General features: G+C 45.8%; 157 protein-coding genes and 2 pseudogenes. 111 read left to right on the top strand and 48 right to left on the bottom strand.

What is annotated here, in order from left to right:
* Positions 1 to 104: 104 nt before the first annotated feature.
* Entirely contained in the window at positions 105 to 230 is a 126-nt protein-coding gene (locus KIU71_RS17955; RefSeq protein ID WP_261348340.1) for a hypothetical protein, read from the top strand.
* 541 nt (positions 231 to 771) lie between these two features.
* On the opposite strand, the gene KIU71_RS12140 is transcribed toward KIU71_RS17955, so the two are convergent.
* Complete coding sequence (locus KIU71_RS12140; protein ID WP_214131552.1) at positions 772 to 1,173, bottom strand: hypothetical protein; 402 nt, start codon at positions 1,171 to 1,173, stop codon at positions 772 to 774.
* A gap of 174 nt (positions 1,174 to 1,347) precedes the next feature.
* Between KIU71_RS12140 and KIU71_RS12135 the strand changes: the two genes are divergently transcribed.
* A complete protein-coding gene (locus KIU71_RS12135) occupies positions 1,348 to 2,223 on the top strand; it encodes a LysR family transcriptional regulator (protein ID WP_214131551.1) in 876 nt (291 codons plus the stop codon).
* 23 nt (positions 2,224 to 2,246) lie between these two features.
* On the opposite strand, the gene KIU71_RS12130 is transcribed toward KIU71_RS12135, so the two are convergent.
* Together KIU71_RS12130 and KIU71_RS12125 are read right to left on the bottom strand one after the other, a co-directional pair.
* Positions 2,247 to 3,014, bottom strand: a complete 768-nt coding sequence (locus KIU71_RS12130; RefSeq protein WP_214131550.1) for a hypothetical protein — start codon at positions 3,012 to 3,014, stop codon at positions 2,247 to 2,249.
* Positions 3,015 to 3,082: 68 nt separating this feature from the next.
* Positions 3,083 to 3,766 (bottom strand): sensor histidine kinase, encoded by a 684-nt coding sequence (locus tag KIU71_RS12125; protein WP_214131549.1) that lies wholly within the window; start codon positions 3,764 to 3,766, stop codon positions 3,083 to 3,085.
* Between the two features lie 153 nt (positions 3,767 to 3,919).
* Between KIU71_RS12125 and cysB the strand changes: the two genes are divergently transcribed.
* Positions 3,920 to 4,894: an HTH-type transcriptional regulator CysB gene (cysB, locus tag KIU71_RS12120; protein WP_214131548.1), complete on the top strand. Its 975-nt coding sequence runs from the start codon at positions 3,920 to 3,922 to the stop codon at positions 4,892 to 4,894.
* A 24-nt stretch (positions 4,895 to 4,918) separates the two neighbouring features.
* On the opposite strand, the gene KIU71_RS12115 is transcribed toward cysB, so the two are convergent.
* The 3 genes from KIU71_RS12115 to pabB form a co-directional block, all read right to left on the bottom strand.
* Positions 4,919 to 6,292 carry an L-serine ammonia-lyase gene (locus KIU71_RS12115; RefSeq protein WP_214131547.1) on the bottom strand — a complete coding sequence of 458 codons (1,374 nt, stop codon included), beginning with the start codon at positions 6,290 to 6,292 and terminating at the stop codon, positions 4,919 to 4,921.
* A gap of 167 nt (positions 6,293 to 6,459) precedes the next feature.
* Positions 6,460 to 7,035 carry a CoA pyrophosphatase gene (locus tag KIU71_RS12110; RefSeq protein WP_214131546.1) on the bottom strand — a complete coding sequence of 192 codons (576 nt, stop codon included), beginning with the start codon at positions 7,033 to 7,035 and terminating at the stop codon, positions 6,460 to 6,462.
* Positions 7,028 to 8,416 (bottom strand): aminodeoxychorismate synthase component I, encoded by a 1,389-nt coding sequence (gene pabB, locus KIU71_RS12105; protein WP_214131545.1) that lies wholly within the window; start codon positions 8,414 to 8,416, stop codon positions 7,028 to 7,030. Before pabB ends, KIU71_RS12110 begins: the two co-directional genes overlap by 8 nt.
* 122 nt (positions 8,417 to 8,538) lie before the next feature.
* On the opposite strand from pabB, the gene KIU71_RS12100 reads away from it, so the two are divergent.
* Positions 8,539 to 10,065 (top strand): fumarate hydratase, encoded by a 1,527-nt coding sequence (locus KIU71_RS12100; RefSeq protein WP_214131544.1) that lies wholly within the window; start codon positions 8,539 to 8,541, stop codon positions 10,063 to 10,065.
* Between the two features lie 9 nt (positions 10,066 to 10,074).
* A complete protein-coding gene (gene rmuC, locus KIU71_RS12095) occupies positions 10,075 to 11,502 on the top strand; it encodes a DNA recombination protein RmuC (RefSeq protein WP_250207472.1) in 1,428 nt (475 codons plus the stop codon).
* Here the strand turns inward: rmuC and KIU71_RS12090 are convergent.
* From KIU71_RS12090 to cysK (KIU71_RS12055), 8 genes and pseudogenes are all read right to left on the bottom strand, one after another.
* Positions 11,499 to 12,671, bottom strand: a complete 1,173-nt coding sequence (locus KIU71_RS12090; RefSeq protein WP_214131542.1) for a GGDEF domain-containing protein — start codon at positions 12,669 to 12,671, stop codon at positions 11,499 to 11,501. The genes rmuC and KIU71_RS12090 overlap by 4 nt on opposite strands.
* A 73-nt stretch (positions 12,672 to 12,744) precedes the next feature.
* Positions 12,745 to 13,968, bottom strand: coding sequence for an ABC transporter permease (locus KIU71_RS12085; protein ID WP_214131541.1), 1,224 nt, complete (start codon positions 13,966 to 13,968; stop codon positions 12,745 to 12,747).
* A gap of 9 nt (positions 13,969 to 13,977) precedes the next feature.
* Positions 13,978 to 15,288, bottom strand: a complete 1,311-nt coding sequence (locus KIU71_RS12080; RefSeq protein ID WP_214131540.1) for an ABC transporter permease — start codon at positions 15,286 to 15,288, stop codon at positions 13,978 to 13,980.
* Entirely contained in the window at positions 15,282 to 15,959 is a 678-nt protein-coding gene (locus tag KIU71_RS12075) for an ABC transporter ATP-binding protein (protein WP_214131539.1), read from the bottom strand. The genes KIU71_RS12080 and KIU71_RS12075 overlap by 7 nt, the downstream gene beginning before the upstream one ends.
* Before the next feature lie 40 nt (positions 15,960 to 15,999).
* The gene (locus KIU71_RS12070; protein ID WP_214131538.1) at positions 16,000 to 17,295 is read right to left on the bottom strand and encodes an efflux RND transporter periplasmic adaptor subunit; all 1,296 of its coding nucleotides are present in this window, start codon (positions 17,293 to 17,295) and stop codon (positions 16,000 to 16,002) included.
* Between the two features lie 128 nt (positions 17,296 to 17,423).
* Positions 17,424 to 18,601, bottom strand: a pseudogene (locus KIU71_RS12065) (hydroxymethylglutaryl-CoA reductase).
* A gap of 69 nt (positions 18,602 to 18,670) precedes the next feature.
* Complete coding sequence (locus KIU71_RS12060; RefSeq protein WP_214131537.1) at positions 18,671 to 19,129, bottom strand: IseA DL-endopeptidase inhibitor family protein; 459 nt, start codon at positions 19,127 to 19,129, stop codon at positions 18,671 to 18,673.
* Between the two features lie 111 nt (positions 19,130 to 19,240).
* Entirely contained in the window at positions 19,241 to 20,206 is a 966-nt protein-coding gene (cysK, locus tag KIU71_RS12055; RefSeq protein WP_214131536.1) for a cysteine synthase A, read from the bottom strand.
* 210 nt (positions 20,207 to 20,416) lie between these two features.
* Here cysK (KIU71_RS12055) and KIU71_RS12050 point away from each other — a divergent pair, with 210 nt between their 5' ends.
* From KIU71_RS12050 to KIU71_RS12035, 4 genes are all read left to right on the top strand, one after another.
* Positions 20,417 to 21,253, top strand: coding sequence for an AAA family ATPase (locus tag KIU71_RS12050; RefSeq protein WP_214131535.1), 837 nt, complete (start codon positions 20,417 to 20,419; stop codon positions 21,251 to 21,253).
* Positions 21,253 to 22,437 (top strand): vWA domain-containing protein, encoded by a 1,185-nt coding sequence (locus KIU71_RS12045; protein ID WP_214131534.1) that lies wholly within the window; start codon positions 21,253 to 21,255, stop codon positions 22,435 to 22,437. Before KIU71_RS12050 ends, KIU71_RS12045 begins: the two co-directional genes overlap by 1 nt.
* Positions 22,438 to 22,558: 121 nt before the next feature.
* Positions 22,559 to 23,233, top strand: a complete 675-nt coding sequence (locus KIU71_RS12040) for a rhomboid family intramembrane serine protease (protein WP_214131533.1) — start codon at positions 22,559 to 22,561, stop codon at positions 23,231 to 23,233.
* Positions 23,234 to 23,278: 45 nt separating this feature from the next.
* The gene (locus KIU71_RS12035) at positions 23,279 to 24,025 is read left to right on the top strand and encodes a pseudouridine synthase (RefSeq protein ID WP_390881865.1); all 747 of its coding nucleotides are present in this window, start codon (positions 23,279 to 23,281) and stop codon (positions 24,023 to 24,025) included.
* On the opposite strand, the gene KIU71_RS12030 is transcribed toward KIU71_RS12035, so the two are convergent.
* The 7 genes from KIU71_RS12030 to cmoA all read right to left on the bottom strand — a co-directional run bounded on the left by KIU71_RS12030 (position 23,994) and on the right by cmoA (position 31,951).
* The gene (locus tag KIU71_RS12030; protein WP_315853286.1) at positions 23,994 to 25,361 is read right to left on the bottom strand and encodes an MATE family efflux transporter; all 1,368 of its coding nucleotides are present in this window, start codon (positions 25,359 to 25,361) and stop codon (positions 23,994 to 23,996) included. The genes KIU71_RS12035 and KIU71_RS12030 overlap by 32 nt on opposite strands.
* A 64-nt stretch (positions 25,362 to 25,425) precedes the next feature.
* Entirely contained in the window at positions 25,426 to 27,201 is a 1,776-nt protein-coding gene (locus KIU71_RS12025; RefSeq protein ID WP_214131531.1) for a sugar phosphorylase, read from the bottom strand.
* A gap of 2 nt (positions 27,202 to 27,203) precedes the next feature.
* Positions 27,204 to 28,427 carry a glycosyl transferase gene (locus KIU71_RS12020; protein WP_214131530.1) on the bottom strand — a complete coding sequence of 408 codons (1,224 nt, stop codon included), beginning with the start codon at positions 28,425 to 28,427 and terminating at the stop codon, positions 27,204 to 27,206.
* A gap of 2 nt (positions 28,428 to 28,429) precedes the next feature.
* Positions 28,430 to 29,275 carry an HAD-IIB family hydrolase gene (locus KIU71_RS12015; protein WP_250207471.1) on the bottom strand — a complete coding sequence of 282 codons (846 nt, stop codon included), beginning with the start codon at positions 29,273 to 29,275 and terminating at the stop codon, positions 28,430 to 28,432.
* Positions 29,272 to 30,042 carry a kinase gene (locus tag KIU71_RS12010; protein ID WP_315853285.1) on the bottom strand — a complete coding sequence of 257 codons (771 nt, stop codon included), beginning with the start codon at positions 30,040 to 30,042 and terminating at the stop codon, positions 29,272 to 29,274. The genes KIU71_RS12015 and KIU71_RS12010 overlap by 4 nt, the downstream gene beginning before the upstream one ends.
* Before the next feature lie 194 nt (positions 30,043 to 30,236).
* Entirely contained in the window at positions 30,237 to 31,226 is a 990-nt protein-coding gene (gene cmoB, locus KIU71_RS12005; protein WP_250207470.1) for a tRNA 5-methoxyuridine(34)/uridine 5-oxyacetic acid(34) synthase CmoB, read from the bottom strand.
* Positions 31,223 to 31,951, bottom strand: a complete 729-nt coding sequence (gene cmoA / locus KIU71_RS12000) for a carboxy-S-adenosyl-L-methionine synthase CmoA (RefSeq protein ID WP_214131529.1) — start codon at positions 31,949 to 31,951, stop codon at positions 31,223 to 31,225. The genes cmoB and cmoA overlap by 4 nt, the downstream gene beginning before the upstream one ends.
* Before the next feature lie 151 nt (positions 31,952 to 32,102).
* Between cmoA and add the strand changes: the two genes are divergently transcribed.
* Positions 32,103 to 33,098 carry an adenosine deaminase gene (gene add / locus KIU71_RS11995; RefSeq protein WP_214131528.1) on the top strand — a complete coding sequence of 332 codons (996 nt, stop codon included), beginning with the start codon at positions 32,103 to 32,105 and terminating at the stop codon, positions 33,096 to 33,098.
* 265 nt (positions 33,099 to 33,363) lie between these two features.
* On the opposite strand, the gene KIU71_RS11990 is transcribed toward add, so the two are convergent.
* Positions 33,364 to 38,238 (bottom strand): S8 family serine peptidase, encoded by a 4,875-nt coding sequence (locus KIU71_RS11990; RefSeq protein WP_214131527.1) that lies wholly within the window; start codon positions 38,236 to 38,238, stop codon positions 33,364 to 33,366.
* Positions 38,239 to 38,671: 433 nt separating this feature from the next.
* Between KIU71_RS11990 and KIU71_RS11985 the strand changes: the two genes are divergently transcribed.
* The 29 genes from KIU71_RS11985 (at position 38,672) to rmf (ending at position 79,332) form a co-directional block, all read left to right on the top strand.
* Positions 38,672 to 39,859, top strand: coding sequence for a thiamine pyrophosphate-dependent dehydrogenase E1 component subunit alpha (locus tag KIU71_RS11985; RefSeq protein ID WP_214131526.1), 1,188 nt, complete (start codon positions 38,672 to 38,674; stop codon positions 39,857 to 39,859).
* Entirely contained in the window at positions 39,859 to 40,836 is a 978-nt protein-coding gene (locus KIU71_RS11980) for an alpha-ketoacid dehydrogenase subunit beta (protein ID WP_214131525.1), read from the top strand. The genes KIU71_RS11985 and KIU71_RS11980 overlap by 1 nt, the downstream gene beginning before the upstream one ends.
* A 9-nt stretch (positions 40,837 to 40,845) precedes the next feature.
* Positions 40,846 to 42,438, top strand: coding sequence for a dihydrolipoyllysine-residue acetyltransferase (locus tag KIU71_RS11975; protein ID WP_214131524.1), 1,593 nt, complete (start codon positions 40,846 to 40,848; stop codon positions 42,436 to 42,438).
* 163 nt (positions 42,439 to 42,601) lie between these two features.
* Positions 42,602 to 43,438 carry a 23S rRNA (adenine(2030)-N(6))-methyltransferase RlmJ gene (locus KIU71_RS11970; RefSeq protein ID WP_214131523.1) on the top strand — a complete coding sequence of 279 codons (837 nt, stop codon included), beginning with the start codon at positions 42,602 to 42,604 and terminating at the stop codon, positions 43,436 to 43,438.
* Between the two features lie 5 nt (positions 43,439 to 43,443).
* Entirely contained in the window at positions 43,444 to 45,255 is a 1,812-nt protein-coding gene (locus tag KIU71_RS11965; RefSeq protein ID WP_214131522.1) for a protein kinase domain-containing protein, read from the top strand.
* Positions 45,256 to 45,264: 9 nt separating this feature from the next.
* Entirely contained in the window at positions 45,265 to 46,128 is an 864-nt protein-coding gene (locus KIU71_RS11960) for an acyl-CoA thioesterase (protein ID WP_214131521.1), read from the top strand.
* Positions 46,129 to 46,665, top strand: coding sequence for a gamma carbonic anhydrase family protein (locus tag KIU71_RS11955; RefSeq protein WP_214131520.1), 537 nt, complete (start codon positions 46,129 to 46,131; stop codon positions 46,663 to 46,665).
* 432 nt (positions 46,666 to 47,097) lie between these two features.
* A complete protein-coding gene (locus KIU71_RS11950; protein WP_214131703.1) occupies positions 47,098 to 48,177 on the top strand; it encodes a pyridoxal-phosphate-dependent aminotransferase family protein in 1,080 nt (359 codons plus the stop codon).
* A gap of 167 nt (positions 48,178 to 48,344) precedes the next feature.
* Positions 48,345 to 49,574, top strand: coding sequence for a nucleoside recognition domain-containing protein (locus KIU71_RS11945; protein WP_214131519.1), 1,230 nt, complete (start codon positions 48,345 to 48,347; stop codon positions 49,572 to 49,574).
* Positions 49,575 to 49,712: 138 nt separating this feature from the next.
* Positions 49,713 to 50,396: an SIMPL domain-containing protein gene (locus KIU71_RS11940; RefSeq protein WP_214131518.1), complete on the top strand. Its 684-nt coding sequence runs from the start codon at positions 49,713 to 49,715 to the stop codon at positions 50,394 to 50,396.
* A 37-nt stretch (positions 50,397 to 50,433) separates the two neighbouring features.
* Positions 50,434 to 50,886, top strand: coding sequence for a GAF domain-containing protein (locus tag KIU71_RS11935; RefSeq protein WP_214131517.1), 453 nt, complete (start codon positions 50,434 to 50,436; stop codon positions 50,884 to 50,886).
* A complete protein-coding gene (locus KIU71_RS11930; RefSeq protein ID WP_214131516.1) occupies positions 50,883 to 51,170 on the top strand; it encodes a hypothetical protein in 288 nt (95 codons plus the stop codon). Before KIU71_RS11935 ends, KIU71_RS11930 begins: the two co-directional genes overlap by 4 nt.
* 21 nt (positions 51,171 to 51,191) lie before the next feature.
* Complete coding sequence (gene proQ / locus KIU71_RS11925; RefSeq protein ID WP_214131515.1) at positions 51,192 to 51,848, top strand: RNA chaperone ProQ; 657 nt, start codon at positions 51,192 to 51,194, stop codon at positions 51,846 to 51,848.
* Position 51,849: 1 nt separating this feature from the next.
* Entirely contained in the window at positions 51,850 to 53,889 is a 2,040-nt protein-coding gene (gene prc, locus KIU71_RS11920; protein ID WP_214131514.1) for a carboxy terminal-processing peptidase, read from the top strand.
* A gap of 92 nt (positions 53,890 to 53,981) precedes the next feature.
* Positions 53,982 to 55,328 carry a sodium-dependent transporter gene (locus KIU71_RS11915; protein ID WP_214131513.1) on the top strand — a complete coding sequence of 449 codons (1,347 nt, stop codon included), beginning with the start codon at positions 53,982 to 53,984 and terminating at the stop codon, positions 55,326 to 55,328.
* Positions 55,328 to 56,806, top strand: coding sequence for a Na+/H+ antiporter NhaC (nhaC, locus tag KIU71_RS11910; RefSeq protein ID WP_214131512.1), 1,479 nt, complete (start codon positions 55,328 to 55,330; stop codon positions 56,804 to 56,806). Before KIU71_RS11915 ends, nhaC begins: the two co-directional genes overlap by 1 nt.
* 24 nt (positions 56,807 to 56,830) lie before the next feature.
* Complete coding sequence (pepN, locus tag KIU71_RS11905) at positions 56,831 to 59,404, top strand: aminopeptidase N (RefSeq protein ID WP_214131511.1); 2,574 nt, start codon at positions 56,831 to 56,833, stop codon at positions 59,402 to 59,404.
* Positions 59,405 to 59,412: 8 nt separating this feature from the next.
* Positions 59,413 to 59,640: a DUF2835 family protein gene (locus KIU71_RS11900; RefSeq protein WP_214131510.1), complete on the top strand. Its 228-nt coding sequence runs from the start codon at positions 59,413 to 59,415 to the stop codon at positions 59,638 to 59,640.
* 177 nt (positions 59,641 to 59,817) lie between these two features.
* On the top strand, positions 59,818 to 61,896 hold the full coding sequence (locus tag KIU71_RS11895; RefSeq protein WP_214131509.1) for a DUF1302 domain-containing protein: 2,079 nt from the start codon (positions 59,818 to 59,820) through the stop codon (positions 61,894 to 61,896).
* Between the two features lie 11 nt (positions 61,897 to 61,907).
* Positions 61,908 to 63,275: a DUF1329 domain-containing protein gene (locus tag KIU71_RS11890; RefSeq protein WP_214131702.1), complete on the top strand. Its 1,368-nt coding sequence runs from the start codon at positions 61,908 to 61,910 to the stop codon at positions 63,273 to 63,275.
* A gap of 70 nt (positions 63,276 to 63,345) precedes the next feature.
* On the top strand, positions 63,346 to 64,368 hold the full coding sequence (locus KIU71_RS11885; protein ID WP_214131508.1) for a WD40/YVTN/BNR-like repeat-containing protein: 1,023 nt from the start codon (positions 63,346 to 63,348) through the stop codon (positions 64,366 to 64,368).
* Between the two features lie 8 nt (positions 64,369 to 64,376).
* A complete protein-coding gene (locus KIU71_RS11880; RefSeq protein WP_214131507.1) occupies positions 64,377 to 66,698 on the top strand; it encodes an efflux RND transporter permease subunit in 2,322 nt (773 codons plus the stop codon).
* 229 nt (positions 66,699 to 66,927) lie between these two features.
* Positions 66,928 to 71,772 (top strand): NAD-glutamate dehydrogenase, encoded by a 4,845-nt coding sequence (locus KIU71_RS11875; protein WP_214131506.1) that lies wholly within the window; start codon positions 66,928 to 66,930, stop codon positions 71,770 to 71,772.
* 66 nt (positions 71,773 to 71,838) lie between these two features.
* Positions 71,839 to 72,846 (top strand): quinone-dependent dihydroorotate dehydrogenase, encoded by a 1,008-nt coding sequence (gene pyrD, locus KIU71_RS11870; protein ID WP_214131701.1) that lies wholly within the window; start codon positions 71,839 to 71,841, stop codon positions 72,844 to 72,846.
* A 45-nt stretch (positions 72,847 to 72,891) separates the two neighbouring features.
* A complete protein-coding gene (gene rlmKL / locus KIU71_RS11865; protein WP_214131505.1) occupies positions 72,892 to 75,009 on the top strand; it encodes a bifunctional 23S rRNA (guanine(2069)-N(7))-methyltransferase RlmK/23S rRNA (guanine(2445)-N(2))-methyltransferase RlmL in 2,118 nt (705 codons plus the stop codon).
* Complete coding sequence (locus tag KIU71_RS11860) at positions 75,006 to 75,233, top strand: glutaredoxin family protein (RefSeq protein ID WP_214131504.1); 228 nt, start codon at positions 75,006 to 75,008, stop codon at positions 75,231 to 75,233. The genes rlmKL and KIU71_RS11860 overlap by 4 nt, the downstream gene beginning before the upstream one ends.
* Positions 75,230 to 77,170, top strand: a complete 1,941-nt coding sequence (uup, locus tag KIU71_RS11855) for an ATP-binding cassette ATPase Uup (protein WP_214131503.1) — start codon at positions 75,230 to 75,232, stop codon at positions 77,168 to 77,170. The genes KIU71_RS11860 and uup overlap by 4 nt, the downstream gene beginning before the upstream one ends.
* A 20-nt stretch (positions 77,171 to 77,190) precedes the next feature.
* On the top strand, positions 77,191 to 78,891 hold the full coding sequence (locus tag KIU71_RS11850) for a DUF3466 family protein (protein WP_214131502.1): 1,701 nt from the start codon (positions 77,191 to 77,193) through the stop codon (positions 78,889 to 78,891).
* A gap of 267 nt (positions 78,892 to 79,158) precedes the next feature.
* A complete protein-coding gene (gene rmf / locus KIU71_RS11845; protein ID WP_214131501.1) occupies positions 79,159 to 79,332 on the top strand; it encodes a ribosome modulation factor in 174 nt (57 codons plus the stop codon).
* 83 nt (positions 79,333 to 79,415) lie between these two features.
* On the opposite strand, the gene fabA is transcribed toward rmf, so the two are convergent.
* On the bottom strand, positions 79,416 to 79,934 hold the full coding sequence (gene fabA / locus KIU71_RS11840) for a 3-hydroxyacyl-[acyl-carrier-protein] dehydratase FabA (protein ID WP_214131500.1): 519 nt from the start codon (positions 79,932 to 79,934) through the stop codon (positions 79,416 to 79,418).
* 270 nt (positions 79,935 to 80,204) lie between these two features.
* Between fabA and KIU71_RS11835 the strand changes: the two genes are divergently transcribed.
* Positions 80,205 to 80,432, top strand: a complete 228-nt coding sequence (locus KIU71_RS11835) for a hypothetical protein (protein WP_250207481.1) — start codon at positions 80,205 to 80,207, stop codon at positions 80,430 to 80,432.
* Here the strand turns inward: KIU71_RS11835 and KIU71_RS11830 are convergent, their stop codons facing one another.
* Entirely contained in the window at positions 80,433 to 81,938 is a 1,506-nt protein-coding gene (locus KIU71_RS11830) for a cryptochrome/deoxyribodipyrimidine photo-lyase family protein (RefSeq protein ID WP_214131498.1), read from the bottom strand.
* Entirely contained in the window at positions 81,935 to 83,245 is a 1,311-nt protein-coding gene (locus KIU71_RS11825) for a DASH family cryptochrome (protein WP_214131497.1), read from the bottom strand. Before KIU71_RS11825 ends, KIU71_RS11830 begins: the two co-directional genes overlap by 4 nt.
* Before the next feature lie 113 nt (positions 83,246 to 83,358).
* On the opposite strand from KIU71_RS11825, the gene KIU71_RS11820 reads away from it, so the two are divergent.
* Genes KIU71_RS11820 through KIU71_RS11810 form a run of 3 tightly spaced genes read left to right on the top strand, consistent with a single transcriptional unit; the run spans position 83,359 to position 86,463 of the window.
* Positions 83,359 to 84,786 (top strand): cryptochrome/photolyase family protein, encoded by a 1,428-nt coding sequence (locus tag KIU71_RS11820; protein ID WP_214131496.1) that lies wholly within the window; start codon positions 83,359 to 83,361, stop codon positions 84,784 to 84,786.
* A gap of 5 nt (positions 84,787 to 84,791) precedes the next feature.
* Entirely contained in the window at positions 84,792 to 86,330 is a 1,539-nt protein-coding gene (locus KIU71_RS11815; protein ID WP_214131495.1) for a cryptochrome/photolyase family protein, read from the top strand.
* Positions 86,317 to 86,463 (top strand): DUF2256 domain-containing protein, encoded by a 147-nt coding sequence (locus tag KIU71_RS11810; RefSeq protein ID WP_214131494.1) that lies wholly within the window; start codon positions 86,317 to 86,319, stop codon positions 86,461 to 86,463. The genes KIU71_RS11815 and KIU71_RS11810 overlap by 14 nt, the downstream gene beginning before the upstream one ends.
* On the opposite strand, the gene KIU71_RS11805 is transcribed toward KIU71_RS11810, so the two are convergent.
* A complete protein-coding gene (locus KIU71_RS11805) occupies positions 86,453 to 87,457 on the bottom strand; it encodes an endonuclease/exonuclease/phosphatase family protein (RefSeq protein ID WP_250207468.1) in 1,005 nt (334 codons plus the stop codon). The two genes, KIU71_RS11810 and KIU71_RS11805, sit on opposite strands and share 11 nt — an antisense overlap.
* Positions 87,458 to 87,739: 282 nt before the next feature.
* On the opposite strand from KIU71_RS11805, the gene KIU71_RS11800 reads away from it, so the two are divergent.
* The 6 genes from KIU71_RS11800 (at position 87,740) to prpF (ending at position 94,760) form a co-directional block, all read left to right on the top strand.
* Entirely contained in the window at positions 87,740 to 88,084 is a 345-nt protein-coding gene (locus KIU71_RS11800) for a zinc ribbon domain-containing protein YjdM (RefSeq protein WP_214131493.1), read from the top strand.
* Between the two features lie 153 nt (positions 88,085 to 88,237).
* Positions 88,238 to 88,888 (top strand): GntR family transcriptional regulator, encoded by a 651-nt coding sequence (locus KIU71_RS11795; protein WP_214131492.1) that lies wholly within the window; start codon positions 88,238 to 88,240, stop codon positions 88,886 to 88,888.
* Between the two features lie 13 nt (positions 88,889 to 88,901).
* Entirely contained in the window at positions 88,902 to 89,795 is an 894-nt protein-coding gene (prpB, locus tag KIU71_RS11790) for a methylisocitrate lyase (RefSeq protein ID WP_214131491.1), read from the top strand.
* Positions 89,796 to 89,814: 19 nt separating this feature from the next.
* On the top strand, positions 89,815 to 90,939 hold the full coding sequence (gene prpC, locus KIU71_RS11785; RefSeq protein WP_214131490.1) for a bifunctional 2-methylcitrate synthase/citrate synthase: 1,125 nt from the start codon (positions 89,815 to 89,817) through the stop codon (positions 90,937 to 90,939).
* A 25-nt stretch (positions 90,940 to 90,964) separates the two neighbouring features.
* Positions 90,965 to 93,559 (top strand): Fe/S-dependent 2-methylisocitrate dehydratase AcnD, encoded by a 2,595-nt coding sequence (gene acnD / locus KIU71_RS11780; protein WP_214131699.1) that lies wholly within the window; start codon positions 90,965 to 90,967, stop codon positions 93,557 to 93,559.
* Position 93,560: 1 nt separating this feature from the next.
* Positions 93,561 to 94,760, top strand: a complete 1,200-nt coding sequence (gene prpF, locus KIU71_RS11775; protein WP_214131489.1) for a 2-methylaconitate cis-trans isomerase PrpF — start codon at positions 93,561 to 93,563, stop codon at positions 94,758 to 94,760.
* Here the strand turns inward: prpF and cysK (KIU71_RS11770) are convergent, their stop codons facing one another.
* Positions 94,761 to 95,786: a cysteine synthase A gene (gene cysK / locus KIU71_RS11770; protein WP_214131488.1), complete on the bottom strand. Its 1,026-nt coding sequence runs from the start codon at positions 95,784 to 95,786 to the stop codon at positions 94,761 to 94,763.
* Positions 95,787 to 95,922: 136 nt separating this feature from the next.
* On the opposite strand from cysK (KIU71_RS11770), the gene KIU71_RS11765 reads away from it, so the two are divergent.
* From KIU71_RS11765 to KIU71_RS11745, 5 genes are all read left to right on the top strand, one after another.
* Positions 95,923 to 96,402, top strand: a complete 480-nt coding sequence (locus KIU71_RS11765) for an Lrp/AsnC family transcriptional regulator (RefSeq protein ID WP_214131487.1) — start codon at positions 95,923 to 95,925, stop codon at positions 96,400 to 96,402.
* A gap of 187 nt (positions 96,403 to 96,589) precedes the next feature.
* Positions 96,590 to 97,909, top strand: a complete 1,320-nt coding sequence (locus tag KIU71_RS11760) for a TrkH family potassium uptake protein (protein ID WP_214131486.1) — start codon at positions 96,590 to 96,592, stop codon at positions 97,907 to 97,909.
* A gap of 287 nt (positions 97,910 to 98,196) precedes the next feature.
* The gene (locus KIU71_RS11755) at positions 98,197 to 98,871 is read left to right on the top strand and encodes an OmpW/AlkL family protein (protein WP_214131485.1); all 675 of its coding nucleotides are present in this window, start codon (positions 98,197 to 98,199) and stop codon (positions 98,869 to 98,871) included.
* A gap of 80 nt (positions 98,872 to 98,951) precedes the next feature.
* Complete coding sequence (locus KIU71_RS11750; RefSeq protein WP_214131484.1) at positions 98,952 to 99,824, top strand: delta-class carbonic anhydrase; 873 nt, start codon at positions 98,952 to 98,954, stop codon at positions 99,822 to 99,824.
* A 585-nt stretch (positions 99,825 to 100,409) separates the two neighbouring features.
* Positions 100,410 to 104,180 (top strand): hypothetical protein, encoded by a 3,771-nt coding sequence (locus KIU71_RS11745; protein WP_214131483.1) that lies wholly within the window; start codon positions 100,410 to 100,412, stop codon positions 104,178 to 104,180.
* A 425-nt stretch (positions 104,181 to 104,605) separates the two neighbouring features.
* Here KIU71_RS11745 and KIU71_RS11740 read toward each other — a convergent pair whose 3' ends face one another.
* Genes KIU71_RS11740 through KIU71_RS11730 form a run of 3 tightly spaced genes read right to left on the bottom strand, consistent with a single transcriptional unit; the run spans position 104,606 to position 108,003 of the window.
* A complete protein-coding gene (locus tag KIU71_RS11740) occupies positions 104,606 to 105,280 on the bottom strand; it encodes a response regulator transcription factor (protein WP_214131482.1) in 675 nt (224 codons plus the stop codon).
* Positions 105,277 to 106,836 (bottom strand): sensor histidine kinase, encoded by a 1,560-nt coding sequence (locus tag KIU71_RS11735; protein WP_214131481.1) that lies wholly within the window; start codon positions 106,834 to 106,836, stop codon positions 105,277 to 105,279. The genes KIU71_RS11740 and KIU71_RS11735 overlap by 4 nt, the downstream gene beginning before the upstream one ends.
* Positions 106,837 to 106,845: 9 nt before the next feature.
* Complete coding sequence (locus tag KIU71_RS11730) at positions 106,846 to 108,003, bottom strand: AI-2E family transporter (RefSeq protein WP_250207467.1); 1,158 nt, start codon at positions 108,001 to 108,003, stop codon at positions 106,846 to 106,848.
* Positions 108,004 to 108,204: 201 nt separating this feature from the next.
* On the opposite strand from KIU71_RS11730, the gene KIU71_RS11725 reads away from it, so the two are divergent.
* The 17 genes from KIU71_RS11725 to KIU71_RS11645 all read left to right on the top strand — a co-directional run bounded on the left by KIU71_RS11725 (position 108,205) and on the right by KIU71_RS11645 (position 123,618).
* Positions 108,205 to 108,570 (top strand): hypothetical protein, encoded by a 366-nt coding sequence (locus KIU71_RS11725; protein ID WP_214131480.1) that lies wholly within the window; start codon positions 108,205 to 108,207, stop codon positions 108,568 to 108,570.
* A gap of 611 nt (positions 108,571 to 109,181) precedes the next feature.
* Positions 109,182 to 109,367 carry a hypothetical protein gene (locus KIU71_RS11720; protein ID WP_214131479.1) on the top strand — a complete coding sequence of 62 codons (186 nt, stop codon included), beginning with the start codon at positions 109,182 to 109,184 and terminating at the stop codon, positions 109,365 to 109,367.
* Between the two features lie 30 nt (positions 109,368 to 109,397).
* Entirely contained in the window at positions 109,398 to 109,982 is a 585-nt protein-coding gene (locus KIU71_RS11715; RefSeq protein ID WP_214131478.1) for a glycosyltransferase family 2 protein, read from the top strand.
* Positions 109,979 to 110,998: a glycosyltransferase gene (locus KIU71_RS11710; protein WP_214131477.1), complete on the top strand. Its 1,020-nt coding sequence runs from the start codon at positions 109,979 to 109,981 to the stop codon at positions 110,996 to 110,998. Before KIU71_RS11715 ends, KIU71_RS11710 begins: the two co-directional genes overlap by 4 nt.
* Entirely contained in the window at positions 110,995 to 112,032 is a 1,038-nt protein-coding gene (locus tag KIU71_RS11705; RefSeq protein WP_214131476.1) for a glycosyltransferase, read from the top strand. The genes KIU71_RS11710 and KIU71_RS11705 overlap by 4 nt, the downstream gene beginning before the upstream one ends.
* Positions 112,013 to 113,080 (top strand): glycosyltransferase, encoded by a 1,068-nt coding sequence (locus KIU71_RS11700; RefSeq protein WP_214131475.1) that lies wholly within the window; start codon positions 112,013 to 112,015, stop codon positions 113,078 to 113,080. Before KIU71_RS11705 ends, KIU71_RS11700 begins: the two co-directional genes overlap by 20 nt.
* Entirely contained in the window at positions 113,073 to 113,915 is an 843-nt protein-coding gene (locus KIU71_RS11695; RefSeq protein ID WP_214131474.1) for a glycosyltransferase family 2 protein, read from the top strand. The genes KIU71_RS11700 and KIU71_RS11695 overlap by 8 nt, the downstream gene beginning before the upstream one ends.
* 155 nt (positions 113,916 to 114,070) lie before the next feature.
* Positions 114,071 to 114,931 carry a hypothetical protein gene (locus KIU71_RS11690; protein ID WP_214131473.1) on the top strand — a complete coding sequence of 287 codons (861 nt, stop codon included), beginning with the start codon at positions 114,071 to 114,073 and terminating at the stop codon, positions 114,929 to 114,931.
* A 75-nt stretch (positions 114,932 to 115,006) separates the two neighbouring features.
* Positions 115,007 to 115,594 (top strand): DUF1989 domain-containing protein, encoded by a 588-nt coding sequence (locus KIU71_RS11685; RefSeq protein ID WP_214131472.1) that lies wholly within the window; start codon positions 115,007 to 115,009, stop codon positions 115,592 to 115,594.
* A 441-nt stretch (positions 115,595 to 116,035) separates the two neighbouring features.
* Positions 116,036 to 116,698, top strand: coding sequence for a guanitoxin biosynthesis heme-dependent pre-guanitoxin N-hydroxylase GntA (gntA, locus tag KIU71_RS11680; protein ID WP_214131471.1), 663 nt, complete (start codon positions 116,036 to 116,038; stop codon positions 116,696 to 116,698).
* Between the two features lie 253 nt (positions 116,699 to 116,951).
* Positions 116,952 to 117,746 (top strand): helix-turn-helix domain-containing protein, encoded by a 795-nt coding sequence (locus KIU71_RS11675; protein ID WP_214131470.1) that lies wholly within the window; start codon positions 116,952 to 116,954, stop codon positions 117,744 to 117,746.
* A gap of 66 nt (positions 117,747 to 117,812) precedes the next feature.
* On the top strand, positions 117,813 to 118,541 hold the full coding sequence (locus KIU71_RS11670; protein ID WP_214131469.1) for a dienelactone hydrolase family protein: 729 nt from the start codon (positions 117,813 to 117,815) through the stop codon (positions 118,539 to 118,541).
* A gap of 133 nt (positions 118,542 to 118,674) precedes the next feature.
* Complete coding sequence (locus KIU71_RS11665; RefSeq protein WP_214131468.1) at positions 118,675 to 119,592, top strand: dihydrodipicolinate synthase family protein; 918 nt, start codon at positions 118,675 to 118,677, stop codon at positions 119,590 to 119,592.
* Between the two features lie 113 nt (positions 119,593 to 119,705).
* Positions 119,706 to 120,281, top strand: a complete 576-nt coding sequence (locus KIU71_RS11660; RefSeq protein WP_214131467.1) for a TipAS antibiotic-recognition domain-containing protein — start codon at positions 119,706 to 119,708, stop codon at positions 120,279 to 120,281.
* 91 nt (positions 120,282 to 120,372) lie between these two features.
* Positions 120,373 to 120,618, top strand: a complete 246-nt coding sequence (locus KIU71_RS11655; protein WP_214131466.1) for a hypothetical protein — start codon at positions 120,373 to 120,375, stop codon at positions 120,616 to 120,618.
* A gap of 404 nt (positions 120,619 to 121,022) precedes the next feature.
* Positions 121,023 to 122,603 carry a hypothetical protein gene (locus KIU71_RS11650; RefSeq protein WP_214131465.1) on the top strand — a complete coding sequence of 527 codons (1,581 nt, stop codon included), beginning with the start codon at positions 121,023 to 121,025 and terminating at the stop codon, positions 122,601 to 122,603.
* Positions 122,604 to 122,694: 91 nt separating this feature from the next.
* Positions 122,695 to 123,618 carry a dihydrodipicolinate synthase family protein gene (locus tag KIU71_RS11645; RefSeq protein WP_214131464.1) on the top strand — a complete coding sequence of 308 codons (924 nt, stop codon included), beginning with the start codon at positions 122,695 to 122,697 and terminating at the stop codon, positions 123,616 to 123,618.
* A gap of 6 nt (positions 123,619 to 123,624) precedes the next feature.
* On the opposite strand, the gene KIU71_RS11640 is transcribed toward KIU71_RS11645, so the two are convergent.
* From KIU71_RS11640 to KIU71_RS11630, 3 genes are all read right to left on the bottom strand, one after another.
* Positions 123,625 to 123,933, bottom strand: a complete 309-nt coding sequence (locus KIU71_RS11640) for a DUF1272 domain-containing protein (protein WP_214131463.1) — start codon at positions 123,931 to 123,933, stop codon at positions 123,625 to 123,627.
* A 213-nt stretch (positions 123,934 to 124,146) separates the two neighbouring features.
* Positions 124,147 to 124,734 carry an HD domain-containing protein gene (locus KIU71_RS11635; RefSeq protein WP_214131462.1) on the bottom strand — a complete coding sequence of 196 codons (588 nt, stop codon included), beginning with the start codon at positions 124,732 to 124,734 and terminating at the stop codon, positions 124,147 to 124,149.
* Positions 124,735 to 124,779: 45 nt separating this feature from the next.
* Complete coding sequence (locus KIU71_RS11630; RefSeq protein ID WP_214131461.1) at positions 124,780 to 125,514, bottom strand: SDR family NAD(P)-dependent oxidoreductase; 735 nt, start codon at positions 125,512 to 125,514, stop codon at positions 124,780 to 124,782.
* Positions 125,515 to 125,710: 196 nt separating this feature from the next.
* Here KIU71_RS11630 and KIU71_RS11625 point away from each other — a divergent pair, with 196 nt between their 5' ends.
* The 3 genes from KIU71_RS11625 (at position 125,711) to KIU71_RS11615 (ending at position 129,013) form a co-directional block, all read left to right on the top strand.
* Positions 125,711 to 126,523 (top strand): phosphate/phosphite/phosphonate ABC transporter substrate-binding protein, encoded by an 813-nt coding sequence (locus KIU71_RS11625; protein WP_214131460.1) that lies wholly within the window; start codon positions 125,711 to 125,713, stop codon positions 126,521 to 126,523.
* A gap of 246 nt (positions 126,524 to 126,769) precedes the next feature.
* A complete protein-coding gene (locus KIU71_RS11620; protein ID WP_250207466.1) occupies positions 126,770 to 127,879 on the top strand; it encodes a hypothetical protein in 1,110 nt (369 codons plus the stop codon).
* 570 nt (positions 127,880 to 128,449) lie between these two features.
* Positions 128,450 to 129,013, top strand: coding sequence for an ECF-type sigma factor (locus KIU71_RS11615; protein ID WP_214131459.1), 564 nt, complete (start codon positions 128,450 to 128,452; stop codon positions 129,011 to 129,013).
* Between the two features lie 610 nt (positions 129,014 to 129,623).
* On the opposite strand, the gene KIU71_RS11610 is transcribed toward KIU71_RS11615, so the two are convergent.
* Positions 129,624 to 131,528, bottom strand: coding sequence for a diguanylate cyclase (locus KIU71_RS11610; RefSeq protein WP_214131458.1), 1,905 nt, complete (start codon positions 131,526 to 131,528; stop codon positions 129,624 to 129,626).
* A 206-nt stretch (positions 131,529 to 131,734) separates the two neighbouring features.
* On the opposite strand from KIU71_RS11610, the gene KIU71_RS11605 reads away from it, so the two are divergent.
* Together KIU71_RS11605 and KIU71_RS11600 are read left to right on the top strand one after the other, a co-directional pair.
* A complete protein-coding gene (locus KIU71_RS11605; RefSeq protein WP_214131457.1) occupies positions 131,735 to 132,658 on the top strand; it encodes a homocysteine S-methyltransferase family protein in 924 nt (307 codons plus the stop codon).
* A 194-nt stretch (positions 132,659 to 132,852) separates the two neighbouring features.
* Positions 132,853 to 133,218 (top strand): hypothetical protein, encoded by a 366-nt coding sequence (locus tag KIU71_RS11600; RefSeq protein ID WP_214131456.1) that lies wholly within the window; start codon positions 132,853 to 132,855, stop codon positions 133,216 to 133,218.
* Between the two features lie 29 nt (positions 133,219 to 133,247).
* Here KIU71_RS11600 and KIU71_RS11595 read toward each other — a convergent pair whose 3' ends face one another.
* Positions 133,248 to 135,395, bottom strand: a complete 2,148-nt coding sequence (locus tag KIU71_RS11595) for a serine/threonine-protein kinase (protein WP_214131455.1) — start codon at positions 135,393 to 135,395, stop codon at positions 133,248 to 133,250.
* A gap of 214 nt (positions 135,396 to 135,609) precedes the next feature.
* Here KIU71_RS11595 and KIU71_RS11590 point away from each other — a divergent pair, with 214 nt between their 5' ends.
* The 4 genes from KIU71_RS11590 to KIU71_RS11575 all read left to right on the top strand — a co-directional run bounded on the left by KIU71_RS11590 (position 135,610) and on the right by KIU71_RS11575 (position 142,362).
* On the top strand, positions 135,610 to 137,931 hold the full coding sequence (locus tag KIU71_RS11590; protein ID WP_214131454.1) for a methyl-accepting chemotaxis protein: 2,322 nt from the start codon (positions 135,610 to 135,612) through the stop codon (positions 137,929 to 137,931).
* Between the two features lie 227 nt (positions 137,932 to 138,158).
* On the top strand, positions 138,159 to 139,400 hold the full coding sequence (locus KIU71_RS11585) for an alpha/beta hydrolase family protein (protein ID WP_214131453.1): 1,242 nt from the start codon (positions 138,159 to 138,161) through the stop codon (positions 139,398 to 139,400).
* A 284-nt stretch (positions 139,401 to 139,684) separates the two neighbouring features.
* Entirely contained in the window at positions 139,685 to 141,610 is a 1,926-nt protein-coding gene (locus KIU71_RS11580) for a M14 family zinc carboxypeptidase (protein WP_214131452.1), read from the top strand.
* Positions 141,611 to 141,735: 125 nt separating this feature from the next.
* Positions 141,736 to 142,362 carry a GNAT family N-acetyltransferase gene (locus KIU71_RS11575; protein WP_214131451.1) on the top strand — a complete coding sequence of 209 codons (627 nt, stop codon included), beginning with the start codon at positions 141,736 to 141,738 and terminating at the stop codon, positions 142,360 to 142,362.
* 17 nt (positions 142,363 to 142,379) lie between these two features.
* On the opposite strand, the gene KIU71_RS11570 is transcribed toward KIU71_RS11575, so the two are convergent.
* Complete coding sequence (locus tag KIU71_RS11570; protein ID WP_250207465.1) at positions 142,380 to 142,868, bottom strand: hypothetical protein; 489 nt, start codon at positions 142,866 to 142,868, stop codon at positions 142,380 to 142,382.
* Between the two features lie 3 nt (positions 142,869 to 142,871).
* Positions 142,872 to 142,970: pseudogene (locus tag KIU71_RS18115) on the bottom strand (prepilin-type N-terminal cleavage/methylation domain-containing protein); the annotation flags it as partial.
* A gap of 209 nt (positions 142,971 to 143,179) precedes the next feature.
* Here KIU71_RS18115 and KIU71_RS11565 point away from each other — a divergent pair.
* The 12 genes from KIU71_RS11565 to arsB all read left to right on the top strand — a co-directional run bounded on the left by KIU71_RS11565 (position 143,180) and on the right by arsB (position 158,123).
* Complete coding sequence (locus KIU71_RS11565; protein ID WP_214131449.1) at positions 143,180 to 143,851, top strand: hypothetical protein; 672 nt, start codon at positions 143,180 to 143,182, stop codon at positions 143,849 to 143,851.
* Positions 143,852 to 143,856: 5 nt separating this feature from the next.
* Positions 143,857 to 146,193, top strand: coding sequence for an EAL domain-containing protein (locus KIU71_RS11560; RefSeq protein ID WP_214131448.1), 2,337 nt, complete (start codon positions 143,857 to 143,859; stop codon positions 146,191 to 146,193).
* 6 nt (positions 146,194 to 146,199) lie between these two features.
* Positions 146,200 to 147,432: a hypothetical protein gene (locus tag KIU71_RS11555; protein ID WP_214131447.1), complete on the top strand. Its 1,233-nt coding sequence runs from the start codon at positions 146,200 to 146,202 to the stop codon at positions 147,430 to 147,432.
* Between the two features lie 302 nt (positions 147,433 to 147,734).
* The gene (locus tag KIU71_RS11550; RefSeq protein WP_214131446.1) at positions 147,735 to 148,232 is read left to right on the top strand and encodes an ASCH domain-containing protein; all 498 of its coding nucleotides are present in this window, start codon (positions 147,735 to 147,737) and stop codon (positions 148,230 to 148,232) included.
* Positions 148,229 to 149,521 carry a hypothetical protein gene (locus KIU71_RS11545; protein ID WP_214131445.1) on the top strand — a complete coding sequence of 431 codons (1,293 nt, stop codon included), beginning with the start codon at positions 148,229 to 148,231 and terminating at the stop codon, positions 149,519 to 149,521. The genes KIU71_RS11550 and KIU71_RS11545 overlap by 4 nt, the downstream gene beginning before the upstream one ends.
* 335 nt (positions 149,522 to 149,856) lie before the next feature.
* Complete coding sequence (locus KIU71_RS11540) at positions 149,857 to 150,996, top strand: PEP-CTERM sorting domain-containing protein (RefSeq protein WP_214131444.1); 1,140 nt, start codon at positions 149,857 to 149,859, stop codon at positions 150,994 to 150,996.
* 71 nt (positions 150,997 to 151,067) lie between these two features.
* Positions 151,068 to 152,906, top strand: a complete 1,839-nt coding sequence (locus KIU71_RS11535) for a tetratricopeptide repeat-containing sulfotransferase family protein (RefSeq protein ID WP_214131443.1) — start codon at positions 151,068 to 151,070, stop codon at positions 152,904 to 152,906.
* The gene (locus KIU71_RS11530) at positions 152,899 to 155,361 is read left to right on the top strand and encodes a tetratricopeptide repeat protein (RefSeq protein ID WP_214131442.1); all 2,463 of its coding nucleotides are present in this window, start codon (positions 152,899 to 152,901) and stop codon (positions 155,359 to 155,361) included. The genes KIU71_RS11535 and KIU71_RS11530 overlap by 8 nt, the downstream gene beginning before the upstream one ends.
* A gap of 194 nt (positions 155,362 to 155,555) precedes the next feature.
* Positions 155,556 to 155,888 (top strand): metalloregulator ArsR/SmtB family transcription factor, encoded by a 333-nt coding sequence (locus KIU71_RS11525; protein ID WP_214131441.1) that lies wholly within the window; start codon positions 155,556 to 155,558, stop codon positions 155,886 to 155,888.
* A gap of 15 nt (positions 155,889 to 155,903) precedes the next feature.
* The gene (locus tag KIU71_RS11520; protein ID WP_214131440.1) at positions 155,904 to 156,374 is read left to right on the top strand and encodes an arsenate reductase ArsC; all 471 of its coding nucleotides are present in this window, start codon (positions 155,904 to 155,906) and stop codon (positions 156,372 to 156,374) included.
* A gap of 3 nt (positions 156,375 to 156,377) precedes the next feature.
* The gene (gene arsH / locus KIU71_RS11515; protein ID WP_214131439.1) at positions 156,378 to 157,094 is read left to right on the top strand and encodes an arsenical resistance protein ArsH; all 717 of its coding nucleotides are present in this window, start codon (positions 156,378 to 156,380) and stop codon (positions 157,092 to 157,094) included.
* A 9-nt stretch (positions 157,095 to 157,103) separates the two neighbouring features.
* The gene (arsB, locus tag KIU71_RS11510; protein WP_214131438.1) at positions 157,104 to 158,123 is read left to right on the top strand and encodes an ACR3 family arsenite efflux transporter; all 1,020 of its coding nucleotides are present in this window, start codon (positions 157,104 to 157,106) and stop codon (positions 158,121 to 158,123) included.
* 131 nt (positions 158,124 to 158,254) lie between these two features.
* On the opposite strand, the gene KIU71_RS11505 is transcribed toward arsB, so the two are convergent.
* From KIU71_RS11505 to KIU71_RS11495, 3 genes are all read right to left on the bottom strand, one after another.
* On the bottom strand, positions 158,255 to 159,061 hold the full coding sequence (locus KIU71_RS11505) for a TIGR03915 family putative DNA repair protein (RefSeq protein ID WP_214131437.1): 807 nt from the start codon (positions 159,059 to 159,061) through the stop codon (positions 158,255 to 158,257).
* A gap of 16 nt (positions 159,062 to 159,077) precedes the next feature.
* Entirely contained in the window at positions 159,078 to 160,319 is a 1,242-nt protein-coding gene (locus KIU71_RS11500) for a putative DNA modification/repair radical SAM protein (RefSeq protein ID WP_214131436.1), read from the bottom strand.
* Positions 160,320 to 160,830: 511 nt separating this feature from the next.
* A complete protein-coding gene (locus tag KIU71_RS11495) occupies positions 160,831 to 163,890 on the bottom strand; it encodes a Tn3 family transposase (protein WP_214131435.1) in 3,060 nt (1,019 codons plus the stop codon).
* Between the two features lie 199 nt (positions 163,891 to 164,089).
* Here KIU71_RS11495 and KIU71_RS11490 point away from each other — a divergent pair, with 199 nt between their 5' ends.
* Positions 164,090 to 164,905 (top strand): SprT-like domain-containing protein, encoded by an 816-nt coding sequence (locus tag KIU71_RS11490; protein ID WP_214131434.1) that lies wholly within the window; start codon positions 164,090 to 164,092, stop codon positions 164,903 to 164,905.
* 24 nt (positions 164,906 to 164,929) lie between these two features.
* Here the strand turns inward: KIU71_RS11490 and KIU71_RS11485 are convergent, their stop codons facing one another.
* The 3 genes from KIU71_RS11485 to KIU71_RS11475 all read right to left on the bottom strand — a co-directional run bounded on the left by KIU71_RS11485 (position 164,930) and on the right by KIU71_RS11475 (position 167,767).
* Positions 164,930 to 165,202 (bottom strand): hypothetical protein, encoded by a 273-nt coding sequence (locus KIU71_RS11485; RefSeq protein WP_214131433.1) that lies wholly within the window; start codon positions 165,200 to 165,202, stop codon positions 164,930 to 164,932.
* Positions 165,203 to 165,845: 643 nt separating this feature from the next.
* Complete coding sequence (locus KIU71_RS11480; RefSeq protein ID WP_214131432.1) at positions 165,846 to 167,261, bottom strand: DEAD/DEAH box helicase; 1,416 nt, start codon at positions 167,259 to 167,261, stop codon at positions 165,846 to 165,848.
* A complete protein-coding gene (locus KIU71_RS11475; RefSeq protein WP_214131431.1) occupies positions 167,261 to 167,767 on the bottom strand; it encodes a hypothetical protein in 507 nt (168 codons plus the stop codon). The genes KIU71_RS11480 and KIU71_RS11475 overlap by 1 nt, the downstream gene beginning before the upstream one ends.
* Before the next feature lie 104 nt (positions 167,768 to 167,871).
* On the opposite strand from KIU71_RS11475, the gene KIU71_RS11470 reads away from it, so the two are divergent.
* Positions 167,872 to 168,099: a helix-turn-helix domain-containing protein gene (locus KIU71_RS11470; RefSeq protein WP_214131430.1), complete on the top strand. Its 228-nt coding sequence runs from the start codon at positions 167,872 to 167,874 to the stop codon at positions 168,097 to 168,099.
* Positions 168,100 to 168,106: 7 nt separating this feature from the next.
* On the opposite strand, the gene KIU71_RS11465 is transcribed toward KIU71_RS11470, so the two are convergent.
* On the bottom strand, positions 168,107 to 169,042 hold the full coding sequence (locus tag KIU71_RS11465; protein ID WP_214131429.1) for a site-specific integrase: 936 nt from the start codon (positions 169,040 to 169,042) through the stop codon (positions 168,107 to 168,109).
* Between the two features lie 188 nt (positions 169,043 to 169,230).
* Between KIU71_RS11465 and KIU71_RS11460 the strand changes: the two genes are divergently transcribed.
* The 5 genes from KIU71_RS11460 (at position 169,231) to KIU71_RS17845 (ending at position 172,189) form a co-directional block, all read left to right on the top strand.
* Complete coding sequence (locus KIU71_RS11460; RefSeq protein WP_214131428.1) at positions 169,231 to 170,220, top strand: DNA-binding protein; 990 nt, start codon at positions 169,231 to 169,233, stop codon at positions 170,218 to 170,220.
* Between the two features lie 579 nt (positions 170,221 to 170,799).
* On the top strand, positions 170,800 to 171,183 hold the full coding sequence (locus KIU71_RS11455; protein WP_214131427.1) for a MerR family transcriptional regulator: 384 nt from the start codon (positions 170,800 to 170,802) through the stop codon (positions 171,181 to 171,183).
* A 76-nt stretch (positions 171,184 to 171,259) separates the two neighbouring features.
* Positions 171,260 to 171,604 (top strand): mercuric transporter MerT family protein, encoded by a 345-nt coding sequence (locus tag KIU71_RS11450; RefSeq protein WP_214131426.1) that lies wholly within the window; start codon positions 171,260 to 171,262, stop codon positions 171,602 to 171,604.
* 32 nt (positions 171,605 to 171,636) lie between these two features.
* Positions 171,637 to 171,912: a mercury resistance system periplasmic binding protein MerP gene (merP, locus tag KIU71_RS11445; RefSeq protein WP_214131425.1), complete on the top strand. Its 276-nt coding sequence runs from the start codon at positions 171,637 to 171,639 to the stop codon at positions 171,910 to 171,912.
* 49 nt (positions 171,913 to 171,961) lie between these two features.
* Positions 171,962 to 172,189 carry a GDCCVxC domain-containing (seleno)protein gene (locus tag KIU71_RS17845; RefSeq protein WP_250207464.1) on the top strand — a complete coding sequence of 76 codons (228 nt, stop codon included), beginning with the start codon at positions 171,962 to 171,964 and terminating at the stop codon, positions 172,187 to 172,189.
* Between the two features lie 254 nt (positions 172,190 to 172,443).
* Here KIU71_RS17845 and KIU71_RS11440 read toward each other — a convergent pair whose 3' ends face one another.
* Positions 172,444 to 172,692: a hypothetical protein gene (locus tag KIU71_RS11440; protein WP_214131424.1), complete on the bottom strand. Its 249-nt coding sequence runs from the start codon at positions 172,690 to 172,692 to the stop codon at positions 172,444 to 172,446.
* A gap of 351 nt (positions 172,693 to 173,043) precedes the next feature.
* Between KIU71_RS11440 and KIU71_RS11435 the strand changes: the two genes are divergently transcribed.
* Positions 173,044 to 175,632, top strand: a complete 2,589-nt coding sequence (locus KIU71_RS11435; protein ID WP_214131423.1) for a TonB-dependent receptor plug domain-containing protein — start codon at positions 173,044 to 173,046, stop codon at positions 175,630 to 175,632.
* A 43-nt stretch (positions 175,633 to 175,675) separates the two neighbouring features.
* On the opposite strand, the gene KIU71_RS11430 is transcribed toward KIU71_RS11435, so the two are convergent.
* A complete protein-coding gene (locus KIU71_RS11430) occupies positions 175,676 to 177,082 on the bottom strand; it encodes a heavy metal sensor histidine kinase (RefSeq protein ID WP_214131422.1) in 1,407 nt (468 codons plus the stop codon).
* Positions 177,072 to 177,749 carry a heavy metal response regulator transcription factor gene (locus tag KIU71_RS11425; protein WP_214131421.1) on the bottom strand — a complete coding sequence of 226 codons (678 nt, stop codon included), beginning with the start codon at positions 177,747 to 177,749 and terminating at the stop codon, positions 177,072 to 177,074. Before KIU71_RS11425 ends, KIU71_RS11430 begins: the two co-directional genes overlap by 11 nt.
* Before the next feature lie 768 nt (positions 177,750 to 178,517).
* Between KIU71_RS11425 and KIU71_RS11420 the strand changes: the two genes are divergently transcribed.
* Genes KIU71_RS11420 through KIU71_RS11370 form a run of 11 tightly spaced genes read left to right on the top strand, consistent with a single transcriptional unit; the run spans position 178,518 to position 191,118 of the window.
* Positions 178,518 to 179,033, top strand: a complete 516-nt coding sequence (locus KIU71_RS11420; RefSeq protein WP_006991872.1) for a DUF411 domain-containing protein — start codon at positions 178,518 to 178,520, stop codon at positions 179,031 to 179,033.
* Entirely contained in the window at positions 179,033 to 180,394 is a 1,362-nt protein-coding gene (locus tag KIU71_RS11415) for a TolC family protein (protein WP_006991871.1), read from the top strand. The genes KIU71_RS11420 and KIU71_RS11415 overlap by 1 nt, the downstream gene beginning before the upstream one ends.
* The gene (locus tag KIU71_RS11410; protein WP_214131420.1) at positions 180,394 to 182,391 is read left to right on the top strand and encodes an efflux RND transporter periplasmic adaptor subunit; all 1,998 of its coding nucleotides are present in this window, start codon (positions 180,394 to 180,396) and stop codon (positions 182,389 to 182,391) included. The genes KIU71_RS11415 and KIU71_RS11410 overlap by 1 nt, the downstream gene beginning before the upstream one ends.
* Positions 182,388 to 185,522: an efflux RND transporter permease subunit gene (locus KIU71_RS11405; RefSeq protein WP_214131419.1), complete on the top strand. Its 3,135-nt coding sequence runs from the start codon at positions 182,388 to 182,390 to the stop codon at positions 185,520 to 185,522. Before KIU71_RS11410 ends, KIU71_RS11405 begins: the two co-directional genes overlap by 4 nt.
* 2 nt (positions 185,523 to 185,524) lie before the next feature.
* On the top strand, positions 185,525 to 186,223 hold the full coding sequence (locus tag KIU71_RS11400) for a hypothetical protein (RefSeq protein ID WP_006991868.1): 699 nt from the start codon (positions 185,525 to 185,527) through the stop codon (positions 186,221 to 186,223).
* Between the two features lies 1 nt (position 186,224).
* Positions 186,225 to 188,057 carry a 2Fe-2S iron-sulfur cluster-binding protein gene (locus KIU71_RS11395; RefSeq protein ID WP_214131418.1) on the top strand — a complete coding sequence of 611 codons (1,833 nt, stop codon included), beginning with the start codon at positions 186,225 to 186,227 and terminating at the stop codon, positions 188,055 to 188,057.
* Between the two features lie 18 nt (positions 188,058 to 188,075).
* Positions 188,076 to 188,477, top strand: coding sequence for a copper resistance CopC family protein (locus KIU71_RS11390; RefSeq protein WP_214131417.1), 402 nt, complete (start codon positions 188,076 to 188,078; stop codon positions 188,475 to 188,477).
* 15 nt (positions 188,478 to 188,492) lie between these two features.
* On the top strand, positions 188,493 to 189,407 hold the full coding sequence (locus KIU71_RS11385; protein ID WP_214131416.1) for a copper resistance D family protein: 915 nt from the start codon (positions 188,493 to 188,495) through the stop codon (positions 189,405 to 189,407).
* Between the two features lie 12 nt (positions 189,408 to 189,419).
* On the top strand, positions 189,420 to 189,899 hold the full coding sequence (locus tag KIU71_RS11380; protein ID WP_214131415.1) for a YybH family protein: 480 nt from the start codon (positions 189,420 to 189,422) through the stop codon (positions 189,897 to 189,899).
* 26 nt (positions 189,900 to 189,925) lie between these two features.
* Positions 189,926 to 190,411: a nuclear transport factor 2 family protein gene (locus KIU71_RS11375; RefSeq protein ID WP_214131414.1), complete on the top strand. Its 486-nt coding sequence runs from the start codon at positions 189,926 to 189,928 to the stop codon at positions 190,409 to 190,411.
* An 11-nt stretch (positions 190,412 to 190,422) separates the two neighbouring features.
* Positions 190,423 to 191,118 (top strand): DUF1624 domain-containing protein, encoded by a 696-nt coding sequence (locus KIU71_RS11370; protein WP_214131413.1) that lies wholly within the window; start codon positions 190,423 to 190,425, stop codon positions 191,116 to 191,118.
* Positions 191,119 to 191,345: 227 nt separating this feature from the next.
* On the opposite strand, the gene KIU71_RS11365 is transcribed toward KIU71_RS11370, so the two are convergent.
* Positions 191,346 to 191,777 (bottom strand): hypothetical protein, encoded by a 432-nt coding sequence (locus KIU71_RS11365; RefSeq protein WP_250207463.1) that lies wholly within the window; start codon positions 191,775 to 191,777, stop codon positions 191,346 to 191,348.
* Positions 191,778 to 192,008 lie beyond the last annotated feature (231 nt).

The raw sequence follows: 192,008 nt of genomic DNA, 5'->3' as shown, positions 1-192,008 counted from the left end.
GAAATGAATAGTGTTAGCGGCGGGGTTATGCCAGCAGTGTGGATTGCTTACACAATAATGGTGCCTGTTTTTGCAGCCGGCTTCGCTGCAGGAGCATCAGAGTAATGGCTGAGCTCTCTACTCATGAGTTAGACGAGGTGAGTGCCGGTGTCGCGCCTATTATATTGGCTGCCCACATTATCAGTGTGGGAGGTGGTATAGCGGGTATCGCAGCTTGGATACTTGAGTAAGCCTTTTATTACGGGATAGCAAAGAAGTTTTTTATGCGGTTCGCCTCCTTTGCCGTCTCGTTTATTTTAAGTTCTCTAACAGGAAAGTCGAGTATGAATAGAACGTCAATCACCATTTTTCTCAGTGTATTGTCAATGATATGTGTTGCCATTGTTGGATTTGAACTACTTGTAAATCGTTCTAATTTTGGACTGAAAATTCTTGGTTTGTCGCTCACGGCAATTTATCTTTCAACGCTCAGCTACAAATTTTTCAAGAAAAAAGGTTAGCGCGTGTTGATCTCTGCGATACGAATTTTGTTCAGTTCTATGGCTTGCGGCTAAGCAAAGAGAGTTGAAGCTTTCGCTCGCTTATGTCGTTTTTACTCTGTTTATTGTGGGCTATTTCTTCCCTTAGACCTTTGAATACCGTTTATGTATGAGCTGCTAATTTTAGTGTTCGGCGTCAGTATGCATAACGTTTATGAAACCAAGCGACTCAATCGGCGCATTGATTTACGACTTAAGATTGCAAATGAAAATGCCTGAATGTCAGTCGCACTCAACGCGTGCGCGGAAAGACAGACAAGTTGCCGTATATCAGCATCGAAAACACACAGGCGACAGCAATTACCAGTATGTCGGCGGGATCATAACGACCGATAGTTAAATGGGCTTGAAGGAGTTCAAATATAAGAAGACAGAGCGTGGTAGCGACAATACTAAGATAGTGGCGTTTAGGGTTACTCAAACACCACATGAAAGAGATTGCCCCGATTGCACCAAAGAAACTGGCGCCTGAGTAGACAACGAAAACGCCCAGTCTCGTCGTGGGAAGCGTTTGAGTGTCGACACAACCCATAATCATCGACCACATCGCAAAAGACAGAACGCCTATCAGGCACGCAATTAAGTGACCGTTTTCATTGATTGGTTGGGGGGCTTTCGTTAACAAGAGTTTCAACCATGGCTCCTACAGCGCGATGTTGTCGTAATGATTAATGATACTGGCCTCATAGTAGAAACCACACTGTACTGAAGTCTAAGAAGATACAGACCTAAAGTACGTGGGGGTGCAGATTGCGTTTATTACGGGCGTTTTGTACTCTTGTGCAAATCCTTAGTTGTTTGTGGGCTCATGTTTTCACCCAAATCAGTCAATGCCTTCGTACGGTTAGCCGAATCAAAGACGTTTGCAGAGGCTGCCGATAAGTTACACATTACTCAGCCTGCATTGTCGACCAGTATTCGCAAACTCGAAGCGCAACTTGGCGGCAAGTTGTTTTCACGCAATACGCGCAACGTGCAACTGACCATGGAAGGGAAGACGTTTTTACCCGCCGCAAAACGCTTGTTGCTGGATTGGTCAAACTCTCTTACCGACATGCAAAGCCTTTTTGCTGTGCAGCAGGGAACGTTAACCATTGCGGCTATGCCTTCATTTGCTGAGGGTATGTTGCCAGGCATTATCGCTAATTTTTTAAATGCGTACCCAAACGTCAAGATACGTGTGCTGGACGTAGTGATGGAGGAGGTGATTGATTGTGTGCTATCAGGGCGCGCGGAAATCGGTTTCACTTTCGCACCAGAACAACTCGATGGTTTGACGTTTTCAGCGTTGTTTGATGATCGATTTATGGCGATTGTCAGTCGCGAACATTTAATGGCAAAGGCTGATTCGCTGGATTGGTTGGCTACCTTGCAACAACCTTTTGTCGCCATGAATCGGCAATCCAGCGTTCGGCGTTGGGTGGAAGGTGTCGCCGATGAACATAAGGTAAATTTGAATGTGGTTGCAGAGGCTAATCAATTAAGCACTGTGGGCCAACTGGTTGCACACAACATCGGCGTTTCCATTGTTCCTGCGCTGTGTGAAGCGCAAATGGTGTCAAAAGGTATCCGGTGTATTGCTCTGGAGCAGTTATTTATCAATAAACCCGTTGGCTTACTAACTGCAACACGAGGCTCCCTCTCGGTCGCGGCAGAAGCGTTTCGTTCTCACTCACTGCGCTGATTGACGACCATTATTTATCTAGGCTACCACTTCCGCTTCGGCGCAAATAACTCATCGAGTTCATCACGCTCGGCCGCTTTTTTCTTCTCTCTATCCTGAGCGTTCACATTCTTCAGGTTATTCTGAATTTCGCGTAATGTTTCGCCGAGTTCGGCTCTACGTGTTTGCACATATTCATCTGGCTGGGTTTGCGCTTCAAGGGCGCCAATCGCTTTCTCAAAGTACTGACGTGCTGAGCCGAGCATATTCGATGACATTGCATTGCGACCTCGCCGAGCAAGCGTTTCAACATTCACTTTAAGTTGCATACGTTCAAGGATTTTATCCTCGTACATGTATGTTTGCGTATCAACTTTGCCTTTGCTGTGCTCAGCACGAAGCAACACACGCAACTTTTTAATTGATTGGATCATTTGAATGATCATCTTGTCGTTTTCAGGCAAGTTGACAGCGCTTTGCTCGCCACCAGAGGATGCATTAACATCAATACTTTGAACACGTTCTTCAGCATCTCTTACGCGTTGTTTGATTTCAGGGAGCGTGGGGTTGAGTTCGTAAATAATCTTAAGCGCATTCTGAATACGCTGGTGTAATATCCACACGAGTTTTGGCGAAATAGAAAACTGCGAGGCTGACATCAATACACTTTCGGTCTCGTCGATCACGGACTTCTGTTTAGCAATTTCAGTGCGCTTTTCTGCCTCTTGTTTTGCTTTGTGCTGTTGAACGGCGTTGATGACAATGGCCACAACCACCAGCGATACAATTAACCCTACAATGATAGCAAACATGATGTCAGTGAATTCTCTATAACAATGCGCAAAACGTTTTACGCGTATTTTATTGTTGTCGGCACAGTTTAGGGTAATTTTACTTTAAAAACACTACCGCCGTACTTTCCACCATTAGAAAGCTCAATTTTGCCATGTTGGTCATGATTGCTGTGTGCTTTGGCAATCAGGCGAGCAAAGAATAATCCAAGCCCAGTGCGGCCTTGGCTCACGTTAAAATCAGCGAGACCGGTGGTCGACTGCTCAAGCATTCGTTGTGGGTAGCCTTGTCCATCATCCTCGATTGTGATGACGAGTTGGTTATCCACCATACTCGCGCTTAAGTCGATGGTTTGATTACCGTAGCGCATTGCGTTGATCAATACGTCATTGAGTAATAAAAAAATGAGATCTTTATCAAAAAAACCGCTGATATCGTTTTCATAATGTAAATTCAACGTCACGTTACGTTGGCGAATGTAAATCGCGTTCGCGCCAGCCAACTCAGTGAAAACATCTTCAATGAAGTGCTCATCAATATTCAGTGGCAACTCAGAGAGTTCGGAACGATACAAAGACAACATTTGTACCAGGCCGGTGTTTAATCTGGCTGCCTCGTAATGAACGTCAGAGAGTTGTTGGCGCGCCGTTGAATTATGTTCGTCAATGTTGGTTTCCAGCGTTTCGAGAGACTGCATCAGCAGGCTTAATGAGTTTTTCATATCGTGCACGGCAGCAGCAAGTACGAGTGAAAAATCAATCGGGGTCGGCATAGAAATTTCCTCTTTGCGACAGATATTTTGTATATCGAAACGGTTTTTAACTACAATGACGTTATACCGATATGATCTAAGAGTCCAATAATGATAGATTCTTAGTGTCGCGATATCGACATCAAATTCAATGCGCCAACCTACGGACTCCTCATGAAACTACAGCAGTTACGGTATATTGTAGAAGTACAGAATAATAATTTAAACGTGTCGGCAACCGCTGAAAGTCTATACACCTCACAGCCTGGTATCAGTAAGCAAGTAAGAATGCTTGAGGATGAGCTGGGCGTTCAAATTTTCGGGCGAAGTGGAAAGCACCTTACCCATGTCACGGATGCTGGCACGGATGTGATTGGCATCGCCAGAGAAATTCTGGCGAAGGTCGAAAGTATCAAATCAGTCGCACGTGAGCACACCCTGCCAGATCAAGGTAAGCTGAATATAGCGACCACGCATACACAAGCGCGCTATGCACTACCTGAAGTGATTCAAGGCTTCATGACGAAGTTTCCGAAGGTGTCGTTGCACATGCACCAGGGAACGCCTTCGCAAATCAGTGATTTAGCCGCGAAAGGTGAGGCCGATTTTGCTATTGCAACTGAAGCACTGCACCTATACAACGATTTGGTGATGCTGCCATGCTATCACTGGAATAGAAGCGTCATTGTCAACAAATCTCATCCACTGGCAAAGAAAGGTTCTATTGATATCGACGATATTGCCAAGTATCCATTGGTGACATACGTCTTTGGTTTCACTGGGCGTTCTGAATTGGATCAGGCGTTTGAGCGAGCGGGATTAACGCCGAAAATTGTGTTCACGGCGACCGACGCAGACGTGATCAAAACCTACGTTCGTCTTGGCGTCGGTATTGGTGTCATTGCATCTATGGCGGTCAATGAGGTACAAGACGATGATTTGGTGAAAATTGATGCCAGTCATTTGTTCAAATACAGCACAACAAAAATAGGCTTTCGTAAGGGGTCTTTTTTACGTAGTTACATGTTTGACTTTATCGAACGATTTGCGCCCCACCTGAGCAAAACCATGGTCGAACGGGCGATGATGCAAAAGAATAATGACGATGTTGAGAAGTTATTTAAAGATGTGACTCTGCCGGTTAAATAGCCGACAGAGTAAAAGCCTACCGCATCAACACTCTATGATGTTAACCGCTAAACCGCCGCGCGCGGTTTCCTTGTATTTCGTTTTCATATCATTGCCAGTATCGCGCATCGTTTTGATCACTTTATCTAGCGACACTTTATGCTGGCCAGAGCCTCTCAGGGCAAGTCGAGACGCGTTGATTGCTTTGATTGCACCCATGGCATTGCGCTCAATACAAGGTACTTGAACCAAGCCGCCAACCGGATCGCACGTCAGCCCTAGATTGTGCTCCATGCCGATCTCAGCCGCATTTTCTACGGAATCAACCGAACCACCGAGAATTTCGGTTAACGCACCCGCAGCCATTGAACAGGCTACGCCAACCTCACCCTGACAACCCACTTCCGCACCAGAAATAGACGCATTTTTTTTGTATAAAATACCAATCGCTGCCGCTGTAAGCAGGAAGCGTGTAGCGGTTTCGTCGTCGACAGGTTGCACAAATTTGTCGTAGTAACAGAGAACAGCGGGGATGATACCGGCAGCACCGTTTGTGGGCGCGGTAACCACACGCGAACCGGCAGCATTTTCTTCGTTGACTGCCAGCGCAAACAAGTTAACCCAATCCATCGCTTGCATGGGGTCTGAGGTTTTTTCATTTTTTAAGCGACGATAAAGCCCCGGCGCACGTCTCAATACTTTTAGGCCACCCGGTAAAATTCCTTCGGTCTGTTTACCCCGTTCTATGCAAGCTTGCATTACACGCCAGATATTGGCCAGCTTCTCTTGGATCGCTTCTTTGGGCTGTAACACCATCTCATTACGCCACATCAGGGAACTGATTGAAATTCCATTGGTTTTGCACTGTTCGACTAACTCTGCCGCACTTCGAAAGGGGTAGGGAACGGGTTTTTCGTGATGTTCAATCGCTTCGTTCTTGCTGGCCGGAAATTCTGCTTCCGTCACAATAAAGCCACCACCAATACTGTAATAGGTTTCCTCGGTAAGTAACGTCTCACCACTGTACGCTTTTAGCGTCATCGCGTTGGCGTGCAGCGGCAGTGATTTGCGTCGATGAAACATGATTGCCCCTTCGCGGGGAAACTTGATGTCGTGCGTTCCGTTAACGGGTAGTCGCTGGGTCTGTTCCACATTTTGAAGCAACCTGTCGATAGCTTCTACATCAACGGATTCTGGTGTTTCGCCATGCAAACCTAGGATCACGGCTTTGCCGGTGCCGTGGCCTTTACCGGTTAGCCCTAACGAGCCATACAACTCGGTTTTGATGCGCGTCACTGAGGATAGAATTTCAGAAGCTTCCAGCGCTTTGACAAATTGATACGCCGCGCGCATCGGGCCAACAGTGTGAGAACTGGACGGGCCAATACCGATACTGAACATATCAAAAACACTAATCATTATGCTGCTCCCCAAAGACTTATGTAGTTGCGTATTATGGTGGCTTTCCGTGCAGGCACAAATTAAAAAAGCTAATTTGAGTGATTACGCGTGTTAATGCACTGTAAAGAAAACTTTATAAGCGCAACGATCAACACGCTCAAGTATCGTTGGCCAATACACTCGCGTTAGTGATCAAACACGTGGTTAGACAAATTTCTCAAAATGGCAGCGGTTGCACCCCAGATATAGGTGTTGTTGGCAGGAATAAAGTAAATAGGATAGCGAGACTGCTGACGATCAACCCAGTGTATAAAGTGATTGTCGCGATCGAGTACGTGCGCCAGTTTAACCTCAAAAGCCTCAGCGACTTCATTCGGATCAAGCGTTAGCGGCAAATTGGCTTTCACCAGCCCAACCACAGGAACAATTTCATAGCCGCTAATCGTGCGATAATTCGGCATCTTTCCCAACACCGTGATTTGGTCACGTGAAATACCAATTTCTTCGTGTGTTTCGCGTAGTGCCGCTTCAACGGCATCTGCATCACCTTCTTCCTGTCGCCCACCCGGAAAGCTGACCTGATTGGGGTGATGCTTTAGATGCGCGGCGCGGCGAGTCAACAAGACCCGCAACCCGTCATCATGCTGTACGAGCGGTATCAACACAGCGGCAGGTTTACCGGCTTGTCGCAGCGGGTAGTCCTGTTCTCTGGGTACAGTTCTGAGGTGGTGAAAACGACTTAAAAATTCAGCTTCAGTCATGCAGTATTGGAATGATTTTGTTGACTTTATCCAGACTTTCTTGAAATTCATCTTCTGCGGTAGAGTCTAGCACGATACCGCCACCTGCCCAGCAATAAACCCGATGGTTTTCGCACAATAACGTACGGATACAAATACTGGTGTCCATGTCGTTTTTTAACCCAACATAGCCTATGCTGCCACAATATATGTTGCGGCCGTTCGCTTCCAACTCATCAATAATTTGCATGGCGCGAATTTTCGGAGCACCCGTGATGGAGCCGCCCGGAAACGCATCGCGCAGTAATTGAAAAGGTGACGCATCCTGCGCTAATTCACCTTCTACCGTGGTCACCATATGATGCACTGCCGCGTAGCTTTCCAACGCAAACGGTGCAGGCACTCTGACGCTGTGCGGTTGACAATGCTTGCTAATATCGTTTCGCAATAAATCTACAATCATGAGGTTTTCAGCGCGATCTTTTATCGACGTTAGAAGGGCGTTTGCCTGCCTGCTATCTTCTTCAGGATCGTCACTGCGCGGCCGTGTTCCTTTAATGGGTTTAGTTTGCACCTTGCCGTCGCTAACCGCTAGGAATCGTTCTGGTGAAATACTCAAAAGGGTTGCCTGTGGCAGCCTCGCATAGGCAGAGAAGGGCGCTTTGTTTGCGTGTCTCAAATTCAAATACGCCTGCCATTCACTGCCTGTATAACCGGCACTGAAGCGCTGAGCAAAATTCACTTGATAACAATCCCCGGCATTCAGGTAAGCGTGGATCGCGTCAATACCCCGTGTGTATTCCTGTTTATTTAGGTTTGCCTGCCAAGGCTCCGTTAGTTGAAAGGGGGCCTGCACATTCTTCGGCGAAAACGCCCGACACCATTGGCTAAACGGAAGCGCTGTTTCAGGTCTGCAGTCGTAAAGGGTATTGCAGTGCTTATCGAGTATCAGCGAGCGCGTATACAAACCAACGGCCATATCAGGGCACTGATACTCATTTGAGAAACGACTGGGGAGATACTCAAAACGCCGCCCCAGATCGTAGCCAAATGCACCTGCGACACCAGCAATAAAGGGTAACCGGCGTGCCAGTTCGGTACTGGGCAATTCATATTGCTGAGCGAAATCAGCGTGTATGCGTTCTGCCAGAATGAGAGGATCATCGGAACTTATCGTGGTGTGTCCATCTGATGCTGTCCAGATGCGCGTTTCAAGCCCTTCGGTAACCAGTGTGGTTTGTGGGTCTACCAGCATAATGTCAAATCGATTGTCGCCTGTAATATCACCAGCACTGTCTAACAGTAGTGCCCACGGTGTTTCAGCAAACGCCTCAAACAGTGAGGTGAGGTCCGCTTCTGAGAAGGGAGAAATCGGGTCGATGGTGTATCGCTGTTTTTGCATTGGCCTTCTTAAGTCTTATGTTGAGGAGTAGCACTGTCGCTTGGCACGAGGTAGTATACTGCGCGTTACGTCGTTAAGACCAACCGAATTTGTTTATTCAAAAAGCACGTAAAGAGGACCCCATGACCGTTATTCGTCAACAAGACTTTATCGAAAGTATTCAAGATGCTTTACAGTTCATTTCATACTATCACCCACTGGACTATGTCAAAGCGGTCGAAAAAGCGTATTTGAAGGAACAGAGTCAAGCGGCAAAAGATGCAATGGCGCAAATCTTAATTAATTCGCGCATGTCTGCTGAGGGTAAGCGTCCGCTGTGTCAGGATACTGGCATAGTGACTTGTTTTGTGAAAGTTGGCATGCAGGTCAGTTGGGATAAAACCGATATGACGGTGCAACAAATGGTTGACGAAGGAACGCGCCGTGCCTACTTGGATCCTAACAATCCTTTGCGCGCTTCGATTGTTGCTGACCCTGCCGGTAAGCGTCAAAACACCAAAGACAATACACCAGCGGTCGTGCATGTCGATCTGGTTGCCGGTGATAAAGTCGAAGTGATGATTGCCGCTAAAGGTGGCGGTTCAGAGAATAAGTCGAAAATGGTCATGCTCAACCCCAGCGATGATATTGCTGAATGGGTGGTGAAGACACTTCCGACCATGGGGGCGGGTTGGTGTCCGCCAGGTATGCTCGGTATTGGTATCGGTGGCACCGCTGAGAAGGCCGCTGTATTAGCGAAAGAGAGCTTAATGGATCCTGTCGATATTCATGAGTTGATTGAGCGTGGCCCTGAAAGTACCGAAGAGAAACTGCGCGTCGATATTTTCGAGAAAGTGAACAAGCTCGGTATTGGTGCTCAGGGATTGGGCGGGTTGACTACAGTCGTTGATGTGAAAATTATGTCGTTACCAACGCACGCCGCATCAAAGCCAGTGGCAATGATCCCAAATTGTGCGGCAACACGTCATGCACACTTTTACTTGGACGGCAGCGGCCCTGCCGAATTAGAAGCGCCCAAACTGGAAGATTGGCCCCAAGTTACCTGGGAAGTTGGTGAAAATACCCGTCGCGTGAATATGGACAACCTGACAAAAGACGATATTAAAGAATGGAAGGTTGGTGAGACAGTGTTATTGTCCGGCAAAATGCTGACCGGTAGAGATGCCGCACACAAACGGATCCAGTCGATGCTTGATAGTGGCGAAGGCTTGCCCGATGGTGTGGATTTGACCAATAAGTTTATTTACTACGTAGGCCCGGTAGACGCCGTGGGTGACGAAGTTGTCGGCCCCGCAGGCCCAACGACGGCGACGCGCATGGATAAGTTTACTGACATGATGCTGGAGCAAACCGGCCTGCTTGGCATGATTGGTAAAGCAGAGCGTGGGCCAGCAACAGTTGATAGCATTGCTAAGCATCAATCGGTGTATTTGATGGCGGTCGGCGGTGCGGCATATCTTGTGTCTAAGGCGATTAAAAAAGCCCGTGTCATTGCGTTCGAAGATTTAGGAATGGAAGCTATCTACGAATTTGAAGTTGAAGATATGCCGGTGACTGTGGCGGTGGATAGTACAGGTGCCAATGCGCACCAAACCGGCCCAGCCATTTGGAAAGCAAAAATTGCCGATTTGGATAAGGCCTTAAGCTAAGGATTGCTGTTGGAAACTCTCACGCTAGGGCCATGGGCCCTCATTCATGCTGTCCCGCCAACGGTGATCGCGCTGATTGCCTTGATTGTTATCTGGCGATTATCAGCGGCTCGGCAGCAATTATCGTTTCGAAATACGCAGCTTGAAGAACAGCTTGCGTCGGCGCGATTAAAAGAAGACGACTTACATCGACTTGAAGCTGAAAATAAACGCGCTGAACATGAATTAATCGGGTTGCGTCATGAAGTCGCTAATCTGCAAGCGACAAAGCAGGAATGTGTTGATTTACGACGGACTATCGATGACCTTCGACAGGAGTATGCGCAATCACGCACACAGTATGAGTCGATAATCGCTCGACACGAGTCCGACCATAAAGCGAGTGCAGAAAAGTTAGATTTGATGCAACAAGCCGAATTACGTATGCAAACGCAGTTTGAAAATCTTGCCAATAAGATATTCGAACAAAAAAGTGAATCCTTCGTAAAAGCGAATAAAACCGGTCTTGATGCCCTCTTGCTACCCCTGAAAGATCAGATTGAGGGGTTCAAGCGACAGGTATCGGATGCGTACGTTAAAGAGGGGCAGGAGCGTGCTTCACTCAAGACTGAGATATTAAGCTTAAAGGAGCTGAATCAGCGCATCACGGCTGAGGCCACTGCGCTGACGAACGCGCTGAAAGGTGACAATAAACAGCAGGGGAATTGGGGTGAGGTTGTGCTTGAGCGTATTCTGGAGGAGTCAGGATTGCGCGAGGGCTATGAGTTTGAAACCCAAACCGCATTTCGTTCTGATGAAGGGAAACAGTTGCAACCTGACGTGATTGTTCATTTGCCGAATGAAAAAGATGTGATCATCGACGCCAAAGTGTCGTTAATTGCTTATGAAGCTTATCACAGCAGTGACGACTCACTAGTAAGAGAGCAACAGCTCAAAGCGCACGTGAACTCGATTAAAACGCATATGAAGGGCCTGAGTAAGAAGGACTATCAAAAACTTAAAGGCGTTCGCACACTCGATTATGTGTTGATGTTTATTCCTATCGAACCTGCATTTTTACTTGCCATTGATGAAGAGCCTTCGTTAGTCACCACCGCTTTAAATCACAATATCATGCTGGTTAGCCCAACAAATTTGCTAGTGGCGTTGCGCACGATTAACAATATTTGGCAGTACGAGTATCAAAATCAAAATGCGCAGTTAATCGCTGAAAAAGCAGCCAAGTTGTATGACAAATTGCATGGCTTTGTCACGGATATGGAAAAGTTGGGCAAATCCATTGAAAGTTCAGCAAAAACCTATGACGCAGCTTTGAATAAATTGAGTAGCGGCAAAGGCAACATATTGCGTCAGGTAGAAAACTTTAAAAGCATGGGCGTTCAGCCGACCAAATCATTGCCCAAGCATTTAGTCGAAGACGATACGGATAGTGATTAACCCGAAGCCAGCAATGTGCGGTTGCGACCGGCACTTTTAGCGGCATAAAGTGCTTTGTCCGCCTGACTTAACAACGCTTTGGTGCTATTGACCTGAGTGATTGAACTAACGCCGATACTGACCGTAAGCGCGATATTGTGGTTGTTCCATACGAATGGATGATCAGCAATGCTTAAACGTAATTTTTCGGCCACCTTACTGGCGTGTGTTTCGGTACAGTTAAACAGGACCGCCAGAAATTCCTCGCCACCGTAGCGGGCCAGTCTGTCCGTTTCTCTTAATTCAGCACTCATGATGGCGGCTACATGACGGATCGCCTTATCGCCCGCATCGTGACCATGTTGATCATTAATTGATTTAAAAAAATCCACGTCAATTAATAACGCCGAATAAGGAATTTTGTCGCGGTCATAGGCTTTTTCGGCGCGACTGATTTCACGGCCTATGGCATGACGATTGAGAAGCCCGGTGAGCTGATCGTGATCGGCCAAATTGCGTATTTTGGCAATAACCCGCATCAGCGCAGCGCCAATGGCTGCAACGTTAATAAAGATAATCGCGCCGAGGTAAATCCACAAAATAGGAATACTGTCGATCCGCGCTTTGAGAAACAAAGCGTCGGCAAGAGCAGGAAAAAATAAACCGGACAATGCTTTCACCAATAAAACACAGGTGAGCACAAACACCGGAGTGACCATTAAGACAGCACCGTAGCGCGGAATATCCTTGAGAAGCGCGTGATATTTTGCGTACACCGTCATCGCCAATACCGCAGAACTGACTGAGGTGATAGTTACCGCTGTCGTGCGATAATTAATGAGTGTTGTGGCGGCCAATATGACAGCCGCTAGAACCGTGAAGAGTACAACTTGGTCAAATACGGCATGATTCGGCAGTCGAAATAAGCGATAAATGCCTTTCTTATAGAGAAATACGCCTAAGACCAACAACACGTCCGCCAGCAGCCAAATCATGGTGCCGTCTTCAGGCGCGCGAAATAGGGTGACCAGAATAGCAAAAAACAGGAACAGATTGCCCGCAGCGAAGCGCTTACTGGCAACAGTATAGATGGTTAACGGATAGGCTAAGCACATCCAGGCTAAACCGGATATGGCTGAGATAAACGCGATGACAAGCGCGAGCAGGGCGGCAGGTTCAGTTTCAAACATAACAGCATCAACCAGAGACGACATGCTAGTTATAACAGAACCTGCGGCACTATTCTATTTGGCTGGGGGCTATTTAGATTGCCCGAGTCGCCATGGCGGGTGAAATCGATGCGGCATTTTTGGCTGGAGCCAATACAGCAACTTGACCGGCAATGATAAGCACCAGCGCACCTGCTGGAATGTAATACCACGCTAGAGGCGTCACGTGAAACCATTGCACCAGAGCGATATTTAGCCCGACAGTGCACAACGTTCCCAATATGATGCCAACGCCGCTAATCAACATGTTCTCAAGCAGAAAGAAGCGTAAGATATCGATTTGAGTCGCGCCGAGTGCGCGTTTAGTACCGATATGCTGTTGACGCTTTTGCACACTAAAGCTGGCCAGACCAACGATACCGGCTATCGTGATCAGCAGCAGTGCACTGATGACGGTAAGTAGTAAAGTGATCATGGCTTCGTGTTGCTGATAACTCCGATCGCGTGTCTCTGTTAACGTGGTGGTGTCACGAATGATGCGACCAGACTGGCTGGACGATAGCATTTCCTCTACCTCAAGCATCATTCGGTCGCGCTGGCCAGCTTGCGTTCGGACCAGGTATCGGGTCGACGTGAATGCCATGTTTTCTGGCGATAGCATACTGTGTTCCAAGTTGCTCCAACCAACCCATGGCGCTTGTAATTGGTCGACAACGCCGATGATCGTCATCGGTTCTTCATCACCAATGTACACCGTTTGGCCTAGCGCATTGTTGGCTGAGTCAAACATGCTTTTCGCCAGTGCTTCAGTGATAATCGTCAGGCTCGGCCAATTAGGCTGAGAAGGCTGACGCCAGCGGATTTCCTGCGGAGTAAATTCGCGGCCCGCGACCAAACTGAGATCGAGCGTTTCCAACGCATTTTCATCGACCATATACACCGCGGTGTTGGTTGTTTCTACATCATCCCCCGGCGTTTTAGCCAGCGACATTGACCACCCGCCACCACTGATAGGGATCGCATTAATTTGTATCGCGTTAACAATGCCCGGCATCTCGCGCAGCCGAGAGAGATCATCGGTAACGCTGACTTGCGCGTTAAAGTCGTTGGCGTAGCCCGTGCTAGTGATGTAGAAAGTGTTGTCTTCATCCAGCCCGCTGTCACGTTGCATCATGGCGTCTCGTTGAATAACAATGGCCAGACTATTGATAACAATCGCCATCGTAACGGCTACCTGTATGGCAATTAAACTGGCACCCACTTTATTGCGTAGGAGCGCGCGCCAGAGCGGGCCAATTTCTAAACGGCTGAGGTTCATAGTTTGTCCTTACAATTTAAGTTGAGAAGCAGGCTGAACAGCGCAGGCACGCCATGTGGGATATAAACCGGCGAGTAAGCTACTCAGCAGCGACAGAATGATGGCAAATGCGATCATGGTTAAGTCCAGCTTCACCAGATTTTGCATATAGTCGCCATACAATTGCTTAATCGCCTCTAGCCCGCCAAGCGTCATCAGTAATCCGAGTAAACCACCCAATATGCCAATACAGGCAGATTCAATCATGTGTTGAATAAAAATATCTTTTCGCGACGCGCCCACCGCGCGACGTAAGGCAATTTCAGGCGTCTTTCCAGCAAATTTCGCCAACAGCAGACCGACGGTATTGACTAAACATACGAAAAGAAACATGAACGCCATATACAGCATGATCTGTGCGTCGTCAGCGACAACTTCTTCGTTTTCTAGCCATTGCATGACATTGGAAAGCCGATTGTTTAATGGTCGTTCGAATCGACCCAATTGCTTTTGTTGCTCCACATAGCTGTTTAAGAAGTTTATGTAAGCCGCTTTGTCGCCCTCCGTCGGAAGCTCTACCCAAAACTGATAATTAACGCACTCGGAATTCAGAAACGCCTCGAACCCTTCTCCGTCAGGGGATTTCCAACAATTGGTGTTACCACCATTGCTAAGTTCTAACTGTTGCTTCATGTAGAAAGGAATAAAAACGTCTTCGGCGGTATTGAATGCGCCGACAGTGACATCGTAAAATTTTGGTACTGGTTGCCATGTGTCGAGTACACCCACAACGCGGAAGGGTTTTCCAGCCAGTGTGATGGTTTCGCCTACTGAGTTCTCACCACCAAATAGGCGGTCATTCATCGCTCGCGTGATAACCGCAACATAGGCACGCTGCTCGTCATCTTCACGTTGCCAACCGGACCCATACAAAAAGGGTGTATCGAATAAGGCAAAGAAGTCACTGAAGTTGAGTCTCAGCGATACCATAAATGGATTTTGATCCGGATCTGAGGGTTCTAGCACTGCGCCAGAACTCGCCATGGCAGATTGTCTCAATCCTGCACTTGCCTCCATCAGGTTCAAAGCGTCAGTCCATGTGATCTGATCCGGTGGTTCATTCGGTTCGCGAGCGGGTTCAAAAGGGCTCCAACTGTCCAGTTGAACATAGTACAACTGCTCGCTCTTGTGTGGGATTGGGTTGGATGACATCAGATGATTCACCGTTGCAACGCTGACGCTCGCGCTAATACCCAGTGCAATCGCCAATATCATCAACGAAGATAACAATGGGCTGCGACGCAGGCTACGCAGCCCTAATTGACTGTAATAACTTAGCATAAGCTTGCCTCCTCATGCACACGACCATCCTGTACAAAAATGTTTCGGCCTGCCTGCGCCGCCAATGCTGGGTCGTGTGTCACCATGACAATGGTGGTTCCTTGCTGATTGATGGCTTGCAGCAATTGCATGACTGATTGCGCCATTTCACTGTCGAGATTGCCGGTGGGTTCATCCGCTAATATAAATCGGGGATCGCCCGCTAGCGCTCTTGCGATAGCTACCCGCTGTTGCTGACCGCCAGAAAGCTGCGAAGGAAGGTGTTTCATACGCCCGCTCAGGCCAACCTGTGCTAAGCCTTCCTCAATGCGCCGTTTACGTTCTGCGCCATTGAATCCTCTGTAGCGCAGGGGCACATCAACGTTGTCATACAGATTGAGATCAGGAATTAGGTTGAAGTTTTGGAAAATGAAACCGATTTTTTCATTTCTAACTTTGCTTCGCTGAGAGTCTGTTAAATGGCTCACATCGTGACCATCCAGAATGTATTGCCCTGAATTGAAGGACTCCAGTAGCCCGGCAATGTTTAGAAAGGTCGTTTTACCTGAACCTGACGGGCCAGTGACAGCCACGAACTCTCCCTCATTCACGTGCAGCGTAAAGTCACGAAGCGCGTGCGTTTGCACGCTGTCAGTGGTGAACGTTTTGGATAAATCTTGCATGCTTAACATGGTAAAGTCCTTAACAATACTAATACGGTGAATAGGGCGGTTATGGCGTGATCAAAACGCGATCAGCGCCATTGAATGAGTCTGTTGATGAAATGATAATGCGGTCGCCTTCTGATAAGCCGGTGAGTATCTCCACCGCCGCAAGGCTGCGTGCGCCGGTCTGAATAGATACCCGTTCGGCACTATCTTGCGTCAATCGGTAGGCAATTTTGCCGGCGCCGGATTCTAAGAACTGACCGCGTTGCACCAGTAACACATCGCGCTGATTTTGCATCAGGATCCGCGTCGTCAGTCTTTGGTTCTGGCGTAGGCCTTGCGGAGCCTCAACCGTGTTTTCGTTATCGTCAGTTCGATTGAAGCTCACGCGCGCGTTAACCTGGTTGTTTTCAATTTCAGGCGAAATGGTAATCAGTTGTGCGGAATGTGCTTGGCCATTAACCATGACTTCAGCGGGCATCCCGATGGCGAGGTCATCGGCATAGCTTTCGGGGATCGTGACATCCAATACAAACTCTGATAAGTCGACGACGCTTAGAATGGGCTGATTACGAATAACCTGATCTTTTTGCTGGGCACTTAAATTGCCGACAATTCCGTTGACCGGAGATGAAATCTGAAGATCGCTGACCTGCCGCTGCAGGTTATTTACCAGCAATTGTTGGCGGTCAAATTGCAGTTGGCGCGTTTGAATATCAAAAGCCAGACTTTCGGCGTTCAATGCCGCATCGCTCACAGCATGTTCATAAACTAAACGCGCATTCTGTAGATTGTCCTGAGCAGCCTCAAAGTCAATTTCACTGATCGACTGTGATTCCATAGCCCGGTCACTGCGGCGTTTTTCACGCTCGGCCGCGGTTAGCGCTACTTGGGCAATATCGACCGCCTTTTGATACTCAAGTTGACTCTTCTTACTACTGATCTTGGCGCGCTCTAATTCGGTCTTGCTTTCTTGTAACTGTGCCAGCTGTTGGCTGAGCTGATTGGTTAGCTCCGGGCTATCAATGTCGGCAATTATTTGGCCCACGGTGACTGTATCGCCCGCGTCAACATGCAAGGTCACAACACCGTGATATGGGCTATAAACGGTTGGACTCACCGCTGCAACAACGCGCCCCTGAACTGATAAATCCCGTTGCAGATCCCCACGCGTCACGGTCGCAATCCTAAGACGGTCAGCCGATACACTTGAGCCCGCCTGTCGCCATGAGTTCAGCGTCGGACTGACTAAATACGTAATCAACGCAATAGCAATGATGCTGATAACAATCACAATGGGGAGGGGCTTGAATCGCTTAGGAGCAAGTTTCACATCTTGCGCGCTGGTGTCCTTGATCATTCTACTTCGCTTTCAGTTATTATGTATTTCTGATGCTAAGTCGAGACAAGTTGTGAAAAGGTTTAAATCGAGCAATAAAAAAAGCCAGCGCGAAGCTGGCTTGATATTTTTGGTATGGTGGTTAGCGTTTAACTTGAGCGGTTGCGCCCATATTTGTCGTGGCTTGACACCCAATGCCCTGCAATGACCGCGCAGGCTAGTGATATATCACCCGCGAGTACCGTTGCTGCAACAATTTCAGCCAGTTTATTGGCTTTACCCTTGCCGTAGCAGCCGAGCAACTCTAAACACTCTCGCTGCGTAGGCAAGCCTGTGCCGCCGCCGTATGTTGCACAAATGAGCGAAGGCAATGTAACGGCCATGTAAAAATCACCATTATCGAGCAGTTCGTGCGACAACAAACCCGCATGTGATTCAACCACATTGGCTTCATCCTGACCTGTGGCAATAAACAACGATGCGATGCCATTGGCCGAGTGCGGCCCGTTGTACGCTGCACCAGCCATCATCGCACCGGTATTCGCTAGCACAGATGCTTTCGCCAGCGTTTTTGTGTCCACCTTCATGACCCGTTCAAGCACATCCTTTTTCAACACGATTTCAGCGATTACGCGCTTGCCACGTGAATGCAACATATTCAAGTGTGAATGCTTTTTATCGGTATCCATGTTGCCCGAAAGCAAATACAAACACTTCTTCGGATAGGTTGCTTTGATCCATTCACAGGCGGCTAGGGTGGCTTTACCCACCATATTCTGGCCAGCGGCGTCACCAGTGGTGTAGTTAAAGCGCAAATACCGCACGCGTGCGACAGACCATTGATGAATATGCATCAGTTTTCCAACACTCGTGGTGCTTTCTGCCGCCGCTGCGATACCTTCCATATTCTCATCGACCCAAGCACCAAAATCACGTGCTTCCCGAGCATCGGCGAAAATAAACGCAGGTGCACGTTGCATAAACTGTTCAACGACCGTGGTTTTTACGCCACCGCATTCATTGATGACGCGCATGCCGCGACTGTAACTTGCGACAAGTGTCCCTTCTGTCGTGGCAAGCGGGACGTAGAACTGACCATTAGCATGTTCACCATTGATTTGCACTGGACCTGCAACCCCGACCGGCATTTGCACGATACCGATAAAGTTTTCAATATTTCCAGGTAATGTATCGGTGCTAATTGAATACTGCCCGTATGGGTGAGGTCTGCGCCGGTTTTTTGTTTTAGAAATTGGCGCCGTTTGCTGGCCCACTCATCGCTGTAATCATTATCAGCGCTACGCGGGATCCTGGTATCATCACTCATTCAATGCTCCTTGGTGTGCGATGTTAAGCAATTGTAAATATGACCGGTTTTGCGTTCTGTTACAACTGTTTATAAAAACATGTCCGCTTCAATTTTATCCACTTTCCAACTGCCTTTTTCTTTGATCAGTTGTAACGTGCGCAGCTCATCGATTTTATCGTCCTGATAATAGCCCGATAAAAAAAGCGTGACTTTGGCACTGTCTGAAAATTCACTTCGACCTACGCTATCGCCGCTATCTGGATTAATTTCGACAGTGTCGTAGAGCAAATTAAACAGGTGCCTTTGAATATTGCGGTTAGTGCGGTAATTATTCAGCAGTCGCGCCATTCGTTCAGAACTCAGCGCCAGTGCGTTGTCAATGTTTTCGTCTCGATAGATACTGGCGACAAACATAACTGCTGCATACTCCGGCGTATTGTCGGCCATCATGCCGTACTTCCCAACGCCTTCGCCGCGCTTAACGTCGCTGCAGGCTGAAACAAGCAGGAGTACGACCAATGGTAATGATTGAATCAAGGCTTTCATCAGTGCAAGTCCCTGTGGATGCGCAAATAGACCATTTTATTGTAGGCACAAAAAAAGGAAGGTGTCAGCCTTCCTTTTTCATCAATCTAGCGAAAGTCAGCCCGTTACGCTTTACTGCACCTCTTCGGTGTCACTGAACTGGCCGGCAAACAGTGGGCTACTCAAATAGCGCTCGGTACCACTGGCAATCAAAACGACCACAACTTTATCTTTATTTTCAGGTCGCTCTGCGTATCGCTTCGCAGCCACAACCGCAGCGCCGGAAGAAATGCCTGCTAAAATGCCTTCCTCTTTCATCAAACGATGAACCATCTCCATACATTCTTCATTGGTGATTTGTTCCACTTCATCCACCAAGTCAAGGTCTAGGTTCCCAGGAATAAAGCCCGCACCGATACCCTGTATCTTATGCGGCCCTGGCGTGAGTTCTTGGCCGGCTTTAGCCTGTGTAATCACCGGCGAGTCAGTCGGCTCAACAGCCACCGACGTGATGGCTTTGCCCTGCGTTTTTTTAATGTAACGGCTCACACCTGTGATTGTACCTCCGGTGCCCACACCAGCGACGAAAGCATCAATTTTGCCTTCTGTGTCTTCCCAAATCTCGGGGCCAGTCGTTTTTTCGTGGATTTCAGGGTTAGCTGGATTATCAAACTGCTGAAGCAACACGTATTTATCAGGATCTGAGGCGACAATTTCTTGTGCTGCGGCAACGGCTCCTTTCATACCTTTAGGTGCTTCGGTTAAAACCAGATTCGCTCCCAATGCCTTCAACAGTTTTCGGCGTTCCAGCGACATACTGCTCGGCATAGTCAGGGTTAATTTATAACCACGAGATGCAGCCACAAAGGCCAGAGCAATGCCGGTGTTTCCGCTGGTTGGTTCAACAAGCTCTTTATCTTTTGTCAACACGCCGCGTTTTTCGGCATCCCAGATCATGTTTGCGCCAATACGGTCTTTGACGCTGAAACTGGGGTTGCGCGACTCAATTTTGGCGTACACATTACCGCCCGTGACGCGATTGAGTTTTACCAAAGGAGAACGACCAATGGCGAGTGAACTGTCATCAAATACTTTCATAAAGGCACCTGTTGTTATTTTGTCTAAGTAAGTCAAGCCGGTACAATCTGTGTTTCAGCACTTTGAGTAACGCAACACGTTATGCAATAGTGAACATAAAGTTAGACACAGTAGTATTACTACATGATTGTCATGTTTGCGAAAAAACCCAAGTGCTTTTTTGCTATAAGTTATTAAAACACGAAAAAAACCGATAGGTGAGATTAAACGATGGGATTCACGGGAACGCAGGAATACATTGCGGGTAAAGAGCTACAATTAGCGGTTAACGCTGCAATGACGCTGGAAAAGCCGTTATTAATTAAAGGTGAGCCAGGTACGGGCAAAACCATGTTGGCAGAGCAACTGGCGAGCAGTCTGGGAACGGATTTGATCCAGTGGCATATAAAATCTACCACTAAGGCGCAACAGGGCTTGTATGAGTACGACGCGGTGTCTCGCCTGCGCGACTCGCAGTTAGGTGATGATCGGGTTCACGATATCAGTAATTACATTGTGAAAGGAAAACTGTGGCAGGCGTTTACCGCCGAGAAGCGTCCGGTACTGTTGATTGATGAAATCGACAAAGCCGACATCGAGTTTCCCAACGACCTATTGCTGGAGTTGGATAAAATGGAGTTTTACGTGTATGAAACTCAGCAACAGATCAAAGCCAGCCAGCGTCCCATCGTTATCATTACCTCAAACAATGAAAAAGAATTGCCTGACGCGTTTTTGCGCCGCTGCTTCTTTCATTACATTCAGTTTCCTGATAAAGAAGAAATGGCGAAAATTATTGATGTCCATTACCCCGATATCAAAAAGCGGTTGGTCGACGAAGCACTCAATGCCTTCTTTGACTTACGCGATGTACCTGGCTTAAAGAAAAAGCCCAGTACGTCAGAATTGTTAGATTGGCTTAAGCTCTTGGTCGCCGAAGATATTCCGCCAGAGACATTACAGGGCAAAGACGGTAAACAATCGATCCCGCCACTGTATGGCGCACTGTTAAAAAATGAGCAAGACATCCACTTGTTCGAAAAACTGGTCTTTATGGCGCGCCGATAGTGCTGATTGATTTTTTCTTTACCCTTAAGCGCTACCGACTCAATGTGAGCTTGCGCGAATTACTCGATTTAATCAGCGCCTTGGAGCAACACGTCGTGTATGCCGACATGGAAGCATTTTACTTTCTGGCGCGCATGGTGATGATTAAAGATGAAAGCCAGTATGACAAGTTTGACCGCGCTTTTGCAGACTATTTCAAAGGGGTGCAAAGTGTTGATTTGTTTTCGAACAACATACCGCAAGACTGGCTGAATAACGCACTAAGCAAACATTTATCAGACGAAGAGAAAGCAAAAATTAAAGCGCTCGGCGGTCTGGATAAACTGATGGAAACTTTGCAGGAGCGTTTGAAAGAGCAGGAAAAGCGTCATCAGGGGGGCAATAAGTGGATCGGCACCGGTGGAACTTCGCCGTTTGGTGCGAATGGTTATAACCCAGAGGGTATCCGTGTTGGGCAGAAAGGCAATCGTAATTTTTCGGCTGTGAAAGTCTGGGAGAAGCGCGAATTTCGAAACTTCTCGAGTGATACTGAGCTGGGTACGCGTAGCCTTAAAATGGCCTTAAGAAAACTGCGAAAGTTTGCCCGCACCGGAGCCAGCGAAGAACTCGACGTGAATCAAACCATTGGTGCAACCGCTAAGAATGGCGGCATGCTAGATATTCACATGGCACCGGAACGACACAACGCGGTAAAGGTTTTAATGTTTTTTGACGTGGGTGGGTCGATGGATGCCTACATAGAGCAATGTCAGGAATTGTTTTCTGCCGTGCACAGTGAGTTTAAACACCTTGAGTATTTTTATTTTCACAACTGTGTTTATGAAAATGTGTGGAAAGATAATGCGCGGCGAGACAGAGAAAGAATGTCGGTGTGGGAAATTCTGCATAAATACGGCCGCGATTATAAAGTGATTTTTGTTGGCGATGCTACGATGGGCCCCTACGAGGTGACCTATCCTGGCGGCAGCATTGAGCACTGGAATGAAGAGCCCGGTTCAGCGTGGATTGAGCGGATCACCAGCCACTTTAATCATGTCATTTGGCTTAACCCCCAATCTGAGGCTCACTGGCAGTATTACGCCTCAATTCAGGTGATTTCGCAGTTGATGCAGCAGCGCATGTACCCGTTGACGCTTGATGGGCTAAGCCGAGGGATCAAAGCGCTTACGTCAAAGAAAGTATAAACGCGTTACAACCCATTGACATAAGTCATGCCTAAAAATGCCATCGTACTAACGCGATGGTCTGTTGTATTTGATGAAAGCGGCTACATCTTCACTACCTGTAAACGGTTTAAGGCTTATTATGCGCTCATCACTTTCAGTTGCTGTTCTATTCACCGCGCTGCTTTGGGTTATTCACTCCGCTGCCGTGTTGTTTAATCTAGATCAGCATGCGCTGGGTATCATCCCACAATCAATTAACCGCTTACACGGTTTGATTACAGGGGCACTCGTCCACGGTGGCTATGAGCATTTATTTAATAATTCGTTACCCATGATCGTGTTGATGACCATGCTGTGGTACGGCTATCCAAACTCGCGGTTCAAGGTGTTCAGCGTGGTATGGCTGCTCAGTGGAGTGGGCGTCTGGTTATTTGCCCGCGACGCAACGCATCTCGGCGCTAGTGGCTTAACGCATGGTTTGTTTTTCTTTTTATTTACGGTAGGTATTTTTCGTCGCGATAAACGCTCGGTTGCGCTGATGATGATTGCCTTTTTTATGTATGGCGGCATGGTAATGACCATTTTCCCGCGCGAACCGGGTATCTCTTATGAGTATCATTTTTTCGGTGCGCTCGCGGGCGTGATTGCAGCAGTAGTGTGGCACAGGAGCGACCCTCGGCCCGTTATTCAACGTTATGAGTGGGAAAGTGATGCATCCGATGAAGAGTTGGCGCTTGAAGCGGACGACGATATTGGCGATGCGTTGCGCGGTGACAGGCGTGTAGTCGATGAAAGTCAGCGAAAAAGCGAGTAGACTACGCCACTACATAAAACCGCGATACGACGGATGGAAGCGCGCTTGGAAACGAAACGACTCAATAAATTTATCAGCGATTCCGGTTACTGCTCACGCCGCGAGGCTGATGCACTCATTGACGCGGGGCGGGTGCGGCTTAACGGTAAGATCCCAGAACTTGGCACTCGTGTTGCTGATGGTGATGAGGTCAGCGTCGATGGCAAACCCGTGGAGCGTGTCAAAGCTGACAAGAGTGACCGCGTATACATCGCGTATCACAAACCCGTTGGCATCACATGTACAACCGAGCGCAACGTTAAGGGCAATATTATTGACGCGGTTGGTTTTCAACAACGTATTTTCCCCATCGGTCGCTTAGACAAGCCATCAGAAGGCCTGATCCTACTGACCAGTGATGGTGATATTGTGAATAAAATACTGCGAGCAGAGAACGCGCATAAAAAAGTGTATCGGGTCAATGTCGACAAACCTATCACCGCACGTTTTATCCAGAAAATGGCAAGCGGTGTGCCCATTCTCAATACGGTGACCAAACGTTGCGAAGTGCGCCAGTGCGGGCAGCGAAGTTTTGATATCGTGTTAACTCAGGGGCTCAACCGACAAATACGTAGAATGTGTGAGCACCTCGGCTATGAAGTCACGCGACTGGTGCGAAAGCAAATTATGCATCTGTCATTGAAAGGCTTAGCAAGCGGTGAATGGCGGCACCTTTCTGGCACTGAACTTGAAAAACTACACAGTGCCGTCGCGGACTCCACTAAGACAGCAATGCAAAGCGGCGCTGAATAATACGCACCCGAATACCCAACATAAAGGCGGCGGCGCTGAGCCCGATGATAAAACCGATCCAAAATCCTTGCGCTCTTAGTGGCTCACCCAACCAGTCAGTGAGGGCAAGCACGCTCCCCATCGGCAACCCGATCAACCAATAAGCGACAAAGGTGATTAAAAACATGGCAGTGGTGTCTTTATAGCCTCTCAGGGCATTGGCACAAATCGCCTGTATCGCATCTGAGAACTGAAACATGGCGGCCAGAAGAAGAAGCGGCGCAGCGTAACTCAGTACGGCTACGTCGCGTGTGTACCATGACGGAATAAGATGACGACCAAAGATAGTCAATGATGCGGTAAACAACGCAATTGAAAGACCTAATACAAGGGCGCTTTTCAGTGCTAATTTGGCTTGGGCGATGCGCTGTTGACCAATCAGAAAGGCAATTCGAATGGATACCGCCATGCCGATGCTGAGTGGGAACATAAACATTAACGAAGATACGTTTAATGCGATTTGATGCGCCGCGACTGTCACAGCACCGAAGGGCGCTAGCAATAATGCGACTGCCGAAAAAAGAGTGACTTCAAACAGAATGGTTAACGCAATTGGCAGACCTAATTTAAGCGTACCTAGCATTTGCCTTATGTCGGGGCGATAAAAAGTGGCAAATAGCGCTAACGGTTTTAGCGAGCGGCTAAAAGCCGTGTAGGCCAGCGTTGCCATCATCATCATCACAAAGACTATACCTGTAGCGATACCGCAGCCTGCGCCACCCAATTCAGGAAAGCCCCATACGCCATAAATGAACGCATAGTTGGCCGGAATGTTGATAAGCAGACCAAACAGCGTGATCAGCATGGTGGGGCGCGTTTTTGAATTCGCTTCGCAGTAGTTCCGAGCCGCCTGATAGAGTGCAAACGCAGGCACAGCAATTAACACGTAGCTGACGTATTCGGTGGTTATCGTCCGCAGCTCTTGCGCCATGGGGACCATTAACAGCAGCGGTTCGATAAATGCTAACAACACGTAAACCAATAAGCTAAACGTGATGAGTGTATAAAAGGCCTGCTGGGCAGCATTCGCCACCAAATGCAGGGCGTTTTGCCCGACGAGTCGACTGACTATCGGCGGGATCGCCAGGGCAATGCCCTGCAGAAACATGAGGATTGGGGTTGTGATGCTAAAGCCAATTGCCACTGCTGCCATGTCGTCGGCAGAATAACGGCCAGCCATGATAGTGTCGGCTACGCCCATGAGCATTTGGGTCAGTTGGGCGATTAAGAGCGGCCACGCTAAACTGTATAATCTGCGTAACTCAACAGAAAATGACGAAACCTGATTGTGCAGCACTACCTAACTCATCTAAACATCCATCCCGTTAGTGTAACCAAATGCGATTGTCGTGTCGCGCAGTTCAGGCTGAGGGTGTGTCGCGATTGCTTATCCACACGGTTTGATAAGGTTTTAACTCAATCGATACGTCTGCGGCCTGAATAGGTTGCCCACTAATCAAATCAAGCCAATTGTCGGTGCCAATCAGATTGATGTCTGACAGCAGGATCTGCTCAACGTTTGCACTGACGTTTGAGATGCAGAAAATACTCTGATGACGATCGGCACTTTGACGCCAATAACCAAAAAGTGTGTCGCCTAATTGCAGCGTAAACTGCGTTGCACTGGGATGAAAAGCTGGTTGTGCAGTGCGGATCCTGATTAACTGTGATAAACGAGTCAATACTTTGTGGTGTTGTGATGTCGGTGTATCCAGGGCCTCTTCCAATGCTGAAAAGTTCCACCGATGTCTGTTGATCGACCGATTCTGACCTGTGTGTGTCACCTTGTCGTAATCGTTCGATGTACCCAACAGGCTGTGTATATAAATCCCAGGGATACCCTCAAGGCCCAACATAATAGCGTGTGCGCAAATAAATCGGTTGATTTGATGTTGGTCCGTACCGTGAACAGTACCTTGTAGCGCGTCAAATAGGGTAATGTTGATTTCATAGGGCTTCTGCTGTCCCATCTCGCCTGTGCGCCAGCTCACTCTGCCGCCAAAGTTCTGCATGGTGTGAACGAGCGCAGAAATCTCCAGATCAGTCAGTAGCCCTTCAGCAGGCCTTAATCCAATACCATCGTGAGATGCGATGAAATTGAAGTAAGTTGTGCCATTTTGCGCTGGAGGCATGCTCATCAACCATGCCTTGAGGTATTTGCAACTGCCTGTTACCAAGGTGTTAACTAACAGCGGTGGTAGTGAAAAGTTATAAATCGCATGAGCTTCATTCGCATTGCCAAAATACGTTAAATTCTCGCGATTTGGGATATTCGTTTCTGTGATAATGATTGCTTCAGGCGCAACGTGTTCAATGAGCGTACGCAACAGGCGGATCACTTCATGCGTCTGCGGCAAATTGATGGAAGGCGAACCCACTATCTTCCATAAGAATGCCACGGCGTCGAGCCGAAACAGGGTTGCCCCTTGATCCAGGTAATCACGGATGATCTTAACAAAGGCACACAGTACGTCAGGATTGCGGAAGTCGAAATCGACCTGATCGTGTGAAAAGGTGCACCAAACATGCTTTGTCCCGTTGGCTGTTTCGGTCTCACGCAGTAACGGCGATACGCGCGGTCGTACGACAGTGGATAAGTCATCCTCCAGTTTGGCGGTAAAGAAAAAGTCGCTGCCTGGCCCGTCGCCAGCGATGAAGTTTTCAAACCATTGGCTGCGTGCCGAACAATGATTAATCACCAAATCAAACATTAAGCCATAGTCGCGAGCGAGCAGATTGATATCGGTCCAATCACCGAGTGACTGATTCACGGTTGAGTAATCAATCACCGAAAAACCATCGTCTGAACTGTACGGATAAAAGGGTAGCAGGTGGACCTTGTTAATGGTGTTGACGCAGTACTTTTGTAAAAAACGATGTAGTGAGGCGAGGGGTTTTTCACCTTCTTCAACAATGCTGTCGCCATACGTGATCATCATGACATCGCGCTGATCCCACAGGTTTTCATAAGGCTGAGGAATTTGCACATCATGTTCTGCCTGAATGCCGATGCAGTGAATTAAGCGTTGCGCTAGCGTGGCATAATCGTTAACCGTTTCTACGTCGGCATAAATGCTCTCAAGGTGATGAGTGACCTTGTTGATTAACAGATTAAGCGGAGTCGGTACGGTCTCCATAGTTAACTCCCATACTCTTTGGCGTCCAGTTCGACGGCTTCAAGTAGCCGTGGGAACACATTCGGCATAGCGCTATTAACGCGGTTCCAGCTCGGGATAAATGGCGTTTCCATGGGATTATCTAAAAAGCTCTGGCCGGCTTTCATGATGTTTTGCGCAAACATCTCCACGGCTTTTTCTTCATTATGAATATCCAGTTTCAGGCCATTCATCACTGCGTCGTTATGATAGGTTTCGATGAAGTCCAATGCGATCCGGAAGTAAGTGGCTTTAATGGACCGGAACATTTCGGTGCTGAAACTATGGCCTTGCGTTGCCAGTTTACGAAACAATGCTTTGGTGATGTCGATCGACATTTTTGACAACCCACCGGCGTCGTTATGTAGGCTGAGGTCCTGATGCTTATGATCGTACGTACGAGCAATATCGGCTTGACACAAACGGTTGTGATTATAATTTCGGTGCATTTCGGATAGCACACCGATTTCAAGGCCCCAGTCACTGGGTATGCGAATATCGTTCAACACATCCCGCCGGAATGAAAATTCGCCAGCTAAGGGATAACGAAAGCTGTCCATAAATTCGAGGTACTCATTGTGCCCACAGGTGCGCTGGAGCGCACGAAGCAAAGGGGTCACAAGCAGGCGCGATACGCGCCCATTGATTTTGCCATGCGCAACGCGTGCATAATAGCCTTTGCAAAACTCGTAATTGAATTGCGGGTTAGCGACCGGATAAATGAGTTTGGCGAGCAATGTTCTGTCATAGGTTAAAATATCGCAATCATGCAGAGCAATGCTTTCAGCCTTATTGGAAGCCAGACTATAGCCCATGCAGTACCAAACGTTTCTGCCCTTACCCATCTCCTTTGGTGCCAGACCGAGGGCGGTGAGTTCTTCATCCAACGCTTTCAGACGAGGCCCGTCGTTCCACAGAATACGATGGTGTTGATCGAGTTTGTCAAAAAAAGTGATGGCTTGTTTGAATTGCTGTGCATCTGCGCGATCCAATCCAATAACAATTTCAGACAAGTAGGGGACTTTCGCCAGATGACCGACAATTGAGGGGAGTGCTTCGCCCTCAAGTTCCGAATACAGCGAAGGTAAGATCAACCCCATCGGTCGCTTCTTTGAAAACGCGAGGAGCTCTTTCTCCAATGCGTCGATTGGTCTTTCTGATAGATTGTGTAACGTCGTCACAATGCCATTTTGGTAAAAATCAGCCATAATTATGACTCCAGTTGTTCAAAGGGAATGAGTTGTGTAAGTGCATCGTGCCAACCTTCTGGCCCGCAGCGTTGGGTTGTGATCAGGTGTTGAGCTCGCTGTAGCGTGGGGGGCGCATGGACGGGTGACTTTATCCGCACGGCGTAATCAGCCACTTCTAACATGGCAATGTCATTTTTACCGTCACCTAAGGCAATGGACTTAAGCAACTTCCCCGCGAAGCGTGTACGCTGGTAACGCTCGGTAAGCCAGGCTAGCGCACTACCTTTATTGCAGTTACCGCAGACATGTAAAAACCGTCCTCCCTCGACAGGCTCAGCACCGCGATTTTGCAATGCATCGATAAACAGACTTTTTCGTTGTGGTGTTCCCAACCACACAACCGGCTCACCAAATTCACGCTGTGCAGCAGCGGCAGCTTGCGATTCACTTAACCCGGTGTGTTCAACAATGCCGGCAATGCCAAGTTCAGCAAAGCTTTTGAATTCGCCAGTAAACTCCTGTTTCAATGCCGAGAGTATTGAAAGCCAATAGGCGTGCGGTCGAGTGAAAGCAATCCGTTGATACGCTTGGTCAGTATTTTCAACCGGGACATCCAATAATGCACACTGCGAGGTCGGTACATAGATTGCTGCACCGTTTTCAATAATAACCGGGCCATTCAGCGCCAGTGATTGGCACAACGTCGACACTTCTGCAAATGTTTTGCTGGTGTTGGGGATGACGGGAATGCCAAAGCGGCCCAGTTTATCCAACATGGGTATCGCAGCATCACTACGGTAAGTGTTGTGATCAAGCAGTGTGCCGTCTAGATCCGTAAAAATGATGTATGCTGTCGTTGTCATCATGAATTCTCCTTCAGCATGAAATCGGCGCGCGCGCCAATTATATGCCGTTCATGATCAAGGGTGTAAACACAATTTGCCCAATCAGGCAGTGTGGCCAGTGAGTGCTCTGTTAAACGCTGAAAGTACATGATGAACTGCTCGATTTGCGCATCGGTCATCACTTGACTGGAGGCCCGATTTCCCGCAGCTAATTTTGTTCTCAACTTGTGTTCCTGCTCCATGCGCCAGCGCGCTATGCAGTCAAAACTGGGCGCTTGCAGCATCACCCAATAATCCATCATGGCATAAAGTGGTTGATAATCCCTAACCATCGCAGCGTGAGAATAACGTCGCCATGTGCCATCACTATCGTGTTTTGCTTCTAAGGCGTTGCAAGGTTGTTGCAAAGAAGCAACCGATTGTGGCGGTGTGCCCCAACACCATCCTTCAACGATAATGATATCGGCTGGCGCTTTGACCATAGGCCATTCTTCGGTAGGGGCAGGGTTGTCCAGCGCTTTGTCAAACTGCGGGATGGCAACGTGTGTTTCTTCCGTTAGAGAACGCAAAGTGTATTCCAGCAAACTGACATCATGTGTGCCGGGCACACCACGAGTTTTAAAAAGTGGATGCACCTTTTTGGCCAAGGCATCGCGTTGTGCGGCCGAAAGGTAGAAATCATCCAAAGACATCACAACACAGTGAAGGGAAAGCTGCTGCTCAGAATAAAATTTTAAGAACGCACAAAGCGTTGATTTACCGCTACCTTGTGAACCATTAACGCCCACGAAGAAAGGTCGATCAGCACCATTTTGGTGCGATGCAATATGTTCTGCCAGTGGTTTGAACCAACGCAGTGCATTATCAATATACGCTGGCGGTAAAGCCTGCGCGTTTAAAAAAGCAGTGTAATCAACTGTACTGATAATTTACCCCATTTCAGCGTGAAACGCGCATGATATAAACGATAGGGTACTATCAACTACTGTGCCAGTTTAGTTCTAGCAAGCAATACTGCGCGCTTGGGTGCGGGATAACCTTCGATGGTTTTCTGTTTATCGGATGGATCAAGGAAATCTGCCAATGACAGGTTGTCCATCCACGCTGTTTTGCGCTGTTCCTCTAACGATGTCACGGATTCATCGACGACTTGAATATCAACAAAGCCACAACGCGCTAACCACAGGGATAACGCTTTTGTGCTCGGAAGAAACCACACATTGCGCATTTGTGCGTACCGGTCTTGCGGCATGAAAACAGTGTTTTCATCGCCGTCGATCACAAGGGTCTCGAGGATCAGTTGGCCGCCCGGCAACAACTGATTTTTAAGCTCAGTCAGAAATTGGATGGGATCGCGACGGTGATACAGCACGCCCATTGAAAAAACGCTATGGAATGACTTTAATGCAGGCATTTCCTCGATGCCCAGCGGCAACATATGCACATTTGAACGTCGAATAAAGTGTTTAATCGCATGAAACTGTGCAAAAAACAATGCCGTTGGATCAATGCCGATGACTAACTCCGCGTCTTCTCCTGCCATGCGCCATAAATGGTATCCGCTACCGCACCCAACATCGAGTACACGTTTGCCTGCAAGTGGCGCAATGTGCGGCAAGACACGCTCCCATTTCCAATCCGAGCGCCATTCAGTATCAATGTGCACATCACCTACTGTAAAGGGACCTTTTCGCCACGGCATAAAATGTTGAAGCAGTGCGGTGATCCTCGCAGTGTCTTTTTCAGACATCGGCTCACGAGGAGTGACACTCACCGCGTCTTTCAAATCGAGCTGTGCGTCAGGGTAGTGGGGTAATTGGTCAATCAGGTGGCACAGCTTTACAACCTCTTTACTCACGACATGCGCTTGCCAATGATGCAGTTGGTTAGGCAGGCTATCAAGCCAGTGATCCAACGATGCATCGATCAATGACTTGTAGCACTCATTAAACCAGTGATTTATAACGCTCATGACTTGATCGCCACCATTGAACAGAAATTAAAACGTTGATAGTAGACCACGGTTGAGTCGAAACCTACCTGTGCTAAACGCTCACGATGCATTTCCTGCGTGTCGAGTTTCATCACATTTTCAAGCGCCGCTCTTTTTTGACTGATTTCTAATTCACTGTAACCGTTGGCTCGTTTAAATTCCTGATGAAGTTCAATAAGGACTTCATTGCCGAGTGGGTCGGGGTGATTAAACTTTTCAGACAGCACCAAAATACCGCCAAGCTTGAGCCCTTGATAGATGTTACAGAGCAAATCGCGTCTCTTTTCGGGGTCCACAAACTGTAATGTGAAATTCATGATCACCATACTGGCGTTTTCAATGGTGATGTCGGTGATGTCGTTGTGAAACAACTGAATATGCTCAGCGTGCGAAAATTGACTCACATAACGAGCGCATCGAGACAGCATGGCTTGAGAGTTATCAATCGCAACAATGTCATTGTTGTGTCGGCAACCATGCGCTGCGGCCAAGCTAGCGGCCCCTAAAGAACAGCCTAAATCGTAGATCCGTGTATTAGCCTGGACATAACGTGCGGCAAGTTGCTCTATGGTTTTCAGTATCTCGTGGTAACCAGGGACTGAGCGGGAAATCATATCTGGAAACACGTCGGCGACTTGTTCATCAAATGAAAAGTCTGTGACCTTTTTAAGTGGCGTAGCAAACAATTGGTCGGTATCAGTCATTACATCAAAGTAGCGTTGAATTGTGCCGCTATTCTACCCGATTTTGTGCCTGTGCCAATTGCGAGTATTTGACTAACGCGTCGGAATAAGTCACTTTTGCCGACAGACTCAATGCCCGCCAAGTTTGCGGCACCAGCCAACGAGAGGGAACATGATTAACCGCCAATTACCGGTCATAGATTTGCATCGACACTTAGATGGTAATATCCGTCCACAAACCATATTGGATTTAGCCCAGCAGTACGGCGTTTCTCTGCCAGCGATGGATCTCGATCATTTATTACCGCTTGTGCAGATCCAAGATAAAACCAGTGACTTGCTCGCTTTCCTTCAGCGTCTCGATTACGGCGTATCCGTGCTGAAGAATACTGATGCCTGCTATCGCGTGGCGTATGAAAACATGCAGGATGCCAAGCAAGAGGGGTTAGATTATATTGAGCTTCGTTTTTCGCCGTTTTACATGGCGGAGCATCACGGATTAAACATCGCGGATGTTACAGAAGCAGTGATCCAAGGCGTGGAAGATGGTCAGAAGGAATACGGTGTCAGAGCGAACTTAATTGGTATTCTCAGTCGTACCTATGGCGCAGAGCAGTGCCTGAAAGAGTTAGACGGATTGCTAGCGCACAAGTCACATATCACAGGTTTAGATCTAGCCGGTGACGAGCTTGGCTTTCCTGCTGAATGGTTTGTCGACCACTTTGCCAAGGCGCGCAACGCTGACTGGCACATCACCGTACATGCCGGTGAAGCGGATGGGCCTGACAGTGTAAGCCGTGCAATTAACTTACTGGGTGCGCAACGAATAGGCCACGGCGTTGCTGCCATTAAAGATGATAACTTGCTGCGACAATTGGCCAACGCTCGCATTCCTATAGAATCGTGCCCCACATCAAATTATCAAACCGCGACCGTGCAGGATTTGGCCGCGCACCCAATGAAAGTTTTTCTGGAGAAAGGATTGTGCGTGACATTAAACACCGATGATCCCGGTGTGTCTGCTATTGATTTAGCGCACGAGTATCAGGTAGCCCACGATGTTATTGGTATATCGCAGTCTGACTTAGAAGGTATTCAGCGCAACGCGGTAGAGGCAGCATTTTTAAGCGATAGTGAGAAACGAACGCTGTTTGCACATAAACTGTGAGTGTAAACCGCCTGAAGTTGGGTTGAGCAAGTCCGTCCAGCAGCCCCCTAACATCGACTTTATATGTTTCTTTGCCTCGAAATGACCGGTTACTTCTAAACGTGAGCGGCATGATTTCGAGCGATAGGCTACTACTCAATAGCGCTAGTTCAGTGACGGGGTATTTCTCAAGTAAGGTTTGAGAGTGTCGTGCTGGCTTACAACGGGGTAGATAAATGAAAAAGGGTCGCAATTGCGACCCTTTTTAGTTTCTAATGATTATTCATTAGTGTGCTTTTCTACGACGCAACCAAATTGCAGGGATGAGCAGCAATGCTATCCAACCCATGCTACCACCGCTCTTGTTCGTTACACGAACGGTCACGGTTTCAGTGGTCGTGTTCAATCCATCAGTGGCAACAACTTGGAAGCTAATCGACGTATCCGTGTTAGTTCCAGGTGCTGTTGTCGTGAAGGTTGAGCCTGGTACGCCATCAATTGTGATGGCAACATCGTCACCTTCAGGATCGTTCGCTGCCACACTGATGCGGATGGTAGAACCTTCCTCAACAGAGCTTGGCGCAGTGATCGCTAATTCAGGTGCTAGGTTGTTTTTCACAGTGACATTCGCAATCGCTGTAGATTCGTTGCCATTTTCATCAACAACGGAAATCTCGAGCACGATTAAAGCGTCCTCTTCCACTTCTGGTGCCATTAACACCGCATCTGCAATGCCGTTGCCAGCAATTACCGCAGCCGGGCCAGATATTTGTGTCCAAGTAATGTCGACATCATCGCCATTGGGATCAACAACTTCACCCATAAGGTCAAGTTCTTGCAGCTCAACCACTTCAAGGTTAGCGACAGTCTCGCCAGCGATTGTTACGCGAGGCGCGCCTTCAACCTGAACGGCTGCAAATACATCTGAAGCAGAAGTCACGGTGCCCGGAATGTTAGTGACGCTAGACATCGCTACCATTTGAATTGGCCCGCCAGTATTGCCTTCATCCACCTGCACTGTGAACGACAACAGTGTAGGCTCGCTAGGGACTTCTTCTAAGAAGAAGCAGATCTGCGTACCTGACACTGCATCATTAGCGACACTACCAATGGGGTCATTGCTTGACCCTGCGGGCGGAATATAATGTGTGGTTCTTCCCTCTGTACCACTTGCATTCTCATACCCAATGGAAGTGGGAATGTCATCGCCTTCTACATGGGTTACGTTGTCATACGCGAACACGATGCTGGGCTGCCCTGGCGCTGGTTGATTAGCAAAGACAATTTGGAAATCAGCAACGTCTCCAGAGGGTGCTTCACCTGCTGCAACAACGGGTGTCATGTTATCCCATTCGATAAATACAACGCTACCATCACGTGTGGCAGCAACGGTAGCACCTTGACCATTCTCAACATCAAACGTCATGTCACGCCAGAACGGTGCAACTACGGCATTCGGTGAGTTGGAATCTGGCATTAGCTGATTCACTCGTGGAATATTACTCGTGTTACCGTCAAGCACAATAAACCCGTCGTCGGTTAGGGTAAATCCATTGTACTCTTGACCATAGAATTGGACGGAGTTAGGGAAACTTCCCGTTACTTCGTCGCCATCGATGTCACTATTCAGTCCAAGTCCGAAATCAGCCAGATTTACATAGCTACCATCCCCAAACGGAATCGCACATTGTTCATCGGTCGCGTTTGTTGATACTCGATAGGTTGGCTGAATTTCGAGCAGAGATGGCTGTGAGACCATCCAAGACAATGTATCGCCATCAACTTCTGCTTCTGTGCTGTCTTCAACCAGTGAAACACCGTCTGGTAACGTTAACGAGACTTCATAGTTGCGATCTTCGGGCGTAAAGTTGGCATCGACTGCAACAGAGAATGTGCGAGTATCGCCAGGTTCAAGTCGAGTGGATGAATCGCCCACTACGGACACGTCGTCCTCACCACGCACAAGATCGACCATAACAAGCCCGAGGTTACCTGCATTGTCAGGAGAGGTACCGAAATCGACAGCTCCAAAATACATGTCGCCCGTTTCAGCAGCCTCGAGATCCCATATGAAGCGAAGATCAAACGGTGTCAGTTGCGGCACTGCACTTGGCGCTTCTACCGTAAGATTGTCACCGATTTCACCATCAACGACCGCATAATTGAGGTCAAAGGTATCAGTGGCATCTTCCGCAGAGGCTGACCAGTTCTGTACGATAAGCCAGTACATGCCGGCAGATGGAAGCTTAATGTCAACAAACTCTTCCGCCGATGCCGTTGCACTTGAACCGACAATTTCATCTTCTGTTGGAATTCCATCTTCATTGGCATCAATTACCACATATAAATCTAAATCAGGTGACGTAGAGTTACGGGTATTGGCAACAAGACGCTTGGCGTCCTCAGGCACGTCGACCGTTGTGATGAACAAACCATCTTCGAGGTCATCCAAAAAGTCTGAATTATTCGTGTCTTGAGACGCTGAGCCCTCTACGCTTGTGGGTTTCGTTAGCCCGTATGAATTGATGGTAAAATTACTGATTTCAACAGCAACTCGATCTCTCACTAGCCATGAATCCTGATCACGTTTAGCAACAAATTCCAGCTCTTCAGGAATGGTACTTGTTGACGCCTCGACAGAGACCGGAATGTGCAAGTCTGGTGAACTTGGCGACGTTAGATTGACGATACCGAATGAGTACACATCGCGCGGCGCGTTAAACACATCAACCTCGATGGTCAACTCCTGACTTTCACCTTCAGCGAGATCAAACGATGTTGGGGTGACGGTGATGCTCAAATCGCCAGAAATCGACGCTCCTGAAGCGCTCCATGAGCCGGCTTTGGTGGCTGTCACCGTGCGAGTCCACGTACAAACGCCAAGACAATCCGTATCCGTCACACTGGGTAGATTCAGTGAGCGTGGATCGCCCCCCGCGGAGGGATTAGCTGCATTATAGTTTGACGCGGTTTCATCCATCACCAAACCGGTTTGAACCGCCTTATCGACCTGAATACGACCCGCCCCCATATCGAACCAATCAGCGACGGTGCCATCATCATCCATTACCGCCGTTGTTGAGGTCATCATCAACGCAGAGCGGATCACGTCAGGTGTCCAGTTGGGATGTACCGACTTAATTAACGCTGCGGCACCAGCCACATGCGGGCTTGCCATTGACGTACCACTTAGGAAATTAAAGTCAGTGGGCGTAGGACCAGTATTATCATTACCAAAGTCCTGATCAGCAAAAGCGGCGTAGATATCAACACCCGGTGCTGCCACAAATGGACTCAAAGTTGATGCCGTGATATTGGGCCCACGTGAAGAGAATCCAATAACACGGTCAGCGGCGTCGTCATCATAAGTAATCGATGAGTCTGCTGGCGTAATGGTTGCCGTGTGGCCTGTGCCACTGGCTAACCACTCGCGGAGTAAAACCGCGTTTTGGTCATCAATATGAATACCAGGGATAACGTAGTAATCAGAATTGACGCTGCCTGGAGTTACGTTGGCTAAAACATAGCCGCCAGCACCGCCTTCGGCAACATTAATTGCTTTTTGAACGCGAGCAATGGCACCACGGTCACACACTACGATTTCACCGCTAAACGTGTTCTCTGGGAAAGGTTCCAGGCATTGTGCAGGATCGCCGTCTGGATCATTCGGGTTTTCATAGTCACCGGCATACACAATAGATGCGGTAATACCGCCAGAGTTTGAAGAGCCTGGGATGGGATCTAAATCAGTATCGCCACCGGAAAAATCGGTCAATTCCTTCGGTGTAGCAAGGACTCGACCATGTGTAGTAGCCGCGACAGCTGTGTACCAAGGAGCCTGCTTAGTCGTAGTGCCTTGCAGAGGACCGGAGTTACCGGCAGAAACGGCCACGAAAATACCCGCATTACGCATGGAGAGGAAACCGACTTCGGAAGCATTATTCCATGCTAAATTGCTCGCTGGACCGGGTATACCAATGGAGTAGTTTGCAACGTCAATACCATCAATGATGGCATCTTCTTGAGCGCCTAAAATAGCCGTACCAGCACAGCCGCTGTAAGTATCCCCATTATTTCCGGGCAAACACACTTGATAGGCAATAATATTGGCGCGAGGCGCTACACCTGACATTTCCGGGAAAGTCAGCGGTGTAGGAATACCATCACTTTCTTCTTCGCCAGTGTCAGGCACGTAAAGCGGAACATCGCGCAAAATATTACCCGCAGCGGTACTGGCGACGTGGGTTCCGTGCCCATCATAATCTTCACCGTTGGCAGGAAGGCCCGGTGGGAAAACAGTTTCATCTGAGTACACATTGGTAACTGACGGGTAACTACGCACACCAATCAGTTTATCGTTACACTGAATCGTTGGGGAGGCACCGGCGCAATCACCAATATAATTACCGCTGCCCAAGGGGTTAGTGTGGTTATAGCCATCATCAGCGATGTCTGCGAAGGAACGATGATCTGAGTTGATACCGGAATCGATAATACCGACGACCACGCCTTCGCCTAGTGTGCCAATACCCGAATCAGTGGCGCTTCCATCCCAAACGCTGGGCGCGCCTATTAATGTAGGGCCTTGGTCAGTATGCATTTCATAGATCCGTTCACGCTCTACAAATGCAACGCCTTCAAGGCGAGCCAGCTTTGCGGCTTCAGCCTGGGTCATTCGGACGGTAAAGCCATTAATCGCGTATTTAAAGGTGTCCAACACACGAAGATTACCCATAGTGCTATTAGCTTTTGAAATAAACGATTGTTGGCGTTGTTCTAACAAGTTAGCGTAACGCTTTACATTGGTGTCTTTTACATTGAGCTTACCAGCTTCTAGAGGGGACGAAGCTACCAACTCCGATGATTTAGGATTTGTCGCTGGAAATCCTTTGATTCCTCCATCATACAGTGCTACCGGCGAATCTTTTAACTGAACAATATATACATAAGGTTTGTTGTCGAGTTCCGGTTCTGGGATAAATTTACGCGTCTGATTCACATTGGTAACGACGCGCTTGTTAACCGATACCGGCTGTGAAGCTTGCAAAACGTTATTTTCAACATCAAAACTGCTGCTTAGCGCAGCGCTCAGCTGGGTGGCTGAGTGCACTGACATTGACATTAACGCTGCGGATACAGCTAATGTCACTTTATGGTTCACAGGTAAACCTCCGTCTTCCTGTTGTTGGGATAAGTACCCTGGGATTGAAATGATTATTATTATGGAATACAGCTGATAGTTAATGATTTACGCTGCATTGCATCGACTGTTTTTTCGTCGACTTTTTATTTCTAGCACACTTTTTCTTGGTTTGTAATGCAAATGAAATATTAAAGACACTTTTTTTAGTTCGGTCGAATTGCGACACTTTAAGGCTCATGGAAGACATTCTTACCGCTATGTGTAAATCGAATAAGACAAAATTTCAGCAAAGCGTGAAATGTAGGATGAATGTTTCAATTCTGTTCACAAATTTGAAACAAATCCCCATGTTAAGCGCGACTTAATTCACGAAAAAGCAACGTGTCATTACTGCGGTTGGCGTACTATGCTTGAGTTAAAAACCCTACACAAAACAATTCACGGAGTTTCGATGAACGACCGTAACCATTTGTCAAATGTGCATGTTACTCACTCAGTCAATGTGATTGAAAACGGCATAGTCGACATCCCCATGCTACAAATTCTTGATAATGAGGGTGCGCTAATTGCCGACGCAAACGCGCCGGAAATCGACAAAGAAAAGACGCAAAAGATCCTGTATACCATGGAGTATATCCGCCTATTGGATGAACGCATGGTTGCTGCGCAGCGTCAGGGTAGAATTAGCTTCTATCTTGCGTGTACGGGCGAAGAGGCCGCCACCACCGCTAGCGCGGCAGCGTTAAGTGATGATGACATGATCATGTCGCAATACCGCGAACAGGCGGCTTTAGCGTATCGAGGTTATTCTACTGAGCAGTTTATGAATCAAATGTTCAGCAATCGCTTAGACCCTAACAAAGGGCGTCAAATGCCGATTCATTATGGTGATAAAAAGCTCAACTTTATGACCATTTCGTCGCCGTTAGGCACTCAAATTCCGCAGGCGTCTGGATACGCGTATGGTCAGAAACTACAGGGTACTGACGCTGTTACCATCTGTTATTTCGGTGAAGGTGCCGCGTCAGAAGGTGACTTTCATGCTGGCCTCAATATGGCGGCCGTACTGAAATGCCCTGTGATCTTTTTCTGCCGCAACAATGGTTATGCGATTTCTACCCCAGCTGACGAGCAGTTTGCCGGTGATGGGATCGCGTCGCGCGGTATCGGTTATGGTGTGAAAACCATTCGTGTTGATGGTAATGACGCGCTTGCTGTTTATACGGCGACGCAAAAAGCGCGGGAGATCGCGTTAGCTGAGAACTGCCCCGTGCTGATTGAAGCGATGACCTATCGCTTAGCGGCGCACTCGACCTCAGATGATCCGACCGGTTATCGCTCGAAAGAAGAAGAAGCCAAATGGCGTGAACGCGATCCGATTAATCGCTTCAAGCGCTGGGTGATGGATAAGGGCTGGTTTGATGAGCAGGCTCACGAGGCGATGCTTAGTGAGAGCCGCCAAGCGATACTGGCAGCAGTGAAAACCGCTGAAAAGGTGGATGTCTGTGATATCGACGATCTGGTGAATGATGTTTACGATACTGTGCCATGGCACCTGCAGGAACAAATCACTGAACTTAAAGCGCATATTAAAAAGTACCCGGACGCCTATCCGAAAACTGCCAAGGGGGTTAAATAATGAAGAAGATGAACTTACTGCAAGCCATCAACGATGCCCTTATTCTGGAAATGCGCAGAAATGAAAAGGTTGTGGTGTTCGGCGAAGACGTTGGTCATTTCGGCGGCGTATTTCGAGCCACCAGTCACTTGCAGGAACATTTTGGTCGGGAACGCTGCTTTAACACGCCGCTCACTGAACAAGGGATTATTGGTTTTGCCAACGGTTTGGCGTCTCAGGGGTCATACCCCGTTGCTGAAATTCAATTCGCTGATTATATCTTTCCGGCCTTTGACCAGATCGTGAATGAGACGGCGAAGTTTCGATATCGTTCTGGCGGGCAGTTTACCTGCGGCTCATTAACGATTCGAACGCCCTACGGTGGCGGTATTGCTGGAGGGTTGTACCATTCGCAATCCCCAGAAGCTTACTTTGCCCATACGCCAGGGATGAAAATTGTTATACCGCGCAATCCCTATCAAGCAAAAGGTTTACTGTTGGCATCGATTCGTGACGATAACCCTGTACTGTTTATGGAGCCAAAACGTTTATATCGGGCTTCAGTGTGTGAGGTACCAGAAGAGGATTACACGCTGCCTTTAGGTAAGGCAGACATTGTGACCGAAGGCAGTGATATCACGTTACTTGCTTGGGGCGCTCAAATGGAAGTTATCGAGAAAGCTGCGCAGATGGCCAATGACGACGGTGTGAGTTGTGACGTTATTGACTTGCGGAGTATCTTGCCATGGGATGCGGAGTGTGTGGCGCAATCAGTCAGAAAGACCGGTCGTTTATTGATCAATCATGAAGCCCCTATGACGGGCGGATTTGCCAGTGAGATAGCAGCCACTATTCAAGATAAGTGTTTCCTGCACCTGGAAGCTCCCATTGCAAGGGTTTGTGGGCTTGATACACCTTATCCACTGGCGCATGAGAAAGAGTATATGCCGGATCATCTGAAAACCTATGAAGCCATCAAGCGCACATTAGATTACTAGAGGTAACGCATGAGTACTGATTTTATATTGCCTGATATCGGCGAAGGTATCGTTGAGTGTGAATTGCTTGAGTGGTTAGTGTCTGAAGGGGATGTTATTGAGGAAGATCAGCCCGTCGCCGAAGTCATGACTGACAAAGCCACGGTGCAAATTCCTGCAATGCATTCCGGTAAAGTACTGAAATTGTATTATCAGGTTGGTGAAATAGCCAAAGTCCATGAGCCGTTGTTTGCCATGCAGGTCGAAGGGAAATCCAGCAATGAACAGCCTGCACAGGATAACGAAGATGCATCCACATCAATAAATTCATCGGCAGTCGAGCAGAGCACATCTGCACACAGCGAAGATTTTATTCTACCGGATATCGGCGAAGGAATTGTGGAGTGCGAAATCGTCAAATGGCTAGTGGCCGAGGGTGAAACCGTTGAGGAAGATCAAGCGGTTGTTGAGGTGATGACCGACAAAGCGGTGGTCGAAATTCCGGCCAAGCATGCCGGTGTCATGGTCAAGCACTATCATAAGGCGGGGGAAATCGCGCAAGTTCATCAACCTCTGTTTGCGTTGTCTTCAAGCGAACACGAAGCGCCTGCCACAACCACCGCGCCGCAACCGGCTTCCAAAGCCAGTGCAACTCAGGGCAGCCCAAAACGCCTGTCCAATACATCGGGGCAACGTGAGCAAGGAGGCCAGTTTGAGCCTGTTGCCATATCGGGTAAGGTCTTGGCGAGCCCCGCAGTGCGCCGAGTTGCGCGCGAGAAGAATGTCGATTTGAACGGCATTGAAGGTAGCGGTAAAAAAGGGCGAATATTAAAGCAAGACGTGCTCGCTGCCGGAAGCGCTGATGAGCAAGTCTCTTCAAAAGCCAGTGATGCATTGAGTAGCGCGGTGAGTCAGCGCCAGAATAACACGGTAAAAGTGAAAGGCATTCAGGCGGCAATGGCGCGTCAGATGTCTGATTCGGTGAGTACGATACCGCATTTCACGGTAAGCGATGAGCTTGAAATGTCGGCGCTAATTGCCCTCAGAGAAGACTTTAAGCCAATGCTGGCAGACAAGGGTATCAAATTGTCTTTCATGCCCTTTTTCATCAAGGCGTTGTCGTTAGCATTGAATGAGTTTCCTGTTATTAACAGTCGTTTGTCGGCTGATGGTAGTGAACTGACTTATTTGGCTGACCACAATATTGGTTTGGCAGTAGACAGTAAGATTGGATTGCTGGTGCCCAATATCAAACGGGTTCAGGAAAAGTCTCTTGAAGACATTGCCTTAGAGCTTAACGGTATTATCGAACGAGCGCGCGATGGAAAACTCAGTAATTCGGATTTGACCGGTGGCACGATCAGTATCTCGAATATTGGTGCGCTGGGGGGAACGGTCGCGACGCCTGTGATTAATAAACCTGAGGTCGCTATTGTCGCGCTAGGGAAAACGCAGCGTTTACCACGGTTTGACAGTAACGATAATGTTATTGCAGCGAACATAATGACGGTAAACTGGTCCGGCGATCATCGCGTCATTGATGGTGCTACCATGGTTAAATTTAATAACCTGTGGCTTTCTTACCTGCAGCAACCGAGTAAAATGATGCTTGCTATGCGTTAATACTCAATAGGTCGCAATCAGCCTCAGCCTGTTTCCGCAGTCTGAGGCTTTTTTGTTGATTTACACGCGTGCATCAAGGTGTTTAAATTCATTTTTATCGTTGATAGGGTCTAGGCTTTTGCTCAGTTACAAACATGCGTTTCATGCGGGAAATCACGCAGATATGCTCAAGCACCTGTGTTTGCTCGCCGCGATACAACGATTTTCGATAAAATCTAAACCATTTTGTGTTTTCGACACACACGCCGGCGCAGGAAGCTATGTGGTCAATGATGAGCAAGTGCAGTTAAACGGTGAATTCAAAACCGGATTAACGCGTTTGGTCAGTCAAAAAGAGACTTCTATCGCTGACGACGATCCATTACTCAATGACTATATCAGCACGCTTTCACGGTTTCAGGAGCAAGGAGTCATTCCTGGCTCTCCCGTGTTAGCAGCATCTTGGTTGCGTGCGCAAGATGCACTGGTTGCGATGGAGTTACACCCCACTGAATTTGAAAAGCTGCAAAACAACCTGTCCACGCGCGCGTTACAAGAGAACGTTTGTGCGCAAATTGCACTGCACCACCGCGATGGCTTTGAAGGGCTAGTGGGTGTGGTTCCTCCTGCACAAAAACGTGGGATTGTACTGATCGACCCGCCGTACGAAAATGCGTCGGAGTATCAAGCTGTTTATCAAACCATCGAAAAGGTCTTAAAGCGTTGGCCAACGGCGTGTATCTTGATTTGGTATCCGTTACTGAGTCAACGTGCCGGTGCGAAAAGTGGCCGATCTGAACAGTTGCGAGATAGCCTGGCTGAGATTGCGTTATCAGGGTTGTTTTATGCCGAGCTAAACGTAAGCGAAAAAAGCGCCGACAATGGAATGTTTGGCTCAGGAGTTGCGGTGATTAATCCTCCCTGGCAGTTCGCAGAAACAATTGCTGGCGCACTGCAAAAATTAGCAAAACCGTTAAGCGCCACGTCAATCAAGACTCATTGGCTTGTAGAACTGACTTAACAACCATGTCAACGCCGACTGATCTACAGCATTTTTACATTCCCGAAGATCAAAGCATCTACTTGCTGTCGCATGCTGATGCGAAAAAGCTAAAAGACTGGTTTGCTTTGTGCACTGAGCAATTAACTCAGTTGGGCTATAAAAACATAGACATGATTGGTAAGGGGGCTTTCGGTTTTGCATTTGCCGGTGAAAGTTTGTTGGGTGACGAACACGTTTTCAAGTTTTCGCGCATCAATTTGCCGCAGCACGTACAAGATAGGCTGGAAGAAGAAGCCTTCATGCTGTCGCAGGTTCATCATCGGTTTGTACCCAGTTTAATCCAGTTTCAACAAATCGGCCGTCAGGCCATTCTCGTCATGCAGCGTGCGCGAGGTGAGGACCTTGAAAAAGTTTCCCTGCGATGTGGTCCATTGCCAATCAGTCTGGTGCTCAAAATAGCCGCACAGTTAGCGGATATTCTGCTGACGTTGCGCGGTAACGCGACTAAGCAAGGTATTAAACCCATCGTCCATGGCGATATCAAACCGTCGAATATCGTGTGGGATGACACGACGCAAACTATTGGCCTGATTGATTGGGGCTCGTGTGTTTACGCGCAGCTCGATGAAACAGGGCAACATGTCCAGCACAATGTGATGGATCTAATGTCAGGTGATTTGCAGCAAACCAATGCGCGCTTAGGCGACGTCTATTTTATTGGCGATGAACAGTTAAATGGTGCGTTAAGCTCCCCACGGTTTGACGAACAAGGGCTTGCAAGTACGCTTTATGCGCTAGCGTCGGGGCAATCGAGTCGATTCGGCCGTTACGTGATCACGCCGGCTTCACTGGGGTTTCCTAAGTTCTTTGCTGATATTCTCAGCCACTTGATGAGCGACGATCCAAAACAGCGACGACAGGGCGGCGATGCCTTCTTTAAACATGTGTACCTGTTAAAAAACATCGTCATTGATGATGAGCGCACCGAAATACCTTCAGCACTCATTCCTTCCTGGGCCTCACTCAGAGATAAAGAAATCGAAACCGTGGTCTACAGCTCGCGCAAGTCGTATCTGCGCCAGCAGAGCGATGTTGACGAAAAAGCGTTTCGTTACATCGATGATGCGCAGTTTGACCGATATTACAAAAACTACATGCAAGGCATGGGGGAGACTGAAAAGGCCTTTATTTCTGCGGTTAGCCGTTTGGGGAAATACCCCGTTGTGGGAGGGCTTGCTGTGCGTTGGCAGCCGGAGGGCGTATTTATTGATTCGAGCTTAAACTTGTTTGAACCTGCGTTAAAAGTCAGCTTCGACATGTCTGTGAATAATGTGGTGACATTGGCCAGAGCGTTACATCGTGAGGGGGTATTTAAGTGCTGTATGTTTAACGCGCGAGACACTTTGCACATCGAAAGAGAGCGTCAGGACCAACCGTTCGAACCCTTACCGCATCAGCATATACCGTTTGAGAAGAGTCGCTTGTCTGTGTTTGAAGATGCCAGTAGAATGCATTCCTATTTCGAAGATGGGGAAGACCCCGACGAATTGCTCCGTCTTCCTCAGCCTCTATTAGATGTGCTAGCTGAGCTAAACCAAATCCATCACACTGGTTGCATCATTTTCGAGTCTCTACCAACGCATTTGAAGATCCACAATTATTACAAATTGCTCGATCATCGGTTTGAGGACGAATTTAGAGCATTACTGCAAAAAGTGCTTGAGTTTGTACCGCTCATTAATGGCAGTGGTATTTCAGGCTTTATGAAATTACCCTATAAAGACACGCGCTTTTTTGAACATCAGGCGCAAGTGAATTCACGCTACTATTGTTAAGGATGTTAAATGGCACTTCCGCAACTTGCCGATCTAATGAATTTAGAAAGGCTGGATGAAACGCTGTATCGCGGCATAAGTTGGGATCTAGGGTTTAGAGCCTTATTTGGTGGTCAGGTGTTGGGGCAGTCACTGGTGGCTGCAACGGCAACGGTGCCAGACGACCGTTACTGCCACAGTTACCACAGCTACTTTTTGCTGCCGGGAAACGCGGCTTCACCGGTCATTTATGAAGTGGAGAATGTGCGTGATGGCGGAAGCTTTTCCACGCGCCGCGTCAAAGCGATCCAAAACGGTAAAAATATCTTTTACATGACCGCCTCATTTCAAACCCGCGAAACTAATTTAACCCATCAATACGCAACAATGCCCATAGCGCCTAGCGCCGATTCACTCCAGAATGATGCAGATTTCTATTTGCAGAATCCGCAACTGGTCGGTAAAGGCGTACGCAGCGCAGTTGACTACCATCGCGCGATTGACCTGCGCACGGTCGATGCACTGCAGCCTTACAGCAGTGAGCAGCATGTCCCCTTAAAACAGGTGTGGCTAAAATCCAATGAAACACTACCAACACACAGTACGCTTCATCAGGCTGTGTTGGCGTACGCTTCAGATTTTCATTTCTTAGGTACCGCTTTGCAACCTCATGGTGTGGCGGTTAACGATCCGAAGCTGCGCATTGCAACAATCGACCACGCCATATGGTTTCATCAACCCATTGATATGAATGAATGGCATTTGTATTCAATGGAAAGCCCCGTGAGTGGCAACGCACGTGCCTTGGTAAACGGCAAAATATTTAACCAGCGGGGTGAACTGGTCGCCAGCACAACCCAGGAAGGACTAATGCGCTATTTAGGAGAGCAATAAATGTTGTATACCTTTAAAGACTTTGCGCCTGAGGTACATGAAAGTGTGTATATAGCGCCCGGTGCGCATGTCATTGGTCAGGTTAAAATTGACGCGAAGGCAAGCGTTTGGTTCAACACCGTGATCCGTGGCGACTGCGGATTAATTCATATCGGCAAGCAAACTAACGTGCAAGATGGCAGTGTTTTGCACACGGATGAGGGGATTTCCCTGCGTGTAGGCGAAGGAGTGACCATTGGCCATAAGGTCATGCTACATGGCTGTGATATTGGGGACTATAGCCTCATCGGGATCAACGCAGTCGTACTCAACAATGCGAAAATTGGAAAATACTGCATTGTTGGCGCTAACTCATTAGTGACAGAGGGAATGGAAATTCCCGACAATTCTCTTGTCATGGGATCTCCTGCAAAAGTGGTAAAAACACTACCTGATGCAGTGATTCATCAACTTGAGTTGTCGGCAGCGCATTATGAAAACAACGCGAAAGCATTTGCGAAGCACCTCAACCCCCATGACAACCAACAGGACAGTTAGCAGCCAACCCTATAAAAAATGCCCAGAATTATTGCTAATTCCGGGCCTAGGGGAATGGCTCATTGCTGAGCCGTGCGCTAACTTTTACTTGGGAGAAATGCTAAATAAAAGCATCGATTACTAATAATAGATCACTATCGCTCAAAATATAAACATTTTTTCAAAGTATTTTATTGGGTCACTTTCCATGCATCAGAAAGTGATCGTAGGTCATTGAAATGGCAGAGGTAACTTAAAGAATCAGGCGTGCTGAATTGGATGGTTGTTGATAAAAGAAGTGAATTGCCGTCGTTATTCCGCGACACCCATATTCACTGGGTGAATGCTTGTTATTCCGAATTGTTTTTTGATGAATGTATGAAACAATGGGGTCTTTGATGCGCTAAAGCGAGGTCACGCATGTCTACCTTTATACCACAACAACGAACTTTAATGGGGCCAGGGCCCTCTGATGTATCGGCGCGCGTGCTCAATGCACTTGCAAGACCAACGTTAGGACACTTGGATCCACAGTTTATCGAACTGATGGATCAAACGGGGGACTTATTGCGCTACGCGTTTAACACTCAAAACAGTTTAACAATGTCCATTTCAGCGCCAGGTTCAGCGGGTATGGAAGCCTGCATTGTTAATTTGATTGAGCCAGGTGATACCGTAGTCGTGTGTATCAACGGTGTATTTGGTATGCGCATGAAAGAGAATGTGACTCGGTGTGGCGGCACTGCCATCGTGATTGAAAGCGAGTGGGGTGAACAAACCAGCCCAGAAGAACTGGAAAATGTATTGCAAGCCAACGACAACGTCAAAGCGGTTGCGTTTGTGCATGCAGAAACATCCACCGGTGTGCGCAACGATGCTCAGCGATTATGCGCAATCGCCAAACAACATGGCTGTTTAACGATTGTTGACGCGGTAACGTCGCTCGGCGGTATCGAGCTCAACATTGACGAGTGGCAGATTGATGCATGCTATTCAGGTTCGCAAAAGTGTTTGAGCTGTGTGCCCGGTCTGTCACCAGTTACTTTTAGCGAAACCGCACTTGAGGTCATCAGGAATCGACAACACCCGGTACAGAGTTGGTTTCTCGATTTGAATCTTATTTTGGGATACTGGGGAGCGGGTACAAAGCGTGCCTACCACCATACTGCGCCGGTCAACAGTATTTACGCATTGCATGAATCGCTGTTGATGCTTCAGGAGGAAGGCTTGGAAAATGCGTTCACGCGCCATAAAAAGGTGCACGAACTACTCAGAGAGGGGCTTGAATCCATTGGGCTGACTTTCGCGGTCGATGAGGCGTATCGGTTGCCCCAACTCAACGTGATCTTGATTCCAGAGGGAGCAGACGATGCAACCGTCAGAGGCCGTTTGTTGAATGAATTTGGTCTGGAAATCGGTGCCGGACTAGGTAAGTTTGCCGGTAAAGCATGGCGTATTGGCTTGATGGGCAGTGCGTGTACACCAAGAAATGTTCATCATTGCGTGGAAAGTTTGAGGCATGTTCTAGCCTAAATTAAGCCCCCGTATGCCTCAAGGTTGCGGGGAGCTCTCTGCCTCAACACATCGTCGACAATATAAAGGCGCAGACGGTAGCCACTTTATTCTGTTTCTCATCTCATCTTTGAATAAATTATTCATATCGCCTATGCTAGCCGCACTCTAGAATCATTGGATTAACGATGCTGCATCGAATTTGGTTGTTTTTCATTGTGTCTGCTTTTTTAGCAACACTTTGGCAAGTGTTTGTCAGTGGTGATTTGTCCGCATTTCAGGATACGATGACTGCCGTGACCAGTATGGCGACGCTCAGCGTTGAAATTGCCATTGGTCTGATCGGATTGCTAGCGTTTTGGTTAGGCATTTTTCAAGTTGCTGAAAATTCGGGTCTAGTCGCTAAAATATCGCGGCTGCTTGAGCCTCTGTTATGCCGACTCATGCCTGACATTCCACGCGGCCACCCGGCGATTGGCAGTATCACTATGAACATGTCAGCCAACTTACTGGGACTCGACAATGCAGCCACCCCCTTTGGTATTAAAGCCATGCAGGATATGCAAACGCTTGCGCCCAAAAAAGATACTTTGACTGACAGTCAGATTCTTTTCTTAGTGCTCAATACGTCGTCAGTGACATTATTCCCGATTGCCGTATTTCTCTACCGAGCTGAACAGGGAGCTGCGCAACCGACCGATGTGTTCATTCCCATATTACTCGCCACCAGTGCGTCAACCCTTGCTGGACTGTTTGTGACCTGCGCGGTACAAAAAATTAACCTGTTCAACCGTGTGGTAATGGTTTATTTGGTCGGCCTGTTCAGTTTGCTCTTTGCGATCATTTTGTATTTCTCGCAGCTTGCGGCGGATCAGCTGGCAGAACAATCATCAGTAGTCGCTAATTTTGCATTACTGACGTTCATTGTCGTTGTGCTTATCGCCGGTTGGCGAAAAGGGCAAGATACCTATGAGTTGTTTGTAGAAGGCGCCAAAAAGGGCTTTGAAGTAGCGATATCCATCATTCCATTTTTACTGGCAATGCTGTTTGCGATAGGAATGCTGCGGGCTAGTGGAGTCATGGACATGGTGGTGCAAAGCATCGCTACTGGTGTCACCGCATTGGGTATGGATGCTCGCTTCGTTGACGGACTGCCCACTGCTTTGATGAAACCGTTGAGCGGCTCAGGCGCTCGAGCATTAATGATTGAGACCATGCAATTTCACGGTGCTGATTCTTTTGCGGGTCGATTAGCGTCCGTATTGCAAGGCTCCACTGAAACCACCTTTTATGTGCTTGCAGTCTATTTAGGGGCCGTCGGCATTAAGCACAGCCGCTACGCAGTAGGATGTTGTTTAGCCGCTGACTTTGCCGGAATTTTTGCTGCAATTTGCGTAAGCTATTGGTTTTTTGGCTAGTTAGGTCATCAATGACTCGAACTCGCTATAAGCCTGAGGTTAGGCTAACTCAAGCATGTTGATTAACGTAGGATTCATGTGATATTCAGCAATTTGCGATATCCTATTACACAGTCACTTAAACAAGGAATATCACTGATGCGAAATTTATTATTGTTGTTTACTGTTTTATTCATTAGCACATCAGCTGTCGCGCAGGCCAACCCCGATAACGCGACGAATACTATTTCCGTTCAGGGAAAAGCTACTGTTGCCGTTGTTCCTGATGCGTTCAGCGTGACATTTATGATTGAAGAACGCGGCGACACCGTGTCTAAGTTAAATCAGAAAGTGACTCAGTCAACACGTTCGATTATCGGCTTTTTGCGTAGCATGGATGTGGCGGAGCGGCACATTCAAACCATGCAAATTCAACTCAATCCTTGGTATGAAACCGTGCAACGTGAACGTCAGCAAAAAGGTTTTGTTTTAACGCGCACAATTTCAGTATCGCATACCGAACTCGATCAGTATGATGCACTGATTGATGGCGTACTGCGCAGCGGCGCGAACCGGATTGAGCAATTTGAATTTGTTGTGCAGAACGAAGAAGCGTTATATCTGCAAGCGCTGTCTGAGGCGATGCTGGATGCCAGAACAAAAGCTGAAAAACTATTGACGCCAGTCAATGCCAAAGTGGGCAGCCTGGTCAGTGTGAGTGAGCAACAAAATTACGCTCAACCCAGAGCACGAATGATGATGGCCGATGCGGAAATGAGTAGCGCACTACCGGGCACACAGGGTATCAGTGCTAGCGTTTTAGTCGAATTTACTATTTTATAAGGGCACTATGTTTATTAGCACCACGCTAAACGAGTCTATGCGAACAGACTACACGACGCTTCTAGCACAGGCCAAAGCGCTTATCGCCGATGAAACTGATGCGATTGCCAACATGGCTAACCTAAGCGCGCTGTTGTATCACAACATGCACGATGTGAACTGGGCCGGATTTTACCGCTTTACTGGTGAAGAATTATTGCTTGGCCCTTTTCACGGTCAACCTGCTTGTATCCGGATCGCGATGGGCAAAGGGGTTTGCGGCACGGCAGCAACACAACGCGAAACGCAATTAGTGAAAGATGTGCATGCATTTGCCGGCCACATTGCGTGTGATGCAGCATCGAATGCTGAAATCGTGGTTCCCATTGTCAAGCGTGGCAAGCTTTTTGGCGTATTGGATATCGACAGTCCGTCGGTAGGCCGGTTCACGCTTGAGGATAAAGTTGCCCTCGAACAATTAGTCAGTTTATTGGTAGACCGTTTACCGTGAAAACATTTATCGATATCCATACCGTGTTGTCAACGCCAGAAGACATGTCAGATCAGCATGACGACCTCGAGGCGGCCAGCGATGCACTCAATGTAGTGCTGCATAGCCTGTACGATCAGGTAGACGACGATATTCCGGTGTCACAATTGGAAAAGATGATTCAGCATTGCTGGGAATTTTGGCATACAGAACAACAACTCACCGAGATAGATGATGATGATTTACGCGATTGGGTTGACCAACTGCTGGCAACTTGGGATGATTCAGACACACAACACGATTGAACTTAAGCGCGCACCAAATTAATGGAAACCAGTCAAAAGTTTGCTAACAGCAAAGAAGTCATTGCATTTTTAGCCGAATCCTATCCTCAGTGCTTTACGCTGAGTGGCCCTGCTAAACCGCTCAAAATCGGTATTTTTCAAGAGTTAGCAGCAGCTCTCGAGGAAGAACCGAGAGTCAGTAAAACCTTGCTACGCGCATCGCTGCGTCACTACACCAACAGTTGGCGTTATCTGGAATCCATTACGGCTGGCGCCCATCGCGTTGGGCTTGATGGGTCAAATGATGCTGTGATAGAGCAAGAACATGCCGAACACGCACAACAGCAGTTGGAAGAAAGCAAGGCGAAAGCTGCAGAGAAGCGCAAGGCATTAAAAAAAGACCAGCATAAGAAAAAATCAGAGCGACACGGGGGGGCAGCTAAGCCTCGTGGCGCGAACGCTGCGAGAAATGCGGGAACTAAATCCGCGCCTAGTCACTCCAAAAAACCGGTCGCGCAGAAATTAACTGCTGACGACATTCGCGTTGGTACTCATGTCACTGTCAAGTTGGGCAAAGTACCTATGCCTGCAGTTATTACCGATGTCGCTAAAGACGGTATCCACGTTCAAGTTGACAGTGGTATGGTGGTAAAGGTAGACGAAAGCGCTTTACGTTTGGCGAATTCCAAGAGGTCGTAATATGAAGAAATTGCTTCGTACATCCATCGCAACTGCTGTGTTTGCTTTCACAGCTCCTATCGTCGCATCGCCGACAGGCGACAGCATTGAAGATTTACCCCTGTTAAAACAGGAATCCCAGCATGCTGCGGCCGCGAAACGTGTATCGAAGCTATTTTCTCGCGCTCACTATTCTGAGATTGCGCTGGACGACGCGCTCTCTGAGAAGGTTTTTGAGCGTTTTTTAAAGTCTCTTGATCACAACCGTAATTTATTCCTACAGCAAGATATTGATGAATTCTCAGCCTATCGAACGCAGTTCGATGAAGCGATTAAACTGGGTGACTTAAATATTGCTTATGTGATGTTCACCCGCAGCCTTGAGCGCAGAATTGAGCGCTTGGAATATTCGCTGACCCTGTTGGACAAGCCCTTCGATTTTACAAAAGAAGGGGATGAGTTTCACTATAGCCGTGAAGATGCTACCTGGCCCGAGAACGTGGCTGAATTAGATGAACTGTGGCGTCAACGTGTTAAATATGACGCACTGAATCTTAAATTGGCAGATAAAACGCAAGAAGAAATTAAAGACTTATTACACAAACGCTATTCACGAGCGATTAAACGCGTCAATCAAACCAGTAGTGAAGATGTGTTTCAGACGGTGATGAATTCATTTGCGCGCAGTATCGAAGCGCATACAAGTTATTTGTCGCCACGCAACGCTGACCGATTCCAAATGGAAATGAACTTGTCGTTTGAGGGTATTGGCGCGGTGTTGCAGAGCGAAGACGACTACACCGTTATTCGCAGTATCGTGCCTGGCGGTCCTGCTGATGCATCAAATGAGTTAAAGCCTGATGATAAAATTGTCGGTGTTGGTCAAGCTGATGAAGCCTTTGTTGATGTAATAGGCTGGCGACTTGATGAAGTGGTTGAACTGATCAAAGGGCCCAAGGGTAGTGCAGTGCGTTTGCAGGTGATGAAAGGTACAGGCGATAGTAAGAGCTTCGATGTGGTCGAATTGACACGGGATAAAATCAAGCTTGAAGATCGCGCGGCAAAATCTGAAGTTTTTGAACCAGAATCCGGCCCTCATCAAGGTGAAAAGCTCGGTATTATCGAGATCCCTTCTTTTTACAACAATTTGCACGCAGATGTTAAGAAGGAAATTGATGCGCTTAAAGAACAAGACGTCAAAGGCGTTATCATCGATTTGCGTGGGAATGGCGGTGGCTCCTTACCGGAGGCGACTTTGCTGACCGGACTGTTTATCGATAAGGGACCGGTTGTGCAAATCCGTTATGGCGAAGGGCGGGTAAGTGTGAATCGCGACACGGACGGTGTGGTGCATTACGACGGCCCGCTAACCGTTTTAGTGGATCGCTACAGTGCATCAGCGTCTGAGATTTTCGCCGCGGCAATGCAAGATTATAATCGCGCATTGATCATTGGAGAACAAACGTTTGGCAAAGGAACCGTGCAGCAACATCGCGGTCTGGGCCGAATTTACGATCTGTACGAAAACCCGCTCGGTAGCGTGCAGTTCACCATTGCTAAATTCTATCGGATCAACGGTGGTAGCACGCAGCATAAAGGGGTTGTTCCTGATATTTCTTATCCCAGTGCAATTGATCCTGCAGAGTGGGGCGAAAGCCAACAGGAAAACGCTCTGCCGTGGGACAGTATTAATCGCGCTAATTACATGACATTCAGTGATGGTGCTCAAACCTTGGATATTTTGGCGGCTAAGCACAAGAAACGCGTGATGCAAGATCCTGAATTTCAATATCTTTATGAAGACATCGCTGAATACCAAAAGAATAAAGATAAAGACTTTATTTCGTTGGTTGAAGCCGAGCGCTTGAAAACAAAACAGGAAGCTGAGGCCAAGGGCTTGGCCCGTGTCAACGAACGCTTGGCGCGTCTAGGTATGGAGCCGGTGACGTCGTTGGATGACCTGCCTGAATCGCTCGAAGATATTGATCCGTTTCTGACTGAGGCGGCCAACATCACATTTGATATGTTAGAAACTGGCAAATATGCTATTGCAACCAAATAACAGTAGACAATAATACCAATAACGGGCTCAATTAGGGCCCGTTTTTTCGTCTTTAGGCGACTGCATAATAATTATAAAATAGAGGAATATGCATGAGTGCTCGCGGTGAATTTTCATCCCGTTTTGGGTTTATACTGGCGGCTGCCGGTTCGGCAGTGGGGTTAGGCAACATTTGGGGCTTTCCCAATCAAGTCGCTGAAAACGGTGGGGCCGCTTTTGTGCTCGTCTACCTTATCCTTGCCTTTGTGTTAGCGTATCCAGTGTTAATGGCTGAACTCGTGATTGGCCGCGCTAATCGTTCCAACATGGTCGATGCACTCAGCAAAATTTCCGGTGGTATTTCAGGAAAGGCGGTTGGCTTATGGGGCTGCGTCACGGTGTCGTTAATACTGGCGTTTTATGCCATCGTGGGTGGCTGGATGATTGCCTACTTAGCCGAACCAGTTACTGGCTTTCTGGGACTGGAAGCTGCATCGGCCTGGCTAGTTGGTTTTTCTGTTCCGCGTAACGTCATACTGTGCGCTGTCTTTTTTAGTTTGACGGCTTTAATTGTGACCGGTGGCGTGCGTGGTGGTATTGAACGCTGGTCCGTGCGTTTGATGCCGACCCTGATATTTATTATCTGTGCGTTGATCGTTTATGTGAGTTTCCAAGATGGCGCGATGGACGGCTGGCGTGTGTATTTGGTCCCTGACTTTAGCAAAGTGTTCAGTCCTGACTTGCTGGTAAGCGCCATGGGTCAGGCATTTTTTAGTATGTCGTTAGGGGTTGGAACGATGCTGGTGTATGGGTCCTACATCAGCAAAAAAGAAAGCCTCCCTGCATTAGGCGCATCGGTGGCCTTGGTTGACATCGGTGTGGCCATTATCGCTGGTATGTTGATTATTCCTGCTATGTACGTTGCTTTAAATAATGGTGTCGAGATATTTACATCAACCGGCGCTTTGATTGGCGGAGATCAACTTATCTTCACTGTGTTGCCTGCGTTGTTTGACTCGATTGGTGGCGTCGGCCCGCTGGTCGCGCTGGCTTTTTTTGCATTGATGGTGATTGCGTCACTGACATCGTCTATTTCGATGCTTGAAGTACCGGTCGCCTATTTGGTTGAAAACAAGAATGTGTCGCGCACCAAAGCCGTATGGCTATTAACCGCAATGATATTTGGGTTGAGTTGCGTGATTATTTTTAACTTTTCGTCACTGTTCGGATTAGTGATTGACGCCACGACGAAATACTCTCAACCCTTACTGGGTTTTGCTTTGTGTCTATTTGCGGGTTGGGTATGGCGACGCGATGCTATCCTGACAGAACTTAAAGAAGGGAACCCGACCATCGAACAAACGCTGTTTTGGAAAATTTGGCCCTTTTATGTGAAATTTATTTGTCCGGTCGTCATATTACTGATGTTTGTTCGTTCAGTGATTTCAGGTGGTGAATAATGAGTACGCATATTAAGACACCTAGCCTGCTGGATTCTCTGCTCCCGGTTATCCTGCTGATCGTTATGATGGGCAGTGCCGTGTATTTATTTGGCGATAATTCTTCTTATGGCCCTAATCAGATCGCGCTGTTGATTGCCACTGGCATTGCGGCCATCGTGGGCATGAAAAATGGTCATCGCTGGGATGATATTGAGAAAGGTATCGTGAATGGGATTTCAATGGCACTCGGTGCCTGTTTGATTTTACTCGCGGTAGGGGCGCTGATTGGTACCTGGATGCTGTCGGGTACAGTACCGACGTTGATCTATTACGGCCTTGAGTTGTTGAATCCATCAATGTTCTATGCAGCGGCTTGCATTATTTGTGCGGTTGTCGCGATGAGTATTGGTAGTTCATGGACCACCGCAGCCACGGTAGGGGTGGCACTAATGGGTGTCGCTGCGGGTATGGATATGTCGCCGGCGATCACCGCTGGTGCGATTATTTCGGGGGCCTATTTCGGCGATAAAATCTCTCCCTTAAGCGAAACCACCAATCTGGCTCCGGCTGTCGCTGGCACTAATTTGTTTGAGCATATTCGTTATATGCTATGGACGACTATTCCAAGCTTTATTCTTGCGCTTATCTTGTTTTTGGTGCTGGGCTTTAATGCAGACTCTCAAACGTCGTCCGCGCGCATTGTCCAAATGCAGGCATTGTTAGCGGAGTCGTTCGATCTGAGCTGGTACTTACTGGTGCCACTGATTGTGTTGCTCACGCTGGCCGTTAAAAAAGTGCCCGCATTTCCGGCAGTATCTATTGGGGCTTTGTTGGGTGGTGTTTGGGCGCTATTGTTTCAACAGGACGTTGTTACGCAAATGATCAGTAGCGAGTTCAGTGGTTTTATCGGCCAGATAACTGTGGTTTGGACGGCATTGTTCGACGGCGTTGTGTTTAATACTGCGGATGAAAACTTAAACAGTTTATTGTCGCGAGGGGGCATGTCCTCGATGCTGAATACGATTTGGTTGATCATCTGTGCGATGTCTTTCGGCGCAGTTCTGGAACGCGTCGGACTGCTTAAGCGCGTGGTGAGCACCATATTACACGGTGCTAAATCGGCAGGCGATATGGTCTCGCGAACTATCTTGACCTGCATTGGCACCAATTTGGTCACGGCTGATCAGTATATGGCCATTGTGATGCCCGGGCGCATGTACAAGGAAGAGTTCGAGGCGAGAGGGTTAGATCAGCTTAATCTGTCGCGAAGCTTAGAGGACGGCGGTACATTGACGTCGCCGCTGATCCCATGGAATACCTGTGGCGCATATATGCACGGTGTTTTAGGTGTACACCCATTCAGCTATTTCTTTTACGCGTTTTTCAACCTGATCAGTCCAGTATTGGCCGTGGTTTACGCTTACTTAGGCATCAAAATTCTTCGTGTTACACCGCCTAATCTGGATCCGCATTTAACCGCCCAACAGAAAACCTGAGCACGGGAGCATTGAACAGTATTTATGGCAATTAAAGCAGCGAAACGTAGGCTTGACTATCAACCTCCATCACATTTGATTCCTACCATTCGATTGGCGTTTGAGCTTGAACCTGAAGCGACAACGGTGACCTCCGTGATGAGGGTTAAACAGAATCCTCAGGCAACACCGCAAAGCACTTTGCGCCTGGATGGCGAACAACTACAACTTCACCGTGTTGAAATTGATGGCAGGCAGGTTGAGGATTTTGTTCAGGATGACAACAGCCTGACGCTGCACGATGTGCCATCGGAGTGTGAAATTTGCATCGTTACCACAATTAATCCTGCAAGGAATACGTCGCTTGAAGGCTTGTACGTATCAGGTGGCGCGTTTTGCACTCAGTGTGAAGCTGAAGGGTTTCGTCGCATCACTTATTGCCTGGATCGCCCTGATGTATTGTCTGTTTTTACTGTGTCAATAAGTGCAAACGAGACAGCGTATCCCGCACTATTGTCTAACGGTAATATGCAGCACAAGGAATCACTTGAAAATGGTTTGCACAAAGCAGTGTGGGCAGATCCATTTCCAAAGCCCTGCTATTTATTCGCCCTCGTAGCGGGAGACTTCGATGTTTTGAACGATACTTATACTACGCGCAGTGGCCGCTTAGTTCAGCTTGAATTGTATGTCGATAAAGGCAAAAAAGATCGAGGTCATCATGCATTAGCATCATTAAAACGTGCCATGCATTGGGATGAAGAAACGTTCAACCTTGAATATGATTTAGATGTCTACATGATTGTCGCGGTTGATTTCTTCAACATGGGCGCGATGGAAAACAAAGGGCTGAACGTGTTTAATAGCAAATACGTGTTAGCTGACAACGCCACCGCAACGGATGAGGACTTTTTCAATATTGAGTCGGTAATCGCGCACGAATATTTTCATAACTGGACCGGCAATAGAGTGACATGCCGTGATTGGTTTCAGTTGTCACTAAAGGAAGGTTTGACCGTTTTCCGCGATCAACTCTTCAGTGAAACCTATCACTCGCCACTGGCAACGCGAATTAAGCAAGTACGGGTGATGCGTGAGCACCAGTTTGCTGAAGATGCCGGGCCGATGAGTCACCCGATCCGCCCAGACGAAGTGATAGAGATGAATAATTTCTATACGGTAACGGTCTACGACAAGGGTGCTGAAGTTATCAGAATGTTGTGGACCTTGTTAGGCAGTGACGGATTCAAGCGTGGGATGGCCCTGTATTTTGAGCGCTTTGACGGGCAAGCCGTTACATGCGACGATTTTGTGGATGCGATGCAGGATGCCAATCAACACGATTTATCCCTATTTAAACGCTGGTACAGCCAATCGGGCACGCCGCAACTGTCGATGAGCTGGTCAGATAATAATGAGCTGCTTGTTGAACAGGATACACCGGAGACAGCGGATCAGTCGGTCAAATATCCACTGACATTCCCTCTGGTTTATACCGTCATTGATGAAAGTTCAAATGGTGTCACGTCAACGACTCAGCAGAAAGTGATGGATCAGCGAAGCGCTGCGATTGCCTGTGATAGTCAACAAATCAAGCCTACCATCATTTTAAACAGTGGTTTTGCTGCCCCTGTTAAGGTCAAATCAGAACATTCGCCACACGCATTGGGTTTGATACTAAACCATGCCGACAATCCGTTAGACCGATGGGACGCAGCGCAGACGCTGTTCCTTAAAGCTGTCGAGCGCATTGAAGCCAATCCATCTTCGTCTTTGAACGATGTGTATGACGTATTTCTGCAGTTTCTAGCGCGATCTGACGATGATGTTGAGCTTATTGCTGAAGTCATGACATTACCCAGCCTTGAATCTGTGGTAGCAAGCCGTGACACCTTTAACATCGACACACTCGTTGCCGCGCACAAACATGTGCAAGCAGGCATTGCGCATCATTGTCAACATGCGTTGTCACGCATGTTAGAGACATTGATGCCACAGCGGAACTACTGCTACGAGCAACAGGAGATTATGCGGCGGCGATGTTTACACGCTGTACTGCAAATGCTCGCGCACACTCGCGATGAGAGCGTTATTGACACGATCAGCGCATTGTTCAACAACGCCGACAACATGACAGAAAAACTATCTGCATTGCGCGCTGCTCAAATTGCTGATTTATCGGCCTTTGATCGACTGATGACTGAGTTTGAACAGCAATGGCAACACGACCCCTTAGTGCTGGACAAATGGTTTGCACTACACGCAACGTCTGAGCGAGACGATATTTTATCGCGGGTACACCTGCTGATGGAGCATCAACAGTTTAGCGTGCGTAATCCAAATCGCCTGCGCGCCATCATAGGCTCGTTTGCATTTTACAACACAGCCAGGCTGCATGCCGCTGACGGTTCCGGTTATCGCTTTTTGAGTGAGCAGTTAAGCCAAATCGACTCGGTCAATCCTCAAGTTGCTGCTCGCCTAGTCACACCACTATTAGCGTGGAAGAAATTTGATCCGCAGAGGCAGGAAATGATGAAGTTGCACTTAGTGCGTCTGCTAGACAATGCCAACATCAGCAGCGATTTGTTTGAAAAAGTGAGTAAAAGTTTAAGCGCGTGACAGGTAGCATGAGCCATCAAACATTTATCCTCAATATAAGTGTCAATTATGCTCGCTGCGAGCAGTTGTACAGGCAAGGTTACGCGACGGTGGTCGTGCCCACCGTTGATGGAAAGCGTGTACAACTGCCTAGCAAGAACCTGCGCCCGTTCGTCGGACCTAAAGGGATCCATGGGCGATTTCTGTTAGTGACCGACGAAAAAAACAAATTAGTCAGTTTGCAAAAAATCGATTGATTGCATGTTGCGCTGTACATTAATTGAACCAACAGTCGCATGCAGCGATAAATAGGCTTCAACTGGTACGATTTGTCCTTGCGGTTGAGCAAAAATGATGTAATCATTTTGTTAACTAGTCTACATATGGTCTTAATGCCATTAACGTATCGGCAATGGCTCAGGAGAATAAAAACGATGACAAACAGGCCTAGTGCATTCAAAAAAACACCACTAGCGATAGGTATCGCGACCCTCATTGCAGGTTCGTCGATAGCTCATGGCGCCAGTTGGGACTTTGGTGATGTGTCTATTAATTTAGATTCAAACTTTACGCTTGCGACCAGTATCCGTACCGAAAAGCGCGACCTTGGCTTAATCGGTAACAGTAACCTACCTGTATTTGATTGGACCGGCTATAACGCTGCGACGAATGTGATTTACCCGTCTCAAGACGTGTGGGCATTGGCGAATGGGGTAGGTTCTTACAGTACAAATGGTGATCTGGGCAATCTTTCGTTTGACCAGGGCGATTCATTTTCCACGCAGATTTCTGGCTTGCATGAGCTTGATATCACCTATGGCGATTACGGTTTCTTCGCGCGTGGCCTGTACTTCTATGACTTTGAAATGCTCAATGGCAGTCGTCCTTGGTCAAATCCGATTACGGGCAAAGAAGTTGACCTATGTGATGACCCTGAAGCTCGCAACGAATTGTGTTCTGACATTCGACTGCTTGACGCGTTCGCTTATGCGGATATATGGGTAGGCGACATGCCGTTAACGGTACGAATTGGTGACCAGGTGGTGAGTTGGGGGGAAAGCACCTTCATTCAGCATGGTATCAACAGCACCAATCCCGTTGATGTTACACGCGCTCGGGCACCGGGTGCCGAACTGAAAGAAGTATTTATACCGGTAGGGATGGTTTTTGCGTCGCTGGGTGTGTCTGAAAACTTAAACCTGTCGGCGTACTATCAATACGAGTGGGAAAAAAGTCTGCTTCCTGTCGCCGGTAGCTATTTTGCAACCAATGATTTCGCAGGCGAGGGCGGCCAGACCAATAACATTCAACTTGGTTTCACAGGCAATCCAGATATTGACTTAGACTATTTGCTAGGTGCCATGAATGATTTAGGTGATGCGCTACGCGGTGGTGCCAATCAGGCCGCCATTGGTAATGCACTACTTGCGCACAGCACAAAAGTCGGTGTACGTGGTTTTAGTGATGCCGCTCACGATGATGCTGATGACCAAGGTCAATACGGTATTAAAATTGGTTATTTTGCCGAGGAATTGAATTCGACTGAGTTTGGTTTCTATCATCTGAATTACCATAGCCAACGGCCATTGATCAATGGTATCGCTTCAGACTTTACTCAAGCAGGTATCGGTGCAGATTTAGCGTTTTTGGCGTCTAATGAAATTACGCGACACAACATTACTGACCTGAACACTTTCGCGGAAGCAAGGTTTGTTTACCCTGAAGACATCAAACTGTACGGTATCAGCTTCAACACTAACGTCGGTACTACCGCATTAGCCGGTGAAGTGGCTTATCGTCAAGATGAACCCTTACAGATGGATGATGTTGAATTGCTGTATGCAGCGATGCCAGAGCAATTAGCTATTGCCGGTTTACGCCCCGATCTGGCAGGGATTTCTCAGTACGCTAACACCGGACGGGTTGCGACACCGGGCGGCGTTATCGATGGTGTTTTGTATTCAGACACAGTTCAAGCACAAATGACAGCGTCACATGTGTTTGGTCCAATGTTTGGTAGTGATAACTTTGTGTTATTAGGTGAAGTCGCCTATGTCAATATCAATGACTTCCCTGATCCCAATGTCATTCGCTTAGAAACACCGGGAACGGCTAGAACACCGTCTTTAGAGCCTATTGTTAATCCTGATGGTTCGGTGAACAACCGAGAAGGTTTGCACATCGGATTGTCTAATGGGCCAGAAACTAACGAATTTGCGACATCAAGTGCGTGGGGTTATCGATTATTAGCGGTGGCTGACCACAATAATATTTTTTCAGGTATTAATCTACGTACACGCGTCACGTTTTCACATGATGTGAATGGCACAACCCCTAATCCGTTGTTCCTGTTCACTGAAGATGTTAAATCAGCCAACATAAGCTTCACATTTGATTATTTGAGCCGTTGGTCTGTTTCAGCCTCGTATAACGCATTCTGGGACGGCGCTGGCACAGCGAACCCGTTATCAGACCGTGACTTCGTGTCGTTTAATATTAAGTATGCGATCTAGAGGGAAGTATGATGATTAAAAAATTAGGTATTATTGCGGCCACCATTAGCTTGGCACTCTCAAGCCAAGCCGCTTTTGCAAAAGTCAGTGCAGAAGAAGCCGCAAAACTGGGCGCATCATTGACCCCACTTGGCGCTGAGAAAGCAGCCAACGCAGACGGTTCTATTCCAGCGTGGAATGGTGGTATTACGACACCACCGGCTGGTTTTGAGCCCGGTGGTTTCCATATTGATCCGTTTCCTGATGACAAAGTGCTGTTCGAGATCACTGGCAGTAATTATAAAGAGTATGCAGACTTTCTCAGTGAAGGTCAGAAAAAGCTGTTTGAGACTTATCCTGATACTTACCGTATGCCGGTGTATCAAACCCGTCGCAGTGCATCAAACCCACAAATCATTTATGATGAAACAAAGGCAAACGCGACTCGTGCTGAGCTCCTAGACGGCGGTAATGGGTTAAAAGGTGCAGCGATAGGGATCCCGTTCCCCATTCCTCAAAATGGATTGGAAGCAATTTGGAACCACATACTGCGTTATCGCGGTGAAGCAGTTGCTCGTTTTGGCGGTCAGGCTGCGGTGACTGCGAGCGGTGATTACAATGTAATCGGCTTTGATGAAGAGTTGTTGATCAAGTACGCCACGCCGGGTGTTACCCCAGAAAAGCTGCTTGAAGACAACATTTTGTTTATGTTCAAACAGCAGGTTACCAAGCCAGCTCGTTTAGCGGGTACGGCTTTATTAGTTCATGAAACGGTGGATCAGATTAAAGAACCGCGCAAAGCGTGGACGTATAACACCGGTCAACGTCGGGTGCGTTTAGCGCCAAACATTGCGTATGATACACCGGGAACGGCGGCTGATGGCCTGCGAACTACCGATGACTTCGATATGTTTAATGGTTCTCCAAACCGTTATAACTGGGAGTTAAAGGGTAAACAGGAAATGTACATCGCGTACAATAACTACAAGCTACACAGTGATAAAGTAAGTTATGCCGATATCCTACAGCCTAACCACGTTAATCCTGATTTAACACGTTTTGAAAAACACCGTGTATGGGTTGTTGAAGCGACATTGAAAGATGAATTCCGCCATGTTTATCAGAAGCGAGTGTTCTTTATCGATGAAGATAGCTGGCAGATCCATGTTGCTGATATGTATGATAATCGTGGTGAGCTTTACCGTGTTGCACTGGCCTATGGGGTAAATTACTATGATGTTCCTACACATTGGTCTACGCTTGACGTATATCACGACTTGAATTCACGTCGTTATCTAGCGATTGGATTGGACAATGAAGAGCAAATGTATGACTTTACGATCCGTCCGAACGATAATGAATTTACCGCTTCTGCCTTGCGTCGCGCTGGCAAGCGATAAGACACCTGAACTATGAAACGGTTGGTGTTGTGAGAGCAGCACCAACCGTTTTTTTATATAGCGAGCACGCATGACAAGACAATTTCGCCTACTCGGTTCCCTGTTGCTGCTGACGGCCTTTGCCAGTGGAGCCAATACTTTTCAAGCCCCTCTTGTTGAAAAATCCCTGCTGTTAGATGCCGCCACCGATAAAGCCACCGTTGTGGTAGGAGAGCGCGGTCACGTCATCGTTTCTACGGACGGCGGAAGTTCTTATCAGCAACGACAGCTACCGATTGTTACTACATTAACGGCCGTCGATTTACGTGATGACAATATCTGGGTAGCGGGTCATGATGCGACTATCATGCACTCAGCCGATTTGGGTATGAATTGGGAAGTGCAACTGCATGAGCCTGATTTACAGCGGCCATTCTTAGATATTTTGTTTTTTGACGATAAACACGGCGTCGCCTCTGGTGCTTATGGCCTGTTTTATCGTACCGAGGACGGTGGCAAAACATGGCAGAGTGAAAAGCACGCGTCATTGCTGAATCCGCTCGACCTTGAATATCTTAACGAAATTAGATTGGAAGACGAAGATTTTTACGAACAGGAACTTTCTTCCATACTGCCGCATTTAAATCGTCTCACGCGTTTTGATGATCGTTTATATATCGCAGGTGAACAGGGCTTGCTGGCAGTGAGTGATAATAAAGGGCGTTCGTGGGAGCGTTTTGATGTGGACTACGCCGGTTCGTTTTTTGATATTACGCCAGTGACCAACGATACTATTATGGCTGCCGGCCTGCGTGGCACGGTTTATTTAAAGTCAGTTGAAGGGACATGGCAACGTGTTAACTCTTGCACGACCTCAACACTGAATACGATTGTTAAATCAGACAACGATACCCTGGTTATTGTCGGAAACAACGGTGCTGTATTGACGGTTGATATACCTAAGCTATTGGCCAATCCCGATGCCGCGTGCACAACAAATGGTGTCGTTAGAGCGCAACTGGAAACAAAAAGTGCCATTGCAACGCTGATTAATCATGCATCATCAATGACCGCTGTGACCTCTGACGGTTTGCAGCCCTTAGTCGTTAAGTAGGAAGGGCCATGTCCGCTATCAGTAACTTTCTAGAACGTATTATTTTTAATTACCGTGCCATTGTCATTGGCATTTTTTCAGCGATCACGTTGGGGCTGCTGTACAGCGCGTCGCAGTTGAAATTAGACGCTGGGTTTGAAAAGAACATTCCACTTAATCATGAGTACATGCAAACCTACATGAAGCACCGTACTGATTTTGGTGGCGCGAACAATGTTTTGGTATCGGTGTGCGATAGCAGTGGGAATATTTTTAATAAGACATTTTTCGACACACTCAAAGATGTTCACGATCAGCTATTTTTTATTAACGGTGTCGATCGCTCATTAGTGATTTCACTGTTTGCGCCTTCGACGCGTTTCACCGAGATTGTAGAAGGTGGTTTTGCTGGAGGGCCAGTGATCCCCGCCGATTTCAATTCATCAAACCCTGATGCGTTGGAGTTGGTTGCTGCCAATATTGAAAAGGCCAAGATTGTGGGCCGTCAGGTGTCTGATGATTACTCCTGCGCCATGGTAACAGCGCAATTGCTCGAACTTGACCCTGCTACCGGTAAACCGCTGGATACACTGGCAATCGCCTCAGAACTGGAAGAAAAGCTGCGCGGACAGTTTGAGAACGACAAAATCTCTATTCACGTCATCGGCTTCGCTAAAATGATTGGCGATGTTGCTGATGGCGCGAAAGATGTGCTGGTGTTTTTCGCCATCGCTATCGTGATTACGGCGTTGATGGTGTATTTCTTCTGTAAATCACTGATGCTGACCTTTTTACCGCTGCTATGCTCAATCATTGCGGTCGTGTGGCAGCTTGGGCTGCTCACCTTATTAGGCTTCGGTCTTGATCCCATGTCAATCTTGGTGCCGTTTTTGGTCTTTGCGATAGGCGTCAGCCATGGCGTGCAAATGATTAACGCAGTTGGCAAAGATGTGGTCAAGGGAATGAGTGTGTTCGAGGCAGCCAAAGATGCCTTCCGGGTTTTATTGATCCCCGGTGGTATTGCGTTGCTGTCCGATACGGTTGGCTTTATGACGCTGCTGGTTATCGACATCGGCATCATTCGAGAACTGGCGATTACGGCGAGTATGGGGGTAGCGGTTATTATTTTCACCAACCTCGTACTGCTACCCGTGTTGATGTCTTACACCAAACTGGACGAAGGCTACATCGCTAAGTTCGACGGTAAAGAAAAGCGCTCAGATGCATTTTGGAACGCAATTGCCAAATGTTCGAATAAGGGCACGGCGATTAGTATCGTGTTAATCACATCGTTATTATTCGCATTAGGGCTTTACCAATCACAGCAGATGAAGATAGGTGATTTGCACGCAGGTGCGCCCGCGCTACACGAATATAGCCGATACAATCAGGATACGTTTTTAATTACAGACCGTTATGAGATCACGGTTGACTACTTGTCGGTGCTGGTTGAGACCACACCCGAAGCGTGTACGTCTTATGAAGTCATGAACGCCATTGATGAGTTTCAATGGCGGATGGAAAATGTCAAAGGTGTACAGTCAACTGTATCATTAGCATCGGTATCCAAGGTGGTGAACGCGGGTTATAACGAGGGGAATATTAAGTGGCAGATTATTCCGCGTAACCAGCAAACGCTTGTACAGGCAATATCGCGCGTGCCGACATCGTCGGGGCTTTTGAATGGCGATTGTTCAGTGATGCCGGTGATTTTGTTTATGCAAGACCACAAGGCTGAAACCATTTCGCGAGTGGTTGATGCTGTCAAAGCCTATCGTACCGAATTTGAGACTGACGATATGCAATTCAAGCTGGCTTCAGGCCCCGTTGGCGTAATGGCGGCGACGAATGAAGCGGTGTCAGAAGCACAAGATCCGATGATGCTCTATGTGTTCGGTGCGGTCATTTTGTTGTGTTTGCTCAGTTTCCGCTCATTACGATCGACATTGTCAGTGGTGATCCCGTTGTATGTGGTATCTGTGTTGGCACAGGCACTCATGACGCTGCTTGAAATCGGATTAACGGTATCAACATTACCCGTCATCGCACTGGGCGTCGGCATCGGTGTTGATTACGGTATTTATATTTTGTCGACAATGAGCGCGAAGCTTAAACAGGGCGCTTCTGTTGAGTCGGCCTATCTCGACGCACTGAAAGAACGGGGCAGTGCCGTGCTCTTTACCGGAATTACATTGGCCGTGGGTGTTAGCACGTGGGTGTTCTCGGCACTCAAATTCCAAATGGACATGGGCATTTTGTTAACCTTTATGTTCTTGGTTAACATGCTCGGTGCCATCGTTGTGTTGCCTGCATTAGCGAGATTGATGTGGTACAACCGTAGCGAGGATTAAAAATTGCGCAACTGGTAATGGATAGACCAGTTGCTGATTGCATATTTCCGATAGAAAAGGGCATAAGGTGCCCTTTTTTATTGCGTATTCTGAATAAGTATCTAAAGTGTAAAGAAGTCGTAAAAATAGCGCTTTTATTCGTAGTGAGTTTTAGTGAGAATATACAGATAGAGCATTGTATTTTCACGTAATCTCACCATAACGCGATGACTAATAAAAAGGTTAACGAATGACATTCGCCACAAAGCCTCACTCTGTACTCCTAGAAAACGTCTACAAAATGATTGACAAAAACGTCGATAAAGCGTTTGCAGCGCATGTAAAACAGTTTGCCCAACGACTGTACGCAAACATGGCTTCTGACGATTTAGATAACCGCAATGACAGTGACCTGTATGGCGCAGCATTGAGTTTATGGCATCAATTTGAAGTGTTCGACGAATCGACGCCGGCGATTCGGGTATTCAATCCTGAAATTGCCAAACATGGCTGGCATAGTAGCCATACGATTGTTGAGATCATTGTTAAAGATATGCCGTTTTTGGTTGATTCTGTGCGTATGACGCTGAATCGACTGGGTATTACCTCACACCTTCTGTTGCACAGTCCGGTTTCGCTTAAGCGAGATGCGCGGCAAAAGGTGATCGAGTTTATCGACAACCCCAAGTCCACCGATAAAAACGCTGTCAAACAAACGGTATTTTTAATTGAAGTTGATCGTCAGAACTCCCCGTCAGCATTGAAAAACCTCACCAAAGAGTTGCACTCCGTGGTTGATGAAGTGTCGCTGGCTGTGACTGACTGGCAACCAATGCGAAGTCGCCTTGATGCGGTTATCAAACAGATAGAAAGTGATTCTGATGCGCCGGACGCCAAAATGGGACGCCAACAAACGTTAACATTCTTGCGCTGGTTGGCAGATCATAATTTCACCCTGATGGGTTATCGACACTACGAAGTCAAAGCCATAAAAGGCGATCATCGCTGGGTGCCGGATAACGACTCAAGTCTCGGGTTGATGAAAAACTCAATAACCGATCGCGATCGATTAATGTCGCGCATGGCTGCCAGTGCTCAGAAAGCCGCACTGGGTCCCGATCCTTTTATTTTAACCAAAACCAACACGCGCTCACGTGTGCATCGGCCTGCCCACATGGACTATGTCGGCGTAAAAGAGTTTAACGAAAAAGGCGATGTGATCGGTGAACATCGTTTTATCGGCCTGTACTCGGCCTCGTTTTACAACAGCAGCGCCACGCAGATACCGGTATTGCGCGAAAAAATTGAACGCGTCTGTGAATTATCCCGATTAGAGCCCGGCACGCATGCTTACAAAGCATTTGTTAATATCATCGAGACCTACCCACGCGATGAGATATTACAAAGTACCGATGCAGAATTAATGCAGATTGTATTGGGTATTTTTCAGATGCAGGAACGCGGGATCACGCGTTTGTTCATGCGCAAGGAAATTTTTGGTCGATTTATTTCGTGCATGGTATTTGTGCCGCGTGAAAAATATAACACGCAATTGCGCAAAGAAACTCAAGCATTACTTAAGCAAGCCTTTGGTAGTGTAGAAGAGGTCGAATTTACGACTTATTTTTCGGAGTCGGTGTATGCCAGAACGCACTACATTGCACGCGTTAAAGACAATAATGTGGAATACGATGTGAAGGAAATAGAAAACAACATTATCGAGCTTACAAAGACTTGGTCTGACCGATTAGCATCAGCGATTGTTTCAGCGCATGGTGAAGCTGCGGGCAAGGATTTACAGCAGCGCTACGGCAATGCATTCTCGCGCAGCTATACAGAATCTAATCTGCCCAGCGCAGCACTGGTAGACATTGAACGGCTGGAACTTTTATCTGACGAGAATCGGCTCGACATGTTGTTCTATCGTCCGCAGGAAGAGCCGACGGGCAGTGAGATCGTAAAGCTTAAGCTGTTTCACAAAGCTGAACCTATTCATCTGTCTGATGTGTTGCCCATGCTTGAAAACTTCGGTTTGCGGGTAATTGATGAAAGCCCTTATCGGGTAACCTGCGATGAAGGTAACGTGAATTGGATCATGGATTTCAAAATGCTGCATAAGCGTGTCGGCGATTTCGACATGGAAAAGGCGCAGCAGTTATTCCAAGATGCATTTTCAAAAGTGTGGAACAACCATCTGGAAGATGATGGTTTTAACCGACTGATCCTCGGCGCGAATTTAACCGGGCGCAGTGTCACCATCTTGCGTGCTTATGCTAAGTACATGAAGCAGATCGGCGGCTCGTTTAGTCATGACTATATTGCCAACACCTTGGCCAATTATCCTAAAATTGCCGAGGCGTTGGTCGCTTTCTTTGACCAACGGTTTAATCCGAATGCGAAACGTACAGCGAAGAAAACCGAAAATTTAGTTGCCAGTATTGAAAGTCAATTGGATAGCGTTTCGAATCTTGACGATGATCGGATTATCCGCCGTTATTTGGATTTGATGAGAGCGACCTTACGAACCAACTTCTATCAAAAAGATGATGCGGGCAAATTTAAGTCATACATCTCATTTAAAATGTTGCCGGAAAAAATTCCGGAGATGCCACTACCGCTGCCTAAGTTTGAAATATTTGTATACTCCCCGCGCATTGAAGGGGTTCATCTGCGCGGTGGTAAGGTTGCCCGGGGTGGTTTGCGTTGGTCTGATCGTCAAGAGGACTTCCGTACTGAAGTACTCGGGTTGGTGAAAGCGCAGCAAGTTAAGAATACCGTTATCGTTCCGGTTGGCGCTAAAGGTGGCTTTGTGTGTAAAAAGTTACCCATCGATCAGGGGCGTCAGGCGATGCTTGAGGAAGGGCAAGCCTGCTACCGCATCTTCATTCGTAGCTTACTCGACATCACCGATAACATCGTGGAAGGTAAAATCGTTCCACCAAGAGATGTGCTTCGATTGGATGAAGACGACCCCTATTTAGTTGTCGCTGCCGATAAAGGCACGGCCACATTTTCAGACATTGCCAACAGCATATCCAGCGAGTTTAATTTCTGGTTGGGCGACGCTTTCGCGTCTGGAGGTAGCATTGGCTATGATCATAAGAAGATGGGTATCACCGCGCGGGGTGGATGGGAATCGGTTAAACGTCATTTCCGTGAAATCGGCATCGACTGCCAAACAACCGACTTTACGTGCGTGGGTATTGGTGACATGGCAGGAGATGTGTTTGGCAACGGCATGTTGCTGTCGAAACACACCCGCGTTGTTGCAGCATTTAATCATCTGCATATATTTTTCGACCCCAACCCTGATGCGGCATCGTCTTATCAAGAAAGAAAACGCTTGTTTGAAAACCCAAGCCTGTCATGGGACGACTACAACAGAGAATTAATTTCTGAGGGTGGCGGCGTCTTCACGCGTTCGTCAAAGTCCATCAAACTGACACCGGAAATGAAGAAGTGGCTAGGCACACGCCAACTGGCAATGACGCCCACGGAATTGATCCACAATATTTTAAAAATGCCGGTTGACCTGCTGTGGAATGGTGGTATCGGTACTTATGTGAAGGGCAGTAAAGAAAGCCATTCTGATGTGGGTGATCGTGCCAACGACGTGCTCCGTGTGAACGGTAAGGATTTGCAGGCCAAAATCGTCGGTGAGGGCGGTAACCTTGGCCTCACTCAGCTCGGCCGAATCGAATTTGCATCACACGGTGGTCGGGTCAATACCGACTTTATTGATAATGTGGGCGGTGTCGATTGCTCTGATAATGAGGTAAACATCAAAATCTTACTCAATGCGCTAGTGAGTGAAGGTGAGTTGACCATGAAGCAGCGTAATGCGTTGCTCTATGAGATGACGGATGATGTTTCTGAAATCGTTATTCAGGATTGTTACCGACAAACACTGTCAATCTCCATTACCGAACGCGCGGGAGCGAGTTTAATCAAAGAGCAGCTTCGCTTCATCCATGGTTTAGAGCGCGAAGGGTCATTAAATCGAGAGTTAGAGTTTATTCCTAACGACGATGAAGTCTCTGATCGACTTGCATCCGATCGCGGCTTTACCCGCCCAGAACTGGCGGTATTGATTGCGTATGGAAAGATGGTGTTGAAGCATAAGTTCAATATCACTGATATCACGCAAAACCCTTACTACAATCAATTGCTGATCAATGCGTTTCCCGCGTTGTTACGTGATAGGTTTTCTAGCCAGATGCAGAATCACCCGCTGCGAGGCGAAATTATAGCCACTAAGTTGACCAATGAAATTGTCAACGACATGGGCTTAAATTATGTTTTCCGCATGCAGGAAGAGACCGGCGCAACCGTCGCAGATGTCGCCACGGCCTATTCGGTGGTCAAAGCGATATTTGGTATTGGTGACTTATGGTCGAGCATTGAGGATCTGGATAATGCTATCCCAGCAGATACTCAGCTGGAAATGTTCGAGCAGGCGCGCCGCACTATTCGCCGCGCTTCTCGCTGGTATATTCGTCATGGTAATAAATCGATGGGTATTGAAGAAGCCATCGCTCAATACAAAGGTGTGTTTGCGGATTTGAGCGATAACCTGAGTGAATACTTGGTGAAAGAGGAATATCAAACTGTCCAGAAAACCATTGACCGTTATGTGAAAGACGGCGTGCCAGAAGGCATTGCCAAACGGGTTGCTAGCTTCAGTAACATGTTCTGCTCACTTGATTTAGCGCAAATTCTGTTGACCGACAAACGCTCAATCGACGTTGCTGCTAAGCTGTATTATCAGTTGGGTTCCAAGCTTGAACTACACTGGTTCTTGGAGCAGATCAACAACCAGAGTGTGAGCAACCATTGGCAGGCGCTTGCGCGTGCTTCTTATCGAGAGGAACTTGACTGGCAGCAGCGCAGTATTGCTCAGGCATTGTTAGCGCAAGCCCCTGATGAGACTGATGCAGAGGTGATCCTGAAGCAATGGATTGACGCGAATCGAGAGCTGCTACAACGCTGGTATCATATGATGTCAGAGTTTAAGACCAGTACCACACATGAATTTGCTAAGTTTTCTGTCGCTTTACGCGAATTGATGCTGTTAAGCGTGAAGGCAAACCATTAAAATAGCGCCATTGCGTATTTATGAGCCCTGCAATGCAGGGCTTTTTATTAGGAAATGTGTTTGCCTATGTATGGTCTTGCCCAAAATGCTTTACTCCATTGTGATCCTGAAAAGGCTCACGATCTCACCATTAATTGGCTCAAATACTCCCAATCCAATCTGTTGCGCTGCACTTATGCACAACAGGTTCCCACCAAACCCGTGACCGTATTTGGCCTCAACTTCAACAATCCAGTAGGGCTAGCCGCAGGGTTAGACAAAAATGGTGAATGTGTCGATGCTTTCGGACACATGGGCTTTGGATTCGTAGAGGTGGGTACAGTGACCCCAAAACCTCAGCCGGGCAATGAAAAACCTCGTTTGTTCAGGCTGCCTGAGAAACAGGCCATTATTAACCGAATGGGTTTTAACAATAAGGGGGTTGATTATCTGGTTGAACGAGTCAGACAGAGACGCTATCCCGGTATCCTTGGTATTAATATTGGCAAGAACAAAGCGACCGAAGAACGCGACGCGTTGAACGATTATTTGCTGTGCTTAGACAAAGTTTACGCGCATGCCGATTATGTGACAGTCAACATTTCTTCACCCAATACGCCGGGCCTTAGAAACCTGCAGTATGGTGATGCATTGAACAAATTGCTGGAAGGTTTAAAGCAGCGCCAGTTGTACTTGGCCGATCAGCAAGGACAATACAAGCCATTGTTGGTTAAAATCGCGCCCGATTTATCGGATGATGAGATCCGCTCGATTGCGCAGTCGTTCATCAGCGCAGGTATTGACGGCGTGATTGCCACCAATACCACCTTAGATCGTAGTCGAGTCTCAGGCATTGAGCATGCTAATGAAATGGGTGGGCTATCGGGGGCAGTGCTGACAGAAAAAAGTTTGCATGTGACACGTGTACTGGCCGATGCGCTTGAGCAGAAACTTCCCATTGTCAGTGTCGGTGGTATAGACAGTGCAGCGGCGGCCAAGGCTCGCCTTGATGCTGGGGCATCCTTAGTACAAATTTACTCGGCGATGATTTACCACGGCCCTAAATTAGTAAAAACCATTGTTTCGGGTTTGTAATATACCTGATTTTTCGCGCCACCGACTATGTTGAGAAATAACATCATGACAGAAACATCTGAGACACACCCCATTGTGCTCACTACGAGTCGTGGACTCGATGAATTACTGCAAAGTGAAGTCATCTCACTATTGCCGGATGCACAGCCGCGGTTGAAACCTGGCCAGATTTTACTCGATGCCACTCTGCGTGATGCGTATACCTTGTGCTTGTGGTCACGGCTTGCCAATCGAGTTATCTGGGTTCTATCAGAGGGTGACAGTGACACAGAGCAACAATTATACGAAACAGCACGCAGTATTGACTGGACGCAGCACCTCAAGCCAGGTCAACCCTTTGTGGTTAGTTTTAGTGGCACGAATCGTGAAATCAACAATAGTCAATATGGCGCCCAGCGGGTTAAAGATGCGGTTGTCGATTGTTTCGAAGATGCTGATCTGGCGCGTCCCAATGTCGACAAAATAAACCCGCAAGTGCTTATTCAGGCGAGGCTATGGCGAGATAAGATCCTTATCGGAATTGATCTCTCTGGCAAAAGCCTGCATCAGCGTGGGTATCGAACAGAAGCCGGTGAAGCACCGTTAAAAGAGCACGTAGCCAGTGCTGTACTCATTCGTAGCGGCTGGACAAAAGATACGGCCGCCGCGCTCATCGACCCCATGTGTGGGTCAGGCACATTGGCGATTGAGGCTGCGCAAATAGCTACCCACAGAGCACCGGGGCTGCTACGCAGCTTTTGGGGTTTTACGGGCTGGCGTGGGCATAATCCTGAGCAGTGGTCAGCGGTTCTGTCGGCAGCTCAACAGGCGGTGACCAAGCCCTCAGGTCCTATCTACGCCAGTGATAATCAAGTCGCTTTAATTGCCATCGCTAAACGTAATGCTGACAAAGCCGGCGTTTTTGATGTCATTGAGTTTAGTCATCAAGATGCGCTGAAACTATCAGCGCCCAAAACCCAGGCAGGTTACATCGTGTCTAATCCGCCTTACGGTGAGCGATTGAGCGACATGGCGTCGCTAGTGCCGTTTTTTGCCGATTTTGGCGCGCATCTAAAGGAGAACTTCGCTGATTGGCGCGTGAGTCTATTAACGTCACAACGGGATTTACTGCGTCAAATGAAGCTTCGTGCAAGCAACGAATATGCGCTGATGAACGGTAAGTTAGACTGCAAACTTGTCAATTTTGTACTGGATGAACAAAATCTGGAAACGCGAGCCGCCTCTGTGGGGCAGGAGTTTGCTAATCGCGTTAAGAAGAACATGAAACAGCTTCAACGATTTTTAAAACAAAACGATACCAACGCGTATCGCATCTATGACGCAGACTTACCCGATTACAACGTGGCCATCGATGTATATGCAAACTGGTTGGTTGTTCAGGAATATGCGCCCCCCAAGAATATTCCTGCCGAAAAGGCGCAGCGTCGCCTCAACGACATCATCATACAATTACCCAGCATTACAGGTGTTGCACCGGAAAATATTGCGCTTAAAGTACGCAGTCAGCAAAAGGGTAAGCGCCAGTATGAGAAAGTTGCGAGTGAGCACAATCTCATTACGGTATATGAGAACGGCGCTGAGTTTTACATCAACCCAACAGATTACCTCGATTGCGGACTTTTTCTTGACCATCGCAAGACGCGTCAAATCGTTGCTCAAAAGGCGCGGCGAAAGGATGTGCTTAATCTTTTTGCTTACACCGGATCCGTGTCGGTAATGTGTGCAAAAGCTGGGGCTCGCTCAGTGACCACCGTTGACTTATCCAAAACCTATCTGGACTGGGCCAAGCGCAATTTCACACTCAACAATCTGAGTTTACGCGGCGCATTCCGATTCGAACAAGCAGATTGTCTGAATTGGTTTAGCGAGCACACCGCCACATTCGATTTGATGTTTATTGATCCGCCTTCGTTTTCAAACAGCAAACGCATGGAGAGTACTTGGGATGTGCAGCGTGACCACGTTGCTCTGCTTACTCAGGCATTTGATAGACTCAATCAGGGTGGCGAAATCGTGTTTTCAACTAACTTGAGACAGTTCAAGATGGACACAGAATCACTTGAAGCTGTGGGTTTCACCCTAGAAAATATTAGCACTAAAACCTTACCAGAGGATTTTAAACGAAACCCTAAAATCCACCAGTGTTGGGTGTTGGCAAAGTGAAAATCATTCTGTTCAGTGGCCCACAGTGTCATCTATGCGACAATGCGCTTGAGGAACTGGGCAAGGTCACTCAGCCACTCGACATTGAAGTCAGAAACATTCGCGACAACGCGCAAGACTACCACCAATACGCTTTACGTATTCCCGTATTACTAAGGCAAGACACCCAGCAAGAGCTAGGGTGGCCGTTTAATGTTGATCAAATTGAGCAGTTTATTCAATGAGTTTAGTACAGTTAAAAAATGTCAGTGTATTGTATGGCACGCCACCGCTGCTGGATGGCGTTGATTTTGTACTACACGCCAAAGAACGCGTATGCATCGTGGGTCGCAATGGTTCGGGCAAAAGCACGCTGATGCGCTTGCTTGCCAATGAAATTCAGTGCGATGAAGGTGTACGTGTTGTGCCCGGGCAAACCCGGATTGCAAGACTCCCGCAAGACCCGCCAGAGAGCGTCAATGTCAGTATGTTTGACTATGTCGCCGAAGGGTTAGCGAAAGCGGGCGAGCTTTTAAAACAATACTTTCGGCAAATCAAAGTGGTCGAAACAGACTACAGCGAAACACAGCTCAATAAATTACAGCGTCTTCAAGAGCAACTCGAAGTCCATGATGCATGGAAGCTTGAGCAGCAAATCGGCAACGTGTTGACCATGTTAAACCTGGATCCTGAGCAATCGCTGGCATCATTATCAGGAGGCTGGCGACGAAAAGCCGCACTGGCACGTGCTTTAGTAGGCAATCCTGATGTGTTGTTGCTGGATGAACCAACAAACCACTTGGATATAGAGATGATCCGCTGGCTTGAAGGAAATTTAAAAGCCTATCAGGGGGCGATTGTTTTCATTAGCCACGACCGCGCATTTATTCGTAACCTGGCAACACGTATTGTCGACCTTGATCGCGGCCAACTTACCAGCTATCCCGGCGATTACGCGACCTACCTCGTTAAAAAAGCAGAAGATCTTGAAATTGAAGCTAATCATCAGGCTGAGTTTGATAAAAAGTTAGCCAAGGAAGAGGTGTGGATCCGTCAAGGTATTAAAGCGCGACGCACTCGAAATGAAGGGCGGGTAAGGGCGCTTAAGCGCTTACGCGAAGAACGCTCCGCAAGGCGCACCGTGGTAGGCAATGCGAAGATCGCACAAAACCAATCGGCGCGATCCGGCAAACGCGTATTCGAAACGGACTGTATAAGTTACGCGATCGATGAAAAGCCGATTGTGAGTCGTTTAAGTGTCAGTATTTTGCGTGGCGACAAAGTCGCCATTGTTGGCCCCAACGGGTGCGGGAAAAGTACGTTGATCAAACTGTTGCTTGGCGATCTAACCCCACAAAGCGGTGAAATAAAGCGTGGCGTCAATCTCGACATTGCCTATTTTGACCAGCACCGTAGCGCACTGGATTTAGATAAAACGCTGATTGACACCGTCGGTGATGGTAAGCGTGACCTGACTGTAAACGGCCAACCCCGTCACGTAATGAGTTATTTGCAGGATTATCTATTTTCGCCGGAGCGAGCAAATGTACCCGTGCGTGCGCTCAGTGGTGGGGAGAAGAATCGACTCATGCTGGCAAAACTGATGTTAAAGCCGAGTAATTTGCTCATACTGGATGAGCCCACGAATGATCTCGATGTTGAGACCTTGGAATTGCTTGAATCATTGCTGGTTGAGTACGACGGTACTGTTCTGCTCGTGAGCCACGACCGAGAGTTTGTCGACAATGTGGTTTCCTCCAGTTTGTATTTTGAGGGAAATGGCGTCGTTCAGGAGTTCGTGGGTGGCTACAGTGATATTCAGCAATGGTATCAGAACAAGCCAAACAGTGGATTCCTGAACACATCGACTGAAAAAGCGGCAAATAATGAAACTTCAAAGCCTCCACAGAGTCCTAGCGAGAGTAAACAGCAAACTGATGCTTCAACGCAACGTCCGAAAAAGCTATCATACAAGGATCAGCGAGAGCTAGACGCACTTCCTGGACTGATTGAAGATTTGGAACTACGTCAGGCAGCAGTGCAGGAGGCGATCAATGCCCCGGGCTTTTTTGAACTACCGGCCGATCAGACGGCGGTAAAGCTGGAAGCTTTAGCAGAATTACAAACTAAGTTAGAAAATGCTTACGCCCGATGGGATGCATTAGAAGACGCACAAGAATAACTGATTCAACAGGATATTTAATGAAGTTAAGCTCCATTGCGATGGCTGCGGCCGTCACGCTCACCACGGTTTCCACCTATGCGGCTCAATACCGGATTGTGACGCTGCCATTAGACAATCTAGCCAGCAACCACTTTGGCCAGACACTCACCAACGACGGGGTTGCCTACAGTACGCTGCAACGCGAATTTAATCCGCTGATCGACCTTTCGCTACTCGATTTTGAAAGCACGGAGTTGACCAGCAATCTCACCGATATTGAGGCGGCCAGAGCTGGCAATTTCAATGCCGCAGATTTGTCCTTCGTGTTTAATTTGCTGCAAGATGATGCCAATTTGGATAGGCAGGAAATAGCCCTGTTTAGAACGTTTAAAACCGATGGTATTGATATTGAACTGGTTCCCGGGCTAGACGTGGTGACCGACACGTTTAATGATTTTACGCGTTCGGTTGATAGCATAGCGCGCGATGCGCTGAGCGGTGAAATAGCCGTTGGCGTTTCAGATGGTCTGTATTACAAACTGCCCTATACACGTGAAAACGGTGACGACATCACCTTTGTGATCAGTGATATTCTTTCGCGTGGCTTTGCGCAGGTCAATGGCAGCACTATAGACCTACCTCCCGTAGAAACGGCGCTTGGCGGTATCAGTGAAGCGTTTGATATCAATAATAATATGCAGGTGGCGGGTTACGGTACCACGGCAGTCACGGATACGGTTCGTGACGCCATTGCGTCTTGTGCGGATGACGATGCCCGTGCCGATGTCCCTGAAGAAGTGTGCCTCGCTAATCTGCGCGGCGATGAAAGCGGTCAGGGTAATGTATTGCGTACGCGCGCGCAAACACGCGCGCACGTGTGGCAGTTGGCTAATGACGGAAGCGTGATCAGTGTAGAAACCTACGGGTTGGTCTTTGAACCCGAGCCAGACAACACAATCAGTTTTGTGAGTCGGGCTTTTGGTATTAATGACGCTGGGCTTGCAGTGGGTGAGTCAATGACCGGTGATGGCGTTAACATTACCCTACCGGGGCAAAGTTTTGCGTCTGCGCAAGCTGAATTCGTGGCTGTCAGCTTCCAAAACGGCGAAGTCACTGAGTTACTGCCTCGTGAAGAGAATCAACTCAGTACCGCATTGTTTGCCAACGATGAGTACATTGTCGGGACGGTTGCGCGTGATTTTAACGGTGTGTCTCGCCGTAAAATGTTTGTGTATACCATTGCTACCGGTGAAACGCGTTACCCAATCGGTTTCTTTAACAGTTCGGGTATGGTGCCGCGAGCCATCAATGCTAACAATATTATCGTTGGCGCGGCTGACGTTGAGGCAACCGACGGTCAGGTTCGTGAAAGAAATGCGTTCATGTACGATATCGACGCTGATGAGTTTACCAACCTTAACCGACTCATCGAATGTGACTCTGAGTACACGCTGATAGAAGGCACCAGTATTAATGATCAAAATGATATGTTGGTTAACGCACGCGTTCGCACAAATGGCCGTAATATCAAAGGTGAGGCTGTCAATGACAGTGCCGGTGAACCGGTGATAGTTGATGCAGCCTATGCGGTGAAACTGGAGGGTATTGCCGGTGGTCAGATTGATGACTGTCAGAACGACAGCGAAGAGTTTGAACGCTCTGGTGCAGCAAGCAGCTGGTTATTGCTCGGCTTGTTGGGTGTAATGGGCTGGCGCCGCATGGCTAAGCACTCTGGATAGAGTCGCTAACGTCCATTAACGAGCCCGCTGCCTGCGGGCTTTTTTTTGCCTATTTCACATAAGTAAACTGATATTCTTTTTGGCGTCAAAGTCGCGATTTTTATAACAATTTGGTGTAACAAAAAATTCATAAAACTATCATTACGTTAACACCGAAATCGATAAAAAGATGGGTGACAGGGTTGAACCAATCGGTTCAATCCACTATCTCTATTAGGTGGGTAAATTAACTTGCCCATGTGTCAATAATTCTACCGAGGTAACTCAATGAAAAGACAAAAAAGAGATAAAATGACCAGAGCTCATTCTAAAGGGTATAAAGCCGGCATCACGGGGCGTTCGAAAGAACTGTGTCCGTTTCAGACATCCGATGCTCGCTCAGAGTGGTTAGGTGGTTGGAGAGAGGCGTTAGAAGACCGAAATTTAGGATTTAGTCGCTAGTACTAGATCCGTGTGCGGATGGCCTATTGCGATCCGCAACAGAGTCATTGGAACCCCGCAGACGCGGGGTTATTTTTTTACCGTTAAAAATTGCTGGTGTCTTGAAACAAACCTACTTTGAGATCTTTAGCGCTATAAATGGCGCGACCATCCACTTTAACAACGCCGTCTGCCAAGCCCATAAACAACTTACGCTTCACCACACGCTTCATATCAATGTGATAGGTGACTTTTTTCGCGGTCGGCAAGATTTGACCGGTAAATTTCACCTCACCAACACCCAGCGCACGGCCTTTTCCGGGACCTTCACACCAACCAAGGAAAAAGCCTACCAGTTGCCACATCGCATCTAAGCCCAGGCAACCCGGCATCACAGGATCGCCGGGAAAATGGCAGTCGAAAAACCACAGGTCAGGCTTAATATCCAGTTCGGCGCGAATAAACCCCTTACCGTATTCGCCACCGGTTTCACTGATTTGTGCGATCCTGTCCATCATCAGCATATTTGGCGCGGGGAGCTGGCTGTTACCTGGCCCGAAAAGTTCACCTCGGCTACAAGCCAAAAGATCATCGCGGGAAAAACTGGATTTTTGTAAAGTCATAAATAATTAAACTGATACTGCAAGGTGGCGCTACTTTAGCGAACACTTGTACGCTAAACAACTCTGAACAGTCAGGAAAACACGTTAATTGAAAAAACCATCGTAGGATGGCTGGCTTATCGATGTTGCGCCGACACAGTTATGTTAAGCTAATTTTGTGACAGTACTGAGACAACCGTAGTGACGAAAACAACTCCAAATCAGACAAAGAAAAAATCTGCATCGGCAAATGCGGCCAAGCAAAAACGCTTTAGGGATCGGCAAAAAGCCATGGGCAAGAAGATGGTGAGGGGCTACATTTCACCTCAAGCCATGCGTTGTTATAAAGAAATCAGCCAAATTACGCAATGGAACGACAGTGATGTTCTTTCTAATTCACTACGATTAACTTATGCTGCTTACAAGTGCGGCCAAATCGGATTACTCACGAAATGGTTAAAAGACCATGAACCTGCCGCCGTCGAGGGCCAACACGAGGACGCAGATAAAAAGACGTAGTCATCCCTTTCGAGCACGATCGTTCACGGTGTGGCGCGCGAGGATCCGCTTCGCTTCCTGAGTCACATCGTCACGTTTTTGGAATCCCCACAGTCGTTCTCGTGCTTCCCGCCCAGCTTCAACGATATCAATTATTGGAACCGGGTAGTCTTCACCCACAATAACGCCATAAAAGCGCTGTTCCATGCGTGTTAATGTCCAGGGGTGATGAATCGATTCGTCGGGCACCTGACTGAGCTCAGGACACCACTGGCGGATAAAATTACCGCTTGGGTCACGCTCCAGCGATTGCTTTAACGGGTTATAAATACGAATGGTATTTGTGCCAGTAACACCGGCTTGCATTTGAAATTGCGGGTAGTGAATACCGGGCTCAAAGTCGAGAAATTGAGCACCTAAAAATTCAACACCCTGACGCCAATCGACATTCAGGTGGTGAGTGAGAAAACTCACCACCATCGCTCGCATACGAAAGTTCAAATAGCCCGTAGCGTGTAAAGCGCGCATGCAAGCATCAATCAGTGGGATACCCGTTTCACCCCGCTTCCATGTATCAACAATAGGGGCTACCTGTTCGTCTTTACGATAGGGAAATTGTGCATAGGCTGTATTGACTGCGCGATGCTGCATGGCGTGTTCGCTTTCAAATTTTTGTATAAAGTGGCAGCGCCACTGTAATCGGGAAGTGACACCGGCAATGGCTCTGGCCCACCCAGCGCGATGGGGTAACCGCTGCATATACTGCAGAATTTGTCGCGTTGTGATGTTTCCCCACGCCAGATAAGGAGATAAGCGAGAGCATGATTGCCGAGCCTTGCTAGGGTGGCTGATGTCTGATGCGTATGTTTTTCCGCGTTCGGCAAAGAAGTCGTGCAACGTGTGAAAGGCACGGCGTTCGCCGCCAGGCTGAAAACGTGCTTGGTTATCGTTCGATAACTGGTGAGGATTGTGGGTGGTGTTACCGAGCCGCGTTAACAGTTGTTGCACATTTTGGTCATGTTCTGCGACTTGATACCAGTAAGCGCTGGAAAAATCGGGGTCATCGGTTGGCATCTGCATAACGCGTTGCCAATGGGAGTCCCAACGCTCGCGGTGATTTAATCCACGCTGTACCGCAGCATTCGGTGATTCATGCCAGATGACGTTATGTTGGTTGCACCATCGGGCAACACCTTTATCCCTGTCGAAAGTATCTTGCACGCCTGTTTCAGCATAACTCAGTAGGGTGTCGAATTGGACCTGTCGGTGTATCTGTGAGAAAACCTCTGTGGCGACACCTGCGTATAGGCCTATTTGGCCGCTGAAAGGGGCAAGTTGTTGCTGCATATCTTTAAGCGATTGAGTGATAAAACGCCAATGACGCGGCAACATGTGCGGATCGTCAATATTAATCGGCTCAATGATATATACACAGAAGAGGGGTTTACCTGATGCGCACGCTTGTTTAAATGGCAGATGATCGCGTAAGCGTAGGTCGCGCTTCAGCCATACCACCAGTGGTTTCATGACGCATCATCTAACCATCGTTGGATAAACTGGCGATCCGGATCGTAAGTCTGCGTTTGTTTTTCTAGGTTAAATTGCCGGTGTCCACGCGGATCACTGCCTACGCCCGCAAGGTACTGCCAGTTTCCCCAGTTACTGGCAACGTCGTAATCGACCAATTGCTTTTCAAAATAAGCAGCACCATAGCGCCAGTCGAGATTGAGCTCATGAACAAAGCAACTGGCGACCAGTTGCCGTCCACGGTTTGACATGAACCCGGTGGTGTTCAACTGGCGCATGCACGCATCAACAATGGGATAGCCTGTGTCGCCATCACACCACCGTGTGAATCGCTCATGATCATGGCGTGTTGTGGGGGGAGATTGTTGGATCCCACCGAACTGAAAAAAAGCAGCGCCGTGTTTGGTTAGTTGCCAATGAAAGAATTCGCGCCACAGTAATTCAAAATAGAGCCAGTAAGTAGAATCGTTTTTCACACGCTCTTTTTCGTAGGCGCCGATCGTCTGATATACCTGCCTTGGGCTGATACAACCATGCGCCAGCCATGCTGAAAGTTTTGAGGAAAAGTCCCACCCATCCAGACCGTTACGTGTTTCTTTGTAGCTGGCCAGCGCGTCACACTTAAATGTGTAGTAATCAAGTTGCGCCAAAGCCGCCGTTTCCCCCCCGATTAAACGTGGAAAATGTTGTTTTCCATGCGCCGTACTCAGACCAATGGATTCGTAGGAACAATAATCAAAGTCGGGCACTTTTGGCTTTAATGATGCTGGCGCGTCGACAACCTGATTCGGTGTGAGTGACTTTTCGATTTTACGTCTGAATGGGGAAAACACATTGGGCATGTCGTCAAGTGCGAACGGTAAGTCATCGTCGTTAAAAAGTGTACTTGGTGGCCCCTCAATACATTCACTCGCATGATTGCGTGCAAGCCGTTTTAGCGCGGTAAGTTGTGTGGTTTCATTCACGCCAGCGTGCCGCGACATGCCCACGACAGTAGGTTGAACATAACCCATCAACTCATCCATTGTATCGACGGGATCAGCCGTTACGCATAGGTGCAACGCCTGCCCATGTGATGTCAGTTGTCGGTCCAAATCTTGTAATGACTGATAAAGAAACAGTTGACGTTGCGCACTCAGCGCGCCGTTTTGCCTGTGCTGCGGTTGCCACTGGGTATCCCTGAGAGTCAGTTGGTGTACCAGATAAACACATAAAAGCTGATCACAGCGCTGCACAACAGCGAGCAACGCTGGGTTGTCTGAGAGACGAAGATCATGTTGAAAAAAGAATATTCCGTTAGAACGCATTTGAAAGGACCCGTCAGTGATTACTATGAGTTTTAGTCAATTTGGCGCTGAATGGATCGAAAAAACGGATTAATCAGTAGTGATAAATACACTTCATCAGAATAAGAAAGATTATGACGGTAGCAACGACGCTGGTTTGGTTTCGGCAAGACCTTCGTGTTAAAGACAATCCCGCATTACATTGGGCTGTAGAGCAGGGCAAAGTAATTCCACTGTACATTGACGATACTGAGACTGATGAACATGAGCAATTGGGCGGTGCGTCTAAGTGGTGGCTGCATCACAGTTTGACCTCGTTGCAACAGCGTCTTAACGGCCATTTAATCATTAAGCAGGGAGACCCGGCTGACATCATCCGCCATATGCTCGATTCAGAGGATATCGACAACGTTGTATGGAATCGGTGTTATCAGCCTCATCAAAGAGAACGCGACAAATCGATTAAAACCGCCATCAAAGACGAGACTGATGTTACCGTTAAGAGTTTTAATGGCAGCCTGCTGTGGGAGCCTATGCAGATCAGCAAAGCGGATGGTGGGCCCTACAAGGTGTTTACGCCGTATTATCGCAAAGGCTGTTTGAAAGCGGATGCGCCTCGGCACCCTGTCGGTGCTCCGGAACGAATAACCTATGCGGATCACGCCTTTCAACGTGGGTCAGTCGATGATCTTGATCTACTACCCAGTTTAGATTGGGATGCAGGCTTCTCAGCCCATTGGAAACCGGGGGAAGATGGTGCATCTGATAAGTTAAGTACGTTTATTAGCGATGCCGCACTTGAATATAAAGACCAACGGAATATCCCGTCCGCATCAGGCACCTCACGACTTTCACCTCATCTGCATTTTGGCGAAGTGTCGCCCAATCAGGTCTGGTACGCCATCCTTGATGCTTTTGACGGGAGCGATAACGACAACATCGACACCTACCTGAGCGAGCTGGGCTGGCGCGAATTTAGTTACTATTTACTGTATCACTGGCCTGATTTTATCAATAAAAACTTTAACGAAAAGTTTGATGATTTTCCGTGGCGCTCCAGCAAAAAGGACCTAGTAGCCTGGCAACGGGGCAAAACAGGCATCCCGATCGTGGATGCAGGGATGCGTGAATTGTGGCAAACCGGCTACATGCATAATCGTGTGCGCATGGTAGTCGGCTCCTTTCTGGTGAAAAATCTATTGCTTGATTGGCGCGAGGGCGAGCGTTGGTTTTGGGATTGTCTGGTGGATGCCGACCTCGCCAGTAACACAGCAGGCTGGCAGTGGGTGGGCGGTAGTGGTGCTGATGCCGCGCCGTACTTCCGTATTTTTAATCCAGTGCTTCAAGGCGAAAAATTTGACAAAGCGGGCGAGTACGTACGCGAATACTGCCCAGAACTGTCAGACGTGCCCAATAAATACCTGCATAAACCCTGGGACGCGCCAGAGGATGTGCTTGAGAAAGCCGGCGTGACACTGGGTAAGGAATACCCGGAACCCTTGGTCGACTTAAAGGCTTCTCGCCAACGCGCGTTAGACGCCTATCAAGAAATTAAAGGGTAGTCTACATGGCAACGTTACGGTTAGTGTTAGGCGACCAATTGCGCGACGATATTTCAGCACTGCAGGGGATCAATAAAGAGACTGACTTTGTGCTCATGGCTGAAGTCAACGCAGAAGCCAGCTACGTCAAACATCATAAAAAGAAAATTGCGTTTTTGTTTTCGGCCATGCGTCATTTTGCGCGATCGCTGCGTGATGATGGGTACAACGTAACTTACATTGATTATGACCATAAACACAATAAAGGCGCATTGTTTAAACAGGTGCAATGGTTTTGTGAAAAGCACGCTGTGGATGATGTGGTTGTCACTCACCCTGGCGAACATCGTCTGCTTCAGGACATGCAAGCATGGCAGGATACACTTGATAAACCCGTGGAAATTAGAGCTGATAATCGTTTCTTGGTTTCTCAGGACTTTTTCGCCGATTGGGCAGAAGGCAAAAAGCAATACCGCATGGAGTTCTTTTACCGTGAAGTGAGAAAGAAAACGGGCTATTTGATGGAGGCGGGAGAACCTGCCGGGGGAAAATGGAATTATGATTCACAGAATCGCGAACCGATGCCTAAGAATCATTCAGTACCTGACCCGACAACATTCAAGCCAGACGATGAAACGCAAGCTGTCATCGATTTGGTGGCTAAGCATTTCGATGATCATTTTGGGTCCCTCGAAAACTTTCACTTTGCCGTTACGCGTAACGATGCATTGGTCGTGCTGAATGAGTTCATAGAGCAGAGATTACCTGACTTTGGCCAGTATCAAGATGCGATGGTTACCGGTGAACCATGGATGTTTCATTCCCACATCAGTTTCTATCTAAACTGCGGTTTACTCCGTGTCGAAGAGGTCGTTGAGCAGGCCATTATTGCCTACGACAGTGGGCAAGCGCCACTCAATAGCGTTGAAGGTTTCGTGCGCCAAGTGATTGGATGGCGGGAATACATTCGAGGATTTTACTGGTATTTCATGCCGGATTTGGCGTCGCAAAATGCGCTTCAGGCAACACGAAAACTGCCAGAACTCTTCTGGACCGCTGACACCGATATGTTTTGCTTACAACAATGTGTGCAGGAAACAAAAGACAATGCCTATGCTCACCACATTCAACGCCTGATGGTTCTGGGAAACTTTTTGTTGCTCAGCGGCGTCGATCCTAAATGGGTGAATGAGTGGTACCTGATTGTGTATGCCGATGCCTATGAATGGGTCGAAATGCCAAACGTTAGCAGCATGATATTGTATGCCGATGATGGCATGCTGGCGAGTAAACCGTATGCAGCGAGTGGCAGTTATATTAATAAGATGTCTGACTATTGCAAAAATTGCCATTACAGCGTCAAGGAGAAAACCGGTACTCAAGCGTGCCCATTTAACTATTTGTACTGGCATTTTATAGACCGTCACAAAGAGAAACTGCAGGACAACCCACGTATGGCGATGATCTATCGAACGTTATCTAAAATGGATCCTAAACAGGTACAGCATATGCTGGAGGATGCCGACGCGTTTTTAAGCAAACTTGATGCTAATGAAAAAGTCTGACCTGCCGGAAAAAATATGTCCTGTTTGCCAGCGACCTTTCACGTGGCGAAAAAAATGGCAGCGCGACTGGGAGAACGTTAAGTATTGTTCTAAGCGCTGCGCAAGCCAGAAGTCGAAGAGCGTTACGGATTAAGTTTTAGCGTTGTTAACAGCGGAAAATGGTCAGAGCCGAACTCATCCAATCGCTGCAACGACACCAACGCAAATTCCCGGCTTACAAAGATATGGTCTAAGGGCCAACGCGCCCAACCATGTTGTGCATGGAAGGTGTTAAAAAAGCCTCGCCCGACACGTGGATCGAACAGGCCACTTCGGCGCTGAAACTCCCTCGTGGTGGGAGACCAAGCGACGTCATTTAGGTCGCCCGTTACGATGACGGGCTGGGTTATGTCGATAGCCTCATCGGCTACGCGCATAAGCTCGCAATCGCGCGGTGCGGCGGTCGGGGCTTCGGTCGGACTCGGGGGCTCCGGATGCACGAAGAAGCATTTAACGTGAGCACCGCTTGGTAAGCTGACACCGCATTTCACCGAGGGGATCCCTTCCTTTACCCGTTCGCTCACCACAACATCATGCAGAGCCAGTCGACTATAAACGTGCATTCCATAAAGATTATCCAGAGGAATAGAAACACGGTGAGGGTAGTCTGTGAGCACTGGATCGAGTTGATCCTGCCACCATTGATTACTCTCAAGGGTGACAAGAATATCGGGGCGATTCACCTTTACATGGCGAATAAGTCCTTGCGCATTGCGATTCGTCATCAGCACATTAGCGGTAAGAATGGTCAGCGTTTCATCACCCGCTACGGCATGATGGCGAGCTACTTCGCTCTTGTACAATTGAGTGTATGGCAATATCCAGTAGCTTTGAAAACATGCCACTGCGAACACTGCAATAAGCTGTGCTATCCACTCACTTTGCGTAAATTCGGACGCAAACACCACTAGCAAGACAAAGCCGAATATCGCTAACACAATAATTTGGACGCGGGGAAATTCCCACACGCGAAATACCCAGTGATTATTAGGTACCAGAGGCAGTAAGGTAATTGCGCAAACCGTGAGCGTCAGCGCATAAGATAACCCATAAGCGATATCGCCCAAGTAGAAAAGCATGTCGTTCATGATGTTCCTTATTGTCGTTTTGCTACCACAAACGGCAGACTTTATGCTGTTATCACAGGCAATGCGATCGGATTGTGCTATCACCGACTCAAATCAGCAACGGTTTTATAAGCAAATATGAGGCCGACACGGTTGAGTCTCCCCATCAGGCGCTGCGCTTATACAGGTTGACTGACTGCCAGTAAAAATTGCCTATAATCCGGTAAATCTTCCTCTTAGCACATACACCGTGCATTGCTGATACACTACAGCTTTTATTGAAACGACGTTGAGGAATTGATGATGTCGACACACCCACCATGCCCGCAGTGCGACTCTTTATACGTTTATCATGATCAAAATCAGTTGCTTTGCCCTGAGTGTGGCTACGAATGGAATCCGGAAGAACTGCTAGCGCAAGAATCGATTATCGTGTCGGACGCAAATGGCACAGCATTAGCCGAGGGTGATAAGGTGACCGTGGTCAAAGATCTCAAAGTGAAAGGCAGTTCGATGGTGATCAAAGTGGGCACAAAAGCATGGATCCGTCGCATTCTTGATAAAAAAGACCACGAGCTTGATTGTAAGGTGGATGGCGTGGGTGAAATGATGGTGACGGCTCGGTTTGTCAAAAAAGCCTGCGGCTGATCCCAAGGGAGACACGCCCTGGTCGGTCTTAAATCACAGCCACTAGGTCGCGTGTCATGGATAAATTGTCGACAATAAAGCGCTCGAAGCTTGCATTACCATTAAATTTAGCTACCATTGTCGACAATTTGATCGACCTTCGTGCATCAACCTATGCTAATCGAACACGCCGTTACCGCGGCCGACAAGCTCTTTTATCAATTGCGCAAAGACATTGTTGAAGGCGTTGTTGCGGCTGGATCCAAACTCAGCGAAGCAGAATTGGCTTCGCAGTATCAGGTCAGCAGGGCGGTCGTGCGCGAAGCCATCAATCGTTTATCAACGTCTCATCTGATTGAAAGAAAGGCCAACGTAGGGGCGCGGGTTGTATCACTGACTTCTGCTGGCTTAGATGAACTGTATCAGGTGCGGGAATCGTTAGAAGGCATGGCAGCTCGACTTGCCGCACGTCACATGCCAGTGGCTGAAATTCAGGCATTAGAAGCGTTACTGGATTCACATCTCAGTAAGGTAAAAGGTGAGCATTCCTATTATCAGGAAGCCGGCGATGTTGATTTTCACTACCGGATCGTCGTCGGAAGCCAGAATAAACAGTTAATCAATTTACTCATTGACGGCATTTACCATCTGGTGCGTATGTATCGTGTTCAGTTGGGTATGGCGGGCCCGCGAGTGACCACCGCATTTGATGAGCACCGTAACATTGTTCGAGCCATTGCCGACCGAGATGAAGAGTTGGCTGAGCTGTTGATGCGCCGTCACATCACCTATTCAAAACATCATATTCAACTTAAATTAGCTTAAAAGTGAGGTTTTCATGACAACGAGACTCAGTGCAGGCAGACGTTTTCGCAACGCATTGGTCGACAACAAGCCACTGCAAATCGTCGGAACAATCAACGCGTACGCAGCCATGATGGCGGAGCAAATAGGCCATCAAGCGATTTATTTGTCGGGCGGTGGTGTAGCTAACGCGTCCTACGGTTTACCCGATTTAGGTATGACGTCGTTAAACGATGTGCTGGTAGACGTGAATCGGATCACTTCAGCGTGTGATCTGCCACTGTTGGTCGACATTGATACCGGTTGGGGCGGCGCATTCAATATCGCTAAGACCATCCGTGATATGGAGAAGGCCGGCGCTGCTGCGGTACACATGGAAGATCAGGTCGCTCAGAAACGCTGTGGACATCGACCCAATAAAGCGATTGTATCGACTGCGGAGATGGTCGACAGGATCACCGCTGCGGTTGATGCCCGTACCGATCCTGATTTCTTTATTATGGCAAGAACCGACGCGTTTGCTCAGGAAGGGTTAGACGCCGCGATCGAGCGCGCAAAAGCCTACGTCGCTGCGGGCGCTGATGGCATTTTTGCAGAAGCCGTACAAACCGAATCGCATTATAGAGCCTTTGCAGAGGCACTCGATGTGCCCATTCTGGCGAATATTACTGAATTTGGTAAGACTGAGTTATGGAACGCCTCGCAGCTTGGTGAGTGGGGAGCGGCCATGGTGCTTTACCCGTTGAGTGCGTTTAGAGCGATGAATCAAGCGGCAGAAACGGTATACACCGCTATTCTTAAAGATGGTGATCAAAAAGCCGTCGTCGATTCCATGCAAACCCGAATGAAGCTTTATGATTACCTCGGTTACCACGATTACGAACAAAAACTGGACGCGCTGTTTTCAGACGGCAAAAATTTAAATTAACGATTGCGGAGAAAGATAGATGGCTAAAGTATTAAGTGGTGCCGGTTTACGCGGCCAAGTAGCAGGTAAAACAGCACTCTCAACGGTAGGTAAATCTGGCTCGGGCCTGACTTATCGTGGTTATGATGTCAAAGATTTAGCAGAGCATTGCCAGTTTGAAGAAGTGGCGCATTTGATTTTAAAGGGTCACTTACCGACACAAGATGAACTATCAACCTACAAGGCTGCATTAAAAGCGCAGCGCGGTCTGCCGCAGGCATTGAAAGACGTACTTGAGCGAATTCCTGCTGCAGCCCACCCGATGGATGTTTTGCGCACAGGTTGCTCGATGCTGGGCAATTTGGAAATGGAAACGGATTTTGCAGTGCAGGATGCCGTAACTGACCGCATGTTGGCTTGTTTCCCCAGTATTATTTGTTACTGGTATCGTTTCTCGCACGACGGTGTTCGCATCGATGTTGAAACGGATGATGATTCAATCGGCGCGCATTTCCTGCATTTATTGCATGGTAAAAAACCGAGTGCTCTGCATGAAAAAGTCATGCATGTGTCACTTATCCTGTACGCAGAACATGAGTTCAATGCGTCGACCTTTACAGCGCGCGTTTGCGCATCAACGCTGTCCGATATGCACTCGTGCATTACCGGCGCGATCGGTTCGTTGCGTGGGCCGTTGCACGGCGGCGCAAATGAAGCGGCGATGGAGTTGATTGAAAGTTTCACATCGCCTGATCATGCGGAAGAAGAGATGATGGGCAAACTAGCCCGAAAAGAGAAAATAATGGGCTTCGGGCACGCTATTTATGCGGACAGCGACCCACGCAACGCGATTATTAAACAATGGGCAGAAAAGTTAGCTGACGATGTGGGCGACGAGGTGTTGTATCCCGTTTCTGTGCGTTGTGAAGAGGTCATGTGGCGAGAGAAGAAGTTGTTTTGCAACGCTGACTTTTTCCATGCTTCAGCCTACAACTTTATGAATATACCCACCAAGTTATTCACGCCGATCTTTGTGATGTCGCGGCTCACGGGGTGGGCCGCACACGTTATGGAGCAGCGTGCAGACAACCGAATTATCCGTCCGTCGGCTGAATACACTGGCGAAGACCTACGTGCCGTTGTGCCCATCAGCGAGCGCAGCTAACCTGCAAATTAGTGAGGTTACAATGATGAATACTGAATATCGCAAGCCACTGCCAAACAGTAAGGTCGATTACTTTGACACGCGCGAGGCTGTGAATACCATTAAGCCTGGCGCCTATGAACGTCTGCCTTATACGTCAAAGGTACTGGCGGAAAATTTGGTGCGACGCTGTCCATCAGATACATTAACCGATTGCCTGACGCAAATCATAGAGCGTAAACGCGATTTAGACTTTCCCTGGTATCCGGCGCGCGTAGTGTGTCACGATATACTGGGTCAAACGGCGTTGGTCGATCTGGCCGGGTTGCGCGATGCGATTGCCGCGCAAGGGGGCGATCCAGCTAAAGTAAACCCGGTGGTGCCAACACAGCTTGTGGTGGACCATTCCCTCGCGGTTGAGCACGCCGGCTATGAAAAAGATGCGTTTGAGAAAAACAGAGCGATTGAGGACAGACGCAACGAAGACCGCTTCCATTTTATCAATTGGACGAAAACCGCGTTTAAGAATATTGATGTGATCCCGCAGGGGAACGGTATCCTGCACCAGATTAATCTGGAGCGCATGTCGCCTGTGATCCAAAACCGCGATGGTGTGGCTTTTCCCGATACGCTTGTGGGCACCGATAGCCACACGCCAATGGTTGATGCATTGGGTGTCATTGCGTTGGGCGTCGGCGGGCTTGAGGCTGAAAGTGTCATGTTAGGTCGGGCCTCTTACATGCGCTTGCCCGACATCGTAGGCGTTGAACTACTAGGAAAACCTGCGGCAGGCATCACGGCCACCGATATTGTACTGGCTATTACCGAGTTTTTGCGCAAAGCGAAAGTTGTGAGTGCTTATCTGGAGTTCTTCGGCGAGGGCACAAAGCACCTGACGTTAGGCGACCGCGCAACAATTTCCAATATGACGCCCGAATACGGTGCGTCAGCAGCCATGTTCTACATTGACGATCACACGCTGGATTACCTGCGCCTGACCGGTCGTGAAGACGATCAGGTAACCTTGGTTGAGAACTACGCGAAACATACGGGGTTATGGGCAGATGATCTGGCCAATGCTGAATACGAGCGCGTGTTGCAGTTTGATCTTTCGTCTGTCGAGAGAAACATCGCTGGGCCCTCAAACCCGCACACAAAAGTCTCTACAAAAGATCTTAAAGTGAAAGGGATCAGTGCTGCGCAAGCGCCGCAAAATGGCGATGAAATGCCAGACGGGGCGGCCATCATTGCCGCGATAACCAGTTGTACCAATACCAGTAACCCACGCAATATGATTGCAGCGGGCTTGATTGCGCGCAATGCAAACGCCAAGGGATTAACACGTAAACCTTGGGTTAAAACCTCATTAGCACCGGGCTCAAAAGCCGTTCAGCTTTATCTGGAAGAGGCAAAGCTGTTACCAGAGCTTGAGCAGTTAGGCTTTGGTGTGGTCGGGTTTGCTTGTACATCGTGCAACGGCATGAGCGGGGCGCTTCGTCCCGAGATCGTCGATGAAATAAAGCGCCGCGACTTATTTACGACGGCGGTTCTGTCAGGCAACCGAAATTTTGATGGTCGTATACACCCCTATGCGCAACAAGCCTTTTTGGCCTCACCACCGCTAGTGGTTGCCTATGCCATAGCGGGTACGATCCGCTTTGATATAGAGAAAGACATTCTGGGCCAGGATCATGACGGCAATGACGTTAGATTAGCCGACATTTGGCCCTGCGATGAAGAAATTGATGCCGTGATTAAAACGAGCGTCAAGCCGGAACAGTTCCGCAAAGTTTACGAGCCAATGTTTAATCTCAGTGTCGATTACGGTGAAGATAACGATCCGTTGTATGAATGGCGCCCACAGAGCACTTACATTCGACGCCCGCCTTATTGGGAAGGTGCGCTTGCAGATAAACCATCGCTGACAGGATTACGGCCGTTGGCCATACTCGGTGACAACATAACAACCGATCACCTGTCGCCGTCGAACGCCATTATGCTGGACAGTGCTGCCGGAGAGTATCTGGCGAAAATGGGATTACCCGAAGAAGATTTTAACTCTTATGCCACCCATCGAGGAGATCATCTCACCGCGCAGCGGGCTACCTTTGCCAATCCGCGCTTAAAAAACGAGATGGCCATTGTTGATGGAAAGGTCAAAGAAGGCTCGCTCACGCGTTTGGAGCCAGAAGGTAATGTGATCCGCATGTGGGAGGCCATTGAGACCTACATGCAGCGCAAGCAGCCGTTAATCATCATTGCTGGCGATGATTACGGGCAGGGGTCCTCACGAGACTGGGCGGCAAAAGGCGTACGCCTAGCCGGCGTTGAAGTGATCGTCGCACAAGGCTTTGAGCGTATCCACCGTACCAATTTGATTGGTATGGGTGTGTTACCGTTAGAATTTATGCCAGGCACGGATCGGCATACATTGAAACTGGATGGCACTGAAGCATATGATGTTCAGGGGCAGTTAGCACCGGGAGCGACGCTGACCCTGATTGTCAATCGCCGTTCAGGTGAATCGGTCACAGCGGCTGTCAAATGCCGCCTCGATACCGGTGAAGAATTGTCTATTTATGAAGCTGGCGGTGTTTTACAACGTTTTGCAAAAGACTTTTTAGCTGCGGAGCAAAGCTAATATGCGTTCTCAATACCCGCCACAACGGAAAGTACCCGCTACCTATATGCGGGGCGGCACGTCCAAAGGTGTTTTTTTTAACCTGAATGATTTGCCGCTGGAAGCGCAACAACCTGGCCCAGCCCGTGACCAGTTTCTGCTGCGCGTTATCGGTAGCCCTGATCCCTATGGTAAGCACACGGACGGAATGGGGGGGGCAACATCAAGCACCAGTAAAGCCGTTATTCTGTCCAAAAGTGATATGGCTGATCATGATGTTAACTACCTTTTTGGCCAAGTATCGATCGTTAGCCCTTTTGTTGATTGGAGTGGCAACTGCGGCAACCTCACGGCCGCAGTGGGTGCTTTTGCGATTGAGAATGGGTTAGTGTCCGATCCGTTACTCAGCAATCAAGAAAGTGGCATTGTTACTGTGCGAATTTGGCAGGAAAACATACAGAAATCGATTGTCGCTCATATTCAGGTGACTCAAGGTGCTGTGCAGGAAACCGGCGATTTTGTGTTGGATGGTGTGACCTTCCCGGCGGCCGAAGTCGTGGTTGAGTTTATCGACCCGGCAGATGGGGGAGGCGCGCTTTTCCCGACCGGTAACCGTGTTGATCGCTTAATCACGACAGATTTTGGCGAGATTGATGCAACGTTTATTAACGCGGGTATTCCGACCATCTTTGTTAATGCAAGTGACATCGGTTATCAGGGCACTGAATTGCAAAGTGCGGTGAATGATAACCCGCAGGCTTTGGCAAAGTTCGAGCGTTTACGCGCAGAAGGCGCAGTGGCGATGGGATTGATTGATAGCGTTGAACAAGCGCAACAGCGACAGCACACACCCAAGATTGCATTTGTTTCCCCTGCAAAGACGTATCGGTCGTCCAGCGGCGCTGACGTTCTTGAGCAGGATATCGATGTGCTTGTGAGAGCGTTGTCGATGGGCAAGTTACATCATGCCATGATGGGCACCGCCGCAGTGGCTATAGGAACAGCGGCTGCCATACCGGGCACATTGGTGAATCTGGCCTCAGGGGGTGGCGAACGTCAGTCTGTGACCTTTGGCCACCCGTCGGGAACCTTGAAAGTGGGGGCCGAAGCTCAGCAGGTTGAAGGGCAGTGGCGTGTAACCAAAGCCATTATGAGTCGCAGTGCGCGCGTGTTAATGGAAGGTCACGTGCGCGTTCCGATGGAAGGAGAGGCGACAGAGTAACTATGCGTGTGTTTCTTGTTCGAACAGTGCCGTGCTGTAATAACGCTCGGCCGTATCGGCGAGTATCATCACAATCCGCTTGTCCGCATATTCTGCCTGCTGTGCAATGCGCACAGCAGCGCAGGCTGTAGCTCCAGAAGAAATCCCCACGGCTAAGCCTTCTGCTGTTCGCGCTAGCGCGCGCGCGTAAGTGATAGCATCCTCATCTTCGACGGTTTCGATGCGATCAATCAGCTCGCGCTTTAAAATGTCAGGGACATGCCCGGAACTGAGCCCCTGAATACCGTGGACGCCCGAACGACCAGAGCTCAACACTGGGCAGCGAGCAGGTTCGACAGCAACGATCTGCGTGTGTGGCGACACTTGTTTCAATACACTTGCAATCCCGGTTAATGAACCACCAGTACCTACACCCGCAATGAATACATCAATATTTTCACCGCAGTCGCGGATGATTTCTTGCGCCGTTGTGCGTGCGTGGATCTCTGGATTTGCCAAATTACCGAATTGATCTAGTGAGACCGCGTACGGTGTGGCTTTGACCAATTCTTTAGCGTGGTCGATAGCGCCCTTGGTTCCCAAGTGCTTAGGAGTTAGAACGACATTCGCACCAAAGTGCTGAATCATTTTGCGACGCTCGATCGACATGTGTTCCGGGATCACGATAGTAAGCTTAATACCGTGCAATGCACAAAGCCACGCGCAGGAGACACCATTATTACCTGACGTGGCTTCGATAATGTGGGTTTGAGCACAAAAGTGCGAGGACGACATAAGTTGTTTGAGCATTGCCAGAGCAGGGCGATCTTTCGTCGAACTCATTGGGTTCATAAACTCCAATTTCGCGACTAACTGCCCAACACAGGCATGCTTTTTCGCCAGCCTATTGAGCGACAGTAATGGTGTATTACCTACCAGATCCGATACGCAAGAATATATATTAGCACCTCCTAATGCCTTGGAAGTGGTTGTTTCATTTAGATTTTCACCCTCTATTTCGTCGTGTTCGCGCCTTTGTGTTAGCATGATCTGATGCCTCTTTGTCGTATGCTGTATCACCGTCTATCGCATAAATATTCCCATGGAATAGGCGTAAATATTTGCTCAATGCTCATGGAATAATTTATTATTAAGCGAATAATTTCTACTCATGTATAGATTAATGAAAAATATTACTATTCAGTTGGATTCTATTGATAAAGCTTTGCTTCACTTAGTGCAGCAAGATGCAAGTCTTGGTGTGGCGCAGATGGCAGAGCGCGTAGGTCTTACCACCACCCCCTGTTGGCGACGTATTCAGCGCTTACAATCTGCCGGCGTTATTCGAAAGAGTGTGACATTACTTGCGCCAGAGAAACTGAACCTTCAGTTAACCGTATTCGTTCATATCAAGGCACTACGCCATGACAGTGAATGGCTTAAACAATTTGCAAACCACACCAGTGCATTCGATGAAGTTGTTGAGTTTTATCGCTTGAGCGGAGAATACGATTACCTATTAAAAGTGTTAGTCGCTGACATGGCCGGGTTTGATCATTTTTACAAACGGTTTATCGCTGGAACCCAACTACAAGATGTGACGTCAAGTTTTGCAATGGAAAACATAAAAAACAGTACTGAATTGCCGCTGAACCATCTTTAAGTGACTTTTTACAGCAGTGTCGGTAAATTCTGCACGCTAGCGACGTTAGGCTATTCGCAAACGTCTGCGCTGATACGAAGTTGGTTGTGGGTATTAACGGTTCTCTACCGTGTTGGCGCAAACTCTGCTTAGTACCGTTCCACGTTGTATTTTAAACAGGGCACATCAGCCCTTTAAGTAGGTTACATTGAAAGCAATCAGACAATATCTTGCCGGCATCTCACCTTCGGCAATGTTAGTACAAGGTTATCTGTTCTATTTATTTTTAGGCTGGCTGGCGTTATCGCTGCCCTGGGCTCAGTCTGTGAATGTCTCGACATTAGATAATCTGTTTATGGCGGCGTCTGCCGTGTCGACAACGGGTTTAGTCACGGTTGATCCAGGTTCCAGTTATACTTTTTTGGGTGAAGTTGTATTGTTACTGTTGATCCAACTGGGTGGAATTGGCTACATGACATTTGGTTCATTTGTGCTGTTGGCAATGCGACATAAAGCCTCGAATGAATGCTTAGAAATCAACAAGCGAGCTTTTGCATTACCTCACGATTTCGATATCGCGCCATTTATTCGTAAGGTGGTTATATTTACGCTGAGTGTTGAAGCGGTTGGCGCGTTGTTGCTGTACCTGTTGTTTTTTAACGAGGGTGTCGACAATGCGCTGTGGAGTGCAATTTTCCACAGCGTTTCAGCTTTCTGTACCGCGGGCTTTAGCTTGTTCAGTAACAGCTTTGAAGGCTTCGCCAGCCATGTCGGCGTTAATGTTGTTATCTCAACGCTGTCGCTGCTAGGCGCCATTGGGTTTATCGTGATGGTCGATGTGTGGACTGTGATACGCGGCTCAAATCGCTACTTACATTTCACGTCTAAAGTCATATTGAAAGTCACCTTGTCCTTTTTAGGGATCGGCACGCTATTGTTCATGTGGCTTGAGCCCAGTATTGCCGAGCTGCCAGCGCACGAAAAACTGATCGCCGCTTTTTTTCAGGTGATGACGGCCACCACCACGGTTGGATTTAACACGTTGCCAATAGGCAGTCTGGCACCTGCGCTGATCGTTGTGCTGTACTTTTTAATGATGTTTGGCGCGGCTCCGTCGGGCACAGGAGGCGGGCTAAAGTCAACTAACTTTGCCGCCTTGGCTGGACTCATCAAAAGTACGCTGAAAACGCGCGACAAGATTCGTTTGAACAAGCGCACGTTGTCACCTGACAAGGTGCAATGGGCAACGGCTAGCTTTGCGTACTATTTTGCCGTTCTATTTGTTGCAACGGTTATGTTGTTGACGTTAGAAGATGCCGGTATCGATGTTGTACTTTTTGAGGTTTTTTCCGCGTTGGGAACCGTTGGTCTTAGTATGGGACTGACAGGGCAGTTGACTGAGATGGGGAAATTTATTGTCGTCGTTCTGATGTTCATGGGGCGCATTGGTATTTTGACGTTCGGTATTATGCTGGCGATGCACGACGAAACCAGAGAAGAGGAGAAGGATGATGACCTCGTTTTGTAGTGATGGTTGCTCACATCGCCCCATCTTATTGGTAGCCCTGCAGGCCATCAATGAATAGAAATAATTAGTGAACGTTAACGGTAAACGACTGCGAGCTAATGACAGAGTTCTAGGTTATTGATTTAATAAATTTTTGAGAGTGCTGCCAGTATGGCTCACCAAGTTACGCGTAACAAGAAGGTGCATTCTAGGTTGGCGTTAATCTAATTTTAATGTTGCTGTAAAGTCTTTTACAGGCGCTAATACTACACTTGCCATCAGTTGATTTAATCTAATGAGGATAACTGATGAAAAAGACCATCGTCGCGAGTGTCGTCGCGTTAGCATCTTTGGGTAGTACCACTGCAATAGCCTTTGAAAAGGGAGACATTATTGTTCGTGGTGGGCTGGCGACTGTCGCGCCTGACGAATCTACCTCAAATGTGTTCGTTGGTGGAGCCGATCTGGGCGTTGATTTACAGATCGAAAACAATACTCAATTAGGGCTTAACGTTGCGTATTTTATCACGGACAACATTAACATCGAAGTACTGGCCGCCACGCCGTTCAAGCATGATGTCGATTTTGGTGTCTCAGATCCACTTGGCACCGGAGACCAACTGGGTGAGGTCACTCATCTCCCTCCGACGGTGTCTGCTAATTATTACTTTTTAGGCAATAGCAATACTTTCAAGCCTTATGTTGGCTTGGGGATTAACTATACATTTATTTATGATGAATCTTTCACCGCTGCGAATCAGGCAATTGGTTTAAATGATTTGTCGCTGGATAACTCTTTCGGGCTCGCTGCGCAGATTGGCGCTGATGTGATGGTGGATGAAAATTGGTTTGTGAATGCATCGATTCGCTATATCGATATCGATACAGAAGCGCATTTTGATTTAAATGGTGTTTCGGGCAGCGTCGGTTCGATTGCGATTGATCCGCTTGTCTACACCTTCGCTATTGGCTATCGGTTCTAATTTTTCGGCATAAACAGAACTTATTTGCTTGAATAAGCGTAAGTTTAATCGACCCACATTAAAGAGATTGGAGCAAAACAATGAAAACAAAAAAATTTTATAAAAACACGCTTATCGCGACTGCGGTTGCTTCTGTTATGTTAAGTGCGTCAGCGTCGGCGTTTGCTAAGATGGTTTCCGATGATGTCGTGGCTAAACAGCGCTCCGCATTGGAAAAAAATACTGCCGGTAAGGGGTTTGGTCCTCAGTCACCGCGTGATTTGGACACGCTAGAGGGTGAAAATATGCGTTCTTTTGGCATGGCGCCAACCACCGAGCGCATGAATTTGTGTAACATCCACTTTCATAAGAATGCGGAGCATAAGGGTGGTGAGTACACCACCTACGCGGGCAATGGTGATGGAAAGGGTTTTAATACCGGCTTTAAGTACAACGGTTCACTGACTGCAGAACAGCTGAAGCCGGTTAGCGGTAAAGTGTGTGGCGCGAAAGGGCATCCACTGCAATCCGGTGATACGTTAGAAGTTCACTTTGTTTATTCATCAGCCCAGGTTGAGCCAGGTAAAACGCTAGGTGCGTGTTTGTCGGATAGCGTCATGAACCCTGGGTTGCGCGTTGAAGGCCAGGTTATCGTGCTAGCCAATGACAGTGACGCTGCTGATTTTGCTGAGATGACCGAAATCGACCAGGAAAATGGTTATTATCAAGCGGTTAACATCCCCAATAACACGGGCGCACCTATCACGTATCTAGGGTCTACTACCGGCCCTTCGTACAATGAAACAGCTTCTCCGTTACATGTAACCTGGAGTATGCGCCCTAAAGTCGCTGTTGTTGATATCAATAGTGTGGGTGAGTGGTGTGAAGATAATGTGTTTGCGGAAGATCACGCGCATGGTGTGCGTAATTTGGTGACCAATCCAAAACTGATTTCACCCATTAACGTCATGTAATCTATGCCAACCTAACCCAAGAAGCGCACTTTTCAGTGCGCTTTTTTGTTACTGTGATGGACATCGCGCGTATTGCAAAAACACTGTTCAATTCCCTACGGTGGTGAGTTGAAGACTCGAAGGTAAAAATCCTTGGCACGCCCGGTAAGGGTGTTCATCGTTACCAACAGTTTCAGTGCTTATTCAAACTGTCTTGGTATGCAACCGTATGCTCGGGATGTGAGAGGACAAACCGCATGGGGCTTTCTCCCAACTTGATTGTCATCTATTTAAAACTATGCGCGCCCTGGACGAAACACCTGTACAGAATGCTATTTGCGTACTAAGAAAACTCTTTTGCTAAAATGCAACTCCCACGCTTAATCCAGAAAGTGAAAAATTTTGAGATTAACTGCTTATCGATAAATTTGTTTCAATCGCGAGCTAGTACACGAGGCGATTTGCGTTAATGCGAGCTATGATCTGAATGCTCTTGAAGGTATTCTCAATCATACTCACGTACATTTATCTGCGTAAATTCGTGGCACCTACCGCAAGCACTTCGCGTTCATTCAGAAGAACCCGCAATATTAATAGGACGCAGGTATGATTATAAAAAGTAAGGTGTTGATCGCTAAAGTCGTTTTCTTTTTTTACATCCCACTGTTTTTATCTTTCGATTTAATGGCTTCGCAATACACCAACAAGCAAAGTCTTGTAAATGATCCGAGCTTTGAGCTACGAAATGATTTTGAGTTGTACAATAGTTCGCAAGACATAGACCATCTTCGATACACCCATCACTCAGAAGATATCATTTTTGGCGATACAAGTTTACTGGGCGTTCTGCCGCCTTATCACGATTTGAATGTCAAATTTAATCCCGATTGGAACAGTGGCACCTATTTAGACAGTGCCTCTGTCGAGCTTTTTGCAAAAATTGTTAATAACAAACAATCGAACATTGAGGTTTGTACGTTTGTCTATTATCAAACGGGAATCAAAGACAAAATTTGTCAGAAAACGCTAACCGGTGAAGCCGTAGAAAAATTTTCGGTTAATGTGGACGCAGACAATACTCGCGAAGTCGACCGAGTTTGGATAAGAATTGAAAACAGAAGCTCTCAAACTGTTGAACTGGCGGTGGATTCGGTCAATGTTGAACTCTTTCACAAAGTAGAGCAACGTTTTGAACCGTTTTTGCCACCGCCCCTTCCTGATGCCATGCAGCAAATTACCTTCAATTCGTTTGATTTAACCTTGGAAGGTTTTTCCCATGATTCAACAAATCACGACCTTGTATTAGATCCTACAGGCTTTGATGGGAATGGTGGGCTTAGCTTTGAGGTGAATTCTTATGATAGTGTGCGTTACGTGTATCAAAATCAATGGAACACGGGGAATGCTATTGAGTCTGCACTGACCTACTTCCAAATTTTACAAACCAGTGAGGGTGTAAGCCAGGAAACTGAAGCTTGTCTTTTTGTCTATTTTCAAAATGGAAATTCAAGCAAAACGTGCGATACAATACTCAATAGTAATACAATGCTGCCTGCGCTGCTTGAGCTGACCTCACAAACAGCTCAAGAAAATCGAGATGCGCTGGTGGATAGAGTTATCGTTAGATTTAAAAATCACAGCAACTCACCGGTAAACATATCTATAGATAACTTCTTTTTAGGCGCAATTGCCTATCAAGATGAAGAACAACCACCTGAAGATGATGTCTCAACGCCACCGATTGATGATACTCTAAGCACGCTTTTACTTACAACGTTTGATAATGACCAATTACACCTAACGCACTCTTCTGCATCAGACGTGTTTGAGGTCCAGAGACCGGGGCTTGATGGAAATGGAAGTTTAAGAGTAAATTTAAGTCCATATAAATCAGTGCGTTTTATCCATCAATACGAATGGAACACTGGAACCTTTGGTGATTTTGCATCGTTTTTTGGTGCCGTCCAACAGTTAAACGAAAACTATTCAGGCTATATTGAATCCTGCTTATTCGTTTATTACCAATCCAGTCCTACGGTGAAAGTCTGTAATAATATTGGCGAATATCTCAACGGGAATATCGAAGATTTCCTCATTGATACAGGAGACTTACTGCATCAGGACGATGAAATTAACCGTGTTATTATAAGGTTAAAAAACATTGGAAACAGCCTTGCTGAGCTCTTCCTTGATGACATCTATGTGGGACTCAGATTAACCGATGAGTCAGACGAAACGCCTCCTGACGATCCTATTGAACCCATCGACCCAGTTGATCCACCTGTCGTTAGAGACATTAGCATTTCGACCCCGCTTGAAGGTGAAACCATTTCTGGAACGGTTTCTCTACAAACCACACTATCAGGCCTAGCCACAGACCAATTCCGAATAACTTTAAATAGCATTGAAGTAGCGTCTGGGAGCGTCTCTGATGGCAGTCAAACGTTTGATATTGATACGCAATCATTCAATGAAGGCATAGCAACTTTTGATATAACAATCCGTAGTGATGGTGACGTTGTCAAACAGTTGCAAAGAAGTGTTTTCATTAATAATGTGTCAGACGAATTGCCACTTCCTGCACCCAATTGGCAAAATTACAGAGTCTCAGCAAATGATGTGTCTCCGGCGTTGCAAGGAGAAATGGTCAATGACTACACCAAAAGTGTTCGCGTCGTGCTTCACCCTTCTCATGATGTTGATGGTGATGAAACTGTAGTGTTCGGTTTTCCTTTACCCCCTGGCGTGTTGGGTAACGTCGACCACGTGTCTGTGCTAAATAGTGATGGAGAAGAAGTTCCCGCAATGGTCACATCGCTAGGGAATTGGAAATATATGCCTCACGAAGACACGCTGTGCAGCGGTCTTACCGGACTGGGGTCACCAGGTATCCGTTCAATCGCTATCCAGCTAGACACAACATTTGCACAAAACGCGTCTCAGGAAATATTTGTAGTTCTCAATCAGACCGCTCAGCAAGACTATGATGGAGAAGCTGTCGCATTTGCTGATCAATTGGTCAATATTGAAAATGGGCCACTTTACCAACAAGAAATGCAATTCGACTATGGTCAGCAAAGTGAGACACTATCGCCCAAAGAACCCGAGGTGTATGCACTTATCGACAACAATTATTTGCGATGCGCGCAACTTGCAACCATGGTATCGCCAGTCTCTGAGTTTGCTTTGAATACGTCGGATATAGCCCAGAAAAACTTCTTTTATTCTTCAATCAATGAGTTTTTAGGCACAGAACTTACCGGAGAAGTCACCGCCGAAAAATATAAGGTCAGACTACAAAATACCAGCAATAGCGCGTGGCTCTATGATCGAATGATGACCATGCTTAACGCGTATATGGTTCATGGTGATTTTGAAATGTACCGGGAGTTTATTCGCTCGACACTGCTCTATCAGCAGTTACTTTATAAGTCTGGAGACTGCCCAGAAGGTAGAGATTGCGAAGGCTATTTTAAGCTTAAAAATACAAAACCAGAAGCCTATTATAAAGACTCAAAGTACAGCTATGGTGAATCAGTGGCTGCGTTTTATTGGCTAACCGGCGATGTTCATGCATTTTCTTCTCTTACTGACGTGACGAAAGCATCCGTTGATGAAACAGACCTTATTAAAAATAAGGGGTTTTATTACACAGAGCGACATACCGGCATTGCGCTAATCACCGCCATTGCCGACTGGGAAACGACTGGTGATAGCGAACTCAGAAAATACATAGAAAAATCTGTGGACGATCTTATCACTAGGCGTTATACGCAGCCTTATCAGCCTCAGAGCTTTATCGATGCCGGTACAACCATCGCTGCAAACGGCTGCTTGATCACGAATTATGATCGTATTGGTGAGCCTGGTATTGATCCATGGAAGGCAAGTTTGCTAACTCATGGTTTGTTTCGCTATTACAGTGTGTTTAAAGATCAAAGGGTTGCCAATGTTTTGGCTGAGCAAGCAAGATGCATCATAGAGCATGCAACATCGATGTCATCTCATCGGTCAGACATTGATTCAACTAGAACGCCTTTTTATAGCGCATCTACAACGCTTGACGTGTACCCTAACTTCTTTGATTCAGAAGGAAACCCTTGGTCGGGGCAAGAGCATGCTCTTGATGTGGCCTATCTTACAGCGGTAGGTGCATTTCTGGAACAAGACCCTATCATGAAGCAAGACTTAATTGATAACACCCTTGAACTCATTGATACTCACAATTTAATTATCAATGATTATACAAGGGATGGGGCTCGCTTGACACCTGGCTACCCTGTGTATCGAACCTGGCCGTTTAGAAAATACGCATGGCAGTACAAAAATGTGGGTAGCATAAGTTGGTTGATAGGCGAAAATAGTTCTGTTTACTGAAATATTGAGGGAACGGATAGCCTCGGTTCCCTCAATTTTGCTCGCCCCAAGAAGCTGATAAATTTTGCAAGACTGCAGCTTCCTGTATAACCCTAATAAAGAACAAGATAATCATGATGGTAAGCTTATTCTGAGTACGCTGGCAATGAGAGGCCGTAACGTCGAATAAGCGTTGCTGAATTTTCCGCAACCTTCCTCTGGTAAGAACTTAAATCTACCCAGCGACGACTATCGTTCAAATTGCAGTTGCCATGACGTTATCAACAAAACCGCGTCACTAATTACCTAGCAGCAGAGCAGTCAACTTAATGATTTAGTTCATAAGCAGTGGTGTGGTGTTCTGGTGTGTGGAATTCCGAGGCTACGCTTGCAGGGCAGCTCTTAAGGTGGGGTAACTGATCCATCACTCGACGTAGGTGCGTACACTAAAGTGTGGCAAGTCGATAGCCATTGCCGCGCAGTGTTTGAATGGAAACGCCGCTATTTTCTATTCTTTTACGTAATCGACTGACGTAAACGTCGACAATGTTAGTGTTTGGGTCGCTGTATGTTTGCCATACGCGACTTAAAATACGTTCCCTCGACAGTACTTTATGGGCGTTTTCGGCAAAATACATCAGCAGTTCAAATTCTATTTTTGTCAGCGCGATTTCTTGCTCATTCACATAAGCTAATCGCTCACTGGATGATAATACCAAGGTGCCCAACGTTAGGTAGCTCGAAAGATCTTTTCCCTGATTTTGTGTGCGGCGTGTTAACGCACTTAATCGAGCCAACAGCTCATCGAAATCAAACGGTTTACACAGGTAGTCATCAGCGCCAGCTTTCAAACCATTGACACGTTCAGCAACATCATCAAGTGCGGTTAACATTAAAATCATGGGCGGACTCGGCACGTGTTTTAGAGATTGAACAGTGTCAATGCTGTCAAGTTCTCCGAACAAGCGGTCGAGCACGACGATGTCAGGCGTAAAACGTTTAGCAGCAGGAACCACTTCATGGAGTTCATTAACGGACTCGCATTCGAAACCTTCAGCGCGGAGGCCTCGCTGCAGAAAGTGACTGAGTGAGCGCTCGTCATCGGCGATCAGAATTTTCATACGGTTCCCTCATTTGGCAAGAGCACAGTAAACGTGGTGCCGCGCCCCAGCGTGGACTCGACTTCTATCGCACCACCATGTTGTTCAATAATCGCTTTTGCGATCGGTAGGCCCAGCCCCAAACCTTCATGATGTTTACTGAAACGCACAAAGCGCTCAAACACATTCTCTACTTCGGCGGCCGAAATGCCTTCACCGTGATCAGTAACAGAGATACCCACTGTGTTTCCCTGATTAAATAATGCCAGAACAACAGGCTGCGACTCGTCAGAATATTTAAACGCGTTATCAATTAAGATAGACAACACTTGCTGGACTCTACGCGGATCAACCGAAACAACGACCGATTCCGCATCGATCGTATCCGATAACCCCATTTGGCGGGCAGGGTGGCTTTTACTCCACTTTGTAATTTGTTCCTGCACTAACGCTTTAATATCGATAGGGCGCCGCTCTAAACTCAATTGATTCATTTCAGCCCGGGTAAGCAGTAGCAAATCATCCACTAACCGGCTGAGGTTGACCGACTGATGCAAAATGGAACTCAATGTTTCCTGATAATCGTCAACAGTGGCAGATTTTAATCGCAATGTGACTTGTGCTTCACCTCTAATGATTGTCAGCGGTGTACGCAATTCGTGCGATACGTCAGCGATAAACTGGCGTCGCCGCGCGTCGACTTTGGTGAGCTGCAAATTGGCTTCAGTAAGTTCCATCGTGCGCTGCTCTACCTCAACCTCTAGACGCTTGCGTGACTTTTCTTCCAATGCGTCGTGTTGACGCAATCTCTCGGCGAGTTGATTAATACTTGATGCCAGTGTTTCAAACTCATCGTCCAGTTTGACATGTATCGGTTGACTATAATTTCCCGCGGCAATGGTATTGGCGGCGGAACCTATCAGGGCTAATGGTTGATAAAGCTGATGAAACAACCAATAGCAGCCGTAAATGATCAGTGGGAAAGATAAGATCGCTAAACCGATGCTGACCCAAAAAATCGTACTGTTAAGCGTTGTTATTTTTGTATTGATCGCAGTCACTACACGAGCCTGACGTGTCACGGCTGCATTGATGGCTTCTCGGAAACGCTCATCAATAGTGACTTCGAGTAAACTGCGTAATTGCTCTTGTTGATTCAGCGGCAGCCGGTTGTCGCTAAGCGTAATTGCTTGAAACTCATCAATAATGCTACTGATCAACGACACCAGTTCATCGGTGTCTTCAACGCTGCCCTGCGTATATTCGAGGCCCATTTCCTGACGTTGTTGTAGCTCAAGTGTTCGGATAGTTTGAATTGACTCATCGATTAAATTTTGTTTTTTACGCACATACGCCTGATTCGCGTATTCGCCAAAAATAATTTCGTCGGTCAGTTGTTTGAACAGACGGTACGAGTTACTAGACAACTTTTCATGCTCAACCAACAATGTCTGCGCAATGTTGCTTTGTTCGAGGTTAGATTTTGTGAGGTAAGCCGTGATCGCTGTGCTACCCAGCGCAATAGACAGAATAAAGGCCGTGGTCAGCCCGAAATAAAACAGTTTGCGTTTATACATAGCGTTTATTCATTTCCTGGCTTCGATAAGCTTAATCCAGTGAGGAAAAACATTCATCTCTGCTAAAGCGAGTTTAACGCACACAAATAATGGCACGGCGATGAGTACTCCCATGATACCCCAAAGCCAACCAGTAACGAGCAACCATAAAATAATGATCAGTGGATTGACTTGCATACTACTGCCCAGCACCGCTGGGGTGATCACCTGAGATTCTAAGATATTAAGCCCCAGAAATACGGCACTGGGCAAAAGCGCCATCCCCGTAACGCCGAACTGAACTAGCCCAACGATGAGTAATACCGACAAACTAAATATTGAGCCAACATAGGGCACGAAATTAAACACACCCACAATCGCGCCCCACAGTATTGCGTCATCAATGTTAAACGCCGTGAGCACTCCCGCCGTAGCAATGCCCAACAAAGAATTGATCAGAGTGATGGTAACAATATATCGCGACAGAGCCTTTTGCACACGCTTCACTAGAAGAGTGACGCGGCGTTTGTTTTTTACCACAGGAAAATCCTGAACGAACACGTGAAATAGGGGCGGGCCAAAGATCAGCAGAAATAAGATCAACACCATACAGCCCAGGATCTGTGCGATAAAGATAGGGCCACTTTTGAGTAACGTCATCGCTAGCTCGACACTACTCTGCTTAAACTTTTCTTCTACCACACTACTCGCGTCTTCAGATTTTTCAGCCAGAGGTTCAACATCATCACCGAACCAGTCAAAAAAGCCTTTCTCCACTGGCGGTTCGGCCGCTTGTTTTACCGCCGCTTTTTCTTGTTCAAATGCATTATTCATATCATCAATCTGTTGCGTGATATGCACTGACATTTTTGGCACCATTTTCATCCAACGCTGCACTGGCTCTGCAAGCTCGATAAATAGTACGGTGAACGGCGCGATTAATAAGGAAAGCAACAAGCACGAGGAGATTATCCGGGGAATAAACATCGCTTCCAACTTATGAACGAGAGGATTGAGTAGTAACGCAACGAAACCTGCAAACACGACGGGAATAAGCAATGTTTGCGCAAAATACAAGGTGTAAAGTACGCCTAATGTGACAAGGATCGTCAAGGAGACATGAAGCGGAAATTGGTGGGAACGGCGTTTACGATCTGTGTTTTCCATTGTTGATACTTGCTCGCCCATGAATGAGAAACTCCTGATTTTCCGCTAAATTCTTGTGCCGGTATTCTACACCGATATTGGTTAAGATCGCTTATTTTTGATCGCGTTGTGCTTGCACGATACACCAGTGAAGGTCATGCGTATTGAAACGATGAGTTCTTGACGGCAACCTCAATTATTACTAATCTAAATAGGAATCATTATCATGTAGAGAGTGTTGACATGTATCGATACGAATTTGATTGCTATGAAAAGGCAGTGAGGACAGAGGTTCAGTATCAGGATCTAAGTATTATCAACTGCTATGTCCATCTAGGGCTAGAACGAGCAAAAGAGGCCTCTCGTGCTGAAGACGCCAACGTTATTTATGCGAGACTCATGAAAACCCTAGAGGAAACCATGTGCGATCATCTCGTTTCCCATCGATGGCGTTTGCACTGTTATCGCGTTCTCAAGCAGTTAATGCCGCTGATGTATGAAATTATCAGCGAGGACGAATACCTCTTTTTGAACGAAAAACTCAATACACTTTCACAGTTTTTCCTCAAGCGCGTGAGTTGCGACCGTTCCAGCATCAACAAATACTAAGCTGTCAATACAAAAATATATGGCATCCCGATGAATGATTTAGCGTTAACAGCACAAAATGATGGGTCAAGCATCGTGTACTATCTGATATTTGATGCTGTAGTGATCGTTGCTATTCTCGCCATTTCGCTGGTACTGAAATACGCTGCAATACTATTTCTCAGAAAGCGGAGTGCAAAAAAGATTAGATATCCAGCGATCTACAAAAGCTGATAGGACGGAGCGGTACAAAATTATCTATAAGCGCTAGGGCCTGTTCATCTTCCATATCGGGACTCGTCGCGAAGGACCTCATCCTTCCTTCAACTTCGTCATTTGTGGCTAGTTTGGATCAACCATACCAATACTTCTCTTTCCTCGCTGGTGAAAGAATCAGACTCAAGTCTGTACCGGTCAGAGAATGCAAAAAATGAATGATAAACTGGCCTTATTGAGGCATTGAAAGAAAATATTTCAAACGACTTGAAAAAAGTACTGCTTATTCCATTCGGTATACCATACAGCACTTAAAACAACGCTCTATCTGCCTGATTTTTATAGATTATTAAGTACGGTAATTGTGGTTTTATACTTGCTTGCAATGTTCGCTAAATGAATCAAGGGATTTTACGATGAGAATTTTAAGTAACGATGAGTTGGGAGGTGAGGTATCGTTTCTCAAACAACGATTGAATTTAATTCCCGATTGGAAAGCGTCTGAAAAACTGTCCTTAGAATTACGCCTTAAACAACTATCCGGTTATATCAATGGGGGAAACAGGCAGCAAATCCCAAACGGCTTAGTCGAAGAGTCGTGAGATACGAAATGACATTTTAAGGTTTAGGCCATGGAAGACATTTTTAACTGCAGAGTCTCAGTCATACTTGTAACCTATCACCACAATGACGGTGCTCTAGACAGAATTACAGCGATCCGAGAGTCGTTTGAACATTACACTATTACAGTGTTAGATAATTCGAGTGAGGAATATAAAGCTCGCGGTAGACTGAGAGCTAGGTTACATGAGGTTGATCCGACTATCCGATACGTCGATCATGCGAAAAACTGTCGGTTCACTGCATATAACGAAGGCCTCGCTGCGCTTGAATCAGAATTCACGATTTTTCGAACTGACGATGACGTATTTTATGAAGGGAATACGTGGAAGCTTTTAGAGAATGGTTTTTTTCAAGATTTTGTAACGACATCCTATATCTATAATGGCAATCATCAGCAGGGTGAAAGTTTTCGCCGTCCGATTGAAAGTATTATTGTCAAAAGTCACGTATTGCATTCACTGCTCCCCTTCGAGCAAAAGGCTGGTAGTGACTGGATGTTGATGGAAAAGCTATTCCAACGTTTTACTTGGACTCATTACCCCACCATTTTGTTAAACAAACGAGCGCACGGACGAGAGGTAGTCAAGCTATGAAACTGGCGGTAATTGCTCATCCTCGTTTCCCAATTCGTTCTCCCTACGCTGGTGGTTTAGAAGCCTTTATCGGATCAATAGTTTGCAAATACCAGTCCGCATTCGAACTGACGCTTTATGCTCACCCAGATAGCGAAGTTGATTGTGAACTGGTTGGATTTGATATGTGTAGAGACGACTACGGTCGCTTTCCAGATATTGTCGAAAATGATTTTATGCTCAAGGTTATGACTGATATCGAAAAGAGAAAATTTGATGTCATTCACAATAATTCATTAAATCCCATCCCTCTGTTATGGGCAAGCAAGAATAGCATTCCTCTGTTAACAACATTACATACCCCTCCCTATTCGAAACTAAAATCAGCCGCTGGCTTGGCGTCTTACTCACCTTTCGTGCACTTTACCGCAGTTTCCCAGTCTCTGGCTGAGGCTTGGAAACCATTTGTTAATGACAGAATTTCGGTAACTTACAATGGTATCGACTTAGACAAATGGAAAGTGGATAAGAAGCCCCAAGACTTTGTGTTCACTTATGGACGGATATTACCGAGTAAAGGTATTGACATTGCTATACGTGCTGCCCATCGCTTGAATATACCAATAAAGATTGCTGGCCCAGTGGCAAATGAGAAGTATATGAGTGAGGAAGTGCTACCGTTACTAAAAGGTAATGATGAGTATCTTGGTCACCTCGACCATCGTCAAATTAAAAGTACGTTGGCAACCTCCAACGCTGCGGTATTTGGTACGCGATGGGATGAACCTTTCGGTTTAGCCACTTTGGAAACTATGGCTACTGGGACACCTGTTGCTTCATTCAATCGCGGAGCCTTTGCAGAAATAGTGAAGGAGGGGGCGGGTGTATTGGCAGCCGGCAATAATGTAAAGAGTTTGGCGGAGGCGCTTGATGCAAGTCTCTTACTCTCTGGAACCGCAGCGACTGAAAGCGCTAGCAACTTTCCGTTGTCGAAAATGTGCGACTCATACAGTTCTATATTAAGTAGGATTGCATGAACATCTTAATGGTTGCCAGTCCAATTGTTTCTCTGCGCCAGCCCTTTAAAGGTGGGACCGAATCATTTTTGGTGAATTTGTCTAACGCATTATGTCAACGAGGTCATATTGTCGAAGTTTTGTGTAAAGATTCAGATGAGAACAATGAATTCAGTACGATACAACTGGATGAATCCCCACTTAGGATGCAAGATAACCTTATTTCTGAAAAAGAAGGGCAAAAGCTTTATCAGGCCGCCCAATTCGGACTAATAGATTTCAGCAAGTACGACATTATTCATTATCATAGTTATTATCATGCGATTTATGACATGGCTTTACTGCACTCTGTTAGCTCTGTGGTTACCTTGCATGCGCCAGTTTCTAAACAACTCGGCTTGGTTCATCGGCTGCACAAGGCTCGGAGTGATCACAAATACGTAGCGGTTTCGCAACGTCTTCGGAAGGAATGGGAAAAAGAAATTGGAAGCGGAATTGACGTAATCCCTAATGGTGTGTCGTTTCCTTCTACATTATCTATCGACACACTAGAACGTGATAGCAGTTATTTTTGGATGGGCCGAATCAATCCAGAAAAAGACATTATGTCTGCAATTAAAATTGCTCGCGCATTAAAAAGAAAAATCAAATTTGCGGGTCCTATAGAGGACCCCGGCTACTTCAATGAACAAGTTGAACCTTTACTCGACGGAAACGTCGAGTATTTAGGCCATCTTAAACATGGCATTTTGTTCCGCGAGTTAGCTAAATCATCGCTTTTTCTCGCAACGTCCCGATGGGATGAGCCTTTTGGCCTAACCACGGTAGAAGCGCTTTCAGTCGGCGTTCCTGTTGTGGGTTTTGACACGGCGATCCCTGAAGAACTACGACATGAACCCGTCTGCCAAATTGGACAAGATATTGACGACGTCATTTCGCGTATTAAATGTATGCCAGAGGTTAGCCGAGAAGCCTGTCAGAGCTTTGCGCGTCAATTCGATTTTCAGCGAACGGTGAGTGAGTATGAGAAGGTTTATGAACAACTCATCCAATAAAAATAAAAAACATGCGAGCCTGCTCTTTTACGTTCACCACCATGGGGAGGGGCACATTTCGCGTGCCAGATTACTGGTCCCGACCCTGGCCACAGTCTATCGGGTTGTAATAGTGTTCATCGACCCTAAAGTGGCTAACAAGTTATCTAAATATTCGGATAGCGTTGAGTTTCAGCAACTTCCTTCCAAGTGGGCCACACGCTCTGGTTGTGATGAAAGAATGTATTGTTCAGCATTTGAAGGGATAGAGTTTAGTCGGGCGCCTTTAGAACGAGCGATCGAGTTTAATGCAATCGTGAAAGAGTTTAGGCCAATCTGCTTCATCAGTGATGTATCCGCTGAATTGACGATAGCAGCACGAAGCATTGGCCTCCCTGTATTGATGCAAAGACATTCTGGGGATATTAGTGGCGACCCGACCCAGGTATTTGCCTACGAATGCGCAAGTAAGTTGTACGCTCCTTTCCCTAAGTATTTAGAAGCAACATCGTATAAATATAACGATAAGACACATTATTTGAATTTCATTTCAAAATATTCTTCCGTACCTTCTCATAGAGAAGAGGAAAATACGTCAGACGTAACCATATTGATGAATGATCCCGAGCGAGCAGCCGTCATTGCAAAGATATGCACAGAGATTGCAGGTCGCGTTGTTGTTATTGGATGTGAAGGTAGAAAAATTGATAACGTAGTTTGGAAGGGGAGGGTCAGTGACATCTCTATGTCAATAGATACCGCGTTGGTGATTACAAGCTGCGGAAATAATGCGGTATCAGAACTTTTATCGCTTCGAAAACGCATAATTGTTATTCCCGAAAACAGGCCGTACGGGGAACAGTTGGAAAAAGCAAAAATGTTGCACAAACGTGGTTTGGCGATTTATCTACCATGGAAAGATTTTATCAATCAACGAATAGACACGGTTAGAGAAGCATTAAAGAACGCCACCAGAATCAATTCAGAAGGTGCGCGAAGTTTGTTCGACCATCCTGAGGTATATGCATCAAAATTCCTCTCATTGGTTAAGGAGATAGCTTGTGAATAACCCATTCTCAATCGTCACTCTTGTTAAAGGGCGACATAGGCAATTGGCCAACTTGTTGCATAGTATCGAATGCAGTTCGATAAAACCGCGCGATATAGTCATTGTTTGGATGGATGAAAGAAATGAGCAAAATAAGGCCCCTTACGGAAAGATAACACAAACGGAGCTATACATCAGTGAATCAGGACTGCCTTTGGCCAAAGCAAGAAACCTGGGATTGAAGAGTGCCAAAGAGGATATTGCCATCTTTGTCGATGTTGACTGCATTTGCTCTCCAACGCTTTTCGAAAGCTTGTTGAAGCGCTGTGCCCCGCAGCGAGTGGTTAGTGCAAAAGCACGATACCTTTGTGATGTGCCATCCAGCGGAAATTACAAAGCGTTAGCTGATAAAGCGGTGATCCATCCGAAACGCGACGTTCTTGTTACCGATGTACCGTCGAATTTTAAAAGCTTCTGGTCTCTTATTTTTGCCATCAGCCGCGACGATTTCATGAGCGTAGGCGGGTTTGACGAATCTTTTACCGGGTATGGTGCGGAAGATACTGATTTTGCCATGAAATGTGAGAAAAGAGAGATGGAACTCATTTACGTGGAAGATTACGTTCTCCACCAGTACCATGATAAATTCACGCCCCCTATAAATCATGCACAGGACATTTGCAAAAACGCAAATGTCTTTGCAAAAAAATGGGGATTTCTTCCTATGTATACATGGTTGACGACCCTCTCGGATATGGGCTTCGTCAAAATCGATGAAGTAAATAAACGGGTCGAACTGATGCGGGTCCCATGTGATGATGAGATAGAAGCATGCCGCTCGTCTAACCCATTTTAAAATAATTAGAGGTGATCGTTTGGTGTACTGGGCAAATCTATTTACATTTTTGGAAAGTAATGAAGTGGCGAATTGGCCTCGTATCTTGATCCGATTTAATGATTCACTGATGCACAATAAGGTAGTGTTGGAACAATCAACCCGAGGAATTGTAAATGACTGATGTTGATACTGGCTTTAGAGACACCACTGCCTCTCCGAAAGATTCTTGCCTAGGACTAATCAATAAACGCTTTCATAACTATTATTCTGACAAAAAATCAAAAGCGCTACACAAAGTGAAGAGTGAACTTCTGGTCGTTGTCAAAATAGATAGCCGTTTGATTAGTATCTGTGATGGCAAATACACTGTATACACCATCAATTCAGACCGTTACCACGCGCTGAAAAGTTTGGCTCATTTAACGATGGCGATATTTTTTCAACTTACTTCTAACGATTTGGACACTGAAATTGGTCATGTGGAAGAGTTGGTCGAGTCTGCATTCGACTCGATAGACCTTGAAATTTCAAAGGAGCTTAAAAAAGTAACAGAAGATTTCATTCATAAGGTGAAACAAGCCAAACACGTTGAGGCTACTTCATTGCTACAATACTCAACTTCGCTAGAGCCTATTTACGCTAAATTGATGATGGCTAGCGCGATGGATGAGGCTGAAAACTTGAAAGATGCTTTAGCAAAAGTTCTGGCTATGCACCCTAAGAACAGCTCGCAAATATTCACCGTGACGATGGGCGCACATCAACCGCGCTATAAGGAATTGTCAAAGCTCGTATTTCAACGCTGGCTTCACGGAATGGATGAACACATAGTCAATACTGACCATCACGTTCGGTATTTAGAAGGTGGCTGTGATATCGAAGAGGCTTTAAATTTAGTCAGCACTGCAATAGTAGATCGGGAAATTGCCCAGTTGTTTTTAGGTTCAGCTGAAGGACTGAATCAAGATGTATTGGGTGTTGTCGCCGAGAAAGCGATAGCGAATGTTTGGGGTGAGCCAAATGGTGCTAGATAGTATTGTCTGAATTCAAGTTAGCTTTAATTTAAATAGGTAACGAACCTAAATAAGTCACGATAGGAGGAAAGAGTGATGTCGACAACCATTAAACCCAGAAGCGGTACCGCATTTACGATGAAAGCGGGAGAAAAATTGAAGGTGATAGACCCTGAGGGGGAGCAGGTCGCTGACCTATTCTGCTTCAATCTGCACGATACTGATGAATCCCTTTCCGGGGGAAGATCACTTGATTACAATGAGAGTGTGCGATTTAAAAAGGGGGGCGTTCTTTATTCAAATTTGAGTAATCCGATGTTTGAAATTATTGAGGACAAAGTTGAAGACCATGACTTTTTACTGACTCCCTGTAGCGTAGATACCTTCAAACATTTTTATCCAAATGAGGAAGTCGTGCCGGGATGTTATGGAAATTTAGTTAACGCGTTTGATAAATACAATATTCCACCTCACAAAGTCAGCACTACGTTCAATATTTTTATGAACGTCAAAATAGATGAGGCAGGGGCTATATCGGTCCTTCCTCCTACCAGTAAAGCAGGGGACTATATCGTCTTTGAAGCGAAGATGGACATGATTGTCGGGTTAACAGCCTGTTCGGCAGGCCAGTCTAATAACTTTTCGTATAAACCTATCCAATACGAAATCCTCTCAGGAAACTGATAGGTTCGGTGAAAAACTGAAGGTATGGCTTTGGCTCTTTGGCATTAGATACTACTTTAGTGCCAGAGCCTATAGCAGATTCTGCGGATTTGCTAATTAACCTCTACAGCCGTTGAGGCAGTCCTCCACTTCAATGCGGCAAGCGTATAGCGCCAAAACCTTCCCATCTTTTCACATTAAAAGAAAAATTTTCACTCTGAAATTTTACGGGTTCCTTTTGATGTTGAAGCCGCACATCGCAGTTGTCAATTAAGCTAGTAAAAACAAAAGCTTCAATAAGCACTACCGTTTCACGCTGAAAGATAAATCTGGTAAGGAACTTGCTCGAATAGTCGTAGTTTAAATTACGTGGTATTCGAAAATTAGCGGCGCGACAAGCTGACTTCAGAATAGAAGATCTAGATCCAATCTCGCACGTGTTCAAGGGAAGGGGGTAACACAATGTCAACTCTTAGAAACGAAATCAAAAATGAATTTACTTCAGTCATTGAACAATGTGACTTTCCCTGCGTAGGGGCTAAAACCGCACTGCACAAGGATCAAATCACGCTTAATGTATATGGTGATATCAATTGCGATTTGAACGTCATCGACATTTTGGGGGATATGTATTCATTTCTCGATGACTACGACATTAAAACGAAAATGTACTCTTCCTTTGTCTGCATATTCGATCAGAACGAAATTATTTCGGAAGAGGAATTCGATGCAGCGCTCTGGCGAAAGCTTCAACAACTTCACAACGTAGATAAATGCGCGTTCAATTGGGACTCGACAGTATCGAAAAAGCCGCTGGACCCAAATTTTGGTTTTAGTCTTGGCGGCTATGCGTTTTTTGTGATCGGTTTTAACCCTCAGAGCAGCCGGAAAAGTCGGCGTTTTAGATTCCCAGCCATTGTATTTAATCCTCACAACCAGTTCGACCAACTCCGCGAAGCCGGGAAATTTGAAAAATTCCGCGACCACATCCGCCAGCGTGACGTCAAATACAGCGGCTCGAAAAATCCAATGCTCGCTGATTTTGGTGATCGCTCTGAAGTCTATCAATACAGTGGACGTAAGGTCAGCAATTCATGGAAATGCCCTTTTGCGGTGAATGGTTAACAACTAATTTTCAACCGAAATCTCAGGGAAAATCTAAATATAGTTTTGCTAGCGCCAACATACCTACATTGAAAGTCCCTGTTGCTACACCCGTGTTACCAACTCACTTTACGTTGGCGGGGGTGGCCTTTGCTAAAATGAAGAGGATTTGGCGTAAGATGACTTGTTGATTGAAGTTGGAGCCACACAACTTACCCAAGTTGCGTAACTCATTGAAGAGATGCTTTCAACGTTTCTCCTTTTGGATTTGCAAATGATTATTAATTTAAAGCCGCATTCTTCGCTTAGCCGGTACATATTGAGCTACCGCATTATAAACGACTTACAGCAAGAATACGCTGACGTAGAGATAGAAACCTGTCCGCAGCCCGTTGGAATATTAACATTGAATTATGGGGATCCAACGTTGACAGAATCTGGAGTTCCCCATTTCAGAGTTTCTCTATTGGGAATACAGACTCAGGTACGAAAGTGGTTTCCACAAGCCCAAAGCTATTTCATTATGATTTTGTTAACTCCCGTGGGCATGACTCGCTTGTTTGATGAATTCGGTGGATTCGCTGTCAATCATCTGGAAGATGTCACTAGCGCCTGGAGCGTCAGCAAAGTTAACAGTTTTTATGGATCAATTCGCAATCCGTTTTGTGCTGACTCTGTGAAACTGAGTTTAGACAGTTGGTTTTCACACGTTTTTACTCATTCGCGAGGCTCGCGCTTAAAGGTCTCTGAAAGAATTGCTGGAGCCATATCAGACTCAGGCGCGGCTGTTGTAGGAACATCTGTTCGAACCATTCAAAGAGACTTTAAGCGTTACGTGGGGGTAACATTTTCACAGTACACACAGATGGTGCGGATTGGTAAAAGCGTTCGCAACGCCGCAAATAAAGAAATAGACGCAAGTATAGCTGACTTCTATGATGACTCTCACGCTATAAGAGAATGGAACAGATACCTAGGAAGAACACCCCGCCACTATTCAGAGAAACAGTGTTTTTTACTGCAAAATGCGTTCAATACATCATTTGATCCAACCATTTTTTATCTTTAAATGTCGTTTTTGTACAATTAAATGATATTCAGTCTATGTATCGTTGACATTTTTGGGAGAAGTAAAATGGATCCGATTTACACTGAAGAACTAACGTTTGAGTATGATAATAAAATATTCGATTTATATTTTGCGCAATCTAAAGATGATGAGACGAAATTAGGTACATTACTGCTATTTCCTGCGTGGGATGGATTGAATCAACCCATTAAAGATATAGCGCTGAAGATGACTTTTCTTGGTTATAAAGTTTACGTGTTCGATCTTTACGGAAAAGGGGTGAGAGGTGAACCTACCAGTGATAATTCACATCTTATGAATCCATTACTTGCGGACCGACGAGAATTACAGAGCCGTATGTTGGCTGGGTTTAGATACGTTAAATCGATTGAGCGACTTGAAGATCAAAAGTTTGCAGCGGTCGGCTACTGTTTCGGCGGGCTCTGTGCTCTCGACTTAGCGAGAGCCAACCCGGCGGGTTTGCTAGCATCGATTTCTTTTCACGGTCTTCTTGACAGTCTTGAATCCGATCTTGGAGCCGTGATTCATCCGAAAATACTTGTCCTCCACGGAGGGAGGGATCCGATGGTACCTCCTGAGAGTCTCCGTCTATTTTTCAACGAAATGCTGGACAAGAAAGCAGATTGGCAAATGAATATCTATGGCGATGCAATGCATGCATTTACTTTCACGGGGGCAAATTCTCCAGAAATTGGTGTCCAATACAGTGAAAAAGCAGATAGGCTCTCGTGGGATTCATTAACACGTTTCTTACATGACACATTTTCAGAATAGGGTTCAAAATATAAAAAGATGTTAAGGGTGCCAACTATTTGGCACTTGTCTCAGGGGTTCAGCGTAAACGTTGTTATTGCCAATAACAAACAATGCAGAAGTGCCGGTTGCATGCTGAACGAGATGACAGTTTATGAAAAATATAACATTGAATGCGTACGCATTGACGCCCGTATCCTCGAGAAGACTAGATACGCAGTCTTTTGCCCGCATACTAACAAGGTTACGGAGTGCTAAAGTAGATTGTATTGGCATATTAGGTTCGACAGGTTGCGGCCACTATTTCTGTGTTGAGCAAAGAAAAACAATCCTTGAACAAGCGTTGATTTACGCTGAAGGTGCCGATGTTTTGGTGGGAGTTAGTGCATCAAATACCTACGATGTCTTAACTCTGGCGGAACATGCTCAGAAGCGAGGTGCCGCTTCCTTGCTCGTAGCGCCGTCTTCCTATCATCCACTGTCCGAAGATGAAGTACTTCGATTCTATCAGCAAGTGACGGCAAATACCTCTATTCCTATTTGTATTTACGAGAATACGCTCACCACTCAGTTTAGTTTTTCGCTTCAGCTATTGGCGGAACTAACCGACTTGCCTTACATTGGGGCACTCAAAATATCAAGCTTCCGCCATGGTAGTGTCACCCGTAGCGATTGGATTAGGGCACTCAAGAGTACTATCAATCCGGAAATCACTATTGGTCTAAGCGGTGACCCTTATTTTGCTTCTGCACTGACTCCTGACATCGGCGCTTGGCACTCCGTCATTGCGGGCATTTTCCCCGAAATCTGTGTATCTATTGTAAGTGCATTAAAAGTCGGTCAACTTGACAGAGCCAATAGTTATCAAAAACTATTAAATCCTTTACTGGAGCTATACAAAACGAAGGCCGGTAGCGTTCGTGTAACGGCCACCGCTGCGGAGGCTCTCACGTTGTGTCATTCAGATTCTTTGCCTTTACCCTTAGAAGGAATATCAGGTTTCGATAGAGTTGCGATAGAAAGCGCTATTGAGCACATCAGGAAAGGTCAACAGGACTTACTCATTGGGTGAGTTATCTGTGTCCATTTAAATGAAAAAGGCCGTGCCCAAAGAGGCACGGCAAGGGTACTTGGTCTTGAAAGACCACGGACTTACTCGACACTGGAAGGAATAAACCAGCTTGATTGGATAAACGCGTTTCAATCGATGATTGTGCCAAGTTTGTGGTCTTCTCATTTTGGCACTTTTTTCAGTTCGCTAGCGTACTTATCACAATGATGATGAAATTATTGTTCGAGCTGGAACAATCTGTTTTGAGAAATTCAAAAGGAAATACCATGGTTTTGATACCCGATAAATTCAATAGTGATTCAAGTCAATCGTCCTCTGCGATTCGTCACGAAGCGTACACGTTATATGGCGAAGAACTTATAGCAGTGGAGGAACGATTGTCTTCACGAAGCAAAGCTGAAGCTAATGCTGTTCACGAGCAGGGAGCCTTAATTGCAAGGGAGATAGCGCTACACGAAAATTACACTCCAAACAGCCCAGAGATGATGAATTTAATGCTCCGACAGTTGAATTGGTTAGAAAATTACTATCGGGTTACAGAGGACCGCTTCCGTGGTTTAGCTGATTTGTATATCAGCGACTCTCGCTTTGCCAACTACTATGATTCGTTTGGTTCCAACACTGCTGAAAAACTTAGCCGTGCGATGATGTATTTTGCCAATCATTTTGACTGGCATGACAGAAAATAGTGCTCAAAGCAATAAATGTTAATAGGTTGAACGACGGCTCCCCGTTGCTCTGCTTTAGACCATTTTGGGCATTTTGAAACCGATGAAGCCTTTGGACTTAAATTCAGTCGCGACGGTAGCCAGAATATCTTCGTCGATTGTTAGGTTAAATGAAGATATCACCAAAGAAATAGCGGAACATTTGATTGACTGTCCAGCGTCGTGCCGGCAGTTGGAGTTTGAACAACGAACAATCAACAAAATGAGGGAAGTTGATGCACTATTGATGGTGCTCGGTCATCAACCTGCCTACAAAATGTGGATTGAAAACAACGTCTCTAGATTATCGGGCGATTAAACTACCGACTGTACATTGTTCTATATACATAAATTTAATTTTAATCTTACATCTGCCTCCCATAGAAGGGAATCCAGTGTGATGACCAGGCTTGAACGTCTAAATTGAGTGTTGCCAGCGTATCATTGTCTGCACTTTCAGAAAATATAAGCATATCTAAGCGCTAAAAAGCCACATCGGCTAAAAGCAACGTCGGTTTTTCTCAAAAGCCTGACGTAAATGACGCTTAACTCGACACGTCAACTCTTAAATATTTGAAAATACGAAATATCTTATGTATTGGCATGATTGCTTGCCGAATTTCGTTACATATTTGAGATCTGTTTTTTCGAACATTTTATAAGTGAAAAGCGTATTCCACACCGCTTAAAGCAAACTTTATAACAGACCACGAGAGAAATAGCATGAAAAACACATTGGTTATACTCCTTACCACAATTTGGAGTGTTAGTTTATTTGCAGACATAGATGAAGAGTTTAAAGCGTCACCTCATGAGAGGTTCGCCTTGTACACCGGTGATGGAAACTATAAACAAGCCTATCATTGGTCGTTTAATATCGATGGCGGAGGGGCTCCAATTACTGTATTTCTGAATCATGGCTCTGGTGGCGAATGGTATGACGAGATTGAAAATCGATTTGGACCGTGTGGACCAGATTACTTAGGGGTATCAGAGGATTTTCGGGGAACAGAATATGACGGGCTTTGTGAAACCGATCAGCAGGGCAACCGACTTTTTTTAGCTGATTATAATAATTACCACGTACCTGTTGGACCGGAACTTGAAACATTCATGTTACGAAAAATCGTGGGTAGCACAAAGTTTGCGGCTTGGTATTTTCAAGACGCTTTTTCTCATTATGATTCTCCCGTGCATATTTTCATGGTTGGAAGGTACAACATTGTTAAAAGCCCTTCACATTTAAACAATACGCTTTATTGGCTACAAGTCACAGATCAAGGTTCTACTTCGCGAAATACTCTACCACCCTATAATTTTGATGGGTACGGTCTCTCAAACATTCACGGTGATGATAGACCATTTCACACCGCTCCAGATATTTCTGCTTTCGATAATATGTTTCTCTATAAAGCTGTAAAAGAACAATTTCCTGAAGTTTCTCTGGAAAACATAGTTATTGAGGGACGGTCAAATGGGGGTTCTGCAATGTTCGCTCTTGCCGCAGATTATGCTATATGGCCTCAACACGTTCGTGAGTTTTGGAGCCGAAATTTGGTCACACTACCTATTGGTGGCCCTCTGCCTGATCCGACCCAATTCCTGACTGTCGAGACGGTGATGGATGACCCCATATTACGTGCGGCATTTAATCAAATGCTATCAACAGTGACTTCAGAAAGTCTACACGAGTTATTGGGCGAAGGGTTGGAGCTAGAATTGTATTCAAGTGACGGCGTAAATCTTAGTGACGACCAAAACAGTAGCCTAGAATTTGGCCAAGGCGAAACAGTTCCATTTATACCCGAAACATTTAACGAGCAACTGAGTGAACTTGTTGGCGGCGATTTTTATGCAGATGTAAAACTTATACATGCATTTTATCCTGGTTGTCGCCTAGATGGATTGATGGGGTTAGAAGAGTCGCTAGGTGAGAATGAAGTGAATGAGTTTGGAGATAATAATCATGGTTATCAGGTAGCGTTGAAGTTTCTTTTGTCTTTTGGTGCGAATGATTCGTTATACTCCTACTGGTGTGACGATAGAGTTGCACAAGCCAGTCATTCGCAGAGCACCCCCTTAGCGCCTCTTGTAGGAAAAGATTCTGCAGTCGAGAGCTCATTGTTTGCTAATGCTCGCCATGGGTTTGACTACAAGGATGCTTACAAAAACCTTAGCCAATACACCAATTCATCACAAATCCGAGCTCAAGAAGCGCGAGAAGCTATTGAACGTGTTATTAATCAAGTGATTAAAGAGGTCGGCTTAGAAGGCCAGTACCAGTTACCGGAAAATCTCGATTAAATTAAATTTGAGGAATGAAGGTTTTACTTGAAGTTTCGTTTGCTCTTCGAATTCCCGAAGAGCATAGAAGTGTTAATTAGGGCTTAAGTCAGTGAAAAAAGTGTCGTTGAACGCTCATGCGCTAACGCCAGTGCGCTCAGGGAGGTTTGACCCAGCGTCTTTTGCTCGTATTGTAGAAAATTTACGTGATGCACAGGTTGGCTCTATCAGTCTGCTAGGGGCGGCGGGGTGCGGTCTATATTTTTCTATTGAGCAACGGAAAACTATACTCGAACAAGGATTGGTTTATGCTGAAGACGTTGAGGTTATGGTAGGGGTTAGTGCTTTGAATAGTTACGATGTTCTTACTTTGGCTGAACACGCACAATTGCATGGCGCTGCTTATCTACTAATTGCCCCATGCTCTTACCAGACACTTTCTGAGGATGAAGTGCTTCGGTTCTACAAGGAAATGACTCAGAATGTGTCTATTCCAATTTGCATCAATGAGAATACGATAACTACTCAGTTTAGTTTTTCGCTTCAACTATTGTCTGAGTTAACTAAATTACCGCATATTGAAGCCGTGAAAATATCTAGCTTCCGTCATGGGAATGTGACACGAACAGATTGGATTAAGGCGCTAAAAAGCACGATTGATCCAAAAGTAAAAATCGGGTTGAGTGGTGACCCTCATTTCGCCTCAGCACTAACTTCCGAAATCAACGTTTGGCACTCTGTTGTTGCCGGCATATTTCCTGATATTTGTGTATCAATAGTTAACGCTCTGGACAACGGGCACTTGGATCAAGTCGATAACTACCAAAACTTATTGGGTCCCCTAATGGAACTCTACAAAACAAAGGTCGGCACCGTTCGAGTAACGGCGACAGCAGCAGAAATTCTTTCTTTGTGCAATAAAGATTCGTTACCTCCTCCCTTAATCAGCTTAACAGGTACTAACAGAACTGCGGTGGAAAGTGCTATTCGCTATATTAACGAAGATCAAATCGATACGCTTCAGTCAATAGATTAGCGCTAACTACCTCATATTGGGTGAAATTTTCCGAATCTCTGATGCAAACGTTTCGTGTGCGCTGGTATCGACGGCCTTTATGACAGGCTTCTCACTAGCGGGGTGTACACCAAGGTAATTACCATTTTTTAGGTTTAAAGAGGGGCGTATAGGACGGCGCTCAAAACCTCCACCACAATTCGGACAAACATTGTGTAAAATATCAAGCGCGCACGTTTTACAGAATGTGCACTCGAAAGAACAAATGAAAGCATTCACTGAGCTTGGCTTCAAATCTGTCCCACAGTTCTCACAGTTTGGTCTAATTTCCAGCATTGTTTATCCTTCGTTAGTGAATATTTTACGTTTACACCTTTCACCGATAGAAACGCTGTGCAAATTGCACTATTAAGTGGTACACCGTGTTACTTGAGACTGCCATCGTTAAACGGATTCAGATTCAACTCTCAAGACTGTACTAATCTAGGAGAAGTTAGCAGCCTTAAAAGTTTATCCAGTGGCGCTCTACCGACGTTTATCGTTCATAATTTAATTTTTACCTTCAGCTACTTTAGCTTTAGACTCAGAGACTATTAAGTTCTTGTACTCATCAACGAGGGAGTCAAAACCTGAGTTAAAATGACTTAACTCAATCATTTTAAACTCCACTGGAACCCAGGTTGCTAAGTCAGCTTGATTATGCTGAATCTGCACTTCGAGTTTATCTAGTGCTACAGCAAACAGTGCTTCGGGCGTCTCTCGTTTTTCAAACTCGACCCACAAGTTCTTTATTTCCTGCCCAACAGATCCTAGTTGACTGGCTATCTTTTCGATCGCCGCTGCCTCATCCTGTGCTTTTTGCCGCTTCAGTGAGGCATTGTCTACCAAATCCGTCGCAGATACGTCCCCAGCATAAATTTCAACTAGATCGTGAACAATGATCATCTTAAGAGTTTTGAACAGGTCGGTATCTTGACTTAATTTGCCGTGTAGTAGTATAGCCATCAAGGACATCCTCCACGTGTGTTCTGCAACACTTTCTTGCCTACCGTCAGATAACCAGCTATGTCTCATTTCAGTTTTTAATCGTTCGCTGACCTTTATAAATTCATGAATTACGTTGAGGTTTTCGTGCATCTTAAGTCTTTAATCCCATATTTATTAAGCCAAAATTGCCAATTTTCAATACAGACCGCCAGAAGCGGTAATCGTTTCTCCCGTTATCCACTTTGCTTTCTCGCTTAGAAGCAGGCATACAACGTTTGCGATATCTTCAGGTTCACCGATGCGTTGCAATGGTGTTTCTGAAGCGATGTGGGTTCGTATTTCCGGAGTCGTGGCATTACTGAACATGGGCGTGTTGGTACACCCCGGCGACACACAATTAACTCTTACACCATCTGGGCCCGCATCGATAGCCAGAGATCGGGTGAAAGTCTCCATCCCAGCCTTTGTCGCACAGTACACGGACAACCCTCTAACTGGGTGAGTCGCATTGATTGAGCTGATGTTTATCACATTACCTCTTGCATTTTTTAGTGATGGCATAAGTTGATGTGTTAGTTGAATTGGCGCAAGCAAATTAACGTTGACTGCTTTTTCAATCTGAGCGGGGGCCAGTTGTCCGAAGCTTCCACTTGCCGTCTCTGCCGCATTGTTTACTAAGACATCGAGTGTTTGCCCAAAAATTCTGTTGTGTGTTTCAACGATTTCTTTGACTGCTTCTGCATCGCTCAAATCAACCAATGATGAATACGCTTTGACTCCATACGTGCGACACGCTTCTTCTACCTCGTGTAGTGCTGCAGATGCTTTGCGGCAAACAATTAAAACGTCAAAACCCTGTTGGGCTAAGGCGATACAGATCGCGCGGCCAATTCCTGAAGCCCCCCCTGTCACAATTGCACTTTTTTTCATAAGTTTTCCTGTTAATGTTTAAGTTTATAACGGGAAATTGACCGAAAAGATGTCAGTTCATCAAGATTATTGTAAAGAACGTAATATGGATATGAATAGACACGGTTCGTCGCTAGTTCTCGTATAATGTATTGACAATGCTTTAACGATTAAACGACGGAAGGCGAACGTAGTGTGTAGAGAAAAACGAGTATTCATGGTGTTAGCTTTGGTTCTATTAAGCGTTTCCGTCGGAGCTCGTGCGAGTGACGAGATTGTGATAGCAACCTACCATTACGAATATATTGACAGAGCGGAATCTGTTGCGCCGCTCGCTCAGTCTTTGAGCGATTTAGCCAATGCTAAAGTGAATGTTCAAGTTTTCAATTCTCCAACAGATTTAGCGACGGCGTTCGTGAACGATAAAGTTGATGTGGCAGTACCTAATCTCGCTGGCTTTGCCAAAATCGCCGCATCCAGCTCCTACGTACTGCTAATTGTTCCTGATAACCGTAAAACATCGTATACCAGCAGCATTGTCGCAGGGAAAAAAAATACATCATTAGTTACCACGCTGAAAAGTACGTCAAAACCAGTTGGCATGGTTTGGCCAGATTCGTCGTCAGGAGGTTTAGTTGGATTAGCAAAAATTCTACAATTGCTTCCAGGCGAGAGTCACTATCTTAAAAAGAAAATAGAGTATCTTGGTAGTCACCAAAATGTGATGGACGCGTTACTATCTGGGAGGGTCGAGGTGGGCGTACTAGCAACTCAGGTCTACGAAAGCTCTGCAGGCAAGAACTCGCTATCTGAACTGTGGCGATCGCCACCAATCCCCTACGGTCCGATTGTTTGCAATCAACGCGTAGAACAAATCTGCCTAAAATTGCAAGCACAATTGGTTTCCAATACCTCTATTGCAAATGAGGTCCTTAATGGACTCAAGCTGGGCTGGAAGGAATTTGAAAACTCTACGCAACTTATCATCCCTAAAAATGAGCACTATGGTCAGTTCATAACACTTCACTGAAATGGTCTATTCAAAGCGTTCTAATTTTAGCAGTTAAGTTCAAAATCACTTAGTGCGTTTAATTTTCACCATGCAAGCGCTTCAGCATTTTTTTAAGGAACCGTTTTAGAAGATACACTGAAAATAGGTCCCTTTGCTGCGTACAACAAGATAGCCATAACGCTTATACCTGATTGGCACTCAATGTCTCTTGAATACGTTTAACTCGATTAGAAAACAAGCACCAACTATTTAAGAGTAAACGGAATGCAAAAATTAGTGATGCAAGCAGTGTCAATCATTGCCTTGGTTTTATTGAATGCTGGGTGCAATGACACAAACACGTTAGATGTTTCCCCGGAGCAAGAGGTTATCTTTAACTATACATCGTTAGATGGTGTCACTGTGAATCAGTTTGCCAAAGCAGGGACTGGTATTTTGGCAGCCACCAGTCATGGGGTTTATACACGTGAGGCTCAAGATTGGCATGCTCTCGACGCTACCAGCGATTGGCATGTGTATGCCGTGGTAGAGGTAAGTGCAGGTCACTACATTGCATCAATAGAGTTTCGCGATAATTTTTATATGGCAGAATCACTCGATTTTGGTGAAAGCTGGGACTACGTCGGAAGTAACTTTGGCGAGGCTGATGGCGGCGGTATCATCATCATCCAGTCCGTTGAGCTAAGTGAAAAAATGCACGCATTAGCATATGATAATGAGACCGGTATGCTATTCGCGACTGGTTTCAACGTTTTAGCTTCCTCAAATGACTTAGGAAGAACGTGGCATATATTGTCTGGTGAATGGCAGGGTTTTGCTAAAGGTTTCTCAGCCCTAACCATCGATCCTCACGGCGCGGCAGTGTGGATTGGTGGGCAAAATGCAATAGAGCAGTCACAGCTATACAGTTACGACTTATCTTCACAGGTATTGTCTGAGCATTCCTCAATGACAGATATGAATGGAGAACCTGGCACTGTCAAAAATATCCGTTTTCATCCTGATGAACCATCAACCATATACGCTTCAGGTGAGCCCGGCATTATCTTTTCCGATGACGCGGGCAAAACGTGGCGTGATTTTTATCTTAATGAAGACTCAAAGTTCTACTTTGGGCTTTTAATTGATTCTATCGAACCAAGCAGAATGTACACTGCTGGCTGGGTAAAAGCGTTTGAACAGCCACAGCCATTTTTACTTGAAATATCGACCAATGGTGGTGATACATGGAGTGTTCACGAATTTGAATCAACTGAAGCGATTTATGGTGGAGTTTGGAGTATGTACGCTGAGCATACTGAAGCACAATCTAACCTTTATTTTGGGCTTTTCAAGGGCGGAATAATGTCTGTGTCGATTGATAAAAGCAACTAGCTTCATGGGCATTTGTTCCGCCAGAATACGATGGTTGGTCAACCAAACTCGACAACGATCCATAGTTTATCAATCGAAGAGTTTGATTCACAGGTTGTTGGGTTTACTTCTTTGGTATCATCAGGTTACATTTGATGGAGCTTTGCGCATGCTTTTGAGTAAAGATCGGGGGTAGTGACGTTTTTATATGATAAATGCTTAAAGCGCGCAAAGTTTTAACAGATCGAAAAGCTTAAGGTGGATGCCTCAGCTTTGGCTAAGCCATTTTACGCTTCACAAGGGGTTCAAATAGTCCAGCAAAATCTTGTAGTGGTTGGGGGACCAAATTTGAGTTGACGTAACCATAACAAAGATTCTGCAATAGTCCGTATTTGAATTCGCACTTTCTGAAGCATGAGTCACTCAGATGGTGTTGTTTGATGATAGGCAATCTGCTCTTATGAACGATTTATGTTGACTGAAGTAATGTGATACTTTCTTTTTCTAGAGATAAAGCAATAGATAGTTTATTCTCTTTGCCTAAGCTCTACAGTCCTTTTAAATAATCTAGATATCTAATCTATGTCCTTTTTGAAGTTACAAGACAATTTAACCGAAGTTCTGAACGACTATCATGTAAAGTCCGAATCAGAGAAGAATGCGGTTATCAGTGAAGTTTATCAATTGATGTATCAAACGGCTGTGAGGAGCTTAAGAAACCGCTCAGTTGCAGGTGTTACACCCACGCTGTTAGTTAACGAAGCATTTATCAAGTTGTTCCGCGAACCCAACCGGTGGTCGAACAGAGAGCATTTTCACGCAGTCGTTTCGTCCGCGATGCGACAGATAATGGTTGATTATGCACGAGCGATTTTGTCGCAGAAGCGTGGAGGCGACTGGTCTGCAGTGACGTACAATGAAGAGCATCTGGGAGAGTTGCAGTCTGTCAATAATGTCATTCTGGTTGACTCGTATCTGTGCAAAGTGAATCAGATTGAGCCGGTTCTCGTTACTATCATTGAATTGAAATTTTTTGTAGGTTGCACAAATCAAGAAGTTGCCGCTGCAACGGACTTATCGTTACGAACTGTTAACCGCCTTTGGGATAAGGCAAAGAAAATTCTTGAGCGTGTCGTCGAGGCTGAGCTTTCGTAACAACCCTCCATCAACTTTTATAGGACTGGCGTCATTAGATCCTTAACAGCGTCATCCGCACTTGCTCACCGTTTGTCTCAATTTACACATCGTTTACGTTTATCACTATTACATAGTGTCACTCAGCGTTTGCTCTTTTTTTAATCTTGATTGGAAACGCAAATAGAGTGCGGCTTTGACTCTTTGGATATTGCATGCTTAACAATAGGTGTGATTCAAGAGGCTGAGTAAACGTGAATAGAGGGATTTTAAGGTGAATGAAGTTAATAAAAGAGTCAACGAATGGTTCAGTTTATTATCTAGAAACGATATCGAGCGATTTTGTCGCCAACACCTCCACAGGCACTGCGTTCTGCAAGTAAACAACAGTTTGCATTGCACTAGAGCGGAAATCGAAGGGTGGAGGGCCACTGAAGGACAAAGCTATTACTTTGAGCCCCCAATATCTCGGAAATCGCAATACAGCATTATTGCAAATCATTGTTTGGTTGCAACCACTACCCAGCTGCGTGCAAGCTCTACGAGAGAATGGTGGATTTTCAAACTGTACAACCTCAACCTATGGAAGATTGCCTATATCGCAATATACGCTTCGGGACAGCGCGACTAGTTATATGCTTGCTAAGTTGTGAACGATGACCTTATTGCGTCCTTCTGACTTTGCTTTGTACATGGCGCTGTCAGCCTTGCTGAGAATTTCATCTAACGCACCAAGTTCACTTGACACTTCCACTACACCTAATGAAAAAGTTATGTAAGTTTGCAACTCGTCCTTAATCAGCTCGTTATGACATGTGGAAATGCGTGTAAATATTCGCTCTACCTCAGATATTGAAGTATTACTAAAAACCATTAGCCATTCTTCACCACCAAGCCTACCGACTTTGTCAGATTGTCTGATCACGTTTTTGGTCGCTTCGTAAAACGACTTTAAAACGATGTCACCTACGTGATGACCATAAGTATCATTTATCTGCTTAAATCGATCTATGTCCGCAATGCCAATGAACAAAGGGGTTTCATAGCGTAAGGATATGTTTACTTGGTTCTGAGCAAACTCCAAAATGGCTCGACGATTGGGTGCCCCCGTCAGTTCGTCAGTCAGTGCAAGCTCTGCAAACGAGTTTTTTGCACGGATCAGTTTTTTGTGTTGAAGATAAAAACCGACGCAACATAAAGCAAGCAACAAAACAACCGTCCAGTAGAAGTACGCTTCGACCTGCTGCTTACTAATTTTAGCTGCTTGGAGATCGTTTTCTGTTTTCAGTAGCTCATTCTGTGAAATAACCGCAGACTCTTGAAATAGCAACTTGAGGCGTTCAATTTTAGTGTTTTGGGCGGACTGACGAGCCTTTTCCGCATTGTCATAATATCTTGTGAACAGTGCCATTGCTTGTGCGGGTTTGTTTTGCGATGAGTAACTGAGAGCCGCTTGTTTTAGCAGGCTAAAGTCATCAGCGCTAACCATAAGGGGTTCGAATTGCAAACCTTCTTCGATGTATTGATTAGCCTCAGTGAACTGAGAGAGTTCTGAACTCACCTGAATGAGGCCGGTCAGTATCGACAAAAACAAACTGACATCGTTATCTTCATCAACTAACGATTTGGCTCTCAGTAACACTAACTTTGCCGGGGGAAGTCGTCGAAGCATTATTTGGGCGCGGGCAATGAATACCAACGAATGAGCTATCCCAAAATCATCGCTTAAAGATTCTGAAATTTCTAATGTCTCTTCAAAGAGCGCTAACGCTTGCGCATACTGTTTGTCGTCATAATAGGATTTAGCAAGATTAAATAGGATGATCGATCGATAAAAAGCAGACTGTCCATGGTCAATTAGCGCTAATGAATTAGAGTAAAACGTGACTGCACTCTCATGATCTGATGTGGATGCATAGATCATAGCAATTGCGTTATATACGGAAGATAACCTGACCTTATCATTATGTTGTTTAATAACTGCAAGAGCTTCGAAGTAAAGCTGCATGGCACTATCATTTAACCCCAGTTCCCAATATATGCCACCCTTGACCTGTTTAGCGTCAGCGCGCAACAATGCTTGGTTAGCTTTCAAATATAATTCGATGGCAGAATCTATAGACGCTATCGCCCCAGATATGTTGTTCTTTGCGATTAGGATTTCGGATGAGAGCTTGGCTACGGAGGCTTTTGCCAGCGCCGTTTTCAGAACATCTTTATGTTGAAAAACTTTACTCAGCACATCTTCAGCCTCTAACATGAGGCCCAGCGCGATTAGAATATCAGCTAACAATATCGTGCTATAAATATATTCACTATCTGACCGGTTTCCGCTAGCGATAATTAGCCTAATCTGCTGGAGTGCTGAAGAAGGGTCTTCGGGCTGTGATGAGCGCACCTGTTCATACTTCTCATACTCGGACTGAGACAATCCCCATTCTTCAAAAGAAGCCTCTTTTGAATGGGCTTTCGAATTCAATCCAATCAATGAAGTGAATAACAGTAACAGCGTCATAAACCAGATACGATAAGGCATTAAATAGTCCACTTAACTTTATGCAAGTCTTTAGTAAGTTTAGTTTCAATCCTTCGAACTCGTTAGCTCTTATTACATTACAACGCAAATAGATTTCAGATTATGCAATTAATCGAAAAATAACTGTCATCTAAAAGTTTTTGGCATCTCAATGACCTCAAATCCGTTAATCAAGATACTAGAAATTAATTGACAGCGTGACACGAATGAAATTGCCTCATCAATCAAATGACCTTTTTATTACTGATGGTGGGTTGGAAACCGACTTGATTTTTAATCGAAACGTTGAACTTCCGTACTTTGCCGCGTTTACTGCGTTGAGTAACGATGTTTCCAAGCACCACATGTGCGAGTATTTTCAGGCCTACTTTGACTTGGCGAAGCAGCAATGCGTCAGCCTTATTGTGGATACACCCACGTGGAGAGCTAGTAGTGATTGGATTAAACGCGTTGAGTCTGAGTCTCGTTCAGTGGAACGTATTAATGCTGAGTGCGTTTCTTTCGTCAAAACTTTACAGTCAGTTAATTCCGATACGAGGTCAGTTATCAATGGGGTGATCGGGCCTCGTGGCGACGGATACTGCCCAGACGTTGATACGACGGTTGAAGATTCTTTACATTATCATCGAACACAATTAGAAGCGTTCCGCTTAGCAAAAGTCGATATGATCTCGGCAATCACAATGAATTGCGTGGAAGAGGCAATTGGAATAGCGCTTGGCGCTAAACTTATGAATATGCCTGTAGTTATATCATTCACCGTGGAGACAAATGGTTGTTTGCCGACGGGGCAGCCCTTAATGGCGGCCATTGAGGAGACGGAACGCGCCACTGAGCGCTATCCTATTTATTATATGATTAACTGCGCTCACCCATCGCATTTCCTGTCAGTAATTCAATCAGAACACCCTTGCTTGGCCCGAATACAGGGTATCCGAGCGAATGCCTCATGCAAGAGTCATGAGGAACTGGATAACAGCACCGAACTTGACAGGGGTAACCCGAAAGAGCTAGCTGGTGACTTTAACCGTTTACGGGCATCCATGCCTAACCTAAATGTCGTGGGCGGCTGTTGTGGTACTGATGTGGAGCACATTAAACTGATAGTGGAACAATTAGTGACCGATTAAGAGGTCGTCTCCTACAAGAGCAAATACCATTCTCAAGCGCTCACTGGTTTAAGTACCTCGCGAACTGGAATCCGAAATCATGCGTTTGACTCTGGCACGGGTATGTTTCAATGCTTTGGGTATTGTTTAAGATTGGATACATACCTGTTGTCATAAAGTCTCAATCAAACGGGTTCACATCACGGAGTAATTTGATGACAAATACGCTAGTCTGTCAGCGCCTTTATATAAGACTGTTATTTATTGCTTGTTTAAGTTTTCAGGCAGTGGCTTTTGCTGATGAGCAACAAAAAGTTGCTAAAACAACCGCTATGTTATTTGGTACTTTTCATTTTGACTCCCCAGGTGCTGATTTTTTGAATCCGGCAGTTTCTGATTTAACAGCTAGCCCGAATCAAAACGTTATTAAAAACGTAGCACTTTCGGTCTCAAAGGGATTTAAACCGCAAAAAGTATTGGTAGAGTGCACTCAGGAACAACAGTCCCAATTAGATGATTATCATCAAGCTGTGAGCGTGATAAATGTGCACAGCAAGCAACGGTCACAGTCATATCCATAAATACTGGAGTGAAATCGTTGAACAACTAACTAATGCACTTTCTGTTCCCGACTGCTCAAACTGCTGCAAGAAAAATTAGGTCGTAGCGAGTCTTCAGGGGAAAGGCGCGTAACGCGCTCATAAAAACTGCGCGACTCCTGACAACGATTAAGAGACGCGAGTAATCTAGACATGTTGTCTAACGGAGAAACTAGTTTTATAAAATCTTCGCCATAGGTTGTTGTGTAAATAGCGATTGATTCTTCAAAATCTGACTCCGCATTAAGGTAATCTCCAGCATCAAGATGGATCATACCTCGGGTATTTAGCATTGAAGCAATTTGAGAGTGACGTGATGGATATTTTGATTTGGCGATTTCTAATTGCTTTTCAATGATAGTTAGAGCGATGTCGTGTTCTTTGATGATGTTATACAAAATAGCCAAGTTTCCAGAAATGACTATATCGGTAAACGGGGATGAGTTTCCATGGATTTGACCACTCAATGAAAGCCCATCTTCAAAGGCTTTAATTGCTTCACGATATTCACCGATGTTCAGATAAACACCACCTTTTAAGTTATACAGCATTCTTTTGAGTTTGAGATCGTTCGATTGATAAAGCTCAGCCTCTGCTAAGTGAATCGCTTCGATGGCTTCACCAAAGTTACCGGACTTCCTGAATAGCTCCGCTCGCAACTTAAAATAACTGGCTCGTACTACGGGCGACAATTTAAGGACGCTGGAATTAGTGACAACAGGGGACAACGACGTGACAAGTTTTTCGGCCGAAGCCAAGTCACCGACATCATAGAAGGCTTCAGCTGCGCGCAAACCAATTCGCAGATCTAACTGAGAGCTTTGGCTATCCAATGATATAGTAGAGATTATTGGGCGGAGCGCGTCCAATGATTTGTGATATTGCTGTAATTGAGCATACGCGCGAGAAAGTGTGATAGCTAAATCTTTCTTAACGTCTTCAGACAAATTGGCACGAGCGTGGAGTTGGGTCGTTGCATCATCGATTAGATCTGCGATAGTTAGCTCATTCGATGTATCAAGCTTTTTTCCAGCGAGGCCCACCGTATCAGATAAAAATTGAGCAACAGATTCCAGCTCTGTGGTCTTGGAAATTAGGATTTTATTGGACTGAATCAGTCTTAGTTGAAAAGACAGAATCGCGATTGAAAATAGCATAGTTGAGACTAACGTGATGCTTGAAACCATGACATGTCGTTGAAAAAACCTGACGGGTGTGAGCCAGCGTTGTGTATCTACAGATGTAGGTCTTAGGTCGACGTATTTTTCTAAATCACCGATGAGTTGCTCAACGCTCTCATAGCGTTTTTCCACATCCTCGTGAGTTGATTTTGCCACAATCAGTCGTAGTGTAGACTGACACACCTTTTTAACTTGCCGAATCGATGTGTCTTGTCGTATGGCTGTCCTCTTAATGGCAATACTGGGATAGTGAGGTTTACCGGTTTGTCCGTTGATTTGAGAAGCGTTTAACAAACCACTGCAGACAAGCAAGTCTAAAAGCACGCCACATTGATAGACGTCGGTTTGGACACTCAGTGACTGGCCACTTTTTTGCTCGGGAGCTGCGAAGTGGGGAGTGAAAAATTTGTTCGCTGAAACACTGTCTGAATTGTCACTTAGAAGTGCGCTAATACCAAAGTCGACTAGCTTAATAATCCCATCACTTGTCACTAAAATATTGTTCGGCTTCAAATCGCCATGAACTATTAAACGACTGTGCGTGAATTTTAGTGCCTTCAGAACACTAATAACGAGTTTAATCCTGCGTTTTGCACTGAGCCTTTTGCGATTACAGTACTTATCAATCGGCAATCCTTCAATATGTTCCATAATGATATAGTGAAGGCCGTCATTCGTCTTACCAATGTCAATCAAAGTCGATATGTTCGGGTGAGAAAGGCTTGCCAATGCAGACCACTCTCTCTCGAAATGAGTATTATCAATTCGAAGGCCCATTTGATTCAGTAACACTTTCATCACGACTTGCTGCTTAACATTGCCAAGCATGCGCGTTCCTTTATACACCCACGAAAAGTTGGATGTAGCCAGTAGTTTATCCAGGGTAATTTTAGCGATAGTTTGGCCTACAAGACGCTCTGGCTGTCCTGAGGATAATCCGGATACTGATAGAAGGTTTCCTGCGCCTGTTAGCTGCATCTTTCCAACCCCTAAAGTTTTAGAATGAAAGTATACTCTATTGGTTACTATAAAATTCGATTTTAACGCGCTAGGCACGCTTCGTCTGATATAGCGAGTACAAATCCCCAGTGACCACAGTCGTTTTAAACAACCCTCTTAAATTTTCAGGCATATTTCGGGTTAAAACAACGTTTAACGTATTATATTGACGTGGATTCGATGCACATAGCTTATGCAAATAAAAACAAAACTGATCACTGTGTGCGCTCTTTTTGCCGTGTTTCCTGTTGTTGTAAACACTCTCTTTCTGGTTTCGATAGCGCTTAATGAGACATCTAACGCGATTGAAGATGCAGTAGCAGAACAGCTTATCTCAACAGCTATCGTCAAAAGAAATCAGATAGAAGATTACTTCAAGCTGATAGATTCGCAAGTCAGGACGATGTCTTCGAGTCACATGGTCGTAGAAGCCATGAGCGGATTCAAAAATACGTTTGAGGCAATCTATCAGGGCCAAGACATTAAACGGGTTAGAGAAAATCTGTCACAGTATTATAACGAACAGTTCAATGAACAATACAAGTTATTGAACAATGGTGTAGAAGCTGGCGTACATGATTTGGTGACCCAATTTGATGATGAAACTGTCACACTTCAATACCACTACATACTTGCTAATAATCATCCGATGGGGAGTAAACACAAATTAGATGCAGCCGATGATGGTTCTGACTATAGCCGGTTGCACACGCAGTATCACCCGGAACTTCGCGAATATCTCGATGAATTTGGCTTTTATGACATTTTCCTTGTCGATAGTATTACGGGTAATATCGTCTACTCGGTGTACAAAGAAATAGATTACGCCACATCACTTCTTGATGGTCCGTACTCGAATACCGGAATTGGAAAAGCCTTTCGCGCTGTGCGCGAGTCTAGCAATGCAAACGTTGTGAGTTTAACCGACTTTGCGCCATATAAACCTTCTTACGACGCTCCCGCCTCATTTATTTCTTCGCCGATCATTAAGAATGGTCAAAACATTGGTGTATTGATTTTTCAAATGCCTATTGAGCGCATTAATGCGGTAATGACGAATAACGACAACTGGAAAGAAGTTGGTATGGGGAAGTCTGGTGAAACCTATTTAATAGGCGATGATATGACAATGCGCAGCCAAAGCAGATTTCTCATTCAAGATAAAGACGCGTACCTGAAGACTTTGCAAAACACGGGAGTAGATCTGGCAACCGTTAGAGCGATAAACGAAAAGAATACAAGTATTGGATTGCAGAAAGTTTCCAGCGACTCTGCACGGCAAGCACTAAAAGGAAATTCAGGTTTCCATATTATTGAAGGTTATCGAGGTGTGGAAGTATTATCTGCATTTACTCCGATTGACATACTTGGGTTACATTGGGGATTGATAGCTGAGATTGGGAAAGACGAGTCTCTGTCACCAACTGCAACGTTGACGAACACAATGGTCAAAATATCTGTTGGTCTTTTTCTGCTAATCGTCATTATTACCACGTTGATAGGTACGTATATCTCCTCAGGATTGATACGTCCAATCAATGCACTGAACCGGGTAATGTTGAACGTTGAAAGTAAAAACGACCTCCGATTACGAGCGGCTTGCGGACGGAGTGACGAGATCGGCAACATGTCAAAGGCGTTTAACAGTATGCTTGAGAAGTTTGAAATACTCGTTAAAAGAGTTAGTAGATCCTCGCAGCATGTCGCTGATGCTTCTACAGAAGTTTCAAGGGTTGCATTGGACAGTAGTGAAAATATCAAACAGCAATATCGGGAAACGGATCAAGTCGCGTCAGCAATGAATGAAATGGCTCGAACTTTGCGAAACGTTCTCGAAGATGCCCGTTCAGCGACAGAAGCTTCTGAAAAAGCAAAGATTGAGGCGCGCAGTGGTATTGAGGTGATTTCGTTGACTTCAAACACCATCACCCAGTTAGCCAATGCGGTTGAGAATAGCGCATCGGAACTTCACAACCTCGAGTCTCAGATAAACAGTATTGGGACAGTTCTTGATGTGATCCGGGGAGTCGCAGAGCAAACCAATTTATTAGCATTAAACGCTGCGATTGAAGCTGCCCGAGCGGGCGAGCAGGGCAGAGGGTTTGCCGTGGTTGCTGATGAAGTGAGAACGTTGGCGAGTCGAACTCAAGCTTCAACTCATGAGATTCATAAGATAATCGAAGCGCTTCAAACCGGAGCCAAGCAGTCTGTGATCGCAATGGAGGAGGGGCAGATCCAGGCGCGAAAAGGTGTCAAGCAGACGATCAGTGCCGCATCATCGCTCAATAGCGTTGCAGATGTAGTTGATCAGATTAGCGCGTTGAACATAACAATTGTAAGTTCTGCAGAACGACAGCACACTGTTGCAGAAGAGATGAATCGTAATATCATCAACATTAATCAAATTGCTGAAAAATCTGCAACGGGCTCTGCTAAAACGAATGCAGCAAGCGACGAGCTCTCAACCTTAGCATGCGAATTAAGAGCCGTACTCGAGGAATTTAAAATAAGTTAATAAAATAAGGCGTTCAATTTATGCTGAGACTGCGTATGTGTAGCGGTAATCGCCAGCCTCAAATTGAATTCAGGTTTCCTTTCGTAACCTGACATTTTAAAAAGTTGAAGTGCAGTGTTAAATGACAGGTTAAATACGCTAGCAACAATTAAGTGAGCGGCAAGGTAACTACTGAAGAAAACCGGTAACGATTAAAATTTGTATCACGTAAATTAAGGTGAAAAGGCTTGAAATTAAGAGAAAGTGTGATTGGATATTTTGTCCTTGTTGCTTCGTATGCTTTTTATAGCAATGACGCTTTAGCAGCAAGTCAGCAATGTGCGCCAGGTGTTTACGAGGTCGCTAGTGACGAATATTTAACAATAACTAAAATGCCGAGTGCGTATCAGGTGGTTAAGTCTGACGGCAGTTTTCATACTCTCAGAATAACCTCAGCTAATCACTTGTGTGATCAGGGCGCCTTTATTTTTGAAGGGAAAAAATGGGTCAAGAAACCTGCTACCACCTTAAATACAACGTTTTCTTCAGGTGGTGCAAGCTTTGCTGGGCAACTTTTACTACAACCAAACGCCAACCATGAAACACCCCTTGTGGTTTACGCTCACGGATCAGAAGACACTGGCTGGATTGAATCAGCAGTAGAACCGTACCAATTGTTTGCAAGAGGCATTTCTGTTTTTATTTTTGATAAACGGGGAACGGGCCAGTCAACAGGCACCTACACTCAAAATTTCCCGTTGTTGGCTGATGATTTAGTTGCAGCATCTAATCAAGCAAAGATGCTAGCGGATAGAAAGTTTGGGCGTTTTGGCTTAGTGGGTTTGTCACAAGGGGGGTGGGTGGCTCCGATTGCAAGCAATCGTGTGCACGCTGATTTTCTGGTTATCGGCTACGGTTTGGTAGCAGATTTCACCGAAGAAGATGCCGACCAAGTCGTGTTAGAACTCAAAGCCATGGGGGTAGACACAGATGCAATCACGGCGGCCCGCCAAATTACCGACGTTACTGCCAGAATGATCAAAACTCAGTACCGAGACGGCTTGCCTGAGCTCATCAGGCTGAAAGAGAAGTATCGGAGCGAACCTTGGCTAAATGCGATTAGGGGGAGCTATACCGGCGTACTAATTTCTACGCCACCAGAGGAGCTTTTAGAAAAGGGGATTCCTGCATTTGACTCGTTGAACGTTGACTGGAGCATTGATCCCATTGTTAATATCTTAAATGTCACTGCGCCACAATATTGGGCTTTGGCCGAAGAAGATAAAGAAGCGCCCGTCGAAAAGACCTTAGCGAGACTAATAGCGCTGAGGGCAAAAGGCAAAGACATCACCATTAGAGTCTTCCCCAACGGGGGGCATGGTATGCGGCAGCTCGACGAAAACAAGTTCGTTGCAGGATACTTGGATAGTCAAGCTGATTTCATTAAGGGAATATCCCGTGATGTATACGGAAACAGTAAACCCCACTAGGGCCTGCCCGCGTATTTGATCAGCAGACGAACACCATTCCCTGAATGAGTCTGAGACTTAATCTGATATATCTTTTTTGGAAAGTAGAGAGCTACCCATTTCAATAAAGGTGTGAAATCGACTATCAGAACAATTGGTAAGTGTCAAAATTTCACTATTAATCCTGAACCCCTGTTCGAGGTTAATGAAGTGAAAGTCTCTCAAAAAAAGAATATTTAGTGGCACTCAAGACAGCCATTCAGCGTTTTACTCAATACGATTAGCCTCCAAGTGACTTTTGAATCATGCGTTATTTCTTCACTGCCGTTCTAGGTCTAACTGTATTTTATAGCCATGCAGAAGACTTACCATTCGCCCATGTCAATTCATGCTTTGGAAATCTAGCCAGCAAAGAACAGGCTATTCACACTTTGATGAATCAGTATCCTGACGTGTTGACAGGTGAGATTGTTGGTAAGTCTCACCGCTCTCAAAATGATAATATTTTACTTTATCGTGTTTCGTCTGACTCAACGCAAAAGAGTTCGAAAGTGCTATTCCTGAGTGGGCTGCATGGCAACGAAATCGGCGCATTCAATCTCGCTTATTTTATGATGAACGATTTGGTCACTCAGTTTGGAGACAATCCTTCTATTACAGAATATTTGCGGAATACGGAAGTGTATTTTCTCCTTCATGCTAATCATGACGCCATCAAAAGAAGTGAATCCGAATTAAAACGTACTCGAAACAATCTAAACGATACCTACTGCCCATCGCCAGATTCCGTAATTGGGGTAGATTTAAACCGTAACTTTTCATTTGACTGGAGTAACGATCATGCGGTTGAAAGTGCAGATCCGTGTTCTTTAAGTTATGTAGGGCCCATGGCGAATAGTGAGAGTGAAACCATTGCGGTAAATAATGCGATGTACAAAGTTTTCAACAACTCAGACGCTCAAGCCATTTTTGTAGATATCCACTCAACGGCGGCTGCTGTTATCTATTCAGATTCGTCTGCGTTAGATAACGATATTATTTCAAGATCCAAAGACCTTGCGGATTACCTTAGCTCAGTAGGTGGGAATGGGTTTATTTCAGTTCCATCATCTTTTTTCTATGAAGCTCATGGAACATCTGCCGCACATGTTGCAGGAACGTTTGACCTACCGAGTGTCACAATAGAAATTAAAGGTAATGCTGGGGACTATTGTGAGGCGTTTATTAACGATATATACCCTTCAACAAAGCGCCAACTTGAAAGTGTTTTAACGGCTGCACAGCAGACATCGTTTATCGAGGTTATCAAGAAAATTCGCCTCAATGAGGCAACTGTCAGTGAGTCTGGTCAATTGAAGTTTGACTATTCAATTTCGGATAGTTTTGAGGGCGAACTGAGCGAGTCATACCTTGTATCTGCGGTGGATGAAGAAGGAAATGTTTTAAGTACTAACGATTTAGCGCTTGAGCCTTCTTTTGAGTTGTTGGTGCCGAAAGAAGTGCTACCCAAGGGAGTTTCCATGATTCGAGTTTTTTTGGAGAACTCTTTCGCGGAGCGGACTCTTTTACAGACTGTGGGTATTAACAACAATGAATCTCTGCATGTCTATTCTGCTCCCAAGGTTTCTCAATTGTGTGACGATAAGAAGTGCAATCTCACCATGACTATGCCCGATGGAATGCTTCCCGGAAAACTATCCTATCGGTGGTATGACATTCACCAAGTTTTAGGTTCCACTAACACATTGTCTGTCAATAAAGATGGGGAAGGCATAAAGCAATATTGGGCCGAACTGAGCGATGGCTCTTTTACTGTAACGACCGAGGTGTTAGTCAATACTAACATCATTGTACCAAGTCCCAATATTTCCGTAACGCATTCCTGTTCAGGTCTCACTTGTGAGTTCACAGCTGTAGATGAAAATGACCCCCTAACGAAAGTGTTTACTTGGTTTACTGAAACACAGCAACGATTTGACGGAGAAAATGTCGAGATCAATTTTGCGAGTAAGGGAACCCACCTCGTTACGCTCGTTGCTCACAACCCGACTGGACTAATGTCGACACTAAATTATGAAATTGAAGTGGCGGAATTAGACGAGAGTCCTCCCGCAGAAGAAGCACCTGATGATTCTTCGGATAGCAATCCGTTGTCAGGGGGTGGGGTTTCAGCTTATTTATTGCTCTTACTATTTGTCAGTTATCTTGGTCGATGGCGTTTAAAAAAGTAAGTAGTGAATGCGTCGCGGCTCTCTCGTAGAGGAAAGAAGGTGAGAAACTCTCCAGACGTGAATTTTGCAAGCGCTTCTCGACGCATAAGATTTTAATCGCATCCATATTTACAGGGCAGTCCAACATGGAAAGCAAGCATACTAAATCCCTAAAGATTCAAAATTGGACATTGCAAGAGAGTGTCGGCGAAGAACATACCGGCACCTATTTATCTCCACTTGTGTCGGCATTTATCCTTGATCCTGTCATTCGCTGGATGTATCCGCAACCTGAAGACTATTTAAAACATTTCCCTCGCTTTCTACGCGCGTTTGCAGGGCCCGCGTTTGAGCGGGGGACGGTCGCATTACATGCTACTGAAAAGGCCAGTGCTCTTTGGCTTCCCCCCGGTGCCGTACCTGATGAACAGGAGCTCGAAAGGGTGTTAATCGAGACCGTCGCTGAACACAAGCAAGCTGACTTGGTGAAAGTTCTAGAGGACATGGATGAGGCTCACCCGAAATGTGATCATTGGTACCTTCCATGGTTGGGCACTGACGCAAATGCTCAAGGTTCTGGATACGGTTCAGAACTGTTAAAGCGATGCCTTGAAATAGTCGACAAGGACGCCCTTCCTGCATATTTGGAGACGCCCAACCCTCGAACGATTCCTTTTTACAGGCTGCATGGTTTCCATGTGGTTGGTGGCACCCAACATGGCACATGTCCGCTGGTTACCTTTATGGAGCGACCTGCGAAAAAGCAAAATTAGGTTGTCGTATTAGTGGATCAACAACCGCTTTCTACTACGTCTATTTCCATGTACTCAAACACGCCGTCAGAGTCGAGCTTAAAGCCGTAATAGGCAAAGCACCTGTCTGATAACGAGGTTCCCTTTGGAAAGAAAAAGATGCCATACGCGCCATATTTACCTTCGAAAACTCTATCCATCCGTAAGAAATCAATGACACATATCGGCTGACGAGAACATACAACCTGTTGCGAGCCAGTCCCACTGCCAATGTGCTCTACATCAATATCTAATAGGTGTTCAAATCCATTAAGCCACAGTTCTCGAGGAACACCATTGTTGTAGACAGTCAATGCATTTCCATTGATGTCAACAACTCCTCCATTAGGGCCAGTCTTTCTCACATTAAACTGCCCTTGCAGCATGGAAACTGCTTGCACATTTGTGACCGCTGTCGAAAGCGCACCTTTGATCCCTTGTAAAGTTGCGACTTTTGCGTCGCTACTGAAATTTATGAACTTTGGCAAAGCGACACTCGATAAAATGCCAATCAGAACAATCGTTGCGATAAGTTCTACTAGCGTAAAACCTTGGTTTAAAGGGATGTGTCTCTGTTGGAGGTTTACCATAACTGCTCGGATATTATTCTTTATTTCTTTAACGAAAGTCAGTTGATATCTGTGACATGGATCAGACTGTTGACAAGTGTATGGTCTTAACAGGTTTAATAAGTTTGCCTCAGCGGGTTGAAAGACTGGCGCAAAAAAGTTGCAGTTTTTTCTGTGACTTTTCGTTTAGTACATTAGATAACATAGCCGCGTGTTTGAGCGTAACGAATATGAATCTTCAAACCAAGTTAACAAGATTGGCCTATCTTCTGACCATATACAGTTTTTGCACTACATTAGCAGCACAACCTTTTGAGACGGTCGTCATCGATCCTGATGGGCTGCCTGTTCCAGATATGGTTGTCTATATGGTAACGCATAGCAAGCATGAAGGAATTGAATCTAATGTTACACAGGAATTGGTTGAACAGAAAAACAAATCATTTTTTCCGTTTGTCAATGTACTTCAAAAAGGGCAGTCGATCAGGTTTGAAAACACGGATGACATTACCCATCACGTCTACTCAGTGGCTGGCAACAACCGTTTTGAGTTTAAGCTGAGAGGTGGCGAGCAATATGTTACTCAGCCTCTTCAGCATCCGGAAGAAGTTGCCATGGGATGTAACATTCACGACTGGATGAGTGGATTTGCGTTAGTCGTAGATACGCCGTTCTTTGGAAAAACCGATGTTGATGGCAAGGTCAATTTCGATTTGCCAGCAAGCGGCACGTACACGGCATTTGTCTGGCATCCTCAACTCGAGGTGACCGGCAATCGCTTGTCGAAAACAATCATTTTAGACAATAAGTTGGCTTCTTTAATTTTTCAATTACCTCAAAAGATAAAGCCCGCTTCACAACAATCGAATTCTAGTGAGTTTGAGTTCTTAGAAGATTATTAGTCGATATGCCAATAATGAAGATTCGCAGTCTAGAAACAAAGATTCTCATTCTATTCATCATTCTTTTGTTTGTAGTCCAGGGGGTATCTTTCTATTCGACTTACCTTGCTAGCCAAGAGTTAGAAAATACACATCTAAGCAATCGGATCGCCAACGCTGAAGATGTGTCTCAAACACAATTCCGTAATCGCCATTATTATTTGTCGGCTTTCGCAGAAACCGTTGCAAAGGATTACGGTTTGAAGACTGTCCTTAACGAAGATATCAGGAGCGTTTTAGTTGCACTCAATAATCATCGAGAAAGAATACAAGGTGATTTAGCGTTAGCAATAGACCAAGATGGCAATGTTATCGCACAGCTAATGACATATGATGATAAAAACCAGCAAAAAAAAGTGAGAGTAGGAAAGGTTAGTGAGCGAGAAGCAGTTCAGGCAAATCTTGAACTGTCAGGCAGTGGTTCTCAATTAATTTCACTGAACGAAACGCTTTATCAAGTCGGATTATCACCCATTCAGAATGGCGCTCGCACAATAGGTTGGTTGGGGTTTGGTTACTTAATTGATAAAAGTCTAGCAAATGAGCTCGCACACTTAACTGGTGTAGAGGTCGCGTTTATTTCGGAGCGGGGCGATACACTCACGATAACCTCTAGTTCACTTAGCGAGCGTTACCCATCAAATAGTCCATTCTACAAATCGTTAGTGTTTGGCACTAATTCCAATTTTATCCACCGCCAAGTAACGATAGGTGAAATTGATGATCTCCCGGTCACGGCTTTACTTTTTGCGTCTAAAGCTGATGTATTGGCCTCCGTTGGAAATCAGTGGCAACGATTGTTTCTGGTCATTTCGCTTACGCTGACACTGTCTGTATTTGGCGCACTGTTTATTTCAAAATCAATTACAAGCCCAATCCGTAAGCTGATTGTTCAAGTGAGAAACGTTACGGAAGGCAATTATTGCGAAAATGTCGTTGTTCAAAGTAGTGACGAGTTAGAAAAGCTTTCAAACGACTTTAATACAATGACTAAAGCTATCGTTTTACGTGAGGAAACAATAAAATTTCAAGCATTTCATGATCCTCTGACGCATTTACCAAATCGAAATGCATTGATTGACGAAATTGAAATTCTTGAAAAAACGCATGATGATTTTGTCGTCATTCAGCTGTGCTTTTTAAACGCCGATGAGATTGCAGACACACTTGGTTATGACATTGCCGATAAAGTGATTCAACACGTAGCAAACCGAATTTCCGTAAGCACATTTTCTGACTCCAAGTTTCATTTAGGAGGAGAAAACTTTGTGTTAATTGTCAGAACGAACAACATTGAACCAATAATCAGCTCGCTTTTAGCCGAACTGAACGAGCACTGTCAATTCAATGGAGTGACGTTACACCTACAATTCGTTGCTGGCTTAGCGATAGCGAGTTTAACTCTTCGCACAAATTTTATCGAATTGTTGCAAAAAGCAAACGTTGCCATGCATTACGCAAAGAAGCATAAAAAACATTTTCAAATCTACGATCCAAGTTTTGACGCAAACGCTTTAGAACGATTGTATCTAATGAGCCATTTGAAAAAGGCCATTGACAATAACGAGCTTGTTCTGTTCTACCAGCCAAAGTTAGATTTGAAATCCATGCGAATATTTGGGGCAGAGGCGCTTGTCCGATGGGAGAGTCCTGAGAAAGGGTTAATTCCACCCGATTCGTTTATTAACATCGCAGAAAAAACCGGGCAAATGGCTGCGCTAACGCGCTGGGTGACAGCCAGAGCGATATCGCAGTATGAGGAGTGGGTAACTGAAGGAATCGTTCTTAACATTGCGATTAATATTTCACCCGAAAACATTCTTGACGTAACTTACTGTGATTATCTATTAGATTTAAAATTAAAACACAACCTGCCAGATTCAGTCATTTCATTGGAAATTACCGAAGAAGCTATTGTAGAAAAACCCGACATTGCGATACAACAACTGACCCGCCTTCGTGAATCAGGATTTACTATTTCAATTGATGACTATGGGACCGGGTATTCATCTCTGGGCCAGCTTAAGCTTCTTCCTGTACAGGAATTAAAAATAGATCGTTCTTTTGTGCAACGTCTTGCAAGCGATGAGAGCGACAAAATTATCGTCAACTCTACATTGGAACTGGCTCGCAATTTGCGGCTTTCAGTTGTTGCCGAAGGCGTCGAAGACCAAGCCACTCTTCAATGGCTGACGGATGCTAAGTGCGACTTTGCTCAAGGCTATTTTATTAGTAAACCTTTGCCCCACGATGAAATATCTACTTGGTTGGATGGCTCTCCTTATGCGCCTAGCCGGTTGTAAAGCACTATGCACAAATACGTAATAAGCTTTGGATTGTTGTCACTGGCGTTAAGCGCAAATGGTACAGAGCAGTCTATAAAAGGAATCATTGATGTCAGGTTATCTTCAGTAGTTAACAGCGGTAAAAGCTATATTTCTGGGGGGTATGGAAAGTTTAATCATCCTGAAGGATTGAATTTCTCATTGGAGCAACTGGGTGTTCACTACGCGATTGACTTCACGTCTCAATGGTCGGCCAATGTTGTCGCAAATGCATCCACCGAAAACGGATTAGGTCAAATTGGAGTGTCTGAAGCATACGCCCAGTATAAGTGGGTGCCAAGTGTGAATGGTATTCGTGTAACAGCAAAAATGGGTTTGTATTATCCGAAAATCAGTATCGAGAATGTCTCAATAGCGTGGTCAACGCCCTACACTCTCACTTCAAGTGGAATAAACAATTGGGTGGGAGAGGAGTTACGCAATACTGGTTTCAATATCAGCGTTGAGAAATTAGGAAAATTTCACCAGTCAGAACACAACTTTGCGTTGAGTATCGACATTTTTCAGAATAATGATACCGCCGGAGCGATGTTAGCGTGGCATGGTTGGACAGTTGGAAATCAACAGTCTTTGATTCATCAAAAACTGCCCATTCAACAGTTTTCTGCTCGTGATCGGGAACTCGCATTTCAAGCTGAACTTTCCGACCCGTTCATTGAATTGGATAATAGGTGGGGGGGGCATATCAGTGGTGACTGGAGCTATCGGCGAAGGTTGTCTGTAACATTGGGTGTCTATGACAATAATGCGGAACGCGGCATCGTTAAAAATGGCCAATACACATGGGATACCGCTTTTCTACACTCAGCTATTAAATTTCGAATAAGCGAGCAATGGGAAATTCTAGCTCAGTTCATGCAGGGCCAAACGACAATGACATCGCCAAAAAATTTAGATCTGGTTGACAACAAATTCTCCAATCATTTTTTACTGGCAAGAAGATGGTGGGACCAGCATCAAGTTGCGATCAGGTTGGAGAAATTTAAGGTCGAAGATTTGGATGAAATTGTAGGTGATAATAACGATGAGCAAGGGCGTGCATTATCAATTTCATATCGTTACAAAATAAATCGAAATGTCTTTCTGTTAGCTGAATACTCAGTTATCCACAGCGATCGATGGTCGAGAACGTATAACGAACTTCCTAGCAAACTGACTGAACAACAGTACCAAATTGGAACGCGTTACTACTTTTGAGTCGGCGGTTCTTGTTACAGGATATGAAGTCTTGAGAGCGCACACGCCCTATCAGAGACACAATCGGGTACAGCCGTTGAGGTGTATCAAAGTGGTATTAAAAGTTTAGAACTCTATAAATCGATGAAAAATATAGTCTGGAAAAACCTTTTACAGGCTTTGAAGCAGTTTGTCGAAACCGGTGATAAGAATGATCTGCACGGCAAAAGTACACCGCGTCAATACAGATAAAGTCCAGTTCTCGTGTCGTAAAATCATCACACTTTACGTTTACGCTTTAGGTTTACCAAGTTTGCAAGAACATGAAATATTTAACCGACGCACCTCAAGCCGTATTGGATTTTTGGCAGGATTTTTTAAGCACCAAGACTGGACAAGATGAATCGTTTACGACTCGTTTCTATGAATGGTTTCATTTTGACGACAATGAAGAAGACGCGATGAAGTGGGCGGCGATGGCTCTGGCGGGTCGAAAAAGAGGAACAGCCAGCCTTTTGGATAGTTATATTTACTTCTCAAAGCCGCTGCCAAATGTAGGCAGCCTAAGCATTGTAACTGACTGGCACAGTAACCCGATAGCTATCATTGAAACAACTAACATTGATATTCAGACGTTTGCCAATGTAAGTGAAGAATTTGCCATGATAGAGGGTGAGGGTGATGGAACACTCCAGTGGTGGCGAAAATCTCACTGGCGATACTTTCAAAACGAGGCAAAGTCATTCGGATTTGAGTTTTCACATTCAACAAAGATCGTTTGTGAACAGTTCAAAGTAATTTTTAAAAGGGGATTGTTTTGAAATACATTCTAATCTTAATTTTGTTAACTGGTAGTATCGGAGCGGTGAATGCAAGAATGTCACCGGTAGAAACGACTCTGCAAAAGCGGGCGGACAACTCGTGGTTACTTTCATATTCATTAGATATCCCTGTGTTCAGGTTAGGGTTCGCAAGGAATCCCGATGATTCCCGTATGACAAGGTGGAAACCTGTAGATGAACAATTTGAAATTGTAGTAAACAATAACAAGGAGTATTTACAAAAGAAAAATGGTCGTTCATTTTCTAACGCGAGTGTCCATTTAACTCCAACCTACAAGCATCTCGTCAACGACTATGCGCCGTTTTCCCCATATTCAGACGGGGGAACTCTAGTATACACTGGTCGCTTGTTCGCGTGCGATTCTGAGTGCGGTGAGGATGTAGACCTCTGGAAGATCACCGTTGAGGTGCCACCTGAAGACTTGATAATTGTAAATGGTGATATCTTATCCTCCAGTGCAACCTGGTTGGATGGCAACAGTGGTCAAAATATTTACATTGGTTTGCAAGAGCCAATTGAAACATCCAATGTAGTTACCGTTATTGATCGCAAACTACCAGATGTAATACAGGATTTATTACGAACAGAAATTCCTCGTTTGATGAATTTTTTTGAAAATAAGCTAGGCAAAATTTCTGGAACGAAACCGATGCTGTTTGCCTCTTATGCGAATGTGAAGGGTAGTTCGTCTCAAGGCGGCACTTTACCAAATCAAATCTTTATCCACTGGAACCTAAATAATTTTCAAGAGCGGATTAATGATCCGAATTTCGTGTATGACATAATCTGGTTTTTTGCTCATGAAGTAGCACATTTGTATCAAGAAAGTGATGGAACAAGCTTGTTCGGTACTAGTTCGGCTCTGTGGATTCACGAAGGAAACGCCGAGTGGTTAGCGTTGAAAGCACTAACAGCGATTTATCCAGAAATAGAAAAATATTCTTCTCAGAAAGTAAACAGGTACATCAACGAATGTAGCAAGGGGTTGGAGTCAACGACACTCTTTAATGCAGTTAGTGTCGGTCGCTCAGATCTCCACTATAAATGCGGTTTAGCTATACACAAAGCGATAGACGAAACTCTCGGAAATGATCGTGAAAGAGATATTTTTACTTTTTGGATAGAATATCGAAATAGAATTAGAAACGGCAAGGAAAAAGGCATGAACACATTTCTGGACGTAGTTGAAAACTGGGCATCACTGTCTTTACGACAAGAAATCGACCAAGTAATTCACGCGCACACAGAGCGTTCCGTGATTTTATGAAATACGACTGCCGCAGCAACAGTGTCCACAACAATTAGAGAAAAGGAGAGTATCGTCAGGCCAAAAGTGGTTTGCTCACTAATATAGGACTATTTTGCTTGGTTGAAGCAAAGCATTAAGCCTATCTTAATCTTCAGGATATTTAGATATGTGATAATACACATGTTTGTGTCAGCTTTTTTTACACACTTATAAGCGAAAAAATATAAATCCTTAAAAATCATACTGATAGATTTTGGCACAATTTACGCTTGCTGGTCAAAAAATGATCTTTGATTCATTTTGCTACCGCCGTAAGTGTAGCTAACACAAAACTACAGTGTAAGGATTTAAAGATGGACTTAAAATTAACCAATAAAAAAAGTTTACTGGTAGCCACGGCGGTAGTTTCAGCCTTGACTGCATCAACCGCAAATGCAACGCACTTTCGCGGCGCGGCAATAGTGCCAAGCGTTGATGCCTCCGGCGTGTTGACTGTTTCCGCAAAATCGTTCTGGCGTCGTCAGGATGGAACGTCGGCAGGCCAGTTTCCGCACAGTGGTATAGGCAGTCTTTCTGTCGATGGTGGCGTAGGAACCATTACGGACATTTCTATCGCACAAGATGTATCAGATACGCGTCGTGCTGAGATCAATGAAGTTTTCAGCGCACAATTGCCAGGCGCTGGTTTATATACTATCTCATGGAGTGGTACTAGTTGGGTTGGTGGCGTTCCTAACGCTGGTGGCGGTTACGGTACTACCTCGACGATATTTTGGGATGGGCAGACAGCCAATACCCCAATACAGTTCGATTTGGAAAACATCCAACAGCAAGTTGTCGATGGCGTCGCTTATTCAGACAACTTAGACGCCATTGGCAGTGGTTTAGTTTACGATGACTCGTTCCTCTCTAGAGGCTTGTCGCGTCAAGCGACCGGTTTCAGCATCGATGCATCTGGGCAGATCGACATAGATGCGGCTTCCATAGGCACTTATCCAAATACCAACTCAACAGGGTCTGACCAAGCGTTTAGCGGTAAAATAACATCAGACGATGACAGCTCTATTGAGTTCGTTTGGTTGTTCGATAAGGTCACTACCGCGAGTAACTTAGCACCGCAAATTACGGATGTGGTTATCAATGCGTTAGTCGGTGATACAATCAATGAAACCTTAGTTGTTACGGACCCTGATTTAGACCCAATAACGACGAGTTTTATTTCCTTTATAGACACGAATGGTGCGGTAAGTGGTAGCAGTTTCAACCCCGCAACGCTGCAGTTTAATTGGGATTCAACCGGGTTTGGCGTAGGTACCTACATTGCGACGTTTGGCGCATCAGATGGTTCACTAACCGATCAAGGCACAGTGACGATCAATCTCGCTAACCGTCCCAATAGTAACCCATCCGTGAACGAGCCTGGCACATTGGCTATTGTCGGCGCGGGTTTACTCGGTTTAGCCGGTCTTCGTCGTAAGCGTAAAGCAAAGTAAATTAGTGGCTTGTATTGTAAAAAAAGGTGGCAGTGTGCTGCCTTTTTTTCATTGAAGCGCCGTCAGTCATTATGAATTGCACCCATTGTGGCAACGAAAAGCGTTACAGCCAATGCTGCGGCTTAAAAGTCTCCAGCAAAGCGTGGACCGGCGTAGCCAAAAAGATCGTCGTTCAAAACGCGCTGGATCATCTGCAAAATGCCGTGCAAGCAGGTAATGCAGTCCTTGCAAATAAGCTGATTACCACACTTCAGAGTAAATGCACTGGCAATAACCGACTGACTTATTTACAGGGTTTACACGCATGGCAAGGCGGCAATGTTCCGCAAGCCTACGCATTAGTAAAACAGGCTTTTCTGCGGAATTACACACCGCAACAACTGGTTGTTAACTTAGCGAAACTCGCTTCGTTAAAGGATGACCACCCATTCGCATTGGCATTGGCAAGTAGATTTATTGACCCATTAAATGCCCAGCCTGCACTACTTCGTGTGGCTTTTGATATTGCGGATGCTGCCAACAATGACGAGTTACGATTTAAATACGCAAAATTGTTGATCCAACATCAGCCGCATGATCGAGTGAATTGGCTCAACCTAATTCACGCGTCTGACAACACGGAGGGTCCAGCAAGTGCAATCTTTTGGTGCTCGGAAGCGCTAGCGGTATTCAGCCAAGACGCAATTTTTCACTTCACACTAGCGTCTTTGCTTGAACGCACTAATCAAGTGTCAGCGGCTCAAGATGCAGTGTTTAAAGGATCCGCATTATCGGAAGACGATACCTTGGGCTTAATCGTGCAATCCCGCTTATTTCGACGGGGTCAACGATATGAAGACGCGTTAGCCTGTATAGAACGCTGTAATCTCAGTGCACTTTCACCCGACGTACTTGAAACCTATCACGCTGAGTGCGTGCTTGTTTACCGCGCGATAAATCAAATTAAACAGGCGCTGTCACATGCAAATCAAATGCACAATGTCAGGCCAGTGGGCAACTATCAGCACCAGTCACAATCGGTAGAAGAGTACCTGGCCGCCGTTGAAAAATTCGATGATGAAGCGCTCATGCCTCTCCGAGACTCAGAAACTGAGTTATCACCGTTGTTTATTATTGGCTTTCCTCGCTGTGGTAGTACATTGCTTGAGAAACTCTTGTTTAACCATTACGACACGATCCAGACTGATGAATGTGTTGCTATTGAACGTGCTGAGCAGTGTTTCGCAAAACATGTTGGTTGCCCGTGGTGGCTCGCGTCGCAATCTACTATTACTGACGACTTGAGAAACTCATTACATGCTGAATTGAGTCATTGGTATCATGCCTCACAGAAATCTAGTATGCATGCAAACACAGTAGACAAAGGCGACACACTGGGCCCGCTAATTGATAAGAACCTGACTAATATTACTCGCCTCCCGCTGGTCTCCGCGTTGTTTCCTGAAGCGCCAATCATCAAGATGTGTCGGCATCCTTTAGACACGGTAATTTCTTGCTTTCTTAATAAGTTTATTCCTACTCAATCATGGCACAGCGATATAGAACGCGTCGCTGCACACTATGTCAGGGTTCATAATCACTGGCATAAAATAAAGCAACGTCTCAAAAATCCGTTTATTGAACTTGTCTACGAAGATGTCGCAGAGAGCGGCGGCCTAACCGATGTCTGCTTGCAGTTTACTGATCAACACTGGCAAGCGGTAAAACGCCGCACGAACTTCGAAATAGCAACCCCATTTACAACAAGAACAGCGTCATACTCGCAAGTGGAAAAACCCGTTGATCAAGCTAGTATTCAATTTGGTCAACCCTATATTGAACACATTCCAGATTCGATTCTGACGCTACTTCAGCCTTGCATAGATGATTGGAAGGCCCTAAGGGCAATCAAAGGAGAAGCACATGCCTAGTACACTTATTTCGCATTTTCGTGGTGGATTGTTGTTAACCGCAATGACGTCTATTTTGATGCTGCTCTCGATGAGTGCTAAGGCGTCGATTGTGACAGAGACGCCCGAGCAGCTTTATTCCCTGTCTGAATCTGAGTTGTTTCGCATGTTACAGCAGCAAAATATGACATTTAATGGAATGAATTTCGATGAATTGTCGATGCCACTTGGACTCAAGCAACAAGTCGGTGACGAAAAAGCATTAGCATTTATCGGTCAGCTTTTAAGCGCAGGCGACAGCCGGGGTCCGACAGCGCTAGCGAATTATATACAGCGTTATCCTAATGATTTACTCGGCTTTCATCTGGCGGCTACTGAACTCATCAAGCAGAAAAAATTCAAAGAAGCTGAATTAACCCTGGAAAAAATACTCCGCGAGTACCCTGATTATCATTCAGCGACAAATTTACTCGGTTTAATTCGTATTTCACAACAACAGTATAGCTTGGCCGCACAGCTGTTTGCGCGCGTGCTGCTGCGTGACGAAAAGCCCAATGGAATGGCGGCACGCTACATGGCTTGGCTGGGTATGCGTCAAGGTAACGTATCACAGGCGGAAACAGCATTACGGATGACGATGGCCAATATGCCGCAACCCATCACGTCGGCATCGCCATTATTGCTAGAGCTTGCCGAACTACTGCGTCGCCAAGAGAAACACGCTGAAGTTGTAGAGCTATTAGCAAATGTTGATAGTAGCGCAACCGACGATCCTATTGCGTTGGAGGCGCTATCACGTCGCTTTGAAGCGGCAACGAACGCTGGCTTCACTGAGCAAGCGGACTTGTTCTTGCAGCCTTTGAAAAGTACACCAGCGATTGAATCATTCCCAGTCATCATGGGGCAGGCTCGGTTGCAATCACAGAAAAATAACACGCAACAAGCGTTGAGCTTCATTGAAAAAGCAAAAGCTCAGAGTAAAGGTTTTGAAGCCGTACGATTGCTTGAAAAGGCAAAAATTCTAGCGGTTGCGCAGCAAAAAGATGACGCACAAAGGGTGTTAGAGCGCTATCTTACCATCGACGACGAAACGACATTAATTCAATGGAAAAATTACGCCGAACTTATGATAATGCTCGGCAAAGGCAATGTCGCCATTTCCAAAATCAACAATGCAATTACTGAGTCAGATTCGGTAGACCTTAGGCTCTTGCTCATCGACTCGCTCGTTAACGCCGGCGATGTGTCGGGCGGTACCCGAGAATTAGATAAACTGCTAGCACAACGACCTAATTTATCTCCCGCTTTATACCGCAAAGGCATTATCCAATTTGACCTTGGTGACAATGATGCGGCAGCTACATCATTTCGTTCGGCAGTAAAAAATACACCGCAGGATATTGCCGCTTGGTTAGCTTTGTTTGGTGCCTTGCATGATCACCGAGTTCACAATCATGCTGCTGGTATGGCGGCAGCCGATCACAAAGACCTAATGCCATTGTTTGATGAGGCGTTGGCTGCAAACCCTAACTCTGCATTACTTTATTACGAAAAAGGTCTTACCGCTTATTCGGGTAGCGAACTCGCTATTGCCAAAGCTGCGTTTGATCAAGCCGTGGTCATCGCACCTTTTGATGTACCCGCATTGGCAATGGCATCCATCGTGCGATCTGATATTGATGAAAAGGGCCCAGAAAGTTTGGCACTGGCTCAGCGTGGTGAACGCCTCGCCCCAACAAATCCTGCAGTGCTCGATGCCGTAGGCTGGGCGTTGGTCCAAAGTCAACGAATAGATGACGCGATAATTTACTTAGACCGCGCACTTGAAATTATGCCAAACGACGAAGCTGTTTTGGCTCATTTGGCAAAAGCATATAGGATCAAGGGTGATACAGTTAAGAGCCTTGAATATGTTTATGCCGCGCTAAAAGGAACTTTACCTGACCATATTGATAGCCATTTACGGCAGCAGCTTGTGACTCTCAAGCCGCTAGACGAGCTGCAGTTGAAGGTTAGTTTAATCAATGCCTTTGGCGTTGCTGACACGATTGGTAACATCACAATTACTGAAATTTCAGATGGCGTGCTGGTTAACGCCAATGTGGAGGGATTGCCAACTGGCCTGAATGGATTGCATTTTCATGAGAAGCCGAGCTGCGAAGCGGCTATCGTTGATGGGCAACGTATGGCAGGACATGCAGCGGGGGGCCACTACGGCCATGGCCATATGATGGATATGGGTGCAATGGATATGGGCAACATGTCCGCTGCCGATCATGCAATGCATATGAAAATGATGAAGCCTAAAGGAGATTTACCCCCTTTACCCATTGGCTGTGATGGTAGAGCTAGTGACACGGTTAAGGGTGTCGATCTGACCATCGCAGAACTGAGAGGTCGCTCCCTAATGATTCATGAAGGTCCTGACGTAGACGGAGTTTCTGGGCCAAAGATTGCGTGCGCCGTAATTCCATAATTGCGGCTTGTGATATAGGGGGCTAAAAGACGAGATCCGAATTACACGTCCGTTCTCAAATTGACCGCAAACATTGAATTGGTATTAGTGTTAATAGATGCATAACATGAGAGGGTTATCTGCTTTAAAACCCTTTGACATGTGAAAATTCATATATATCATAGTTCACATATGTTTAATTTCACATATGAACTATGAACCCATTACAGTTTTTTAAATGCATGTCTGATGACACCAGATTAAAGTCAGTTCTGATAGTCAATCAACTCAATGAGGCTTGCGTGTGTGACCTGATGGCCGCGCTTGAACTTGACCAGCCGAAAGTTTCCCGCCATCTAGCTGAGCTGCGTAAATGTAATATTTTGCAGGACGAACGGCGAGGGAAGTGGGTGTATTACCAACTTCATAAGCAGTTACCCGATTGGGCCAAAGCGGTTATCAGCCAGACGGCTGAGTGCAACAGCGGCTATTTCGCAGCTTCTCTTGCAAACTTGAACGCTTTCAAACAACAAGCTTCATCCTGCTGATTATAAGGATCCTATATGAAAATTCTGTATATCTGCACGCACAACCGTTGCAGAAGTATCTTATCGGAAGCCATTACAAACCATGTTGCTGGCGACCGAATTGTTGCTAGAAGCGCCGGAAGTCAGCCGGCCGGCGTTGTTCATCCGCTTTCTATCCAATATCTAACAGAGGCCAGCATTTCGGTTGACGGGCTGCAAAGTCAATCATGGGATGAGTTTGAGGATTTCAAACCTGACGTGGTTGTCACAGTTTGTGACGCTGTCGCCGGAGAAGCCTGCCCGGTATGGTTCGGCAACTCTGTTAAAGTCCATTGGGCCTTGTCTGATCCGTCCAAAATCGAAGGGAGAGAGGAAGAAAAAGCTGCAGGCTTCCAAACATGTATCACCCAAATTACTGAGCGGGTGAATAAGTTAATATCACTCGCCGAGAAAAACCTTGCGCCAGCCGAACTAAAATCCCAACTCGCTAAATTAGGAGCGCAGTAAGCAATGAGTCAGGACGTGACCCTCCCGAATATCGATGAAGCTCAGTTTGATATTCCAACCTTTGATAAGTGTCAGAGCGCACAAACTGACCACGCACCGCGGATCCTTCTGCTATACGGCTCTTTGCGCAAGCGCTCATTCAGCCGCTTAGTGGTTGAAGAGTGCGCTCGTTTGCTGTCACGCATGGGGGCAGAGGCAAAAGTGTTTAACCCCGAAGGAATGCCACAAACCGATACGGACGATGAAAATCACCCCAAGGTAAAAGAGTTGAGAGAACTTATGATGTGGTCAGAAGGGCAGGTGTGGTGCTCGCCCGAACGTCACGGCTCAATGACCAGTACATTTAAAAGTCAGATTGATTGGGTGCCTCTTAGCCTGGGTGCCGTGCGCCCTACGCAGGGGAAAACGCTTGCTGTCATGCAGGTTTGTGGCGGCTCACAGTCGTTCAATGTCGTTAACCAGTTACGTGTTCTTGGTCGCTGGATGCGCATGGTCACTATCCCAAACCAATCCAGCGTAGCAAAAGCGTTTCTTGAGTTTGACGACAATAATAGGATGAAGCGTTCTTCTTACTACAATCGCATTGTGGATGTGATGGAAGAGCTGATGAAGTTCACTTTATTACTAAGAACCAACAAAGACTACTTTGTAGACAGATATTCTGAACGTGTTGAGTCGGCTGAGCAGCTAACCCAACGTGTCAATCAGCGTAAAGTTTAAGGCGGATTTATGGGTTTATTTGAACGCTATTTATCGGTATGGGTGGGAATTGCCATTGTCGTTGGGATCTCCCTTGGGAGTATTGTGCCTGATGCGTTCGCTGTGATTGCCGGTATTGAATATGCGCACGTCAATTTAGTGATCGCGGTACTTATCTGGTTGATGATTTACCCCATGATGGTGCAGATTGATTTTTCCTCGCTAAAAGACGTGGGTAAGAAACCCAAAGGTCTAGCTCTCACATTGGTGATCAACTGGTTAATCAAGCCTTTCACAATGGCGTTTCTAGGTTGGCTGTTCTTTAAAGGGTTGTTTGCTGACTGGGTTGACCCGCAAACGGCAACTGAATACATCGCAGGGATGATTTTGCTTGGCGTTGCGCCTTGTACGGCTATGGTATTTGTCTGGAGCCAGCTCACCAAAGGTGATGCCAATTACACGTTGGTACAGGTATCAATCAACGACATCATCATGATTTTTGCGTTTGCACCGATTGCTGGAATGCTATTGGGTGTGACGGATATTACCGTACCCTGGGACACGTTATTTCTGTCAGTGATATTGTATGTGCTACTTCCTCTTGTTGCAGGAGCAGTAACCCGTAAAAAACTGGATTCAGGGGGTGATCCTTCACGGCTGAACCAGTTTTTAACTAACATGAAGCCTTGGTCGATTGTCGGCTTACTAGCAACCGTGGCTTTACTGTTTGGGTTTCAGTCAGAAACAATATTAGCTAAGCCTCAGGCAATTGTGCTGATTGCTATCCCGTTGCTGATTCAAACCTATGGTATCTTCGCCATCGCTTATTTCATGGCAAAACAAATGAGATTGCCTCATAACGTTGCCGCACCGGCGTGTATGATTGGCACATCAAATTTCTTTGAGTTGGCGGTTGCCGTGGCGATTTCTGTGTTTGGGCTGCATTCAGGCGCTGCGCTAGCGACTGTCGTGGGAGTGTTGGTTGAGGTACCCGTCATGCTGTCGCTGGTATGGTTTGCAAATCGCACACGTCATTGGTTTGTAGAATAAACCTATTCGACGTGTTCACCTAATCGAGAGATTATTGGGTGAATTCAGTGTTTTTTATTGTCTTAAGATTTAAACAGGGCAGCGTGTCAAAAATCACGACGGCAATTTATCATTTCTGATGCCATACGAGACTAACGCTTTGGGGTCTGTTTACTCCCATCATTTATCATCCTGCGGGCTCTCGTATCCGACTCGCGTATCATATCGTCGATCAGCGCCGTTTCAGGCATATTCTTCCAGTATTTTTTAGGCATTGAGCTTAACATCGCATCTTTTTTGATACGGGCGGGATTAAATATATTAGCGTAGTAAGTGAGCCAATATTTTTCGATACGATCGTCTTCAGGAAATACGCTTGGGTCGGGATTATCTTCCAAAATGAGTTTTTCTGTGTCCCAGTGAGCCGCCCGATAAGGTGTCAGTATCGACCACCGCATATTCTTAAAACGCGTTTTAAAGAAGTCCAGTTTAATCTCTAGGCTATAATGTTCCGGTTCGTACCAGGCGATAAAGTGCTCTTGACCGTCAAGAGTCACTCCTCTGAATCGTAAAAATGCACTCATTTTATACGCATCGCGCTTCACCGCTTTAGCTAACGTGTAGAGATGTAGAACATCTTTATCCGTTTTCAATTCGATAAGGTTTTTGTTCTCGAAAATAACGCGCCATAAAACCCGATAACATAATGCAAAGCGGCTAGTATCCCGGTGACACAGCGCATAGTTGAAAAGTACTAAGACTGAATTGGGAATACGATGTCTTGTTTGTGCTTCACAGACTCCGGGACTTTGTTCAGCATCACCGAACAAATCGTCCTGTAAAGACTGAGAACCTTGCCAAACAATATGTTCAGGTGCGATGGATTGCGCCAAGCACTCTCTTGATGCAGTGCGCCACTCGCTGTAGCCCGGCACCGAATTGATTGAAATTGTTTTCATCTTGCTACTACTGACGTTAAGCGCCAAAAAGCTCAATCTGCTTCGGCGGCTTGAACTGTAGCTCAAAATTGTTGCTCTCAAGCAAATGAATAGCAGGTGAATAGTCACAAACACTAATGAAAGGCTTCAGCTTTTGTAATGGCAGACGCATCTTCGTGAGATCCATCCAGCTGAGTTTAGTATAGCGACGGATCGCCAAAATTTTCTGTACGGTACGCGCACCTAGGCCAGGTATTCGCAATAAAAGCATCTTGTCGGCTTTATTTAAATCAATTGGAAACACATGACGATTGCGTAATGCCCATGCGAGTTTGGGGTCATGGTCCATATCAAGCATGTCGTCGTGGACGATTTCCTCAAGATTAAATCCATAAAAACGCAGCAGCCAATCAGCCTGATAAAGACGATGCTCACGGATCAAAGGTGCTGGTCTGAGCGGCAACACTTCAGACGCATCTGGAATTGGCGAAAATGCTGAGTAGTAAACCCGGCGTAATTTTTGTTGGCTATAGAGTTTAACGCTCGTGCTCAATATCACTTTATCATTCGAATCGTCGGCCCCAATAATCATTTGAGTAGACTGCCCGCCAGGAGCGAAGCGAGGAGGGCGCTTACCACGATACGTTTTATCTACTTTATGCTCCGCAATCTTGTCTTTTAGCGTATTCATGGAACCATGAATGGCGCCCAGATCTTTTTCCGGCGCATACTTGTTCAATGAAGGCTGGGTTGGCATCTCAATGTTAATACTTAACCGATCGGCATATAAGCCGGCTTCAGCTTGTAACTCAGGCGACGCATTAGGAATTGTTTTAAGGTGAATATATCCCTTAAATCCGTGTTCAACACGTAATGATTTTGCGATACGTACCATACTTTCCATCGTATGGTCGGGAGAACCAACAATGCCTGAACTCAGAAACAAACCTTCGATGTAGTTGCGCTTATAAAAGTTCAGCGTTAAATCTACCGTTTCTTTCACAGTGAAACGCGCACGCCGAACGCTACTCGAGACCCTATTTATGCAATAGTGACAATCGTAGATACAATAGTTTGTCATTAATATTTTGAGTAAAGATACACACCGCCCATCAGGGGTGAAACTGTGACATATACCCGAACCGCCAGTCAGAGAACCAATGCCGGTTTTTTCGGTTTTACCCGCTTTTCGTTTACCGGCTGACCCGCTCGCACATGAAGCATCATACTTGGCAGCATCTGAAAGTATTTCGAGTTTTTGTATCAGTTTGTCATGCATCGCAGTTTATTATTTTCGTTAATAACCATAGGAAAGATACGCGAGTATCAGCAATCAGTATCTACGTACTCAATTTTATAGGCATGTATGAATATACAGTTAATATGTATGTGTGTACAGTATTTTGGCAAGACACCAATAGCAGCTAAGTCCTTAACTTTTTAAAACAAGTCAAATTTCTTTATGGGAGCATACAATCCTTGTAACAGCGAAAGGTGCCGAGGTACTGACACTTAGGCCCGAAGAAAAAGTCATGCTTTAAGTACCGTGTTTTGGCGCTTTTATCCGATTTATAATTATCCAAATGCACTAATTTGACGAAACTGCGTTCTCCTACGTCAATAGTTTTAGCGCTGCAGACGAACTTGATGAGTATCTCAAATTTTACATAAAGGCGCGCAGTGTGCGGGAACGACGCGTTTCGGCTTTAATTGAATTTCGGCTGATTTACCGTCTTAGTCACAACGATTCGAATGTCGAAATATAAACCACTGATTTAACAAAGTTTAATTTAAATAGAAACACTCATCATTTCCTTGAGAGATGATTTAAAAGCGCTAACTGAGCTTGGATTAAATTCATAAACGCCTTTAAAATTAATGTGTGCCCAAGCTATTACTGAACCAGTTCCAATCAGCTCTATGACGTGTTTTCTTTCCTCTTGAGAATCAAGAGTGAGATAGTAATCAGTTAGAAATAAATAATTCCAGAGTATTATCATATTCCGTATTAGTGTGTTACTCGCCATAACCAATTCAATTTCATCTTTTAGCCCAACTTGCAGTTTTCCTTTCCTTCCAAACATTATCTCGTCCGCTAACGACTGGCCTAGTTCAACTCGGTTTAATTGTTTTTGTATGTTCTGGCGTAGTTCTTCATCATCGATGTAATTGAGAATGAAGTATGTTTTTAATAGCCGCCCAAACTCTTTAAACGCTTTGTAGAGGGTACTATCTCGTTCACTACTTGAGAGCATTTTTAACATCTGCGAAGCACTACATCGTTTTAACTTTATTGATGCCATCAGCCTGAGAATATCATCCCAGTTTTCCAGAATGAGCTTTTTATTAATCTGAGTTTTCGGAGCTATTGCACCATCTGATTGTTTTCTTAAAGATTTTGCTTCATAAGCATATAAGGTTTGTTCGTGGACGTTTTTAATCCTCGGTGCAAATGATATGTTCAAAAAATGAAGACCCGCAAAAACAGCCTCAGTATAACCATGGGTATCTGTACTGTGTTTATGTTCATAGATATCTTCATGAGTGAGCGTATGCGCAGACGATACCATTCCTTCAAATACGGAAGGAGCCTCTCGATCGGATGAGGTCAGCACGTTGACATGAAAGAATGACTGTTTTTCGTCTACAAAGCTATTTACGCTTATCCCTTGTTCTTTTCCATAGTATTTGTATGAATAATTCGCGAGCAGTGAGTTGACATTGACAACCACTTTTTTGCCATCGCTGCTAGAGTGCAGGACACCGCGCTCATTATTAAACACACAAGGTAATGGCAATGATTGAAGTGTCTTTACAAGCTGAGCATTGGCGGAACGTAAATTTGCCAACGACACCCATTTATTTTCTACATCCCTCAAGACCTTTGCGGAGACTAACTTTGAAGCGCGCGCCAGTTCAGTATGCCCAATGTTTGTTCCAAGGCTCAATATTACTGCAAAGAGTAATTTGGTATCGATATCGCTTTTTCCGCCTATTGGTAGTCGGTTGTTGAAGCAAGCGGACACGTTAGTATGGCGTTCGACTTCAAACATAACGTCCTGCAAGGTTACTGATTTGGCTGAGCCTAATAGCGTAGGAATGTATTTTTCAACTGAAAATTCAGGCTCAGGATAGCGAATACGCCATTCGCCGTTTTCATTTAGCTTGAAATAAGGATTTTCATCTTGCGCTATACGTCTATTAACACTGATAAATTTCTCTGTTACCTCGTTACCAATACCACTCAAGATCGTTGGTGCAACCACAAACCTATCAAGTGACGATGCTAGTAGAAGCTGCGGTTTGTTTGCGGCCCATTCTTCTTGACTGATCATGTAGCTTGGTGTTTGACGATATCTGTAGGAATGCACCAGCGTTAAGTTCTTATTTTTTAACGCATCGGCTATTGCCATAAACAAAAGGACTCGAAACTTTGTAAGTGGTTGAAACTCATCCTCTGTTTCCAGTTGTTGCAGGTCTGCCGATTTCAAAAATGCGGTAGGGGTTGCTTCATCAATATGTGTTGGCGAATTTTTAAAATAGTTAATCGCTTCAACCAATGCTTGGTTTTTACTATCTGCGTCGAACGACATGGATTGCACCAGCTTTCCAAGTAACCGTTGTAACTTAATGCCATTGTTAAACATTGCACTATAAAAATCGATATGTGCACGTTCACGTAGGATACTGGTGCTTATGCGCTCGATGTGATCGTCAAATTCAGGATCTTCAGCTTTAAAAAATGCAGTGACTAATTGCCGTATCCGCTCGTCGCGTTCATGCAGTGATAGGGTCTTATCGTTAGTCAGTGACTGGATCAGTTTTAGCACACGTTTTGCGTCTTTAGCTGCATCGACTACCGCCTTGTTCGACTCTAACACCTTGGCGCGTTTTTCATCTAACCGCTTTCTTTCATTTCCTCTGGCACTATTGGAAAATGAACGCACGACTTTGATAATTGCGTCAGCTGCAAAGTCTTGTCGTTTGTAATACTGGTCAAATATAAATGCCGCAAAGTAAACTGCTCGTTTGTTATCATTTTTCAGACGGCGGATTTCATCCTGATTCGCTAAGTATAGCGTATCCGAAAAATGTTTTACCGCCTCAGTGGTTAAACGCAGTCCAGAATAGAGTTTGCTTAGGTCAAAGAACTGTTCGGAATACAATTGCAGAATATCGGCATTTTGGGAAAGATCGCGTTGCGACACCCCTTGATTAAAACGTTTGAGTTGTTTAACCGTAAAATGTGTTGAGTGATAACTAAAAAACGAAGTCAATGCGCTTTTTTTCTTTGGCGGCAGTAATTCGTTGACCTTTTCGGTTATCTTTTCATCAAAAACACGGAATTCCGCGGCGATTATATCGGCAAGTTGCGAATAGGAAGGAATTACAACACGTCTCATCCAGCAATAGGCGACCAATGAAAACAAGAGGTCCTCTTTATGCATACGCACCGCGACCAAGCTGTTGGCATACTGTCTAAGGTGGTCAATATTGTCGTTTTTACATGGATGCCAATCGAAGAGCGCCAAGATTTGCTTTCTGTGCCGAAACGATGTTTCAGCTGTATACGACTCAGGTGTAAAAATCACCGCAGAGCCGATCGCTTTAGCGGCGCGCTTGATGTCTATTTGTGCGAATTGTTTTGCTTCGAAAAAACGTCCTTTTGCTTGAAAGTAGGCCTTTTGTACTAAAAAGCCAATTTTGATGTGGTCAGATTGCATTCTATTGCAGATTTTTCGTGTGTCTGCATCTAATGTAAAGTAACCATCTCTCGCTTCTTTTGTCAGTTTAGGTATACTCTCAAACGCGCGCTGCCTGGCTTTTGAGAGGATTTTCATGCGCGCCATTAGTTGACCTCTTATTCTTTTTTTTCATATTTATTTAAGCAAATATATTGAAAAACGCATTTTTTTACAGTGTACACTGTAAAAAAAATCAATAATGGGTATAAGAACGTCCGTACCTATTCCAAATAGCGATTAAAAATGGGTTAATCTCACGCCTATAAGCTGTACACTACAATTATAATTCTTGGACTGTATTACAATGTCTCCGACGAACGAATTGTATCTCCCGTTGATTAATGCATACGATCATTTTAACGATCAATTGTTTGATGGTGCATTAGCGCCAGTTATTTTTACTCTGCAACGAAAAAAGCATGTAATGGGTTTCTTTGCAGCACAGCGGTGGGGGAATATTGATGGCAAAACGTGCTCTGAGATAGCGATAAATCCTTCTTATTTTGCTTCATCACGCCTTATTGAAGTTATGCAAACTTTAGTGCATGAAATGGCTCACGCATGGCAACATCAGTATGGCACTCCTAGCGACGGGCATTATCATAATAAAGAGTGGGCGTTACAAATGGCGAAGATTGGCTTGATGCCCTCAGATACTGGTGAGCCAGGTGGTAGTGTTACAGGTCGTCACATGAGCGACTACATCTTAAAAAATGGGCGCTTTCTTAAAGCAGCAGAAACACTGATTGCTGACGAATCATTTACATTATTATGGGTCGATAGATTTGCTTTACCCAAACTCCATGAGCCAGTAGTCGTCGACAGTACGTTATCCGCTGGTGATCAAACGTCAACTGATACATTAATGGCTATGTCTTCTGGGGCTGGTCAAGACGTGATCCAACCATTAAACGCTCACTGTCACCAAGAGTATCCTGCCATGCCACAAAGTCTGCAGGACCAGTTAGGTGATAGCTTCTTTATTCAAGAAGTCGCTAAACGACAGACTCGTCAAAAATACGAGTGCCCTAATTGCTTAAACAAAGTCTACGGCAAACGTGAACTCAATATCATTTGCGCAGATTGTGAGTTGCCTTATGTAGCAAAAGTCAGCCAGTAGTCAAAAGAGGCATCAACATCTTATCTATAAAAGTGATATTTTTACTATTGCTATTGCCACTATCATTCGGTGCAAAGGGTAAAGTTGAGAAACATGATGAGCCTCAACCGTGATAGTTGCGTCTACTCTAAACACAGGAAAGCGGTCGAACAAAGGAAAAGAAAAACCTTGCTTTGCTAAGTCTTTGCACGCGCGCATGAATGGCTCATCCAGCAATACGTAATCTATCATCGCTTCACCTGTCACTGAGCCCCTTGGCTTTCCTGTTGAATAGGGCTTCAAACTGATATCCAACATCTTGTTCGCCTACTGTTGGTTATGGTATCCGCGTCGCCCAAGTACACCAAAATGCCCCTACCAAATATTTGTCGTCTCAAGTACGAGCGTTTCACATATTTCAATTAACGGGTATCTAGTAATGTAATAAGGGTTTATTGCAATTTCACCGGCGTAGATATTGTTACCTTGTTCCGAGCGCTGAAATGAGGCTCAACCCATGACGCGATTTCGTCTGCGGCTGGGGAAGAGATCTAAGGTCAACGGGTGTCGAACAGCTCTTTATTCAAAAAGTCTAAGGCGTATTGCAGCCATCCATACGTTTTTTCTGTAGATGTTTTAGGCTATCGTAAATGACTCAATTCGCTTCGTTTTGAATAGTATGATTTAAAGTTTCCCTAGCAAAGATCTAACTTATCGAAGTAAATCAACAGCATGAACTCACGTCAACTGGCCTGATCTGTACGATTTCGAGAATAAGAATTGCATCAAAACTATAAAATTAATTTACACAAACATCAAAAATCTAATAGCAATATACAAGAAAAAGACGTGAATTGTGTTAGGCAAACCCTCGTCGAACCCCGCGACGTTGATGAGTAGACGCGAAAATGAAAGCGCTACACTGCCCATTTAAAGCTGTCGATTTAGATGACACAGTGAACTAGATGTAACGCAAAACCTCTTCTTTGTATTTCCCATAGGCACTCACACTCACTACGCTCGATGGCACTGTATTTGTGGAGGTGAGTGAGTGTGCTTGTATCAATGGTGTATTGCTCAAGCTCGCACTGTCATCGAAATTGTTGTCATCGGAAAAACGGTCATGTGTGTGGTCGGCAGGTAAAAGGGGGAGTGTTGAGGTCTGCGAGACAAGTATCGTTGATGTCGACGCCAATTTTGGCCGCTCAATGACAACGGCATCAGGCACTTCGCATTGCAGACGATTAGCATAGGTAACAAGATCAGGTTGCGCAGGAATGAATAGTACCGCCGTATTGGCATCATGTTTCCCACGACATCGCAGCACCCGACCAAGGACTTGCCTAAAATGCAGCTCCGTACAAATTCGACTTAAGTGACAACATACCTGCAGACGCGGGATATCCGTACCTTCCGTGACCATTCCGACCGTGACTAGCCATTTTTGATTACTTTTTCTGTATCGCCTGAGTTTTTCTTGGCTATTGAGTTCCTCGCTCGTGATGATACAAACCGGTTCATTAGTCATGCTCTGTAGTTCAGTTTGAATGTATTTTGCGTGGGCAATGGAAGAGGCGATAACGAGACCGCCGGCATCGGCATAGCGTCTTCGTCTTTTAGTCAATTCGTATACTGAAAGGCTAAGCATATGATTCACGAATAACGGATTTTCCAGCACCATCTCGTAACGTAGACCATCATGGGATATCAAGGAGGCTAACGAGTCATGACGGGTGTCGCCGTCTCGCTCATGGGTGACTGTCCAGTGCTCATTGTCGATGACCGAGATTATCGGCGCGCGGCAGACGCCATCGGCTATCGCTTCTTTTAAGCCATAACAATAATGCATCTGTGGCGAAAACAACGCGTTGTAGCGCAGCGTGGTGACCGGTAAACGATCGGAACGCCATGGCGTCCCGGATAGCGACAAGGTATAAGCCTGTTCATTTTGACTGGTCAAGGCCAAAAGGGGATCCGCCCACGCCGTCGCCTCGGTTTTATCCTGGCCACCGCAATGATGGATTTCGTCCACAACGATGGCTAGGCGATAACTGCGTAGTCGATTGAGAAGTGCAGGGTGTAGACTCGCTAAACTTTGATATGTCATGCACACGCCTACAGCATTAAACTGCCCGTCCATGGGGAGAGAGAGTGCCTGTTCAAACGTTCTTTGTAACCCCGCTTTGACGGTTAGTGAAGGCGCGACGCATATCACATAATCAATCATATCCAGATCAAGTAAACGCTTAATGGTAACTGCAGCGAAGACGGTTTTACCCGCACCGGGCGTCGCTAAACAGCCGAATTGTCGATAGCCGCTATAAAAATGTGCAATGGCAGTGTCATGGCAGGCTTGTTGCCAACGCCGCAGCTGCATTAGTGGTGTACTAATAAAGATTCAAGCGCCTTTATTTTACCCAAGGTACGCACGTTCTGATCTTTAAACGCACTTAATTGTTGATCAATACGTGCGGCCATGTCTGGAAATTCGGTTTTTAAACTTTCAAGCTCCTCCGTTGCCCCCAGGCTGATCAAAATATCGTGTTGGCGTGCCACTAATCGCTTTTGGATTGCAGGATGATTATTGTTAAGGAGGAGCTCATCATCCATTTTCTTGTCGGTCTGCGGATTATTGATCGCGCGCAATTGAACGGTTGCACGATAATGCGCTGCTTTATCGCTATTTTCCGTGACATCAATTAACAATCCATGCTTGATAAAGGTCCGCATAAAACTGTGCACCCAACGTCGTACGTCATTTTTATTTTGGGTGTCTGGGTACAGTTTCATGTAACGATCACGAATTTCAGTAACGCGAAAACGATGTGTATCAAATGTGGAAATGGCCTGAACTAAACCAGAGTGGGGCGTAAACTGCCGCATAACATACCTTTTTACTGCAAAGGGAATTTTAAAGATGCGGATTATAGTCCGTGGTTTATTAAGCCGCAAGTAGAGATATTACTGACTTTTAAGCAGGTCGGTTTATGTCACAGTTATCCCTTGCATTGGGACGCATCATTCGTGCATCGCGCAAATCAGCGGGTTTGTCACAAGAGGCGTTAGCGTTAAAAGCGAAAGTGGACAGGAGTTACATGGGCCGCATTGAACGCGGTGAAGCCAACATCAGTATCGAATTATTGTATCAATTGGCCGATGTCATAGGTGTCACGCCGGACAGCTTATTACCCACTTCAGATGACATTCATGAATAAACATGAGTCAAGCGCTGTGTTGGAAGGTAGGATGCAACGTCTCCAAATAGGCCATGGCCGTGCGGGTGTCTTTCCATCCGACGTGTGTCATCAAATCGTTTAAGCTCCAGCGCTGTTGCGCTGCCCAGTATGCGAAACCGCGACGAAGCGAGTGGCTAGAAAACGTCTGTGCGTTGTGTATGCCCGCTTTCTCAAATCGTTGTCTGAGTATGCGACTGATACTTCTGGGGTTAAGGGCATGCTCAGCGATAACACCCCAACGGTCTATTTTCCTGAATATGGGCCCTTCGTGCTCGCTGAGCACCCCTCGCCAGCAATCCAAGGCCGCGGTTGGGCACAGCGTATTTAAGACCGGCAGTGGGTAGTGTTTACCCGCGTAGTGGCGATCGCCTTTCGATTGTGACAGGTAAAGTGACAGCCCGTGATGTGGGGATTGCTCGACGTTTTGGAGTAACAGTCGGGTGAGTTCATCGCTTCTAAATCCCCGCCAAAACCCCACCCAAATCAGCGCCCGATCACGTGTTGCGCGCACAGATATTCCCTGTTTGTCAGACTGACATTCCACGTTAAGATGGCGATCCAACTGTTCTAACATCGCCATCGCGAGAGGCGGTGCTTTATTCACGGGGGCAGGGTGCAAGGCGCGAATGCCTTTTAGTACTTTTTTCACCTGCATCGCTTTGGTTGGATCAACAAATCCTTGGCTTTGATGCCACTGTGATAGGGCCACCAGTCGTGTTTTCAGGGTATTGAAAGTCAGCGTCTGGGCATAATGCGCCAAATACCGACATAGTGTGTCACTGGTTGTCGGCAAAACACCTCCCCAGTCTACTTCAAAATGCTCTACTGCGCCGCGGTAGGTCCGTCGTGTATTGTCACGGGTAGCCGCTTCGATGTAATCGTTGACCGAATGTATTTGTACGTTTCGCGTTGAGGAGGGCATGCAGCGATATTTCGACCTAACTGTCTAATTCTCACGTCAGTATGTATCAGTATTACCATTAATCAAGCGTACTAGCGCGTAAAGGTGATATAAATCATGATTATCACGCGTGAGTAAGTTAACGCATTGTGATCATTTAGATAGATTACTATACTGTAAATACGTATTACGTAATATGGTACATAAAAATGGCTAGAAGTGGGATCACGCTAAAAAACGTTGAACAGGCCAAACAAGCTATTCTGGCGCGAGGTGAGAATGTATCGATTGATGGTGTGCGCGCAGAGCTTGGGCATACCGGTTCGAAAAGTACGATCCATAAACATTTAAGACACTTGGAAGACGTACAGGGCACTACAGTCGTACAACTGCTGCTATCGGATGAATTACAGGAACTAATCAATCACGTGGCTGCGCGTGTAACCAAAGAGGCGCACACGACACTTGACCAAAAAACAGCCGTGTTTGAGGAACGTATAAAAGATAAAGACAGGCAGATAAATGCGCTGACTGAACAAGTTAATGCGTTGACGGCGCAAAATCAGGCGCAAAGTAATGCGCTCAAGGCGTTGGAAGAAAAAAATGCGTCACTACGTACAAAAAGTGAAAAAGACCAGCACGATATTGCTCTCAAAACACAACGAATAAAGGCACAGCAGGAGCAGATTGACGCGACACAAAAATACAATACCTCTCTTGAAGAAAAGCACCAAGATGCACGACAAGCACTTGCTCATTACCGAGAGGCCGTAGCACAACAGCGTGAACGAGAAAACGAGAAACATGAGCAAGAGTGTGCTCGCCATCGTCAAGCATCATATGCGGCTAATCAAGCGTTAACAGCGAAGCAGACCGCGCTAAGCGAGGCAAAATGTCGCCTTGAGTCGCTCGAAACGAACCTGGTCGTTGTCAGCGGTGAACGGGATGCAAGCCGTGATACCCAGAAACAATATCAAAAGCAAATGCGCCAATACCAAGACAAAATAGATAAACTGATAGCTAATTACACAGCATTGCAAGCCAAGCATGAGCATATGCAAGAGCGAGATGCTGAACTTGCTCAGGTCAATAGTGATCTCAAGCGAGACAATGGGAAAATGCGCGACGAAAAAAGTCGTCTTGAAGGACAGTGTCAGACGCTCCAAGATCTGATTGATAAATTGGGGCAGGTAAATTAGTGTGAGACATAACATGGGAAACGTAATTCAACTCGATTGATTAGCTAGAGATAAGAAAAAAGCTTACACCACTTTTGCTGCAATAGATCCTGACATAGGCCCCCCAAAGAGCATGATCGTTTAAATTGTCAAAATCCAACATTCCTCTCACGATTTTATCAGTATGAGATATTTGTAGAACTACAAATACCTCTAAAGTACAACAATGCTTAATTGACACATTGTTGCATTTCACGTTTTTGGTATTTTTGTGTGCCTCACTTGTTTTTAATTGACCGTTTCTTTTAGTCAAAGTAACGTTTGCTAGTTCTTGGCCGTGCTCGAGATATATTGAGTATTCAGCAACCGACGCAACTCTTTTAACGCTTCGTAGAGGCTGCTGTCGCCGCAGACTAATAAGAACTTAGTTAGTGTGATTACCGTAGGAATATGTTGATCTAAGCACCGACCAACGTTGTCGCATTTAAGGCATAAGTAAGTATTATCCACTCCAGTAATTGTGTAAATGTTGCCCAACATGCATGAGTTGACTCAACGTTTTGTATATTATTGCATTAGTGAGAAAATTAAAGGTTATCAATGTACACAATAAGTAAACTCGCGACAGAGGCAAGTGTTGGGGTAGAGACCATCCGTTTCTATGAACGCAAAGGCTTACTTGAACAACCCATCAAGCCAATGCAAGGGTACAGGCAATATACAGCAGATGCACTTTCAAGAGTATTGTTCATAAAGCGTGCACAGAGCTTAGGTTTTACGTTGGCAGAAATATCATCATTATTAGTACTGAGTGCGAGCAATTGTGATGATGTTCAGCAACTCGCTGAGCAAAAGCTCGTCGTAATTGAAGATAAGTTAAGAGATTTGCTTCACCTTCAGGAAAGCCTAATCTCACTCGTTTCGGACTGTAAAAAAAATCCAAGTGATAAAGATTGCCCCATAATGCAATCACTCCAACCGTAAACTGACACATCACTTGACTCCGTACCCATGTACGGCGTTTATACTGTTATTACAGCGTAATTAAGTAGACGCAAATATGGCAAAAAGTAGTGAACTATCAATCGTAGGCGGACTTGCCGCCGCTATCGGTGCCAGTGCCTGCTGTGCTGGGCCACTTGTTTTGCTGTTATTGGGAATAAGTGGAACATGGATTAGCCACTTAACACTTATGGGCCCTTATCGTTCTCTTTTTATATTTGTGGTTGTAGTTTTATTTGGTTTTGCTGGGTGGAAGATATATCAGCCAGTTGAAAACTGTCAGGATGTCGAGGCATGTGCAGCGCCAAAGGTAAGAACGCGACGAAAAGCAGTGTTTTGGTTTACCACAATGTTGGCGCTTGTTTTGATTACTAGCAACTACTGGATCATATGGGTCGTGTAGATACCATGACGTAACTCTAATTGGAGAAAAAGATGAAGAAATTATTGATTACCACATTATTATTAATAAGCAGTACGGTGGCGTTTGCCAAGGATGTAACTGTTACGTTAGAAGTTCCGTCAATGGATTGTGTAACGTGCCCGATAACAGTAGAAAAAGCACTTGAGCGCGTTAGAGGCGTAAAACAAGTGGAAGTGACATTTAAAAATAAACTTGCTGTTGTAACATTTGACGATAAGGTGACAAATCCTGATGCATTGGCTCAGGCTACAAAGAATGCAGGTTATCCTTCACTGGTAAAGTGCTAATTCTTTCGCTAGTTGAACGCTAATAAAATCCTCTGAGGAATACCAAATTATGCCGAAAATAGAGCTCTCGTCGACGATCACTTGCCCACGTTGCAGTTACCGACAGCAAGAACAAATGCCAACCACTGCATGCCAATTTTTTTATGAATGCATTAATTGTAAATCATTGCTAAAGCCTCTGAGTGGCGACTGCTGCGTTTATTGCTCATATGGCACAGTCAAGTGCCCTCCAATGCAGGAGGACAACAGCTGCTGTAATCAAAAAGTAGTCAGTTGAACAACTGGCTATTTTCATGCTGATTCATGCAAAACATGTGATTTCGCAACTCTCAGTGTAGTTGTATTCTTATCACTTCTAAACCACATACTACGCGCGCCGTTCGCGCTAACATCAATATCTAGTGCTTCGGTCAACTTTAGCGTACCTTTCTGTTGACCGAGGAGGGGGAATCAAAAGAGAACTCAATGACTACTTTCTCTATTTCCATGTCTACATAATATTTTGCCGTATATTAGGCGAATCTTGTCGTTTTAAGGCAGCAGGCCCGCCTTGCTTGACTCATTGTAGATAGCGGTAAATATTTTAGCGAGCCCCCCATTTTGACGCGACTTCTTAGAGACATTGTCTACTCTTTCAACCAAGGCAAGGATCTCTTGCTCCTTTTGAATTTGTAAGTCTTCAAACGCTAACTTACTCCGCTCATTGACTTCTGATAATGCGAGTATTCGCCCTAAGAGGTGCGCAGCAAACCCTTTCTTGCTGATGTTTCTGATTGACAATAGAGTGTTTGAACGGTGAGTTGAGGTTGAGAATTCACCATACTCACCCTTAACATGCCTCAAATAGTCAAAAACAGAACATTACTAGACAGGTAAAAGAGTGACCGAAAGTTTGCCTCGGCAACTGGCGATTACGACATTGTTACCTTCAAGCACAACCTTTCAGAAATGTAATCATCATGTAATCCAAGCGCCATGTACGCAATGAATGATTTTGTCAGTATTACGTTGAGTCTGCTTATATTTCAAGCAGTAACTTACCCCTTAGCGACACTGGATTTACAATTTTCGACATCAGATCGTTACAGGTAAATTTGACAACAATATTTAAGAAATAAACTAGGAATACACATGAACAGTTCCATTTTAAAAAAGGCGGGATTTACAAAGACTATTTTGTCTTTATCAGTCGCGCTTTCAATCTCGCCAACGCTGTTTGCACAAGAGCAGACAAATGCTAATGAATCCGATGTAGAGAAAATAGCGGTTGTTGGTACTCGCTCAGCACCACGCTCGGTAGGCGACTCTGCCGTACCGGTCGATATCATTAGCGCGGAAGAATTTAAAAGTACGGGATCCACAGACATTACTACAATGATGCAAGCCGCTGTACCATCTTTTAATGTTAATGATCAACCAATAAATGATGCATCGACCTTGGTGCGCCCAGCCAATCTAAGAGGACTAGCGCCAGATCATACATTGATTCTCGTTAACGGAAAACGGCGTCACCGCTCAGCTGTTATCACCTTTCTTGGAGGACAAATATCTGATGGTGCTCAGGGTCCTGATATATCAGTCATACCGTCTGTCGCGCTAAAACAGGTAGAGGTGTTAAGAGACGGAGCGGCTGCTCAATATGGTTCTGACGCTATTGCTGGTGTTATAAACTTTGCACTGAAAGATGATTCTGAAGGGGGCACAGTAGAATTCAATACGGGGCAATATTATGAGGGTGATGGCGCAACGACTATGGTCGCTGGAAATGTTGGTTTGCCTTTGACTGATCAAGGTTTCGTAAACCTCTCACTTGAATACAGAACCTCCGATCCGACGTCTCGAAGCGTACAACGTGATGATGCGGCGGCATTGATTGATGGTGGCAACAACTTCGTTGAGGATCCCGCGCAAGTTTGGGGGAGCCCCGAAATAAAAGGCGACTTAAAGTTTTTTGCAAACGCGGGATTGGAACTCGACGAAAATAGTGAAGCGTACTTATTTGGTAATTATGCAAGGCGAGAGGTTGAAGGGGGATTTTATTTCCGTAATCCACACAATCGCGGCGGAGTTAATGATGGCGGAACAAATGAAAGTGGCGAACAACTATTGCTTGTAGCCGATTTAACTCCGGATCTATCTGGAAACTGTCCGACCGATATTGCCGTCGGATCAAACGTTCTAGAGAACCCCGTTTACATTAACCAAGTCGCTAACAACCCAGATTGTTTTGCCTTCAACGAACTCTTCCCCGGCGGGTTCACTCCAAAATTTGGTGGGATCGTTACCGATGCATCACTGGTTGTGGGTACGCGTGGAGAGTTAGACAATGAGCTTAATTACGATGTAAGCGGATCTTATGGTTCGAATGAAATCGATTATGCAATTAGCAACACCATTAATCCGTCATTAGGACCTGATACTCCTACTTCTTTTAATCCAGGGCGTTATATTCAAACAGAAGCGAGTTTGAATATAGATATTAATAAGTTCATTGACATTGGTGGGAATGAGCCGCTGTTCTTAGCTGGCGGCATTGAATATCGCTACGAGTCATTTGAGGCGATTGCTGGTGATCCAAAGTCATATGAAGTGGGTCCGTTAGCAGCCCAAGGATTTGGCATTGGTTCAAATGGTTTCCCCGGTTTAGCAGCTAGATTCCAAGGAAAAAATAGTCGTAATAGTGCTGCGGTGTACATTGACTCTGAATATTTCTTTAGCGATGACTTTATGGTGAGTGCGGCCATTCGTTATGAGGATTTTACTGACTTTGGTAATACCACCAAAGGAAAACTCTCTGCTCGATATCAACTCAGCGACACCGTCGCTTTGCGAGGAGCAATATCGACGGGGTTCAAAGCCCCGACTATTGGGCAATCCAATGTAAGAAATGTTACAACGGCGTTTAGCGCGACGGGATTGGTCGATCGGGCAACGTTACCACCTTCTGATCCAATTGCAATCCAGAAAGGTGCTACTCCGCTTCAGCCTGAAGAAGCGACAAGTTATAGTGTTGGGTGGGTTGGAGAGTTTGATAATGGTGTGTTTATGACTATCGACTATTTTAACATAGAAGTTGAAGATCGGATCAGCACAACGTCAGGGATCACTTTAACGCAGACTGACATCGATACTCTTCTAGCGCAGGGGGTGACCGACGCATCGAGTTTCAGTGAGGTAAGTTTCTTTACCAATGACTTTGCAACATCTACTCAGGGCGTCGATATAGTTGCTAACTATTCTATGGAGATGTTGGGGGGTGATACGGTATTTTCCTTTGCTGGCAATTGGACTGATACTGAGGTTGATGATGTTAAAACATTCAGAGTGAATGGTGAGCAAGTACAAAATATTTCATCCACTCGTATACGAATGATTGAAGACAATTTACCTGAATACCGCTTCAGTCTGACAGGAAACCATACCAATGGGGACTGGCGCGTATTAACCCGGCTCAACTATTATAGTGAAATTTTTGAAGACCACATTGATGCAGGCTTGCCTATTGAAGAAGTGGGGGCGGAATACACTGTCGACTTCGAAATTGGTTATCATGTCAATGATGCGTTGATAGTCACACTAGGCGCTCGTAATGCGTTGGACAATTTCCCTGATGAGAATCGCCTGTATGATACCGAAGTCGCTGGTTCAAAGTACCCGACGACATCTCCAATTGGTATTAATGGTGGATTTTATTACTTAAAAGGGGTTTATACTTTCTAATTTGATTGACGCCTTAAACGCATGCTGTCGTGCATTTGAGGCGTCAGCTATTCAAAGTAAATACGACCGTGAACGTTGTTTTCTGATCGTTTGATTCAACGCGAATGAATGCACCATTTACTTCAAGGACAGAGCGAGCAATGGTCAACCCTAACCCAGCCCCTTGGCCATCACGTTTGCGGGACGGGTCTGTGCGATAGAAGCGATCGAACAAGCGTGAAAGTTGAGCCTCTGGGATCCTAATGCTTGGATTTGAAATCGAAATATGTGCTTCTCCATCCCGCGATTGCATTGACACAGTCACACTTGCATTTTCTGGAGCATACCGAATGGCATTGGATAACAAGTTACTTAATGCTTGTCGAAACATCGACTTATCGCACATTAGTTTTATGTTGTTGCCCAGGCGTTTTATACTTATGTGTTTTTCGTGCGCTAATAGCTCGAAATATTCCACTAGCTCGCCTATCTCTTTACCACAGTCAATCAGTTCAGCTTTCGGCTTAATTAGACCATGTTCAGTTTGTGCCAGTAACAACATATCACTCACCATTTTGGTCATACGCTCGTACTCTTCAAGATTTGAATACAAAATTTCGATGTATTCATCCGTTGAACGAGGTTTATTTAGTATCACTTGCGTCTGCGTCGTAAGATTAGTGATTGGAGTTCTAAGCTCGTGCGCTATGTCAGCAGAAAAATGCGACAACTGCTCGAACCCACTTTCAAGCCTTTCAATCATCGCGTTAAAGGACCCAACGAGATTGGCAAGTTCCACTGGCACTTCATTAGGATCCAATCGTATATCCAATTTATCCGCTGTAATTGAACCAATATTCCGACTTAGACGCCTGAGTGGAGAGTGCCCACGATAAACAGCAAATCGAGCGACCAAGATAGTAATAGCACCGGACAGCACAATGATCCCCCATAGTGTTTTCTCAAATGCCTCCATATAGTTCATATGAAATTCCATGTTCGATGCAACAATGACTTGATATTGCGTTTGAGCGGCGTCAATAGGCACTATTATCCCAGTCGCCCGTAGCATGTGTTCACCGTCGAAAAAGAGGCTTAAATGCGATGGTGAAATATGTTCAATTTCATAAGTATCTCCAGGATATTTTTCCAACGCTGCACTCTCACTGCTAAAGACAATCTCTTCGGCTTTATTTTTGACCAAATAGTAGACACCATGATGTCCCGAGACCGCTTGGAATAATATACTAGAGGGTGAAACACCTTCATGGTATGCCTCATGGAGTTTCCGTTTAACGGCTAGAAATACTTCATTGAGTTCATCTGCATCTTGCTCTGCAAAATGTTGGGCGATGGATTGTTGCACCATCAGACTGATAAACGTCAGGCACACAAAGATTGTGATCCCAACGAGCACTGTAACGCGAAAGGCGAGAGAGCTTGGCCGTTTCGCAATATTCTTAATTCTCATGAATACACATTTTATAACCCATTCCACGGACAGTTTGAATGAGCTTTGGTGAGAAGTCATCATCGATTTTTGCTCTAAGACGACGGATAGCGACATCGATTACATTGGTGTCGCTATCAAAATTCATATCCCACACTTGAGAGGCAATCAGTGAACGCGGTAACACTTCACCTTGCCGCCTTACCATTAACTCTAGTAAGGTAAACTCCTTCGTCGTTAGGTTGATAGTTCGCCCGTTGCGAGTGGCAATACGTGAGTGGATATCAAGCTCTAAATCGGCTATATGTATCGTGTTGTTAGGAACTGACGTGCCGCGACGTATCAGAGTACGCACCCTTGCCAGTAGCTCTGCAAACGCAAATGGCTTCACTAAATAATCATCTGCACCGAGCTCTAGGCCTTTGACCCGGTCGTTGACGTGGTCGCGGGCCGTGAGAAAAAGAACAGGGGTATGATTATTAGCTTCGCGTAACGATGACAATATTTTCCAACCATCGATATCAGGGAGCATGACGTCCAAGATAATTAATTCATATTCGCCGATCATTGCTTTGTGATGACCATCGAGGCCTGTGCGAACTAATTCAACCACAAAGCCAGACTCGATCAGGCCTTGTTTTATATAGTCCCCGGTTTTTACTTCGTCTTCGACGACTAAGATTTTCATGTAAAGTCCTGTCTGCGTTTATTTATACTAACCCGGTTGACTCCTTTTGAGTTCAACAGGCTCTTCAAAGCGAAATAAAACTTGAATTCATTGCGTTGAAGGTTCGTTATTGTTCATTAAGTATTATGCTGTGTACGAAGAGGATGTTAGTCCCTTGGACGCTGATTATGCAACGGATCCATGACTTTTTATTAACAAGTTTTCCTTTTCGGTTGTTTATTACGTAATTGTAATGTGAGGGTAATCTAATTGACAGGGTTGGATGCTACTATCGTCACCAATATTGAATGATTATCCACCACAGTTTATAAACGGCAAGGAACGACAGAAACGTGAAAAGCGCCTTCGTCAACATGTTTATTATTATCACACTGCTCGGCGTGCAAGTGGGGGGATCATATGCTCTTGCACAGATGCCATGTAATGACAAGATGACTGCTGAGATGGACCACAGTTTGCACGCTATGATGGATCATGCTCAAAGTGATGATACCAACAGTTGCTGCGATCAAGACTGTTGCTGCCCTATGGCCATGTTTCACATCGGATTGCCCTCTCGGCATGCCAACTCGCCCCAAGAAGACGTGTCGCTGAGCATTCAGTCACACAACTCCAATCTACACCAAGTCTTCATAGCTGCATTGCAGCGCCCTCCTAAATACTCTCTCATCTAAGCAGGATAAGTCCGTTTACGATTAGGACATGATATCGCTTGGCCGACGACATGAGTCACAAGCAATTTGTAAAAAATAAAATGAGAGATTCATTATGAAAATTATTACACGACGCACGTTGTGGATAGCGCCTATTTTTGTGCTGTTTTTATCAGCCTGTTCCGACGCTACACAAGTGAACAATGATTCAGATGTAGTGTCTGATGCCCCAAAAATTTCGTTGGAAATTTATAAAAGCCGATCTTGCAAGTGTTGCCAAAAATGGGTGAAACACGTTAAAGAGCATGGTTTTGAAACGGATGTTACGAACGTCACCATGATGTCTCGTATTAAGGATAAATATGGCGTAGCACCCAATTATCGTTCGTGTCATACGGCATTGTCTGCAGACGGCTTGGTTTTTGAAGGACATGTACCAGCAAAATTCATTCAGCAATTTCTTGAAAGTACACCTGAAGGGGCGATAGGGCTGAGTGTTCCTGCGATGCCAATTGGGTCACCCGGGATGGAAGTCGGCGACCAATTTCGTCCGTACATTGTGTTGCAATTAAATGAAGATGGTAGTGCAACGACCTACGTTGAAGTTAAGACTTATGAGGAGCAGTTTTGATGACTCGGTCTTCATACTATGTAATTGCGCTGATGACTCTTTTGAACGCGGGTTTAGCTCAAAGCCAAACTGAACGAGTCCTCAAATTGGAGCAGGCTGTTGAAATCGCAATTGATAACGACCCTTGGCTCGTGGGCAGTGAGTATCGTGAACAAGCGATTGTATCAAGTAGCATAGCTGCTTCGAGTTTGCCGGATCCGGTGGTCAATATTGGACTGGCAAACTTACCAACGGATGGGTTTGCATTTGATCAGGAACCCATGACGCAGCTTAAGGCCGGAGTTTCGCAGATGTTCCCAAGAGGCGATTCATTAGATATTCGGTCTCGTCAATTACGGGAGCAGGCTGCTGAGCACCCACTGATGCGTATAGATCGCGTCGCTCGCACCCGTGTTCAGGTATCTGACATTTGGTTGGAAATTTATCGCGCGCAACAGAGCATAACATTAATCCATCAAGATAGAGCGTTGTTTGAGCAACTTAGCGATATTGCCAAAGCCAATTATGCCTCTGCTGTCGGGCGTGTAAGACAACAAGACATCATTAGAGCAAAGCTTGAATTGACTCGGTTAGAAGATCGGTTAACTAAGTTACAAGCATTGGAAGAAAGAGCAACCGGAAAACTTCTGGAATGGCTCCTAAAAAGCGAACAGTCTATGCGCCAACTTGGTTTTAACGCGTTTACTGTTTTTCAGTTGCCCAATGCATTACCGGCCATTACCGACGTATCTGAAAACACGTTAACACTAGTGAAAAATAGAAATCAGCAAGAACTCGCAACTCTGCTTGCGGAGCACCCTTACATTTTATCCATCAATCAACGGATACAAGCAAGTAAAACTGGAGTTGAACTCGCTAGGGAAAAGTACAAACCACAATGGGGGGTTAATGCCAGCTATGCATTTAGAGATGACACCCCCGGGGGCTCTAGTCGAGCAGATTTCTTGTCCGTTGGCGTCAGTTTTGATTTGCCTATATTTACTCAAAACCGTCAAGACCAAGAAGTCGCCGCAGCCGTTAGTCAATCTGAAGCGATAAAAACCGACAAGCTTCTCGCGCTGCGAGAAATGATGTCAGCAATCCAGTCACTTTATGCTGAACGCCAGCGCCTGACTGACAGGCAACTTTTATATAAAGAGGAGTTGTTAAAGCAAATGCGAGAACAAGCGGAAGCGTCTTTGAATGCCTATACCAATGATGACGGCGATTTCGCAGAAGTTGTCCGAGCGCGTATCGCAGATTTGAATGCACGTATTGATGCACTTGATATAGATGTGGATCTCTTTAAAACAAACATTCGACTTAATTACTACTTCAATACCCCCGCTGGTATTTCCAAGACTCAATCCGGAGAGCAATAATGAACAACACTAAAGCAATTGTTTTAGGGGGAGTTATCGGCGGTGTAATGACTGCGTTGGTCTACACGTTCCTTCTCCCCTCTGGTTCAACGAACGTTGAATCAGCACAAAGTGATGAAAACCAGCCACTTTATTGGGTAGCCCCTATGGACCCAAATTATCGCCGTGATGAGCCTGGTAAGTCTCCTATGGGGATGGATCTGATTCCTGTATTTGAAGACAGCACAGGTGGTGACGAAGGTCCTGGAACGATCAAAATATCTCCAAATGTCGTGAATAATTTAGGTGTCAGAACAGCAGCTGTGCAACGCCGTTTATTGCATGTGCCTATTCGAACAGTGGGGTATGTCCAATACAATGAAGACACCTTGATACACATACACCCTCGTGTCGAAGGGTGGGTCGATAGACTGCACGTCAAAGCAACCGGTGAGTACGTCAAAAAAGGCGACCCATTGTATTCACTCTATTCTCCTGAGTTGGTAAATGCACAGGAGGAACTTTTAATAGCAATGCGTCGCGGTAATGACGATTTGATTGCTGCTGCACGTTCGCGATTAGACGCGTTACAGATGCCAAGTGAAGCGATCCAGTCATTAATGTCGACTAAAAAAGTGCGTCAAACAATCACGTTTTCAGCACCTCAAACCGGGTTTGTTGACAACTTAAATATCCGTGAAGGTTTCTTTATCAAACCAGGCACTACGCTTATGTCAATTGGTGCATTGGACGAGGTGTGGGTTGATGCTGAAATCTTTGAAAGGCAATCTGCACAAGTCACTGTTGGCCTTCCTGTCACAATGACGTCAGAATTTTTGCCAGGAAAAGAATGGGAAGGTGAGGTTGATTACGTTTATCCAACACTTGAACAAAGCACACGTACCCTGCGCGTTCGATTACGTTTCAAAAATGAAGATTACGCGCTTAAACCAAATATGTTCGCTCAGGTGACGATACATTCAGACTTTGACACAGCCAATGTTCTCGTACCATCAGAAGCTGTTATTAGAACAGGTACGCAAAATCGTGTCGTTTTAGCCTTTGGCGATGGACAATTCAAGTCTATAGCCGTGGACGTTGGTCGAGTAGTAGATGACTTCACTGAAATTACAACAGGACTTGTTGACGGTGACCAGATTGTCACGTCGGCACACTTTTTACTCGATTCAGAGAGCAGTATTAGTTCAGATTTTAAACGGATGGAAGGGCCCGATGAAATGCCTTCATCAGTTTTTACGCAAGCCACTATCACTGATGTTATGCCATCACACAATATGATTACCGTCAATCATGGCGCTATCAATGAATGGGATTGGCCAGAGATGACAATGGATTTCACGGTCGCTAACCATGTAGACCTAAAAAATCTCAAAGAGGGGATGCTCACACACATTGAAATCAGGAAGGAAAACGATGGTCAGTATGTAGTCACGACCGTCCATGTTATTGATGAAGCTGATACACAAGGGGCAAGTGGAGAGAGTGTATGGATAGAGGCATCGGTCAATTCGGTTATGGCTTCACACAATATGCTCAATCTTGATCACGGTGCAATCGAAGAATGGGAATGGCCAGCGATGACAATGGATTTCTTTATTTCTGAAAATATCGATTTATCACAGATTGAAGCGGGCATGACACTACATGTGGAAATCACCAAGTCTGGCGATAGCGATTACCTGATCACAACCATCCATGTGAAATCATCTAATGATGAATCTACCCAGTCGGCAACGGTTACAGGCACGATTAACACCATCGATTTAGAGGCTCGTGTGGTCAATATCTCACGCGATGCAATACCAAAGTGGGATAGACCGGCCGCAACACTAGACTTCAGCATTGACGATGTAATAGACATCAAGCAATTTAAGGTGGGCGATCAGATCACTTTTACGTTTGAGGTCGCCGAAGATAGCTTTAAGATGGTAAACGTTGAGTCGGAAAACCACGATGCTGCTATGGATCATAGCAACCATGGAGGGGCACACGAATGATTGAAGCTATTATTCGCTGGTCAGTCTCTAACCGTTTTTTCGTGTTGCTGACAACCTTAATTATCGTTGGTGGCGGCCTTTTCACGCTAAAAAATACGCCTATCGATGCGTTACCAGACTTGTCTGATGTTCAGGTCATCATTAAAACCAGTTACCCGGGGCAAGCCCCTCAAGTGGTCGAAGATCAGGTTACGTATCCGTTGACAACTGCAATGCTGTCAGTGCCCGGTGCTAAAACAGTAAGAGGATATTCTTTTTTTGGTGATTCATATGTTTACATCATATTTGATGACAGTACAGACTTATACTGGGCTCGAAGTCGCGTGCTGGAGTACCTGTCACAGGTAGCGCCAAATCTACCTGAAAATGCTCGACCACAATTAGGTCCTGACGCGACTGGTGTGGGCTGGGTGTACTTGTATGCACTCGTAGATCGCACCGGTAAAAACGACATATCACAACTTCGGAGCTTGCAGGATTGGTTCCTCAAATACGAACTGCAAACCGTACCGGGAGTGTCTGAAGTATCCGCGTTGGGCGGAATGGTAAAGCAGTATCAAGTCAAGGTTGATCCTGAAAAGTTGCGAGCGTATGGGATCCCGCTATCACATATCCAAATGGCAATTAAACGAGGTAACCAAGAAGTTGGTGCATCCGTTATCGAAATGGCCGAGGCCGAATATATGGTCAGGGCGACGGGTTATATTTCAAGCAAGCAAGATATCGAAACGATCCCATTGGGTGTCAACGAAAACGGTACGCCGTTATTGATTAGAGATATTGCTGATGTTCAGTTAGGTCCTCAAATGCGAAGGGGAGTGGCAGAACTCAATGGTGAAGGTGAAACGGTTGGCGGTATTGTTGTCATGCGATTTGGAGAAAATGCCCAAAAAACCATTGACGGTGTTAAAGCTAAACTCGAAGACCTTAAAAAGGGATTACCCGAGGGAGTTGAAATTGTAACGGTTTATGACCGTTCAGCATTGATTGAAAGGGCAGTAGATAACTTAGCTTCTAAGCTCGTCGAAGAGTTCATTGTTGTTGCACTAGTGTGTATTGCGTTTCTGTTTCACGTGCGTTCATCTCTAGTTGCAATCATCAGTATCCCCGTTGGTATCATTACCGCAATCATTGTGATGTACATGCAAGGCATCAATGCCAATATTATGTCGTTGGGAGGAATTGCCATCGCTATTGGCGCAATGAGCGATGGGGCAATAGTCATGATAGAAAACATGCACAAGCATATGGAACGTACTCCCCTGACAAAAGAAAACCGCTGGCAAGTGGTCATAGATTCCGCGTCTGAAGTCGGGCCAGCATTGTTTTTCAGCTTGCTCATTATCACCGTAAGTTTTGTGCCCGTTTTCACGCTGGAAGCACAAGAAGGGCGGATGTTCTCACCGCTTGCTTTTACTAAAACATACGCGATGGCAGCATCCGCTGCGCTGGCGATTACACTTGTACCAGTACTAATGGGGTATTTTGTACGCGGTAAAGTACTCGCAGAGCATAAAAACCCCGTGAATCGCTTCTTAACGTTTCTCTATATGCCAACATTAAGAACGGTATTGCGTTTCCCAAAAATCACCATGCTTATTGCGGTTATTGTGTTGGCAATTGGACTTTGGCCTATCAATAAAATTGGTAGCGAGTTTATCCCACCGCTTGATGAAGGTGACTTGATGTACATGCCGACAACGTATGCCGGGATCTCGATTGGTAAAGCGCGTGAATTGTTGCAACAAACCAATAAACTCATAAAGACCGTGCCCGAAGTTGATACCGTATTTGGTAAGGTTGGTCGTGCAGATACTGCGACAGACCCGGCGCCCCTTACAATGATTGAAACGTTTATTCAATTGAAACCTCAAGATCAGTGGCGTGAAGGCATGACCACACAAGATCTCATCAAGGAGTTTGATTCTGTAGTCAATTTGCCAGGACTAACTAATGCATGGGTTATGCCTATCAAAACACGGATTGACATGTTGGCTACTGGTATTAAAACACCGGTTGGGATAAAGATTGGAGGTCCGGATCTCATGGAAATCCAAAAAATAGGTCAGCAAATTGAAACGATACTGTCAGATGTTGAGGGAACAGCATCGGTTTATTCAGAGCGAGTCGCAGGCGGGCGCTATGTCAAAGTTGATATTCAGCGCGAAAAGGCAGCGCGATATGGTCTGAACATTGCCGACGTGCAACAGGTGGTATCCAGCGCTATCGGTGGAATGAATGTCACGCAAAGCGTCGAAGGGTTAGAGCGCTATCCTGTAAATATTCGTTATCCACAGTCCTATCGTTCGTCACCGGAATCATTGGCTTTACTGCCCATTGTTACACCACAAGGTAAACGGATTGCGTTAGCTGATGTGGCTGATGTGTATATTGAAGATGGCCCTCCTGGCATTAAGAGTGAGAATGCGCGACTTAATGGTTGGGTGTATGTCGATATTGATGGTGTTGATATTGGATCATATGTCGTTAGTGCTCAGCAAATAGTGAGCGAGCAGTTAGTGTTGCCAGCTGGTTACTCGATAACATGGTCTGGACAATATGAGTATATGTTACGGGCAAAAGAGAAATTAACCTACGTGGTTCCTTTGACTTTAGCCATTATTGTGATCCTGTTATATCTCAACTTTCGCAATTTTATAGAAGTGGCCATTATTATGGGTACATTGCCGCTATCAATGGTTGGCAGTATCTGGCTGATGTACTTAGAGGGGTTTAACTTTTCAGTTGCCGTAGGGGTGGGTTTTATTGCGTTAGCCGGTGTCGCTGTAGAAATTGGTGTCATTATGCTGGTGTATTTAAATCAAGAGTATCAAGCGCTAATCGACAAATGCAAATCAGAGGGTATTAAACCTACTGTTGGCATGCTAACTGAAGCCGTACTTCATGGTGCTGGTTTGCGCGTTCGACCCGTCATGATGACGACAGCAACCATAATTTTTGGCTTATTACCTGTGTTGTATGGTTCAGGTACGGGGTCTGAAGTTATGAGTCGCATCGCTGCGCCAATGGTTGGCGGGATGGTGAGTGCCATTTTATTAACGCTACTTATTCTGCCCGCTATCTATTTGATATGGCGAAAGCAGCAGCTCAAATCAATGAGTGTCGCGTAGTCATGAGCCGTATTGCTCGTCGATTACATGGTTATCTGATGTTGGTAGTCGGCGGGCAGATGCTGTTGTGGGCGTTGAGTGGACTCTATATGGTGTGGTTTGATATTCACTATATTCATGGCGATCACTTCCTTAAAGCGCCATCTAAACTTTCGTCATCACCAAGGTTAGATATTGGCTTTGAGGATGCACTTAGCCGGGTTCCAGGCGCGACATCAATCGTATTAACGACCTTAAGAGGAGAGCCTGTTTATCAATTAATGCAAGGAGGTAAATCTATTTTGGTCAGTGGTTTATCCGGAGACATTGTGAAGCCGCTGTCAGATAAACAGGCTGCCGCCATCGCAATATCGCGAGTAAACCAACCGTATGACGTTGAGACTGTCACATTGCTGCATAAAACCGATGAAGATACCGCAGTCGGGGCGCGAGGGCGTCCATTATGGCGAGTCGAATTTAAAGGTTTATTTGCACCCATACTCTATATCAGCCAAGACTTGGGTACAGTGGAATACATTCGGCATGCGCCTTGGTACGTGTTTGATTGGCTTTGGCGCATCCACATAATGGATTACCAAGATGGTGAGGATATCAGTAACGCACTATTGGTGAGCATGACTGCCGCAGGGTTGTTTGCCTGTCTCGCTGGTTTGATATTGCTTCCGCGCTCTTGGTCAGCATCGCGAAAGGTCATCGATTAGTATGTACGCACGCATCATTCATAAGTACTTCGCACTAATTGTGTTTTCACAATTATTGATTTGGCTTACTACCGGATTTTTGTTGGGGCAGGCTGAGCATAGCAAGCCGCTCAACAGAGCCGCCAGTGATCCGATCGTCAGTAGTGTTTCGCCAGTAAACTTATTGCCAGTAGAGTCTGTGCTTTCACGTTTGCCCGGTACATTAACGATAGAGCTGATTAGTCTTATGGGTAATCCGGCTTACAAGCTCTTGACGCAATATGCTCGACATACCAATGAGAGACATTATCAACTCATTGATGCGGTGACTGGACAGAATATTCAGTTAACAGAAAGTGATATTCGTGATCTTGTCAGTAGTCAGTTCCATTTAACGTCGCCTATTAAAGACATACGCCTTGTTCCCCCCCCAATAGAGCACCTACCCAAAGAGCAGCAATCGGTTTGGCATATACGTTTATCTGATACTGAAAAAACGCACATTTATATCCGCGCATCTACGGGCGAAATAGCTGGAGTAATAGATGAGAATAAGGAGTGGATAAACGTATTGATGCTGTTACATTTTATGGATTATGAGAGGACCGGCTGTTTTGATCACTGGTGGATCAAGCTGCTTGCGTTGCTCACCGTGCTATTGAGCATCACTGGAATTACTTGGTTAGTCAGCCGAATTAAAAACAAACAAATGCAGATTGGTTGGTCCCATAGCAAGCACAAATTAGTGGTGCGAGATCCGCAAGGTCATACGCAATGCGTTACAGCTAGCGCGAATGATTCGCTTCTGGATAGTTTGCAACGCAGTGCTATTGCTATTGAGTCGGTGTGTGGAGGAGGGGGGACGTGCGGCCAATGTGTCGTCCTTCTTAATCCATCGGCTTCCATTTCTGTTGCAGAGCATTACCGACTGTCTCCAGAAAGGTTGGCGTCAGGTTATCGATTAGCTTGTCAACAACGCAGCGAATTAAATCGTGCTGTTGAACTAGTTGAATGTTCAAAACGTTCTACACTATCTTTTGAATTGATTTCAAACACCTTCATTACACCCTTTATCAAAGAACTACGATTTCAATATCAAGGGACAGAGGCTCTGGATTTTAAACCCGGTAGCTTCGTCCAGTTCACGATAAAGGAAGGTCAATCGCTGGCCTTTCCAGAGCACTTACCAAAACGTTTTCAGCGTTATTGGCCATGTTGTGAACCAAAAACCTTTTTCCATCCAAGGACCGTAAGGCACTATTCAATTGCTAATCGAAATGATGGTTCTGGTGTTATTACTTTTAATATAAAGATGCAACCTGCGCACTCACCAAACCAAAGACCGGGGATTGGTTCTTTCCATCTAGCTAATTTGAACGTTGGCACTGTTGTGAACTTGGGCGCTCCTGAGGGCGGGTTTAATTTACCTGTTGATCTATCAAAGCGAGATATCATTTTGATAGGCGGAGGATCAGGAATAGCACCTTTAAAAGCGTTAATTGATGAACTCATATTTGGGATGCGCGCGACTGCACCAATAACCCTATTTTACGGCGCGAAACACCCCGTTGAACTGGCGAACCATTGCTGGCTGAAAGTGGTTGGATCACAGCACGCCAATTTCACCTATCAGCCTATCGTGTCAAACACATCCTCTATTTGGTGCGGACAAACAGGTTATGTTCAAAAGCCCCTTGATGCATTTTTATCCGCCCATCGTGCTCTCGACCGTTGTTTATTTTTTGTTTGTGGGCATCCCGCCATGATGAAAGACGTGTCCAGTTTATTAACCCGTTATTCCGTCAATGAACGTGCAATACAAATCGATTCATTTTCACCCTTTACCACTACTTAAAACTATCGAGGTTTACTTATGAAAACACTACTATCAACTCTCTTACTTACCACTGTGCTCATGAGTACAAGTATTTCTGCGCACACATCGATGAACGCATCAATACCGAAAAACAACGCGATGTTAATGTCATCACCACCGCAGTTATCCGTTTCTTTTACGGAGCCCGTTCGTTTAGCCAAATTAAGTTTGAACAGTCAAAACAATGAACCTGTCTCGTTTGGATTTATACCAACAATGGAACCGAGTACCTCATTTGATTATGAATTGCCCGTATTGTCCCCAGGCAACTATACCGCACAGTGGATGTTACTGGGCGAGGACGGGCACAAAATGGAGGGCTCATTCACATTTATGGTACACGGCAATATGTCTATGCAAAAAGACAAGAAATCCCACAGCCAACACAAGAACCACTAAAGAGGATATTTCAACATGCCAATATGGGAAGCATTAATTCTATCCAGTAAGCTTTTGGTCTATCTCGGGCTGTCGGGGCTAATGGGTGGTTTTCTGCTCTTTCTTATGATGCCTTTTATTCAGGATAGGCCGTCCCAGACCAGACTTCTTTGGCAATCATATATTTTGAACTATATGACCCTGTTGGCGTTAATCGGCTTATTGGCGACGATATTGGATTTCTTTTTCCAAGTGGGGGCTCTGTCTCAAAGCGGATTCACCGGCATGTTTGATACTGTCATGCAAAATATGGTTGCACAGTCTGCACTAGGAACCGTCGCGCTCAGTCGGTTGTGTGTGTTTATCGTCGGCTTAGTATTCTGTGGGATGGTTTATTGTCAACTCGCTCGCAAAATAACACCTAATGCATATGTGACACTCATTGTTGCAATTATTCAATGGGGGAGCGTTGGCTATACTTTTATGCTTTCCGGTCACACTGTACAACTGGATAGTTTATATGGCTATGTCTTGGCGGTGCATGTGGTCATTGCACTTAGTTGGATAGGCGCACTTTGGCCCTTATCTGATGCTTGTAAGCATCTATCCCCTGTAGTGTTAAATACGCTCATGCGCCATTTTGGCCATCTTGCTATTGGGCTAGTGTGCTTGTTGCTCCTTGTTGGTGCGCTCCTTGCGTGGGAACTCATTGGTACTGTGAGTAATTTACTCAATCAAACTTACGGGCTCAGCCTGCTGATAAAGCTGTCCTTTGTCACAGCAATCCTGCTGCTCGCTGCATGGCATAAATTTAAATTAACTCCCAGGCTGTTAACTCACGGTAACGCTGCGATGGTCTTGCGCCGTTCGATCCAAATTGAAATGGTCCTTGGGCTATGCATTTTTGTGATCACCGCCGTGTTGACTACGGTGCTTGGCCCTCAATCTTAACTAAGGATCTACATGAAAAATAACTATTTTTTAATTGCTCTTTTGTCTACATCGTTGCTTTCGTTTTGTGTATTTGCTCATGAGCCATCTACAGGAAGCGAGCTCAAAGCAACGAAGTTTAGTGGTTTACAAACTGAAGCGGGACGCACTGTACTCTCATTTCACGAAGCGTTAGCCAAAGGACAAGCGGAAAGCGTTATGAGCGCGCTATCTCCCAATGTCATTATCTTAGAAGGGGCACGCATAGAACGCAGTGCTGAAGAGTATCGCAAGCATCATTTGCAAGCTGATATGCGATTTTCTTCTTCGGTTAAAACCGCAACCATTGAGCACTATGTTCATGTTTATGGGGATACGGCAGTCTCAATTTCAAGAAGTCACACTGTGGGCTTATACAAAGATAAGCAAATTGATAAACAAGGCAATGAAACTCTGGTACTTAAGCGTATCGATGGCAATTGGATGATAAGTCACATCCATTGGTCCCACTAACTACTTACTTTATAGGACAAATAAAAATGACGTTATTCATCCGAGCAACATTAATAATGCTGTTGACTAGTGCCGTGCAGGGCGTATATGCGGCGCAAGTAGACGCGGACAAAGCGGCGATTGAAAAAATAATCATAGCAATTGAGAAGGGATGGGAGTCTGGCGATGGTCGCCCTTTTTATCAGCATTATCTTGATCATACAGGTGCTCGATACATTGAGTCAGGAGGGCAGAATAAGGGATTAAAGGATCTTGTCGAAAATCACGTAGAGCCGGAAAAAGAAGTACTCTCGCGCCTTACCATCGATATTTTGGATATGGATATTTCGATAGATGATGACATGGCATGGGCGATCACAACTATCAATGTGTCTGGTGAAGTTCGAAGATCAAGCGAAACCTTTGATAAAAACGGGTATCAGACATACTTGTTCAAGCGCACGAATTCGGGTTGGAAAGTCATCCATTCACATTCTTCTACGCGCGATAAAAGACCGCATGACCATCATTAGGCGAATAAAGAATGGCCGGTACTCGTAACGTAACGATAGACATCATACGTACCGTTGCAATTGTACTGATGGTGATTTTTCATTTTGCGTACGACCTGCGCTTTTTTGGCTGGGTTGATTGGAATGTGCCAAATGGTAAAGGATGGAAAGAATTTCGCTATGTCATCTTAACGTTTTTTTTCCTGAGCGTGGGAGCATCGTTGGTATTTGCGCATCGCCAACGGGTTGATTTCAAATCCTTTGCTAAACGTATTGTGTGGATAGTGATATGGGCGTTAATCATATCGCTTTTCACCTACACCTTTTTCCATAACAATTGGATATATTTTGGCGTTTTACACTTTATCGCAGTTGCCAGTATTTTATGCTTGCCGCTTGTTCGCTATCCGGCAATTGCGGCCATCGTTGGCGTATTGACTGTTGTGTTATTTTTAACGGGGGTGGTTACGAGCAAATGGCCTTTTAACTTTTGGGAGCTTGGGCTACCGCCATCGCCCAACGATTACGTGGCACTTTTCCCATGGACAGGTGTTGTTTTGTTGGGTATTGGCTTAGGTCATCTTTTTGAAAAGGGATTAGACCCCTGTGCTTCGCTTAAATTATCAACTAAAATTACATTTCTAGGACGCCATAGTTTAGCGGTATATGTGTTACATCAGCCGATATTTTTTGCCATTTTAGGGGCTATTTACGTAGTGGTTGGCTAACGCCATTTAGCATTGCCAGTGGCATGCACAAAAAAACTTTCAGTGCAGAGCTGTGATATTGTCATTACTGGGAACTTGTTCGTTACGTTAACGGGTACAACGCGACATATGCTTGCGTATTAGTAGTACTGTCGATATACTTTGAGGGTAATGACTGTCAATGCAACAACAATATTACAGACGAGGAGATCCGTTATGCTTTTGGTTCCAACAAACCCAGACTACCGCTAGCGTTCGAATAATTTTGGACGTTCTGTCTGAAACTCAATATATTTTTTCCACAGACTGGCACACTGTTCCCCCGCAAGAACTCCACTGATAGCGTCATCAGTAGCCATACCTTTTTCGGCTAAGAGTTGTCTTGTATGAAACAACATCTCCTTTTTCGCTGCTTCTTTTGTGAAGATGTTTTTTTCAAGTAAGCAGACTCGTATGAAAATTAAGCTGTCAACCATGCATATTACGCGGAAAATAAAACGCGGTAGCCTTTCAGGATCTTGGTACTCACTGCGCTCTTCAGCTAACCAGAAACTTAAATTATCTTCAAAACTGTTTAAACTGTCACTGATTCGCCCTAAGGCTTGATCATTTAATACACCGAAACGTGTCATTTCTGCTTCATAAAACGCCAGATCCAATAATGCTTCAAAATAGAGCATTCGTGCGTCATCTAGCTTGTCCTTGACCCGCTCAAAGCGCGATATCGCATGTTCTTGAATCGCGATGACTTCTCTAAGAACACTCGGATCGCAACGTGCAGTTGTACTGTCTTCGATTGACGTAACGCTTAAATCATCAAAGAAACGATCATAACTGTAGCGGCCCGACTTATTATCCTGTCTGACCCGATTTTATCCGCACTTCCTGACCCACAATCATTGACTCTATCC

Origin of the sequence: Alteromonas oceanisediminis, from assembly GCF_018474025.1 — a bacterium.
GTDB lineage: Bacteria > Pseudomonadota > Gammaproteobacteria > Enterobacterales > Alteromonadaceae > Alteromonas_E > Alteromonas_E oceanisediminis.
This window is presented reverse-complemented; position numbering and strand designations above follow the sequence as displayed.

Excerpts from the sequence above, each read along its gene's own strand:
- KIU71_RS17955 (WP_261348340.1), top strand. The coding sequence starts at position 105 with ATGGCTGAGCTCTCTACTCATGAGTTAGACGAGGTGAGTGCCGGTGTC.
- KIU71_RS12135 (WP_214131551.1), top strand. The coding sequence starts at position 1,348 with ATGTTTTCACCCAAATCAGTCAATGCCTTCGTACGGTTAGCCGAATCA.
- KIU71_RS12130 (WP_214131550.1), bottom strand. The coding sequence starts at position 3,014 with ATGTTTGCTATCATTGTAGGGTTAATTGTATCGCTGGTGGTTGTGGCC.
- KIU71_RS12125 (WP_214131549.1), bottom strand. The coding sequence starts at position 3,766 with ATGCCGACCCCGATTGATTTTTCACTCGTACTTGCTGCTGCCGTGCAC.
- cysB (WP_214131548.1), top strand. The coding sequence starts at position 3,920 with ATGAAACTACAGCAGTTACGGTATATTGTAGAAGTACAGAATAATAAT.
- KIU71_RS12115 (WP_214131547.1), bottom strand. The coding sequence starts at position 6,292 with ATGATTAGTGTTTTTGATATGTTCAGTATCGGTATTGGCCCGTCCAGT.
- KIU71_RS12110 (WP_214131546.1), bottom strand. The coding sequence starts at position 7,035 with ATGACTGAAGCTGAATTTTTAAGTCGTTTTCACCACCTCAGAACTGTA.
- pabB (WP_214131545.1), bottom strand. The coding sequence starts at position 8,416 with ATGCAAAAACAGCGATACACCATCGACCCGATTTCTCCCTTCTCAGAA.
- KIU71_RS12100 (WP_214131544.1), top strand. The coding sequence starts at position 8,539 with ATGACCGTTATTCGTCAACAAGACTTTATCGAAAGTATTCAAGATGCT.
- KIU71_RS12090 (WP_214131542.1), bottom strand. The coding sequence starts at position 12,671 with ATGTTTGAAACTGAACCTGCCGCCCTGCTCGCGCTTGTCATCGCGTTT.
- KIU71_RS12085 (WP_214131541.1), bottom strand. The coding sequence starts at position 13,968 with ATGAACCTCAGCCGTTTAGAAATTGGCCCGCTCTGGCGCGCGCTCCTA.
- KIU71_RS12080 (WP_214131540.1), bottom strand. The coding sequence starts at position 15,288 with ATGCTAAGTTATTACAGTCAATTAGGGCTGCGTAGCCTGCGTCGCAGC.
- KIU71_RS12075 (WP_214131539.1), bottom strand. The coding sequence starts at position 15,959 with ATGTTAAGCATGCAAGATTTATCCAAAACGTTCACCACTGACAGCGTG.
- KIU71_RS12070 (WP_214131538.1), bottom strand. The coding sequence starts at position 17,295 with ATGATCAAGGACACCAGCGCGCAAGATGTGAAACTTGCTCCTAAGCGA.
- KIU71_RS12060 (WP_214131537.1), bottom strand. The coding sequence starts at position 19,129 with ATGAAAGCCTTGATTCAATCATTACCATTGGTCGTACTCCTGCTTGTT.
- cysK (WP_214131536.1), bottom strand. The coding sequence starts at position 20,206 with ATGAAAGTATTTGATGACAGTTCACTCGCCATTGGTCGTTCTCCTTTG.
- KIU71_RS12050 (WP_214131535.1), top strand. The coding sequence starts at position 20,417 with ATGGGATTCACGGGAACGCAGGAATACATTGCGGGTAAAGAGCTACAA.
- KIU71_RS12040 (WP_214131533.1), top strand. The coding sequence starts at position 22,559 with ATGCGCTCATCACTTTCAGTTGCTGTTCTATTCACCGCGCTGCTTTGG.
- KIU71_RS12025 (WP_214131531.1), bottom strand. The coding sequence starts at position 27,201 with ATGGAGACCGTACCGACTCCGCTTAATCTGTTAATCAACAAGGTCACT.
- KIU71_RS12020 (WP_214131530.1), bottom strand. The coding sequence starts at position 28,427 with ATGGCTGATTTTTACCAAAATGGCATTGTGACGACGTTACACAATCTA.
- KIU71_RS12015 (WP_250207471.1), bottom strand. The coding sequence starts at position 29,275 with ATGATGACAACGACAGCATACATCATTTTTACGGATCTAGACGGCACA.
- cmoB (WP_250207470.1), bottom strand. The coding sequence starts at position 31,226 with ATGAGCGTTATAAATCACTGGTTTAATGAGTGCTACAAGTCATTGATC.
- cmoA (WP_214131529.1), bottom strand. The coding sequence starts at position 31,951 with ATGACTGATACCGACCAATTGTTTGCTACGCCACTTAAAAAGGTCACA.
- add (WP_214131528.1), top strand. The coding sequence starts at position 32,103 with ATGATTAACCGCCAATTACCGGTCATAGATTTGCATCGACACTTAGAT.
- KIU71_RS11985 (WP_214131526.1), top strand. The coding sequence starts at position 38,672 with ATGAACGACCGTAACCATTTGTCAAATGTGCATGTTACTCACTCAGTC.
- KIU71_RS11980 (WP_214131525.1), top strand. The coding sequence starts at position 39,859 with ATGAAGAAGATGAACTTACTGCAAGCCATCAACGATGCCCTTATTCTG.
- KIU71_RS11975 (WP_214131524.1), top strand. The coding sequence starts at position 40,846 with ATGAGTACTGATTTTATATTGCCTGATATCGGCGAAGGTATCGTTGAG.
- KIU71_RS11970 (WP_214131523.1), top strand. The coding sequence starts at position 42,602 with ATGCTCAAGCACCTGTGTTTGCTCGCCGCGATACAACGATTTTCGATA.
- KIU71_RS11965 (WP_214131522.1), top strand. The coding sequence starts at position 43,444 with ATGTCAACGCCGACTGATCTACAGCATTTTTACATTCCCGAAGATCAA.
- KIU71_RS11960 (WP_214131521.1), top strand. The coding sequence starts at position 45,265 with ATGGCACTTCCGCAACTTGCCGATCTAATGAATTTAGAAAGGCTGGAT.
- KIU71_RS11955 (WP_214131520.1), top strand. The coding sequence starts at position 46,129 with ATGTTGTATACCTTTAAAGACTTTGCGCCTGAGGTACATGAAAGTGTG.
- KIU71_RS11950 (WP_214131703.1), top strand. The coding sequence starts at position 47,098 with ATGGGGCCAGGGCCCTCTGATGTATCGGCGCGCGTGCTCAATGCACTT.
- KIU71_RS11945 (WP_214131519.1), top strand. The coding sequence starts at position 48,345 with ATGCTGCATCGAATTTGGTTGTTTTTCATTGTGTCTGCTTTTTTAGCA.
- KIU71_RS11940 (WP_214131518.1), top strand. The coding sequence starts at position 49,713 with ATGCGAAATTTATTATTGTTGTTTACTGTTTTATTCATTAGCACATCA.
- KIU71_RS11935 (WP_214131517.1), top strand. The coding sequence starts at position 50,434 with ATGCGAACAGACTACACGACGCTTCTAGCACAGGCCAAAGCGCTTATC.
- proQ (WP_214131515.1), top strand. The coding sequence starts at position 51,192 with ATGGAAACCAGTCAAAAGTTTGCTAACAGCAAAGAAGTCATTGCATTT.
- prc (WP_214131514.1), top strand. The coding sequence starts at position 51,850 with ATGAAGAAATTGCTTCGTACATCCATCGCAACTGCTGTGTTTGCTTTC.
- KIU71_RS11915 (WP_214131513.1), top strand. The coding sequence starts at position 53,982 with ATGAGTGCTCGCGGTGAATTTTCATCCCGTTTTGGGTTTATACTGGCG.
- nhaC (WP_214131512.1), top strand. The coding sequence starts at position 55,328 with ATGAGTACGCATATTAAGACACCTAGCCTGCTGGATTCTCTGCTCCCG.
- pepN (WP_214131511.1), top strand. The coding sequence starts at position 56,831 with ATGGCAATTAAAGCAGCGAAACGTAGGCTTGACTATCAACCTCCATCA.
- KIU71_RS11900 (WP_214131510.1), top strand. The coding sequence starts at position 59,413 with ATGAGCCATCAAACATTTATCCTCAATATAAGTGTCAATTATGCTCGC.
- KIU71_RS11895 (WP_214131509.1), top strand. The coding sequence starts at position 59,818 with ATGACAAACAGGCCTAGTGCATTCAAAAAAACACCACTAGCGATAGGT.
- KIU71_RS11890 (WP_214131702.1), top strand. The coding sequence starts at position 61,908 with ATGATTAAAAAATTAGGTATTATTGCGGCCACCATTAGCTTGGCACTC.
- KIU71_RS11885 (WP_214131508.1), top strand. The coding sequence starts at position 63,346 with ATGACAAGACAATTTCGCCTACTCGGTTCCCTGTTGCTGCTGACGGCC.
- KIU71_RS11880 (WP_214131507.1), top strand. The coding sequence starts at position 64,377 with ATGTCCGCTATCAGTAACTTTCTAGAACGTATTATTTTTAATTACCGT.
- KIU71_RS11875 (WP_214131506.1), top strand. The coding sequence starts at position 66,928 with ATGACATTCGCCACAAAGCCTCACTCTGTACTCCTAGAAAACGTCTAC.
- pyrD (WP_214131701.1), top strand. The coding sequence starts at position 71,839 with ATGTATGGTCTTGCCCAAAATGCTTTACTCCATTGTGATCCTGAAAAG.
- rlmKL (WP_214131505.1), top strand. The coding sequence starts at position 72,892 with ATGACAGAAACATCTGAGACACACCCCATTGTGCTCACTACGAGTCGT.
- uup (WP_214131503.1), top strand. The coding sequence starts at position 75,230 with ATGAGTTTAGTACAGTTAAAAAATGTCAGTGTATTGTATGGCACGCCA.
- KIU71_RS11850 (WP_214131502.1), top strand. The coding sequence starts at position 77,191 with ATGAAGTTAAGCTCCATTGCGATGGCTGCGGCCGTCACGCTCACCACG.
- rmf (WP_214131501.1), top strand. The coding sequence starts at position 79,159 with ATGAAAAGACAAAAAAGAGATAAAATGACCAGAGCTCATTCTAAAGGG.
- fabA (WP_214131500.1), bottom strand. The coding sequence starts at position 79,934 with ATGACTTTACAAAAATCCAGTTTTTCCCGCGATGATCTTTTGGCTTGT.
- KIU71_RS11835 (WP_250207481.1), top strand. The coding sequence starts at position 80,205 with ATGGGCAAGAAGATGGTGAGGGGCTACATTTCACCTCAAGCCATGCGT.
- KIU71_RS11830 (WP_214131498.1), bottom strand. The coding sequence starts at position 81,938 with ATGAAACCACTGGTGGTATGGCTGAAGCGCGACCTACGCTTACGCGAT.
- KIU71_RS11825 (WP_214131497.1), bottom strand. The coding sequence starts at position 83,245 with ATGCGTTCTAACGGAATATTCTTTTTTCAACATGATCTTCGTCTCTCA.
- KIU71_RS11820 (WP_214131496.1), top strand. The coding sequence starts at position 83,359 with ATGACGGTAGCAACGACGCTGGTTTGGTTTCGGCAAGACCTTCGTGTT.
- KIU71_RS11815 (WP_214131495.1), top strand. The coding sequence starts at position 84,792 with ATGGCAACGTTACGGTTAGTGTTAGGCGACCAATTGCGCGACGATATT.
- KIU71_RS11810 (WP_214131494.1), top strand. The coding sequence starts at position 86,317 with ATGAAAAAGTCTGACCTGCCGGAAAAAATATGTCCTGTTTGCCAGCGA.
- KIU71_RS11805 (WP_250207468.1), bottom strand. The coding sequence starts at position 87,457 with ATGAACGACATGCTTTTCTACTTGGGCGATATCGCTTATGGGTTATCT.
- KIU71_RS11800 (WP_214131493.1), top strand. The coding sequence starts at position 87,740 with ATGTCGACACACCCACCATGCCCGCAGTGCGACTCTTTATACGTTTAT.
- KIU71_RS11795 (WP_214131492.1), top strand. The coding sequence starts at position 88,238 with ATGCTAATCGAACACGCCGTTACCGCGGCCGACAAGCTCTTTTATCAA.
- prpB (WP_214131491.1), top strand. The coding sequence starts at position 88,902 with ATGACAACGAGACTCAGTGCAGGCAGACGTTTTCGCAACGCATTGGTC.
- prpC (WP_214131490.1), top strand. The coding sequence starts at position 89,815 with ATGGCTAAAGTATTAAGTGGTGCCGGTTTACGCGGCCAAGTAGCAGGT.
- acnD (WP_214131699.1), top strand. The coding sequence starts at position 90,965 with ATGAATACTGAATATCGCAAGCCACTGCCAAACAGTAAGGTCGATTAC.
- prpF (WP_214131489.1), top strand. The coding sequence starts at position 93,561 with ATGCGTTCTCAATACCCGCCACAACGGAAAGTACCCGCTACCTATATG.
- cysK (WP_214131488.1), bottom strand. The coding sequence starts at position 95,786 with ATGCTAACACAAAGGCGCGAACACGACGAAATAGAGGGTGAAAATCTA.
- KIU71_RS11765 (WP_214131487.1), top strand. The coding sequence starts at position 95,923 with ATGAAAAATATTACTATTCAGTTGGATTCTATTGATAAAGCTTTGCTT.
- KIU71_RS11755 (WP_214131485.1), top strand. The coding sequence starts at position 98,197 with ATGAAAAAGACCATCGTCGCGAGTGTCGTCGCGTTAGCATCTTTGGGT.
- KIU71_RS11750 (WP_214131484.1), top strand. The coding sequence starts at position 98,952 with ATGAAAACAAAAAAATTTTATAAAAACACGCTTATCGCGACTGCGGTT.
- KIU71_RS11745 (WP_214131483.1), top strand. The coding sequence starts at position 100,410 with ATGATTATAAAAAGTAAGGTGTTGATCGCTAAAGTCGTTTTCTTTTTT.
- KIU71_RS11740 (WP_214131482.1), bottom strand. The coding sequence starts at position 105,280 with ATGAAAATTCTGATCGCCGATGACGAGCGCTCACTCAGTCACTTTCTG.
- KIU71_RS11735 (WP_214131481.1), bottom strand. The coding sequence starts at position 106,836 with ATGTATAAACGCAAACTGTTTTATTTCGGGCTGACCACGGCCTTTATT.
- KIU71_RS11730 (WP_250207467.1), bottom strand. The coding sequence starts at position 108,003 with ATGGGCGAGCAAGTATCAACAATGGAAAACACAGATCGTAAACGCCGT.
- KIU71_RS11725 (WP_214131480.1), top strand. The coding sequence starts at position 108,205 with ATGTATCGATACGAATTTGATTGCTATGAAAAGGCAGTGAGGACAGAG.
- KIU71_RS11720 (WP_214131479.1), top strand. The coding sequence starts at position 109,182 with ATGAGAATTTTAAGTAACGATGAGTTGGGAGGTGAGGTATCGTTTCTC.
- KIU71_RS11715 (WP_214131478.1), top strand. The coding sequence starts at position 109,398 with ATGGAAGACATTTTTAACTGCAGAGTCTCAGTCATACTTGTAACCTAT.
- KIU71_RS11710 (WP_214131477.1), top strand. The coding sequence starts at position 109,979 with ATGAAACTGGCGGTAATTGCTCATCCTCGTTTCCCAATTCGTTCTCCC.
- KIU71_RS11705 (WP_214131476.1), top strand. The coding sequence starts at position 110,995 with ATGAACATCTTAATGGTTGCCAGTCCAATTGTTTCTCTGCGCCAGCCC.
- KIU71_RS11700 (WP_214131475.1), top strand. The coding sequence starts at position 112,013 with ATGAACAACTCATCCAATAAAAATAAAAAACATGCGAGCCTGCTCTTT.
- KIU71_RS11690 (WP_214131473.1), top strand. The coding sequence starts at position 114,071 with ATGACTGATGTTGATACTGGCTTTAGAGACACCACTGCCTCTCCGAAA.
- KIU71_RS11685 (WP_214131472.1), top strand. The coding sequence starts at position 115,007 with ATGTCGACAACCATTAAACCCAGAAGCGGTACCGCATTTACGATGAAA.
- gntA (WP_214131471.1), top strand. The coding sequence starts at position 116,036 with ATGTCAACTCTTAGAAACGAAATCAAAAATGAATTTACTTCAGTCATT.
- KIU71_RS11675 (WP_214131470.1), top strand. The coding sequence starts at position 116,952 with ATGATTATTAATTTAAAGCCGCATTCTTCGCTTAGCCGGTACATATTG.
- KIU71_RS11670 (WP_214131469.1), top strand. The coding sequence starts at position 117,813 with ATGGATCCGATTTACACTGAAGAACTAACGTTTGAGTATGATAATAAA.
- KIU71_RS11665 (WP_214131468.1), top strand. The coding sequence starts at position 118,675 with ATGAAAAATATAACATTGAATGCGTACGCATTGACGCCCGTATCCTCG.
- KIU71_RS11650 (WP_214131465.1), top strand. The coding sequence starts at position 121,023 with ATGAAAAACACATTGGTTATACTCCTTACCACAATTTGGAGTGTTAGT.
- KIU71_RS11640 (WP_214131463.1), bottom strand. The coding sequence starts at position 123,933 with ATGCTGGAAATTAGACCAAACTGTGAGAACTGTGGGACAGATTTGAAG.
- KIU71_RS11635 (WP_214131462.1), bottom strand. The coding sequence starts at position 124,734 with ATGCACGAAAACCTCAACGTAATTCATGAATTTATAAAGGTCAGCGAA.
- KIU71_RS11630 (WP_214131461.1), bottom strand. The coding sequence starts at position 125,514 with ATGAAAAAAAGTGCAATTGTGACAGGGGGGGCTTCAGGAATTGGCCGC.
- KIU71_RS11625 (WP_214131460.1), top strand. The coding sequence starts at position 125,711 with ATGGTGTTAGCTTTGGTTCTATTAAGCGTTTCCGTCGGAGCTCGTGCG.
- KIU71_RS11620 (WP_250207466.1), top strand. The coding sequence starts at position 126,770 with ATGCAAAAATTAGTGATGCAAGCAGTGTCAATCATTGCCTTGGTTTTA.
- KIU71_RS11610 (WP_214131458.1), bottom strand. The coding sequence starts at position 131,528 with ATGCCTTATCGTATCTGGTTTATGACGCTGTTACTGTTATTCACTTCA.
- KIU71_RS11605 (WP_214131457.1), top strand. The coding sequence starts at position 131,735 with ATGAAATTGCCTCATCAATCAAATGACCTTTTTATTACTGATGGTGGG.
- KIU71_RS11600 (WP_214131456.1), top strand. The coding sequence starts at position 132,853 with ATGACAAATACGCTAGTCTGTCAGCGCCTTTATATAAGACTGTTATTT.
- KIU71_RS11595 (WP_214131455.1), bottom strand. The coding sequence starts at position 135,395 with ATGCAGCTAACAGGCGCAGGAAACCTTCTATCAGTATCCGGATTATCC.
- KIU71_RS11590 (WP_214131454.1), top strand. The coding sequence starts at position 135,610 with ATGCAAATAAAAACAAAACTGATCACTGTGTGCGCTCTTTTTGCCGTG.
- KIU71_RS11580 (WP_214131452.1), top strand. The coding sequence starts at position 139,685 with ATGCGTTATTTCTTCACTGCCGTTCTAGGTCTAACTGTATTTTATAGC.
- KIU71_RS11575 (WP_214131451.1), top strand. The coding sequence starts at position 141,736 with ATGGAAAGCAAGCATACTAAATCCCTAAAGATTCAAAATTGGACATTG.
- KIU71_RS11565 (WP_214131449.1), top strand. The coding sequence starts at position 143,180 with ATGAATCTTCAAACCAAGTTAACAAGATTGGCCTATCTTCTGACCATA.
- KIU71_RS11560 (WP_214131448.1), top strand. The coding sequence starts at position 143,857 with ATGCCAATAATGAAGATTCGCAGTCTAGAAACAAAGATTCTCATTCTA.
- KIU71_RS11555 (WP_214131447.1), top strand. The coding sequence starts at position 146,200 with ATGCACAAATACGTAATAAGCTTTGGATTGTTGTCACTGGCGTTAAGC.
- KIU71_RS11550 (WP_214131446.1), top strand. The coding sequence starts at position 147,735 with ATGAAATATTTAACCGACGCACCTCAAGCCGTATTGGATTTTTGGCAG.
- KIU71_RS11540 (WP_214131444.1), top strand. The coding sequence starts at position 149,857 with ATGGACTTAAAATTAACCAATAAAAAAAGTTTACTGGTAGCCACGGCG.
- KIU71_RS11535 (WP_214131443.1), top strand. The coding sequence starts at position 151,068 with ATGAATTGCACCCATTGTGGCAACGAAAAGCGTTACAGCCAATGCTGC.
- KIU71_RS11530 (WP_214131442.1), top strand. The coding sequence starts at position 152,899 with ATGCCTAGTACACTTATTTCGCATTTTCGTGGTGGATTGTTGTTAACC.
- KIU71_RS11525 (WP_214131441.1), top strand. The coding sequence starts at position 155,556 with ATGAACCCATTACAGTTTTTTAAATGCATGTCTGATGACACCAGATTA.
- KIU71_RS11520 (WP_214131440.1), top strand. The coding sequence starts at position 155,904 with ATGAAAATTCTGTATATCTGCACGCACAACCGTTGCAGAAGTATCTTA.
- arsH (WP_214131439.1), top strand. The coding sequence starts at position 156,378 with ATGAGTCAGGACGTGACCCTCCCGAATATCGATGAAGCTCAGTTTGAT.
- arsB (WP_214131438.1), top strand. The coding sequence starts at position 157,104 with ATGGGTTTATTTGAACGCTATTTATCGGTATGGGTGGGAATTGCCATT.
- KIU71_RS11505 (WP_214131437.1), bottom strand. The coding sequence starts at position 159,061 with ATGAAAACAATTTCAATCAATTCGGTGCCGGGCTACAGCGAGTGGCGC.
- KIU71_RS11500 (WP_214131436.1), bottom strand. The coding sequence starts at position 160,319 with ATGCATGACAAACTGATACAAAAACTCGAAATACTTTCAGATGCTGCC.
- KIU71_RS11495 (WP_214131435.1), bottom strand. The coding sequence starts at position 163,890 with ATGGCGCGCATGAAAATCCTCTCAAAAGCCAGGCAGCGCGCGTTTGAG.
- KIU71_RS11490 (WP_214131434.1), top strand. The coding sequence starts at position 164,090 with ATGTCTCCGACGAACGAATTGTATCTCCCGTTGATTAATGCATACGAT.
- KIU71_RS11485 (WP_214131433.1), bottom strand. The coding sequence starts at position 165,202 with ATGTTGGATATCAGTTTGAAGCCCTATTCAACAGGAAAGCCAAGGGGC.
- KIU71_RS11480 (WP_214131432.1), bottom strand. The coding sequence starts at position 167,261 with ATGCAGCTGCGGCGTTGGCAACAAGCCTGCCATGACACTGCCATTGCA.
- KIU71_RS11475 (WP_214131431.1), bottom strand. The coding sequence starts at position 167,767 with ATGCGGCAGTTTACGCCCCACTCTGGTTTAGTTCAGGCCATTTCCACA.
- KIU71_RS11470 (WP_214131430.1), top strand. The coding sequence starts at position 167,872 with ATGTCACAGTTATCCCTTGCATTGGGACGCATCATTCGTGCATCGCGC.
- KIU71_RS11465 (WP_214131429.1), bottom strand. The coding sequence starts at position 169,042 with ATGCCCTCCTCAACGCGAAACGTACAAATACATTCGGTCAACGATTAC.
- KIU71_RS11460 (WP_214131428.1), top strand. The coding sequence starts at position 169,231 with ATGGCTAGAAGTGGGATCACGCTAAAAAACGTTGAACAGGCCAAACAA.
- KIU71_RS11455 (WP_214131427.1), top strand. The coding sequence starts at position 170,800 with ATGTACACAATAAGTAAACTCGCGACAGAGGCAAGTGTTGGGGTAGAG.
- KIU71_RS11450 (WP_214131426.1), top strand. The coding sequence starts at position 171,260 with ATGGCAAAAAGTAGTGAACTATCAATCGTAGGCGGACTTGCCGCCGCT.
- merP (WP_214131425.1), top strand. The coding sequence starts at position 171,637 with ATGAAGAAATTATTGATTACCACATTATTATTAATAAGCAGTACGGTG.
- KIU71_RS17845 (WP_250207464.1), top strand. The coding sequence starts at position 171,962 with ATGCCGAAAATAGAGCTCTCGTCGACGATCACTTGCCCACGTTGCAGT.
- KIU71_RS11435 (WP_214131423.1), top strand. The coding sequence starts at position 173,044 with ATGAACAGTTCCATTTTAAAAAAGGCGGGATTTACAAAGACTATTTTG.
- KIU71_RS11430 (WP_214131422.1), bottom strand. The coding sequence starts at position 177,082 with ATGAGAATTAAGAATATTGCGAAACGGCCAAGCTCTCTCGCCTTTCGC.
- KIU71_RS11425 (WP_214131421.1), bottom strand. The coding sequence starts at position 177,749 with ATGAAAATCTTAGTCGTCGAAGACGAAGTAAAAACCGGGGACTATATA.
- KIU71_RS11420 (WP_006991872.1), top strand. The coding sequence starts at position 178,518 with ATGAAAATTATTACACGACGCACGTTGTGGATAGCGCCTATTTTTGTG.
- KIU71_RS11415 (WP_006991871.1), top strand. The coding sequence starts at position 179,033 with ATGACTCGGTCTTCATACTATGTAATTGCGCTGATGACTCTTTTGAAC.
- KIU71_RS11410 (WP_214131420.1), top strand. The coding sequence starts at position 180,394 with ATGAACAACACTAAAGCAATTGTTTTAGGGGGAGTTATCGGCGGTGTA.
- KIU71_RS11405 (WP_214131419.1), top strand. The coding sequence starts at position 182,388 with ATGATTGAAGCTATTATTCGCTGGTCAGTCTCTAACCGTTTTTTCGTG.
- KIU71_RS11400 (WP_006991868.1), top strand. The coding sequence starts at position 185,525 with ATGAGCCGTATTGCTCGTCGATTACATGGTTATCTGATGTTGGTAGTC.
- KIU71_RS11395 (WP_214131418.1), top strand. The coding sequence starts at position 186,225 with ATGTACGCACGCATCATTCATAAGTACTTCGCACTAATTGTGTTTTCA.
- KIU71_RS11390 (WP_214131417.1), top strand. The coding sequence starts at position 188,076 with ATGAAAACACTACTATCAACTCTCTTACTTACCACTGTGCTCATGAGT.
- KIU71_RS11385 (WP_214131416.1), top strand. The coding sequence starts at position 188,493 with ATGCCAATATGGGAAGCATTAATTCTATCCAGTAAGCTTTTGGTCTAT.
- KIU71_RS11380 (WP_214131415.1), top strand. The coding sequence starts at position 189,420 with ATGAAAAATAACTATTTTTTAATTGCTCTTTTGTCTACATCGTTGCTT.
- KIU71_RS11375 (WP_214131414.1), top strand. The coding sequence starts at position 189,926 with ATGACGTTATTCATCCGAGCAACATTAATAATGCTGTTGACTAGTGCC.
- KIU71_RS11370 (WP_214131413.1), top strand. The coding sequence starts at position 190,423 with ATGGCCGGTACTCGTAACGTAACGATAGACATCATACGTACCGTTGCA.
- KIU71_RS11365 (WP_250207463.1), bottom strand. The coding sequence starts at position 191,777 with ATGCTCTATTTTGAAGCATTATTGGATCTGGCGTTTTATGAAGCAGAA.